Here is a 184396-nt window from a genome sequence, read left to right as displayed (position 1 = left end):
CGACCTGTGCGGCCAGGGCGGGATTCCGCCGTCCGACCAGGTCCCTCAGTTCCTCGAGGAGGCGGTGTGCGGGAAGGACACGCACGCCCTGCAGGTGCTCGTCCAGTACCGGGGCGTTGTGCACGGGCAGGACCTGGCCGACGCTCAACACGCCCAGCCGCCGTCGGTGCTTGCGCTTGTCGAGGGTGCGGCGGACGTGGTTGCTGGCGTTCAGCAGGGCCTCGACGGTCCGCTCGTGGATTTCGGTCCCGCTGGTCAGCTGGTTGTAGCCGTTGAGGTGGATGAGCTCCCCTTTCCGCCAGGGGACGTCCATGAGCAGCAGGACGATGTTCGCGGACGGGGGGATGCACAGGTGATACCTGGGTTCGTTCCGGCGGCCGACGCTGCGGGCGGTGAGGACGTGCCAGCCGTCCTCCGCCAGTGGCTTCAGGGCGTGAATGGTGGCCTCGACCTGCGGTGCTCGGGCGTTGGCCGCCCGGTCCCAGCGCTGTGCGCCGATCTGATGGCCGGCCAACCCGGTGACTGTGCCCGCCAGTAGGGCCCACCCGGTGCCGCCGGTGAACAGGCCGACGGCGGCGGCACCGACCAGCCCCGTGAAGACCCCGGTCCCGCCGGCCACCGCGACGCGTTGGGCCCTGGCGGTTATCGATCCGCTCATTCGTCCTCGTCCTCCTCGGATGGAGCGCGCAATACCCGGTCGGCCTGCTCGGCGACCTGTGCGGCCAGGGCGGGATTCCGCCGTCCGACCAGGTCCCTCAGTTCCTCGAGGAGGCGGTGTGCGGGAAGGACACGCACGCCCTGCAGGGTGAAGCCCTCGTTGGCGACGGGAGCGTTGTGCACCACGATGATCGGGATCACGGAAGGGTGGGGCTGGCCCCGCTCGGCGGCTTCCCGGAGCGCCTTGGTGAGCATCTTGGTCTCGAACAGGATGCTGCCGATGTCACGGCAGTCCCGCTCGCCGTGCTTGAGGACCTTGCCCTCCGCGCGGACGAGACCCTTGCTGCTCCAGTACTTCGAGTCCAGCAGGACGATGAAGGTCCCGCAGGGCGGGGCGAGCACCGCGTCGGCGTCGGCGACGTTGGCGCCGGGGATCGGGCGGGACCAGAAGCCGTACCAGTCGTCATCTCCCAGCACCGAGACGATCTCGACGGTGAGACGTTCACCGCGCCCGCCGACCTCGCACCGATCCGCTTCCTCGGCCAGTTCACGGGCCTGGCGGGCCGCTGAGGTTTCGACACCGAAGTAGCCCATGAACCGAGCCCAGAGGCCGAGCGGCCGAATCTGGGCCCGCAGTTCGTCCGCGCGGGCCTGAATCATCGCCCCCGCCCGGTCCGCGTTCATGACGCGATCCGCAGGGTGTCGAGGGCGTGCACGAGATACAGGGTGATGCCGTGGGCACGGAACTCCGCCCGGCCGGAGGACCAGCCACAGGCGCAGTTCAGCGCGAGACCGCCGTCGTGGGAGCGCCAGTCCGGGCTGTGCTGCTGCTCGCCCCACAAGGCCTGCGCGTGCTGCGGACAGGCGAAGCCGACCGCGGACGAGTGCATCCAGCCGGCCGCCTCCGGGGAGTCGGCGGTCGAGGACCGCAGGTCACGGAAGTCGAAGTCGCGTGTGCAGCGCGGGACGATGCAACGGCGGCGCAGGTGGCCGTGCTGCTCCCACTCCTCCCACGACGCGCCCAGCCCCCTGATCAGTTGGGCGAGCACGTCGTCGCCGAGGCCGTTGCGGAACTGGCTGATCGGCGTGGGCTGCTGGGTGTAAGCGGCCGCGGCGACGGCGAGTTCTTTGGCCTCGCGGATCCACTCGTGGATGTCGGCTCCGGCAGGTGTGGCCACGTGCCGCTCGATCCAGTAGGACTCACCGAGGAGTTCCGGCCCCTCACCGAACCTGCCCTGGTACCAGCGGGCGAAGTCGGCCGCCCGCTCCTCGTCGATGTCCTGGATGTACGCCAGCATGCGGGTGGCGAGAGCGGCGACGACAGCCGTCTGCATCTGCCAGCCGAAGGCGGCGGCATCCTTCGGCAGTGGAGGGAGGGAACTGCGTAAGTGGAGCTGGGCCAGGTCGGCCAGCAGGCTCCGCCCGTCGACGGGCGCGGCAGTGCCGGCGGTGTCGCTCATGCGGAGAGATCTCCTTCGCGAAGTGGTCGGTGGCACCGGCCCGTTGACGGCCCGGAGCCTGTCGCCGGCCGGTGCGAGGGGTCAGGGAGGCGCGCTGGCGCGTCAGGCGGTGGCGGGGGCCGGGGTGGCCACGCCGAGAACCCATATGGCAGTGGCGGCCACGGCCAGCAGGAGGTGGAAGCCGGCGCTCAGCAGGGCGTGTGTGAGGCGCAGGAGAGCGGAGGTCGCGCTCGCGATCGCGTCGTACGGGTCGTCGTGTGCGAGGAGTCCCAGGAGCGCGACGGAGATCAGGTAGGCGCCGATACCGGAGCCGATCTGCCACCACAGGCTGGCGTCCTGCCGTTCGGCGAGGACGGCACCGTAGCGGGCGCAGATCAGGCCGCCCAGGGCCATCAGCAGCGGGACGAGGGTGTCCGTGATGTTCTGGGCGGCCTTCCGCATCAAGGGCCTCCGTCGGTGAGAGGCCGCGCCCCCAGGGGGATTTGGGGCGCGGCCTCGGCGATGGGGACCTCGCCGGACTGTAGGCGAGGCCCCGAGGGACACCCCCACTCTAGGGATATAGCGTTGTCCATGCAACCCCAGTTTTACGGCAGGGTGGTTCTGACAGAACCGGCGCTTGGTGCTCGGGCCAGTGCGACGAGGATTCGTAGTTGGCACAAAAGAGGGGTAGTTGGCACCGGTGAATCTCGGCGCGCGAGTCTGCTGGTCAGCGGCGCGGCCGATGTACGCGCGGGACTCCTACCTGTACGTCAGTGCCAACTATCCCCTCTGAACTCGGCGCGCGTGCTAGGACACATATCTGGGACATGCGCTGGTCAGCGCCATGCCGCAGTGCCAACTACGAATCGTCGTCGCAGTCAGCCGGCCCCGGAGGCCCGGGGCTTCACCAGGTGCAGGAATGCACCACGGTGTGCGGCCGGATCCGCAACGCTGTCTGTTCCTCGACCAAACGCAGCCGGTCCAGACACTGCTCGCCGTCCCGCCCCGTGACGATGAACTGCGCCAGCCGGTCGGTGACCGTAGCGGCCTCGGGACCATGGACATAGGCGCCCAGGTGGCGAGTCCAGCGGAACCGCTCCAGCCATTCGGCACCGAGCGGAGCGCCGGTCTGGGCCGAATCGAGGTACCCGGCAGCGGGCGGATACAGGAAACGGACGGCCGCCGCACGGTGCCGGATCGGCTCGATGAGGGGTCGGCCGCCCATGGCCGCGGTGGCTGCGGCCATGGGCAAGTCGACACCGGTCGCCAACTCGACGAGCCGGGGTACCAGATCGGCGGCCAGTACGGGTTGCACGGACAGAAGGCGATACGCATGCGCGGTGAGCCGAAGGAGGATACGGACAGGGCCCCTCTTCAGTCCGACCGCCCGGACCGCGGCCGCCGCGTGCTGCCTCAGGCCCTCATCGTCGAGTAACGGGTCACCGGCGTCCACGGTATGGCCGGTCGCCGGAACGGGCCACGCGCCGGAGGTCGTACGGACGATCGCGACGATGGCGAGCCGGCCCGAGCTGTCGATGACGCCCTCGATGCTCGCGTCGGATCCGTTCTCCAGCTCCTCTACCAGGACGCCGGTACCGTCGCTGCGCGCCGAGCTGACAGCCCGATAGGCCCGGCGCAGGCCATCCGGGGTGTCGGCGCGGCAGCCCGAGGAAGGCCCCGGCACGTCCGGCCGCACCAGGACGGGATACCCGAGCACGGCGGCCTCCCGTAGGGCGGCGGTCTCGTCGGCCGTGCGCGCCGTGCGGAGCGTGGGCACCTGGGCCAGCGTCAGCAGATGCCGGGCGAAGGCGGTGTCGTGGCTGGCCCGTACGCCCCGCACGGCTGGTGCCGGCAGGCCTAGGCGCCGGGCCACCTGCGCGGCGAGGCCGACGCGGACTGCACTCGCGGCCAGGACCCCTCCCACCGGCACGATCTGTGCCAGCCGGGTCGCGGCGGAGACGACCGACGCCGGATCGCTGAGTTCACAGGGTGTGTGTCCGGCCAGGTGGCGGCGTGCCCAGTCGGGCGCGGCCTGGTCGAGCAGGATCACGCGGTGCGCGGAGGCGATCCGCTCCAGCCCGAAACCCTGGTCGTCCGGCGATCCGGCGCCCACCAGCAGCAGGGTCGGCAGAATCGACGGCGGGAGCTGGGAAGCCACTCGCAGCGGAGTAGCACGGGCGGCCTGTGGCACGGCGCTTCCTTCCTTGGGCACGGGGAGAGGGTTGTGCTTGGGCCGGGCACGCTGGCGATCCTGAGGGCGCGGGCCCGGGCTCAGCGGGCCGGGCTGGATTCGGCCCGGCGCGGGGCGGCGAGAGCCAGGCCATAGAACTGATCGGGGGCGGTGTACCAGCGCGTCATCTCCAGGCCCGCGGCCGCGAGTTCACCGGCGAGTCCGGCCGCTCGGAACTTGGCCGAGACCTCGGTGCGCAGTTCCTCGCCCTCGTCGAAGTGCACGGCCAGGCCGCCGAGTTCGCGCAGGGTGACGGTGACGTCCTTGAGCGCACGCAGTCGCATTTCGAGCCACTCGGCCTCGGCATCCCACACGGCGTGGTGTTCGAACAGGTCCAGTTCGAAGTCGGCGCCGAGCTCGCGGTTGAGCCGGGCCAGGATGTTCTTGGAAAACGCGGCCGTGGTGGAGTCGTTGTACGCGGCCACGATGGTGGACGGGTCCTTGACCAGGTCGACGCCGAGCAGCAGGGCGTCCTCGGGAGCCAGCCGGGAGCGTACGGAGCGCAGGAAGGCGGCCCGTTCCGCGGGCAGGAGATTGCCCAGGGTGCCCCCCAGGAAGATCACCAGGCGGGGGCCGGTGGACGGCGGCAGCTCGAGCGCGGTGGTGAAGTCGCCGAGGACCGGATCCACGGCGATGCCCGGGTAGGCGCTGGACAAGGCGGTGTACGCCATCCCCAGCGCGCTCGCGCTGACGTCGACGGGCACATAGTCGTACAGGGTTCCCCGCACGGAGAGCGCGTCGACGAGCAGACAGGTCTTGCTCGCGGCACCCGGGCCGAGTTCGATGAGCGTCCGCGCGCCCGTGGCGGAAGCGATGTCGGCGCTGCAGTCCGCCAGCAGCCGCATCTCGGAGAGGAATGGGTAGTAGTTCGGGAGCGCCGTGATCTCCTCGAACAGGGCGCTGCCGCGGTCGTCGTACAACCACTTCGGCGGCAGATGCTTGGGGTGCGCCGTCAGGCCCCGGCGTGCGTCGGCGCGCAGCTCGGCGCTGAGCCGTCGGGCGGTGAGGGCGTCGTCGGTGACGGTGAACATGGGGAGAGACCTCCTGTGGATCGGATGCGGTAGTGCGCGGCGGCCAGGAGCACGGTGGCGGCCGCGGCGCCGGCGGGCAGCACGGCAGTGGTCGGGGCGAGCCCCGCGGCAGCGATGCCCAGCGCGCAGCCGACGTCTAGGGCAGCCACCAGCAAGGCGTTGGCCTCCGTGACGGTGCCGGCCGGAGCGGCGGCGGATGCCGCGAGGTTGGCCGCCCCGAGTAATGGCGCCATGAAGAGGCCCGGGACGAGGACCGCCACCAGCACGGTGGTGGTGTTGACCGCCCCAGGCAGCAGAAGCCAGCCGGCCGTGAACCCGCCGGACAGCACGAGCAGATGGCGGGAGGTCGTGCCCGGCCACGAGCGTCTGCCGTACACGAGCCCGCCGAAGAAGGCGCTCACCGACAGTGCGGCCGGCAGTACTCCGGACAGCCCCGGATCGTCGAAGCGGGCGGCGGCGTCCACCGCGAGGGGGGTGAGGGCACCCATGGGCACGCCGACGCACAGCATGGCCAGGTACAGCAGCCTCAGATGCCCGGACCGCAGCGGCCCCAGCCAGTCGGCGCGCGCCCGGTGTCCTGCAGTCCACACACGGGAGGGCGGGCTCGTGATGACGAGGACGGTACCCATGGCGCCGAGCGCAGCGGTCAGCGCCACCGCGCAGTACGCCGACACCGTCGCCGCGATCCCGGCCACCGTCAGGGGCCCAATGACGTAGATCAGCTCCTGTACTGCGCTCTCCAGGGCCAACGCCACCCGGGTGTGCTCTCGGCTCGGCATCCCCTTGGCCCACAGCGCCCGGAGTGCCGGATCCAGCGGAGGCCGCGCCCCTCCAGCGATCAGCACCGCGGCGACCAGCCAGAGCGGTCCGCCCAGGCCAAGCGCGAGGAAGGCCGCACCGCTCAGCACGGCTCCCGCCGTGAGCACCGTGGTCTGCCCGCAGCGGTCGACGAGGCGGCCGAGGACCGGGCCGCCGACGGCGTTCGCCACCGGATAGAGCGCGGCCAGAGCGGCGGCCCTGCCGTATCCCAGACCGGGGGCGGTGAGCAGGAGGATCGCCAGCGGAGCCATGCCGGTCGGCAGGCGGCCGATCAGAGTGCCGACCAGCAGTCGTCCGGCGTAGGGCACGGCCAGGACGTCGCGGTAGCGGACCGCGGGCGGTGCCGCCACAGCGGGTCTGGGCGCGGTCTCAACGACGGTCATCCAGGTTCACCGGCCCGCCCGGGCCGTGACAGAGCACATGAGAGGCATGGACTTCTCCAGCAGAAGGTCAAAGGAGGCGGGGCGAACGCGCGGCGCCGGTGGGAGATGCGTGCGGCCCCAGGGCAGGCCTGCGGCGTCCGTGGGGTGCCGCCGTGACTGCGGGACCGAGCGGCCAGCGGGCGCGAGTACGGCCGCTGATCCCCGTCATGCCGAAGGCACCGCGACGGGGGCGAGTTACGGGTCAGGTCGTGGCGTAGACGTCGCTGGCTATCTCCACCTGCAGGTGATGGGCGACATCCTCGAGGCGGCTGCGGCAGTCGGCGGCCGTGTCACCGGCGACCATCCAGAAACCGAGCCGGTCGGCGAGGGTGGCGTGCGGCGGCGCCGAGACCCTGGCACCGGACTGCTGGGACAGGACGATCCGCTCCACCCCGGGCAGGCGGCCCAAGTGGGCGGGGACGCTGAGGTGGTTCAGGACGCCCGACACGGTGGGGTAGGCGAACTGGATTCCTGCGGCGCGCTGCAGCGTCGGGGTCAGCTGGGGCCGGCCGCCGGTCGCCAGGTCGGCCGCGATCTGCGCGAGGTCCAGGCCCAGCGCTCGCTCGACGAGCACCGGCAGCAGGTCTCCACCCATCCGGCCGTTGACCTCGACGATGCGCGGCCCCGTTGAGGTGAGTTTGACCTCGATACACAGCACTCCGAGGGTCAGTCCGAGTGCATGGACTGCGCCCGTGACAACCCGGGCGAGCTGCGGGTCGGTCAGCAGCGGGTCACGGGAGTCGACGACGTGCCCGTACTCCTGCGTGGTGGCCGCGCCAGCGGGTGTCGGCAGCTTGCGGGTGACCGCCAGAAGCCGGACTTCGCCCGGACCGAGGACGGCGGTCTCCACCGATATCTCCGGCCCGTCCAGGAACTCCTCGACGAGCACGCCCTGCGCGCCGTACCTGTCGAGGCCGAGGACGGTTTCGTGGGCAGCCCGCTCGAACGACGCCCGTACCTGGGGTGCGTTGTCGGCCCGCACCACACCGGCACTGCCGGCCTGGCTGCGCGGCTTGACCACGACCGGGTAGCCGATCAGGTCGGCGTGAGCGGCCGCCTCGTCCGGGTTCGATGCCTGCATCGACCGGGCCGAGGGCACCTGGTGGTCGGCGAGGAGCTGGCGGGAGAGCGCCTTGTCCCGGCAGGCCTGCATGGACTCGGGGGTACTGCCGGGCAGTCCCAGCTGCTGAGCGAGGAGGGCCGCGGTCACCACGTGGTGCTCCATGTAGGCCATGACTCCGCCCACTTCATGCTCGGCCGTGTATGCCTTGACCGCCCCGGACGTCGCCATCTGGTCGGTCAGATCGGCGCTGACGTGCCCGGTCAGGTACGGGTTCGTCCAGGCGGGCGGGGCGGAGTCGACGAGAACGACGGGCCGCACGGCTGCGATGCGAGAGAGGACGGGTTCGCGGTACTCGGCGGCGTCGCCGCCGGCCCCGATGAGCAGAATCGGTTCGGGATCGGGCACAGCAGGCCTCCACGGTCTACGGGTGTCGAGCACGGGATGGAACGGCGGGCCACAGGCGGGCGGGGCGTCAGGGGCCCGGGCGGGTGGGCTCGCGAAGGCGATGGGTGAGGACGGCCAGGGGCAGGCACGCGGCGGCGCCGAGTACGCCGCAGCCCGTCAGGGATATGGCGACCAGCTGGTGACCGCCTTCGGCGAGTGACCATCCGGCGAGCAGGGGTGCGCAGAGCACGGCGACTGCGAGGGTGGTGCCCCAGATTCCGGCGTACAGGCCGCGCGAGTGGGCGGGGGCGATGCGGTTGACGACGTCGGCGGCGCAGATGAACGCCGCGATCTCGCCGGGCACGGCGATGACCACAGCGGCGGCGTAGCCGACCGGGCTGGAGGTGAGTCCGGCCGATCCCATGCCTGCGCCCAGGAGGAGGGCGCTGGCCGCCAGGAGTCCGACCATCGGGGCGGGGCCAGCGGCACGGCGGGCGAGCCAGGGGTTCATCAGCGGTGAGAGGACCAGGACCGCGATCGCTCCGGCGACCTGGGACCAGCCGTACGCGGAGGTGGGGAGGTGGTCCTCGGCCATCATCAGCGGCAGCACCGAGTACAGGGCAGCGACCGGGATGAGTGCGCACACGCTGGCCAGCCACAGGAAGAGCAGCCGCGCATCTGTCAGTGCGGCTCGGTAACTTCCCTGCGGCACCTGGCCCTTGGACCGGGTCGGCGGCAGCACGCACCGGGCGACGACCGCGAACACCGCACACACGGCGGCGTTGATGCAGAACAGGACCGGGATGCCGACCGGTTCGGCGAGCATGCCGCCGACCGCGCCGGTGCAGGCCGCGCCCAGGTTGACAGCGAAGTGCCGCCATCCCGCGACCTTGGCCCGGGTCGGTTCGTCGGGGATGGTGTCGGCGATGACCGCGGACACGATCGGGCGGGGCGCGTCGTAGACGACGCCGGCGACGAACGCCGCGGCGGCAAGTGCGCCCAGGGCGTGGGTCCCGGCCAGGATCGGGAAGACGACCGCCGCTGCGGTCATCGCCGTGACGAGGGTGGCGCGACGGCCGATACGGTCGGCCAGCGATCCGAACGTGACCTGCCCCACCAGCCACCCGGCGCCGAACAAGGCCAGCACGATGCTTGCCCAGGACGCTCCCACGCCACGATCGGCGAGGTGGTAGGCGAGGTAGGGGTAGGTGAAGCCGCCTGCGCGGGTGATGAAGGTGCCTGCGAGGAGGGCCCAGACCGACGTCGGCCAGCGGCCCGAGCGTGGTGAGGCGGGCTCGGCTACCCGTACGACGGCGGTGGACACGCGCTCCTCCAGGCGGACATGGATGCAACGGGCGCGGGTGCTCGTCGCGGCGGGGGCGGGGGCGCCGCCCAACAGGCGCCCCCGCCCGCGGTCGAGGGCCGGTGCCGCAGAACGGGGGCCGCGGCCCGGCTCCTCGACGGGTGTCCCGGCCGGGCGGGAGGGATCCGCAGGCCGGGAACGGGTTGCGGTCTGGGACCCGGAGCTTCCGGGATTCCTCGCACGCAGGAAGAACTGACGGGGCGGGCCGGTCAGGTCGACTCGCCCCGGCGGAAACGGCTGCTTCCACGTCGGCGACGGTAGCCAGGGGACTCAGCGGTCCGGGACGGTGAATAGCATGGGTGCGTCCCGCTTTTGGTGGTTCATCAGAAATGTGCGTCCCGGCGAACGCAGGGTGCTGGGATAGGCCCGGCGGCTCCCGGGGGGCCGGGCAACGAGCAGCAGCCGCTGTTTTCATGCGCGAGCAGCACTATTCGGCCTGGTCAGGACGCTGGGAGCGGGTGCGGCCAGGCCTGGGGGCTGTCTCCCGAGGTGACGCGTGGCAGGGCGCGCGAAGGGACCCCCAGAGGGGGCGTCAGGAACACCCTGACGGTTCTGGCTGGCGCTGTGGCACTGTCGGGGCTCTTCCGACCGGAGGTCGCGATGCCGAACGGGCTCTGGACCACCCTGCTCCTGAGCTGGGGCGGGCGCGGTGAAAAGTCGCACCGGACGGCCCGGCGCTACCGATCGTTGACCAGCCGGACGGCATCCGCCCGGGTGCTGTTGGCGAGATGAGGGTGATCCGATGGCGGAAGCAGTTCTCCCGGAGGTGCGGGCCGCGCAGCGGCGCGTCATCAGCACGGTGAGGGTGTCCGGTGTGCTGAACAGCGACGGTCTCGCGCTGTGGCGCGAGACCGGATGCGGGGAGTGGAAGGCCACCGCCGCCGAGATCGGCCGGGACCTCGAGCTACTGCAGGTGCCGTACACCACCGTGACGGCCTGCCGCTTCCCGCTGGCCAACTCCCCCTTCACCCAGCTACGCCGTGGCGAGGAGGTCCGGATCGCCCGCAAGGACCTGACGCACCTGGTGCACTGGATGCCGTCGCTGGAGGTATCCATCGACAGCATCCCCGACGAGGGCCCGGGGTGGGGCTTCGCAATCTTCCAGCCGAAGGCCGAAGGTATGGCCGTGATGGACTTCGCCCTGGCGGCGGACTGGCCGGCCTGGACTGAGAAGCAGGCACGGGCAGCCCGCCTGCTGTGCGCCGAATGCGACTACGACATGCGCCAGCGCGACGGCGAGAACCGGCTGCCGTACAACATCCCGCTGCCGGAGAAGCCGAACAAGCTTCGCCTGGTGTGCGGGCGGTGCTGCAACGACGGCCTGGACGAGATGGAACGCCTGGCCGCGCTCGCCGGGCGGCTGGCATGAGCTCCGCTCAAGCCGGGGACATCGCCGGCCAGTGATTCCCCTCGCTACAGCGCGCGGCCCGGTGTGATGAGGGCCGCCCGGATCGCGAGCCATTCCGCGGGGACGCGGCGCATCTCGCGGTCGCGGAGTGCGGCCCGGGCAGCGGCCCCCTCTTCCCCTCCCTCGGCTGCAGTCAGCTCCAGCATCCGCAGGTTGAGCTTGCCCCAGCGGTCGGCCTGGATCAGTTCGAAGCACGGGGTGCACACCATCCAGTCGCCCGGCTCGAAGACTTCGGCGGGCAGATCCGGGTTGCCCATTCCCCAGCCCAGGAAGGTGTCCTTGAGGTTCATCACCACGGACGTGCCGGTGAAGACGTGCGTGGGCGGCCGGGCGTCGCAGAACCAGCACTCCTCGGGGTCGCGCGGATTCAACTGGATCGTGCGCACCGCGCCGTCGGGCAGCCTGCGCTCGTACGTCTCCAGCTTGATCTTCGCGCGCCCATCTGCGCCGTACGGCGTGATGCCGAGATCGGGGATCGTCATATCAGTCCAACGAGGCGACGCCCGGCCCCGTCACGGTGACGGGACCGCAGCGCCTGGCCACTCCGGGACGAACAGATTGGTACGTTCGGCGATGCCCCGGGGCCTGTGGCACCTCGCTGATCAGGCCGGGTGTTCATCTGCGAACCGCTCGACGTGCAGTGACGGGTGATCAGGCGATCAGGCCCTGCTCGGCGATCCGGCCCCAGGTGCCGGGGAACCTCTCCTTCTCCTTGTCCTTGATCCCGGCAGGCGCCAGCACATAGAACTGCTCGACCGTTCCGTACACCTTGTCCGGGCGGTATCGCAGGGTGACGCGATCCAGGCCGAGCGGATGCTCCACGTCGTGCTGGACCGGGCGGCCACGCTCCGCGGCCAGAGCCTTCAAGCGCTGCAGGGCGACCTGACGGCTGCCCGTGGCGACGGTCTCCACCGACCGGTCCACCGCGCCCTTGGCCGACGCGTCGTGGCAGGCGGTGCGCTTGCAGTCCTTGGGATGGCCGCTGCGCTGGCAACTCTCCCGGCGGGCCGCTCCGTAGGCCCGGCGGACGTGGTAGACCGCCCAGTCCGACTGCTCGAGCAGCGCCTCGAACTCGCCGAGCGCCTGCACCTGCCCATCGTCGCTGACCCGCTTGTACAGGGTCTCGGTGACGTACAGCTTGCTGCGCGGGTTGAGCGCCATGGCCCGGTACTCCAGCAGCAGGTCCTGCGCCGCGACGTGGGGGTACTTCCGCAGTCGTGCCAGGTGGGCGGGGCGGGAGGCGCAGACGCCGCTGAACGGGCAGAAACTGCAGTAACTCTTGCCCCAGGTGACACCGGTTCGCTCGGTCACGTAGCGGGCGATCCGGGTCCGGTCGAAGTTCTCCCGGATGAGGGGGTAGTCCATCGCGAAGGCGCCCTTGTTGTTCTTCTCGGACTTCGTCGCGCGCCGGGCCTCGTCGGCGTTGTAGCCGATGAGCTTGCCGACACGGGCGCCGGGGAAGGCCTGGCGGGCGAAGGTGTCGAGCGTCCAGGCCTTGTGGTTCATCGAGCACCGGTGACCGCCGGCGGCTGTGGGGATCGTGCCGTTGAGCAGCAGTTCGTCGCGGAGCGTGTATGGTCCTCGCCGCTCGACGCGGGTGGGGCTGCGGGTGTCCGACAGGATCGCGATTCCATCGCCTCGCTCGGGGCCGCGGCGGGAGACCTGGACGGTGCGTACCCCCAGGGAGCGCAGGCGGCCGTAGAGGTGCTTCTCGGTGTCCTGGTTGGTGTCCTCGAACTCGTCCCCCAGGATCGCGGTGACGACGACGAAGTCGGAGAAGTCCGGTGCGACACCGAACCGCTCCGGCTCGTCGAGGATCATGTGGGTGAGGCCGGTGGAGTCCACTCCGAGTCCGTGGTTGAGCGTTTTGACGTCCGCGTGCCGGAACGCGTCGAAGGTGTTGCGGAGCCAGTCGGGCGTGGGCGCGTTGAACAGCTGGAGGGTCTCGGCCTCTTCCATCACGCCTCCGGGCTCGGACGGGTTGTGTCGGTGGCGCTCAGCGCGAGGTCGGCGCTCTCCTCGTGGGTGAGGCCGGGGTAGGCCTCGCGCAGCCGGCTGAAGAGGTCGAGGGTGGTGATGTCGGGCTGGCCGGCGACCAGGTCGGCGGCGTACTGAGCGGGGGTCTGCTGGGAAGCTGTGGTCATGGCGTCTCCTGCCGCACGGGCCGGGCTCGGTGGCGTCGGCCTCGCGGGTGTTCGGATACGGCGCTGCCCGCCGCGGTTGTCGCGGCGGGCAGCGTGAGGGGGGTGGGAATCGTGCGTCAGTGGGCCAGGGGGAACGGCGCCCACAGGATCGGGGAGCCCGCGATCGTGGTGTCGAGCAGCGGGAGCTGAGAGGCGCCCGCGGCCTGTAGGGCGTACACGACGGCCTGCGGGGCGAGGCTGTCGGTCACGGGCTCGCCGAAGTTGGCGACGGCCCGGCGCACCGCGTCGTACGTGCCGGCGGAACCGGGCCGGTGGACGCCCGCGAGGTCGGCGAGGTTGTCGATCTGGGCGTCGGTCAGCATGTCGCCGTCGCCCTCCGGGTGGAGTTCTCCCTTCTGGTGCAGGTCGTAGGCCACGACGGTCATCGCGGTCCGCTTGATCGTTCGGGCGAAGTCCTGGTAGGCGCCCCGGTCCAGGCCGGCCGGGAGCAGCTGCGCGTTGAGTGGTGACATGCAGTGTCCTCACGTCGCAGGAGTGAAGGGCGGCACCCCCGATGGGCTGGTGCCGCCCTCCCATTGTAGCCGATAACGCGTTGTCTAGGCAACGTCGTTTTTGGTGGCTCCTGGCCGCATGGGAACCACTTCACCGGCATCGCGGGCGTCCTCCTGGACGCGCGCCCACATCCGGATGACGGACGCGGGCTTCAGCCCCAGGGACTCACCGATCGCCTCGGGGCTCATCCGGGTGGTGACCATCCCGGTCCGGATGGCGGCGGCCCTCTCAGGCCGGGCGAGAGGAAGCTTCTCGCCCTCCAGGGCGCGCATCGTCTTGTTCACGTCGACGAAGTCCTTGCCCGCAGGAGGCAGTTCCAGGTCGGCAGGGTGGTCGCTCGTGTCCCGTTCGGTCCAGGCCAGTGCCTCGGCCAGGGGACGGGTGGGGTCGGCCAGAGCGGCGAGCAGGACCGCCACCGTCTTGAGGTCCGAAGGGGACAGTCCCTCGAGCCGCGCGGCGAGCTCCGCGGGTGACTCCTCCCGTACGGAGAAGAGGATGTCATCGGCGAGAGCCAGCCCATCGTCCACGGCAGCGGAGTCGTGCTGGTCGTCGGTGACGAGCGGAGCGCGTCCCAGCATCCGGCGTGCGAGCCGGGCCGTGGTCTGCGTCGCACCGTCGCGGGTCGCGATCTCCCACACCAGATCCGGTTGTCCCAGTGCCTCGGCGGCGATGTCCTGGGCCATCTCGGCGTCGTAACGCCCCAGGTCCTTTGCGTCGCGTACCAGAGCAGCTCGCTGAGGCCCGGTCAGCGCCGCCCGTACGCCCTCCCTGGCGGCGTGAGCGGCCGCCTCGCGGCGAAGCGCATCCCGCAGGCAGGACCCCAGCACGGGGCAGCGCAGGCAGGCCGCACGTGCGGCGTCGATGTCGGCGTGGCTGTCGCCCGCCCACACATCCCGCTCCGCACCCACGCATACGGCCTGGTCGCGCCACGTGTTGAGCGCTGTCAGAGGCTGAGTCCGTGTCGTCATGCCGCGCTCTCAGCTTCTGTGGCGAGCTCGCGAGCCCGGCGGATGCTCAGGACGTGCACGCCGAGCAGGTCGGCGATCGTCGTGTCCGGGGCGTGGGCCGCCGTGAGCGCCGAGACGAAGTCGTGGTGCTGCGTGGCCACCACGTACGCCGGTCCGCGGGCTCCCTGCGCAACCATCGGCACCTCGATCCCGATCCACCAGAGCGCCAGCCGGATGGTGCCGCGGCTGACAGCTCGGTGCTCGACCCTCCCGATGGCGGTGGTGACCTCGTCCAGCGTGGGGCAGGTCTTCGCGGCGTAGCGCAGCTTGCCCGCCCACCAGGGCTCCAGCAGGGCGGCGGCCTGGGCGCGGTCGGCGCGCTCTCCGGCCTGCTCGGCGTAGAAGAGGGCGGCACGTTCGGTGTCGGTCAGTCCGCCGAGAACGGACGTGTCGGGCTTGCTGGTGAGGTCGCGGTCGACGCAGGTGATGAGCAACGGGCAGGAGCGGCAGACCCCCCTGAAGACGCGCAGAGCTTTGGCGGAGGCCTGGTGGCTGAGTTCGGGATCGACGCGGCTGCACGTCGGTGTCGGCGTCGATGCGGGGCGGGGGACGGACTGCAGGGGACGGGACATGGTTCACCTCCGGGCGGGTGATGCGGGGGCAGGGCCTGTGCGGGGCCGATCCGCGTTTAGGTGAGGGTGGAGGAGTAGGTGCGGGCCGTGGTGTAGCGGCCGCGCCGCGCGGTCTGGAAGGTCACGAACGCGTCGCCGCTGCGCGCGCTGTGCCGCGCTATCCGGCGGGCGGTTCGAAGGTCGCTGGTCGAGAGGCGGCGGGCGCGGTCCTGGCCCGGGAACGTGATGAGTAGCCGGAATCGGTTGCCGCGCGGAGGGGTGCGCCGCGGCGCGGGCTTCTTCATGCCGTCACCCCCGCCGGGAACTCGTCGTGGGTGATGCCGTCCAGTTCCCGGCCGGCCTTCTTCTTGCCCACCTTGCAGACGTGCGCCAGGCCCGCGCCGGGGCCGGTCTGGGGGGAGCCGGGTTCGTAGAGCGTGCCGTCGAGCGCCAGCGCGCGGGCGCCTGCGACTACGTGTCCGTCGCCGTCCACGGGGGTGTGGGGGCCCCAGTCTCCCCACTGTTTGAACGAGAACGGCACGCCCGCCTTGGCGCACTGGTCCCGCAAGTCGCGGACCCAGTCGGGATGCATCGGCCGGGCCTTGGGCCCGGTCTCGCCGCCGACGACACACCAGTTGATTCCGTGGAGCTGGTTCGTGCAGCAGTCGCCGAGGTGGACGAAGGAGGCGGTCAGGCCGTGGCCTCGCTGGCTGCCCATCGGGATGACGGCCTGCTTGAGGTCGACGGGTCCCAGGAGCGGCTCGGCGCTGATCCAGCGGACGGCGGCGGGCGTGTCCAGGAGGACCGGGATCCGGATGTCGGCGGTGCGCTGGTCCTCGACGGAGACTCCGAGATGCACGTGCGGCAGGGGCTCGGCGAAGTTGCTTCCTGACCGGCTGCGGTAGTGCTCGCGCCGGGCGTGCGTCAGGCCCGGCGTTGTCTCGTCGTCCACGAGCCTGGTCAGGGCTTCCTCGCAGGCCGTGCGGAACGCGTGGCTGGACAGCAGGGACCGGGCCCGGCCGGGGCGCTTGGTGAGGATCTGGTAGGTGTGCTGGCTGGCCAGGCACATCACGGCCCAGACCTGGGCGATGAAGTCGTCCGGCACGTTCTTGTGGAACAGGTCGCTCTGCGAGTTGACGAAGATCTTGCGCGGCTTGCGTCCGCGCAGCGGCTGCATGAGGCGCCGGTGGAGGAGGTTGACCTGGCCGGTCCAGTCGAGGCGGTCCCCGGTCTTCTGGACTGTGCCGGCGAACGCCGCCACGACCTGGGGGTGCGGGTTGTGCGAGTGCCGCCATGCCTCTCGGATCGCGTAGCACCCGTCGCAGCCGCTGCTCACGCGGTCGCAGCCGATGATCGGGGACCAGGTGTCGTCCGTCCATTCAATCGAGGAATTCGTGGCCATCAGGAGTACTCCAGCGTGTGGATCGTGGCGAGCGTGACAGGGACTGCTCCGGGGGCGGTGCGGGAGCACAGCGTCCAGCGGTCGGCCAGCGAGCCGGTGTCGTCGGCGGAGGGCTCGGAGAGCAGGCGTACGTGGACGTGGTGCATCTCGTGCACGTCCTGGCCGGGCGGGAGCTGCTCGGCGGCGTTCTTGGCGTGCGCCCAGAGGTCGTGGTGGCCCAGGCGCAGCAGGGTGCCCCGCCATGTACGCAGGTCCCCGGGCCCGGCGGGGGCGCCCAGCGGGTGCGGACCGTGCTCGGCGGCGTGCCAGGTCTGCTGTGTGGCGTGGAGCTCTGCAGCGCCGAGCATGGCCGTGTACACGGCGCCGCTTCCGGTCCTCGGTTCTGTCAGAACCGGCCGGGGCGCCTGAGCGGACGACCCGCGAACCGGTTCTGACAGAACCGATGCGGGCGGGTCCGACGGCGGACGTACCGGTTCTGACAGAACCGAGGTAGGCGGGTCCGACGGCGGACGAAGCGGTTCTGACAGAACCGGTGTCTTCTCGTCGGCACGGTTGCCGGCCGCGGTCAGCAGGCCTCGAAGTGCGTCGCGCTCGGCGGTCAGCCGGTCGATGAGGTCCAGGAGCTCGGGGACGGCCTCACGGCCGGTCGCGAGGTCGGCGATGTTCTGCCGGATCTCGTCTTCGGTCGGGTCCTCTCCGGGATCCCAGGTCTCCAGGTTGATCTCCAGGACCTGGTCCGTGACCTTGTAGGAGGAGGGGGTGGACCACATCGTGATGGTGCCGGTGTCGTCCCTCCGCACGTGCTCGAGGGCGGCCTCCCGCCAGAGTTCCAGGGAGCCCTGGCAGTCGGACAGGAAGAGCGGGTTCTGTGAGGCCCGGTCGGCCAGAGCGCGCAGACGCGCCTCGCGCTCGAACGGGAGGCCCGGCGTGGTCACCGCAGCACCGTCCCCTCAGGCTCGTGGAGCTCGGCGAGGCAGTCGTCGTGCTGCGCGTTGCGCTCGGTGCGGATGTAGTCGCGGTAGCCGTCCAGCTCCGCCCGACTCACCAGCTGCCGGGTGGACCGGGCGAGGGTGGGGTCGCTCATCCACTCAAGGCGCGTCTCCAGGACGCTGAGCGGGGCTCCGCCGTCGTGCTCCTCGGCAGCCTCGTGCCACGCGAGCTGGTAGGCGGTGTTGCGGTCCGAGAAGACGGGCGCAAGGACCAGGTCGGGGGTCTTCATGGTGTCCTCCGGGTCAGGCGCTGCACAGCTGGAGCTGCACGGGCGCGGTCGGCAGGTCGGAGTCGGAGAGGTGGCGCTGGATGGCGGCCCCGGGAGTGATGCGGGTGATGGGGCCGAGTTCCTGCGCCTCGTGCTGGATCTCGGCGATGGACATGCCGTTTTTGAAGGTGTGGCCGATCTGCTGCTCGGCGGCCACGTAGTCGGCGGTGAGGCGGGGGCTCATGCGGGCGGCGCAGACGAGGTCGGCGCGGGTGGCCAGGACGCACAGTCGGCAGGAGAGTCGCTCCATCCCCGCGTCGTAGGCGGGGTGGTACTCCAAGCCGCGGTCCTTGATGTGCTGCCAGACCTGCCGGGTGGACCAGCGGATGATGGGATGCCAGCGGATCACCGTGCGGCGGCTGTTGGAGCGGGAGCGGTCGATGACGAACTCGGGCTTTCGGGCGCGACCAGCGGACTCCTCGGCGCGAAGGCCCACGCAGTAGTAGAGGATGACGTGCCCGACGCCCTCCGTTTCGCGGACGTCGTCCGCGTGGTGGGTGACCCGCTTCATGCCCTCGTTCTCCTTCTGGTCCGAGGTGCACCAGCGGGCGTCCGCAGAGGGCCACAGCTTGCGCTGCTCCAGGAGCTGGTCGAAGAGGCCGCCTCCGGGCCGGGTGGTGATTTCCAGGGGGATGCCGTAGCGAGCGGTCTGACGTCGGACCAGGTCCTGCGTGCCGGGCCACTCGACGGGCTCGTTGCTGAAGCTCTCGCCGGTCCGGCCGAGGTCGTTGTGGACGGCTATGACCTTGTGCAGGGCCCCACGGGCGGCGGCCTGGGTACAGACGACGTCCTCCATGACGGCGCTGTCCTTCCCGCCACTGGTCAGGACGAGGACGCGGTGTCCGTGCGCGAACGGGTCGTGCCGCTGGGGATGGATGAGCAGATGGCCGATCGGCATGCGGACCGGGGCCAGCCGGTGGGCGAGCCCCTGCAGGGCGATCAGGATCGTGCGCCGATCGGTGAAGGCCACCCAGGCGTTGAGTCGTCGCCAGGGGGCGGGAGCGGCGAGGTCCAGTTCCTGCGCGAGGCGGTTGAGGGCGTCGGTCAGGGTCGAGGCCTTCTTGGCGGCGACGGCCATGGCCTCCATCAGGTCGCCGCCTTCGGCGACGCGCCGGGAGGTCGCACGGTAGATCTTCGCCAGCCGGGCGCGGGTGGTCATCGTGCGCTCCTCACTGCCATCGGGGTGTCCTGCCGTGCGGGGTGGGCGAGGTCGTCGGCCGTGGCCAGCCGCTCCAGCAGCCCGATGACTTCGCTCTCGCTGGGTGCTCCGCTGCGGGTGAGGGTGTCGCCCTCGATCACCCAGGAGGCGATGTGCTCGACGAGGTTCGGTTCCGCGACGGGCCGGTCGGCGGGAGGCTCACCGGGGATAGCGGCGGAGAGCCGCGCCAGGATCTCCATGACGTCCGGCTGTTCGTGGATGAGCCGCAGGGACCGGGCTGGATCGCGGAGGAAGGCGTCAGGGACCTCGCCGGTGACAGCTAGGTAGACCGACGCAGCCAGGTCGAGCCAGGGAGGCCGACCCTCAGCGCGCGGCTCGGCGAAGTGCTCGCTCTTCCGGAGCAGTCCGTGCAGGTTCACGATGTGCTGGGTTTTGCGCAGGGGGGCGCTGAGAGAGGGCATGGGGGCACTCCGCAGGTGGCGTACGGCGGTGGAGGTCCTGCACGGCGAGGCTGGGCGCGTTGGGGGCGCCGGTCAGTAGGCCTCGTTCTCGATGACGTAGCGGACGTGGCAGCCCGAGTCCGGGTCGTCGGTGCAGCGCATCCCGCCGTCGAAGCCCTCGCGCATGTCCACAGCGGATCCGATGGCGTCGCACTCGCAGCACTTGGCGACCTCGTCTCCGGGTGGGAGGCGGATCTCCAGCTGCCGTGCGAGGAACGCGGACAGGCTCGTTCGAAGGCGGGCGGGGAACGGTTCAGCACTTCCGGGATCGACGTATCCGGCGTCGTCGTACCCGAGCGCCAGCAGCGTGCAGTCGACGAGCATGCGCTGGCTCTCGGATAGCGAGTAGTAGTCGACGACGGTGCGGCGCACCGGCGAGCACCACCTCCCAACCAACGGGTGCCATGTGGTTCAACGGACCCCACAATAACGCATATCAGGTTGGCAAGACAACCTAGTTTTTCGGAAGTGTGGCGTACGCAGAGACACCACGCGGTTCTGACAGAACCGCCCCTGGGGCCTGTCGGGCTTCCGCCAAGAGCTCCGGTACCGACTGCAGGGGCCGTGCGAAGCGCACGAACCGGGCTTCGTAGAATTACGTCCGTGACGAAACACCTCGCCCCCCAGCTGGATCGACCGCGACAGGACGAGGAGCAGGCCGGCTCGGTAATCGCCGTCCGTGAGTCCAGCCTGGTTCGGGAGCAACTGGTGCAGCGCACGTGCGCATGGTGCGGCACCCCGGTCCCGTACAAGGGCAAGGGGCGGCCGCCGCAGTACTGCAAGGCCGCGCACCGAACCCGCGCCTGGGAACTCCGCACCGCGCAGGCCCGCGCCGCTCGGCCTGTGGCCGATGGAGGCCGGACCCGAGAGCCCGTTCGCGAGGTAGTCGAACGCACCGAGACGGTCGTGCGGACCGTCGTTCGAGAGGGCCCGGTCAAGGTCAGGGTCATTCCCGGCGTGCGGCTGAGCGGCGAGGCCTACACGCTCCCCGAGGACGCAGTCGAGTGGGTTCAGGCCCTGATGTATCTACGCCGGCATGCGAGTTCCCCGAAGGTCTACTCCTTCAGAGAGCACGTCGCCCGCGCGTGCGAGACCACCGCCAAGGTGCTCCGCGATGCCGCCCCTGCATTCCCTGCCCCGGACCGGCCGGCCGCGGCCGCGCCCACCAGAACGCCCTGACACCGCACGCGAGCGTCTGCCATCGGCGTCGGTTTGACGAGCAGTCGCCCAGCCGAGCGTCCGAACACCCCTTTGCGCCGGGCCGCGATCCCATGCGAGGCGTACTGCACACAGCACTGTGGGCACCCCCTCACGGGAGCGCCCACAGTTGTCCGCGGCTCCACTGGCCCACACGACCTCGAAGCCTGCGCTTGACGCGCACCCCACACTCTACGTGGACGGCCCCTGGCATGCGGGCGAATACAGAATCAAGATCGTCGGCCGGAGCAGCTGCACCGGCCGTCGCTTCATCCCGTCCTGAGATCCAGGGGCCGCGCTCCGGGCCCCGGCACGTCAGTCTCCTCCGCATGCTGGGACCCACATCCGGTTCTGGCAGAACCAGCCGAGCGCGGAGCACATCCAGCAGCAGGCCGGGCGGGCCCGCCGGGCCAGCAACTGCGCGGCAGGGGCGGGTCAGTCGCTCTCAGGGCTGTACGCGTCTGGCTCGTAGGCGTCGAACGGTTCGTCGGGTACATCAAGCATCGCGTACGGGCGTGCTCGCTCCGTCACGTCCCGCAAGTTGACCAGGCCGAAGGCGGCCTCGGTATAGCCGGCGTCGAATCCTAGGAAGAGCTCCTTGCCGGGCAGCTCCTCGACGGACCACTTCTTGTTCTTGCGTTTTGGATCGGCCGGGCCCTTCTGCGCGACGAGGCCGGTGAAGGACGCCTCGTCGAGGTGCTCAATGGTGTTGCGCAGTTTCCTCAGGAGCTCGTCCGGCTCCTCGGCACCGCCGGTGATCTGTTGGTGAGCCCGAGACCAGCGCTCCATCTGGTAGGCCGACATGACGAGTCGGTAGCCACGGACCCACACATCCTCGAGTGCCCGTGCGAGATCGTCCTCGGTAGGCGACCACTCCTCCCCGTAGTCGATCGCCCGATCCGTCCATGCGGCCTTGCTCGCCGCCTGGTAATAGCTGTGGGCGTCGCGCTGGACGGACCGCGCCCACAGCGCCAGCATCCGCACCACGACCCTGGGGCGCGCATCCGCGGAAGGGGCCGGCGATTCGGGCGCGGAGGGATCCTCGGCGCCTGGCAGGCCCGGCAGCAGCACGCCGTGCCCGTCCGGCGGAATGCGGACCGGACGGCGCGCATCAGGCGTCCAACCCCGCGGCGGGGTCCAGTCGTCGGACGGCGGCGGCCATCCATCTGGCGGCGGCCACTCTGGGGGAGCTATGTAAGTCATTCGCACATCATCGACTCACCTCTCCCGGAAGGAACCGTGCGCGCGAGGCGTCGTCGGCCGGAATCGCGACCGAGGCACCAACCCCATGCGACAGCGCACCCGGCACCACTGCCTCCTCCGCAAGGCACTGGGCTCGGCCGCGTAGCTGAGGCGACACGCTGCCCCGCTCAGCAGGCCCCCGGCTGAGACCTCCGGTTGCCGCCACGCGATCACGCCGAAGGCCGGCGAGCGCACCGCGGTGGGGCCGACAACGGCCCGCCACACCCCCGGTCCACGGCCCACACCCCGCGCGAAGTAGCTGAAGCGAGTGACGAATACCAACTGTTTGACCACATCGATTCCGTTTTACCCCTGCACAAGCCAGGGGTTTCTCCAAGGGGTTCCGGAGAGAACCACTACGCTTCGGTCCCGTAAGTCCCACACGACTTGTCGAAGCACAAACATCGGAGGGTGCGTATGCCGCGCGGACAAGCAGGCGGCTCAACGCTCACGCCACAAGAACCCATCAAGCTCAAGGAAAAGCCCTTCATCCAGGCCCCGAAGCCGCGGGGGTCCGGCATCACGGTTCCGATCGCGCAGATCGCACCGTGCCCGCGGAACCTCCGCGGCGACGACCTCTGGCCGGACCCGGAAGAGCGCGACCGCATGGTCGCATCCCTCAAGCGCAAGGGCCTGATCCAAGCCCTGGTCGTCGTCGACGTCGAGGAGTACGTCGCGCACTACCCCGAGGACGAAGAGGCGTTCTCTCCTGACCACCGTTACGTGGTGGTCGCCGGTCACTGCCGGCTCGATGCCGCTCCGGATGCTGGTCTCACCGATCTCCGGGTCGACGTCCAGAATGAACACGCGAGCGATGTCGACTCCATCTTCCTCGACGAGAACCTCAACCGTCAGGCGCTCACGTGCTTTCAAGAGGGTGAGGGATACCGGCGGCTCCGGGCCAACAAGGGGTGGAGCGACAAGGAGATCGCGGAGCACTACGGCTTCGGCAAGTCGAAGAGCCGCGTCACCAAGCGCATCGCGATCCTGCCCCTGGCTGAGGTAGCCGAGGCGCGCGAGTCGATCCTTTCGTCGGAGAGGGGGTCCCTGACCCCGGACAAGGCGTACACGATCATCTCCGTCGTCAAGGACCCGCAGCTGGTGATGCCGACCTACGAGATGATGACGGCTCGTAACCTCGACGCGCGCGAAGCCGGCCGACTTGTTCAGCTGTCGACGATCGAGGCGGAGAAGACCCCCACCCCGATTCCCCACCCCGCCACGAGCGAGGAGTCCGCGCCGCCCGCTTCAGAGAGCAAGGACGAGCAGACACCCACACCCGGCGGGGAGCAGCAGCTCGAGCAGCAGTCCGAACCAGGGGACGACTCCGACGGCGGCGAGGCAACCGGTTCTGACAGAACCGACAGCAGCGACAAGGGCACCGACGACGAGACGGGCGCGGACGGCAACACCGGTGCCGAGACGGGGACGGCGCAGAAGCAGGAGTCCCGTCTCACCGACATGGAGAAGCAGCAGATCTCGGCGGACGCGCGGCGCGAAGAGGCCTGCAAGCTCCTGGTCCAGGAGTACAGGGAACCGCTGGTCGATGGGCATGTGGTGCGTACCGCAGCGACCACTCTGGCCATGGTTGGCTCCCAGACCGTACGGTTGGCCCACAAGTGGCTGAGCGAGATCGACTCGTCGCCGGCACAGGGGTACAGCAGCCCCAACTCCTACCGGGACCACGTCCTGGCCGGGCAGGACGGCGCGCTGATGCTGCAGTTCGCGTACGCGGTCGCCCTCGCTGACGACGAGCTTCGCGCCCAGGATCGCCGCCGTAAGCCGGACTTCCGTGTGATCCGGCACTGGCGATACCTGATCGAAGCCGCCAAGTACGAGCCCAGCTCATGGGAGCAGCAGTACCTGCGCTAACCCCGCGCTCATGTCCGCGAGCGCTCCACACACCCACACACTGCTCGGAGCCATCTCAATGCTCACCACCGACTTCATTCCGCGTCTGTACGCGCCGCACGTTCCACCGGTCTACATCCCCATCAACCGCGCCGGCTCCGTCGGGAAGACGACGTACGGCTGGAACGCCTGCGTGCAGGCCGCGTTGAAGGGCAAGCGGGTCCTCTACATCGACACCGACCTTCAGTCGGACGCCTCGTTCTACTCCGGCTACGACGGAGACCAGCTCCCGCCGAACGTCGTCACCGTTCACGACGTGATGCTCGGCAAGCACACCCTCAAGGAAGCGATGGTCCCCGGCCGCACCCGCATCGCGCAGGGCGACGAGGACGAGGCCTTCCAGATCATCCCCAACCTGTATCTGGTCCGGGGTGACGAGAAGATGAGCGCCGCCGACAAGGAGCTCGCCCAGGACGACAAGGGTGTCTTCTGGCTCCAGGTCGCCCTGGCGAAGCAGATCGAGGAAGGCGAGTTCGACTTCATCTGGATCGACCCGCCAGCCTCGCTCGGCACCCTGACCATCTCGCTGCTCCTGGCCGCCACCGAGGTCATCTGCTGCATCAAGCCGGGTCGCAAGGAGCTGCGCGGTGCCACGGCTCTGATCCGGCGTGTTGAGGAAATCAGGGAGGAGTACGAGTACTTCAACGCCAACCCTCACGTGCGCTGGGTCTTCATCAACGAAGGCAAGCGGGCCGAGAGCCAGGGCAAGTTCTACCTCAAGCGCCAGAACGAGGCGCGGGAGATCTACGGCGACATGGTGCTGCCGATGCTCACGTCGAGCACCGCGGTCGCCGAGTCCCTGGACGCTCAGGAGCCGTTGGCCTACTGGGTACCCGACTCACAGCACCGGCTCGCGATCGACCGCTCGCTGGAACAGATGGGACTCGTGGAGAAGGCAGCCGCCTGAGCCCGGTTCTCACAGAACCACCCCTTGGGCAGGCCCCCGTCCGAAAGGCGGGGGCCTGCCCCGTTCCCGGCCGGCCCGCCGCGCGTTCCCGACGGCCTGCACTCTCCCGACGGATTGGGCCGCTCGAAGGAGGCCTCACGCACTGCGGGCACCTCGCAGCGCGGTACGCGCCCGCGCGGCACCGACGGCATAGGGGTCGACCACTGCACCGGCCTGCAGGACCTCAACCGGCAGCGTCCCCTGGAGGACACCGGTCCGCAGCGCCAGCAGGTGCCGCACCGCACGGTCACGCGCCTGTTCACCCGCCTCGCGGGCCGCCTGCCGGGCACAGGCCCGTGTCCCGTACCGGCGCCACGACCGCATCGTCGCCGAGTACGCGGCCTGCGCCTCCAGTTCGGCGGACGCGCTGGAGGCCAGGCTCTCCAGCGCGGAGCTCCGCAACGTCGCTTCGGTGGCCTCGGCGGCGAGCCGCCCGGCCAGGGCGAGGGCATGCTCGGAGACCTCGGTCGTGCCGGCTCGCTGACGCAGCTCCTCTTGAGCCGCTTGAATGCTGTGCCGCAAGGCGTCCTCCGCCGCGGCCGCCGTCGTGCGGACGTCGTCAGCATTCGCGGGATCCGCGCAGGCCGCAGAGGCAATGGTGACCGCCCGGCGACTCACCAGCTCGATCGCGCGCTTCTCTCGGCACGTTCCGCACAGCCCACCAGCGTCCGAGGTCCCGCAGCCTTCGCAGGGTGCCGTCTCCCGGGCCTGCGCCGCGGCCTGTTCGGTGAGGCGTTCCTGCTCGGCGCGGGCCCGCCGTTCCTCGAGGAGCTGCTGCCGCTCGGCGCGTTCCTTCTCGGCACGCTGGCGCCGGAGCGCAGCACGGCCGGCCGCGCGGTCGGTCTCCTCGCGCATCCGCTCCTCGATCGCACGCTGCCGCTCGGCGCCCCCGATGCCGGGCAACTGCGCGTCGACGTCCGCAGCCACCCGTCCGCGGAGTGCACGGCGGTCCGCGACGAGGTAGTCGCATGTTCCGCACGACTCACGGGTGTCGAGCCGTACGCCGTCGTCGCACCGCACGTCGCTGCACGATGTGCGGCGGGGCAGCCCCCGGCTGATGAGCCAGCCGACCGGATCGTTGACATGCGCCGGACCATCCTGCTCATCGAGGCGCCAGTAGAGCCGCTCGGCCAGGGCTCGCGGCGCCCGCTGCGGACCGGTGACGTGGGACAGCAACTCGAGCTCGCGGCGCGCGGCAGCGACAACGCGGTCACGCGCACCCTGACGATCAAGCCGAGCCCACAGCGTGGAGACCGGACTCAGAACAGCCTCAAGATCCTTTGGCGGGCGCGGCACCGCCCCTCGTTGCTGCTGCTTTTCTCCTGACACGAGCTGCAGACGACGGGCGGCCGTAGTAGCTCTTCCCGGATCGGTACGGCTGTCGAAGGGGGCGAAATCTGAAGGCTGTTCCCCGCGAAGCGGGCTACCGGATGCACCGCCGAGCGGCGGCCGAGGGTCTTCAAGGGGGTCGATCGGGTTCTCCTCGCGCACGCCCGCGCGCTCCGGCAACGCACCGGTGTCAGACGCGGCTTCGCCGGAAAAACCCAATTCAACAGTGGGGGGAAAGACGACCGGAACCACTGAAGGGTGATCAGTGTGAAGGTCCGCCGTACCGTCGGGGTCTGAATTCCCGGCGTCCTGATCCATGGGAACGCTGTTGAACTGGCGTTCCTTGCGTGGCTGTGCCCCTTCACTTGCCCCCGCCGTAGCGTCAGGGTCTCTGGAATCAAGGGATCGAGCAGAACGGAGGGCCCTCCCCGTGGCCCCGGCGCGGGCCTTATGGGCGGCGGCCACCGCCGGAATGACCAGGCGACTGCGGTGAGGGAGACCTGACTTCGTCGCGAGCCGGACCCGCTCGACGACGCCAGCTGTTTCCAGGCGATACAGCACCCGCTCACCACCAGACGCCGCACACCCCAGCAGACGTGCCACTGTCGCCGCCAGCCGACCGCGGCGAGCGGGCACCGAACCGCCACAGAGGCGCACCCGCCCCGTCTCGGCCGCCTCGAGGGTCAGCTTCAGCAGGGCCAGGCGATCGGTGGCCGCCCCGCGTCCCGTTCGTCTGCCGAGGAGCCCAGGCGGGGTGACCGTCCCATCCCGGTGCTCCCATCCCGGCGCGAACAGGGCCTCGCAGAGTCGCTGAAGCGTTGCGAACTCCTTGCGCTGCAGAGCGAGCGGGTGGCCGACGACGCCGTGCGCGTTCCACAACGCCACGACCTCGCAGCGCAGAGCCCGGTCCTCGCCGAACTCGCCCGGGATCGTGGCCGTGCGCACAGCGCCAGCCTGACGCAGCCCCGGCAACACCACAGAGGAGACGTATGACTCCGACAGCCCCATCCAGCGGCCGAGTTCGCGCACCCGGATCTCCACCACGCCGGTCGCCTCCGGTGTACGGGAGGCAAGCACCACCAGCGCGAGGCGCATCGCGTCGCTCAGGAACGTCGGCGTCAGGATCTCCACAGCCTGCGAGAGCCGAGCCCGGGTATCGCGCCCCAGGGCCAGCGGATGCTCGGCAGCCCGCTTCGGCGCCGGTCCTGCCTGGTCGGGCACGGCCTGCAGCCGGCGAGAGCTGCGTGGAGCGGGAACCCGGTCCGGAGCCGTGAGCGCGCTCACTGGACCGGCCACGATGAAGTGCTCTCGCACGTCTCCGGCCGACGCGGTCCTCGAGAACCCGGGTCCGCCGGAGAGATGTTGGCCACGGCCGGCCGCGCGAGGGGGCTGCCGCCTCGGCGATCGGCGGCCGTCAGACGCCAGACCTGGCCAGAACCAGGCTGTCGAGCGGCGGCGCGGGTCGCAGAGCGGTGGCCGCGTGAGTACGCGTGGTCACCCGATCCGGGGATAGCGGCCCGGCACGCCCTGTTTTCGGCATGCCGAGGGTGACAAAGAGCAGAGCTGTCCTGCATCATGTTCCGGCGGTCGTCTTTCTCTGAAGGAAGGCACGACAAAGCCCCATCTCCGGACGGGGCAGGTTCCGGGAAGAACCGATTTCGCCTGATCACAGGGCATTTACGCCGGTGATCCAGGCACGCTGCGGCAGAGGGAGCCGGAGCGCTGGCAGGTGGGCCGAGAGGGCCGGAGGGTGCGGGAACACCCGAAGGCCGGAGGATGGCCCGGGCGGTTGCGTCGGGAAACGCGCCGCCCTTCGAAGGACTACGTCATGGAGCCCCCTCGGTTGAGGGGCTGGACGTGCTCAACCACCGGCAGGGAAGCGCCGACGGGAGTCAGTGGCCGCGACACGCGGTCGCGGAGATCACAATTTGGCTCGATGGCGATGTGATTCTCGCCAGAGCTGCAGATGTGACGTCTTGAGTTTTGGATGCACGGGTATCCTTGACCCATGTCGGCCACCGTCCTTACTACGGTTCCGACTCCGGCCCCGCGGGGAGCTTGCTCCCAACCAGGTGTTGTCCGCACCTGGATGCGGGGCCGGCGCCATTTTCGCTTGTGGTGACTGGAGGCCCGTGCCACGGGGCCGTCCGGCCAGGCGGTCAGCCTACCTTCTGTCCACATGCTGTGCACGACCCCTTCCTGATCGTGTCGAACGCGGCCTCCGGCGGCTCCGCCCCTGCTGACGACGCTTTCTGACGCACCATCAGTGTCGACAAACCGATGTTGTTGCTTGCCCGGACGGCCCTCTGCCTTCGCCAAGTCCTGTGACCCGTGGGTCAGCTGACGGATCGGGCCGCACTGAGAGCGCGTTGGGCACCGCCGTGTCAACGTCTCTGCGGGGCACGCCGACACGGGAGTCCCGCCGTATCCCGACGTGCTTGTGCGGGCGGTCCGTGCGGCGTGTCGAGGGCCGGCCGTGAGCCGAGGGCATCGCGTCATGGCCGGGACTCGTCATCGACGCCGACCGCCGCGCGGGCGCGCAGCCGGGCATAGAGCACCGGGAAGGACTCTGGGGTCTGCCGCAGGCGGCCGGCGGTGTGGCGCAGCAGGGTGAGAACCTCGTCGAGGGTGCGGCCGGACTCGTCGTTCCACTCGGCCAGGGCCCGCTGGTTGGGCGGGAGTTCCAGCTGCTCGGTGAGGGCGAGCAGAGCGTCGTGCGCGCGGCCCGCCTCGTGCAGCTTCGGCGCGTCAGGGTGGGCGTCGCCGGTGCAGGCGGCCCACACGGCGTGGTCGATCCGCTTGGGGCGGCGCAGGGAGCGCGGTCCACGGGTGTCGCACGGGCCCGGCCGCCAGCCCCAGTTGGTGAGGATGCGGTGTGCCTCGTCCAGGACCTGCGCGAGGGTGTCGGCGGGTACGTGCGGCGGGGTCGGGGCGGCGGAGGCGGGCATGCGGTTCTCCGGGTGGTGAGGGCGGGCCGCCCGGCGAGCTGTCCGCCGGGCGGCCCCGATGGGTGTCAGGCGGCCATGGTCATGTCGCCGGGCGTGAGATAGCGCTCCATCTCGACGCCGGTGATGCACTCCACGAGCAGGCAGACGAGGACTTCCGCCGCGTTGGGCGTGACCGCGTTGCCGTACTGGCGGACGCGCTGCCGCTTGTTGCCCAGGACCTCGTAGTCGTGCGCGAAGCTCATCGCGCGGCCGATTTCCTCGGGCTGGAGCATCCTGAAGCGGACGTCGTTGATGTCGAGTTTGAACTCGCCACCTCCGACGAGCGCGTACCGGTCGCGGGTGCTCAGGGCACCGATGGGGTCGACGACGCTGCTGGCCTGGCCGTTGCCGTAGTACGGAACGAGCAGGTCGCGCCAGTCGACGAGGGATTGGTGGCCAGTGGTGGTCAGGGTGCGGGCCGGCTCGCTGACCGGTGTGCAGTGCTCACCGCCGTCCCCTTCGAGCCGTTGTTCCGCATCATCATCGCGGGCCAGTCACCGGGGGTGGCGTAGGCAAGGTGGTTGCCGTTGGCCGACACGGTGCCGGTCGCCTCGGTCAGCGGCCGGGACGCCTCCTGACTGCCGCCGCCCCGCATGGTGATCTGGAACGGCTCGAACGGCAGGTAGGCCAGGCCCGATTCGGCGCGGGCGGTCTGTGTGCGCAGGGGCAGTTCGACGGAGGCGGCTTCCTTGCCTTCGCGGCCTTCGCAGGGGATGACCAGCGGGGGCACGATCAGGGCATCGTTCTCCCTGGTGGTGCGGGCGGGCATCGGGTCGGAGACGGGCGATGATTCGTTTCGCCAGGTGCCCCCGGCCGGGACGATCTGCGGCTGGTAGGCGACGGCCTTGGTGGCGGTGGTGGTCTGGGCGGTGAGCGGCTGGTCGATGGGCCTGGTGCGGACGCCGGGCCTGCGCTCGAAGGTGTGTCCGGCGGCCTCCAGGGTGATGGGCCGGGCGTGCTTCTTCATCCCGGCCTCGATGCGGGCGAGGGTCTTCTCGGCGAGCGGCTTGAGGCCGACGCTCTCGCGGTCGCCGATCTTTGTGCCCCGGTTGCTCCAGTCGATGGCGGCGGCGGCCGGGAGCACCAGGGGCTCGACGACCTGGGAGCCGCACTTCTTGTGCGGGCAGCGGTACTCGTACTGCTGCCGGTAGCGGCCCATGTCCTTGCTCGGGTTCTTGAAGCGCTGGACCGCCAGGACTTCCTTGTCGCAGGTCTGGCACCAGGCCTTGGGGCTGAGCCACTTGCGGAAGTCCGGTGTCCGGCCGATCGACTTGTGCCAGTACACGAGGTACAGGCGGTCCCGGGACTGCGGCGCCCACAGCGTTGCGCGCGGGTTGGCGTGCATGCTGTTCAGGGCGACGAGGCGGGTGCGGTAGCCGAGCTTGTGGAACTCGGCCAGCCAGCGGTCCCACTGGTCCCAGGCCCGGACGTCGATCACGTTCTCAACGACTCCGGCGAGGACCAACTTGCCGCGCTCCTGCACGGATCGCAGGTAGAGCGGGACCTCTTCCATCAGGGCGCGGGAGCGTTCGGCTTCCTCGCGGGTGGCGGCCTTCTCCTCACCCATCAACTCGGCGTCGTCGAACAGGCTGCCTTGGAGAGTCTTGTCGAAATCGCGGACAGCGCCGCGCGCGACCGACCACTGGGGGCATTCCGGCGAGGCCCAGAAGATCTTGCAGACGGGCCAGGTCCACACCGGGGCGGTGCGGATGTCGCCGATGAAGTGGCTGACGTCGGGGAAATTCTTGGCGTGGGTCTCGATCGCCTGGGGCCAGTGGTTGGCGGCCAGCGCGACCCGGACACCGGGGACGGCGTGGGCTCCCTGCGACGAGCCCCCGGCGCCACAGAACCAGTCCATGACGTCGAGGGCGCCGTCGTGATCCCAGCGGCGTGCGTAGGCAGCCACTTCAGGCATCACCACCCAGGCGGCGCGGGCCAGCGGACGACCAGAGCGGCTCGCACTCCGGTGAAGCCCAGATGAGGTCGATGCCGATGAGGTCCGTGCCGAGGCGGGCTATGCCCTGCGAGGATCCGGATGCCCCCATGAAGAAGTAGTCCTCCACGGGACCGATGCCGACGAGGGCGTTCCCGATGCGGTCGAGGCTGTGGGAGTTGAGCCGTTGTTCCCCCGGCGTCATGGCCCTGAAGCTGTGGGGTTCGTAGGCCCAGCCGGAGTCTCGTACGACGGGGGCGCTGTACCGGCCGAACCGCTGCCGGTTCGCTTGGAAGGTGTAGTCCGAGGGGAACGTGGCGGCGAGGCCTCGGATGATCACGGACTCGACGCACCGCTGGGCGGTGTCCGGGTCCATGGGGCTGATGCACGGTACGGAGGAGTCGAGGCTCACCGCGCGGTGCAGGCAGTGCGGGTCCGTAAGGGCGTCCTGCGCCCAGCGCTGCCGTCCGAGGCGTGAGGTTGTCGGTGCAACCGAGAATGTGGAGACGCTGGAGTGCGGGGGCGGCATCGTCGCGAACCGCCAGTGGTTCGGGGCGGGAGGGGGGCTCGCCGTGGCGGCCGCGATCAGGTCGTCCAGGAGTTCCCAGTGTGAAGGGTCGGTCGAGTCCATGCGGATCTCCTCAGAGGCGCAGGAAGGAAGGGGAGTGCGGCGGGAAGGGGCCGAGTGGCAGCAGCGCCGCGAACAGGGGCAAACCTATCTAAAGTGGCGTTGTTCAGTCAACCCTGAATTCCGGCGCGGAGTTCGGCGGCGGGTTTTCGCAGGTCAGTCGGGACCCGCATCGAGGAGACGGAGACGGGCGTCGAGCAGATCCCCGAGACGCAGGATCTCCTGTGTGTCGGTGTCGAGGACTTCAGCCCCGGCGAGTCCCTGCTTCTCGGTGACCTCAAGTGTCGTGCGCAGTTCCTCGGCCACGCTCCAGGTCTGCTGCGCCATGTCGCGGAGGTTGACCAGGTCGCGGTGCTCCTCGGTCCACTGCTCCGGATCGACGGGCAGGCCGACGGGCTCGAACGGCGGCAGCTGCGAGAACTGTTCAGCGGCTGTCGGAGCCGTTTGGGGCGGCGTGGAGGGGCCCTCGCTCGGTGATGCCCCGCCAAGGGCCCGCCCACGGGCGATGATCCAGTCGCGAAGGACAACGGGGGCGTTGGCGCCGGGGGGCTGCACGCGCTTCTTGTCGACTCCCTCGGCCTCGGCGACGGACAGACGGTGCAGCAGTCCTTCGCGGTCATCCCACACCGCCAGTGCTGCGTCGACGTGCGTGACGGGCAGTGTGATGCGGTTCTTGAGGATCTCTTCCAGGCTCTGGACTCCCTTGGGGCCCGGCAGTGCCATGTGGGAGGCGTGCGCCACGCGCATGCGCTCACGCAGCTCGATCAGGTCGTCCAGGGGGGTGTCCAGCTCGGCGGCACGGACGAAGTCGGCCCACTCCAGCGGCTCGCCGGCTCTGGCCCAAGTGGAGATGTGGGTGGCGGTCTGCTCGCTGGGCTCGTCCAGCACCTCGCCGATCGGCAGTGCGGGGATGGACGACTTCACGATGTGCAGCTTCCCCGGGGTGATGAGGCTGCCGTACAGGTCCATGTCGTACTCCAGCCCGTCGCGCTGCTGGGCCTTGACGGAGTGGCGCACGGGAATGTGGCGGCCGGCCGCGTCCTCCTCGATGAAGGTCTCGGTGGTCGAGCGCACAGTGAGGATGACGTGGCCCGGGTAGGCGTGGAGCGCCTCGGTGACCTTGTTCAGAAGGGGGCGGTTCTTGCGCCAGCCCGCGTCCTTGCCTCCGATGCCGGGCTGCGTGTCCTTGCCCACGAGGTCCAGCAGGCCCCCGGCACCGGACCAGAACGCGCTGTGGCCGTCGATGACCAGGACGTCGGACCGTATGGCGGCGGCGGACGCCAGTGCGTCGATGAGATGGCTGGGGTTGAAGTCGTCGGACAGGATCAGGTGGGAGAACGGGATTTCGGCGGCGTACTCGGCGGCTTTGCCGCGCTCGGTGTCGATGACGGCCAGACGTTCGCCCAGTCGCTGTGCGAGCTTGAGGGCCCATGGGGTCCGCCCGTAGCCGGAGGGGCCTTCGATGGCGATTCGGGCGGGACGGGCACGTCGGACGGCCTGCTGGAAGGTGAACGGGGCGTAGGAAACCGGACCCCTCGCGGATGCGGGGGCCGTGGCGGTGTCGGCCATGATGGCGCTCCAGCTATGCGGTTGTGATGACCGGGATGGGGCCGGGCCCGCGAGCGCGGGCCCGGCTAGTCCTCCTCTACCGGGTCGCCCAGGTAGTGGAAGCGCAGGTAGGTGTACTGGATGTCGTAGATGGTGGGGCGCCAGCCGTGCGCCTCGCGGTGACGGTCCATGGCGTCGGCGAGCATCATGACCTCGCGGGCCGTGAAGCGGTGCTCGCCCGGGGGCCGCCAGCCGGTGAACAGATCCAGCGTCTCGGACTTGCGGGTCTTGCGACGCCCGGAGTCCTCCGTGGTGCCCGGGAGTTCGTCCGGCACCTTGACGACGTCGAGCTGGCCGAGCAGGAACTTCAGCGGGCCCTCACGCATGAGCAGGGAGAGGCTCGTCTTCTCGCGTGCGGCGCGCGCCTGAACGCGCTCATTCAGGTCCCAGACGACGTCGCCGGTCTCCGGCGCGTAGTCGTTGAAGACGGTCCAGGTGAAGTCGGAGAAGCTCGGCCGCCAGCCGTAGGACTCCTTGTGCTGCAGCTGGAAGTCCTGGAAGGCGGACAGCTCGAAGTCGGACAGTGTGATGGAGGCCGGGGTGCCGTACCCGCCCGAACCGTAGGGTGCGCGCGGAACGGCCACGAGCTCGCGGGGGTTGAGGAGCAGATCCCACAGCGCCTCACGCTGGAGCTCGCGAAGGTCCCGGCTCTCCACCGCGGCCTTGCTCTTCGAGCGCTCGACCGGTTCCGCCGGCATGCGCATACTCAGCGCCCGGCTCAACCGCCTGTCTGTCGCCAAGCTGGCTCTCCTCTGCTTCGTGGCCGGGCTGGCCGGCCGGGCGGGGTTTGCGGCTCCGCCGTCGTCTTGGTGATCGCAATGATCCGGTCTGCCGACAGGGTACTCATTTAAGGGTTGACTCGGCAACCTCCTTTTGTCAGGCTGATTCGCGCGAACCACTTCCTGCACACCCGCCGGGGCGTCGACTCCGGCTCAATTACAGTCCTGACGGCTCACATTGTGCACCTCGCACACCCGGCCGCAGGGACGGCCTCCCACGGAAGGCGAACGTGAAGAGGTACGAGAGCAAGTACACGACGACCCATCCGGCAGGTCTGGTCACCTTCGGGGCGACCGAGCCGGTGCTGACCGTCCTGGACGTTCGCGGATTCCTCCTCCAGGAGATGTTCCTCATCGGCATCAACGCCGACTGCGGGAGCATCCTCGTGGCCGAGGAGACCCGCGCCCAGGAGGCGGCAGCCGCCCTGGAGCCCGCCTATGCGGTGACCGTGAAGCGGGCCGAGTGGGGCGACTGGTGTGCCGAGTACTCCCGCCGTGACCTGGACGGCTCGGAACCGAACCACTTCATCCGCGACCTCACCCTCTCGGACGGCACCGTCGTCATAGCGGACGGCCGCTGGGTCCGTTGAAACCGGGTGCGGCTGCGTCAGGCCACCGACTCCGCTGGCTCCTGCTGTTCGGCGGGGCGGGGCGAGGGCGGCTCGGCGCGGAACTTGCCCAGCCGGACCGGCTCGTCGAACAGCTGCCTCGTCAGCTCCTGGTGCGCGACATGCAGCGTTCGCAGGGCGGCGGGGAGGGCGGCCGGCCGCGTCGGGCGGCCGCGCCGGGTCGGCCCCGGATGCACGGTGATCCACACCTCCATCACCTCCCCGCCCTTGAGATACCCGGTCTTCTCCTCGCCGGCTTCGGAATGCCCGGTCAGGAGCGCGTGCGTCTCCAGCCACTGACGCAGCAGGCGGACCGTCGTTTCCGGGTCCAGCTCGAACACGTCCTCCCCGATGGTCACGGTTCCCTCGCGCAGGTCGACCTCGGACTTGCGCAGCGGAAACAGCGCGCCGACGGAGAGCCCGGTGTCGACGACGAGCGCGGCCAGAGCCGCCGTGCGCTGCCAGCACGGCTCCGTCATCCCCGTCGGCCGCTGGTCGGCGATCCGGCGCAGTTTCTGCCGGGCCTCCAGCGGGGCCAGGCGCGGATGGTCGACCGGCAGCGGCAGACGGAGGTTGAGGGGGCGTCCCAGGAATCGGGAGAACGTGTTGAGCGTCGTGGTGCGGGCAGCCCCGGCCGGCACCGACGCCTGCAGCGGCTCCCGTGCCGTCTCGTCCGCGCGCGAGTGCGCCCGCTCGGTCTCGGAGCGACGCCCCGCGCTCGGAAACCGCCGGCGCGTGCCGCCCGCGGCCGCTGCCTCCAGCCACCGCAGTGCCAGTTCCTCGTCGACCAGGTCTTCGGCGCGCAGCGGACGGTCGAGTGCCAGGATCTGCTCGGCCCACTCCAGGTATTCGGCGAGGTACCCCTCGCGCTGCCGTCGGGTTTCCAGGCCGCGGCCGCGCCTGCCCAGGTCATCGACGAACGCGGTGATGACGGAGCGCGCCGGGCTCCGGAGCAGAGGACGTGCCATGAGTCACAGCGTAGAGATGAGGAGATGTCCGGGGCAGGCCAGGGGGACATCTCGTCAGCCCATCTGGCCGATCCACTCCCCCCGGGCGTAAAAATGGGTTGAATGAACAACGCGTTATTCGGTAGGGTGCTCCCTGTGCACGCCCCGCCGCGCCAGGTCGACCAGTTCACCAACGGCCCCTGGCCCGGCGGGTCTCCACATCACGCGCACCCGGATGCGCGTGGCCGCCTCGACTACTCCGTGAAGGAGAACCGACGGTGTACGCGTTCCTGCTCTACCCGCTCGCCGTCGCCGAACTCGCCCCGCGTGCCCTGCTCCTGGCCTGCCGCGCCGTACTGCGCCTTCAGGAGCGGCCCGCACCGAACCAGCCGTCGTAACCGAGAGGAACACCGCTTCATGAGCGATGCCGAGTTGGAAAGCCTGCGCGCGGAACTACAGGCGCTGCGGACCTTCGTCAGCGAGTTCCGCATCCCGCTCGCCAACACCGCCGGCGGATACGGAGAGGTCGTCGGACGCCGCCAGTCCCTCAAGCTGGACCAGTGGCAGATCACCGACGGCGCGAACAGCAACCCGAAGGCCTGGGTCGCAGGTGACTGGCGCCCGATCGCCGACCTGAGCATGGACGCCGCGCACCCGTACACACTGCATCAGGCCCTCCAGATCGCCGCGCAGGTCGCCGAGTACGAGGGCGCCACGCTGGAAGCCCTGGTCAACGTCCTGGAGAACGCCTACGAATACCAGTGCCCCGAGTGCAAGACCTGGGGCCGGTGGTCACCCAAGGAGCAGGCCAGCGCCGGAGGGAATGCGGGCGTGTTCTGGTGCGAGATCTGCACCAAGCAGACCCCGCTGGGGCTCGCCCAGCAGCGGCTGATCCGGGGTGATCAGTGACCACGGTCGTCAGCACCGAACTGCCGGACCTCCCCGGCCTCGTCGAGGACGTGACCACGGACCGGGACACCGGACAGCTGTCCACCGCCGTGTTCGACACCGATCGCCGCTACCGCTACCTGCTCACCCGCATCTGGGACAAGACCCTCCCCCCCGCCGTATGGATCATGCTCAACCCGTCCACCGCCGACGCGTTCAAACCCGATGCCACTCTCACCCGCTGCGTCAGGTTCGTGGAGGACCACCTCTCCAGCGAGGCGGGCGGCGTGATGGTCGTCAACCTGTTCGCGCTCATCTCCACCGAGCCCGCGGGCCTCGCGCTCGTCGAAGACCCGGTCGGCCCGTACAACGACATCTTCCTGCGGCGGGCCGCCGCCGAGGCCGGACCGGTGATCGTCGCATGGGGCGCACGCCCGATCGCCGTCGCACGCGCCCAGCAGGTCACCCAGGCGCTGACCCGAGCCGCAGTGCCCCTGCGCTGCTTGCGCGTCACCACCAAGGGGCAGCCCTGGCACCCGCTGTACGTCGACAGTGCCACCCGACCCACGCCGTACACGCCACCCAGCAACGGAGCCGCCGCCACACGCAACCGCCCCAAGGGAGGCCGCAATGGCTGACAGCACCAGCACCTGGACCGACCGTGTCTGGCAGCCGGTCACCCGCGGTACCGGATCACGCGCCGACCGCGCCGTCCACCACGAGGACCGCATCATCCAGCCCTGCCGCTGGAGGAGGACGGGCGAACGCGTCCTGGTGCGCGACCTGTTCCACTTCGACGTGCCGGACCGCTTCATCATCCGCGTCCTGGAGGAGATGGAGGCGAACAAGCAGCACACCTTCGTCGTCGTGACTGAGCACCCGGGCCGGATGCGTGACCTCGTCGAACAGCGCGAGGCCAGGAAGCGGGAGTACGCCGCCAAGTTCGACGTCATCCCGGACGAGCGCATGCGCACCAGCCCGGCCGCCGAGGCCGCACGAGCCCGCGCCAAGACGCCCCCGTCGCACATCTGGCTCGGCGTGCAGGTCACCGACCAGCGGACCGCCGAGGCGCGCATCCCGACGCTGCTGGACACCCCGGCCGCCACGCGGTTCGTCTCCTGTGAGCCGCTGACCGGCCTCGTCGACCTGCACGACTACCTCACCGAGCTCCGCGACGTCACCGACCCGGACGCCGACGCACCTGAAGGCGCCATCGTCGACGGGATGGAGCGCCACGGCGAGCAGTGGCACCGCATCGCGCGCCTGCACTGGGTCATCGCCGGAGGCGGATCCGGGCGCGACGCCCGGCCGCTGCACCCCCAGTGGGCCCGCGACATCCGTGACGCGTGCGCGCGCAGCGACGTGCCGTTCTACTTCACGCAGCACGGCGAGTACCGCACGGTCCCCGTCGTCGACGACCCGTCGTTCGCGGGCGGCCGGGCCTACGACAACCCCCTCCACGGCGGCCGCAGTTCGGCCACGCGCCGCGAGCGCGGCCCCAGCGGCACTTTCCGCGCGGCGACCACCCACTTGATGAAGCCGGGCGACCGCACCCGCACCACCTGGCTCCTCGACGAGAACACCATGGCCGTCCGCGTCGGCAGGACGGCCGCCGGCCGCGAGCTCGACGGCCGAGTCCACAACGCCGTGCCCAGCCGCCCCTAGCCGACCCGGCTGCCCAACCTCCCCGCCCAGATCCGATCCACCAGGGAATGCCATGACGAAGCTGCGCACGTACGGGGACTGCGAGTTCCTCCGCGACGACCAGACGAACAACGGCACGATCTCCTTCGCGCTCTACGACGAGAACGGCGAGGGGTACTACGCGGTCAACGCCGAGATGGACGAGGACCGGATCCTGAACGAACAGAGCCCGCTGTGCCAGTGGCTGCGCGACCACGTCTGGCCGCACCTTCCCCTGACCCCCGACGGCCGCCTCGACCGCAGGCACCCCGACGTCAAGAGCATCGACCAGATCCGTACGGAGATCGCCGGATACTTCGCCGCCCGCCCGGCCGCGCGCCTGTACGCCTACTTCGGCGCGCAGGACACCAACCGGATCCACGCCCTGTGGCAGCACGACTGGCACGACGCTATGCCGGAGTCCGTTCCCCGGTACTGCACCGACATCATGGGCGTGGCCGAGGACGCCGGGATCACGCCGGAGGACATCGACGACGGGTTCTTCCCGCCGCAGGACACCACCACGCACCACGCCCTGAACGACGCGCAGTACAACCGCGTGATGCACGAGTTCATCCTGCGAGCCACCGGCCAGTTGCCCACCTGGTCCGGCCCGTCACGCGACCTGGTCGACCTGTGGAGCCGCCCGCCCCAGCTCTCCTCGGTCTCCGCGGAGTTTCCGCAGGCACTGCAGGAGCCGTGCGCGGACCCGAAGGACGTCGACGGTCTGATGATCTACGGCGGTCGCCCGCTGAAGCGCGACCGCGGTCACGAGCTGCTGGTGCAGGAGTCGCCCTTCCACGCGCCGCAGGTCGACCTCACCTTCACGCCGCCCGCCCCCGACGGCCGCTACTCCCTGCCCCTCACCGAGGTCATCTGGCTGCGCGGCACGCTCGACCAGGCCGTCCAGCAGGTGCTGGAGACCTGGGGCGACGGAGACGAACTCGTGCGCAACGCGATCGCCCGAGTGATGGGCCGCCGCGCGGCCGCCGCGACGGACGGCACGCCGCTCGACGAGGGGACGGCACCGAGGTGACCTCGAGCGCCAGCACCTCCGCCGGGTGGGAGGAACCGCTCCTCACCGACCCGGCCCAGGAGCCGGGGAACACCGCCGTGAACCAGAACACATCCCGCCGCCGGGCGCAGCGCCCTCCCGCGATGCGCACCCCCGAACTGGAAAGGCTGCTGCACGATCACTTCATCCGGCCCGAAGACCGCGACGCGCCCCACGGCGCCGGAGCGGTCTACCTGACCGAAGTCGTCGACCCCGAAGGACGCGGCCGCCGGGCCGACGCCGTACACATCGGCCTGTGGCAATCCCGCGGCGCCGGACGCATCGACGTCTGCGAACTCAAGACCAGCCGCGCCGACTTCCGCCGCGAACTCGCGCAGAAGGCGAAAGCGGAAGCCTGGTGGAAGTACTCGACCGCCTTCTGGATCGTCTCCCCCGGCATCCACATCACCCCGCCCGACGAACTCCCGGAGAAGTGGGGCCTCATGGTCCCCCGGGCCGGACAGCGCCGCTTCAAGGTCGTCGTCCAGCCCGAGGAGCGCGACCCCGAGCTCACGGTCGGCCTCCTGCTGACCCTGCTGAAGAACACCGAGACCCGCCGCACCAAGGCCCTGCACGAGCAGGCCAACCGCCTCGGCACCGAGCACTACCGGCGTACCGAAGAGCTGCGCACCAGGCTCGCTTCCGCAGCCGACCCGGACGTCGCGCACCGGCTCAAGCTGCTCGACGAACTCGAAGCGGCCCTGACCGTACAGGTCGGCGAGTTCTCCTGGGGCGACGTCCTCAACCCCGGGCAGACCGCAGCCGGCCTCGCCGAGTTCATGCAAGGACACCGGGCCCGGCTGCGAGCCCGGCAGACCAGCAGCGACCAGGCCCGGATGCTGGACGAGGTGGCGAAGACCCTGCAGAGCGCGGCACGCCAGCTTCGCGCCGCTCCCGCACCCCCCGCGACCGGCAGCGAACCGTAGGTCACCGCTACGCGGTCCCCTCCTTGCTGCCACGGCGCAGGCGCCGTCCCCCACCGTCGAGGAGGCGCCGGCCGTACGCCGCGCAATGGCAAGCGCGTCACTGAAGTCCTCACCAAGGACGTACGACAGGAGCTGGACATGGACTGCAAGTGCGGCGCCCGCACTTACGAGACACACCTGCAACGTGTGGCCAGCGGCTACCCCGGCCACACCTACCGCCTCTGGGTCTGGAGTCCCGCCAAGTAGCCCGCGCCGCCGCCCGGCCACACCTGCGGCGAGAGGCCTCCTTCGCATCCCCTCCCCCTGAACCGAGGAGCCCCGTGACCACCCACGCTCTGTCCGCCTTCCCGGCCTTCCGGCTGGGACCGGCCACCGGCACGGCACACGACGTCCTCGGGCCCGACGACCTGGTCGTGGGCCAGGTCGCAACCGGCAGCCCGACCCGTGGCCGGGCCGGAAGTGACGTCGGCCCCGTACGCCAGGACGTGCAGCGCGCCGCCGAGGACGCCGTCATGCTTCACATCGCCGCGCACGGCCTGCCCGACAGCACACCCGAGCCCTACTCCGGCGCAGGCGAAGCCCGCGTCGCCGTCGGCCTGCCTCTCCTGCAGGAGACGGAACTCATCGACTCCGCCGCCCGCGCCTTCCACTTCCACTACCTGCGCCACGAGCACGTCGCCGCGATCCTCGACGGCATGGAGACCCTCCGGCGGGAGCGCGACGGCGTGGGCGCCCGCGCGGGCTGCCGCCGCCTGGCTCGTCTGCTGCACCTGGTTCGCGACCCGGCCCGTGCCCTGCTGGGCGAGATCACGGGAGATGCCCGCGAGTGGCTGGCCTTCCCCCTCGCCCGCCTGCTGACCTTCACCGAGCAGGCGATCGCCCGCCTGGAGGCGACCGCCGCCAGCCCGCCCGCCGACCTCATCGGCCGCTTCCCCCACCGGCACGCCGCCGACGACCTGCTGGACACCCTCCATCGCGCCTACCGCGAGGTGCAGGCCGAGGCCAGCACGCTCCCGCGCCCCCGCGCGCTGCCCGAGGCGCTGCGCGCCCTGGAGGCGGTGATGCAGAAGCTGCCCAACGGGCCCTGCGCCAGCACCGCCGAGGCGTGCCGTACGACGGCGGCCGCCCTGGACGCCGTGGCGGACGCCGCGCGTACGGTGACGGCCACCGCCGCCGAACTTCCTGCCCCGGGCCCTGCCGCCCGCGAGATTGAGGAACTCGCCGCCGAGGGGCGTGTACGGCTGCAGTTCATCGCGTGTGTCCTCGACGACGCCGGACGGCTCGGCACCGTCCGCGCCATCACCGAGACCCTCAACGACGCCGAGCTCGGCCCGGAACACTCCGACGGCACCCGTTCGATCCGGGTCGGCGGCCACGAGATCGGGCCCATCCGGCGTACCGGGGAGGGCCGGTGGGGCGGCCCCGGAATCGACGAGCCCTTCCACTCCCCCGAGGGGGCGGCCGCCGTCCTCGTCCACGCCCACCGCGCCCGGTTGAAGGCCGCACGTGAGCGTTGACAGGGACTCTGCCCTGGGCGCTGTCAGCGCCCGCCCCTGAAACGACCAGGAGAGATCATGAATGAGACCCGCGACACCGCTGACGCCGTGATCCGCGACCCGGACCGCTACGCCCCGGTTGACCACCCCGGTGTGACCGTGCCCGAGGACCGGCGCTTGTGGTCGGTGAGCTGGCCGGGATACGCACCGGTGAAGATCACGCCGCCGGAGCTGCGGCCCCTGGCGCTGGCCCAGCACGTGCCCGACTGGGCCGAGGGGCACGCCACGCCGGACCTGGTACCCGACTGGGAGCAGCGCCGGGCCGCCGCCTTGGTGCCCTTCGAGCTCGATGAACGGGGCTGGCCGCTGCACCCGCACGGGCGCACGGGACGCACCGGGCGCAACCTCGGCAGGTGGGGCGAGAACCAGGCCGCCGACCCGATCGTGGTCGCCGGGACCGGTGAGCAGCGGTGGGTGCTGCTGATCACCCGCGATGACATCGGCGTGGAGGCCATCCCGGGCGGCATGGTCGACCCGGGCGAGACGGCCCCGGCCGCCCTGGTGCGCGAGCTGCGCGAGGAAACCGGCATCGACCTCACCGACCATCAGTCCACCATCCTTGGCCGGCAGATCGTCGACGACTGGCGCAACACCGACAACGCCTGGGTCGCGTCCACCAGCGCTCTCTACCAGTTGCCCGAGCAGGTCACCGCAACCGCCGGTGACGACGCTGCGGACGCGGGCTGGTTCCCCTTCGGCTCCCTCGAACAGCTCACGACGGCTGTCACTGCGGCCGGGCGCACGCTCTACCCCGCGCACCGCCCGCTGCTGCAGCGCGCCCTCGAATACCTCGACCAGCAGTCATGACCCACCCTCCTGCAACTGGGAGACAGAGCCTCCCTTAAATAGAGTTGTCTAGGCAACTCGATATCTGTTAAGGTGGGCCCGTGCCCGCACCGCCTCCCCCCCGTTGGGCGGTGCGGGCCTCCCTTTGCCTGCGCCGGCGACCGAGCGCGGCACCCCTGCCTATCCGCCAAGCCCCGCTCCATACCGGGAGGCGATGCGCATGAAGATCCCCACCGACATCCTCGACGTGCTCAGCCGTGTTCAGACCGATGGACGGCACCTGGTGATCCCCGGCCCCCGCCTCGCCGCCCGCCTGTACGAGCGTACGAACGAAGTCCTCGCGGGCGCTGGAGGCGTCTGGTCCACCCGAGAGCAGGCGCACGTGTTCCCCGGCGATGCCGCCGAGGCCGTCGCGCACCTGCTGAAGACCGGTGAGGTCACCACCGCTCGCGAGCACCGCCAGGCCTCGCAGTACTTCCCCACCCCGGCCGGGGTGGTGGACCAACTCCTCAAGCTGGCCGACCCGTTTCCGGGTGCCGAGGTCCTGGAGCCCTCCGCCGGACGCGGCGCCATCGCCTGCGCCCTCGACTCCATCGGCTGTCTGGTGGACTGTGTGGAGCGGGATCCTGACAACGCGATCGCGCTCGACGAGACCGGCGCGGCGCGGAAGCTGGCCGTCGCCGACTTCCTCACCGTCGAGCCCGCCGCCGTGTACGACCGCGTCGTGATGAACCCTCCGTTCACACGTGATGCCGACATCGCACACGTCACCCACGCGTTGCAGTTCCTCAAGCCTGGCGGGCTGCTGGTGGCGGTGATGAGCCAGGGCGTGGCCTGGCACAAGGGCAAGGCGTCCGCCTTCCGGAAACTCGTCGCCGATCGGGGCGGCAGCGTTCACCCCCTGCCCGAGAGTGCCTTCAAGGGGTCGGGCACGGACACCGCGACCCTCATCGTCACGATCCCCCAGCAGCGCCCCGCCGGCCCGCACGCACCCCTCCGCTGGCCCACCGAACAGCCCGCCACGCGCGCCCCGGAACCCGAGGCCGAGGTCTACGAGTCGCCCGGGGCCATAGCCCTCCAGATCGCCCAGAACCTGAGTGAGGCCGCACAGATCATGCGCGACCTCGCCGATGACCTCGGGGTGGACCTCAGCGAACTGGAGCGGGCCTCTGGCCGCCCGGCCGCCGACACCGACCCTCCACGCCCGCACCAACCTGCGTTCGACCTCGGCGCCGTCGAGTGAGCACGCACGGAACGTCCCGCGCGGGCGGCGTACTTGAGCGCCGCCCGCACCCCCGCCCCACCCTCCGAAGGAGCACCGTGCCCGAACTCCGACTCGTCATCACCACCCCCGAGCCCGACCCGTGGGATGTCCGTGACACCGACCGCATGGACGTCGTCGAGGCCCTCGAAACCGCGGGCTGGACCGGCGACGACGACAACCCGCTCGGCATCCTGCGCCACAACGGCGCCGTCTGGTGCTGCATCAACGACAGCGGCGACTCCGGACTGACCTGCCCGAACGGCGCCGTCCTGGACTTCCCCGGTGACACCCCCGCCGTCGTCGTGGTCGCCGCCTGTCTCGCCGCCGCCGCGTCCGCAGCCCCGACGGACTGAGCGAGGTTGTGATGGCTCCGGACACTGCCGCGTACGTCACCCACGGCCGCAAGTACCACACCGACCGGGACTGCCCGCGCATGCTCGGCGGCGAGTACCTCCACGACTGGGACGGCGACGGGCACTACGACACCGGCTTCACCGCAGGGTCGTACCGCATCGCGGATTCGTCGGCGCAGTACGCGGCGCTGCGCGGCAAGCTGCCCTGTCTGCACTGCGTGCCCGCCGAACTCCGCGTCTTCCCGCCGCTGTACGGCCAGACCTTCGGCCACCGTCCCGTCATCGGCTTCATCGACGGCCGCGCCCTGACCCGCGTGTGCGCCCGCTGCCACACGGTCAGCCCCAACGGACCGCGCTTCTTCGGCACCGCCAAGGCGCCGGTCCGCTGGCCCTGCACCAGCGCGCTCGTCCTCGGACTCGTCCCGCGCACCCTCGCGGCGTGACGTCGCACAGCGGCCCTGCCTCCAACGGGCCGGCCGACCACCCCACACGCCACTACCCGGGAGCCATCATCACCACCGACGCCATCACCCGCGGACGCGAGCAGTTGCTCGAAGCCATGTCCGCCGTCAGCGAGGACCGCTCCAGCGCCCGGTGGTCCGGCGACCTGGCCCGCACCCTGCACGCCGAGGGCGGCATCTGGGAGACCCTCGGCCGCGCGGTCGGCTGGCCGACCGGCGACTACGACGCCTGGACGTGGGTCACCTGGGAGGAAGCCGCCCGCGCCTACGGGCACGAGGTGACCACCGCACCATCAGCCTCAAGGAACGCTGTGTTCCTTGAGGCCGCCACCCTCGCCGAGCGCCTGGCCACCCCGGACTGCTCCGGGTACGACAGCCTCGACGACGCCTGGAACCACGGCACGTACGCGGTCGGCGAGGTACTGCGGCGTGCGGCCGCCGACGAGCAGACAGCTGTCGAGGAGCCGTTCACCGAGGCCAGCGCGGCCTTCCTCCAGATCGGCGGAACGCCGCCCTTGCAGGGCCTGCGCGCCGAGCTGCGCATCGAGGGATATCCGCTGCTCGTCGGCCGGTACGCCGGCGCGGCTTTGGGCCGGGTCAAGGACCACGCCGGGCTGCTCTCCGCCGAGCTGCGGCTGCTGTTCCAGTACCCCGACGCCGAGCGGGAGCAGGCGCACGCGGCGGGCGAGCACGGACTGTGCGGCCCCAAGTGCGCCAGCGACAACGCGCCCTGATCACCGCCCCCATCATCTCGCCTCCACCCGTCAGCCCGCCCGCACCCGCCGCCGAGAAAGGGACCATGATGACGCCGATGTCCGTACCGCGCGTCCCGCTCCAGAACATGACTGACGAGCTTCTCCAGCAGCTCTACGCTCAGCTGGAGGGCTTGCTGAACGCCCCGGTCCTGCGCTTCTGCCTGATACCGACCTGCCGGGCCGAGTACGACGCGCGCGCCGCCGCCACCGGCCAGGAACCGGCCCGCCCGTCTTGGTCGGCAGCCGGATGGCTCCAACTCGGCTCGGGCACCGTCATCGCCGACGGCGGCAAGATCTGCCCCCAGCACAGCGAGCTGATCCGTCAGCACCGTCCTCACCGGGACGGGCCTGCCCCCGACGGCCGGTTCAGCGTGCGCTGCGGCTGCGGGCAGTGGACCTCGGCCCCGCACGGCTGGCATCAGGTCCTGCGCGCCCTGTGGGAGGAACACCTCCTCCTCACGACCGGCAAGTTACCCGCCCTCGGCTCCCAGGCCCCCGGGCCCGGATGACCTTCCGACTGCGAAAGGCGTCAGCCAGTGCTTCTGCAGCTGCCGACCGTCCCGCCGGACGTCCGCGTCTTCCATCCCGTCCTCACGGTGCGCCAGCCCTTCGCCTGGGCGATCGTGACGGGGCAGAAGGACGTGGAGAACCGCACATGGGCGACGCCGCACCGAGGCCGCTTGTACATCCATGCGGCTGGCCGAGTGCCCCGCGAGACCATGGCTCTGGCCGCCACGTTCGGCCTCTCCCTTCCGGAGGACGCCGTGTTCTCGGCGATCATCGGGCATGTCACCCTGGCCGACGTCGTGACCAACTCCCGCTCCCGGTGGGCGATGCCGGACCACAAGCACTGGAGCCTGACCGACGCGCAGGAGTACGACCCGCCCGTGCCCTGCCCGGGACGGCTGAGCCTGTGGAGTCACGAACCGGCCCGCCCGCAGGACACCGACCGCCCGCCCGTCACCGCGACCGATCGGTAATCTTGCCGCATTTCACCGCGTTGGCCCCCGTACGCACCACCCCGCAGGAGTCCGCATGTCCGCCGCCAGCGACGACCTCGGCCCGCCACCCGAAGATGTCGGGGAGCTGACCAAGGCGCAGCGCATTGAGCAGCTCGCCGACGAACTCGCAGGACTGTACGACTGCCTGCACGTCAACGAGCTGGAGACCAGCGACCCGGAGCGGGCCCAGGAGCACCGCGAGGCCGCCGCAGGTCTGGTTGCTTGGCTCGACGAGGGACCACGCCGGGAGAGGAAGGCTGCTTTCAGCAGGGGCTGGGAGCGGGCCAAGCAACGCCGCAACGAACGTGCAGAGCGGCGCATCGCCGAACTGGAAGACCTCGTTGCCAGCCTCCGGACACAAGACGATCCGGGCCTGTCACACACCGCGGTGTCCTGGCGTCGCGCTCGCCAGGACCCGCGCTACGACCTCGTACGACGCGAGGCCCTCCAACTGGACCGCTACGACGGGACGATGGTGATTCCCTACCCGCTTCAGGAACTGCTGGCCGTACGTGTGATGACGGCGATCCTCGCCGCCGAGGCGACCACAGGATGCGGCACCGTACCGACACCGGACGCGTGCACGGACGACCCGGCGCAGGCCGTCCGATGACGCTCCTCGCGACGCAGCCTCCGGCCGCCCTCCGGCCCACCGATGATCCGGCACCGGTGGAGAAGGCCCTCGTCGCCAGCATCGCGGCCGACTTCGAGCCGGAGACCTTCCTCTGGATCCACTTCCGCCGCGCCGACGGCGGCACCCGCATCCGCTACGCCTGGACCACCGGTGGAGAACCGCTCGGCGACCACATCGACACCCTCGCCACGGCAGCCGGACTGGACGCCGCCGACTGGCTGCACATCGCCGACCGCCATCAGCAGACCACCACCCGCGGCCGCATCGAGATCTGGGCGTACCCGCTGCGCCCCGTGCTCGGCGACGTCACCTCCGGCGTACGCGGCCCCGAGGCGCGACGCGAAGATCTACGACGCCTCCTGAACAAGGCATCCGAGATCACCAGGCAGCAGCCGCGCACCCTCACGCCACGCTGGCTCGGATTCGGTCCGGCCCTCACCGCCCGCCCCAACTGACTGCCCTGGAGGGCACGCCGGCCCGGCAGTGCGGCACACACCGGGCATACAGCCGTCCACTGTCGTCCGCCCGCAAGATCGGCTGAGCTTGCCCGCATGGAGAACACGCGCACAAGCTCACGACCGACCGGCCCAGAGGAGCTGTTCTCAGTGGCGGGCAAGACCGTCGTGGTCACCGGAGGAGCGACCGGGATCGGCAAGATGATCGCGGGCGGCTTCGTGGCCGCCGGAGCCCGGGTGGTGCTGATCTCCCGGCAGGCGGAGGCATGCGCCCGTGTCGCGGCCGAGCTGCGGCAGTACGGCCCCTGCGAAGCGGTGACCGGCGACCTCGCTACGGCGGAGGGCGCCGACCGGGTGACCGCGCGAGTCCTGGCGGTCGCGCAGGCAGTCGATGTGCTCGTCAACAACGCGGGAACGACCTGGGTGGGTCCCCTGGAAAGTCACCCGCCGGAGGCGTTCGATGAGGTGTGGGCGGTCAATGTGAAGGGCTTGTTCCGCCTGACCGTGGGCCTGCTGCCTGCGCTGCGCGCGGCGGTGGCAGCAGGTTCCGGCGACCCGGCACGAGTGATCAATATCGGGTCGATCGACGGCGGACCGGTGGTCTCGCCGGTGGAGAACTACGCGTACAGCGCCAGCAAGGCGGCGGTTCACCAGCTGACCCGTCACCTGGCGCGGGCACTGGCCGGGGAGGGGGTGACGGTGAACGCGGTGGCGCCGGGCCTGTTCGCCACGGCGATGACGGAGCCGCTGCTGTCCGACCCGGGCGAGCGGGACCGGCTGATGTCGGCGATTCCGCTGGGCCGGATCGGGCGGGCGGAGGACATGACAGGGGTGGCACTGTTCCTGGCCTCGCGGGCGGGCGCCTACGTGACCGGGACGGTGATCCCGGTGGACGGTGGCGAGTCCGGATGCGGCTGAGCAGGGTGCAGAGTCACCCCTGGCGGGACGACCAGGTCGCTACCCTGGTGACAACGGCAGCCGGCCGCGCACGCACCTCCGGGAGGGCACCCGCGGTCGGGCCGGACCCTCGTACGGACAACTGATGAGAAGCGGACGGATGACAGGGACTGAGAACGTGGCGGATCTGCGGCTGGTCGAGTGGGGCGCGGCGACGGCCGAGGAGCGCCATCGGATCCTGTCCCGGGGAAGCGGCCACGACGGGATCGACGAGGGGCTGCGGGCCTCGATCGCGACCATCGTGGAGGACGTCCGCAAGCGCGGAGACGACGCGCTGGTCGACGCACTCGGCCGGTTCGACAAGATGGACCTGCCTGCCGAGCGGCTGCGGGTGAGCGAGGAGGAGTTCGCGCAGGCGCGCGCGGCGGTGAGCGAGCCGCTGGTCGAGGCGATCCGTACCTCGATCGCGCAGGTGCGGGCATTCAACGAGCTGATCGTCGAGCGGGCGTCGTGGACGGCGGAGCCGAGGCCAGGGCTGCTGGTCGGCGAGCAGGCCACGGCGATCCCCTCGGTCGGGCTGTTCGTCCCCTCGGGCAAGGGGAGCTTCCCGTCCGTGCTGATCCAGATCGCCACCCCGGCCGTGGTCGCCGGAGTGGATCGGATCGTGGTCATGGTGCCGCCGGTGCCCGGCGGCACCGGTCAGGTGGACCCGGCCACCCTGGTCGCCGCCCAGGAACTCGGGCTGACCGAGGTGTACCGCAGCAACGGGCCGGCCGGGATCGCCGCCCTCGCGTGCGGCACCGACACGGTGCCCAAGGTCCGTAAGATCGTCGGCCCTGGCTCGCCCGCGGTGGCGTGCGCTCAGCTGGAGGTCCAGCGCCTGGGCTGCGTGGTGGAGGTCGGATTCGGCCCCACCGACGCGGCGATCGTAGCCGACGACAGCGCCGATCTCCGGCTGCTGGCCGCCGACCTGATCAACGAGGCCGAGCACGGTCCGGACTCCTCCGCCGTCCTGATCTCCACCTCCCGCGCCCTCCTGGAGAACGTCCGCGAGCACGTGGCGCAGCAGCTCGACGAGCTGCCCGAGCCGCGCCGCACCTACGCCACCACATCGATCGTCCGCAATGGCGGCCTGGTGCTGGCCGCGAGCCGCGATGAGGCCATGGACGTGGCCAACGCCTACGCTCCCGAGCACCTGCAGCTGGCCGTCGCCGACCCCGGTCAGTGGCTGCCGCTGGCCCGCTACGCCGGCACGGTGCTGCTGGGACAGTGGACCACCTTCGCGGCATCGAACTTCGCGATCGGCACCCCCGCGACGCTGCCGACCACCGGGTTCGCACAGGTCTCCAGCGGGGTGACCGCGTCCACGTACCTGGTGCGGGCCGCCCTCGCGCAGCTGGACGAGCCCGAGTTCCGGCGGCTGGCCCCGGTGGTGACCGAACTGGCCGGACACGAGGGATTCCCCGCGCACGCCGCGACCGTCACCGTCCGCCAGCCGACCGACGACTGACCAGATCTGTTGTACGAGGTCCCGCTCCGCCACGTCGCGGAGCGGGACCTCGGCGTTTACGCGGTGGCAGCGAGGAAGTCCTCCACATCACCGACGCCACGGTGCTCAGTCAGTTTGTCGCGCAGGTCGCTGATGCTGCTGCTCCCGCGGGCGGAGGCGGTGCCGCCCATGTGGTCCACGGCCTGGCGGCCCAGGTGGACCGCAGCGTCGATCTCGCCCAGCGCGAGATGGGTCTCGGCTCGGCGGGTGAGGTAGATGGCGGTGCCGCGGCGGTCGAGGTCCGTGTCGTACGGGTCGTCGGCTTCTTCGGCGGCCTGGAAGTGCTCCAGCGCCCGGCGGTGCTCTCCCAGTTCGAGCGCGGTGCTGGCCGCGACCTGGTGCAGCTCTCCGATGTTGACCCAGTACAGCGACGGCACGTCCTCAGCTGTCGGCGCGGCGTGCTGGTACGCGTCGAACGCGGCGTCGACCGCCTGGTGAGCGCCGTAGCGGTTGCCCGCCTTGGCGTGGGCGCGGGCGGTGCGGGCGTGCAGCAGCGCGGTCACGCGGGGCGAGCCAGTGCGCCGGCTCGCGGTCGCGGTGACAGCGTCCAGGATGCCCAGGGCCCCGTTCGCGTCGCCGCGGTTGTAGCGCAGCGTCGCCCAGAAGGCGAGGACCGTGGCGCCGACCGCCCGGTCGTCGGTGTGCCCGGCCGCTCGCAGCGAGGCCAGGTAGTACTTCTCGGCAGCGGCGTCGCGGGAGGAGTCGTACGCGGTCCACCCGCAGATCCGTCCGGCCTCCGCCGCCGCCGCGTACAGCCGTCGCCCGGTGGCCTCGGTGTAGGCAGAGTCACGGAGGGTGGAGATGATCAGCCGCAGTTCCGAGCGGGCCGCCTCGTGGACGTCGTCCGAGCCGAGCCGGTCGTCCAGACGCCGTAAGCCCGCCAGCCTGGCGTCGAACAGATCAGCAGTGGCGGAACCGATCCGTCTCCCCGCCGTCGGGGACGCTGCCGCAGAAGGAGCGTTGCCCGCCCACGTCACGGCGGCCGCCGTGACGGCGCCGGATGAGGCGATCAGGAAGCTGCGGCGGTCCATGGGTCCTCCGGTGACGCTCTCCAGGGACTCCACCGTAGCCGCAGGTGACCACGCGACGACAGAGCGGATGTCGTCGGCGTCCCACAGAGGCTGGTCCGCGGTGTAGGCGGGCAGCCACCAGGGCCAGCCCAGTTCAGTCACCAGGTGGTGCGGGATGTTCAGCACCTCGGCGAGGAGTTCCTGGGAGAAGGCGTCCGGCGCGCCGACGCGCCCGGTCTCCCACTTCGACACCCGGTTGCGGTCGGTGCTGTTGCGCAGGCCGCGCCGGCCAGCGGCCTGACGGATCAGCCGGGCGAGGTCCTCTTGGGACCAGTTGTGCGTCATCCGCACGTATGCCAGGGGGTGGTGGCATAAGTCCGACCACATTGCCCGGACTCCTCTCGTAGAGCGGCTCGGGTGGCGGCGCGACGCCCAGTGTTATGGCCGTATTGATCTGATTCCAGGGAGTTATCGGCCGGGCACACACCAGGCACACAGCGGGAGCGGAGCGGGCACACAGTCATCCACTTCATCCGCGCCGCAGCGACGCGGACTCTGTCGGGCATGCCTGTCTTACCCACTCCCCTCACCGCGATCGTCCCGCCTGCCGACGCCGCCGTCACCGCGGCGGTACGCGCCCGGCAGACCCTGGTGGCCACCGCTCCCGGTGACCGACTCCCGGCACCGGACGGGTGGCCGGTCGTCGCCGCCACCGACGCGGTGGTGCTGCGCGCCGCACCCGGACGGGACCCGCAGGCTCTGTCCGCCGAACTGGGCCGCAGCAACCGCACGGCGCGCTGCTACCTGGACCGCATCGTGCTGACAGCCCCCACCGGCGCCGGGTGCAGCGCACTGGTTCCGGCCCTGTACGACGTACTCGGCGAGGCTTACAACCTGCTCGTCGACGCGGGACGCAACATCGCCGCGGCCGAATGGGCCCTTCACACGGTGGCCGAGGTCGCCGGCCGCCCGCCGCAGACGGTGCTCGACGTCGGATGCGGCAGCGGCCTGTCGCTGCGGGCGAGCAACCGGCCGCCCGCGCTGACCGGCTGGGACCCCAGCCCGGCGATGCGCCAACTGGCTGCCGCTGCGGGCATGAACGTCATCCCCGCACTCACCTCGCCGCCAGGAGAAGCCTGGGACGCCGCCCTGGCCTGCTACGTCCTGCACCTGCCCGGGGCAGCCGACACCGCGGCCCACGCCGTGCATCTGCTGCGCCCCGGCGGCGTCCTGGTCGGCAACGTCCACCGCACCGCAGACCCCGCCGCACTGCCCGCCGCCTGCGCCCGCCACCGCGTCCGCTGCCGGACGGTGTCCCGCCACCCGCTGCACGGCGACCTGATCGTCCTGTCCCTCCCGACCGACCCCGGAGCCGCCTGATGCCCGCCCGCACCCCCGCCCCACCACCGCGCACAGCGCCGCCCGCCGTACGGGCCTTCCCCACCCTCACCCCCTTCGCTGCCGGACCCCACGCCCACGATCCGCGCGGCGTGGCCCGCCTGGCGCTGTCCGAAAACCCCCACGGCGCCTCCCCGCTCGCGCTCGCGGCGGCACGGGCCGAGGTGGACTCAGCGCACTGGTATCCCCACTCCGACGGCGAGCCGCTGCGCAGCCTGCTCGCCGCCCGCTACCGCACCTCCGCCGAGCAGGTCATCGTCGGCAACGGAGCGGACGAGATGATCCTGCTCGCTGCGCTCGCCACCGCCGGTACCGGACGGCCGGCGGTGACGACCGAGCGCACCTTCGCCGGATACACCGCCTCCCTGGAGACCGCCGGACACCCGGTCCGCCAGGTCCCGCTGCTTCCCGACGGCGGCACCGACGCGAGCGCCGTACGCCGGGCGCTCGACGGCGCTGGGTGCGTGATGGTGTGCAACCCGCACAACCCCACCGGCACCGCCCTGAACGCGGCCGACGTCAGCGCCCTGGTGGATGCCGCGAGGAAGGCGGACGCGGTACTCGTCCTGGACGAGGCGTACGCGGAGTTCGCCGACCCGGTCACCTTCGGCAGCGGCCTGGAGCACCTGGACGGCGGCCGCGTGGTGGTGCTGAGGACCTTCTCCAAGGCGTACGGGCTGGCCGGACTGCGGGCCGGATACGCGGTCGGCGACCGCGACGTGATCCAGGCCATGACCACGATCCGTACCGCACTGCCGTACAACACCAACCGGATTGCGCTCGCCGCCGCTGCCGCCGCCCTCAGCGACAGCAGGCACCTGAAGTCGGTCGTCGACGACTGCGGCGTCGCCCGCCGGGCCCTGGCCGCCGAACTCGACGCGATGGCGGTACAGGTCCTGCCCTCCCAGACCAACTTCCTCCTCGCTCACCTGGGACCGTGCGCCGGCACGGTGGTGGACCAGCTGGCCGCCGAACACCGGGTGCACATCCGGCATACGGCCGGCCTCGGCTTCCCCAACTGGGCGCGCATCAGCGTCCCCGCCGCCCGCGACGTACCGCACCTGGCCGCCGTCCTGCGTTCCGTCCTGTCCGCTCACCGTTCCCAGGAGGCCCGCACATGACCCCCACCACCGCCAGCACGACGACGGCGACCGGCGCCGACATCCTCGCCCGGGCCCTGGCCGAGGCCGGCATCGGCCGCGCCTACGGCATTCCCGGCCAGCGGATCCTGCCCTTCTTCCACGCCCTCGACCAGGCGGGCGTCCCCATCGTGCTGACCCGGCACGAACAGGCGGCGGCATTCATGGCCGACGCCCACGCCCGCATCGCCGGGCTCGGCGTCTGCATGTCGACGTCCGGCCCCGGGGCCATCAACATGCTCGGCGGGCTCGCCGCCGCCTACATGGACAGCGTGCCCCTGCTGGCCATCACCGCTCAGGCAGCCACCGGCGAGTTCGGCCACTACGGCATCCAGGAAGGCACCGGCCTCGGACGCACCCCCGACATCCCGGCCATGTGCCGCTCCACCGTGAAGGAGTCGTGGCAGGCCACCCGCGCGGACGAACTCGGCCCCCTGCTGGCGCAGGCGCTCACCGTCGCCCGCTCCGGACGTCCCGGCCCGGTCCACCTCGACATCCCGTCCGACCTGTTCACCGCGCCCGTCCAGGACGCCGACGGCGCGCCGCCGCCCACCGAGGCGGTGAACGGAGCCGACGCAGTCGACGCCGCGCTGGTCGCGGCCGCCGCCGAAGCCCTGCGGGGAGCCAAGAGGCCGCTGGTGCTGGCCGGCGGCGGACTCGCCGACCCGGCCACCGCCCGCCTGCTCCTGGACGTCGCGGAGGCCGCCGACCTGCCGGTGGCCACCTCGTTCGCCGCCAAACGCTTCCTGGACGAGCACCATCCGCTCGCCCTGGGGCCGGTCGGCACCTACGGACGGGCCGCGGCCAACCACGCCCTGCACCACGAGGCCGACCTGGTGCTCGCCCTCGGCGTGGCCTTCTCCTACCTGACCACCGCCGGATGGACCGCCCGCCTGCCCGCCCACCGCCTGATCCGCGTCGACATCGACCCGCGCGAACTCGCCAACACCTACCAGGGCGGCATCGCCGTGAAGGCCACCACCCGCGCCTTCCTGAGCGCCCTGCGCCCGCACGCCGAGCGGCTCGCCGGCCACGGCGCCCGCCGAGCCGACGCCCTGCGCCGACACCACCCCGACCCGACGGTGCCCCTCGATGCGGCGGACGGCCAACTGCACCCCGTCACCGTGTGCGAGGCGGTCAACCGGCACCTGGACGACCGGACGACGGTGCTCGCGGACGTGGGACAGAACGCCTACTGGGTGGAGCGCTACCTGCGCACCCGCGGCGACAACCGATTCCTGATCAACGCCGGACTCGGGTCCATGGGCCACGCGGTCGCCGGAGCCGTCGGCGCCTGGCAGGCGCGCACCGCCATGGGCGGACCCGAAGAACGGGTGGTCGTCACCACCGGCGACGGCGGGTTCCTCATGGGTGCCCTGGAACTCTCCACCGCTGCAGCCGAGCAGGCGGCGATCACCTGGGTCGTCTTCAACAACGGCACGCTCGGCACCCAGCAGGCCTGGTTCGACCGCGAGGGCCACCGGCCCGTCGCCTGCCAGCTCCCCGACAGCGACCTGGTCGCCCTCGCGAAATCCCTGGGAGCCAACGGCCGCCGCGTCCACACCCCCCAGCAGCTCGAAGACGGACTCGACTGGGCGCTGAAGCGGGCGGCGCCCACCGTGCTGGACGTGGTCATCGACCCCGCCCCCGCGCCCGCCCCCTACACCCCGGAGGAACCGCGATGACCGCCAGCACTCCCCACACCCCGCCGGACGGCGCCGGCGGCCCGGACGCCATGGTGTGGCTCACCCCCACCATGAGCATGCGCACGCTGGGCGACCTGGGCACCCTGTCCATGGACTACCTGGAGATCCACCCGGGGGCGGTGCGCACCCCCGTCGTCCACGACGAGGGCGAGGAGATCCTCTACCTCCTCAACGGCGAGCTGGAGTTCATCCTCGGCACCGACACCTTCACCCTCAGCGCCGGCCAGGCCGTCGCCGTACCGCGCGGCACCCCGCACGGCAGCAGCAACCGCTCCGGCCAGACGGTGCGGATGCTGGCCGCCAACAGCCCCGCCTTCCGCCTCGAACAGGAGCGGGCGACCGGCCAGCTGCCGCCCGACGAGCCGGAGGGGACCTCCTGATGGAGGCGTGCATCATCGCCTGCGGCCGCGGCTCCCGCCTGGACCCCTTCACCCGGGACCGACCCAAGGCCCTCATCCCCCTCGGCGAACAGACCGTCCTCACCCAGCAGCTGAACGTCCTCCGGCAGTGGGGCATCGACCGCGTCACCCTCCTGCACCGCGACGACTACGACCCGGCCGGTGTCGCCCGGGCCCTCAGCACCTGCCAGCCGGCCGTGCGGGCCGCCACGGCGCCACCGCACTGGCCCGGCGTGTACGCGTGGCTGCGCGAGGAGTACGCGGCGGCCCGCACGCCGGTGGTGACACTCAACTGCGACCTGATCCTCGACGAGGGCTGGGGCTCGGTCCTGGCCGAACACACCGCCACCGGCACCACGCTCACCCTCGCGGCAGCTCCCGGACCCGGCCGTGAGGAGGGCCAGTACGGACGGCCGCGCCTGCTCACCCGCACCGGTGACGGCCTGATCACCGCCACCCGCGCCCCCCACCCCGGTGACCGTCAGGCGTTGGGCCCGGGCGAGACGCTCGCGCACCAGATCGGCCTCAGCGTCGTCTCGCCCGCAGCCTGGCCGCACCTCGACGGCCTGGCGCACCGCGCGGAGGACCCATGGGCGGACGAATTCGTCCCCGCACTCATCGGCTCCGGCCACGGCGTCCACCTCGCGGTACGAACCGCCCCATGGCGGGACACCGGCACCTGGTTCCGCGTGTGGCTGGCCCACCACGACCTGACCCGGGCAGCACCGGACCAGCAGCACATTCACCCGTCGGCCCAACTCGCCCCCACCGCCCGGGTCGAAGGCTGGGCCTACCTCGGTCCCGGCGCCCGGGTCGACGCCGGGGCGGTCGTCAAGAACAGCGCCGTCCTGGCCGGAGCCCAACTCGGCGCCGGCAGCTCCCTCATCGACGGCCTCGCACTCCCCGGCACCCGTATCCCGGCCGGAGCCCACCACCACGCCACCGTCCACCTGCCAGACGCCGCGCCGCAGCCCATGCCCCAAGCTCCCCGCACCTGACCAGGAGTCCCGTAATGGACCACGACACCCTCACCACGCTCGCGCTGCTGGCCGACGCCCACCACCTGGCCACCTTGTCCCGCATCGGCCCCGACGCGCTGGCCGACGGTCACCCGCTGGACTACCCCGCCCACATGGTCCTGCGCGAGATCCACCGGCACCAAGGCCCCGAGGCCACCGAGGACTTCCTTGCCCGCCCCGACACCCGGACCGCTCTGCTCACCGAAGCGATCCGGCGGCTGAAGAGCACCGACTACCAGCCCCTCGCCGAACACGGCATCACGCCCGACACCGTCACCGCCAGCCCCCGTGAGGCGCTGCAGGCCGCCCAGACCCTGCTTCCCGGCACCGAACAAGGCCGCCACGAGAACGACCTCGCCCTGTGGGCCAACACCCGCGGCTTCGCCGTCCTGCGCATCGCCGAACCGGCTCTTACCCGCTACGGCCACCGCTTCCGCGTCACCACCGAGATCGCCGCCTCCACCTACGGCCGTGGCTACTACGCCTTCTCCGTGCCCGGCAACGACGGCTTCCTCATGCAGCCGGCCGCCATCGCTGTCGTTGCCCGCGCCTATACCCATCTCGCCCGCACCAGCACCGGCGACCTGCCATCCGGCCTCACCGCCGCCCAGCGCATCGGCATCGGGCGGCTCGCAGCGCTCGACGCCTGGTACCAGGGCCCGATCGAGGACCTGCTGATCGGGATGTTCACCGCGCACGAGGCCAGCCACACCCTCCGCATGGACGACCAGGCCCCCCTCCGTGAGCTGCTCACCAAAACGGGCCACGACCCCGACGAGGCCTTCCAGCACGGCTTCCCCACCCCGTACCAGCTCAAAGCGTGGTCCCGCCTCCAGGCCGGCGCCGCCTCCACCGCCGACATCACCTTCGTCCTCGGCGACGCCCTTGCCAACGCCACCTCCGCCCTCGCCCTGCCGCCCGGCGACCCCATCTCCGCCGTCCGAGCCGCCTACCTCTGGCAGATCATCAGCCCGCCCCGCCCCACCGGAGCCCCACGCGGCATCGCCACCAGCCTGCGCCTCGAAGAGCGCATCGCCGTCGACGAGCTCCTCGACGACCTGACCACCCTCCTCCAAGCGGCCCACACCCAGCCGGCCACCGTCGCCCAGCGCATCCAGGCCCTCGAACACACCAGCTGGGCCCTGCTTCAGCAGCACACCCCCGCAGCATGACCCCCAACCTTCCGGAGCCCGCGATGACCACCGCAACGCCGATTGCCCGCCTGTACTTCTTCGACGACCTCACCTACCACCTGCGCCGCATCAGCCGCGCCCAGCAACTGCCCGAGCCCGACACCAACCGCCTGCTGACCACCGCCGTCGACCGCGTACACCAGGCCCTGGCCGGCCTCGACCCGGCACGTCAGAGTGCCGTCCAGGTCAGCTGGGACCACGCCTGCACCCAGCTCGCCTTCGACCTTCACCGCTCCGGCGTCACCTTCGACGTCCTCGTCTCCCAGGGCTGCAACGGCCAGTACGCCGCCGACTCCCTGCTCGCCGAGTTCACCACCGCCTACGGCCGCCCGCTGGCCGCCGCGACCGCGAACGTCCGCTCCACCCACCTGCTCACCGACCCCGCCGACGCCTTCCACTCCGACTTCCGTATCGCCGTCAGCAGCGGCGCCCCCCTCGACCAGCAGTGCCGCACCGCCCTCGGACCAGCCCTCAGCAACCACGGCGACAAGGACGAACCGCTGCGAGTCGCGGTCTTCGACGACTGCATCCAGACCGGGCAGGGCACCCAGGCCGTCACCGAACACCTCATCAAGGCACTGCCCGCCGGACAGGCTGCCGAGATCCACACCATCGGCTTCATCGCCTGCCAGGCCACCCAGCAACGCTTCGCCGAGCGCGGCTGGCACCCAGCCCAAGGGGTCCTGCTGCCTGGAGCCACCTACCCGGCCAGCTGGGACACCGACATCTACTTCCTGAAGGACCTGATCCTCAACAACGCCATCCGGTACACGAACAACACCAGCGAGGCGTACATCGACAACCCGGAGTGGATGAAGAAGATCTTCGCCCGCGACCCCGGCGCCGCCACCCGCGCCCTGAACAGCCTGCGCACCGCACTCACCGAGCACGGCATCTACCAGCACCTGCTCGACCTGTAAGCGAGCAGCCGCACCCGCGCCGCCGACGCGTGCCGTCACACTGCGGTCAGTTCCTCCAGTGTGGCGGCCGCGGCACGTGCGCTCTCCGGATCAGCGCGGACGGCGGCAGTGACCTCGGCAGCACTGGGCCCGGACCCTGGGAAGTGATGCCGCCGCACACCCGGGCCTCGAACTCCCCTAGGAACAGGGCGCACGGGGCGAGCTCGCCGCCGTCCTCCTCGCGGCCCCGCACCGCGAACTCGGCGCACAGCGCAGTGACGGCGTTCCGCAGGGCGGAAAAATTGGGGTCTGCCCGATCCTGCGGCGCGTGCAGAATCGTCCGCATGGTCCGTTCGTTCTTCCGCTTCCCCGTCCCCGACCGCGAGTACGTCCAGCGGGTCCGCCGGCACCCGCCGAGCTCCCTGCTGCCGCTGATCGCGGCCGTGAGTTCGCGGTGGCCGACGAAGGAGGACTGGAGGCAGGACAGTTCCGGCCTGTACCGGCCCTGGGGGCTGGCGGACGCCGCCTGGGTGTCGCTGACCCGCGGCAACGAGTACCGGCAGCGGCCGGCCACCGACGGCGACCTCGCGGAGATCCTCGCCCAGTACGTCGCACTCGACGACGTCTACCGGCACCTTCCGGTCGGCGAGCGGCTGGAGGGCTTCCTACTGCGCGTCGCCGGGCAGCAGTTCACCTGGCAGGAGGACGACTTCTCCGAGCTCGCCCGCAGCCTGGCCCTGCTGGTCCACACGAAGCCGACCAGGCCGCTGGAGGTCCTCGGCGACGGCTGGGAGCGTGACCTGCTCGGCTGCCCGCTGGCGGACTACGTGGGCCTCGCACAGCTGCTGTACACCGTCGCCACCCACCGGCAGGGCCGCCTCGACCTGGCATGGGTGCCCGAGCATGAGCTGACCGTCTTCGAGGAACTGACCACCCACGCCGCGGTCACCGCGGTGCTCGAGCGGCACTTCGCCACGGACGTGGCGCAGGAACGCGCTCGCGCGGCAGGCGGGCTGCTCGCATCTGACCCGCGGCTGCGCCGGTACACCCCCAACCCGCTGCGCTCCAGGCCGCTGGTGCGGTCCGTCGGTTGCGACTACCTCATCCCGGTGACGCCCGCCGTGCTCGGCAAGGTCAGCCCGATGGGGCTGTACTACACGGGCAACGAGCACTATGGGGAGCGGTTCGAGGCCTTCACCCGGGACCTGGGCGAGCTGTTCGAGCAGTACGTTGGCCGGCACCTGCGGCTGCTGCCGGGCGCCGACGTCCACTCAGAGATCGTCTACGACAAGGACAACAAGAAGAGCGTCGACTGGATTGTCGTGCTGCCCCGCCTGGTCCTGCTGGTCGAGGTCAAGTCGGCGCGGCCCACGGCGGGCCTGCGGCTGGGGCCGCAGCAGTTCGGCGGCGAGCTGACGAAGAAGCTGGGCAAGGCGTTCACCCAGATCAACAAGTCCGCGAAGCTCATCGAGGACCGGCACCCGGCGTTCGCGCACATCCCCGACGACCGGCCCGTGCTCGGGATCGTGGTGACGATGGAGCCGTACCACCTGATCAACGCCCCTGACTTCCGTGGCCTGTTGCCGGAGACGGTGGTGCCCACGGTGGTCGCCTCGGCCAGCGAACTGGAGGACGCCGTCGTCGCGACCGACCCGGGCATGGAGGAGGGGATCGTGTCCCGGATCGGGCGGCCGCCGCCGGGCGGCTGGTCCCTGCGGGACCTCGCAGGCGGGCGGACGGCCATCAACCCGATCCTGGACCAGGCGTGGGAGACGTACCCCTGGGGCGCCGAGCACGCCTCCGCCGGCGGCAGCGCCCAGGATGTCGCGCCGCGTCCTGGGCCGGGTTGATGTGCCGCCCCGGCGTCTACTCGTGGGCGGGGTCGGGCAGCGCCGACGCCCAGGCGAACGCGGGAGACATCTGTTCTGCCGGAGGCGGCGGTGCGCACGTGAAGCAGAACTGCGGCGGGACGCCGGGGTTCCATCCGACGAGGCCGACGCCGCACGTCGTGCACGCCCCGGTCGCCTCACGGATACGCCGCGCCTCGGCTTGGGCGACCTCGTAGAGGCGGAGCCTCTCGCGCTCGAGCGCATGCTGCATGGCGAGCGACACAGATGCGTCCCAGTAGATGTCGTCGAACAGGTTGGGATCGCCGAAGCACGCGTCGAGGAGCACGGCCCTGACACGCTCGAAGGAGCCGCCCGCGACGGCCGCCTTGATGAGGAGATCGGCCTCACGGCTTCCCCCGAGACGCTCGGGGTCGTGTTCGAACTCGTCGCGTCGGCCGTGTCCCCAGTTCCGCGCCATGGAGACCAAGGCGTTGGTGTCGCACTCGGCGAGGTGGCGGGGGCAATGGGTAAGTGCCCAGGTGTCCGGAGAGCCGTCACAACCCGGCTTCCGGCACAGCTCGTTGACCAGGTCCTGGGTGAGGACGAGCTGGAAGCGGCGCCCGCGGCACACCACGATCGCCTGCGAGCCGGAATCCGCCGACTCCAGCGTGATCGGGGCGGTGGGACCATCCTGCGCGAGGGCCCCCGCCAGCTCCAGCACCGTCCCGTACGGCACAGCCGCGCCGATCAGGCCCGAGTCGAAGACGGCGGGCGCGTAGTGCTCGGGGAAGTCCCACTCCACGGACGCGGCGGGCAGAGTGGCGCACTCGGCCAGCAGTTCGGCGAGCCGGAAGGTCCGGCCGACACGGGGCACGGCCATTTCGCGGGCGAGGCGGGCGTAACGGCCGCCCGTGGCGTGCTGCATCTCGCGGACGGCGGCCTTGCGCTTCTTGTCCTTGGTCACGACGGTCCTCCCACGGCATGCCCACGCCCATGCCGCAGCAGGGTCATCACGATCAGGAGGAAGCGCGCGAGTCTGAGACCCTTGTCCGCGTCCCGGGCGCGTGGGAGCTTTCCCGGCCGGGAGTCTGGCAGGCGCGTGCTGCCGCAGGCAGCACAGTAGCGCATCACACGGGAGGGCGGAGCGCGGAGGCCGACGCCAGAGTAAGAACCGCGTCACCAGCCGCAAAGGGTGATTCACCGGCGACACCCTCAGGCGCGACGCCTTGATCGGCGCGGCGGAAAATAGCCCGACAGCCAGGCCACCGCTCCATACCATCAACGGCATGACGGACGAAGAGGACCAGTACCTCCGTCAGTTGCTGGCCCTTCTGGACGGCACACGACGGTTTGACGCGTACACCCACGAGAACACGGGCCAGTGGCAGGTCCAGCCCCGCAGCTCCCTGGCGGGCGACGACGCCAAGAGCCACCCGCACCAGGTGTCCCACAGCGCGTGGCACGCACTGACCGTGGCCGTCGATCACCTCCAGTGCCTGCGGTCCTCCGTCCTCGCCGAACGCAGCGCAACGCATGCTTCTACCGTCATCCACACCCACGCGCAGGCCTCGCTGGTGCGGGGCGTCTTCGAGAACTCGGCCCGTGCGGTGTGGCTGCTCGGGCCGGCGAACCGCCTTGAGCGCCTCACCCGGCGCCTGAGCCTGCAGGCGAAGGAAGTCGAGCACGGGCACCGGGTACGGGAGCTGGCCCAGTCGCCGAGCCTGAAGACGAAGGAGGAGCGTCTCCAGGTCCTTGAGGACCTCCTGGTTACAGCCGGGGCCTCCCCCGAGGACGCGCGGAAGGCACTGAAGGCTCGCCCTTCGTACAAGCGGATCATCCGTGAAGCCGGCCCGGAAATACGTATGGGCGAAGACCTGGCCGAACTGGTGTGGAGCGCGTGCAGTTCCCTCGCGCACGGAGACAGCACCGGCACCCTGGCGTTCCTGGACCGGGAGATCCTCGAATCGGACGGCACTGTTGCGCTGGCGCAGATCACGGGGTCCATCTCCCTGCTGTTCCACGTCACACACTGCGCGGTGCGGATGGTCGAACGCGGAGTGCGTCTGTACGAGCAGAGGGCCACAGCCCACGTGTAAGGAGACGCGCTCGGTGGCTGGTGGCACGCATCTCGCCGGTACCAGATGAGGTGGCGGTTCTTGAGTCCGCCAGCTTCTCACCCCCACGAACAGATTGCGGCCCCTCCCTGGTCGGGACGGGGCCGCGGGGTGCTGCTCGGGCGTCAGGCGTCGCTGCCCGCCGTTGATGATCTGGCTGCCGTTGCTCTGGTAGACGCGCCCGTTTCCGGTGACGGTGGCGGACATGGTGGTGCCGTCCTGCTGGGGGGCAACTCCTGTTCTGCGTCAGGGAGCTGTCCGAGCGCAGCGAACGCCAAGCCCAAAAGAGGGTTGTCTCAGAAACCGCATATTGGCTAGAGTGGGCCCCGCACGGCGCTGTACGTACGCCCCTCACACCCCTGCGCCCCGGTTTCCCGACCGGCCGCGTGCCGCGCCAGCGCCGACTTGTCCGCGCACCGCCTCTTCCCGGAGCCGCCGTGCCCGTCCATGCCATCGCCCTACTCGTCCTCGCCTGCCTGTTCGCCGGAGGCCTGAGCACCCGTTACCTCCCCCGTCTCAGGTCACTGCTGCGCCGCCCGAAGCGAGCGCTCCCCGCAAGGCCGGACGACCCGCTCGACCCGTTTCCCGACCTGGCCCAGCTGGCAGCGGACATGCTGCGCGACACCCACCCGGCAGCAGCCCGCCGCCTCGGGCGCGAACCCGCCGACGCCCTGCGCCCGCTCATCGAGGCCCTCCTCTCCGAAGAAGCCGCCCAGCAGTGGCTGCGGCGGCAGGAGAAGGAGATGGGCATCCGCAGCACGGACTTCCGCAACGGGATGCACATGGAGATGCAGCCCGCGCGGGAAATGCTCGCCCACTTCGTGGCAGCAGCCCGCACGATGCTCGGCGACGCCCCGAACTACACCGAGACCAAGCTGGAGATGGACGTCAAGGTCGCTGAGGCCCCCGAGATGTACACCATCGTCATCCAGCGTCACGGGCCCGGCGTGCTCACTCCGCACGACGCCCGCCTGCGTGCCGAGGCGTACGCCGGACGGCTCGCCGCCGCCATCCAAGAAGGCCTCGACGTGCTCGCCGACGACGACACGCAGCAGGCCCGTCATCTGCTGGCCCAGGCCCTCGTTTCCCGCCCGACGCCGACGCCGACGCCGACGCCGACGCCGACGCCTGCCCCGGCCGCGATCGGAGATCCGCGATGACCACCATCGAACCCGACAGTCGCGCGACGCGCATCCGCGTACTCATCCTCGACGCTGCCCAGCCCCTTGCCGACGCCTGCGCCCGCCTCTACGCAGACGGCAACGCCTTCTACGTCAAGTCGCTCCACATCAGCTACGAGGACGACGGCGTACGCACCGAGGCCAACCCGGCTCTCGCCCCCAGCGCCCGCGAGGAGGTGTACAGCGCGCTGATCGACACCTTCGGCGCGGCTGGCTGGGGGCACAGCAGCCACCTGTACCGCCCAACGACCGGACGCAAGGACGGCTTCCGCGAAGGCGACCGGCTCTCCGTCACCTTCAACCACCCCTCCCCCCTCAGCCGCCCTCCCGCCGACCGCTGACCACCGACATCACCCCGACCACGAGATGGAGCCCCGACCGTGAGGGACTACAAGGGCGTCCGCGACCACCGCATCGCGGACACCGAGCAGGGCGCGCTGCGCTTCACCGACGGCACCCAGACCGGCATCGCCGACTGGGAGATCACCGAGTCCGCGCCCGACGTCCACGGCCGTATCTACCGCACGCTGCGCGGCTGGGCCGCCAACGTCACCAGCAGCAGCGCCCCCGGCGGACGCCACTACGTTCCCTTCCCCAACGGACCCGCCCACCTGTACCGCGCCGACCTGCGCGGCCAGCCGCGGCTCGCCGACCTGAGCGTGGACTGCAGCACGCACAGCGTGGCCCACCCCTACCCGAACACCTGGGACCACCCCGGCTACCTGCTCCAGATGACGTGGCTCGCGCGCACCCTCCACCCCGACGGCGAGCTCACCGCCCCCGCGTGGTGGCCCGCCGTCCTCGGATGCGCCCGCGAACTCGACCGGGAAACCGCCCGGATCCTGGAGTACGCCCGGCCGGTGAACGACGCCGGCACCCTGCTGCTGCGCCTGCCGACCGAGCAGGCCGACCAGCTCAGCGACCACCAAGGCACGACCCTCCTCAGGGACGCCCTCAAGGCCTACGGCCGCAGCCGAGGCCGGGACGCCTTCGGCCCCCAGGGCCTGGTGACGTGGATCAGGCTCACCTCTCCCGATCAGCCGACCGCCTGAGCAGGCCACCCGGCTCGTCGGCGGCCGCCGACGAGCCGGGTCCGGACACACGCAAGGAGGGACACCCCCGTGAAGGACTGGCAGCACGACCCCGACCACCGCATCGCGGGCACCGAACACGGCACGCTGCACTTCGCCGACGGCACCACCACCGTCATCGCCGACTGGCAGGCCATCGACGACGCCCCCGACGCCCAGGGCCGCATCTACCGGACCGTGCGCGGCTGGGCCACCACCTGGACCGACCCGGCACCGGTCCCGGGCGAGATCTTCCCGCCGTCACCGGAAGCCCACTTCCCCAAGGGGCGTGCCCGCCTGCGCCGCGCCGAACTGCGCGGCCAGTTGCCGCTCACCGACCGCGAGGTGGTCTGCTTCCGCACCGCCGTGTTCCCGCCCCACCCCAACACCTGGGACCACCCCGGCCTGCTCCTGTCGATGATGTGGCTCGACCGCAACGCGGACCCGGACGGCGACACCACCGCCCCGGCGTGGTGGCCGTTGATCCACCAGCGGATAGGCCGCCACAGCGCCGTGCTCGGCGACCTCCTCAACCACGCCCGCCCGATCGCCGACGGCGACCTGCTGTGGCTGCGGCTGGACCCCCAGCACGCGGCGGAAGTCCGCGCCGCCAACGGGGAGAAGCTCATGGCCCGGTCCCTGCGCCACCCTGGAGGACCCCGCATCACCCGCCGGATCGAACTCGGCACCCCCGCGCAGTCTCTTCCCGCCCCGTCGGCAGCCCGATGAGCGCCGGCGCCTACCTCGTCATCCGCTGCGACCACCGTCCCGACGGCGTCGAGCAGTGCGACCGCGAGCGCGGCTGGCCCGTGTACGTGCGCAACCACACCGAGCTGCGCCGCAACCTCAAGACCCAGGGCTGGCGCCGGACCCGCCAGGGCGAAGACCTCTGCCCCGACCACGCCCACCGCCCCGCCGCGCAGCGGACGCCCGAGACCGACGGTGCCCCTGCCGACTCCGGCACCCAGCCGGGCCACGGGCCGCCGCATTTCCTTGAATTTCACCGCCCTGATTTCAAGGCATCGCCGGGAACCTTGAAATCCGCTGGTCACAGCATCCCGGCCGTGCCGACCGACTTCCCCGAGCGAGAGGAACCACCAGAGCGATGACCACCGACCACGACACCAACGAGGACGCCAAACGGCAGACCGCGTACTGCGGCCACCCCGAGTGCGTGCAGGCCGTGAACGACTGGATCGACGCGGGCCACCCCGAGCCCACCTACGAGCGGGGCCTCGCCGGGGTGATGAACCACCAGAGCGAGGTGCTGTTCTACGCCCGCCGCGACTGGCTTGCCGACGCCTACGAGACCGCCGCCGCCGAGAACCGCCCCTACACCGAGGAGCAGCGCCGGGCCCACGTGATGCGCGACCGCGCCAACCGCGCCCGCGCATGGCACGCGGCCCGCCGCCGCGCCCGCCGCCAGGGCGCGGCTCCGGCCGGGGGAACGGACCGATGAGCGCCGGGATGCAGCGCCGCCCGCTGGACACCGCCGAACTCTTGCAGCTGGAGGCCCGGGTGCAGGACCTGGTGTGGGAGTTCACCCGGCGCAGCCTCGGACTGGACCCGGACGAGGCACCGCGCACCGTCACCGAGGCCGACGGCGAGGAGCAGGTCAGGGCCGTCCGGCTGGCCCGGGCGGCCGTCTGCCGCCACCTCGAACGCTTCACCGGCTCCGCGGTGCTCGACGACCTCTTCGACGTCCTGGTCCACCGCGGCGCCGACTTCCACGCCGCCGAGAGCGTCCTCGGGCCGGACTACGGATGGAGCGAGCAACTCCACCAGCAGCTCGGAGTCCCGGTGCGGCGCGGCGAGCACACCGCCGTCGTGATCGAGCGCGGGCAGCCCACCGAGCCCGGCGGCGAGAGCGAAGCCCTCCTGTACGAGGCGGACCGGGGGCCGTGGGGCGGCCTGGACGCCGAGGCCCGCGCCAATGCGCGGCACGCCGTCGTCACCGAGAACGGGGTCGTACGGCGCGTGTACCGTCTGCAGGGCTGGCAGGAGGCGGGCCCGGACCGGTGGCGCTTCACCGGCAGCCGGCTCAGTCGCCAGGGCGTCCAGACCGCCTACATGCGCAGGGCGCTCCCCTTCGAACGCGACGAGCACAGGCGCGAGTTCCGCTGGGACGACCCCACCGGAGCCTCCGGGGTGGCGGCGCCGTCCGCCCGCGTCTGCCGGTGGACCTGCGCCTGTAAATAGGGTTGTCGCTGCAACGTCAAATCGGGTAGGGTTCGGGCGGGGACGCTCACTGGCCCCGCGGACAAAGCGGCCAGCGGGTGTCCCCGCCCGATGCCCTCTCCGTTCCACCCACGTGAAGGAGGAACGCTCGCTGTGAGGACCGGCACCCCGCCCCCCGACCACCGCATCGGCGACACCGAACACGCCGTCCTGCGCTTCGCCGACGGCACCGTCACGGTCATCGCCGACTTCAGGATCATCGAGAACGCCCCCGACGCCGACGGCCGCGTCTACCGCACGCTGCACGGCTTCACCGTCGACCGGCCGCACGGACCGCTGTCCGACACGCCCTTTCCGGACGGCGAAACCCGCCTCGCCCGCGCCGACCTGCGCGGCACCGAGCCCCTCGTCGACACCGACGTGGTCTGCACCCTCAAACACCTCACCGCGCCCGAGCCGAACACCTGGGACCACCCCGGCTACCGGCTGTCGATCCGGTGGCTGGACCGCAACGTCAATCCCCTCTGGTGGCCGAACGTCCTGGAGGCCGTGCGCAAGAGCGACGCCGAGACCGCCCGCGTCCTGGACGAGAGCGACATCGGGGTCGCGCGCGTGCTGGAGCAGGCGCGGCCGTCGCTCGACGACGAGGGCACGCTGTGGCTGGGGCTGCAGGCCGAGGCGGCCGAGCAGTTCACGGCCGCGGCCGGCGAGTTCTTCCTGCGGAGCGCCCTGGAGGACTGCAACCTCTTCCGCCTCATCGGGCTGCACCGCGAAGGCAACCCGGTGGCGCGCTTCGAACTCGGCATGGCCGGTGTCCCGGCCGCCGCGCCGCAGCCGGCCCCGTCCGCCGAGGAGGTGTGGGAGCGGATCGCCGACCTGAAGGGGCGCTTCGCCGACGGCTACAGCTCCGAGGACATCAGCGCCGTCTTCGCGCGGATCGAGGAGGCGGGCGGTCCGGCCCTGGTGTGCGCGTGGGAGTACCTCGACGAGGACGGGTTCGGCGGCAACTCCGAGTTCTACGTCATCGACGCCGACAGCGTCCTGCGCGAGATCAGCCCGGACGTCTACCGCTGGCTGAACGGCCAGCAGGACTCCCCCGGCCCCGTCGACTCGTGGGCGTGCGCCCCGGTCACCCCGGAGCCCTCGTTCCCGGCGCAGGACGGCTTCTTCCACAACTGCGCCCGCACCCGCGCCTGAGCACCAGAACCGTGAAGGACACCGAGGAAATAACAGCAACAGGCCGGGAGAGGCCCCCGCCCCTCCTGCTGCGGGTTTCGTGTCGGCTCGTGTCGAACCGGAACGTACGCGCCGCATCGTCACGAACATCACGCCCGATCCGGCTCCCCGCCCCGCGGCCGCGAACAGCGGCCGGGACGGACGAGCGCTAGTTGCTGTTATTTCCTCAGTAGGAGCACGCCTTCGGCTGAGGGCGTAGGCCTGACAGCTGCCTCCCGGGCCCGACACAGAGCGGGCCCGGCCGCAGGGAGCCGGACAGTCCGGAGCAACTCCGCCCCAGGAAGCGAGACCACGATGGACAGCATCATCGGCCGCCCCGCGCAGCCCGGAGAGACCCCGAACCGCAAGGGCATCCCGGTCTCCAGGCCCAAGCCCAAGGGCTGAACACCCGCAGAAGCGGCGGCCCTGCCCGAGGCGATACCAGCGTCACCGGGCAGGGTCCGCCGAGGCTCCAGAGCCGACCCCTTCAACACCGGCCCCCGCACCCGAGGAGAACGCCACTCCATGAGCACCGCACCCCGCATCGACCTGCAGCGGACCCGTACCGCGTGGGACGACCGAATCAGCAGGATCACCGGTGTCCCGGCCACGACCCGGTCCATCCAGCAGTGGGACCCGGACCCCAACGGCGACGACCTCACCATGGGCCGCCACGGCTACACGCTGACCGTGGACGCCGCCGCCCTGCCGCACGCCCAACTCGTCAAGCACCTCAAAGAGTTCGCCTACGACGTCAACCGGCACGTCGAGATCCACCCCGACGCGGACCCCACCCACGTCATGATCATGGTGTGGTGGGACATGCCCGTCCACGGCTGGTGCGGCGCCCGCACCACGCACGAGGACGGCATCACCCTCTTCTGCGACCAGGAGCCCTTCCACCAGGACGACTACCAGATCAGCGATCCCGAGGACGGCGAGAAGGTCTTCCACCGCGGCGACCAGCACCACGCGCCGATCCCGTCCTCCTTCGGCTACGGCAAGCAGGGCGACCAGTACTGGCCCGTCGGCCCGCTCCACGTCATCCCCGAGGACAGGTACGGCGTCCGCCAGGCACTGGACGAGCTGGAACGGCAGCCGCTCACGGACGACGAGATGACCGAACGCGACACCACCAGCCCGGCCGTCTTTGAGCACCGCCGCAGCGATCGGCAGTGGAACCAGGTCCGCGACCGGCTGGCCGCCCAGCTCAAGCACCACGGCGAGTGGAACGCGGAACAGCGCGCCGACGAACTGATGACGGACGTCGCCCGCGACATCGAGCACGACAACGAGATCACCCAGGCACGCAAGAAGCTGTGGGAGATGACCGACGACGCCCACGGCAGCACCGGCGTGGCCCTGCGCGCGCTGGGTGAGCTGCTGGCCGGCGCGTACGACATCGAGTACGCGGATGACACCGGCGAGGGCAACGAGACCGCCGAACAGATCAGGTCCCTGCTCACCAGCGCCCGCCGTGACCTGGCTGCGGCCCGTGCGCTCATGCCGACCGACCGTGAGGGCGGAATGAAGCCCAGCAACCGCAACGGCTGACCCTCCCCCTCAACCTCCCATCGACGGGGAGACCACGCCCCCATGAGTACTGACCCCGCCACAGTAAATCCGAAGATGCTAGGGGAGAGCCGCCGGACCGATGGGGCGCGGAGGACCCAACTTCACGGGGCAGTCGGACAGATCCGGAACCGTGTCGGGGTCGCGCAGCGCCGCTGCCGCCATCCTGTTGAACCAGTGGATCGTTTTCGACACTCCGCCGTCCATCTCTCCCGGGTACTTCCACATGGCGAGGAGAGCGAGCTGCGTCACGCCGAGCGAAGCGTGCAGCCATGAAGGCCCGAGTACAGCCAGAGCCTGGTCCAGCCGTTTGACGTGCCGGGTAGCAGCGATCCGTTGCGCAGTTGCCCTCTCGGGGTCGGAGGAATGCTGCTCCCGCACGATTGCCCAGACCTCGTCATTCAAGGCCTGAGCGATCTCTACGTACAACTCTCGCCGCGCCGCATGGTCCTGAAGGTGACGGGACATCCCAAGGTCACCGGATAGGGCAGCCCCCGCCGCCTCCAGCATCCGCTCCGCCTGCCGCTCCTGTTCCGCCTTCCAGAGCAGCAACTCCTCCAGCGGGTACTCCCCGCGGTCGACCAGCACATGATGTGTCCGGCACAACAACAGCAGATTCCCCGACAGATCCACCCGTGAACGGTCAAACGCGGGGTCGAACCTGGGACCGCCCCTCTGCCCAGACCGGATGTGCGCGATCTCCGCCACCACCAGCTCCCGCCCCCTGTCGCGCACCACCAGCGGCGAGGGACAGTCCGGTGCAGCGCAATGCACAGCCGACCCGAAAAGGCGCTTGATCGTTTGCTGAGTAACTGCCACCCCAGCACCCTACGGACAGCCACCGACACCGGTCGTTGCTGAGGAGGTTGTTCGCCTCCTCCCCGGAGTCATAGGTGGTGACTCCGGGGAGGACGGTCTTTGGGTGCGTGGTTGTGGCCCTGGCTGCTCGGAACGCGTGCCTACTGCTCGGCGAGCGCGGCCGGGCGCTCCATCTCGTCGAGGCCGTTGTTGCAGCACCGTCCGCACACCAGGCGGAGCCGTTTCGGGTTGGCCGGCAGCGGGATGTTGTACGGCATCCGGTTCTCGTCGTCGCGTCGGCGAAGGTCGTAGGGGCATTCGGCGCAGAGCAGGCGGGCAGCCCGTGCCTGCTTAGGCGTCCATGCCGGCCAGTCCGCTGCGAGGGCGAGGCCCGTCACCACCAGGCCATGCGCTTTCGGCTGGAATATCGTGAAGCCCCAGCCTGGACCGTGTTCTGGGAGTTGCCGATGGAGTCCTTCCAGCGAGGGCATCCAGCGCGCCAGGTGCGTCAGGTCCTTGCGGGTGACCCGGACCTCCTCGCCGCGACGCAGTTGCGGGCTGCGGGAGTTGGCCAGAGGGAAGCGTAGGCGGTCGCGATCGTGTACGGCACCTCCAACGACTCCAGGTCCCGGCCGAGCTCGGCGGCCTTGCTTTCCACCCCCCGCATCCGGTCTCACGCCACAGCGCGAGACCGTCGCCGTTCAATCCTCCGGACACCTCGGGCGGCCTGGGCGCTTCGCTCAGTCGTGCCGCAAAGATCTTGGATATGTCAGTACCCGTCGGGGGGTGTTCGCGCGATGTACAGGGTGCAGGGCACAAAAGGCCAAGAAGACAAGGCGTCCACCACCATGAAGAAGATCCTCCACACGACGCGCCACACGCTTGCGCGGCTCCTTGGAGCGAAGGGTCAAGGGACCGTCAGGGCCCCGCAGGCGGTGCATCCCATCCAGCGCCACGGCAATGAACACCAGGGCATCTCAATGAGTCCCTCAGAGAAATCGGCCCACTTTGCCGCACTCATGACCCGCCTGAACGGTCGCAGCGAGCAGGAGCGGCTCCAGCTGCAGTCCCAGGCCGCAGCCGCGATTCTGGGCCACGAGGCGTACGCGCTGGGGCACCAGTACCTCAGCGGCGGCAACTACCTCGCGGCGGAGCAATGGCTGCGCGTGGCCGCCGGCCACAGTGTTCCCGGCGCCGAACAGGATCTGAAGGGGATCAAAGCCCTCCTGCTCTGGGGTGAACCCCCTGGGGAGAATCCGCAGTTGCGGTAGGCGCCTATCAGATGAAGCCACACACGCCCCGACGCACTGTGATGCGGGAGAGACCTCAGCCGGGGAGGATGCCGAAGTTTCCCCGGCGGCCGCCCGCGAACGAGCAACCTGCCCGGGGCGTGGCACCGGGACGGCAAACAGGGTTGCATGTACAACGCGTAATTCTGTAGGGTGTGTTCCCGGCCCAAGATGCGCGGAGACGCCGCGCCACCGGCGTTCTGCCCAGCCGCCCGCGGGAATTCAGATGGCCGCTTGGCCACGTCTCCCATCGCGGGGAAAGACTTACTCGCTCAGGAGGGCACGTGACTCACCACGCCCAGAGCACCATCGACCGGCACCGCCCCGCCAGTCTCGTCGCCATGGCGTCCGCCGACATAGCTTCCTGGACGCAGGTGCTGCACCAGCAGCGCACCGCCGCACGGAGCATCGCACGCCTCGTCGCCGACACCCTGCGAACCCAGTTCCCCCAGGCCGCCTACCTGGTCCTGTTCATCGACTACGACCGCGACCTGGCCACCGACCTCTTCCCCGCCAGCCTCCGCGACGCCAACGGCCAGATCCTCAACGACTTCACCAACTCCGAGCTCCCGCCCCTGCCCGACGACAGCCCGCTCCGCACCCTCTGGGGCCCTCACTCCCCCACCGACTTCTACCAGGTCAGGTACATCCTGCGCACGCTGCGCCTGAGCGGAGCCGCCTTCGACGACTACCCCACCGACCTGCGCACAGACCACGACGACGAGGGCTATATCCCGTGCCTGTTGCTGTCGACGCAGGCCCGCCCCGAGCAGTGGACGTACGACGTCGAGGACGACGACTACAGCGAACGGCTCCTGCGTCCCTACAGCACGCAGCTCCCGCCGCAGACCGGCCCTGAAGCCGACGCGACCGCCACGATCGCCGACCGGTGCCGCCAGGCCGCCCACCGCGCCCGCGTCGTCGCCGAGATCGCCCGCGACCGCTGGGCCGACCCCGCCACCATGACCGTCCTGCGCATCACCATGGCCGGACACCTGGAAGCCGCTGCCGCGCACTTCGACGCCGTGCCCGCCGGCTACGAGGAGGGAGTGCCGACCGCGGCCACCGAGGAACTGTTCCACGCCGAACAGATTGCCGTGGAGCACCCCACCGGCCACTTCCCCGCCGAACTCGGCGAATACGTCCTGGCCCCGCTCGCCGACCGCGAGCTCCCGTTCCCCGCCCGCCTGAACCCAGTCCGCCCCGAGTTCGAGGACTTCGCCCAGCGGGAGACCGACCTCGCATACGCGCTGCACCTGCTGCACGCCGACGACGAGCACCAGCGGGAACGCACCGACGACTGGCTCCGTCAGGTCTTCGCCGTCTGGCGGCAGTGGCTGAGCCTCGCGGGCGAGGTCCGCGTCGACAACGCCCGCCCCTGACAACCAGCACCGAACCGACGCTGACGGCCCGCTCGGCCAGCGGCGGCTGAACCAACCCTCCCATGTCGCGTCTCCGGGGCCCGGACGTACGAGCCGCCCCGGGGACGCGTCACCCACACCACTCAAACCGGCGCGGCGCTCCTGGCCTGAGACGCGTACCTCCCCGTCACCGAAGGGATTCCTCCTCGATGAACAAGCAGTCGCTCGCCGTCGGCGCCGCCCTGGCACTCGGCATCTACTACCTCGGCGCCTCCGGTCTCATCCCGGAGACAACTCACCGCCTGCGCGTCCGCGTCCGCAGGACCCTCGCCCGCTGGGTACTCAAGCCGGCCTGGCACCCCGCCCGCTGGACATACGAGGCCGTCGTCCACGCTCTCTCGGCCTGCGACATCGCGCTCGCCTTCGTCTTCCATCCGTGCAAGGCAACGGCGTACCTGCGGCAGATGCTCCCGCTCTTCCCGTGGCGCCAGCCCGCCGAGCTGAAGGAGGCGGTCTCCGAAGCCGCCCGTCTCCACATCCCTGGCAAGCCCGTGGTCGCAGCCCGCTTCGCCGTCTATCAGGGCCGCTGCGACCTCACGAACGTCACCTTCCGCCACGGCCGCGCGCCCGACGACGTCACCCGCGTCACGCTGGGCGGCAACCCCGACCACTACGGCGGGCTCAGGCCCGGCCAGGGCACCCGGGCCGAACTCGACGCCTCCCGCGAGCGCGTCGACACCGCCCTGCGGGCCCTGCCGATCGGCCCGTACATCCGAGCCCTCACCGTCCGCGCCGTCCGGCACGAGGACGGCCACCGCCCCACGACCCCCCGGAGGCAGACCACATGACCAGCACGCGCCGCCTGTGGGAGATCAACCACCCGTCCTCCTGCCACGAGGGCAACTTCTACGCGCCCCCCGGCGAAGGACTCCACACCACCTACGACTCCTGGTCCGACTTCCACGACAAGTGGGGCCCCGGCGGGCCCGACCGCGCCCATGTCTTCCGCTGGGACTGGGAGCGGGACACCGGGGAGTACCTGGAGGAAGGCGAGAGTCCGGGACCCGACCTGCTCAAGGTGTACTGGGTCCTGCAGAGCACCGCGATCCTCGGCTCCACCCAGGTGGTCGTTACCGAGGCCGACGAGCCCGCCGTACGCGCGTGGCTGGCCGAGCGGTCTGAGCACGTCCGCGCGCTGTGGGAGCCGTTCCTCGACGTCTCCGGCACCCGGACGCCCCCGGCGACTCCGGACGCCCTGCTGTGAAGCACCCGTCGGCGGAGGGGGCCGTGGAGGCGGTGAGCGGTTCCGGCCTGGCCCGCCGCTACACCCTGGTGATCGCCTGCCCCCGTCCCCGCAGCCGCGGTCGCGCCGGCGACGACTTCCACGTCCAGCCGCAGCGTGTTGAGCGGACGGTCGCCGCGTTCATCGGCGATGGCGCCGAGGTGACGCTCACCCGCCGAACTGTCCGGCTGCGGGTCACCACCCGCCACCCCATCAGGGATGTCGCGGTCTGGCACAGCCGCATGGCCCTGATCATGGACGGTCTCTGGCTCGACGTGCCCCGCGTCCGCGGCGAACTTCAGCTGCCCGCACCGGTCCGGACGCAGATCGAGGAGACCGACAGCTCCCGATCCTGACCCCGTTCGTGCACCAGCCGATTCTCTCTCCCGAACAGGAGGAGCACCTTGGCTCACATCGATTCGCTGACCCTGCCCACCTCCAGCGTGGAACTCGACAACGGCGAGAACCTACGAGACCTCGCCATCGGCGACAGTGTCCGACTCCAGCCCGACACCGGCGCCGGAGGGCTGTGGATCGCCGCCAGATTCGACGACCACCAGGACCAGCTCACGCTCTACGCCGCGACGATCATCACGAACTGCGCCAAGAACCCGGCGATCGTCTGCCCGCACCACGGCGCCCGGCACGCCCATCCCGTCACGCGCGACGGTCGGGTTCTGCGCCGGCCGAGGCCTGACACTGCGAGCACAGCCCGATGAGCACCGCGCCCCCTCGCCTCACCCCGGAGCAGGTCGCCGAACACCTCGACAGCCTCGGGGAGACCGCAGCCGCCCTCCTGGTCGGCGCCATGGCCCGCGAACTCACCCTTCTCCGGGGCGAACGTGATGCCCTCGCCACGCACACCCGTTCCATCGCCGCTCTGCCGAGCCACGGCACGAGCTACAACGGCGCCCTCATCGCGGCGGCGAAGAAGGCACTGGACACCCTGCGCGTGACCAGGCGGTGCCCGGTGGCGGAGAACCGGCGGCACGCGCCCTCGGAATCCCGCGGCGTGACCCGTTGCCGGCTCTGCCACGCCCGCGTCCCCCGCCGGGACTGAAACAACCCTGACAGGGGGCGGTCCCGACGTCGGACCGCCCCCAGCCGACCCCACCGCTTCGGAGGCGTGATGCCCGAGTACCGGGTACAGACGGCCAAGAGCGCCTTCCCCAAGCCGGGCGACTGGAAGACCGTGCTGGAGACCAGTGACCGGCAGGAGGCGCGCGCCGCATGGAGAGGGGCCAGAGCAGTCTTCTGGCGGCGCCTGGTCCGGGACGGCACCGTGATCCTCGCGCTCACCAACATCAAGCCCCGCATCACCGGGGCCGGGAAAGGCCGGTGGCAGGTGGCGTACCTCAGTCCGGAGGGAATCGGCGGCGTCCACTGGCCCGCCGGCCCGTGGGACGGGGTGTACGCCCAGGTTCTGCGTGGGCTGCACGAACAGGCAGCTCGGCATGGGGTGTTGTCACACGCGATTCACCACCCCGCACACGCCGGGACGGAGACAACGAGACGGGGCGCCGACGGCGCTGATGGCTACCCCCAGCGGCCACGGGGAGCTTCGGGAACGGGATGATCCGCACGCCGCCGCAGCGCCTCCCGGTCTAGCCGGTCCGCCTCCTGATCGGCCTGGGCCCGAAGTTCGGCCCAGCCTGCTGGCGGCGCGGGCTCGACGACCCGCTCGTCGTCCCAGATCGGTCCTGGCGTGTGCAGCGCACGAAGCTGTGCCGCCAGGTCCCGCTCCAGCTCGCTGGTCCTGCGCACGAGCTCCCGAGCCTCCTCATCTCCGTCGCGCACCATAGCGACGAGACGGTGGTCGAACAGGTGGGCCAGCCGCACCTGCCACCAGCGATAGTCCTGGTGGTTCTGGCTGAACGGCGCGCGGTCCAGGTCCTGGGCCGACAGAGCCCCGTGCTCGTCCACCCGGGCCAGCACGTCCCGGTGCACCGCGGTCAGCCGCGGCCGTTTACGGGCCTTCTTCGCGTCGGCGGCTACCTCCTCGACACCGGCCCGGCGGTGCAGGAGGGCGTGCATGCCGGCCAGGCACGCGAGCTCGTGCCGGGCGCACCACCAGCCCTCACGGCCGGAGGTGTCGACCAGTTGCAGCAGCCCCGGGCACACGTCACACAACCGGAGCACGATCGGCTCATGCCCGCCCCCACCCGAGCCGTCGCGGTCGTCGCCCGGCCACCACGGCCGCTCCACCGCCTCGGTGCGCCCGCACAGCGCACACCCGGACGAATGGAACGGCTCCTCGGGCAGCGTCGCACGCAGCTCGCGGACCGCCCGCCACGACCACACCTCAGCGGAGCCCTGGTACTGGAGATCATCGGTCCAGCCCAGCGACAGGCACTGCTCGCACAGCCCGATGGGGGAGGAGGCCACCGGGGCACCACGCAGGGCGACACGCGCCGCCTGGACCTGTCGCCCGCACCACGAGCAGTTTTTCAGCGGCACTTCCGCCGGCCGCTGATAGGGCACAGTGGCCACCGGCGAGACGGTCAGATCCCGCTCCTCCCGAAACAGCAGCCGCCCCTCAACTTCCCCGGCGTGATGGAACATCCGGACGACCTTGCTGTGCCCGGCGAGCGCGAGTCGGGTACGCCAGTGGCCGTACCCGACCATGTCCCACACCCGCGCCCGCTCTCCGCGGTCCCGGGCGGCATCGCGCAGACGCTGCTCGGCCTTGCGCTGCTCGGCCGGGTCATCCAGGCGCGGCCGCAGGTCCACGGCGAGGTCGATGTGCAGCAGCGGTTCCTGGCCGGGCTCGGCGTACGGGCCCACCGCGCGAATCTCCTTGACCCACCACAGCGTCGCATCGGGGTCGGCATTGACTGCCCGCGCGGCCTTGACGACCTTGTCGACCAGCGCGTCGGCGTTCTTGCGGGTGGACGGCTTGCGGCCAGAGGCGTGGGCCAGGCTCCGTCCGGCGGGGGTCAGCGTCCAGGTCCGGTAGTCGTGGTACTCACAGTCGTCGGTACTGCAGTTGGAGCAGTGCTGGATCTCGTTAAGGTCCTCGGGCGCGGTCAGGTACCCGGCGTCGACGCTCGCGGCCAATAGTGCCAGGCACCCGCGCCGGTCGAGGTGCACAGCGCGCTTCACATCGCGGATGTGAAGCCCGAAGGAATCTCCGCGTTTGAGCAGGTCGCGGATCTCGCGGGTGGCATGGCCCAGCAGCGGAGCGTCCAAGTCCACGACCCGCTCGCCCTCCTGCCGCCCGACGCCGCCGAGCGGCATCAGCGCGGGGCCTCTGTCGCCGTCCTCACGGGCATACCGGCCCGCCATCTCCGCGATGAGTCCCGCCATGTCCCGCCCCAGTTCCTCCACGCTCACCGCTGCGCCCCTTCTCTACGTCCGCGAACCATGCGAGGAGCTCTCCGGAAAGGACCAGCCCACCGCTCAGCTCCTTCCAGCACAGACCAACTGTGACCCTATCGACACAGGACGACGGCCCATGCCGTCCTGGCTGAATGGAGGGCTTGGGAGGTGTTTGGGCATCCGTGCCCCGAGGACCTGGCGGACCAAGTTCGTCAAAAGGCTCGTTCACGGCGGAGCCAGGAGGTGTGGCGGTGCTCCCGCGGTGCGGGTGCAGCGTCCGGGTAGCGCTCCGCACCGGTCCACGGGTCAGATCCTCTCAAGAGCCGTCCGATCTGGGTCAGCGCGACTTGGCCCGGTGCGTGCCGCCGGGGACGAAGTAGCGGGCGCCGATCCGGTCCTGAGGGTCCATGTACACCAGGGCTCTGAACCACGGTGTGGCCTTGCGGGGGGACTTGGCACGAAGGAGCGTGGCGTAGGCGAAGAGCATCCGGATCGCCGGGCGGTTATCGATCGGCGCGTATTCGAGGACGTCGCGGAAGGGGAAGGGCAGCGACTGCTGGATGAGCCAGACACCGGCCTCGGCCCATTCCAGGGCTTCTTCCAGGTCGCCGGGGACTCCGTCCTTGTCGATGCCCTCGCCTTCGTTCAGCCCGGCGCAGCTGTAGGCGAAGTCGGTGTAGGCCTCCAGGCATCTGGGGTGGAGCAGCCGGCCGTCGATCTCGACGCAGGCCTTTTCGTAGGCCTCGTCCTCCTCCGGGCTGGACTCGCCGTCCGGCAGCCAGATCCGCTCCATCCGCCACATGGGACGCGGCGCCAGGGCCGCGATCTTCTTCTCCAGCGGAGTCGGGCGGTCCTCGATGTGGTCGTTGGCGTCGAACAGGTCATGGTCCGCGGTGCCCGTCCAAGCGGCCAGGGGCCGATCGAGTTTGGCTTTAACCGCATCGGTGATCTCGCCGGTGGCACGCAGCCAGGGCATCACGCCCTCGAACGCCCCGGCCTCCTCTTCCCTGGTCAATCCCAAAGTCATGGGCATCAGTGTGCTCGCCTCGGTAACACTGCCGGGACCGACCGTGGAAAGAAGAGCCCGGTGCCGCCCCTGCCACCCATCGCGTCGGAGCCTGGTTGCCGACGTCCCGTGCGGTGACAAGGAGACGATGGTCGGCCAGGGCACCGGCCGGCCATGGGCATTACCCACTGCGTGACCCCTCGTTGGTAAGGACATGGGCAGGCGCAAGCAGAGCAAGCCGCGGCGATCGCGACCGGTACCTCCTCCAGACGGGGTGTGCGATACCCCGTTCGTCATGGAGCGCGCCGAGTGGCTCGGCTACATCACCGGGCAGGAGCAGCCGTTGGGCTACGCGACCGCGGGGGAAAGCTACGACGCGGTGATGGCGGGCGTCGCCGGTTTCGTCGACCACCGGGAGCAGGACGACGGCACCTGGATGCCTGTGCTGGATCCGCGCGACGGGCGGCCCTGGCAGGCCTTGAGGACAGACGAGCCGGTCACCACGCTGTACCGGTCGCTGACCATCGCGAGTCTGCTGGCCGACCAGACTCTTCCGCCCGGCTCAGTGGTACTGCACACGATCGGCATGGACCCGTATCTGCTCACCGACACCTATCGGCAACGGCATCCAGGGCAGAACCCGGTCATCTCTCGGATGTGGATGGACGTTGCCGGCGTACGGGTCGCCTCGGAGTCCGTCTGAAGGGCCTCCGTACAGCGCCGACGAGTACGCGCAGGCCGAGGCACGCAGTGGTCAGACCGTGCGATAAGCGGGACATCCGCCCGTGCGTGCGCCTACCCTGATCCAAGATGTCCCGGTGGTCCCCCGTGCCGCCGGGACCTCTTTCCGACAGAAACGGGGTTGAATCAACAACGCTTAATTGGCTAGGATGGGCGCCCCGCCCGAGACGCGCGGAGCCCCGCCAACCACGGGGGGTTCCCCGACCGGCCCGCGCTGGGCCGCCGACGGCGGGCGCTGAGGTCTCCCATAACAGCGCGCCGCAGCAGGCCAGCGACCCGGTCAGCCAACTCGGCTGGAGACACAAGACCCGAGCCCGGCCGCAGGAGGGATCCTGACCGTGCACGACGACACCGCGCTCACCATCCGCACCGACGAGCAGCGCATCTGGTATCTGGCCACCGTCGGCAGGGCCGAACTGCTCCAGCAGCTCGCCCCGCTGGAACTGTCGACGGCCATCACGCACGACCCGATCGCGTGCGCCCGATGGATGGTTCTCGCCGCACACACGCACAACCGCGCAGCCTGGGAGATCGCCCAGAACGTCGTCCAGCCCCTCGCGAGTGCCGCGGCGTTCATCGTCATGACCGACGAAGAGCCCGAGCCCGTGTCCCATGTCGCACTCGTGCCGACCATCCGCAGGCGTACCGAGGGCGACATCACCGGTCTCTACGCCGAGCTGCTGCTCTTCGAGCAGGGCGGTCTGGTGAACCAGGGCGCCTACCGCCTCTCCCGTCTGCCGCAGGAGAGGCAGTGGATCATCGACACCAACTACGGCCCCATCGGCGCCAGCGACCAGCCGTTCGGGTCTTCCAGGCTCGGCCGCCGGCGCACCCTTCGGCCCGCCGTCACCACCGAACTCGACCGGCTCGCCGAAGGGCTCTGAACCCGTGCGCCCGCGATCGGCCGGGGCCCGGCCGATCGCGGCCTCGGCCCACCACTCGCCGAATCCCGCCTCCCAGACGAAGGACGACTGCATGGTCCGCGGCATCCAACCCGAACCACCGTTCACTCTCGACGCTGCCGAGCTGACCCGGCAGCCCGAGCGCACCGTCAGCTTCCACCGTGTCCAGGCCGCGCTCGCCATTCTCGGGATCACCGTCCTGCTCGGCGCGCTGGCCGTCATGATCACCAGCACCGCGTATATGGCAGTGACCAGGTCCCGGGACTGGCACGACATGTTCGGCTGGTGGGACGCGTGGATGGCACTCATAGCCGTGCTCCCGGCAGGCTTCTACGCCTGGCGCTGGAACCGCATCCGGGCCGCCTGGGCCTTCCGTGGCTACCACCTCGACGACGAGGAGCTCTACGTCCGCACCGGGCTGATGTTCCGCAAGTTCGTCGTCCTGGCCTACGCCCGGATCCAGGAGGTCAACGTCTCCTCCGGCCCTCTCCAGCGCCGCTTCCGTCTGGCGACCCTCACGATCAGCAGCGCCGCGGGAAGCGACACCATCGACGACATCGACCCGCGGACCGCGCAGGAACTACGCAACCAGCTCACCGAGTTCGCGCGGAAGCGGAGGCTGCCGGTATGACCCCGCAGCCTCTCCAGGGCCGCCTTCACCCGGTCACCCCCCTGAAGCACAGCTGGGCCGTGCTCATCGGGCTCGCCAGCCTGGCCTACAACCAGCGCGACCTCCTCAACGTCGGCCCCTCCGAGACCAACGGGAAGATCGACGTACCGCTGTGGGCCGCCTGCGTCATCGCCTCGGTGATCGTCGTCGGCACCGTCGGCCTGTTCGCCGCCTCGTGGTGGCACAGCCGCTACAGCCTCGACGGCGACGTCCTCCGCTACCGCAGCGGCCTGCTCTTCAAGGTCCGGCGTGACTGCGAGCTCCGCCACGTGCAGAGCGTCGACATCGACCGGCCCTTCCTCGGCAGGCTCATCGGCGTCTGCACCCTCCAGGTCATCATGTCCGGCACGACGATGACGTTGTCCTACCTCACCCTCAACCAGGCACGCACGCTCAAGGCGCGCATCCTCTCCGAGGACACCGGTGACGAGAAGCTCTACCAGGTACAGCTGAAGCACCTCGGGCTCGCCCTGCTCCTCGACGCCGGCACCAACCTCTCCTCCCTCGTCCTCGCCGTCTTCGGCATCCTCCCGTACGCCCTGTCCGGCGAGCTGTTCGCGCTCTCCACCCTGATCGCGTTCGTCCCCAGGCTCTGGCGGCTGACCGGCGAGAAGCTCTTCGTCTGCAGCGGATGGTCCGTCACCCGAACCGCCGAAGGCACCTACCGCACCGACTTCGGCATGTTCGACACCCAGCAGTGCACCTACCGGGACACCCGCGTCGCCTCGATCGAGATCCATCAGCCGATCCTGTGGCGCAGGTTCGACTGGGTCGAGGTCAGGATCTCCGTCGCCGGAGCCCGCGTCCCCGGCCTGCTGGTGCCCGTCTGCCCCCGTCCGGTCGCCGAGAAGATGGTCCTCCACCTCCTCGGCCCGGGCGCCGTGGCGCACCTGCACGATCCCATCCCGGCACCACCGAAGGCCCGGATGGCCACCCCCTTCCACCGGGCCCTCGGATACCGCCTCGGCGACGGGTACTTCACCTCCTGGAGCGGGTTCTTCCTCCGCAACGTCACCACGGTCTGCCCCACCGCACGGATCCAGACCGTTGACGCCGACCAGGGCCCGTGGCAGCGCAGGCTGGGACTGGCGAGCGTCCACGCGCACATGGCCGGAGGGGACGCCGTGCCGGCTTCCCATCGCACCGCCGAGGAGGCAGCGGAGCTCGCCACCAGGCTCTACGCCGACTCGATGCGCTCCGCACAGCCGGTCGACCACACATCGTCGTGGGCGACGAGCGCCTTGCGGTCACCGCGGCCGCACGGAGCAGCCCCGATGACCGCGCCGTAGCTCGGCGACCAAAACGCGCTGCTCGTGCCGGTGGGGCCCTGCGCCCCGCCGGCACGGCGCGCATGCCCGCCCCCATCGCACCACCAGCCTCACCGCAGGAGGAGTTGTGCAGCGACTCGTCATCGACCAGTCCGAAGTCCGTGTGTCCGAGGCCCTCGCCGCCCAAGGCGCACCCGGGTTCCCCCGTCCGCTCTCCTGGTGGCAGCGCTACGCCCCGCTCTGGCTCGACGTCACCGAGGACGTCCAGGGCCGCCTCGTCCTCGAGCCGAACGGCCGCCGCGCCGACGGCGCCGTCCTCGAAGTGACATCCGCGCTGCGCCGCCGTCACCTGCGCTACGCCCGGGACTGGATCGGTAACCAGATCCAACTGGACTTCTCCAACGCCGTGTTCCTCCTTCCCGACCCCCGCCCCGCCACCGGTCGTCGTACGTGAAGGCCCCCATGACTCTCCAATCCGCGAATCCCAGCTGGCTCGACGAGGCAATCCGGCACATGCGCTGGCAGGTCCGCGAGTGGGCCCGGACCGGGGCGCTTCCCCAAGAGCGGTCGTACGACCCCACGCTGCTCGAACTCGGCACCGAGACCTGCACCTGCCACTGCTGGGGCAACCACCCGACCAGGCCGGGCGTCTGCGACGCCGCCTCCCACCCCGGAACGACGCTTCGCAACGGTCCTGCCTGCCTCAGCTGCTACACCGCCGCCGAGGACCGGTCCGGCCGGCGTCGCGTCACCGCCCACCCCGAGGAGCACACCGTGAACTCACCCTTGCTGGACCACCTCATCGGGCACGGCACCGGCGAACAGCCGTGCCGGATCCGGCTGGCCGACGGCATCGTCATCTCCGTACTCGCCAACCCCGACGCCCGCTGCCTCAAGCACCTCGACACGGACACCTACGCGGCCGTTCAGATCAAGTTACCGGCGGGGGTACCCGGGCCCGAGAGCTGGAGTCGCTACGAGGACGGGACGCTCGGCTCGGGCCAGTACTCCTGGCTGGACGTCCAGTTGCTGCGTGAGTTCGTCGAGCAGCACGGAGGCGAGCACCGCGAGGAGGGCCCCGAGGTGGACATCGAATCCGCGGCTCCTCTCGCCCCCGCGGACACCGAAGCCAGCGCGCGCCTGCTGGCGCTCGCCGAGGCGCTGGGCGTCGACCCCGCGGACCTCGATGAGGCCGTGCACGACGCGGCCGCGCGCTATGCGAGCGACGTGTGCAACGACACCGGTGCCACCGACGCGCCCGCGGCGGCCGACGCTGTCTACGACGAGGCCGGCCGCCAGGCAGCCGACGACGTCAACAACCGGGGCCTCGCTCAGCAGGTGAGCTACCTCGTCGCGCAGTACGGCACCGAAGCGGCTGAGGGGATCATCCGCGCGGCCGCCCCTGCGGGGGACCGCTGATGTCGGCCGCGCTGTACATCCAGGAGCAGATCGAGATGGGAGAGGTGTGCCAGCGCTGGCGCGATCGCCGCCACAGTTGGCGCCCCACGCACGAGGGCGGCTTCGACCCAGCTCGCTATCTCGTACGGGAGGTTCCCACGGGGCAGTTCGGGATGGCCAAGGCGTTCGTCCTCGCACACCACTACAGTGGCTCCTGGCCCGCAGTCCGGTTCGTCTACAACCTGTACGACATCACGGCGGGCGAGCGGCTGGTGGGTGTGCTCACCTTGGGCATCCCGATGCACGTCGGTGTTCTTCAAGGCCCATTCAAGAGGCTCACCCCGTATGTGGAGTCGCTGGAGCTGAACCGGCTGGTGCTGCTCGACGAGGTGCCGGCGAACGCCGAGACGTGGTTCCAGGCCCGCGCGTTCCGGCTGGCGGCGGCCCGGAACGTCAAGGGGATCGTCGCGCACAGCGATCCCGAGCCCCGGCAGCGCATGACTCCGACCGGCCCCGAACTGGTGCATCCAGGGCATTACGGGACGATCTATCAGGCCAAGGGAATGGAGTATCTGGGCCGGACCCGTCCGCGCCGGCTGACCGTTCTGCCGGACGCGTCCATCCTCACGGACCGCGCGATCGCCAAGGTCCGCGCGGCCGGCCACCATGCCGGGCGCGGACATGCAGGGATCGAGCGCCGCCTGGTCACCTACGGCGCCCGCCCCCGCAGCCCGGGCGAGCCAGGCGGGGAGTGGCTGGAGGAGGCCCTCCTTACGATCGGGGCGACGGTGATGGACCACGGGGGCAATCACAGGTACAGGCTATGGATCGGTCCCCGCGCGCGGCGCGCGTCCGCAAGCCTCTCGGGATCCGTCATCACCGCCCTCCCGTACCCGAAAAAGCGTCAAATATAGAGTTGCACAGACAACTTCTAATTCGGTAGGGTGGCAGCCCTGATCCTGCTGGGCTCGACCTTTGCGTCGGCATCCACTCCACCAGAAGGAGCGCGGCCCATGGATTTCAGTGTCCCTCCCACCGGCACGCTCACGGTCAGCCCGCCCCTCAACCCGCACGAGACCGCGTTCCTGCGCAGCTTCTCCGTCAGTCGGCGGATGCGCCGCCGCGAAGGGCCCTATTCCACGCGCGAAGACGTTCCTTACGAGGAGCTTGGGCCCGTGGACTACAACCGGCCCCCCGACGGGCAACCGGGCCTGTCGTGCAACTGGGTGCCCACCGACGACGGTACTGGCATCCAGTGGGACGGCAGCACGAGCTTCGACGACGCCGATGAGTGGCTTCAGTACATCGTGGATCACTTCCTACGCCCGGGTGCCGTTGCGCAGCAGCTTCCTCCGGCGCCGCGGCGTCCTGACGACGTGGACTTCAGCGGATTCACCTTCGACCACCACGTCAAGGGTGAACTCCACGGTGAGGCCGAGCACTGCTGCGACTGGCAGGCCCACTGCGTTCTCACCGTCGAGGAAAACACGGTCAGCATCCGCTACGAGGCGCCCCGATAGTCAGCGCCGAGATGGCGCCGCCCCGGTAACACCGTCGACCGCGAGCGTCCGGGCCCGCCTCGGCAGGTTCCGCACCCTCACCACGCCCTCCCCTCCGGCCGCTGGGCGAGCACCGTCGCTCCCTCAGCGGCCGGGCATTGTCAGTCCCCTGCGAGAGGATCATCTGCATGACAACTCTCCCCGCCGATGAGGCGCTGACCAGCCGCGCCGACTACGAGGCCGCGCTCGATCGCCTGCGCGAGTCGTCGCGGGCGTACTACGGCGACGGCGACAGCCCGCTGGACGATGCCGCCTACGACGGCTTGCGCCGGTCCGTGCTGGCCTGGGAATCGGAACACCCCGAGGACGTCGCCCCGGACTCCCCCACCGGCCAGGTCGGCGACGGCGCCGCCCCGGTCGGGGACGTCGCGCACACCAGCCGTCTGCTCAGCCTCGACAACGTCTTCAACGCCGAGGGCCTGATCGACTGGGGTGCTTCCGTCCAGCGCCGCCTGGGCCATGCGCCGGTCGGCGGGTACGCGTTCGATCTGAAGATGGACGGCGCGGCCGTCGCTGCCCGGTACCAGTCCGGTCGGCTGGTGCAGATCATCACTCGCGGCGATGGCAGCCACGGTGAGGACATCAGCCACAACATCGGCCAGATCGACGGTCTCCCCGAGCAGCTCCCGGTACCGGTCACGGTCGAAGTGCGCGGAGAAGTACTGTTCACACAGGCCCAGTTCGAGACGGCCAACGAGGTCCGAACCCGCTACAAGGCGGATGTCTTCGCCAACCCCCGCAACGGCACGGCCGGCACCCTGCGGGCGAAGGACCGCCCGTACCGGCTGCGGATGACGTTCTGGGCGTACGGCGCGGTCGAACTCGGCGGGGAAGCCTTCCTGCCCGCCGGAGCAACCCACGCCGAGATCCTGGCCGCGGTCGCCGAGGCCGGGGTCCAGACCACCGCGGCCACCCCTGCCGGACTGCACGTCGTCAACACCCTCGCCGAGGTGCAGCAGGGGATCGACGAGATCGCCGTCATGCGCCCGAACCTGCCGTTCGGTATCGACGGTGTCGTGATCAGGCTCAACGACGCGGCCGAGCAGGCCGCGGCGGGCGTCGGCAGCCGTTTCCCGCACTGGGCCACCGCGTTCAAATTTCCGGCCGTCGAACGGCAGACCGTGCTGGAGGACGTGGTCTGGGAGGTCGGCCGCACCGGGGTCCTCGCCCCGACCGCCGTGCTCACCCCGGTCGAGATCGCCGGGTCCAGGGTTACCCGGGCCACCTTGCACAACCCCGCCGACATCCGCCGCCGCGACCTGCACCTTGGCGACACGGTCATCGTGTACAAAGCGGGCGAAATCATCCCACGTGTGCAGGCCGCCGTCGTCGAGCGCCGCCCGGCAGGCGCGCAAGAGGTGCCGTTGCCCATGGCGTGCCCCAACTGCGGCGGAGAAATCGACCGGAGCCAGGAGCGGTGGCGCTGCGCGAAGGGCACCGCTTGCGCACTGCCCGCGCTGATCGAGTACGCCGCCGGTCGCGAAATGCTCGACATCGACGGGCTGGGCAAGACCTACGTCAAGGCCCTGGTCGACTCGGGTGCCGTCGCGGATGTGGCCGACCTGTTCACTCTCTCGCTGGAACAGCTCACCGCCGCCTCCGGCAGCTCCAAGCGGGCCGTCAAGCTCGCCGAGCAGATCGAGGCGGCGAAGTCCCGCCCGCTCAGCCGCATCTTCTGCGCACTCGGCGTGCTGGGCACCGGTCGCAGCATGTCCCGCCGTATCGCCCGGCACTTCGGCACGATGGACGCCATTCGCCAGGCCGACGCAGCGGCCATGCAGGCTGTGGAGGGCATCGGCACCGAGAAGGCACCGGTCGTCGTCGAGCAGGTCGCCGCCCTGGCGCCGGTCATCGACAAGCTGGTCAAGGCGGGCGTCAACATGGAGGAGCCGCAGGAGGAGACCGACGCGAGCGGCCAGGGGCCGCTGACCGGCAAGGTCGTCGTGGTGACCGGCAAGATGGCCGGACCTCTGGAAAGCCTGAGTAGGTCCGAGATGAACGCCCTGATCGAGCGGGCGGGCGGACGCGCGGGCAGCAGCGTCAGCGCCAACACGCACTACCTGGTGTCCGCACCCTCGGCAGGCGGCAAGCCGAGTTCGAAGGCCATCAAGGCCGCGGAACTGGGCGTCACGGTCCTCACCCCGGAAGCCTTCGCCGAGATCGTCGCCGACTACATCAACTGACCTGCGGCTGCCCGCTGGCAGCCGCCGAGCCCAGGTCCCGGTGGGGCGGGAGGCGACCTCCGGCCCCACCGACGCGACCTGGCGTCCGCGCCCGGCTGGATCGGCCAGCAGGTCCAGCCGACCCCGCCAACTCTGCACGCGCCGCCCACGCCCCGGGGGCCGACCAAGGGAGCCTTACATGTCCGCGTCCGGCCCGGTCATCCGTAACTTTCTCGACCTCTCCACCGCCCACCTCCGCGAGACGACCTGCGACAGCCTCAGCAGCTACGAAGGAGTTCTGGCCTACCGGACGAAGTACGGCTGGCTGATGTACGCGCCGGAGGGCGACGGGTTCGCCCACGAGGCCGACGTGCCTGCGGAGCTGCTCCCGATCGTCAAGCTGGCCCGCGCCAACGACTGCGCCTACGTCCTCTTCGACGCTGATGCCCCGGAGACTGACGCTCTTCCCACCTTCGACCGATAGTTCCGGCGCACGGATTCGCGAACCGCCGGCTGGGCCGGGCGCCACCTCGTCACTCCTGGCTCCCGGCCCCACCCGGTATTTGGCGTTGTCCAGACAACCCCAATACCGGTAGAATGTGATCCCGGCACACGAAGTGGGCTCGTACAGCGGTCTCCCAGCCCCCGCGGAGCCCGTAACCGGGAGAGCAACTCCCCACACCCGCGCCTGAATCCCGCAGCACGGCCACTGCCGCACCCGCAAGCCCCGGCCGTCATCGGCGATGTCAGTGCCCGCCCGTAGCTTCAGCTGCGCCCCCGCCCGTTGGCGCGGGGCCCCTCGACACATTGGAGATGGTGCCGTTGTCCGCATGGGAGAAGTCGAGCACAGCCCGGGTGATACAACCCGCCCGGCCGCGCAAGCTCGCCAAGGTCCCGTTCGTCGAACTGGCCGACGGACGCTTGCAGGGCGTGGTGTCCAGCGGTTCGGACGTCGGACGGGTCTACGTCTCGTCGATCGCGGCCGGTGATTACGCGTACGCATGCAGCACCAACAACAACCGGCCCTGCGGCGGCGCCCGGGGAGGCTTCTGCAACCACATCCGCGCCCTGGTGGGCGAGGCGGTGCTTCAGTACGGCCTCGAACGCGTCACCCGCTACCTGCGGATCGACACCGCGCCAGCGGAACCGAGCGCGCACAGCCTCGAGTACGCCATGGCCAGTTCCCGACCGCCAAAGGCGGACCGCACGGCCGCCGCGCCGGTCTTCAGCCGGTTCCTGCGCCACCTGGCGTACCTCGAACTCGGCCCGACCGCAGAGCCGCTGCCGGAGATGCATTTCTTCCCGCCGACGAGGGCGGTGGTGTGATGCGCACCGACCTGCTCACGGAGCCCATCGACGGGATGGACGAAGCCCTCGCTGCGGTCGACGGCTTCGACCGGGTTCTCACCGCCGGCCTGCTCCGTCCCCAGCCCTCCCACTCCGCCGCCCTGACCGAACTCGCCGACGCCGTCTCTGGCACGCCGCTGGCCGCCCGGGTCGCCGAGGCAGCGGAGAAGGCGACGACAGGAGCAGCGAGCGAGGACCACTTCATCGCCCTGTCCGCTGCCCGCACCGCACTGCTCGGCTCCGTCCACGACGCGCTCATGACGCGCATCGAGGAGGCCACCGGCCGAAGCCACGGCGAGCAGACCGCCCACGTGCCCGGTGAGCCTCAGGGAGCGAACCTGCTGGCCGCCGCCCGCTCATGGTTGTCCGATCTGGCGCGCACCGGATGGCAGGGGATCGACCACGACCTGATCGCCGGATCGGCGCAGGTGGTCTCCGCGATGCTCCAGGACCCGTCCCTGCGCCGCCTGTCGATCCTCCTCGACGGCTTCGCCGCCGAACTCGCCGCCTCCTGCCCGGGTGCGACCCTGGAACGAATCCCGGCACGCCGCTGGGGCGATCTGTGGTCACGAGCCATGCTCCTGACCCTGCCCGGCGCCCTGGCCGCGACCACGACCGAGACCGCCACGGGGCGCCTGCTGCCGCTCGGCGTCGACCTGCACGAGCACGCGACCGCCGCCCAGGTCCAGGTCCACGCCGTGTTCGAGCCCGCCGACGGCAGCCCCGCCCGTCTGGTACGCGCGAGCATGTCGGTGCCGAAGCCGGACACGATCGTAGGAGCCGGCATCTGGCAGCTGCTGCGCCCGCACATGTCGCTGCTCGCAGCCGTCGGCGAAGGCCTCTCGATGAACCTGACCGACATGCCGATCACCGCCGAAGGCGACCTGATCTGGAGCGACGATCAGGCGCGCCCGGGCGAGCCCGCCGACGCCTTCGCCACCGCCCGCGTCGCCCTTCCCGCCGCCACGGCCTCGGCAGCCGCTCCGCTGGACCGGCACCCGGCGCACATCGCCGCTCCCGTGTTCCTGCAGGGCTACACCACCCAGCGCGACGACGGCGCACTGACGTTCACCATCGCCGGACACTCCCTCGCCGTCGACACCGACCTCATCCCGGCTGCCGGCCCGCTCACCCCTGACGCCGTCGCCGCGTCAAGCGCGTGCATCGGCCTGCTGCACTGGGACGCCGGGATGTATCGCATCCAGCCGCTCGCGGTCGAGAAGACCGTGCGGAACACGGTGGTCGCCGTGCATGCCGGGGCGTGGGCAGGCGGCACGACCGACAAGGACGGTGCCAAGGCGGAGAAGACCGCCACCGACACCGTGGCGGTGCTGCGCGAGCGGGCCGGGAGGCTGCTGCGGAAATGACCGACACAACCGACACCCACCAGCCGGGCATGGCCCCGGCGAGCCCTGAGAGCCACGCCGTGGACTCCGACGAGAACCGGCGCCAGGTCCTGTACTGGAGGCTGCTGGCCCGGCTCTTCGACCCCGAGGAGCAGGCCACGCTGGAGTCGGCGAGCCTCGCCGTCGTCGAGGACATCGGCCTGCCGCCCGCCCTCCTGGACCCCCGGGCCTCCGTCGACTCGATCGTGCAGCGCCACCCTGAACTGGCCGCCGAGTTCGACGGCCTGATGACCCCCGAGCCCGACGACGGTGCCCGGGACCGGGCCGCCGAGGTACGGAGAGCGGCGCTGGCTTCGAAGGTGCTGCTCAATGCCTTCAGCTCTGGCTCCGGAACGGTCACCGCCGAGCAGCTGTCGGGCTGGCAGTCCGACGCGGGCTGGCTGGAGCGCGCGCTCGGCTGCAAGCCCGGCGAACTGCGCGGCGGCCAGGCAGGCGGAGGCTCCGGAACCGACACCGGAGAAACAGCAGCCAGCCCGACCGGGACCGGCGGCCGCGGTACGACGCCCGACCTCAGCCGGCTGATCCCAGCCATCGGCCCCGAACTCGGTGCCATCGAGGCCGACCTCGTCAAACGGATGCACCTGCGCGAAGTCCTCGCCGACTCCAAGCTCGCCTCCCAGCTCACCCCGAGCATGTCGCTGATCGAGCAGCTGCTGCGGGACAAGAACAACCTGTCCGGCGTCGCCCTGGCCAACGCCAAGGCCCTGATCCGCCGCTTCGTCGACGAGGTCGCCGAGGTGCTGCGCACCCAGGTGGAGAAGGCCACGGTCGGCGCGATCGACCGCTCGATCCCGCCCAAGCGCGTATTCCGCAACCTCGACCTCAATCGCACGATCTGGAAGAACCTCACCAACTGGGACCCGGAGGAGGAGCGGTTGTACGTCGACCGCCTCTACTACCGGCACACCGCCCGCAAGACGACGCCCCAGCGGCTGATCGTGGCCGTGGACCAGTCGGGCTCCATGGTCGACTCGATGGTCAACTGCACCATCCTCGCCTCGATCTTCGCCGGGCTGCCGAAGGTGGACGTCCACCTGATCGCCTACGACACCCAGGCACTCGACCTCACGCCATGGGTGCACGACCCCTTCGAGACCCTGCTGCGCACCAACCTCGGTGGCGGCACCGACGGCACCGTCGCCATGGCCCTGGCCCAGCCGAAGATCGCCGAGCCCAAGAGCACCGTCGTGGTCTGGATCTCCGACTTCTACGAGTGGCAGAGCGAGCCGCTGTTCGAAGCCATGGCCGCCATCCACCGCTCCGGGGCCACGTTCATCCCGGTCGGCTCTGTGACCAGCTCCGGCGGCAGCAGCGTCAACCCGTGGTTCCGGGAGCGCTTCAAGGACCTCGGCACGCCGGTGATCTCCGGACACATCCGCAAGCTCATCCACGAACTCAAGGCCCGCCTTGCCTAGGCATCACCGCCCAGACGCCGCCTCTCCCACGAGCCCTCAGACACCCACACACTCGAAAGGCCCTGACATGCCCGAGATGTTGCGCGCCCCCGCCGAGATCGCGTACGCCGAGGAACTCAACTGGCTGGAGTCCATCGACGACAACCCCAAGCCGTTCTCCTGGCGCCTGTCCCCGAAGATGGTCCGCCTGTTCATCCTCGGTTCCGAGCGCGCCGACGGACTCGACCGGAACATCTCCCAGAAGTGGTACGGCGACCGCAGCTTCGTCGAACGCTCCATCGTCACCCTCGCCTCCGACCGCGGCCTGCTCCTCATCGGCGACCCCGGCACCGGCAAGAGCTGGCTGGCCGAGCTGCTGGCCGCCGCGATCTGCCGCAACTCCACCCAGGTCGTCCAGGGCACCGCGGGCACCACCGAGGACCACATCAAGTACTCCTGGAACGTGTCCATGGTGATCGCCAAGGGCCAGTCCCGCGAGTCGATGATCCCCTCACCGATCATGACCGCGATGGAGACCGGCACCATCGGCCGCTTCGAGGAGCTCACCCGCTCCACGAGTGACGTCCAGGACGCGCTGATCTCCATCCTGTCGGAGAAGTACATCTCCGTACCCGAACTCGACGGCGCCGATGGCGACAACATCGTCTTCGCCAAGCCCGGCTTCTCGATCATCGCCACCGCCAACAGCCGCGACCGGGGCGTCAACGACCTCTCCTCCGCGCTCAAGCGCCGCTTCAACTTCGTCCGCATCCCGGTGGTGACGAACAAGAAGAGCGAGGCGGAGATCGTCCGCTTCCGCACCGAGGAACTCCTGCGCCGCCACCAGATCGAGCTGGACGTCCCGCCGACCCTGCTGGACGTGCTGCTGCAGAGCTTCGCCGATCTGCGTGCCTCCGCCGCCGCGGCGGGCAGCGACGACGAGCGGCTGGAATCCGCGCTGTCGAGCGCCGAGCAGATCGGCGTCCTCGAGGACGCGATCCTGCACAGCAACTTCTTCGGCGAACGCGCCCTGACCGCCCACACCCTCGCCTCCTCCCTCGTCGGCTCCCTCGCCCGGCGCGCGCCCGAGGACCTGGCCATCCTCAGCAAGTACCTGCACGGCGTCGTCGAGCCGCGCAGCAGGGAAGAGGGCGGCTCCTGGCCGGAGTTCCTGGACGGCGGCCGCGACGCGATCGCCACCCTGTCGTGAGCGCCGTGGACGAGGGAACGTTCACCGCGCTGAGCGCCCAGCTGCAGCAGGCGGCCCAGGCCTTCGCCGGCGGGCCCGACGCGCTGGAGGGCATCCTCCTGGGCATCGTCGACGACGTGGACCGCGCCGTGCGCGAGCCCCTGGAGATCTTCCCGGTCTGCCACCACTCCCCCGCCTCCGCACTCGCCATGGCGCGCCGCCTGCGCGAGAAGCAGCCCAAGGTCGTGTACCTCGAACTGTGCGAGGACATGGCGCCGCTGCTGCCGGAACTGCGCAACTGCAAGCTGCCGGTGGCCGTCCAGGCCTTTGCGAGCGAAGTCGACGGCTTCCCGGCCGAGTGGTCCCCGCTGTCGGTCGTCGCCCCGATCACCGAAGCCTCCGCCGAGTACCAGGCGATCGCCTATGCGCTGGACACCCCGGGCGTCGAACTGGTCCTGGTCGACCGCTCCTCGGACCACGTCTTCCAGTGGGACACGCGCGGGGCACCCTCCTCGGCCGCCCCCGACGCACCGCCCGCCGAGGAGGAGGCCGCGCTGCACGGCGACGCGGTCGGCGTCGAGATGGGCGACCTGCGGCCGCGCTTCGCCGAACTGGAGGAGCACCTGCTGCGCCACGGCCGGGTCCGCCACTGGTCCGAGTGGTGGCACCAGTACGTCGAGCTGCCGCTCGGCGACAGCGACCACGACACCTACCGCCAGGTCATGCTCCTGATCGGCAGCCTGTTCCGCCGCCTCGCTCCCGGAGACCCGTCCCGGGTGCGCGTGGACGAGGACCGCGAGCGCTACATGTGGACCCGGATGCGCGAGCACCTCACCGCGACCGGCACCGATCCCGCCGACGGCCTGTACGTCTGCGGCGCCTTCCACGCCGCCAGCCGGGTCGCCGAGTTCGGCGTACACGGCAGCGACACCTTCACCATCAGCCCGCCCACCGCCACCAAGTGGCAGCACGGCCTCATCCCGTCCAGCCACGCGGCGATCGAGGCACAGTTCGGCCTCGCCGCCGGCTCGGTGTCGATCGCCGCGACGGAGTGGGCGAAAAACCTCAAGCGCACGCGCGTGCGGCCGCACCAGCTCGCGGGTCAGGCAGGTGGGAAGAAGACGAGGGCCAAGAAGACCGCTGTCGCGGCCGCGCCCGTCCCGGCGGTTCCCGCCTCGGACAAGCTGACCGGATTTCTGCAGCAGCCGCCCGTCCTGGACCGACTGGACGAGGCCGAACTGCTCGGGTGGTCGGTGGAGGTCGTACGCGCCGCGCGCCGCAACGGCTACCTCGCTTCCACCGCCGACGCCATCGCCGTGTTCCAGACGTCGATCCTGCTGGCCGGGATGCGCGATCGTGTCCGGCCGACGCCGTACGACTTCCAGGACGCTGCCGTCACCTGCATCGAGAAGGACGCTGTCCCTGGGCGGCGCGACGTGCGCCGCATCGTGGAGATCATGATGGGCGGCGACCGCGTAGGCCAGGTCGGCTACGACGCGCTGCCTCCCCTCGCCCGCGACGTACACGACCGGCTCGCACCGCTCAACCTGAAACTCCAGCAGCGCGGCGTACAGCGGGCGCTGCTGGACATCGCCTCCCAGCCGCACCTGGAGCAGTGCTCCGACGTCCTGTGGATGCTGCGCTACCTGATGCCGCAGAACGCCGCACGGCCGATCATGGGCGAGCGGCGGCTCGGCGAGCGGCCGATCCAGGAATCGTGGGACCTGGCGCTGGGCACCCACCAGCGCGCTCTCATCGAACTCGGCTATGAGGGCGTCAGCATCGAGCAGGTCCTGGAACAGCGTCTTCGGCGTACGGCGTACGGTCCGCAGGCGACCACGGCGACCGTCCTCCAGGCCGTAGAGGACGCGACCCTCTATCTGCGCAGCCGCCGCCTCGCCGACGAACTGGGGACCCGCGCCCTGGAGGTGCTCTCCACCGAACGCAGCGTCGACGGAGCACCCGAGGTACTGCGCCGGGTACGGCGGCTGCTGGCCTTCTACCGCACCAGCGAGCCGGAGTTGCCGTCGTGGATCGAGTCGTTCGTCAAGGCCGGATACGCCCACTACTGCACACTCCTGCCGACGGCATTCGTGGACGAGGACGCCACCGTCCGGCAGGTCGCCGCGATGCTCGGCTTCCTGTTCAGCATGGAGAGCCTCGCGCTGTCGCTCGGCTGTGACCGGGCCCAGCTGGAACTGGCCCTCGCCCAGTCGCATCCGCAGGAGCCGTCCAGGGTGGCGCTGCTGTGGGCGGCTGAAGTACAGCTCGGGCAGCTTTCCCGCGCGGAACTTCGCTCCCTGTGTGACGACCTGCTGAGCAACCCCCTGGTCGTGCCGGCCTATCCGCGCTACCTCAGCGGATTCCTGCATGCCCTGGTGCCTGTTCCGGGCCTGACGGACTTCGTCGTGGAGGCGGTGTCGAACGCGTTCGCCCGTCTGCCCGACCCGGTGCTGCTGCCGTGGCTGCCGACCCTGATCACAACCCTGCGCTCCGGAGGCGCCGACCTCGCTCCCCTGCTGACCCGTGAGGCGGGGCGCATCTTCCCCGGCCGTCTGGCGACCCTGGACGAGTGGGTGCCGCCGTGGCAGGAGCGGACGGACAGCGTGCCGGTGGCGTCGGCACGTCGCTCCGGCCGCAGCGGAGTACTGCTTGCCGCACACCCGGCGACATGTGACGCCGTGGCCAACCTGCTGGGCTGCCGCGGGACGTGGGAGACGGCCGACGCGGCCCCAGAGGGCGCCGTGCTTGCCGGGCTCTACCCGGATACGGCTTCGGCGCTGGAACTGTTGCTCGCGACTCCATGACGATGTCGTAGCAGCATGCTGCGGATCCGCCGTCGCGCTCTAACGGCGGATCCGCGGTTCGGTGAGCCAGCCCGTAGCCTCCGACGGCCACCCGAAAATAGCGTTGACTCGACAACTCCACATTCGGTAGGCTGCGGAGCCTGAGATCACCAGAGGCGAGGGATATACGCCCTGGCGGCGGCCCCAGTACGTCCGAGCCGTCTCCCCGCTCCCCTCATCACTCCTCAAGGAGGTCACCTGATGATCACCGCCGCTCGTCCCCGCTCCCCGCTCCAGATCTTCCATGTGGGCGACGAGCAGGTGACCGCCGTCCCGATGACCCCGGCCGAACTCGCCATCGAGGACATCGAAGCCCTGCAACTCCCGAAGGACCGCACCGGCCTCATGCCGCTGCGCGGCTGGCAGGTCTACGACGCCACAGGCCAGCACATCGGGCGCGTCATCGCACGATCCTGTGTCCTGGTCGCCGAGTGGTACGACAGGCACGTCCAGCTGGACTGGCTGCTCGCCAAGTGGCACTGCCACCGACTGGAACGTGGCGTATTCGAGATTCTCCGGCTGCGTGACGAGACGCTCCGCCAGCTGCGGATCGAGAACGAACGGCGTGCCGAGCGCGAGCGCCGCGAGGCCTACGCGGCCGACCTGGCGCGGCGCGGCCTCGTCCTCGACGAGGACGGAGACGAGGTGCCCGCACACCTGATGCCCGGCGCCCGTCCCGTCGCCGAGGTTCTGGGCCTGCCGGCCGGATGCGTCTCCCCGCCGCGCTTGGCGCGAACCGCCTGACCGATCCCCGCGCTCAAAGACCCCCCGCCCTGCGGCCTCACCTTCACCGAGGCGGCAGGGCGGCGCCCGTCCGTGCCTGTGTCCGAGGAACCAGCGGTCCAGCCACGACACCCGCCACCAAACGCAGCGAACCTCTGCCCCTGGAGCTGACGTGTTGAACATCGAAGCCGACTACCTGTACGTCGGGGCGCTGGTCCGCGACGGCCTGCACCTGGACACGGTCACCCACCTGCGCCGCACCTGCGCCCCGGGCGAGCCTGCGGTAGCCATATCGTTCCGGCCAGCCGAGCCGCACCGCCCCGACCGTCACACAATCGTCGAGCCCGACCACGAGTTGCTGCTCGCCCGTGTGCACCGCGCGGGCTGGTGCATCCACTCCCGGCACCGCAACTCCGCCACCACCGAGGCCAGTTCCCCCGTCATCACCGTTCCGGATGCGGTCCGCTCCTACGGGGCCTTCCATCAGGAGTGGATGGTCGTGGACCGGCTGGTAGAGCACCACACCATCGAGACGTCGCGCCCGATCCGGTGGGAGGACCTGCCCGGCCCCGGGGAGCCCACCCCGGCAGCCCCGAACGAAGCGAGCATCGTCTACTACCACCTGTTCGGGCGCAGTCCGATGCTGCACACCGGGGACGAGGCCCGCGCCGAGCGGGACCGCATCGCCGAGCACCACCGCCGCGAACACGGCCCGGTCGACTACGACTTGGCGCAGCGTCTCCCCGGCCAGGGTGACGCGGAGAACTGCCTGCGCTGCACGCGCAGCCCGTACGGCCTGACGCCGATGGAGATCACCATCGAGCGGCACTACCGCGATGTCACCCTCGACGACCTGCCCTACGACTGGGACTACGAGCTGACCCCCGCGATGGCCTACGAACGGCATGTCCTGATGGGAACCCACACCCCCGAGCGGGTGGGCCGCGAGGGAAACGGCATCGGCAACGGTGACATCGTCCAGTTCATCACCGGCGGCGACCGCACCACCGGCTACACCAAGGCCCGCGCCCGAGTCGTCGACTCCGACCCCGGGAACCACCCCACGACCGGCATCCCCCAAGTGACCCTCGCCGGTCCCAGCGGGCGCCCGTTCTCCCGCGCCATGTCCGACTGCACCCGCATCCACGGCCCGATCAACACGACCGCAATCACCGGACGGGCCGCCTAGTCCGCCCGGCCAGGCCGCCACGGGGCAGCCTGGCCGGGCGCCGAGCTACCGAGAGGACGGCGACAGTGGCACTTTCCCTGCGAGCAGGCCGTAAGACGGGACGCCTGCCCAACGACCCATGGCCTCAGTGGTCCTACTTCGGCTTCGGCCAGTTCCGCCAGCGCCTGGTCAGGCACCTCGGGATCGACCTGGAACAGATGCAGCTGTTCGGCGGCGACCAGGACTGGGCCACCGTGTCCAGTCCCCTCCGCCACCTCCTGGGCCACGTTGACGACCGAGGAGAACTGACCCCTGATCAAGCTGCCGAGCTGGCGCCCGCCCTTCGCGACGCCCTCGCCGAGATCGGGAAGACCATCGACCCCGGCGACATCGCCTGGGACTACGACCAGCGGAACGGGACGGAGCTGGTCCTGCTCCTGGAACTGTGCGCGGCCGAGGATGTCCCGCTCGAGTTCGGCTGACCGGCGCACCCACCCCGGACTCGCTTGAGGCCTGCCCCGGCGGATCAGGACGGACCTCACCACCCTGCCGCAGCCTGCGGCTTCACGCCCCTCGTCCCTTCAATCCTGGGAGGCCACACCGTCATGGCCGTTGGCAACGACGTTGACGAGACCGCTGCCTACCTGATGTCGCTCGACCACGACGAGGAGGCCGAGCTCCTGCTCCGGCAGGCCACTGAGCGGAGCCGGCTCCTCGCCTTCGTCCGGTCCCTCACGGTGCATGACGGCAGCGACCCGGCCCGGTCCGCCCTGGCGACCGCGGCGTACCAGGTCCTCGACACACTCGCGGTTCCCGTCGTGTGCGACGCCGCGCCCGACGGCCGGCACCGGATCGACCCTCTGATGCAGCGCTGCACTGCGTGCTGCGGCCTCAGTCACCGCGTCGGCAAACCGGCGCCCGAGAACGCCCCGGCCACTGACGAGCTGTGACCGCGGGCGCCTTGAGAGCGGCAGCAGCGCGAGCTCTTCCCGACGGCCGACCTCTCCCCTTACCGGAAGGACTTCCCATGCCGAGCACGCCCGTGCCCTCCACCGCCCGCTCCATCGTGGCCGCGCTCACAGAGGCTGGTGTTGGCGCGTTCTACGACGCGGAGGAGAATGTGGTCTTCGCCCACCCAGCAGGCCTCTCCGAAACGGCCGCCCTTGCCCGCGAGCACGTCATGCTCACTTGGCAGGGCGAGCCCGACGGACCGGGTGACGGCATGCGCCTGGAGGCCACCGCGTGGGTTCCCGACGGGCCGCCCGACTATGCGCTGGTCGACACCGTCTACACCACAGCCTTAGGCACGCCTCTCGCCGAGGAGGCGGTCCGGTGCGCCCGGATCGTCGCGCAGCGGTTTGCCAGCACCGCCGCAGCGGCGTCGACGCAGCCCCTTGACGAGAAGTAGCGTTGTCCAGGCAACCCATATTGACTACAGTGGGAGGCCATACAGCGCACGTGACCGGCAAGGGATGAGGAGCGTCCACTGCATGTCCGCCAACACATTCCGTCTCCGCCTCGGTTCAGGAGTCACGGTTGCCGCCCGTCCCACCGTCACGCCCGGCCTCGTCGTCTACGCGATGGCCGGGGACGATAACGGCTTGCGGCTCGCCCACCACACCGGCGTCTACATCGCCGAGTTCAGCGATGACGACGACGCCCAGGCAGCCGCCAGCGCCCTCGGTCGGCTCGCGGACTGGGACCGCGAGGCCGAGAGCCTCCAGAAGAGGTCACTCATCGCAGGCGTGATCGACATCGTCGAGGGGCACGGCGGCCAGTGCCGCTTCCGCAAGGGCGGTCTGGGCGAACAGGTCGCCGCCGAGCGCCGAGGCAAGGAGGCCGACCCGAGTGGCACGTGAGCCCTGCTTCGTATGCGAGGCCCACGCCGAGATGCACGGGTGGTGGGACCCGAATCCTTGCGAGGTGTGCGAGGAACACGCGGTGATGCACAGCGAAGAAGAAGGATGCGCCGGCTGGTTCTACGTGATCGCGATAGTCGGGACGACCATCGCGGCCAGGCTGTTGAAGCGGAGGTGAGCAGCACGTGTTCCGCATGACCAAGAAGCAATTCGACGCGCTGCAGGCCCAGCGGCGTAAGGGTGCCCCCCGTCCAAGCAGGCCTGCGGCGCGGCAGGCCCCGGTCCAGAGGGACCGTTCCCCGCTGGCCGCCCAGGAGCCGCCACCCCCGGACCTGACCAGAGAGATCAACGCGCTGGCCGGCGCCGGTAGGAGGTGGACCCTGCTCATGCCCGCCGGCGAGCTGCTGAACAGCAATCAACGACGCCACTGGTCGAAGGTGGCCGAGTTACGCAAGCGCATGCGTGGCGAGGCGGCTCTCACTGCCCGGATCGTGCGCGTGCCACGTCTCCAGCGGGCAGCGGTCTTCTATGTGCTGCACCCCCTGCCCGTCGAGCGGCAGCGCGATCCGGGGAACTGGGCGGACAGCGCCAAACCGTACGTTGACGGCCTGGTGGACGCCGGCGTTCTCCCCGACGACAACGACCGGTATCTCAGCGGCCCGTACCCGGCCATGGGCGAACCGGTACCCGCCGGCGATGCCCGCATCTCTCTGGTCATCGTCGAACTGCACACAACTGATGAGGAAGGAGGCGACGATGGACCTGGTTCTGGTGCGTGTTCACCAGACGTGTCGACCTGAGCCTGCGCTGCCGGAAACCTACTGCCAGTGGGAGGCCTGGAACGACCAGGAGCAGCTTCTCCTGTTGTCCTACCGCTCCGGCGTGGGCACGGCCCAACTGCTGAAGGACAATGAGAGCTGGGGCCAGGACCCGGACGACTACGAGTGCGTGGCACATTTCGACACAGGTGATCCCGACGGGTGTGAACTGAGTCTGGACGAGTTCTGCCGGCGCGCAGAGATCGTGCTCGCGCCGTCCGCGGCCGTTTCGGTGCTGCCGACCTGGGCCATGGCCAACCCCCTCCTCGGCCCGGGGCACCCCCCGGACGGCACTGGCCGCTGCACGTTTGTGGCGACCCCGGGGGCTGATCCCTGCGGAGCCCCCGCCACATGGCACGTCGCCTGGACGCCGCCCAACCCGAGTACCGGAACGATCAGCACGTCGGCCGACTGCGACCTGCACATGGACTACGTGCAGCAGCACTTCGGGTACTTCGACCGCCACCGGTTCACCGAGGCGTGCCCCCTGCCAGAGTTCCGTTGGCAGGGACCCGACGGGTGCTGCACGGCTCAAGCCGAGACGGCGCCATAGCGTCAGATCCCTGCTCCGCGAGTGAAGGACGAGAAGTCACTGGCCCGCGCTCGCTGCCACGCAGCTCGGCCGGGACCACGGCCGTCGCGGTCCCGTCGTTCTTCAAGTCGCCGCTGACTGTGACGAACCCGCCTTCGTCTCGGTCGGCCGAGCGGATCGTGAGCAACAGGCCGTCCGGTCCCCTGAGCTCGGCCAGGGTGGTGGGGGGCTTGTGCGAAACGTTGCACGAAAGCGCGGCAGTGAACCCGTGATCACGCCTTTGGCGTGGGGCCACAGCAGAATTGGAGCAGCAGTGCCCCTGTCGTTCGCGCCACCACGAGCCCACGAGGCCTGGCCTGAGGAGCCAGAGCGTCGGTGGCTCGCACATCGTCCCCCTTTGTGCGAACTCGTGCCGCGGAGAGGATACTGAGGACGTGACCACTCCGAACTCCGCAACAGGCATGGGACATTCCGATCCCCTATCTGCTGCATTCTGGTGGGCGCTTCAGGAGGCCCTGGGGGACCGTGAGGAGTACGGGAGGACTCTGCTGTCCGTGCTCGCCTTCGGGGAGGGAGCCGGTATGCCTGTACATGTGTGGCGGGCAGCTGCCGCGGTTGTGCTCCAGCAGGACGTCTCCTACGCCGACCTCGGGTGGGTGATGAAGGCCGCAGCCTCGTTCCTCGTAGAGGACCTCACCCCGGACGAACGGTCTGCGTACCGCCTGTACCACGAGGCTTTGTCCGAACGACTCCGCGAGGGGGCCAAACCGGGGACGCAACGGTGCATCGCGCTAGCACTGATGGGCCTGACCGGGTGCTCTGGGGTGGAGAGCCGACTCGACTGGGGCAACTCCGACTTCTACGTGCGTGATCACTTGGCGACGCATGCGGCAGCCGGCGGCCTCTTGGAGCAGCTCGCTGCTGACCCGGCCTTCCTCAAGGCGGCGGAGCGCGGCAGGCTCCTGCGGGCCCTGAAGCACGCTCCCGCAGTTCGGGACCAGGCTCTTGCCTTCCTGCAGCAGTGACGGTGGGAAGGCCGCTAGCCGACTTGATCAGGCAGAAGCCGCCCGCTGACTGCGCTCAAGGGCCTCTTCGGCTCGATGGTGATGGGCGGGCGACCGATGCCTCACGATCACGAGATTCCGATGGCCATTTTCATTGGGGCACTTCGGAGACACGCGTTCCCGTGATGCACACCACACGTTTCCGAGGCTTGATGTCCGCATGGCCTGACCTGCCGTAAAGGACTTCCGAACAAGCCCCGGTGGTGGGCTGTTCTGCACGGGCTCGGGGCTGGGACCCCCCGTGCGAGGAAGAGGCGCTGGTGGCAGTGGTGTGCTGCTCAGTGTCGGCAGCGCAGCCAGCCGTACCGAGCATGAGTCCCGCGGCCACGGTCCACACGACCATGCGTCGGCGCTTGCTCGGCGGGTGCAGAACCCTCATGACGGTGCGTCCTTGTCGTCGTCCGTGCGTGGGTCGAGCGCCGGCCCCGGGGCTACGCGGGGATTCGGCGGAAGTTGGGGCGCAGGGCCTCGAGTTGTTCCTCCTCGAAGACCGCTGCCTGGTTGAGGCCGTCGAGGAAGGTGCCCAGTTCCTCCCGGGCCTCTTCGCCGTTCGGGCCCAGGTCGTTGAGGTGCGGGACGCCGAGGGTCCGCAGGAAGGGCATGAGCACGTCGTCGTGGTGGATGCGCAGGTTGTAGATCCCGCGGGCCGCGATGCTGACGCTCATCCGGTCGAGGCCGGGCATGGCGTGCCCGGGCATGCGGAAGGTCCGCACGGTGTCGGCCAGCACCCGCATGGTGTGGTCGGGCCAGACGGAGAAGGCGTGCTCCAGCAGGCCGCGGTAGAAGACCGTGTGCAGGTGCGCGTCGGCGGCGATGCGCGTGAGGAGGGCTTCGCAGACCGCGTCACCGCTGGCGGCGCCGGTGTTGCGGTAGCTGACGCCGGTTGCGAGTTCCTGCACGGACAGGTGCGCGATCGTGGCGAGCCCGGGCGGCTGCTCCAACGTGTAGCCGCGGCCGACCTGCTGCATGCGCATGCGCTCCAGCTCGGCGGGGTCGACAGCGCGGGTGGCGTGCACGTACTCGCGCAGGGCGGTGCCATGCCGGGCCTCTTCGGCGGTCCACCGGTGTACCCACGCTCCCCAGATGCCGTCCAGGCCGAATGCACTGGCGGCCTGGAGGTGGTAGCTGGGCAGGTTGTCCTCGGTGAGCAGGCTCGTGATCAGGGCGGACCGTACGGCAGGGCTCAGGTCGGACTGCTCCGGACGCCAGGTGACCCCGTGCAGCGGTCCGGAGAAGTTCTGTGCCCGGCTCCAGGGCACGTACTCGTGGGGGTACCACTCCGTGGCGAGGCGGAGGTGCTGGTGGAACTGCCGCTCCGCGACGGGCTCCAGTTCTACGAGCCAGCCTGCGGGGTTGCGGCGGTGTCGGCGGATCGTGGGCTCTGGTACGAACCGGAGGTTCATCATCGTGTCGGGGGCGAGGCGGATGGCGGACGGCCGGTCAGGGGTCATGTGCGGTCACCCGGCGAGCAGGCCGGCGGCGAGCGCGGGCTGGGAGGCGTTGCACATGCGGGTGAGCGTCTCGGTCACCGCGGTGCGCCCGTGCCGGTCGGTCGGCAGACGGTGGCGGGCACCCGGGACAGGCTCGTGCAGACGGGCGTGGGGAAGCTGTTGGGCGAGTTCGCGGGTCTTCGCCATCGGGATCATGTCGTCGCAGGCGCCGGTGAGGATCTCCACGCGGTCGCCGAGGTTGTCGAGTGCGTACAGGGCACCGGTTGTGTCGTACGCGCGCAGCGACCGCCACAGCTGGACGACCGGCGCGGCCGGCGTGTGGTGGATGGCCTCGCGGCAGGGCGGCGGAACGTTCTGGTCGTGGGCGCTGTCGGGGCTGAGCGCCCACAGATGGGTGGCGGGAAGCCGTCGGCGCACCCGGTCGGCCGTGGTCGGCATCCAGCAGATGGGGTAGGCGTAGGCGGCCCGGGAGGCGGCTTTGGCCCAGTGCAGCGGGCCGCGGCCGGGGGTGAAGGTGGCCTTCGTGCAGGCGGTGGACACCAGGGCGACGTGCGGGCGGCGCTCGGCGAGGACGTGGGGCTGACGGGCGGCCAATGCCATGATCGACATTCCGCCCATGCTGTGCCCTGCGAGCACGAGCGGGCCGGTGGGCGCCGCGGCGGTGATGACGTGGCCGAGGTCGGCGCCCAGCCGCCACAGGGTGGCCGGGGCGTCACCGGCGGTGGAGTTGCCGTGGGCGCGCTGGTCGTAGCGGACGACACGGTGCCCGAGGGCAGTCAGGTGGCGGGTCTGCACACGCCAGGCGTCCGCCGACTCCAGGAAGCCGTGGGCGAGGATGACGGTCACGGGCGCGTCGGGGTCGCCGTCGGTGTACACGGCGAGGTGGGCGCCGTCGCTGGTGACGACGGTGGATCGGGAGGTCGGGGGCATCGCGGGCTCTCCTTACAGGGGTTTCGGCGGTCGTTTCGTCGAGAGGGCCGGAGCAGGCGGCGATGAGGAGCCATGGCTCGCGGTGGGTGGTTGTCGGCGGGGTGGCGCCGGGACCTCGTGCGGACCTCCCCCGGGGCCCGTACGGGTTGTCAGACCGTGGCGGCTTCCGCGGGTACGCGGGCCGGCGCGACCGCGGCTCTGGAAAATCCCTGGGAGAGCCGGCGGGTGAGGTCTGCGGCATCTCCCTGGTAGTGCAGGGTCGCCAGTCCGAGAGCGGCGGCTGCGTCGCAGTTGTCGCGGCGATCGTCGACAAAGAGCGTCCTGCGGGGATCTGGGTCCCCGGCCGCCTGAAGTGCCGCTTCGTACGCCCCGCGGTCCGGCTTGTTCAACCCCAGGCGTGCGGAGAAGACGGCCGCCGACATGAGGTCGCGCCGCCAGGGGCTGCGGTCCAGAGCATGGGCCACACAGAGCGGCGCGTTCGACAACATCACCATCGGGACGTTCCAGGCTGACCGTGTGGCGTACAGGGCGTCGAGGACGGCGGGGTCTGGACGGATCCACATCGACACATCCATCGCGCTGAGCTCCTCGACGAAGGCGTCGTTGAGGGGACGTGTCCCGCGCACCATGCCAGTCCAGAACTCGGGCGTGCTGACCGTGCCGGCGTCGTACGCCTCGCGTCGCTTCCAGAACAGCTCCTGGAACTCGCTGAGGCGGGCGGCGGGCCAGCCGGCCAGGGCAGCCAGGTGCTCCCACTGACCGATGTCGGGCTGTACGCCGGTGACGCCGTTGTGGTCGAGGATCACGGCCTCGAAGGGACTGGGGAACGCACTGCTGGCGGGGAATGTCATCGGGGCTCCAGGGCGTGGCGGGATGTGACGGCGACGACCGCCGCCAAGACGGCGGGAAGGACGAGGGCGAAGGGGAGGGACGTGAGGGAGGCCAGCGCACCGATCGCGGCGGGGCCCGCGACCAGGCCGACGTAGCCGACCGCGGCGACGGTGCCGACCGCGCGAGGGCCGCCACGTCCGGCTGATGTGATGAGCGAGGGGACGGTGATGGACAGGCCCAGGCCCAGGGCCGTCCATCCGGCGAGGGCCGCTGGGACGGTGCCGACGGCCAGTGACATGCCGAGGCCGGCGGCCGCCACGACGGCCCCCGTGCGGACGACGGCGGGTGCGCCGTACCTCGAGGTCAGCCGGTCGCCCAGGAGGCGGCCCGTTGCCATGGCCGCGGAGTAGATGGCGTAGGTCGCGGCGGCGACGGAGTCGGTGGCTCCCAGGTCGCTCAGGTGGACCGCGGACCAGTCGAGGGCTGCTCCCTCGCCGAGCAGGCAGGCGGCCGCGAGGGCGCTCAGGAGCCACACCGTGCGACGCGAAACAGCAGTGGCGCTGCGGGCAGCGCTCTCCACCGTGGGATCCTCATCCAGCTGAGTCGCGGAACGGATGGTGGGCACGGTGACGGCGGCCGCGAGCGCTACGAGCAGGCCGACCGTCGTGAACATCGTGGAGTAGGACACCCGGGCCGTGCTCGCAGCAAGGACGGCGCCACCCATTGCTCCCAGCGAGTACGCGGCGTGCAGCGACGCCATGATGGGCCGGCCGTAGGCGTTCTGGCAGTTGACCGCAGCGGAGTTGATGCCGACGTCGAGGATGCCGTGCGTGATGCCGAACAGCGCGGCTGCCACCATCAGGGTGGTGAGGGTGCGGCACTGGGCCAGCAGGACCAGGGTGAGTCCGAAGACCACACCAGGTCCGGCCAGGAGGCGTGACGGGCCGTGGCGGTGCGCCAGGCGGCCACCGAGTTGAAGGCCGCCGACCATGCCGGCCGCTGCGGCGAACAGGACGAGGGCCAGGCGTCCGGGGCCGAGGTGCGCCGCGTCCTGGACGGCTGGAAGGCGCGCCCCCCAAACGGCCATCGCGGCCCCCGCCCCAGCGAAGAAGCCGGTGAGCAGCCGACGTTCGGTGACCGGGAGCGCCGCGACGGGCGCGTGCGCTGTCGCGGTCATCGCGCACCCGCGGGTACGGCCAGCCCGGGGGCGGGCGCCGGGCGGCGCGGGCGGCTCCGGCGTGCTGTGGCCGCCCGGATGTGCGGGGTCGGCGGCACGGTTGGTGACATCGCGTACTCCTTACAGAGGGATGCGGAGGACGATCGCGCCGTCGGTGTCCAGGACTGCGGGCAGTGCGCCGAGGAGCGCCATGGTCCGCAGGTGGGCGGTGTGGGGCAGCGCAGGGCCGCCGAGGTGCTCGACGATCTGCCACACCCGCCAGTTGGCCGGGGACGAAGTGACCGACAGGGCACGGAAGTGCAGCTCGCGGGCCAGGTCGGCGGCGTGATCGGCCAGGCGGGTGCCGAGGCCCCGGCCCTGGTAGTTGTCCGGGGCGACGTCGGCGATGAGCATCGCGACGTCGCAGACGTCGGGTTCGCCTGGCACCGGGGCGAGGCAGGTCATGGCCACCGCACGGGACGGCGCGCCGTGTGGGGTCGTCAGCAGCACGCGGCTGCGCGGCCGCTGTACGAGCCGGTCCCACTGCTCGGGCGCGAGCCGTGTGCGGTCGGTTCCGTAGCGCAGGGTGCGGCTGGTCGGGCTGCAGCGGCCATGCAGGTCCGCGATGAGCGGGAAGTCGTCGCTGCTCGCCTGGCGGGTGTGGGCCGCTGCGCCGTCGTCCAGCAGCATCGTGGTGGCGCCGTCGGTGAGGAGCGGGGGCACGGAGGTCTCCCTTGCAGCCGGATGACGTGCGGCAGGCCTCGGGACGGTCGGCCGGATGCGATGACGGGCCCGACCGGGCCAGCGAGGTCCTGGTGGTGAAGGCGTGCGTCATCGTGCTGGGCTGGCCGTTGTGGACCGCATGACGCTTCGCACCTCTTCACCCAGCTATGGCCCTAATTGGCGGCTTAAATGGCCGCTGGCCGGCTGCGGGCACGACGAAGCCCCCGAACCGGTGCCGCTGGCTCGGGGGTTTCGCGTGGGACGGGTTCTACAGGGCGCGGAGGGTTGCCGGGCCCGGCGGGTGGTAGGTGACAGAGTCGCCCTCCGGGGCGAGCGCGACCTCCAGCCTTGCGCCGGGGACGGGCTTGTGGAGCAGGCTGAAGTGGTCCAGGTCGTCGTCCACGCACGGCAGGTGATCGCAGATCTCGGGGCCGTGGGCGCGGTGCAGCATCGCGCCCACGGCCGTGAAGGTGCGCTGGCCGCGCGGCACCGTGAAGGTGACCCGTGCGATCCCGGGCTCGTAGTAGGCGGCGATCGCCGCGCGGACCTGCTGGGCAAGAGCCTGCTCGGCGCGCGCGGTGAACTCGTTGGTCGCGTCAGCGAGCAAGGCGAGGAGTTCGGCGTCGGGCAGGGTCTGCACCCAGGTGCGGTCGCCGACCTGGTCGACCTGGGAAGCAGGTCCGTTCGGATCGACACCGAACTCGGAGACGAGGTTGCCGAGGGCGTCAGCAGCGTCTCCGGCCCATGGTTCGCCGGGAAGCGCGTCGCCGACAGCGGCGCGGAAGGCGTTGGCGATGGCACGGCCTTCGGGCCTGGACTGGTCGAGGCTCACCTTGCTCGGCTCGCCGGCCATCACGGGGCGTTCCTTGATCCTGCCTGAGTTCACGGGGAGTTGGCCTCCTGCTGGTAGTGAAGGGCGAATGACCTCAAGGGCATGACGATCCTACAGAAAACAGGTTGTCACAACAACGCTATTTCTAATATCGTGGCACCCCTGCAGCGCACTGCGTCAAGGCCGACAGCGGCGCGATACCGGCCACACTTCATCGGCCGAGCCCAGACGTCGGTGGTGGGTCCTGATGTCGCCGGTACGAAGGAGCGAACGTGATCTCTGTCCGTGAGATCGATATTCTGGCCGAGGGTGCACATGCCGGGCAGACCGACAAGATCGGAGTGCCGTACATCGAACATGTCCGGGCGGTGGCCGCCGGGCTCAGCCCGTTCGGCGACGAACTCGTCATGGCGGGCCTGTTGCACGACCTCCTGGAAGACACCGACTGGACCGCCGAGCGTCTGCGGAAGACGGGCGTACCGGCCCGGGTCGTCGAGATCGTCGAGGCGGTGACCAACCAGGCGGGGATGACATACGCCGAGAAGATCCGCCGCATCACCGCCGACCCTCAGGCAACGCTCGTAAAGGTCGCGGACAACGCGCACAACTCCCACCCGGACCGCGCCGCGCAACTTCCCGCCGAGAAGCGGGAGCGCCTCGCAGCGAAGTACCGCTCCGCGCGCGCCGAGCTGTGGTCCGCCGCGAACCGGAACGACGTCGAGACCATCCTCCGCATCGTCAACCCGTCGTTGCTCTCCGAGTTGGACGCCCACTACTGATCGCACCGCCTCCTCGGGGCAACAGCGACGCGGGGCCGCCTTCAACTCCAAGGTTCTCGCAGCTTCTGCCTCCCCACTCACACAAGCCAAGTCCAGGGAGCCGACCATGCCCGCTACACCCGGAGCTCTCCTCATCACCCCGCAGGGCGACATCGTCCAGATCGACCTGCCCACTACGAGCGGCGATCGACGAGCCGTCATGCGGGCTGTGATCCGTTGTGAGTACCTGGCCGTCCTGGCCCTCACCAGCCGTCTGGACATATGGCATGACGAGGCCCACCGCCTCAACTACGAAGACGAGATCAACGAAGGAGCAACCCTCCTGGCGCGGCGGCACCTTCCCACGGCATGCCTCCATGGGCCCGTCGTGGTTACCGGCGGCGCCGATGAAGACGGGAACACCGTCCCGCTCGACCGGGACAAACTGATCGCGCTCTTGACATCCATGGCCGACAGCATCTGACCCTGCCGGGAACAAGCGTCCGATACAGAACGGGCCCCGCGCGGGTTTATGCGCGCGTGGGCCCGTTCGGCGTACCGTTCTGGTGTCGAGTCAGAACGGAGCAAGTATGCCTCTCGCGAGCGACGAACACATCGGCACACGCGTCAAGATTGCCCGAAATGCGGCTGGTCTGACGCAGCGTGAACTCGCCGATTTCCTGGACCGCACCGACAAGTGGATGGAACATGTCGAGAAGGGACGCATGCCTCTCGACCGCTACTCCGTCATCTGTGCGATCGCGGACCGGTGCGATGTTGACGTGGTTTGGCTTCTTGGCCAGCCCTACCGTCTGCAGCGCAACGGCGGCAGCCTCGCCCACGCGCACATCCCGGCCTTGCGGACCGGGCTGCGCCGCGCAGGTCTGATCCTGTCCGGTCATCCCGGACTGAGCCCGCAGGGCCCTGCGGTCGACCTCAGCGAAATGCGCAAGAGGTCTCGCACGACCAACGCGGCGCGGCAGGCGGCGAATCTGCCCCGGGTCGCGACGCTGCTTCCGGTCTCGGTCGAAGATCTCAATACGGCGCTACTGGTGGCGCACGGCCCGGACCGCGATGAGGCGTTGCGGCTCCTGGTCGACGCGGCCCGCACGGCGCGGATGTGCCTCAACCAGCTCGGCTATCCGGATCTCGCGTGGGTTGCTGCCGAGGTCGCGGCCCACGCCGCGACGCAGCTCGACGACCCGGTGGTCAAGGCCGGTGTGGCATGGGACCGTTGCGGGGCGCTGCTCCACCAAGCGTCTCTCAGGGAGACAATCGCGGTCGCCGACGCGGCCCTCGCGGACCTCGAACCGCACGCTACTGGCCGCGGTGCGCAGGATGTCGCCGTGAGCCTGCGGGGGGCGCTGCATCTGCGATGCGCGATCGCCCACGCGCGAGGCGGGCAGGCGCAGAGCGCATGGGCGCGGATCGACGAGGCCCTGGGCGACGCCGACCGACTCGGCCCAGGATGGAACGACATCGACAGCCACACCGTGTTCGGGCGCGGTGTGGTCGCCGTCCACGCGGCCGAAGCCGGCGTGGAGGTTGACCAACCCGACACCGGCCTCGAGCGAGTGCCCGAGGTCGACATCGACGCTGTGCCGAGCCGGGAACGTCGTACGCACTACGCGATCGACGAGGCCCGCGCCCTGCACCGCATGGGCAAGAGCCCGTCCGCCGTGGTGAAACTCCGCAAGGCGGCCGCCGACGCCCCGTACTACGTGAACTCCGACCCGATGGCCCGCGCGCTCGTAAGTGACATGGTCCGGACCGGTGTGCCTTCGCAGGCCTCGGCCCTGTCCGGTCTGGTCCGGCACATGGAGTTGGTGAGCTGAACCGACGCCGGTGAACGACCCCTAGAAAAACTAGGGGTCGCGCTCCCCAGCGTGCCCGATCCTCAGGTGGTCACCATACGTATCCGAGTGATCACTTTGGGGGTGTCGGCGATGCAGCCGATCAATACCCGTGACCCGGGCGACGCTGCCCGCGCCTACCTCGCGCTGAACTGGGCCGTCACCGTGGGGCACCGTCACCGCCCCCGCCAGGGCTGCACGTGCGACAACCCCAACTGCCCCGTGCCGGGCGCCCATCCGTGTCTCGACCCGCTGCCCCGCCTGACTGAGGCGACCATCACGAGCGCGCTGGAGACGGCGCCCGGCGCCTCCCTCATCGCGCAGACCACGCATTTCGACGCCGTGATCGTGCCGCACCGTATCGGCATGGAAGCGCTGCTGAAACTGGACCACGTCGGCTCCGGCATCGTCCCGTGCCTCGTCTCCGGGGACAGCGCGACGCTGATCGTGCTGCCCTCGACCGGCCGCTACGCGCTGGGGCACCCCGACACCGAGGTCCGCACCGGCCCCGACGGATGGATCGCCCTCCCGCCGAGCCACGGCGTCCGGTGGGACACCCCGCCCTGGATGGAGATGGCCGGCACACCCAAGCCGCTGCTCCACGGCAGCGATGTCGGCGAGCGCCTGGCGCAGGCCTTCAAGATGTCCAGCACTTACCGCCGAACCCGCATCAGCAAGGGCGCTCTCCGGTGACCCCGACCGAGCCCCGACTAGCGACCGAACTAGCCGCCGACGACGGGCACTTAGTCGACGCCGAGACGATCCGCCAGACGTCCGAAACGGCCCTGTGGGCACCAGTGGGCAGCACGCCAGGCCAGGAACAGGACGCACTCCTCAAACGACTGGAGGGCCACACGCACCTCCTCCTGCCCGAGGTCACCGACCGTCTCCCCCGCCTCCAAGGCCAGTGGCGGGACGCCGCCAAGCACGTCATTACCCGCGCCCAACGCGTACTGGGAGCACCTGCACCCTCACCCAAGGACAAGACTGCCCGCGTCATGGATCTTGCCGTGTACTCCCGGGCACTCCTCCAGCTCTACCGGGTCGCCGAGGAACAGCCATGACCACCACCGCAGTGCGACCCCGCCGCGTCGGATACCCCGGCTACTCGATGTCGTGCGACCGCGACCCTCGAACGGCACGGACGGCCCGAGCCCTGACCCGCATGACGTTGGCGGCGTGGGGCCTGGACAAGGACACGGATACGGCGGCGCTGCTCATGTCCGAACTGGTGGCAAACGCGGTTCGGTGGGGGCACGGCCCCCGGCTACGAATGAGCGTGGACCGCCCCGCCCAGGACACGGTCCGCCTGTCCGTCGTCGACCGCGCGCCCAGCCGACTGCCTGAGCTACTCACGCCGGCCCAGGAAGACGTGCGCGGTCGCGGCCTGTTCCTGGTGGACGCCCTGGCCGACCGGTGGGGCTACGACCTTGTGGGCCCCGCCTCGCGGCCTTGGGGCAAGCGCACCTGGGCTGAACTGCAGACGACTCCATGAGACCTGTCCCGGCTCCCGCCGGCCAACCACCGACGGCGGGGTTGGCCTCCCCCGCGGCGGGCCTGGGACTCCGCGCGTCGCCCCCACCGTGCACCCGTGCGCAACGGCGGGGGCGACGCACACACACCTCGGGTAGACCACCGCGACAGCGATACAGAGTTGAATGGACAACGCTATATTGATACTCTGGCGGCCCTCAACCTATGAGTGGAGGCGACCAGCAGGCGTGATCAACGCAGCAGCAACTCCCCCGCAGCCAGGGCCCCATGGCGTCCCCGTCGCCGAGTTCACGCAGGCGCTCACACGGTGGTCAGCGCGCCACCCCCATGCTCAGCCGGACGACATGTCCGACACCGCCCCCGTTCCAGTGACGGTCGACACGACCCAGCTGCCCGTCCACCCCGGACTGCTACGACAGCTCACCATCCTGCTCAACCAGCAGACGGAGACGTGGGAGAACGCCGATGGCGACCCCGACGGAGGTACGTGCGCGCACTGCGGCGGAGACGGCAGCGCCGCCTCCGCCGCGCCCCCCGATCCCAGCGAGTTCGACGGCTACCTGGGCCTGGACGGCGTGATCTACCACAGCGTCGGCGAACCCGACATCGAGGCCACCGCTGAAGCCGCGGCCGAAGACGGAACCGTCGACGGAGAGGGGCTGCGATGACCTCCGCCATGGTCCCGGTGGAACTGCCCGGGCTCGAAGATCCCGACCTGCGCTGGGCCCTCGTCCTGCCCGAACAGATCTCCCCGAAGCAGAGTGATCGCGCCCTCTACGACCTGTACTGGTGCGGGGACCGCACGTGGGCGGCGATCTCTCTTACCCACGTTCCTCGGACCTTCGCGTCCAGCGACGAGTTGCACGCGGCACTGCTCGCCGAGTACGGCTCCAGCAACCCGGCCGAGATCCATCGCGGCGCCAGGGTCACCCGCATCTCCGTCAAGGACTTACCCGACGCACCTGCCGACGGCGCCGCGCCCACATCAGCCGAGGAGGCCTCTCAGTGACGTCAGCCGCCCCGCACCCGGACAGTGGGTCCGCGCGCCCCGAACGGCTCTGGCTGGCTCTGCCGATCACCGACGAGCACAGCACCGTCCAGGTCGGCGAGACGATCGAGCTTTCCACTGCGGAGATCGAGGTCGACGACAACAGCACCTTCATCAAAGTCTTCACCTCGCCCACCGAGACCCTCTTCGACCTGGAACCGTGGCGGCTGCTCGAGGTGGCGCCGATCGGTGCCACCGTCCAGGTCTCCCTCCCCGGACATCCCCACCATCCCTACTGGTTCGGTGTCCGGGCGCTACGTGTTCTGCGCGAGGCACCGGCCTGGCAGGCCCTGGGCCCTCAGGGCAAAACGGTGCTGGATCTCGTGATGCAGGCGCACGACATCACCGCCTGGCAGGCCGGGGAACTCGCCGCTCACTGGCAGCTCGCCGGCCGCGCGGTCTGGGATTTCGCAGATCACGAGCACATCGTCGCCGTAGTCGACGCGGGCCGGGTCGCCGCGTGTCATGCCGCCCAGGTCAGCGCGGTCAACGCGCTGCGCCGCGCGGCCGGCGACCTCTCTGCGCATGCGGAGGAGGCGGCGTGTGAGGCAGTCCGTTCCGCGATCGTCGCGGAAGTCGTCCGTGACCGCCTCAGCGCCGAAGCCGCGCGAGTGCTTCAGCAGCCCTGGGTGCGGGTCTTCGGATCGCCCCGTCGCGCCGAGCACCCCGCGTAGGTCCCCGAGTTCCGGCCCCGTTGCCGCCGAGCTCCACGGCAGACAAACCAGCACGAACACTCAGAGACCTGCCGCTATCTCTGGACTGATCCGGTTTCGCACGGAGTTACAACAGCCCGTAGCCACCCCCACGAGGAGCACCATGTCCGACCCGGCCGACCCGCTCGCCGTCGTTCATCGCCCGGTACGCGCCCAGACCGTCGGCAACCTGCTGATCAAAGAGGGCCGCGGCCTCCTGCAGCGCCGACGGAAGATCGGTGTCGGCAGGACCGGCATGCGACAACCGCGGTGCTCTGGATTCCTCGCCACACAGACGACCCCCGTGCGCGTACACGTCCGCTACGTGCACGACGAGGGCGACGACGAGAGCATCAGCACGCGCATCGATGCAGAACGACACGACCTGGTCCGCGAGATCCTGCAAGCCGACGGGTATACGGCCGAGATTCCCGACAGTCCGATCCCCGGCAACGTCGGCGTCCACGTCCGCCGGCTGACCCAGCCCGCAGACCCGGAGTGGGACGCACTGCGGAGCATCGCCGACGGACAGGTCATCTACTGCCACGGCGGCCCCATCGAGGGCTGCGACCGGGACATCATCAACACGCTGATCCTGTCTCTGCTGGCCATCTCGTCACGCCACAGCGCCGGGCCGGGGCGGACGTACATACGGCTCACCCAGTCGGGCGAGGACCTGCTCGCCCACCGCTTCACTCACGCCCGTGAGTCCGAGGCCACGCAGCTGCTGGAGGGCGGCGCGCGATGACCACAGCAACGCAACAACTCGGCCAGGCCGAGCCGATCTCACCCGGGCCGGGAGACGGCACCTCCGTCGTTCTCCGGCCCGCTGGCGCTCTGGAGCCGCGCGCGATCACGGAGATCGTGCCAGAAGACGCCGTCGAGGCGGCGGCCAGTCTCCTCACCCTCGCCGTCGGTCAGCCTGCCGAACGCGGACAGGACACGTCGAAAGCGCTGAGCGAGGTCCGCGCTGTGCTCTCCCGCGCCGAGAAGGCACTACAACAGGACCTGAGCGGCCCGGCGGAGCGCCTGTACGAGAGCGACGGCGACACCCCGCTGTGGAACGACCAGCGGATGTGGACACGTGCGTACGACCCCGACCACGATCAGATCCGAGCAGCCCTGCTGGTAGTGACTGCGCTGCTGTCTCCGTGGCAGCGAACCGGGACGCCTCAGGGATCGGCCCAGAGCCGCCGCGCCGCGTTGAAGGGCGTCCAGTGCGCCTGCGGGCGGCTGTGGGCTGGACGCCTTGCTACCGGCCACGTCGCCAACTCGGACGGTGACCGCTGCAATTCCGAGGGTGACCACGGTGCGTCGCCGTCCGACGACCGGCGTCTGCTCACGCTCGCTGCCCTTGCCTTAGTGTCCAAGTCGGCCATCTCGACCTCGAGTTCTCCGTCGATCGGATCCGAGCAGGCGCCGGAGCCCCAGGCCTCCAAGCTCGCCCGGACTTTGGCAACCGCCGAGGACGAGATCGCTCGGTACCGGCGCATGATCCAGGAAGCCGCCAGCTGGATCCACGACCCCGCCTACGACGAGGCCGCCCGCGTCGCCCTTGCGCGGCGCCTCGCTCTTCCCGAGCCGCGCACGGCAGCGGCCGCATCCGTGGGAAGGTGCGGCCCCTTGGCAACAGCGGAAGGATCTCGGGGCACGGAGGGCGAGGTGAGGGACGGGCAGGCCAGGCCGTCGGCCGAGACCGACCAGGGGGCGTGGCACGCGGTGTGGCTGCACGCCGACTGGCGGGCCGTGACGCGCCCCATGACAGCACGGCAGCGCGAGTATGCCGCCGCCTGTGTCGCCGCTTACACGAGGCGCGTGGCCACTCGCGATGGCCGGGAGTTCACCGAGCCGACCGGCTTGCGGTGGTGGCGAGAAGGGACAACCTGATGAGCCTCATCCTCTCCGCGCAAACGGGTCCTCGCCGGATTCATCGCTGCCGGACCCCCGGCTGGCGCCTCGCCGACGTCTCGACCAATCCCCTTGGCGTCGTCTACGTGGGCCGCCGACCGGGCTCCCGCTGGCACAACCCCTTCAAGGTCGTCGCCGAAGGTCGGCAGTGGCGCGTCATCGACACCGAGGACCGGAGCGCAGCACTTCGCGACGAACCGCAGCTTGCCCCCGACCAGCACCTCGCGCGGGTCATGGCCACCCGCCTCTTCGAACTCCATACCGGGCCTCTCGGCCTGTACGCCTACAGCGACGACGACCTCAGTGCCCTCCGCGCCGAACTCGCCGGCCGCGACCTCATGTGCTGGTGTCCGCCTCCCGAATCCGGCGAGATCGACTACTGCCACGCGGCCGTTCTCCTGCGGCTCGCCAACAACGGCCTGCACGTCGACGACCGCCTCACCGTCAGCACCAGGGAGATCACGATGCCGGTGCTTGAATCGAAGGAGGGCTGATCCATGGGAACTGCACTCCATCTCGCCCATGCCCGTTCCGCTCCGCAGTCCCCCCGACGCAAGCGGAAGGGGGGCAGCGGCGGAGATGGGTATGACAACTTCGTCCGCCGTGTCTACCGCGATGATCGGCAGACCCCGGAGACCCGGGAGCTGATCCTCTGTCTGGCCTGGCTCATGTGCCGTGATCCGGACAGGCATACCCCGGACGCCGAGGCCGCGAGTATCTGGGAGAGGGCCAACCGGGTCCTGGGGTTCAACCCGAGAGGAGGCCCGCGCCTCGCCAGCCTGATCAACGATGACCGGCCTCGCTACGAACCGGACAGGAAGCACAGCGCATGGGGCGACCGCACGTGCTCCGCACCGATGATTCGCCGTACGGGCCTGTGCGGACAAGGCGCTGGAGACCACGATCACTCCTGGCGTATCGACCCGGAGACCGGCTGGCGCACCCCGGCGTGGTACTGCCGCCGGCACCGTGACTCGTACGGCCGTGACCTCGACGCCGCGTTGCGCGCCACCGACATCCCGGAGCCGATCCCAAACCTTGGCGGGCTCCTGCCGTCCTACATAGTCCACAAAGGCGGCACCGACGGCTGGATTCGTCTCTACACCTGGGCTTCCGACTGGCACAACTCCTTGTGGAAGCCGCCCAGGAAGCACGGGATACGGGCCGACAACTGGCCCCGGCCCGACCGGCCCCAGAGGTCCAAGACTCCAGAGCCAGCCCGGCTGCGCCTCGCCGCGTCCGATGGCGAGTTGATCGCGCCGTGACCACAAAGACCGTGCAAGCAGGACTGGGTGACGCTGCCAACACCCCGAGAGCGGAAGGCCGACTTGATGCCCATCGCTGATGCCGAGCTGGCCGCGGCCGAGAATCTCCGGCGCACTCTGGCCGCCCACGACACGGAAAGCCTGCTCGACCTGCTGATAGCCCACCGGGAACAGGTGATCACTCGGTTGCGAAAGGCTTGCGCGGCCCTGCGCGCCGACCTCGACGCCCGAGCTGCCACGCACCAGAGACTCCTCGCCCTCCTGACTGCCCCCAGCAGAGTGGACCACCGATGACCGAAGCCGGCACGCCCGACGTCGTCGTGGCGACGCTCGCCCGCGCGTACGAGCTGCTCGAAGACGAACGCTCTGCAAGCCGCTTCGGCGTCCTCCGTCAGCCGCTGGCCGACCTGATCGGCCACCACCTGGGTGCCGACCGCCACGGCCCGATCCTTGCCCCGAGGTCCGAGCCGGACCCCATCCTCGACGAGGTGTTCGGCCGCCCCGGCAGCAGCGCGTGCTACAGCTGCGGGGATACCGGCGTGCGATACGACGGCGTGGGCGCCGACGGGCACCAGTGGTCCGGGGAGCAGTGCTGCTGCCAGCACGACCATTGCGGCTGCGGGGCTTGCGGACGATACCCGTGCGAGGAGGTGCAGTACCTGCTCGCCGTGGCCACCGCTGTTCTCCAGGGAAGCACCGTGCTCCCCCTGGCTCCCGCACAGAGCGGCGCCCCATCGTGAAGGCCACCGCCCCTGCAGGACAGACGGCGCTCGGCGACCACGGCACCCCGATCGCGGTCACGCCGGACACCGTCCCGGCCGGCTGCTACTGGTGGACCGACCCCGACGGAGACCTGAACCTGATGCCCGGGTGCATGGCCCGGGTCCAGGACCCCGAAGCCGAGTGCACCTGCGACAAGCTCGGACTCCGCCTGCGCCGGGCCGAGGAGAAACTACGGGCCCGCACGGAAGCTGAGAAGTACGCCAGCACATGGTGGGACGCGCTGACCGAGGCCGTCCGCGCCCACCCTGCCGCCGCCGAGATCCTGGCCGACGCCCACCGCCGGGCCGGCCGCTGACCGGGAGGACCAACCACGACCATGGGCACAGCTCTGCACCTCGCCTACGCGGAACAGCCCGCGCCCGCCGACAAGAACCGCACCAAGGGCAAAGGCGGCGGCGGAGGCGAGACCTTCGCCGACTTCGCCGGGCAGGTCTACAACGATCAGCGTGCGACCCCCCTGGCCCGCGAGATGCTCCTCGCCTTCGGCTTCGCCACGATGGTCGCTCACTCCGAGGACGACCGGGATGTCCACGCCGTCTGGGCCACCGCCCGGCGTGCCATGGGCGCCACCCGCACCGGCCGCGAGTGGCGCCTGGACCAGGCCATCGCCGAGGACGCCCCCCGCTACAGCTCCGGCAAGGAACGCGCGCACCGGGTATGCGTCGCGCCCCGGCTGCGGCCCCATCCCAACGGCCCGGATGACTTCCGCAACAAGCGCGGCATCTGCGGCACGCTCGCCGACTGGGAGCACCACGCCGTGGAGAAGCAGGCCGTCACGGGCTGGTACAAGTACCACTGGTACTGCCGTCGGCACCTCGATCACCTCGCTCGGGTCCGCGAACAACTGCGCGACCCCAACGCCCTTGCGCCCGAGCCCATCCCCAACCGCGGCGGCCTGCTCGCGGCGTACTTCGAATCCGACTGGCTCACCGCCTACCGCCACCGCCTCGGGATACCGGACTGGCAGCCTCCCGTCTACGGCATCTCCGCAGACAGCTGGCCACTCCCCGGAGTAGAGAGGGTCCCGCCCCGGGCCCGGCTCCGGCTGGCCGCAGTCGACGGCACCGTTGTAGTCGAAGCGCCCGACGGCACGCGGTGACCGACGAACTCGCCGAGCGCCGCTGCGCTCGAACCGCTCGCCGCCGTTCCTTGCGGGCGGCTACCACGCGCCGCCCGGTGGAACTGCCGCGCTGGGTACGCACCTTCATCATCCCCACCAACGCCTGCCCGCCCTGCGCGGAACACCTTCACCACCGCTGCCACGGCGTAGATGTCCTGCGCGACCCGATCCCTGACTGCCCGTGCGACTGCGGTGACCCCCGCGACCCGTACTTTCTCAACCCGCGCGCCTGGGCCGATCTCGCCCTGTACCGCCCCGACCAGGTCTGGGTGGCCGCTCTCTTCGAGCGGCAACGCGCCGCCGGGCTGCGCCTGTGTACCTGGCGCAACGACCAAAGCGGCCTCACGGTCGCCCGACCCGAGTAGGAAGCATGACCGCAGCCATCGCTGTCGAACCCGCCCCGTCGCCCTACGCGCAGCAGTCCCCTCACCCTCGACGTACCAGCGTATGACCAACTTTCAGCCGCATCCTGGCGTCCACCGGCCCTGGATGTTCATCTGCGGCGCCGACCCGGACGACTCCGTCGTCTCGTTCGCTGAGAACCCTCCCGCCATGGTCGCCTCCCGGCTCCTCGAGGACATCGGCGGCTGGTACGACGCCCTCCGCAGCGTGGAGAAGACGACCGTCCCGGCCGCCGTCACCGAGGCCCTGGGCGTGTTGCACGAAGCGGTCTGCGGCTGGTCCGACTGGACCGCCGGCGACCGCGCCCGACGCGACGAGGAAGGACAGCATGACCAGCAGCGTCGATGACGTCGCGGGGTGCGGCTTGTGCGTGCTACTCATGGCCCCGAGCGGCGCCGGGAAGTCCACGCTTGCCGAGAAGTTGGCCCGCGAGCTGGGCGCGGCCGTCGTCTCGTACGACGCCCATCAGCGACGGATGCCCGGTGACACCGGCGTCGAAGCGGTGACCGGGGCGGCTCTGGCAGCGGCATGGCAGGAGCTGGAGGGCCACTGCGCGGCCGGGACGCCGGTGATCGTGGACGGAACCCATGCGCAGCCGGCACGCCGTACGCGCGTCCACGCGATCGCGACCGCCCACGGCCGCACCACGATCCTGGTGGTGCTGATGGTGCCACTTGAGGAGTGCCTGGCCCGGCAGAAGTCGAGAGCGCGGCAGGTTCCGGCCGTCGACGTGACCCGCCAGCACACGGCCATCACCGCGGCCCTGCCCGGCCTCGACGCCGAGGGGTACGCCGCCGTGATTCGGCTGGACGATGCCATGATGACCGACGCCTGCCGGGCAGCGCTCCACACACTGCGGCGGCACGCCCGATGACCAGCCGCCCCGACGACCAGACGATGCTGCCCATCCCCGTCACCCGCGACCGGCCCGTCGTGAAGTGCATCGACTGCGACACCCCGCTCACCAACCGCGAGTCCCGCATGTGGGGCCGGGGCCGAGCGTGCCGGCACGGTCTGACGACCGGCCCCGGCGTGGGCCGCTTCGACGCCGTGCAGGACGAACTCCCGGAGGCGTGATGGGGCACGTACTAGTGGGCGGCACATCCAGCCCGGACCAGGGCACGGGGCATATAGTCGGTACCGGCGGCGCACGACCGCCCGGCATCCGTGATGGGGAACGAGAGCCCACGCCAGGTCCCCGGCATCCGGCAAGTCGTCTCTGACGCATCGTGCAGGTCAGCGTCCCGCCGTGAGCGGTACGCGCGTGGGGCGTACCGGCATGGAGTGAGAGCTGATGTCGAAGAACCGCGCCCGCGACCGGGCTGCCCGCGCCGAGATGGAACGTACGGGAGCCTTCCGCACCCGTGCCGTCCGCAAGGTCGACACCACCGGCCCGGGCGGCGAGCACCCGGTCCGCCTGGTCGACGCCCACGGCGAGAGTTGGTACCTGAAGTCCGGGAAGACCGACGCCTACGGCACCCGCAACCTGCCCTACAGCGAGTCCCGCACCTACGAGGAGATCGTCGAGCAGGGCGCGCCCGTCCGGCACATCGACGTCCCCGCCGACGGCGACCTTCCCGCGATCGGCCAGGCGCTGACGGAGGCCGGGCCCGCCGCGCTGTCCACCCTCATCGCCGCGCTGCACGCCGCGGCGAGCGCCGCCGAGGAGACCACCGGCCGGCCGGGCGATCTGGTCGTCGGCCGCCCCGCCTCGGCCGAGTCGGCGATCGTGCTGCAGATGACCCTGGACGTCGGGCCGCGGGTGCCGCAGACGTCGGTGGCCCCGGGGGCGCTCGAGGTCATCGCGCCGATCCTCGTCCGCTGGGTGACCGGGCCGACCGTGGTCGAGGTCGCCGAGAACCTTGCGTTCGTCCTCGGGGGCGTCGTTGACGAGCTTGGCTGGCTCGGCATCACCGACCCGTGGACCCGGCGCAACGCCGCACCGTATGCCAGCTGGGCGACCGGGCACAGCAGCAAGCCGGTGGGCGCCCACCGGGCTCGCGCAGCGGCGGATCTCCTCGACCCGGCGGCGGAGACCGTCGCCTCGACGGCGTTCCTGCTGGACTCGTCGATCCCCACGGAACCGGACCCCCACCTGGTCGGCGACGCCACCATGGAACAGCTGTTCGCCGCCCTGGTCGCCCGGGCCATCTACACGTTGAAGAGGGACGGCACCGCATACCCGGCAAGGGCCGACGTGTTCGTCCTCCCGCCGGGACTGACGGCCCGGCCGGAGGACGCGCCGCCCGGCTGGCGTCACATCGCCGCCCTGGTCGTGGTCACCGCCCGCCGGCCGTGGGACATGGACGAGGACGAGGACCAGCACGTCATCACCGACGCGTTCCAGGCGGCCCGCGCCGCCCTGGACGAATACTGGCCGGACCTGCCGGAGGAGTTCCAGTGCGCCGCGCTGTCTCTGGACATGCTGGCCGCGCTGCGCGGCAACATCACCTCCAGCGGTGCGCGTGCGATGTACGAGGAGTTGGTCTCCTCCGCCGTGCTCCACACGCACACCCTGGGCGCCGATCCCGGGCTTGATCCCACGAAGGCCGCCAGGGAGTAGCCCGCCGCTCGCCGTGCGGCCGGTCGTCAGTCCACCGGGCGCAAACAGCGGCCGTCAGGCGAGGGCGGCGGCTCATCGACGGGCTCGGGGGTCATGTACGGGTAGGCCGCCTTCTCGCCCCCTGCCGCCCAGGCGAGCGCGCCGAGGAGGATGCGGCGGTTGGCATGGTCCAGGCGCGGCAGGTCAGTGGCCCAGTCGCCCTTGCCCGTCATCAGGGAGCACGCGAACCGCAGCATGGTCCACTCGGGGTCCGTGCCGTGCAGCCCGTCGGCCGGGTCGTGGTCCTTGTGCCCGAGGGTCACGGCCAGGGCCTCCCAGCGCACGAAGGCCAGGTCCCAGTCCTCGTGTTCCTGGTCCTCCCAGGTGATCAGGCCCGCTTCCTGGAGACGGTCCGGCCAGTGGCTGCTGCCCGGGCCGGACTCGGCGAGCAGCCAGCAGGCCGCTTCCTCTCTCCAGGAGCGGCCTTTCGCGCTGCTCACCAGGGTGCCCCCGATGGGCGACCACTCCGCCATGTTCCGCGCTCCTCCCGGCCTATGAGGTGTATCTGGTGGACGACTTGCCCATCAGGAACAGGTGCACTCGCTCGATGATGTGCTCGGGGTGCCCGATGCGGGCGCCCGGCTGAAGGTAGCGGTCGGCGACCTTCTCCCAGCCGCCGTCCGCATCGGCGACCTCCGCGAACAGGTACAGCAGGTTCTCGGCGACCTCGGTGAAGGTGTCCTTCGAGCTGGTCCAGCGAACGAGGACCTCGGCGATCGTCGCCGCGGCGGCCTCGTGGTACCGGCCCGGGCGTTCGGAGAGGTCGCTGCCCACCTCCCAGGCCATCACCCGCAGGCCGTGGCTCTCGTTGGATCCCTCCCGGCCCGCGTACAGCCGGTTGACGCTCCGCCCCGCCTCGGTGTTGTACTGCTTCGCGACGCGGTAGGCGGCGACCAGCACGGTGGCGGCGGCCTTCCGGCCGGCCAGCCGCAGCGCCCCGGTCACCGCGGCGTCGTCCTCGGGCGTGGGCGGGACGACGGGACGGATCGGGCCCCGCCGGGCGGCGAGTTGGGCGTACGACAGGAGTTCGAGGCCGCGCTTCTCGGCGAAGTCGGCGCGGTACATCGCGTCGTCGTGCGAGGAGCGGTGCCATCCCTGATCGTGGTCGTCGACCACGCGGGTCGGCAGCTGATCCAGCGGCGGGGTGGCCGCCTCGTCCCCGTCGGGGAGAACCGTCATCCGGGTGACGTAGTCCTCCCACCCGCCGGGCACGAGCATCGGGTCCGGGTCCTGGGTGAAGACGACGAACTCCCGCTCCTTGACGATACGTTCTGCGTCTTTGGCGTCCCAGACCATGACAGCCGGTCCCCACTCGGCCGGGTAGCGCTCGCGGATGAAGCCCTCGAGTGCCTCTGTGACGTCTTCGGTGACGGCCTCGATCTCCCCGTCGATGTCCCAGTCCCGCAGGGCCCACGCGTCGACCAGCACCTGGGCGTGCCGGGTCCCTTCCGGGAGGCTGGGGTACGTCTGGTCCGGATAGGCGGACTGGAACACCTCCGCCCGGCAGGGGTACAGCTCCTTGGTGCTGATGCGGTACAGCGTGTGGACGGCGTCGGCGACCTGCTGCGCGAACTCGCGTCGGCCCAGTTCGGCCGGCACCCACGCGGCGACGAGGAACGTCTCCACCTGGGTCAGGTCCTGCTGCTTGTGCCGGAGCCCGTCGCACTGGTCGTTGAAGCAGTAGCAGCCGGGGCACAGGTCACAGGCCCCGGCCACCCGGCAGCCGCACTCCAGGCACAGGATCTGCCCCCATGCCTCGGGGTCCTCGCCGGCCGCCCTGAGCGCCTCCAGGTCCGGCCGCCATGGCGGACCGCCCGGAAGCCGTCCGTTGTCGACGAGGTCGCCCCAGGTGGGCTGCTGCCCGGCGGCCTGTTCCGCCTCGACGAGCCGCAGGGCGGCCGTGTGGCTGATGCCGAGTTCCTGCTTCTTCGCCTCGATCGCGCGGCGGCGCACCTGACGGGCGCGGCGTGGCTTCTTCGACAACGGGTCTCACTCCCCAAGCGCACGGCATGCCCCACGCGCACGCCGCACTGAAGAGCGGACATGGCGAACACCGCACGATGAGTCGATGGACATCTTGGTCTTGTGGCGAGGGCCCGGCGTGGGCTGGCCCCTCTTCGACGTACGGCGGACGTGCCCAGCCGCGTGTGCCGCCTGGAGCATATCGCCTGGGCCGGGACCGGTGGCCGGGGCCAGCGATTACGCTGCCGGACATGGCCGCCCCGAAGAACCGCTCCGCCCGCCTCAACAGGATCGCCAGCGAGCTGAACAAGAAGTACGAACTCGACAGGCAGCGGGGCGAGCACATCGACGCCGAGTACGACGACACCCGCCACCAGTGGTCGTACGGCTGGACCGACGGACCCACTGTCGAACAGGTCCGCCGCGCCGCCCGGAAGATGGACCGGGAAGTCACCGAAAACCTGGTGTACCGGCGGGAGCTGTCCCAGAAGACGGTCGCGCTCGGCGTGATCCGGCTCGCCATGGCCCCGACGGCGCGACGCGACTTCCGTGACCGCCCCTCCATCAACCCCAGCGACGTCGAGGAACTGTGGCGCACGGTCTCCAAGCCCCGCCCGCGCGACGCCCGCGAAGAGGCCATGGCCGCGGCGATCGTCGCCGAGGCCAACGGTGACCGGGGCATCAACTGGGCGAGCGGCTACGACCTTTGCCGCCTCGTCCAGGAGAAGGGCCTGGCCGTGTTCCTCCGGCGCGCCGGCGTCGAGCTGACCCCGATCGAGCGTCTCACCGACCGCTACGCCTCCAGCCCGGCATCCCTCGCCTGGTCCCACCAGCTCACCCCGCTGACCGCGCTGGAGGCGTTCAGCGCCGTCCAGGCCGACACGGAAGCGAAACCGCAGGCCGTGGCGGACGCGCTCACCCTGCTCCCCGACCTCCACGCCGCGCTCGACAAAGCCGCCGCCGATCTCCAGGCCCGGCTCCACGACAAGACGTCAGCGGCATAGCCCTTCACCCACACCAGCCCCGGCCCCATCCGTACGATGGGCACGGTCCGCCGACGGCCAGGAAGGGCCCGCACATGCTCGACACCGACACACTCGAACGGCTCGTGCCGTTCACCGGCGACTCCGTGCGGTGGCACCTCCCCGACGACGAGTACAGCGACCCGGACGCCGTCGAGGTCACCTGCCAGGTGATCGCGGCGACGGTCTCCTCGGCGTGGGCCACGCTCAAGGAACAGGCCGCCGCCCGACGGAAGTCCGACCCGGCGATGCACCGGCTCCTGCTCAACCTCCACCTGGACGGCCTGGACGCACACCCCACCGGGAGCGTCCTCTCCCTGTACGTCGCCAGCCGCGGCATCCATGACCTCCTGCACGCCTCCACCGGCGCACGCTTCGCCCAGGCCCTGAGCACGGAGTCCCGTCTCTCGCTCACCGTGGCCGACTGCGACAGCCGCCTGCGCTGGACGCGCGGTATCCGCTGCGAATGGGTTCCTCCGAAACCCGAACCGGTCACACCGGACTGGGAGGCCATCGCCGCCCGCGAGGACGCCATCATCGACGGCCGTACCGCAGACACCGACGACCCGTACGCGGCAAGCAACCGGCTCCTGCTGGCGCTGCGCCGGCGCGCGGGTATCCGGCACGGGGTGGGCGCCACGTGGGCCGGGCACCCCGAAGGCATGGTCACCCTGTGGTGCAGCCCGGCCGACGGGCGCCGCCTGCTGGAACTGGGGGTGCGGGCCATGCCGCAACTCTCCGAGCAGGGAGCCAGGGTGGGGTTCACCCTGACCAACCAGGACTGCCACGACCTCACCGATAAGATCCTCACCTCCTCCGCAGCGTGACACCGCTGGACGCAGGTCAGAGCCTCACTTCCGGTGACCGACGCACGGTCCTGGCGGCGTAGCCTGAGCGCCGCGGCGCTCCCGGCCGCGATCGGCACGAGGAGGCCCTCCCGGTGGACTGGATCATTGCCGCCGCTCAGCAGACCAGCACGACCACCAGCCCCGTCTGGCTCGCACCCCTCCTGGGCGGCGTCGGCGCCCTGGTAGGCGGCAGCCTCACCTCCACGGTCGCCTGGCGGGCGCTGTCCGACACCAAGAAGGCCCGCAAGCGCGCTGCGGAGAAGGAGGCGACGGAGACCATCACCGCCGCGCTCCTGGACGTCCGCCAGACCTACCGCACGAGCGACGTCGGAACCGGGCCGGCACCCGAGGAGTTCGACACCTGGGCGGACTTCCTCCTGTCCAAGCTCGGCAAGGCGGAAGTCGCCGTCATGGCTCTCCACAACGAGGACCTGCGTAAGCGCCTCACGTCCTCGCTGGATCTGCTGATCTGGGGCGCCTACGACTCCCAGCTCCTGTACGAGACGCACCTCGGCGGTTCCCGCGTGGTGGCGTACGCCGCACACCAGGACGCGATGGCCTGCCTCGGAGCGAACCTGCGCGGCGAGAAGCTGCCCGAGCCTGCGGAGACCTGGCGGAACGCGGACGGGCAGATGCAGTGGCAGTTCGAGCAGGTACGCAGGGCAGAAGAAGGAGAGTGACGCGCCGGAGGCGGCGGGTCGGCCGTGTCCAGTCCCAGTGTCGGTGGCAGCCACTACGCTGCTCTCAGCGCTGGACACGCACCGCGCAGACCCGCCGCCCGCTCCCACGCAGCGACGGCACGAACGGTCGAAGGCTCGCCGGCCAGGAGATCGGCACCCGGATCGCGCCGGGCAAGGGCCCGTGAGAGTGGCCTCGCCCTACTTCGACCGGACGAACTGGTGGCGGGCAGCGTGGGCGTCCCGCCGTGGAGTTCACCGTCGTGACGAAGCGCAAGAACACCAGCAACAGCCTCGTCGGCCGCGCCCGCGCCCTGGCCGAGAAGACCGGCATGCCGTACACCGCCGCCCTGGAGACCCTGCGCACGCCGCAGGCCGAGTCCCCGCACCAGGAGCAGGAACAGGGACAGGGACAGGGCGGATTCGTCCTCACCCCGGACGTCGAACGGTTCGTCGACGGGGATGACCAGATCGGCGTCGAATACGACCTGGGGGAGTTCCTCCGGGAGCGGGCGGCCAAGAAGTACGAGTGCTACGAGTGCTACGAGCCCGGGAACGTCGCCACGGACCGAACCTCCGTCATCTTCACGGTGAGCGTCTTCGACCCGGACCTGAACCCGGGCACGCACATCATGAGCGCGAACCTCGCGCACGCCTCCTGCACGCCCTCCGTGATCCGATGGGCCGTCCCCGTCGAGATCCCGCAGCAGCCGCACCGGGTCAGCGTCGAGGTACCGGACGACCCCGAGGAGCGCATCTTCCGCTTCGAGTTCGAGGCCGCCGCGCACCTGGCGCCCGCCGACGAGCCCGACGGGTCGCCGGTGCCCGTGCTGCTCATCACCGCGGAGCCGGAGGAGTACGAGCCGCACCCGGCGCTCTTCCACCTTCTGGACTTCCACCTCCTCGAGGACGGCTTCGCGGCCGAGGACCCCCGCGACATGGGCGAGCACGGCTGGTCGCTGCGTCTCGAATACGACGCCAGCACAAGTTCGTCCAGCTGGATCGCCGTGCGCGCCCACACCGCCGGCCCGGACGAGGAGATGGGCCACGGGCACTTCTTCCTCGCCGCGGTCGACCTCACCGACGAGTGGGTGACCGCCGCCCGCGACCGGGCCCGGGTACTGCTCCTGGTCGGGCCCGTGGGACCACACACCAGCCTCCCGGACCTTGACGACGAGGGCCCTGACGACGTCCTCGAACTCCTGGAGAACGGCCTGGTCCGTGGCGGCTGGTGCCCCATCGACGCGCCCGAAGCCGGGCACGTGCGCCCGGCGAACCGCCAGGCGGCCACGACCAGTTCACCGTGAGCGCGCCCGGCCGACGGCCGTCAGCCAGCCTGCGCAGCCTCCGCCCGGGCGGGCGGGTACAACTCCTGGCGCAGTGCCCCGTCCGCGATGTACGACGCCACCGTCCCCGCCAGCTCGTGCAACCCGGTGATCTCCGTCGGCAGGGGCTCGGGCTGGCTCCCGGTGAGGTACGAGGTGTCGGGGAGCATCTGCTTGGGCAGCGCGCGGCGCCGCTTCCGGGTCCCCATCGCCTCGGCGTACGCGGTCTGCACCGCCCGGTCGACGCGCGGCAGACCGCACTTGGCCGGCGCCTCGATGGGCGCGCCGTCGCGTCCGGCGTCGGCGGCCGTCGTGACCGCGTCCACCAGGGCGGCGTCGAACAGGTCGTTGTCCACCGACGCGGTGTAGGCGCGCAGCACGGCGTGCGCGTACGCCCGAATCCCTGTCTCCAGGGCGGCCGTGGCCTGCGCTTCGTGCCGCTCCGCCAGTTCCGCGCGGGCCTGTGCCTGGGCCGCGAGGAGCGCGTGCCATTCGGTGCCGTGCTCGCTCTTCTGGTCCACCCGGAGCGGCGCCTGGGCGTCCCGGAGGGCCGCCTCCCGGCGCCGGTGCGCCGCCCACTGGTCCCTCCCCGCCTGGATGACGGCCGATTCCAGGGAGCGCAGCGTCTTGACGAGCTCGGCTGGCCACGGGTCGGCGGCGCTCTCGTCCGGATTCGGGGCGGCAGTGTCCGGGTACAGCTCGGCGTACCGTGCCCACAGGTTGCGGTAGTGCTCCCGTCCGGCCTCGGTGATCCGGTAGTCGCCGAAGTGACCCACCCGCTCGGCATACGGCCGCTCGGGCCGTTCGACGAGAGCCTTGCGCGTGTTGTCGCCCCAGATGCCCACCGTGCGCGGATCGGCCCGCCACAGCTTGATCAGCCGCTCCCACGCGTACTGGGAGAGTTCACCGCTGCGCCGGCGGCGCGGCTCCTTGGTCCCGGCCCGCACCGCCGCCCGCCCGGCCCGGGTGAGCTTCACCGACACCGTCTTCGACTTCCCGCGCGCCCCCTGCTCGGTCTCCTCACGGACCTCGATCAACCCGTACCGCTGAAGCGCCTGCAGCGTGGACCCGGTGCCATCGTCACGGACATCGTGCCGGGCCAGCCGCCGCTGGACCGCCGTCAACCTCGAGCCGGGGGTCACCACGTCGAACCACCGCCACACGTCCGCCGGCGTCTCGTCGTAGTGCCCGGCCGCGGCATCCCGTGCCCGCTCGGCCTCGACCGCCTGGTCCTCGTCGTACAGCACTGTCATGTAGATCTTCTGACGCTCGTTCAGCGCATCCCACGCCGCCTGCGCCTTGCTCGCCACACGCCACTCCCATCGCGCCGGGCCCAGCCCGTCGGCTGTGACCTCCCATTGTCAGTGCCAGCCGGTACTGTTGCTGCGAATACACGGCATGCCGCGAACCGCCGTTTCCGCTGCCGCCCCGCGCCCACGCCGCCGGGGCAGCGCCGCCGGACAAGGACCGCACCAGGGTCCCGCGCAGCACCACCCGAAGACCTGTTCCGTCCGGCTGCGCCCTGTTCACGCGACGTCCGGCGGGAAGCGTGGGGTCCCGCTGTGGAGACGACCGTGACCAAATCGGGTTCCGACCACCTGAAGCGCCAGGCCAGGACGATCGCCGCCACCAGCGGCCGCCGGTTCCCCGACGTCCTCGCCGAACTGCGCCGCGCACCCCGTACTGCACCGCGGCAGCCCTCGAAGGAACTCGTCCTCGTCTGCAACGGGATGGCCCACCCGATCGACGGCGGCCGGTGCGCCCGCACAGCCGGCCACCAGAATCTCGACGGCGGCTGGGGCTGGTGCAGCTGGGGACCCAACGCCGCCGTGAACGTCTGGGACGGCTACTACCAAGCCGAACAGCAGGCGCGGCGGGACCAGGAGGACGCCCGCCGCGCCGCGCTCACCCCGGAGGAACGGGCGGACGAGGACGCCGAGTCGGAGGCCGCGTACTGGGCGGACATGGCCGACGACGCCCGAGAGCCGTACGACCCGTACGACGACAAGTACGCCGACCTGGCCGACGAACTGAGGGACGAGACACAGGACCCGGACGAGGACGTCCCCGACCGGGACTACTTCCTATACGGCGACGAAGACGAGCACGAGGTGACCTACTGATGCCCCGCCAGCCACGACGGGACCGCGAAGAGCGGACCGACCGGCCAACTCTGCCGGGCATCGCCGAGGTCCGGCTGCGCGCCGACGACGCCACCGCCCAGGTCGTCCTGGACGTTCTCCGCGCGAACTTCACCCTCACCACCCCGCGCGAATACCCAGGTGACCGCCTGTACTTCCAGCTCGACACCGGCAACACCGCGCCCGACCCGGACGGAGACGCATGACCACCACCGTGAAACCCCTCGCCACGTACGGGCCGATGCAGTTCCCCGACCGCGCCGGCCTGCACCTGTGGCAGTTCGAACGCGCCCAGCGCCTCGGCCTGATCCCCGGCCCCGACATGGCCGACGGCCGATGGCCAGCAGCCGTGTTCCACGCCGCCGTCGCCCGCATCACCGACATCAAGAAGGCTGTGGGCACGATGCCCGACGTCGGCTCCACCCGCGCCGAGGAGCACCTCGCCGGACGCTTCCCCACGGTCACCGTCCACGCCGGCACCGCCGCCGAACTCGCCCGCCGCGGCCACCTGCCCGTCGTCGGGAACTATCACGGGCCCCTGTACTGCGGGCTCACCCTCGAGCGCGGCATGGACCGGCGGAAGGTGGCCAGCGCTTCCGCCGCCGGCCAGCTCCACATGCGGGACTCGGCGGCAGCGGTCCTCGGCGTCCGCGATGCCGACTTCGCCCACTTGGTGCGCGCCGGACTCCTGACCCACGTGGACACCGCCCGGTCGCACTGGAAGGACCTGGTCCTGCTCTACCGGCAGGGCGATCTCGAGCGGCTCCTTCGCAGCCGAAAAATCGACTGGGGCGCCGTCCGCAACTCCCCGAAGGGCCGCCGGTCTCCCCTCGCGGCTCTTCCCGATGCGAAGAAGCCCGGCTCGTGACGGCGCCGCCGGACGGCCGCCAGCACACCGCCCACGACCACGAAGGCACAGCATGACCAGGAACCTGTACTGGGATGTCGTCTCCCGACGCGCGGCGCAGTACACCGATGCCCAGCACGCCCCGGACGCCGCTCTCTCCGACGGCTTGCCGATCCTCCTCGCCCACGCACGGGAGTTCGGCCTGCACTGCATCACCCACATCGCGCAGATGTGCCTCCTCGCCGTCGTCGACCCCGACGCCCCCGCGGCCGTCCGCACCATCACCGGCACGGTCGACCTGGGCCGGCTCCTGCCCGACACCCCAGACGCGCTCACCACCCTCGACGCCGCCGGCACGCTGAACCGGGCGTTCGGCATCAGCCCGGCCGAGGCGATGACGGACGCTGAGGCCCAGATCGCGGCAACCGTCCGGGCCCGCACCGCCCTGCAGGCCGTCTTCGACAACGCCCAGCACGGCTCCGCCGGCCGCGAGCGGGCGATCAACGTCCTGTACGACCTGCGCGACGACCCGCGCGCGCTGTGCGCCGTCATCGGGCTCACCGCCGCGGCCCTGCAAGCCGTACGGCCCGTACGACGATGACCACCGGAACGGCGGCCCCTCGATGACGTTCACCGTGGTGTACAGCCCGACCGCCACGAAGCCAGAGGTCGCTGGTTCAAATCCGGCCCCCGCTACCAACTCCGGCCCCTCGACGCCATGTCGAGGGGCCGGACGCACGTGGAGCGCTCTGCTTACGGCTCGGCCACCGTCGCGGCAGGCTGCTTGGGCGCGATACGCATGCAGGTGCCGTCGTACTCCACGACCTCGCCCGGCAGGATCAGCAGTCCTGGTTCTCCGTCCTGCCAGGCCGCTCCCACCCGGCGCACCTGGACCGCCGGGCCCCGCGCGCCGGCCATGAACACCGTCGGATCGACCTCCCAGCCGCGTTCGCCGAGCCATTCCTCCAGGGCTGCGGAGTCCTCACCACTTGCCCCTCGCGGCCACTCGTAAGTACCTGTCAAAGCCGCTTCCCCCTCTCCGTGCGCCGATGAGCGAGTCACCCGGGCTGATCCTCCCACCGGGCACTGACATCGGTCCCTCCGTCGTCGGCTGCTTCACCACCCCGCACCATCGTCTCCAACTCGCTGATGCGCGCACGCAGCTCCCGATCCCGGTATCCGAGCTCCTTGACGCAACAGACCAGAAGCCCGAGAAAGTCGACGACCGGAATCGTCTTGCCGTCGCCGACCTGAAAGAGGCGCTCCATGTCCTGGGCCATCGGCCCGATGTGGCGCGGGGAACCCGACTCGTCGTTGTAGCGCCAGGTTGAGATCGGCAGCTCGTTCACGACGACGTCCAGCACCTCGGACATCCTGATGCCGTCGGACGACTGCACTTGGTGATGAGTCCCCATACCCCTCCCTTTCCATGAGCGTGCCCCGGCGACCGGAGCTCAGCTGCGGTCGCCAGGGCGGCGTCGTCCGGGACGATCAGCGCTGAACCGGCACCACGTCGTGCTTGATGGTGCGGTCGCTCTCGATGGTGCTGGGTGTGACGGTCGCGTGGGCGTTGTCGGTGGCCGCGTGCGCGGCCTGCGCGCCCGCGCCGGCGGCCAGTGCCGCGATCATCCCGAGGACGCTCGCCACGCGCCGGAAGTGCTTCTTCATGGACCCCTCCAGTGGGTATCGCAGCCCCGGAGAGCCCGGGGCCACGGCTGCCGAGTGCGGCCACCGTAGGGTCGTGGGACGGCAGGGCCCGCAGGCAACTTCTACCGTCTTAGAAGGGATCGCGACCTATGTGTCGAGCTGGCAGGCCCATAAGTACGGCCTGCCAGGTGACCCGCACGCCCGGACCTGCGAACAACAGGGAGATGACGGCTCGCCGTGACACATTCGAAGGCGTCAGTGCGCGCTGGCGCCTTCGAAACGCCACCCTCGGAGGGTTCGGGCTGGCGAATCACGCAACCGCCGACGTCCGCGGGGCGACTGCCACGGGTAAGGCCGCTCGGCCTCGCGGTGTGGCGCCTTACAGATCCCGGTGGATCACTTCGATGCCCTCGGACCATGTCCGCAGCGGCTCCCGTGCGTTGCCGGCCTCGACCTCGAGCGCGATGGCCACGCCGGGCACACTGCCGTGCGTGCCGACGAAGCCGCGAAACTTGCGCAAGGCTACCTCGCCGTCGGCCCAGGTGCCGTCGATGGCCGGGCCGTCCTTACAGAACGTCATCCGCACGTGGAAGTCGCCGGCCGGATCCCCCTCGCCGGACGGGGTGTTCACCTCTGCTCCGCGATTGCCGGTGTCGGGTCGCGTCGAAGATTTCAGTGGACAACGCTCTGACCTGGGCACTGAAATCTTTGGTGCGGTGGTCTGGGGCACACTCGCCGTACGCAAGGCTTCAGTGCCCGACGGTTCGGACTCGTGCACTCTGGCTGTCGGAGCCGATCGTGCGGGCCACCGCGGTGGCGGCTAGTCGGGCAAGGTTGTCGACACTGTTGATCGCCCCATTGTTGACGCTGTGCAGCGGTGACGCCGGATCGCCTGTGGGGCTGATGCGCGCCCAGGCGTCAAGGACGGCTTGGACAAGGTCGGCACGCACTCCGACGCCGTCCGCACCGTACTGGTAGCCGTCGCGCAGGGCGTCGCTGTCGCCGTGGTGGAGTGGCTCGGCGCCTTCACGTTCGGGCTGCTCGTTCCCAGTCATGTGTTCCCCTCCGGGGTTGGTGGCTCGGACCGACTGAAGACCTTCGGTGCCGTGCTGAAGAACCTACCGAAGTCTTTTCGTGTACTACTGAAGTCTTCCGTGCTGTCCGACAGCCGGGATCGTTGCTCTCGGCGCTTCCTCCGCCGAGCTCACGCCTCGTCTCGTTCCCGTGTCGGCCTGCTCCGGCGTGGTCGCTGAAGCTTCTGGCGGAGTCGCTGCCTTGAGGGTCTGCAGCTCCGTGATGGCCTGCGCCCGGCGGCTCTGGTCGGTCTTCAGCCCGGCCCGGCGCCGCCCGACCTTGCGGTACTTCTCCACCTGTTCGGTGCTGCGCCAGTCGCCGGTGATGTCCTTGATCTCGTCTGCGGTGTAGCCGAGCCGGCCGAGGTCGGCGGGGACACCGGCGCGCCAGCCGTGCGACGTCGCGGTGTCCTTCACGTCCAGGTCGGCGCGCTGGGCCATGCGCTTGGTCGCCTCGTTGATCGCGTGCGGTGTCATGCCCCAGCCCTTGCCGCTGATCGGTCCGAGGTTGCCCCACTGGTCGACCCGCCGCAGGAGCGGCTTGAGCGGGTCCGCCTCCCCGCGGCCGCGCAGCACGGCTCGCCACGTCAGGATGTCGTAGATCGCCTCCGGGTCGTCGATCTCGTACTCGCGGCCTTCGTCGGTTTTGTCGTTCTTGCTGGTCCACTTCCGTACGATCAGCAGGCTGGGGCTGACTTCCTCCAGCGAGGCGATCCGGAACTTCGCCAGGTCACTGCGGCGGCCGCGGCAGTAGTAGCCGAGGTGGGCGATCACTCTGTCGCGCAGGCCCGGCAGGTCTTCGGGACAGGCCTCAAGGATCTGCTGGCGGCGTTCCATGTCGAGGGGCGGGGCTGACTTCGGGCTGCGGCCGGCCTCGCGCTGTTCGTGGCGGGCGTCTGCATAGATCGCCTTGGCCTTGTCGATGGGGGGCCAGTTCGTGTGGCCGGCCCGGGCGTTCATGTGCACGACGGCGGCGATGGTGAGGCGGATCGTCCCGAAGTCGACCCCGGCCCGCTTGAGGTGGGAGATGTAGGAGACGAGGTTCTGCTCGGTGGTGGGCGGGCCGGGGGTGCGTCCGCGTGCCGCGCACCAGGTGGCGAACGCCTTGAAGCGTTCCTGGTAGGTCCCGCGGGTGCGCTCACGGCCGGAGTTGGCCAGGTCCTCGGCGGCTTCGTCGGTCAGAACGTCGTTGATGTCGGCGTCGGTGTCCGGCAGGGCGGGCGCCAGTGCGTCCCGGGCGTCGACCAGTTCGGCGTCGACTACATCGGTGGTGTCGAGCGGCGCGGCGGCGTTCACAGCGGCCCTCCGCTCATTGCTTCCTCCGCCCTGCGTCGCCAGTGCAGGGGGCAGTCGGGGAACTGGGCGGCGAGTTCGTACAGCGGCGCCACCGTGGAGTGCAGCAGGGCACTGTCGGGACTGCCTGCGGCCAGGCCGTGCGCGAACCCGATACGGTGGGTAAGCAGAGCTCCAACTGCGCGCAACACCAGACGGGTTGACGGGGCGTCGTCCTGTTCTGCTGCTGCGGAGACGAGGTGCTGGCGCAGGTAGGCGACCAGCTCGGTGACCTCCTCGCGGGTCGGTGCGGGAAGTCCGGCTGCCGGATCGTCGGCGGCCCATCCGTCGGCAGCGCTCATGTGGTTCTCTGGTCTCGTTCGGTGGTGCTGGACTGGCGAAGTTGCGTTGCTCAGGCCGGGTTGGCCGGTGCAGTGGCCCGGCGGTGGAACTCCGGCCGCGCTCCCCCGAGGTCGGCGGCGGCCGAGGCCGCGGTCTGGGGGTAGATGCGCCGGACGATGGCGCCGGCGGCGGCGTCCAGGCGCGGGGCGATGTGCGCCGCGGTGGCGTCGAGCATCCGCACGACGCGGTGCAGTCGCGCGGCGGTGAACGCGGCGGTGTCGAGCACGGCGGCGTGGCGCGCGAGCCGGCTGCCCGAGTCGGCGGCCGACGACAGGTCCGAGTCAGTCCCAGTCATGATCAGAACTCTAGCGCAGATCACCTACCCTAAGGACAGTTAGGGTAGGTGATTCACCTGTTCGAATCCATACACGTCTAACAGACGTTGGATAGACCCCTTGTAGACGAGCCACCGCGTGCGCTACGGTCGGCTCGTCTTACTGACGTCTACTCACGTTTATTGAAACGGAGCGCCGTTCGTGCAGATCCATCTTTCCGTCACCGACCCGACCGACGGCTTCCTGGACGACCTCCGCGATCTCCTCGCCCGACACGCGGCGCACGTCACCATCGACACCTCCTGGACCCTCGACCGCGCCCGCCGCTACTTCGAAACCCTGCCGAAGCGCGCTCAGAACATCGTCGTCGAGGCCGTCGCGAACGAGGGCTATGTCAAAGCAGAGGACCTCCGGACAGAGAAGGAACCCAATCTGCGCGGCCACAGCGGGGGACTCAAAAGCACATACGAAAAGGGCGTGACAAAGGGCTGGTGGCCGGACGGAATGGAAATCCCCGTCCGGCCGGTTGGGCCTGGATTCGGGAAAGTCGTCGGATACCAGATGCCGGAAGAACTCGTGCCGATCTTCTTTCAGGCAATTCGCGACTCCCGCACCGGCAAGTCATCTGAAGAATAGTCACGACCCTCGCCCCGACCCAGCGCTTCGGAAAAGGAGAATTTCGTGTCGCACACCACCGACTCGACGGGGCGCTGGGTCGTCCCGAACGAGGTGAGCATCGCGCCTCCGAGCTCCCCCGTACGAGTTGCTCGCGGCCTGAGCGCCCTGGGCCTGAACGAACTGGCTGACGCCGGCTTCCCCGACGCGGGGTACACCGTACGCCTGGAGTACCGGCTCACCGGTGCCGGAAAGCCCACCCAGACCAGCGACCTGCCGCACATCCTCCGGCTCCTCGCCAAGGCCGGGCCGGGCGCCGTAGTCCGTACGCAGCGACGCTCGGTCCGCGCCTGGCCCGACGGCTCCGAACTCGTCGGGCTGTGGGAGTTCTTCACGCCGGACGAGCCGTAGGAGAGGACCGCCGTGACACCCGCCACCGCCCTGACCGAGACTGAGTTAGCCGAACTGCGCGAGCGTGCCCGCCGCGAGGCCGGGCCGTTCACCGACCCCCGCGTCATCAGCCAGGAGGTTCCGCACTCCTTCGCCTGGGCCAGTGCGGTCCTCGGCCGGCCGTACGGCGGGCCGAGGAGCATCACTTGGCCGGAGCGTTACCTGCTGCACATCGCGGCCCAGACCGAGCCGACGCCGCCCGCACGCCGCCCTGCGGAGCACGTACCGTCCCCTCTTCAGGTGGACGAGCGAAGCTACCGAGAGCAACTGGCCTCCGACTGGAAGGCCATCAGCGACCAGCTTCCGGTAGCCGCTGAAGTCCGCCACAACTACACCAGCGTTCGGCACCTTGAGTTCTACCGCCAGGGCGTGGACCATATCTACCTGCTGGAAGACCTCCGCGTCGGACGGATTTACCGTCCGGCCAATAACCCGCTCTGCTACACGCCCAGCCGTGCTCGGTATCTGCGGGAATTTCCTCCGCTGGCTGCCGGTGAAATTCGTCTGCCGGACTGCCGTGAATGCGACCGGCTCCTGCAGCGCATCGCACAATTGACACCGTCGGAGAGCAGTACGAAGGCGTAGTGGTCAGTCGCAGTGCACGCCCTGCGCCAGGACCTCGTAGTGTGCGCGGAGGTGGCCAGGCGTGCCGGTGTTCATATCGCCGGTCACGGTGATGCAGGAGTGGGGCGACTTCACGTAGACCGGTCCCGCCCACCGGGTGTAGACCTGCCCGCGCGCGTAGCCGTCGGACTCGCCGTCCCTGTAGGTCGGGCTGTGCAGTCCCACCCCCAGCCCCCAGGCGTTGCCCCGAAGTGCGGGAACCGGCTTGGCTATCGCACAGTTCTTCTTGGTCTTGGGGCTGTAGTAGACGTACACGTATCCGCCCGTGCGCGGCCCGGTCCGGCCCGAGACCTTGCTCAGGGCGTGCTTGCCCACGTAGCCGTAGCTTGAGCCACACAACGACGTGGCGGCCGAAGCGGTCGGCGCGGTCGCGAGGGTGCCAGCCAGCGCTGCCACCGTGACTGCGCCGGCAGCGAGAACCGCGCGGTACTTCCTCATCGGATCACACATCCTTGGTACGTGGGCCCTGGTGAAGGGCACAGCGGGATCGGGTTCAGGGACAGGGCAGTCGGCTTCGCGGAACTGCGTCGTGCGGGACACGCGGCCGACCGGCGGGCAGCCTGGGTGTTGAGGTACTGGGACGGCGGGGTGCCGCCGAGGCGCGGCGGCACCCCGGGCATGCCGAGCGGTGCGGCGTAGTGGAATCGCACGATCGAGCCGGACCAGGGCTCATCGCTCGGCCGCCCCCGACCAGCCGGGGGATCAGCTGACCGGGAAACAGTGGTTAGGGGTCAACAGCACAACGGACCGGACCCGTCATCGCGATCAGCAGCCCTGGGTGTTCTTGGGAACGAGCTTCTTGACGTAGACCCAGTTGACCCAGCCGACGGTGTTCTTCGGCAGGCCGTGCCTGCTGGTGGTCCGGAGCTTGACCTTGTACCAGTAGCAGTACGAGCCGGTGTTGGTCGCGGTGACCCGTATCTTGTCGCCGTTGCCCACCAGGCCCTTGGACGTGTAGTTGGTGCTCGGGCCCGTGCGCAGGTTGACCGCGGAGGCGCCCCATACGTTGGTGTTGTAGTCCCGCACGTTGTTCTCGGCGGCGGCTGAGGCGGGCGCCGCGACCAGGGCACTGGCGGCGACGAATGCCGCGGTCAGGGTCGCGGCCGCGGTGATGCGTGGCTTCATGCAGTTCCTCCGATGGGTCACGTGGGGTGTGAGCGCCGTGTCCGCAGGTGAGGCCGGGAACGGCGAGGGAGTCGGCGCCTGCACGCGCCGGAACGTCACAGGGGTGCGCCCCAGCGGAATGGGGCCAGGGCAGGCGCCGAACTGCTGCGGCTACGCGGGGCTGATCGTGTAGCCCGCTCGTACCCAGCCCCAGGTGCCGGCCTTCAGGCCGCTCTTGGACTTCTGGGTGAGCTTGACGTAGCTCCAGGCCTTGTTGTTCGTGCGGACACCGCACTTGGGGACGTACTTGTCGCCCTTGTAGAGGAGCCCTTTGGCGAGGTAGTTCGTCCCGGGGCCGGTCCGGAAGTTGAGTCCGTCGACGAGCAGCTTGTGGCGCTCGGGAGTGATGTGGAAGCGGCAGGCCGACGAGCCGACGGCCGACGCGCTCGGCGCGGCGACCAGCACGCCACCGCTGATAAGCGCTGCTGCTGCGGTCAGGGTCGCGAGGCGGCGCCTGGTTGGAGTGGTCATGGAAGCGCCTACCACCAGTTGTTGAAGTCGCCGCGGACCCATCCCTTGACCCCCTTGTGGGGGCCCGACGTGACCTTGATGTAGTCCCAGGAGTAGCGGGTGGCGCTGCCCTCCTTGTAGCAGTACAGGAAGGTCTTCGTCCCCTTGGACAGCAGGCCCTTGGAGGCGTACGAGGTACTCGGCCCGCTGCGCAGGTTGACCGAGTTGGCGTTGATGTGCCCGTCGAAGTAGTACATGTAGCGGGGGCTGCACGCTGAGGAGCCCACGGCGGATGCCGTCGTCGCGCTCGCGAGCGGCGCCCCCAGGGCGACGAGCAGCGCGGTACCTGCTGAGACGGTTATGCGGCGTATGCGGCCCGTGCGGGGCCGATGGGCGGTAGAGGTGGACGACACGGCTTCCTCCTGAGGACGAAGTGCCCGGAAAGTACCGGCGACAGAGCCGGCCGCTCGGTGGGCGCGGAAGGGGGTCGCCCGCCAAGGCCTCCTTGAGGGCTCGGACGGGCACAAGGTGCTCCCCGGTGACGCAGGTCGACGAGTCGTCGGGGGCAGGGTGTGAACGGGAACCCGCCCGGCAGGAACCGCGTCGGATTGGCCACGGGAATCACGCCGCCCGGTGGCTCGCGTGCGGCCCGCTCGGTGACCGCTGTCGCGGTGCGGGAGCAGCTGTACGGGACGGGGGGCTGGACTCCTACACGGTCGGGGAGGCGGTGAACAGGATCGGAGCCTTGTAGTCCTTGCCGTCACCCGACCAGTCCAGCTGGATGTAACCGTCGGCCAGGTAGCGCCCAGAGCCGGCCCGGTACTTGAGCGTCCCCGTCTTGTACGAGCCGTTGCCCGCGGCGCTGCTGTTTTCGAGCGCGCCCTCGAGCCCGGTGTAGTTGGCCGACTTCACGACCGGGTCCGTGCCCCTCACGCTCTTCTTGGTCTCGAGGTGGAAGCGCGCCTTGTTGAAGGTGAAGCTGTTGTTCGTGCCGGACGAGTAGGGGCCGTCCCAGTACACCGTGGCCGTGGTGTAGATGTAGCCGCCCGACCGCTTGGCGCACAGCTGAACCTTGAACGACCAGTTGTCGCTGTCGGGGCCGTTGTACGACGGGTCGTCGAAGGATTTGCTGCTGCTGGTCGTGCAGCGGTAGTCGGCCGCGGAGGCCGTTCCGGCGGTGGCGAGGGTGGTGCCGGTGACAGCGGCGGCAGCGAGCAGGGGGACGGCGATGCGCCTGAGCGCGGGCATGGTGACTCCTCCAGGAATCCAGGAATGGGGTCGGCGGACCGTTCTTGGCCAGTGCGGGGCGGGGGTGTCGCGGGGGGTCAGCCGGCCAGCTGGTAGAGGCCGTCGCTGCGCACCCATCCACGGGTGCCCTTGGGGATCCCGGACTTCGATCGCTTGGAGAGCGCGGTGTAGTCCCAGTTGCCGCGGCTGCACAGCACGGTCACCTTGTCGCCGCGGTACAGGTAGCCGCGGCTGGCGTAGCCGGTGGACGGGCCGGTTCGGTAGTTCCAGCCGTTCTTGGCCACGGTGCCCGGGAAGTTGGACCAGTTGACAGTGCACTTGCTGCTCTCACCGACGGCGTGCGCGGCGGGCGCCGCGGTCACGGTCAGGGTGGCAGCGGCCGCGAGGGCGAGGGCGGCGGGGGCAACCGAGCGGAGGACGAGATTGCGGATCATCGTGCGACCTTTCGAAGGGAGAAAGGGGCGAGGTCTGGACGCGCCGAGTCGGGAGCCCGCCCCGTGCGCGGGACGACCGCCTCACGGCGTCCCACTGAGGAAGGCAGCGGCGGAAGGGATGCTGGCCAGGGCACCTGCATGAGCATCAATGGGGCGCAACACCGCTCAGGCGCGCACTACTTCGGGATCGGCGGCGTGGGCGCGGGATTGGTGCCGTAGGGGTTGGCGCACTGGTAGACCATGTAGCCGTACACCTTCTTGCCGTCGCTCCTCCGCGTCACGGTTCCGCGGGTGTACCACTGCTTCTCGGCGCGCTTGTAGGCCCACTGGTTGTAGGCGACCTTGTCGCCGCGGTAGCCGATGCCCACCACCGTGGCGTGCTTCGAGGGAGCCTTGCGGATCTTGACCGCGCTGCAGCTGACCTTCGTGTGGCCGGTGTCGTAGGCCTGCGCCGTCGAGGCGGTGGCAAGGCCACCGGCGGCGACCGCCAGACCCATCGTGGTGGCCAGGAGGGTGCGCTTGAGGCGCTGGGTTATCACGAGGGACTCCTTCGGTGGGCCTTCGGTCAGGAATCGCCTCGGGGCCCGAGGCGCGCCCCTCACTTTGCGAAGGATGGGCCCGAGTGCCGCTAGGCAACATGTGGCACTCCATTGCGTTCCAGCCCGTTTTGCACCCGATGAGAAGCCCGAATCGGCCACCACCCGCCACCGGGACGCCTACGGCACACCCGTTCAGGCGCACCCGGCTTGCCCCTTGAGTGCGGGTCAGCACCCCCGAAATATTGGTTGCTTAGGCAACTCGCTATAGGTATGCTGACGCAGCACGGCAGAGAAGACCCCGCGCCCCTCTGCCCGCGTTCCTCCCGCCGGAAGTACGTCGTGGGCCGGTGTCTTTCCCGCCCACCAACACCGGCGCGCGATTGATCCAGCAGACAGCGCGGGACGACGCGAGCTGACTGCCCTGTCGTGCCCCCGACGTGCTGGCTCCACGCCCCAAAGCCCATCTCTTCTCAGCGGAGGCTTTCATGACCATGCCCAACGAAGAGCGCGCCGCCAACCCGCTCCTGGCCGAGGTCCCCGCCGTCATCGGAATCCTCAGCGACCCGGTCGACTTCCACGCGATGCGTCGTCTGACGGCGGTCCCGGTCGACGACTACGACGCTTACCTTCGCCACGTCGAAGCCCTTCTTCGCAGTCACACCGCCAACGGTCAGCACACCCTCGCTGTGCTCCTCGACCCCACCGACTACGCGGACTTCTGCAGCCAGCGCTCCATAGACCCGGCCGCCCCTCTCAGTCGCGCCCTCTTCACCGCCACTGAAGCCGCGTCCGCCGCACACGTCGTCTACGAGGGACAGGACCTCCGGGAGTTGATCGGCGCTCTCGCCGACCGCGCAATCGAGCAGGCCACCTTCGAATTCGCCTCCGGCCTAGTGCTCAGCCTGGGCGACTGCTCCCGATGCGGTCACGACATCGGCCACGCGGCCATCCAAACGGCCAAGCGCCTACTGGCGGCACTGCTCGACGGGGCCGGGTCGCAGGGCAGCAGCCGCCTGGTCTGCTCGCTCATGTTCGAGGGCAACCCCCTGACCGCCTCGCTGCACGTCACGCACGAGACGGCCGACGTCCCCGCCGAAGCCACCCCGATCGACATGGTCCGTTTCACCACGATCCTCGCAGCCGCCCTCGCCATGGGCGGCCCGGGCGGAGTTCTCATGCGCACCACCCCGATGGATCCCGAGGCACACGAGCGCGTACACGCCTGGCGCGTCCTGCACGGTCGGCTGGCACCCCTCACTGCCGCCGAGGTCTTCGATGCCTACTGCACCGGCCCCACCCCGGGCGACCTCATCAGTCCGGAGTCCAGCGTCGACTACTGCGCAGGCTTCGAACTCCCCGAGGACACCGACGAACCCGTCCACCGCCATTGACCTCTGCCCCGGGGGGAGCGGTTCGCTCCTCCCGGGCAAGGCCCGCGCGAAGGCGACGCCGGGTCGGCGATGATGGGCAAGTGACCAACCGTCTCGATCTCGTCATTGCCGCGTCCCAGGCCGCAGGCCCGTGTCCCCCTGGTCAGGAAGGCCAGTGGAAGGAACGGGTCATGGCGCTGGCCATGGAGCTCTTCACACTGGGCGACGCCCTGGACAACCGCCTTCAGCGCCTGACCGATCCCAGCCGGAGCAGTCAGTTCACCGCGGTTGTGATCGGTGTCAGTGTCGAGGCGGTGAGTACCCGCGGGGTGCTCACCCTGCTCAACACCTCCAACGAATTCGAGCAGATTCGCACGGACCGTGGCGACACCGACGCCGGGCAGGTCATGATCGAGCACGCCCGGTCCCTGATCAGTCATCGCGTCAGGGTGTACCGCTACAACGAGCCGATGGCCAAGAACCAGCAGCACAACTCCCGCGTCGCCGTGCACCTGTCCGACCTGGGGGAGGCAACCGAGCCGATCGCCTCGAACTCCGCCAAGAACTTCCTCGTCAAAGCGGCGGAGAGCGACACCGTCGCCTCCAAGGAGGCCTGGCTTGAGGCCGGACTCCCCGAGTCGGAGCCGGTGACCGCCCGGCAGCTCGCCGCTGCCTTCACCAAGCTCCCGGGGCCGGCCTAGGCGCACACTCGGGCGCGCCCGACCCTCGGCACCAGGTAGCCGGGCGCGCCAGCGGTCCGGGGCCGGGCGACCCGATCACCGACGTGCTCACAGGGCTTTGCGAAGGGCACGGTTTATCGCCGGGTTCCGGCCGAGGCGATACGCGGCGATGGGGTGGTAGCCCTGCGAACGGTAGAGCGCGAGGGCCGCGGTGTTGGCCACGCCGGTTTCCAACTGCATGTGGGTGAGGCCCAGTTGACGCGCGTGTTCTTCCAGCTCGTGCAGCAGCTGTCTGCCGAGAGCGTGTCTGCGCACGTCCGGGTGCACGTACATGCGCTTGATCTCGCCCGTGGTCGCGTCGAAGCGCCGCCAGCCGCCGCAGCCGACGGGACGGCGGGAGGCGTCCCGGGCGAGGAGGAACAGGCCGAGGGGCGGGGCGTAGTCCGCCGCTGGTGTGTCGTTGGGGTCGTCGGCATACCCGTAGATCTCAGTCTGGGCCGCCTGGAACTGTCGCAGGAGCTGCTGCACGGCCGGAGTGTCATACGGGGCCGGGTCGATGGCCCAAGCGGCGGGGAGCTGAGGGCTGCTGGAAGGCGACGTCATACCGCTGATAGTGCCCGGTCGACGACTGCGATGGCATCGGAGCGATCACCGGAGCGCAGCCGCGGGCCGGCGTGGCGGCGGAGGTCGGCCAGGAGCGCGCGGCAGCGAAGCGACTGGACGCCGGTCACTTGACCGGCGACGGTCGTCAGGACGCGTGCGGTCGCCTCGGAGTCCTTGGTGAGGAGGCGGGCGCGGGCGAGATGGATACCGTGAAGGACGGCGGAACGCTGGTAGCCGCCCTCGGAGCCCTGGCTGACCAGGGGTGAGAGCAGGTCGAAGGCCTCCGTCAGCAGGGTGCGTGAGTGGCGCGGGTTCGTGACGGCGAGTTCTACCAGGGCGTGGCCGGACTCGGCGGCGAGTTGGTCGTCGGTGAAGTAGTACAGGCTAGGCGGATCTTCGGGTGTGCGCCGGGCGATCAGCGCCTGGCACTCGTCGGCGGCTCGGCGGAAGCCGTCGACATCGCCGGCGCTCGCGTGGGCTGTCGCCAGGCGTCCGAGTGCCCGGGCCCGGACGAGCGGAAGTCTATGGGCGGAGTGCTCAACGGCACTGGCCGCGAAGCGCAGGGCTTCCGCCGGGCGTGCGTGAGCGGCGTGCTGGTAGGCGAGCATGCCCAAGATGTTGGAGACGGTGTCGTGGTCGCCTGCCGCCTGGGCGAAGCGGATGGCCAGCAGTTGGTAGCGCTGGGCTGCTGCGGCGAGGTTCCCGTCGAAGGCCATCCAGCCTCCGAGTTGGGCCAGGCCGGCCGCGTTGCGGAGCAGCCTGGTGCGGATGTCCGGGCTGTACCTGCTGGTCCGCAGGATGAGGACAACTTCGGAGAGTGCCTTTCGGACCTGCCGTTGGGACAGCGGGCCTCCGCCGGTCTGGTCGTCCAGGCGGCGCAGCGACTGCAGGAGCTCTTCCAGTGAGGTCATCAGCGGGGGGTGGACGCGTTCGGCGAGGCCGTCCAGGCCGAGGGTCGGGGCGGCCTGTTGCCGCGTGCCGTCCCACACAGCTGCGGTCATCTGATCTGACGTGGCGGTACGCAGGGCTGCGTACTGCGTCGAGTCTTCGGTCCAGATGGCGGCGCTGGCCAGTACACCCGACAAGTGGTGCGGACCGACGAGGCCGTCGGTGGCCGACATGGTCGGCCGGTCGGCGCCGACCGGCCCCCACAGGTCGGTGACGGTGTATTGCTTCGACGACGCCTCGCTGAGAACTACCGCCGCCAGTCGGCGCACGAGCGGCGAGCGCGGGATCGCGCCGCTGCACCAGTTGTAGCCCGCCGTGGGATGTACCGGGTCCTCACCGACCGCCTTGAGCTTGTCGTTGATGCCGCGCGTAAGACCGCGGGGCGACAGGCGGCCATGGTCCAGCGCTGCGATGAGCGCGGTGTTCGCCTGCCGTTGAGAGGGTGCGCCCGACGCGCCCGGCCGTGAGCCGCTGCCAGTGGTCACACAGGTAGCGTAGGACCGGTTCGGGAGAACGGATTCCCCTCTGACACAGCGGAGTTCGGCCGGGATGTCCTCGGGCTCCGCCGCCTGCGGTTGTGGAGCAGCGATAGCCGGACTCTCTCGGCCTTCTGCCGTCTCTGCCGTCGGCAAGGGGCGCGCCTGCCCCCGCGCGAAGGGGCCCAAGGGGCGGGTGAGGTGGCTGAGTAGAGGGTGAGTCGTGTGGCTGGACGGTAATCTTGGCGCCTAGATCACCGACAGAGACGGAAAGTGACGAACTGTGACCACTGCTGCTGTGGCCCCCGCCCAGGTCTCCGACTTCTACTGCCACCAGGCCCTAGCCGGGCTCGTGGAGATCAAGCCGGTGATGGAGACGGACCGAGTGCTGGCGTTTCACCACACCAAGCCGTCGCACCCGGTGCACATCGTGGTGGTGCCGAAGGAGCACATTCCGTCGCTGGTCGACCTCGGGGACGGTGGGCCCGAGCTGCTGGCGGAGGTCATGGAGGTGGTGGCCGCAGTGGCCGGGCAGGTGAGCGAGAAGCACGGCGCGGCCTCAGTGACCACGAACGTCGGCCTCTACCAGGAGTCCAAGCACCTGCACTGGCACGTCTACCACCGCGGCGAAACCGACGAGCAGATCTTCGCCCTGTACGGCCACGGCGACAACTGAGACCTACCGGGCGCGACGTGCCGCCTCGAGCGTCTCCCGGGCAATGCGGCCGGCCGCCTGATGGATCGCGGCGGGGTCCGGTCGGCCGGACCCCGCGGGAACCTCGGCGAGGTGCAAGCAGGCTTCGGCGAGCGCGGCGCCCCCGGTGAGTCCGTCGTCGTCCTGGACAACGCGGCTGCGCCCCTCGTGGCGTCGCGTGTAGGCCTCGGCGTTGACCAGCTGATCGCCACGGCTGACGCTGGCCGGGAGCGGGATGAGGACGGCACGCTTGCCGAGCACCTCCAGCTCGGCCAGGGTCGTCGCCCCGGCCCTGCCGACGACCAGGTCTGCCAGCCAGAGCGCGTCGGTCATCTCCTGGTGCAGGTACTCGACCTGCCAGTAGCCGGCCGTTCCGTCGAGGGACGGGTCGAGGTTGCCCTTGCCGCACACGTGGATCACCGCGAACCGGCCGCGAAGCTTGTCCAGTTGGCTGCGCACGGCGTCGTTGATGCGAGCGGATCCGCTGCTGCCGCAGAAGATCAGCAGCACCTCAGCGTCGGCCGGGATGCCGAGCTGGCTGCGCAGCCGATCCGGCTGCCCCTCGGCGAGGTCGTGACGCAGAGGCAGGCCGGTGACCACCGTCTTCCTGGCGAGCCAGCGCGGCGTCGTGGCCCGGTCCGGTTCGGAGAGGCAGACGCGGTCGGCCATGCGAGCGAGGATCCGGTTGGCGAGTCCGAGGGAGTGGTCGGACTCGTGGATGACAACCGGGACACGGCACAGCCAGGCGGCGATGCCGACGGGGACGGTGACGTAGCCCCCCTTGCTGAACACGGCGTCGGGACGCTCGCGGCGCATGGCCCGCCAGGCGGCGCCGATGCCGCGCAGCACGGTGAAGGGCATCGTCAGGTTGCTCCACGAGCCGTAGCGCTTCAGGCCGGCGGAAGGTACGGAGCAGAAACGGATTCTCGCGTTCTCGGCGTACTCGTGCTCGATACTTCCGTACCGACCGAAGAACACGAGTTCGTCCACGCCCTGCGAGGAGAGCTGGGCGGCGACGGAAAGAGCGGGAACGACGTGCCCGGCGCTGCCGCCTCCGGTGATCGCAATTTTCATTAATACCGTTTCCGGGTTCGCGTGACATGTGTGCAGGTGGCTGATATTGCTTCAGCGGTGGTCCCGCGCCCTGGCACGGCCAATGACCGTACGCGGCGCGGGCCACCGGCTGAGTTGGTCGGGCCGGCCGGACTCGAACCTGCTCCTCGGCAACGCTTTTGCCGTGCTCCACCACTTGAGCTACGACCCGTTTACTGTGGTGCGCCTTACGCTAGGGGTCGCCGTATCCGGGCGTCAACAGGATCGGATGAATACGGCGGTGTTTTCGCCATCGCTCAGATGCGTGAATTCGCGAGACTTTTATCTACGAGCAGGCATGCAGAATAGCGTCGCCGTGACTGGTGTTTCGGTAACGCTATTCCGGCGCGGCCGGGCGTGCCTCCCGGGTTATCCGGCGGTGGCGACCTGGAGAATGTGGCTGGATTGAGTGATAGCCGTGCGTCCGGTCCAGCGGCTGATGACCTCGACCTCCTCGGCGGGTCGGTCGGGGGAGAGAACGACGGCGTACGGGAGGCCCAGCAGGCGTGCGTAGCGGAGCTTCTCCCCGGCGGGCAGTGGCCGGTCGTCGACGAGCAGACTCACGCCGCGGGCGGTGAGGTCTTCCACGAGCCGGTCGGTGCGCTCGCGCATCGCCGGCTGGTCGGCGCGCAGTACGGCGAGGTGCACATCGGCTGGCCCGGTGCCGGGCTTCCAGCGCAGGCCCTGGTGGTCGCGGTGGAGGTCGGCGGCGGTCTGCATGCAGCGGGTGATGCCGATGCCGGAGCAGGCCATCCAGGGGACGCTCTGGCGTCCGGCGTGATCGGTGAAACCGAGCTTCATCGGCTGGGAGTACTGGGTGCCGAGCTCGAAGACGTGAGCGACTTCGACGGCGCGGATCTCGCGGTGGGTCCCGGGACAGCGGGTGCAGAGGCTGCCGTCCGAGGCTGCGGCGAGGTCGCGGCCGCGGGGCTTGAGGGCCCGCAGGTGCTGGTCCCCGTTCCAGGTCACTCCGCTGCGCAGTCCGTCGCCGCCGTCCGAGATCGCGAACTCGTCCAGGTCGGCGACGGAACTGTCGAACAGTAGGAGCGTGTCGGGGCTGGCCGCGGCATCCCACGGGGTGAGGGTGCCGGCTTCCTTGCCGAGGATGCTGGGAAGGTCCTGCGGCTCGAGCAGGGCCACGCGCGAGGCGCCGGTGACGGCGGCGACCTTGCGGGCGCTGACCTTGAGGTCGGACCGGACGGCCACGGCTGCTGCCTGCAGGCGCCCGTCGGGGTGGGTGAGGACGAAGGCGATCACGTTGACGACGGGCGCGGCGGGCGGCGGTGCGGGCCGCGCGGGCGTGACTGCGCCGTCGCCGCGGTTGCCGCAATGGTCGCAGGCGACGATGGCGCCCTGCCCGGCGTCGGACAGCACCAGGTGCTCAGTGCTGGGACCGGCTGAGATGGCGCCTCCGTCGGCCGGGGCCTGGAACACCCCGCTCAGTCCCATGCCGGTCAGGGCTGCGGAGCAGGCGTTGTTGAGGAAGGCCACCGACTCGCGCATGCCATCAGCGGACACGTCGAAGGTGTAGGCGTCGGCCATGGTGAATTCCCGTCCGCGCATCAGCCCGCCGCGCGGGGAGAGTTCGTCCCGGAACTTGCTCGTCGACAGGAACAACCGGACGGGCAGGTCGCGGAAGGAGCGCAGGTGCTCGCGGACCGTTGCGGCCGCGATTTCCTCCGAGGTCGGCGCGAGGCACATCTCCTCGCCGCTGGAGCTGCGCACCGTCAACAGAGCGCCCTCGCGCTGATAGGCCTGCCACCGGCCGGTCTCCTCCCACAGCCGGCGGCTCTGCAGGGTGGGAGCGGCGAAGGCGAGCCCGCCGCGCTCCTCGAACGCCTGGCGGGCGATCGCGGACATCCGATCGTGGACCCGCAGGCCGAGCGGGAGGAGGGTGTGGACGCCGGTGGCGTCGGTCCGGGAGATCAGTCCCAGGTGGTACAGCAGGTCGAGGGTGGGGTCGGTGGCCTCGCCCGCCCCACGGCGGACGGGGGGCCACAGCCGACTGGCGTGCAACGGAGTGGTGGTCATTGGCGCCCCTTGATCGCGGTACGGGACAGGCGGGTCAACTGTGCGGTGGTGTTGGCGATGTCGTGCCGGCGGGCGTTGGCCGCGGCCGCGCGGTGCAGGTCCTGACGTCGCGCCTCGTCGGCGGCCACGCGGTCGATGAGTGCGGCGAGCGCCGGTGCGTCGCCGGGACGGTAGGCCATGCCGCCGTCGCCGAGGGTGTAGTCCAGGCCGGGCAGGTCGCCGTAGAGGACTGGCAGGCCATGAGCCTGGGCTTCGACGGCGACCAGGCCGAAGGCCTCCAGCTGGCGGGTGGTGAACACCAGGGCGTCGAATCCGGCGAACCGCTCCCACAGCTCCTCGCGCGGCAGGAACGGCTCGAAGGTGACCCGCTCGCCCAGGCCGAGCCGTTGGGTGCGTTCCTTGAGCAGCGGGAGCTCGCTGCCGCTGCCGATCACGGTGAGGTGGTGCTCGTCCTGGGTGAGGGCGAGGGATTCGATCGCGGTGATGGTGGACTTGTTGGCGTCGAGGCGGCCGGCGTGCAGAAGGTTCAGCCGGTGGCCTGGCCGGGGCGCAGCGGTCGGCGCGGGCGGGAGCGGGACGCCCCAGGTGACGGTCGTCAGCCGGTCGGTGTAGGCGTGGCGGGTGAGCCGGTCTACCTCGAGGCCCATGGCCGTGTTCGGGACGACGACCTTGGTGCTGGCGGCCACGATCTCGGTGAGGACGTTGAGGGCCTGCTCGCTTTCGGCGGCGGCGATGACGTCGGTGCCGTGGGCGACGGACACCATGGGGGTGGTGCCGGCCGCGCGGGCGAACGCGAGTGCGAGCCCGAACCCGAGGTGCTGGGCGTGGATGAGGTCGGGCCGGTGCGCGCCGATGAGGTCGGCGACCTCGTCGGTCAGTTCGGCTGCGTATGCGTCGAAGCCCGGGCCGTAGGGCTGTTTTTCGGCGGCGAGCAGGGTGGTCTCGGGGAAGTTGTGCTTCCACGTGCCGCTGCCGGGCAGGCCCAGGTACAGCACCCGGAAGTCGCCGGTGACCCGCTGGTAGACGTCGCTGCACCAGATGGTCGACCCGCACGAGGGCTCCATCGGCAGGTCGATCCCGGTCAGGATCAGCGGATGGTTCATGCCGCGCTTCCCTTCTCGGCGTGCGGGAGGTAGGCGTCGAACGAGGTACGCAGCAGCGCGGCGGTGCCGGCCCACCCCAGGGCGCACACCGCGTCGATGACGGACAGGCCCGCGATGAACTGCTGGCGGGGCCACGCCTGGACGTACTGCGGGTGCCGGTCGGCGAACTCGTTCCACCGCACCGATACCTGGTGGCGTTCCAGTTCGCTGGTGGCGAGGTAGCTGCGGGTGCCGGAGCCGGCCCACAGCACTCGTTCCCCGGCGGCCGCGCAGATCTGGGCCAGCCGCTCGGTCTTGTCTTCTGCGGTGATCTTCATTTGGGAGGTGCGCAGCAGACGGGCCCGGGAGCCGAGTGCGGTGGCGATGGCTGTGATCAGGTCGATGTTGAGGTCGACCAGGTGAGTGTGGTCGGCCGTCAGCGCCGGACGCAGCACGTTCAGGGTCTCGTCGACGTAGGCGGTGCGGGCGTAGGCGAGGCGGATCTTGTGCAGCATGGCCTCGGGGTCGAAGGAGGGCGCGATCCGGGTGTCCTTGATGAGCTGGCCGGTCTCCCGGACGACGGGCACGGTCAGCCAGGCGATTCCGTCCGCGGTCTTGATGCGGTTGCGGTTCTGCCAGCCGCCCTGGGTGTACTGCACGTCGTCGTAGAAGGCGACCGCGTCGCAGCCGAGCAGGGCCTCGCAGAACCCCAACCAGGGGGCGAAGGGCGGCTGTTCGATGTAGATCAAGGTCGGGCGTCCTTTCGCGAAGGAGCGAAGGTGAGGGTGAGCAGGGTGGTCTCGAAGGCCTCGAAGGCATGCCCCGTGGACGCGGCCGCGGGGCGCAGGGACCATCCGGCCTGGGCGGCGCGGTGGCGGGTGTACTCCTCGCCCAGGTACCAGCGCCCGCCCTGGCTGTGGTGCACGGCCAGGGCACGGACCTTGTCGTCGACGAAGTCGCTGACGTCGACGAGGACGGTCGGGCTGAAGCCGGAGCGGGGGGCGTGGGGTTCGCCGTGGAGCACGGTGTGGCAGGTCGGCACGCGGGTGGCGGCGTTCGCGGCGGCCGCGGCGACCGCCAGGTGGTCCTGGTGGTCGTTGGCCGCTCGCGGGCTGTGGGTGATGAGCAGGGTGCACTGAAGCCGGTTCAGCTCGGCCTCCACCAGTGAGATCAGGTGGAGGTCGGCCACCAGCGCGCCGTCGGTCAGGTGGAGGAAGACCACGTCGATGCCGGTGTCGTGCCAGGCGGCGGTGGCCTCCTTCTCCCGCTCGTCCTCGGTGAGTTCACGGCCGGCGTCGGCGTCGGCGATCGAGACGCCGTTCGCGCCGTGAGTGACGACCACGACCGACACCGCCGCGCCGGCCTCGCGGGCCTTGCGCAGCGTGCCGTAGCACAGCAGCTCGGGGTCGTCCGGGTGGGCGACCACGGCGACGACCCGCTCAACCGGTCCGCTGGAGGGGGCGGTGGACACGGATGTCACCGGGCCTCGAAATCGCGGTGGACCAGCGACGGCCGTGGCCCCTCGGATCCCTGGTACTTCCCGTCGTAGAGGACGATGTCCCCCTGTGGAACCCAGAAGGTGACCTGTCCGATGAGCAGTCCTGGGTAGATCTTGACGCGCTGGACGGCGTGCAGTTGCAGGGTGAGCTGCCCGTGCGAGCCGATGTCGATGAGGTCGGCGGTGCAGTGCACGAACAGGCCGAGGCGCGCGATCGAGGAGCGGGCGCGGATGATCGGCACGTAGAAGTCGCTGCCGATCTCCTCGCGGGTGGAGGCCAGGTAGATGCGGTCGGGCTCAAGCACCATGCCCTCGCTGGGGATGGTGTGCGTCTCGAACGGGTTCTCGCGGGCGCAGTCGAGGATCTCGCCGGTGTACCAGCCGATGTGCTCGCCCAGGTGGAAGTTGTAGCTGTTCGGCTGGATCAGCCCGGCGTCGAAGGGGCTGATGCGGATGGCCTCGGTCTTGACCTGTGCCTCGATCTCGGGACCGGTGAGGATCATGCAGCCACCTCCTGCCGCTCGAGTGACGCGCCCGGACCGGCCGCCACGGTCGGCGAACACGGGGCGGGCTCGCTGATGTGGGCGTAGTGCCCGGTGTAGGGCAGGCGGCCGCCGACCGGCGCCCAGAAGCTGACTTGTCCGATCCTCATTTCCGGGTAGACCCGCAGCGGCTGAACGACCTTGATTTCCAGCGTCCAACGGTGAGCGGGGCCGAGCTGACCGAGGTCGGCGGAGATCTGCAGGAACATGCCCAGCCGGCCGAGCGAGGACCGGCCGATCAGACTCGTCACGAACTCGGTACTGCCGAGGGTCTCCACCGTCGCGCCCAGGTACACGGCGCCCGGACGCAGGACATACCCCTCGTCGGGCAGCTCGATCGGGGCCGTCTCGGCCGGGCACGTCGGGTCGGCCGGATTGCTGGTGACCTGCTTCAACGTCCTGCCGAGGCGGTAGTTGTAGCTGTTGGGGTTCAGCAGATCCGCGTCGAACGGGGCGATGGTGATCTGCCCGGCCTCGACCGACGCGCGGATCGCGGGGCCCGTGAGGATCATCGCGGCCCTCCGAACGCTCCCGCGCCGACGTACGTCTGCCGCAACAGCCGTCGCTTGTCGGCGTCGCAGGTGTCCTGGCCTTTGCCGAGCGGCATCCGGCCGTGCGCGTAGCGGTGCTGGTCGAAGATGAGCAGGTCGCCCGGCATCAGGCGGATGGTGGAGCGGCAGGCGACGACGGCGTCGACGAACCGGCCGAACGCTGCGGCGGTCGGCTGGGGCTTCTCTGCGTCGACAAGTTCGCCGCGCTCGAGGTGCGGCCCCATCTTGGCGGTGAACCGGATCGGGACACTGCCGTCGATCCGCTCCGGCAGGACGGGGAACCGCTCCAGGCTCTCGCCGACGCCGTGCACGTCCTGGTCAGCGAAGTACGAGAAGACCGGCTGGGACAGGATCGCGCGGTCGGTGTCCGAGAGGGCGTCGGCAGCCTGCCAGAGGTCGGCCAGTGCCGATGCCCCGCCGCCCAACGGGTCTTCGCGGACGCAGTACAGGGCGATGTAGCGGGGAAGCCGGTCGCGGTCGACCAGGTCGACGTGCAGCCGGTTCTCCCCGACACCGTGCGTGCGCCCGGGGTCGGCGGACAGGCGGACCGACAGGTCGCTCCAGCAGCCGTCGTCGGGGTAGACGGTCAGGACGGGTCCGAGGCTGGAGAGCAGACTCAGGCCGAGTTCCAGGTTCAGCGTGTGGTCCTGTCCTTCGAACTGAACCAGGACTCGGCCCGCCCCCAGGTCGGTGACGGCGTCGGCGAGCTGGCCGGGTGCGTGCGGGCCGCTGGTCAGGTCGCGGCCATTCAGGGTCAGCACATCACTCATGAGGACTCCGAACGAGATCGGTGAGGGTGTCGCGCAGCGTGCGCGGGGGATGGGCCCGGCGTGCGGACAAGCCGAGACGGTCGGCGACATAGCCGGTGGTCGCGACCGTGCCCGGGCCCGGACCAGAGTCGGAGGTGGCCGCGATGAGTTCCTCGCCGACGGCACGAGCGCGGGCCGTCAGCTCGTCGAGCGGGCACGCGGTGTCCAGGACGACGAGGTCACTGTCGAACGGGGCGCAGGCCAGCAGGTCCTGGCGCGTCACGGTCTGCGGCAGGCCACGGCGCAGGGTGTAGAGGTTGATCACGAACGCATGTGCTCCGAGACGGCGGCGAGCCTGTTCGGCGAGGCGGCGCGCGACGTCGCGGCGGTCCGCCAACAGCGCGTCAAGCGTGCCGAGCGGCTCTTTGCCCCACCTCTCGTACGCTGCCAGGTCGTCTTCCAGGCCGTCGCCGGACGGCGCAGGGGGCGGGCAGGTCTCCTGGGTGACGCGGTGGGAGCCGGACGGATCGAGGGTCAGGCGCAGCAGCCCCGTTCCGCCCGCCGGCGGCTTCGCGACGTGCCGGCCGCCCTCCGTCCAGTGCGACCAGGGCGAGTGACAGTGGGCGGCCACGACCACATGCAGCGGCCAGTGGGCCTCCTGGTCGGCGACGTCGGCGAGGAAGCCTGTGTGGCTGACCCCGATGACGATGTCGGCGCCAGCCTCCCGCAGCCGGGACGCCTCCGCCCCGATCAGTTCCGCGGTCGGGTCGCAGTACGTGAAGTTGGCCCGCTCCTGTTCGGGGATCGTCTCGAAGGCTTGCCGCCCCAGATAGCCGACGACGCCCAGGCGGTGCGTCCCCCGCTCCAACATCAGCCCGCTGACCCAGCGACCGGCGAACGCGGCAGGCGGGCGAAGGTTGGCGCAGACCACCGGAGGGAAGTGATCCGGTGCCCTCAGCCGCATCAGGTCGAGAAGATCATGGTTGCCCGGCACGACGGCGTCGTACAGCGTCGACAGGATCTGTTCCTCGACCCGTCCCTGGGAGAAGGCGTGGAAGGCGCTGCCGGAGAAGAAGTCCCCCGCGTCGAGGACCACGGCGCCGTTCGCCCTCGCCGACCGCAGGGCTGCAAGCGCGGCACGGCCCTCGGGCAGAGCGGAGTGGAAGCATCCGGTGGCGATCACTTCGAGCACGGCCGGGTCCTCTCGATTGCCACGACGCGCAGGACCGTCGGCGCCGGCGGGTAGAAGTCGGCCCGCGCGATGCCGTCCACCTCCTCGATCCGCAGACCGGCTGTTCCGTCGGCCGCCAGTTGTTCGGCGCCGAGGAGCGGCATCACCACCAGGCCGCGAGCCAGCCGCGGCGAGGCGAACACGTGGCGGACCAGAGCGACGGCCAGCTCCGGAGCGAACGGCATGATCGACATCAGCGTGCTGCCTGTCTCCAGGCCCTGGTCGAGGTCGACGTGGCGGATGTCGTCGATCGTGATCCGGGCGCGGTCGCCGAACTCGCCGAGCCGCTGCTCCAGTTGGCTCTGCAGCCGGTGGTCCTTCTCCACCGCCCAGATGCGGCAGCCCGCCGCGCCGATCGTCGCGGACAGCGTGCCCAGTCCTGCGCCGACCTCGAGAACCTGGGCTCCGCTCGGTATCTCCGCCCGCTCCAGAAGGCGGCGAGCTGATTCGGGCGACCGCAGGAAGTGCTGCCCCAGGTCCGCGCGGACCTGGAACCCGCTGGCCGCGAAGTCGTCGGCGAGGACCGGGGCTGTGCTGAGGAGCGGTGACTGTTGCATCACTGAGTTCCCTTCACGGTCATGCACGTGACGCCGGTGACTGGCGTACTAGTGATGGAGAGAAGCCCTCAGCCCGTGGGTGCTGGCCCAGACCGCCCTGATGGCCAACGCCGGATCGCTGGGGTGATCGAGTGTCGGTCAACCGTGCGGGCGGCAAAAGGAGTTGACGGTCATCCCCCGGTAATCCCGGCTGGCTCGCGGCTACGCTCGGTGCAGGCACCGGTGATTGGATGACAGCGTGGCCGAGAAGACACACCCGCTGGCGCAGGCCCGGCGAGCACGCGGGCTGAACGGAGTTGATTTCGCCCTGGAGATCCGCCGTGCCGCAGAGCGCCGCGGTCTGAGATCGGGTGCGACCAAGCAGCTGGTCTACAAGTGGGAGATGCGGGGTGTCACGCCCGATCCCGACTCGCAGGCCTACATCGCCGAGGCGCTCGGGGTCCCTGCCGGAGCGGTGGATCCTCGCTCGTGGCCGCACTGGCTGCCGGGCGCCGGCGGCATGGTGATTCCCCTCGGTCCAGCCAGCCCGGTGCCAGCCCTCCGAGAGGCATTGCGAACCACCATGGACCGATCTTCCCGCCGCACCTTCCTGACCGCGATCTCCGGCAGTGCCCTGGTCACATTGGCCAGCACCTGGGCATCGACCGACACGCAGGCCCTGACGAGCGAGTCGGTGCACGGCACCAAAGCGGTCGGGGAGGAAGTGGTCGCTGTGCTTGAAGAAACCAGCGCCCGCCTGACCGTGCAGGCCACCGAGCAGCGCCAGCACACCGCCCCCCTGTTGGACGCCCTCCTGACCACGGTCACGGACATCATCGAAGGCAGCCGGTACAACCGGGCGGTCAAGCTGCGTCTCCACGCGCTCGCCGCGAGCCTGAGCCAGACCGTGGGCTGGCACCGGTTCGACCACGGACTGCATGCCGAGGCGAGCCAGTACTGGATCGCCGGCCTGCACAGCGCCCACACCGGAGGCGACCGCGACATGGGCGCCGCTCTGCTCGGCGACCTCGCCTACCAGGCCTCCTGGCGGGACGACCCGCGCACGGCCGCGGGCATTCTCGAACGAGCCCTTACCGGGACCCTGCACCCAACTGCCCAGTCCCTGCTCCAACTCCGCCTCGCGCGGGCCCTGGCGGCACAGGGCGAACGGCGCCCCGCGCTGCGAGCCCTCACCGCGGCCGAGCACCTCCTCGACTCCTCCTCCGGGGAGTCCGTGCCGGCGTGGTGCGCGTGGATGTCCGAAGCCGACCTGGCCGTCGACTCGGGCCAAGCCCTGCTCGACCTGGGCGACACCCGCCGCGCCCACCAGCTCATCCGCGAGGGCCAGGGGCTGCTGCCGCCCAGCCGCGACAAGACGCGTGGCGTCTTCCTCGCCTACGAGGCCCGCAGTCGCCTTGACCTGGGAGAGCCCGAACGCGCGGCCGCGGCCGCGATGGAAGCACTTCAGGTCGCCCAGCGCATCGGCGCCCCACGGTGCGTCGGCCTCGTCCGCGACCTCGTTCCGTCCTTCGAGGCGTACCCGCAAGCCCAGGGTGTCGGCGAGCTGCTGGACCAGATCGCGGCGTAACCTGACGTGCGGGTCTCCGCGTGGTGATTGAGCGGTGCGCCCGGCGTGCTCTGTTCTCGACAGGAGCAAGCCGCCCTCACCGGCCGCGACCTGGTGCGCGGCCGCCGAGTTCTGCGCGCCCTCGGGCGCGGCGAGGGTGCGCAGAGCCGTCCGCGTCGCAGCCAGATGGGCTCCCCGCAGCTGGAAGGCCTCCGCCGTGCCCTCGCCGAAGGAGTCGTCGGCCCAGTCGTCAGGTGCCGGTTCGACAGCAACGGTGATGTCAGGACACACGCTTCCCCCTGGGGCTGCGGTGGCTTCCGGACGGATGTGCGGCCGCCGGTGTCGGCCGACTGCCGTAGAACCAGCACAGCGCGAGGCGCGCCGGTAGCGGCAGCGGGGCGGGGCGTGAACGTTGTGAGAGTTGGCCGCTCCCCCGTGAGAATCCGTGATCCGGAGAAGCCGGGTCCGCTCAGCAGCCCGGCTCGCGAGGCGTGTCTCAGAAGCGCAGAGAATGGGGGTTGCCTATACATCCTGACTTCACTATCGTGCCGCCTCGAAAGGGCGCCCCCGCGACCAGCAACGTCGGTGAGTACTCCCGACTACGCCGCAGGGCTCCGCGCCCGGAGACCCATTCGCGCAGGGCCGAGCACACCAGCGCCGCGCCGCCCCGGCCGCGATTCTTCCCCTTCTCCCCCGGGCCCCGCCCAGCACGCACCGACCATGGAGGCACCCGTGAACTCGTCCGCGCCGAAGGCCGCCGCCCTGGCCGCCCATCGGGCCCGCACCATCGCCACCATCGCCCGCAGCCGCGCCGACTCCACCGCCCCCGTCCCGCTCCACGCGCACCGGATTGCGCTCCTCGCGATCGCCGACCATCTCGACGTCGCCGCCCATTCGTTCGAGACCGAACCCCCGTCCGTCGTCGGCGGGGTGACCGTCACCAACGAGAGCCCTGCGGGCGCGCGCCACGCCCTGGCCGACGCTGAACGCGTGGCCGTCGCCAACCCCGGCACCGGCTTCCCGCCCCAGTTCGGCCAGTACGTCACTCAGCCGCTGTGCGGCAACGACGTGTCGCTTCCGCCGTCGTTCCTGCCCAGCAGGCCGGCGCAGATCGCCGAGGAAGCCGATCTGTTCGGGCGGCTCCTCGCCGTCCATGCCGCCCTGCCGTTCATCAGCGTGGAAGAGGTCACAGACGCGCTCCTCGCGGCGGCGTTCACCCTGCACTGGAAGCACGCTCAGCTCGCCGGCGTCATCCGCGCCAACAGCGACCGCCCGTACAACCAGGCGACCGCCATCGCCGAAATCCCGACCCCGGCAACGCCCATGGCCTTGCGCCGCGCCCACGACTGGCACGGGCCGACCTTGCGCTTCTCGATCGACCGGGCCGTTCCGTGCCACGTCAGCGACCAGGGACGTACCCACGACGCGGACCGCATGGTCTCCTACAGGGGGAGCACCATCGCGTCCTGCCCGCAGCACCAGGAGCACGCCGCCGAAGAGGCCAAGAGCCTGTACAACTCCCTCGGCTGACGCTGCCCGCCGGGCGGGACGGAACACAGGAGCCCGCCCCGCCGAGGCCGAAGACAGAATTAGAGGTTGCCTACACAACTCCATATCTTCTACGCTTCCGTCATCAGCGGTGAGGCGGGGGTTCAAACGCCTTTCCCCGCACGACGATCGGGCAGTTCGTCTCGCCTCGTCGCCCCGTGATGCGGCGTCTACGGATCCGCCAGGACAGGCCCACCGGCCCGATGCGTATCCCGGCATCAAGGCCACCCGACCCACACCCCCGGAGCCACTGGCCGGGGCGGCGCTTTTCGCTGATGCGACCGCCCCGGCCCACCTCCGCGGGGATCACTTCACCAGCCATCACAAGGGAGCCCGCATGATCACCACCCGGCAGACTGCCCAGGACCGCGCCGGACGCCTGGGCATGGAGATCTGGTTGAGCCTCTTGCCGCACGCCGAGCTGCCCGAGCCCGGCCGGTACCGCGGCAACGACAACGCTCCCGCCGCCGAGTGCCGTCCGGCCGAGGTCACCGAGGCGACGGAACTCAGCCCCGGCGACCTGCTTCTGGCCCCCGTCACCTTGGGCAGGGAACGGGAGCTGGACACCGACCGGCTTTTCGCCGTCTACTCCACCCGGGAGGCCGTCCGGCGGCGCGAGAGTGCGGTGCGCCTCGTCGAGTCCGTCAGCGCCCAGTCGATCCAGGTGTACGAGCATCCGCACATTCCGGCGGGCGGCTGGGCGTCGTGCGACCCGGAACGGTTCGGCCAGCCCCAGGACTTCGCCCGCGAGACCACTCGGTACGCCGTCCCCGCCCAGACACGCCGACTCGCCCGGATCGGCAGCCTCGACGAGCTCCGGCCCCGTTTGCAGGCTCACCCCGACTACGCCGACTGGGTGGCCGCTTACGCCGAGTGCGAGCGGCAGCAGCAGGCGGCACAGGCGGAGTCGCGCCGCATCCACGAGGCCAACCAGGCCGCCATGGCCCCGCTCAAGGCAGCCGCCGAGCGCCTGACGGAGATCACCGCAGAGGAACTGGTCACGGTCCGGATGGACTACGGCACAGAGCCCGCGGTCGAGCCCGTGAACACCTGGCTCGGTGAGAACGGCCGCCTGCGCACCTACGTGTCCGGCCTCGTCCGGGCGAAGGGGCTGAGCGTCAGCGAGAGCCTGGAGATCGAGCAGCTCCTGACCACCCTCGGCTACCCCGCCTGAACGCCCGCCCCGCCCGTCCGGGCGGGGTCTCTGCCCCAACTACCAGCGCACCAAAGGAGGTTCATGAGTCTCCCCACGGCTGACGAGGACCGGATCGCCCGTCTGGTCCTGTCCCAGGCGCTCGGCCACCGGGCCGAGGATGGGTTGCTCACCGGCCGCGAACCGTCCGCTCTCCTGCAGAGCGCCGACGATGTCTCCTGGCTCGGCGTGCGCGGCCGCCGGCTCTTCGGCCGCATCTCGGCGGTCGACGGCAAGGGAATTCTGGCGCGGGCTGCTGGCAGCGGAGCGCGCTTCATCGTCCCGGCCGACAGCGAGTTCCCCGACGAACTACGGGATCTGGGCGGCTGCTGCCCCCTCGGCATGTGGGTACGGGGCGATGCCCGGCTGGCCGAGCTCGTGCACGGTTCGTACGCCTTCGTGAGCCCGACCATCATGTCGGAGCGCGGCACTGCCACGGCCGAAGACCTCGGGGCGGGGCTGGCGCGAGCCGGTCATACGGTCATCACCCACCTGGGCCGGGCAACGGTTCCCCCGTCCTTGCGCGGGGCGCTGTCCGAGGGCGGACGGGTCATAGCCGTGCTGCGTCACGGTCTCGATGACATCGGCGGTCAGGCTACGGCGGACTATGCGGCCGCCGTTCAGAGCATCCTGGCGCAGGGCGGTCTGGTGGTCAGCGCCGCCCCGTGGGGGGCAGGAGCGTACGACGACATGCACGCCGAACGGGCCCGCCGCTGGCGCGTCATGACCGCGCTCGCCGTCAACGTCCTGGTCGTCGAGGGAAACCGGCGCCAGCTCCCGGTATGGACGAGCGGGTTGCGTCGCACCTGGCTTGCCGTCCCGGGCAAGAGCACTGCCTATCTGGCGGACCTGCCCAACTACCTGCTCCAGCAGGGGCACGCTGACCGCGTGCGCACGCTCGCCGACGTCCTCAGCCCGCTGCCGGAGCAGATCCAGACGCCTCACCCCCGCCTCACCGACCCCGAGAAGGACTGGCGCGAGAGCGCCGTTGCGGCATGGATGTCCGCAGCCCGCGCCCGCGGTCTCAGCCCGACCTCGGTGGAGGCCGAGTGCTGGGACGATGACCACGCCGGGATCGTCCGCATCGGCCCGGCCTCGTTCGACCTCCGGTCTGACCGTCTCGCCGTCCGAGCCGTTCCCCTGGAGCCGCTGGAGACCGGGGACCACTCCGGCTGCTACCAGCCGCACCGTGATGCAGAGGGCGAATACGTCGACTGCGACGGGCGCCCCCTGTAACAAGAAACAGGGTTGTGCATTCAACTCCATTTCTCTAGGGTGGGTGCAGCCCCGCAGGTGGGGCGCCGGGCCGTTCACACGCCCGGTGCCCCATCCAGTTCTCCGCCCCGGACCCGGGAGGCCCCCCGATGACCGCTTACGGCCCGCTCCCGTCCACCGTCATTGCCGTCGACCCGCCCGGTTGCGGCTGCACCGAGTGCATGACGGGCGAGTACGTGCCCCTGCACCGCGCCACGCCGGACCAGGTCGCCGCGCTCCTCAACGGCACGCTCCGCAACCACCTCAACTCCGGCACCAAGTTGCTCGTGAACGTCGTCTACGAGTTCCTGAGCCCCGGCGGCTCCCTGACCGTCCAGACGGTCGTCGTCACCTTCGACAACGAGTACAGCGACACGTACAGCGACCTGTCCTGGGAGCTGACCGCAGCCCAACTTCCCACCGGCTGACGAGCACCGCACCGGTCTACGGACGGCGACTCTGCGATCCATCCACCCCGTTGGGGCCCGGCTGACGAAGCCGGGCCCCAACGTTGTCCAGCGACTCCTGCCGTGAAGGGAGACTGGCGTGCCGCCGCTCTCACTCGCACAGCTCGAACGACACCTGCTGGCAGCGGCCGACCTGCTGCGCGGCCCGCTCAGCGCTCACGAATACCAGAACTACCTGCTGCCGTTGCTGTTTCTGAAACACGCCAGCGACGAGTACGACGCCGCGAGCACCCGGATCAAGGCGGCCGCCAGCGCGCAGGGAAGCAGTCCGGAGCAGGCTGCCGACTTTGCCGACTCCCCGGCCGCGCACGAACGTGTGGGGAGCCTGTACGTCCCGCCGGCCGCCCGCTGGGGTCACCTGTCAGGTGCCGCCGACCGCATCGCGGAGAGCCGCCTTGCCCCCGCCCTGGCCGCGATGGCCGCCGCTCACCCCCAGCTCACGGACGCGTTCGCCCACCTGGACTTCACCAGGATCGGAGGGCGCGAGGGCACGCAGGCCGACCGACGGCTGCGCGCGCTCATCGACCACTTCTCGGCCATCCCCCTGCACAAGGCCGCGCTCGCGTACCCGGACATGATCGGAGCCGCGTACGAGACCCTCCTGGGGAACTTCTCCTCCGCGTCGGCGGGGGGCGAGTTCTACACCCCCGGGCCGGTGGTCCAGCTGATGACCCAACTGGCCCGCCCCGCCGTCGACGCCCGCGTCTACGACCCCTGCGTGGGCTCCGGCGGGATGCTCATCCAGGCCGCCCAGTACGTCGCGGAACACAGCGGCGGCGTTGAGCACCTGCAGCTCGCCGGGCAGGACGCCAATCCGCGTGCCGCCGTGCTGGCCGCGATGAACCTGCTGCTGCACGGCGCCCGGCACTTCGACCTGCGCACCGGCGACACCCTGACCGAACCGCAGCACGGCACCGACTTCGACCTCGTGCTGAGTAACCCGCCGTTCTCCATGGACTACTCCCAGGCCACCATCGCCGCCGCGGCGGAGCGCATGCCCTACGGGATGACGCCCGAGAAGGGCCGCGCCGACTGGATGTTCGTGCAGCACATGCTGTACTCCGTGCGCGGCCGCGGCGGCAGCGTCTTCACCGTGCTCCCCCACGGGGCGCTTTTCCGTGACGGCACGGAAGGCAAGATCCGCAGCGCGCTCCTGGAAGCGGATGTGATCGAGGCGGTCATCGGCCTGCCGTCGGGGCTGTTCACGAACACGTCCGTTCCCGGGTGCATCCTCGTCCTGCGGTCGCCGGGAGCGAAGCGTCCCGAACTGCGGGGGCAGGTGCTCTTCATCAACGCCGACCGCGAGTACCGGGCCGAGCGCGCCCGCAACGTGATGCTTCCGCAGCACATCGAGAAGGTGACGGCGGCCTTCCACGCCGCCGTCGACGTGAGCGGCTTCGCCCGCGTTGTCGATCGCCGCGAGCTGGCCGCCAACGACGACAACCTCAACATCAGACGATATGTCGACAACAGCCCCCCGCCGGAGCCGCAGGACGTCCGGGCCCACCTGTACGGCGGCATGCCGCTCGCTGAAGTCGCCGCTCACCAGCCGCTGCTTGAGGCGTACGGGCTGAGCCCTCAGGATCTGTTCGTCGCGCGGCCGAGCGATCCGGAATACCTCGACTTCCTCCCGGAAGGTGAGCGCCCCGACACCGAACAACTCAACGCCCTGACGGCGCCCCGGGAAGCCGACCTCCTCGCCGCCTTCACCGCCTGGTGGGACCAGGGCGCCGACGGGTTCGACACGCTCGCCGGCCGCGGCCGGGACGCTGCCGGGCATGTGGGTGAGGTCCGGGAGAAGTTGCTCGCCTCGCTGCTGGCCCAGCTCAGCGCGAACGGACCGCTGGACCGGTACGGGCTGGCCGGTGCCTTCGCCTCCTGGTGGCACGCGTCCCGTCCCGACGTGTCCTCCTTGATGCACAACGGATACCCGGGACTGGTCGACGGATGGCTGCAGGAGGTCCGGGACCGTCTGGAGCCGATGCTGGACCCCTCAACCGGAAAGGCCCGTCGTCCATCGGCCGCCGAACGCCGCACCGCGTACGAGCACCCGGTGGTGCGCGCCCTGATACCCGGGTTCGCCGCCGAGCTCAGCGCGGCCGACAGCGCCGTGTCCCTGGCCGAGCCGCCCGACGGCGAGAGTGCGAGCAGCGCTTCCAAGGCCCAGCTGCGGGCCGCCCGAGCCCGGCTCAGCCAGTTGGAGACCGGTCTCTGCCCGCCGTCCGACGCGCTGCCAGGCGGGTCGCGTCTGGAACGCGAACGGTGGGCGCTGCACTCCCTCGGCGGGGAACGCGACCTGGTCCACGGCGTGCTGCGCGACCGGCTCCAGGCCGAACTCACGCACCAACTGCAGCAGCGCCGCAACCAGCTGCACGACCGCTACCGGAAGTGGGAGGAGAAGTACGCCGTCTCCTACGTCGCGACCGAGGCGGCGTCGGCCGCCGCCAGCGCCAAGATGTGGGACGTGCTGCGCGACATGGGGTACGCGGACTGACAAACCCTCCAGAGCAGGGCGTTCAGTGCGAAATCTGCGTCGCTGGAACAGCGGTCGGTGCCGGATCATCGGCCATCCGTGGGGTGCCATCGGGTCGGAGGCACCCCACGGACCGGCCCGCCCCCGGCCACGCAGGAGGACTACATGGGCCCTCGCCCCGCGTCCTCCCCGCCCGGCGCCGCAGGCGGTTCGCCCCACCGTGTTCGGCTCGCCGGAACGGTGCTGCCGCTGGCCTCCGCACGACGCGACCGGGCCCGGCTGGCCACACTGTTCCGCAAGGCCCGCGCCGAGGACGGCTGCGCCTACTGCCTGTGCTGTCCCGGCCGAGATCTACGGCTCGTCATCCGCGTCCGGGACGGCCGCTACCACCTGGCCGGCTGGCCAGGAGAGGGCGACGAGCACGCGGCCGACTGCGAGTTCCACAAGCTCGCCCCCTCCCTGTCCGGCCGGACCAGCTACGCCGAGGGCGCCATCGTCGAGCGCCCGGACACGCTGAGCGTCCGCCTCAACCAGCCGCTGGCGCTGCGGCTGACCGGTGCAGCGCCCCCGCCGGCCGCCCCGGGAACGACGGACGCCGAGACGCGGCGGGGGGTCGGCCTGCTCGGCGTCACCCAACTCCTGTGGGAGATCGCCGGACTCAATCACTGGACCCCCGGCTCACCGCGGACGGTCTGGAGCACTTGCCACCGACGCGTGAGCAGCCACCTCCCGCACATCACGGTCAGTGGGGAGCCGTTGGAGACGGTGCTCTTCCTCGTGCCGCCATTCCGGCGTGACACCGCCCCCTCCGCCGGTCAGGCCCTGCAGGCGTTCACCGAGCGGCTGGTGCCCGGCCCCCGCGTCGCTCGGCACGGTCTGGTGATGGGCGAGATCAAGGAGATCGGCCAGGCACGCTACGGCCTCCAGCTGTCGCTGCGGCACTTCCCCCGGCGGCTGTATCTGGAGGACGCCCTCCTGACGCGGCTCACCCGGTCCTACCCGCGCGCCCTGTCGGCTTCGGCTGCCGCAAGTCGCACAGCGCGGCAGGTCGGGCTCTTCGTCGTTGCCCGATCGTCCGGCGGGCACCTGACCGTGGTTGACGGGTCGGTCATGCTCACCACGCGTGAGTACCTGCCCGCGGACTCTCTCCACGAAGTGACCATGGCGGAGGCCCTCACCGCCGGCGGCCTGCGCTTCCACAAGCCGCTGCGTTACGAAGGCACCGGCGTCTTCCCGGACTTCGTGATCAGCAATGCCGGGCGTGATCCGGTCTACGTCGAGGTGTACGGCGTGCGCGGACGGGAGGGATACGACCTGAGGCGCCGCCGCAAGCAGGACCTCTACCGCGCATCCGGCATCCCGGTCATCGCGTGGACCGTGTCGGAGCCCCTGCCGCCACTGCCCGTCCCCGTCCTCGACGAAGAGCGCTGAATACGGCTCGCGTGCGCCGGCCAGACCGTGAGGGTGTCGCCGTCCAGCGTCACCCGATGGCGCGGGTACGCCTCCTGAAGCTGCCGATGCGCCCGATGGTCGAACGTGCCGCGCAGCACCAGCCAGCCGTTGCCCAGGTGGGCCTCCCGCGTTCCTTCCGGCCGGGGGTGGTGCGCCATCCTCGCCCGGCGCAGCAGCCCGCACACCGGGACGCGGCGCAGGAGGCCATACAGGCGGGGGATTCGGCGCCGGAGAGTCACTTCGTGCCCTCCTCTGGCCAGGCACGGCGGGCGGGTCGACTGAGGGCTGCCAGGACGAGCGCGCAGACGGCGGCGGAGGCGAGCGGGATCCCGAAGCTGCCTGCGCCGTGCCCGGCAAGGGCGGCGCCGGCGGCCAGCCCGACCCGGATGGCCGTCGACAGCCAGCCCACGGCCTCCGCCCCGGTGCCCGGTGGAGCCAGATCTGTGAGCGCGAGGCTGACGAGCGTGAGCAGCGGTACGAAGAGCAGGCCGGGAAGGAGCACCGCCAGGACCACGGTGAGCGCGCCGACGTCGCCGACGAGTGGCAGCCAGGCCACGGCGAAGGCAGCCGCGGCCACCGGCAGTTCCTGATGTCGCGGGAGCCGTGGGCGGTAGCGGACGAACAGCACGCCCCCGGCGAGACCAGCGAGACCGAAGCCGGCCGGGAGGGCTCCGGCCAGCCAACCATTGTCGTAGCGAGTGGCGGCCGCGACGGCGGCGACGTCCAGCGCTCCCACGGTTGCCCCCAGGAACACCATCGCGAGCAGCAGGAAGCGCATTGCCGACGGACGCAGCGGGCCTAGCCAGTCGGACGTACGCGGGGTCGGTGCCCACCTGCGGCACGCGGGGGCGGCGGCGAACGCGCATGATCCGATCAGCGTCAAGGCTGCGGCCGTGGCGAGCGCCGCGCGCGGGGAGGCGGCAACGGACAGCGAGATGGCCAGGACCGGTCCGAGGACGTAGACGACCTCTTGCAGGGTGCTGTCCAGGGCGCAGGCGGCCCGGACATGCGCGGCGTCCGGCATGACCCGGGGCCATAGCGTGCGGATGGATCCCTCGATCGGGGGACATGCCATCCCGGCGACCACGATCAGTACGGCGGCCGGGACGCCGCTGCTGGAGCCCAGGAGGGACAGGACGGCCAGAGCGGCCGCGGCCGCGACGGCTCCCGCCACTACGGGCAGCCGCATTCCCCGCCGGTCTGCGAGGCGTCCGAGCGCTGGCTGCCCCACACCGGGAGAGATGCTGTACAGCGCCGCGAGCACTCCCCCGACAGCGAGTGAGTGCACGTCCAGGAGGATCCCGACGGGGACCATTCCCAGGGGCAGCCGCCCGAGCACCGCGGCGGTCGACAGAAGGATGCAGCCGGGCTGACGCAGCACCGAGCTGAACGTCACTGCGTGAGCGGAGTTCGGTGTCCGGCCCTCGAGTGCGGTCGGCGGCGCACCGCCGGCGCCTGCTGTGTGCGCTGCGGTGGCCCCGCCGACGTGCTCTGGTGCGGCTGGTTGAAGCGGCATGCCCCCGGACGCTAGGCGGCGCCCTCGATCGAGCCAGCAGCCCGTTTATCCCCTTTCGATGCTCCTTCGATCGGATGGTGGGCGTATGGGCGTCCCGACTGGGGTGCCCGGGAACCTCATCAAGCCCTACGTCGGCCGCCACGCCCTCGGAACCCCCCGGACCTCCGGAGGCAATGAGTCGGCGAATCACATCGGCCTCCCGTTCATCAGCGCCGGTGGGCTGACGTGGTCACCTCGAGCGCTGCACGCCGGGGCGCGCCTGCTGCTGCTGGACGGCGGCGGAGGCGGCCTGCCGGACGGAGGAGTCGCGGCGCGGCGTGGGCCGTGCAGGAGCCGCGGTGCGTGCCGGGCCAACCTGGGCCTTGGGCGCCCGGGCTGCGGTGAGTTGCGCCGGCGGGGTCGGGCGGGTACCCAGCCGCAGGACCTGCAGGGCAGGCCGGGGGTCCGGTCCTGCCGGATCAGCGGGCACTATCCGGAAAGCGATCCAGAACCGGGCGGGCTCGGGACGCTCTTCACGCGGGCGCTCCGGCAGGTGGGCGCCGCGCACGGAGGTGATGTTGCGCCATCCCGGGTCGTGCTCGACGACGTCGAAGGGAAGCTTGCGCACATCGCTGACGTCGGGATGGTCGGCGAGCTGCCGTACGGGGCGGATGCGCGGGTCGTCCATGGAGATTTCGCCGCTCACCAGCTGCGCAATGCGAATCAGCGCCAGGCGCTGGACCTGCTTGGTCTCTGCGCCGTCGCGCCCTCGGAGGGCCTGGAGATCACGACCGGCTCGCTTCCAGTGCCGGTCTCCTCGGTAGCGGTCGGTCGGTGGCATGGGATCGGACGCGCCGACGTCAGCGACCGGCGGGCGGAGCGCCGTCGCCCATCACCAGGCGGGCGATGTCAGCCGTGCTGGTCTCGCCATCGTCCCCTTCGGCGAGCGACTCGGTGACCATCTGCGCGATGGCCCGGTCTTCGGTGGCCTCGACGGCTGCCTCCATCAGGATGCGGTAGGTGGAAATGGGCAGCAGCACCGCTACGGCTTCCTGGTCCCCTATGAACACCGCACCCGCGTCGGGGTCTTGACACACCTGCGCGAGCAGGGATCGGAACGTGGCGGCGACCAAGCCTGGCGGATGGAGCGGAACGGATTCGGGCTCGGGCATGGGCTCACGCTAGGAACGCCACGCCCGCACCCAAGAGATCGATTGGCCACCCCTTGCCCGGATACCGCCCTGAACGCCCGACACCTCACCCAATATCGGGTTGACAGAGCAACCTTGTTTTCTGGATGCTCTTCACAGCACCGGCCGAGTGCCCATCGGCTCCCGTCGGCCCACCGAAGACGCCTCGACGAACGCGACGAGTCTTGCGGAACGCCTGCCCGCCCACGCGGGCGAGCCCCGAGGCTGAACCACCGATCGAGGCCAGGGCGCCCCGTCCGCGAACTCCCCGCGGAGTCTGCCTGCTGGGCCAGCGCCGGGGACTACACCGGCCCCGTCCTCCCCCGTTCCACCCCACAGCCCCCGCCCCACGGCGCCAACCGGCGCGGGTGGGCGGCCGGTTCGAGACCGGCCGGGGCGTACCGGGCCCCCGCGCATCGCGGGATGGCCCCCGACCACGGCAACCCGGAGGGAAATCAGCATGACCACGGTCCGCAGCATCATTCGGGAGACCGTCCGTCCGTCCTTTACCCGCTACACCCCCACCAACGGCCAGAAGCCGGAAGGAACTCTTTACGGCGTTGACGGGTGGCTGTTCACGCTGCCCGGCGAGACGCTGGGCGGGCGCCGGTACCCTCAGCGCAGCTACGCGACCTATCAGGTGAGCGAACACGGGATGTTGTTCTGGCAGGTGCGCGAAGTCGGGGGCAAACGGCGGCAGGTCGGCAGCCACAGCACCAGCCGCAAGGGCGCCGTCGCCCTCGCGGTCAGCCACATCGCCACCCAGCGGGAGAAGGAAGCCGCACAGGTGACGGAGGCGTCAGCAACCACCGACCCGGCATCGCGGGAGCGCGGGTCGGCGCCCGGCATCGCCGACGAGCAGGACGGACCGCGTCAGCCGGCCGCGCGCCTGAGCACGGACGAGCGGACAGCACGGGCGCGTGCCGGGTGGGAAGCCCGCCGCCCGCACTGGGCGGAAATCCGCATGGCGTACCCGCTCGCCGGGGGTGGTGCCTCCCTGCGCTTCCTCGACCGCGACGGACGCCCGACCGGCGACCTGATCACCTTGACCAGCCGGGGCCGCGCCGGAGCGCCCAACGATCCGGCCGGTATCTACCTGCAAGAGATCACCAACGGGGCCATGACGGAAGGACTGTTGATCGCAGCCGGATGGCATCTGGCGCGCAAGGGCTACAACTACGCGCCCGGGGCCGCGTGGGCGCCCGAACCTCTGCAAGAGTCCGAAGCCAAGCAGTGGGCCGAGTGGGCGCCGATGCTTCCCGATGGGCACCGCGAACCGGCCGCCGCCCGCGTCGCGCTGGTGATGACGGCCGACCACATCGCCTACCGGGATGCGGTGTACGGGCCACCGCCGGTCATTGAGGAGCGGGTCGCGCTGCCGGAGGGGATGAGCGCGCGGCCGAAGCAGCGCGGCCGGTGGGAGATCTGCTTTCAGAACCGGATCTTCTTCGATCTGACGTGGCGGCCGGTCATCGGCGGGGAGCGGTGGACGGTGTGGACGAACCCGCAGGCAACCAAGCAGCTGACCACGAAGGACAACCCGGCGGATGCCGTGGCGGCGATCGTCGCGCGTATCGCCGAGAGGGATGCCAGCCTCGCCGCACGCCGCGCCGAGCGCGAGAGCTGAGGGGGGCATAGTGCACACGGTCACCGCCGCGCGTTTCCGGCTCGTACGCAGGCACCCCGCAGGCATCCGCAGCGCCGTGGGCGGCCGACGGTGGCTCCGGGCCACCGTGTGGGATCACCGCCGCCCCGCGTTGAACGGGGCGTACGGACGCCCCACCCCTAGGCCGACTGGCCCCGGCGAGCACCATCCGAAGCTGAACCGCGCGGCACTCGCCCGCATCCCCGGCTGACTGCACGAACGCGGCCCCCGCGGGAACATCCCCGGGGGCCGCAACGGGGTCGGGGCCCGGCTCCCCGGCCGGTTCCGGTCTCCCGCACCCGTCGACGTAATGAGGGGTTGACTGAACACCCTTATTTTCGGATGCTTTTCACGGCCCCGGCGAGTTTCGAACGGCCAACTCCCAGGCGCCCCTGTGTGAAGCCCGTGCGCCTTAGACGCCAGGCTCACCGCCACGCACCCAGCACGGCACCGTCCAGCGCCCTCGCTCCCAACAGCGAGCCGTCGCTCTGACCAACCGGCGCCCTCCCAGGCTCATCCATCACTGCCGTAGATGACGCACAGCCTTGTCGGACTTACGGAGACCCATGACGCTCATTGACCCTGCCGCGCTGCTCCCCGACACTTCCGGCGAGGCGGCATCCGTGACGTACGTACACCCCGCCCCCCAGCGCAGGGCTTGGATCCGGGAGATCCTCAAACACGCCAGCGACAAGCCGAACCACCGCCGCTACGCCGCTGCTCTGGCCAGCTACTGGGCAACCGCCACACCAGGAGACAAGAGCCGCGAACCCAGCCCTCAGGACCTCGGCATCAGGGGCGTGTCCTGGCCGGTCGAGTGCGCCCTGTCCAGGGACTTCTCCCACATCCACCGCCCGCCGCGCGCCGAGGGCCACTACGGCAGCGAGTACTCCCGCGAGTACATCGCCCTGCGCGAGCGAGCAATCCGGCGGCGCCGCTCCGCAAGGAGGACATCCGCCATCAGCCCGGACCACCCGCTCACCACGGCACTCACTCTCAACGCCCCAGCCATCACCGTCGTCGAGGTGGAGCTCGTCACCCCGACCAAGGGACTGGTCACGATCAAGGGGACGGGCAAGAGCGGCACCATCCTCAACGATGCCGAACGCTACGACGAACCGGGCGAGGGCTGGAGCGCCGAGGACGGAGACGGCAAGGTCCTGGCCACCCGGCGATATGGCGCCCGCAACGCGGCCATCGCATGCGCGCGGGAGCAGGGAATCACCGGCCGCATCACCGTGAAGGTCGACGAGGAGTACCGACGCACAGGCGCGCGCGACTGACGGACGCGCAGCCGGAGCAGGCCGCTGGACATCGGCGGCCTGCTCCCGCCCGGGCCGGACACCCACCCCAACCAGAGGAGCAGGCACGATGCCCAACGGAGAGCACCAGCCGGCCGCGTCGGCCTCCGATCGCGCGATCGAACTCGCGCGAGGCTTCGGAGAGCAGAGCGGACCGATTGCCGATCTCGCCGCCGGAACCCTGCCCGCCTGCTTCGCGCGGCTGCGGATCAGGCTGACCGCTCTGCGGGAAGACGCGGTCACGACAACGGCGATGCTGTCGATGGGAGACGACCCCGACGATCCGCTCTTCACGCTCGGAATGCGGGAGGTCGACGAGATCCGTTCCATGGTGACCGAGCTCGACGCGTGGGTGCAGGCCCAGCAGTGCACTCTCGACGCATGCGAGTGCCGCGCGGACCGTCTGCTCCGGCAGCTGCTGACCGAGCGAGGCATTCCCGTGCAGAACGGCGTCTCCGCCAAGGCGAAGCGGGTGACCTGCGTCATCGCCGGAGACGCGGCCCCCGGAAGCCTCACCGGGTACGTGATGGTGGAACACCGCCAGCAAATCGACCACCAGGTACGGGTGCACGGGGGTTGGAGGGCCCGCACACGCTCACAGGACGGCGAACTGACCCTGGTGTACCAGTCGCCCGGATATCCCACCGCCGACCTGCAGACCTATCGCGCCGACACGCGGGCTTGCGTCGAAGCCGTCGATGCCGCCCTCGCCGATCTGCGAAACCACCCCGAGCGCGAATATGGGGTTGACTGAACCACCCCATATCGGGATGCTCGTGACATCCCCCTCCATCGCGCCGACGGGTGCCGCAACCGCGGCACCCGTCGGCCGTGGGAGCACGCCACAGCCCCCACCGCAGAAGGGAAGGCCATGAGCCAGACCACCTCCGCCCCCGCTGGTCTCTGCACCGAGACCGACCGCTACGGAATCAAGTACCTGTTCACCGGCGGGGACTTCATCGGCAGCCTCACCAGGGGCCGCGCCCCGGGCACCGTCGCCGCCTTCTCCGTCCGCGACGGCCACCTGCCCCTGGACTACGCCGACGACCAGGCCGCCGCTGACGCACTCGTCACGGCGTTCAGCAAGCCCGTCCCGCACGAGGCCGGCGAGGTGCACCGCGAGACCTACCGCGACATCGAGTTCGTGATCACATTCAAGCCCGGCGGCTGCAGCGACCCGGACGACCAGGGGCACCGCGACCGCCGGGCCGACAGCTACTCCGTCACCTACAACGGCCAAGGCGTCCCGTGCCCGAAGGGCGACCTGGCGACCATCGCCAAGAAGGCGCGCAGCTGGACCGACACCTACCACGCCGACAGGGAGTTGCTGCCGAAGCTGCTGCCGCTGGTCGACGCCCGCCAGAGCGTCGAGGGCATGCCCGGCTTCGACGGCGCCCCGAAGGAGGGCGACACGGCGTACGTGTGGGCGATGGGCCGCTATCGCCGCGGCCTGGTCACGAAGGTCACCCAGAGCCGCGCCACCGTCTCGTACACCACGGCCTCGTCGCAGGGCCGCGTGTTCCACAAGGCCGCCAAGTTCGACGACCTGGCCGCCGTCTGACCCCGCACTTCACGGGCCGTCCCTGCTCTCAGCCACGCCGGGGCGGCCCGCCCGCGGTACCGCCCCAACTCGGACAACGAGGAGACACATGGACTCATCGGCCTACACGTGGCAGACCGTCGCCTGCACCGCGTGCGACACCCCGGACGCCAGGTTCGTCCCGGGTGACAGCGACCGGCCCGACATCTTCGTGTGCACGCGCTGCCCCGCGCACAGGGACCCGAGCGAGCTCGCGACGACGCTCGCACCGCTCCAGGTGCTGGCCGTGCACAACGGAGCGCTGAGCATCGGCACGCCGCGCCCGCCCGAGGGGCTCACGGCATACACGAAGGGCATCGTCGAACTCGCCGACACCAAGGGGCTTCGCCCCATGTGGCGGACCGGCAAGGCGCGGCACGAGCTGGTCCTGAGCTCGGCGGGGCCGCACGGCCCGTCCGGGTGCGTCGTGGTGGGCGCGCGCACCGGGAAGGTGCTCCGGGGGCAGATCACCCACGGCGCCGGTGGCTCGACCAGCTCCGTCCAGGGCACCAACGAGGTACGGACCCTGCTCGCCGCTCTGACGCGGTCCGCGTGCCCGCCGTTCTGCCGAGCCAGCACCGTGGAGGCGTGCCCCTCCAGCCACTGAAATACAGGGTTGACTCAACAACCCCCGTTAGGGATTCTCGTGGCGTCCGCCGCCACGCCGCCCGCCCGGGCCGCACGACGCACCGGGCGGGCGGCCCAGCCCCATGGAGAGGGCACTGCATGATCACCCTCGCGCAGCTCGCCGCACGGCCCGCCTACAACCAGAGCATCCACGCCACCGACCCCAACGTCCCGTCGGGCGATCTCACCCGTGTCACGGCGGGGGAAGCAACGACCGCCGTGCGAGAGCACTTCGCCCGGGACGGCCGTCTTCGCAGCGTGGAGGCGGCGCCCTACGGTGCGGTCATCCTCCGTCAGGCCGGGCAGTCCATACGGTTCGAGCCCTGGCCCGACGCGATGCCCAAGCGTCTGACCGCCCGACAGGCCGACGACCTGATCCTGCTCGGCCAGTCCGTCCAGAGGCCGCGTCTCGTGTTCGACGCCAAGGGCCCGGTCATCAACGCGGGCTTCAGCCGTATCCCCCCGGCCGCCACCGAGCGTCTGATCGAACACGGCTGGGTGGCCACCGACGGCCGGAACGACTCGACCGTCGACATCTCCCTCGCCGGCGTGGTCGCCCTGACATGGCGCCACTGCAAGACCACCAACATGCCCGTTGGCCAGTGGGCCGAGGCAATCGCCGAGGACGTGCACAACGTCTTCTGCGAGTGACCCCGGTCGCGGGTCCCGCCGCCCGGCCGACGCCGCTCGGGACCCGAGCGCGCCACGGCCCCGATCCGATTCACCACCTGCTGAAGGGATTCGCATGACAGACGCCAGCCTTCCGCGCACCCGCCGTCTCCTGCCGACGGACCAGCCCACATTCGCCGCCCACGGACTCAAGAACTACGAGGTGACACCGGGCGTGGCATACGTCGACATGGACGGCCGCACCTGGGAGAGCCTCGGCGTCACCACCGCGAACGGCCTACCGGTGTTCGCCTCGGCTGACGGCAACAGGACCCGCACCCTGGCCAGACTGGCCCCCTTCATCCTGCACAAGGTTGGCGACCCCGCCCCAGACACCTTCGAGTTCGACGGCCGCACCTGGAGCCTCGCGGACGTCCTGAAGGACAACGACGAGGACGGCTACTGGGGGCACCACGGGCGCTGGCGAAAGACCACCGAAGGCCCTACCCCGCTGTTCACCCGCCCCGAGGAGCCCGACTACGCACTGGCGATCGCCGAGATCGCCCACTCCCACTGCCGGGACGACGGCCGCCCGAGGCCCTTGCCCGCCGGGCCGGACACCGTACTCCTCATGGGCAACGGCACTCGTTGGTCCTTCGACCACGGATGGCGGAGCGTCGCGCCGGCCTGACGTCCCGAGCCGCCGACGCGTCGCCGACTCCCCGCAGGCAGCGAAAGCACGGCAGACCAGCCCAAAGCTATTCAGGGTTGACGCTGCAACCCTGAATAGAGATTCTCCTCATACCCGCCCTCCCTTCGCCGACCGGGTGCCGCAGTCGTGGCACCCGGTCCCCCGGCTCCGCAGCAGACACCCAGCCGCGCGGCGCCCACGCACACGGGTTGAGGGCACCCCGAGGCCGCAGCCCGTTCCGGCCGGACCCCGGCCCCACTCGCGGGCGACTCACCAACCAGCCCGCGGGTAGCCCAAGATCAACGAGGAGTGACGACTCTGACCGTCATCAACGCCGCATTCATCCCCGTCATCGTCGCCGCCCGCCCGACAGAGCTGTTCCGGCACCCGCCCACCGGCACCGACCCGGGCGCGCTGCGCATCGTCCCGGCCACCGACGTACGCTCCGGTGACTGGGTGCTCGGCGAGTACGAAGGAACACTCACCCCCTCCCGCCTCACCACGGTCATGCAGAGCGTGGCGTGCTTCCCGGCGCTCCCCGTTGCCGCGGGCGGCAGGATCGCCCTGGACGGCGAAGCACCCATATGGCGGCCCACTGACCTGGTTCTGATCATCCCCCGCGAGCAAATCCCGGCAGAGACCTACAGCGACCGCTCGACCGGATTCCGCGTCGGCGACCGGGTGGAGCGCAGCATCATCTACAGCCCCATCCACGATGACCCCCGCGACAAGGTCGGCGTCGCGCGCCCCGTCATCCAGCGCGGAACTGTCACCGATGTTGAAGACGGGACGTTCACGGTCGGGTGGCTCGGATGCTGGGTCAACGGCCACACGACCGAGACCGCCATGCGGCTCGCCGACCCCGTCCGCATCGAGCGGGAGCGCGCCGTGTACGGCTTCGCCGTCGGAGACACCGTCACCACCGACGGGAGCTACGCCACGGGCGTGGTGCTGGAGCTGTGGAGCCACGGCGACGCTCCCATGGCCCGCGTCTACTGGCCCGGTTCCCCCTGGTCGAACTACTGCCGGTACGACTTCGCCGAGACCAGCGGCTTCTCGCCCGTCGTGCCCACGAACCGGTACGAGATCACCGCGTCGCACCGCTACGCGCACACGGCCTGACACACACCGCATCCAGCCGGGGCGCGGCTCTCCACGCCCCGGCCCCTGCACCCGCTTCCCCATGCCCACCGAGAAAGGTGCCCCTGTGACCTCCCACTCCCCCACCGCCGAAACGGTTTCCATCCCCCTGCCCGGCATCACGGTTCACCGCCCCGCCCAGCGCGGCGGCGGGTACCGCGTGACGATGGGCCGGATGGAAGGGCGCGGCTCCACCCTCGCCGCCGCCAAGGCGGACTTGGCCACGCAGCTCGCACTGACCGTGAAAACGCTGGAGGTTGAGCCCGCGTTCGCCCGCGACGACGACGGCGCGCTGATCGTCGCCTTTGACCGGCCGTGGGGGATCGACACCTTCCGCGCCACCGGCACGACTGCCCGGCTCATCTCCACCGGCAACCGCCACCCGGAAGGACCGGCCGCCGATCTGGCGCGCGTCCATCACTTCACGCCGCTGCCCGCACACACCTCCGGCCACGCCGCTGGTGCGCCCCGCCCGTACGTCTTCACCCGCGAGGAGATCGAACAGGCGCTCTCCTTCGCCCACGAGCGATCGAAGGAGTGGACGAAGGAGACGGACACCCTGGACCTGTTCACCGGCGCCGTCCGCGCACGGCTCAACGACCCGCAGACGGACTTCCCGTACGACCACCGCCGCGCCCCTGCGGCCGCCGACAACGACCGCTGACCCATAGGCAGACAGCCGGCCCGGGGCACACGCCCCGGGCCCGCACCGAATGGAGAATCGGCGTGTCAAAGCCGTTCATGACGAAGGCCGCATACCAGCAGCTACTCCGCGAAGTCGACGAAGAGATCGCCCGCGACCGCGCTGCCATCCTGCCCAGGATCGCCGAACACCAAGGCCTGCAACCGGAGTTCCTGGACCGGGCGTTCCTCCAAGCCCGCGGCCTGTTCACCTTCCCGTCCGTCATGCCGGACACACCCGAGAACCGGAGCGAACTGGAGAGCCGAGCAACCTTCGGCCCGGCTTACGACGTGATCAGCGGCCTGTGCGTGGCACGCCTGGCGTACCAAGACCTCCCCTGGATCGCGCCCCGCGACCTTCACACCCTCGCGCAGGGGGAAGCGGTCGACTGGCACCCGCGCGTTCCCTGGGACCGCCTCACCGAGTGCTCGTGCACGACTCCGCCGCAGTCCTGACCCAACAGTCGGCCCGGGGCACCCAGTGCCCCGGGCGTCACACCAGACAGGCCCGTCGTCACGCTTGGCACCACGGATCGACCAGCAGAAGGGAGGCACGCCCTGACTCCGAATACCCTCCCGCTCGCCCGGCAGTTGATCAGCGAGTTGCCCTGGCTGCGGGGTACCTCACCCGCCGCTGTGGCCCGCGTCTGCCGGGAAGTCATTGCGGCAGGCTGGAGCGCCCAGGAGATCCTTGCGTGGGTACGCCTGCACGACACGCCCACTCCTGTCCGCAACCCCGTCGGGTTTCTCCGGCACCGGCTTCGCAACGCCTTGGACTGCTGGCGCACAGCAGCGGAGCGGGAAAGCGGCGTCAGGCGCGCACAGCAGAACCCCAACGGCGAGCGCCCCGAGGACCTCGGCCCGCTCGACCACCTGCCGACGCCACCCCCGCATATCGCCCGCCAAATCCGGGCCGCGCTGGACCGCAGCTCACGCGCACACAAGGCTGATGGACGGTCGCCGACGACCGCCGACAGCGGATATGTGGAACTCCCGGCAGAGGTATCCGAACAGGAGCTCGCGGCAGCCCGCAGAGAGCCGGACTGGGCCGAGGTCACAGCGGCTTTCGCTGCTCTGCGACTCCCCGAGATACAGGGTTGACTAGACAACCTGGCATTTGATTGGCTTCTCGTGCGCCAGCCAAGAGCCGCCACGGCTCTCCGTGCAGCACCCCGGCCGCTCCCCTGCTGGAACCAAGCCAGCACCCCGCCGTGCGACAACCCGGGCGTATCTCCCGCTGCAGCGGACGCGCTGGCTCTCTCCGAATCCCTGCCGGCCGGGACGCCGATCCGCTCCCGGCCTTCACCCCACGGGAGCTTCATGAGCTGGGTCTACGGCATCACCGACGACGGGCGCCCCACCGACTACCGCGGTCACCCGATGGACCCCGTCGGCCAGGGTGCGTACCCCTACGACTGCAACGCCAAGGACAAGCACCCGGACGCCATGGTGTTCAAGTGCCCCACCTGCAATGTCTGGGCCGCCGAGCCCCTGCAGGTGCTCCCGCCCAACGTCGCCTGGATCTGACCGCCCCTCGCCTCGGGACGCGACCCGCGCCCCGAGGCCATCCCGACATCTCCGTCCCCGGCTCCGCGCCCGCCGCGGAACCGCTTCTACGCTGCGCCGTGCTCTGACCACGCCTCCCACCATCGCCAGGCTGTCAACCACGCGAGCGCCCCCTCCCTCACCACGCCCCTCCCACCTCGGAGAGATGCATGGCAAGCCGGAAGTGGCTGCTCCGACAGAACCGCGACATGAAGAAGGCCAGCGAGGCCGAGCCCCTCCTCGACGGTGAACAACCGCCGAAGATCTTCAACTGGACTCTTCCCGCGCTCACTGTCCACCTGGAAGGCAGGAAAGCGATCCGCGTCTGCAAACAGGCCGACGCCTGCGCCAAACTCTGCTACGCGCTCAACGGCACATACATGTTCCGCAACGTTCGAGCGAGGCACATCGAGAACCTGCTGATGGTCGTTGACAACCTCCCTGCCTGGGAGGCCGAGATGGCCGAGGAACTGCGGCACAAGCGGTACGAGCACGCCGCGATTCGCATTCACGACAGCGGAGACTTCCTGAGCGCGGAGTACCTGCACGCCTGGCTCCGGATCATGCGGGGCGCGCCAGGCATCCGCTTCTACTGCTACACCAAGGAAGTCGCGCTCATACGCGAGCACGTTGAGCCCGACCCCCCAGCCAACTTCCGTTGGTGCTTCAGCTTGGGCGGCAAGCAGGACCACCTGATCGACCTGACCGTCGAGCGCCATGCCGACGTGTTCCCCGACGAGGAAGCGATCGTCGCAGCGGGCTACAGCTCCCAGACCCGCTCCGATCTCCTCGCCGTCGACGGGCCGCCTCATGTCGGCATCCCTGCCAACAACATCCGCCACCTGCGCAAACGGCAGGGCGACCGGACCTTCGGCCAGATCGAAGCCGACCTGCGCCGCACCCGTCAGGCCCGACGCGCCGGAACGGACCAGCACCCGCCGCACAGCCACCCGGCCCCGGACCAGGACCGACCCCGCCCGCAAGGAGATGCATGATCACACTGCCGCACACCGGACTCGCCGTACCCGATGAGACGATCAGGGTCACGAGCTACCAGGAGGTCGTAGTCGGCTGCGACCCGGCGTTCACTGCCACCGTGCGCAGGAACCGGACCCTGCTCGGCAACGCCGTCAATCACGGAACCGGCGGCGACACCAGGTTCATGGCGGCGAGCACCGAGGCCCACTCGGTGTTCGCCCAGTTCGCCGGGCGCTGTGCCATCGAGGACCGCACCCCGAGCATGGACGAGGTCCTCGACTGCCTGGCCGAGGAGTACCGGCTCAGCCGGGCCGTGGCCAAGGCCGACCGGCGCGGCTGGGCGCTGGCCCGCAGCAGGAGCGAAGTCGGCTACCAGGAAGTCGCCCTCCGGTGGAAGCCGGAGAGCCCCGACGACACCGTCATGGTCCAGGCACTGCGAGAACACGCGCCCGGAACGTGGACCGTGTGGATCAACGGCGCATGGCACGAGATCGAGACCGACTGACCCCACGCCCACCCGCCCCGCACCCGGGGCGCGGCCCCTGCCGCGCCCCGGCTCCGTCCTGCCACCCGTACGCCGGAGGCTCCACCATGACCACGACCGTGTACCGACTGAACCCGCGCACCGAGCTGTTCGCCGTTGCGACCTACGCCCGCGCCCGCGCGCTCGCCGCGACTGCCGACAGCGAGCGTTCCGCGCTCCTGGCGCTGGACGACGAATGGGGCTGGACCGCCCAGCACTGTTACCCGGGCGGCCCATGGGAGCGCTCGAACCCGAAAGTCGCCTTCCTGCTCGCCGAAGCGCAGCGCGAGGCGGACGCCGCCGGACTCCCGCCCTTCGACCTGGCCGACCCCGCCGCGTTCCTCCTGGACGCCGCCGTGACCCAACTGCGCAACATCTACGCCGACCGCCCCCACGTGACCGAGGTCGAGTTCACCGCTGGCCCATTCGGGGAGCGCATCGAGTGGCGCACGATCACACGCGCCGTGACCCGATACGCCGACGGCACCGAGCGCGACTCCGTCAGCTACCCGGGCCAGCGGCTCCATCACTTCCTGTACGACCTGGCCGCGCTGCGCCCCCCGGTGACCGGCGACAGACTCACGCTGCGCGTCGCACCGGGCCCGTCCGCGATGCCCGCGGAACCCACCGTGCCCGTCGGCACTGCCGACTCGCCGCAAGCAGCCACCGGCAAGGCGTCCGCCGGCCGCGCCCGGCCCGGCGAGCGGGAGGACCGCACGCTTTCGCTCCTCAACTGGCATGAAGGGGGCAGTCCCGACTGCGCGTGCCCGAAGACCGCATGCGGGGGCGTGATCGTCACGGTAGACACCAAAGCGGGGTGCCCCTACCACGCCGAAGACCCGGCCACCATGGCCTTCCACCAGGCCGTCGAATGCCCGCAGTTGCCGCCCGGCACCGACACCTCCCGTGTCTGGATCGTCGTGCTCCGCGAAGTCCCGGCCTGGCCGGGCTCGGTCGTGGATCGCGCGGTGGCGCACGCTGGGAGCGACCGGAGCGCACTCGGCCCCCGGCGGCTTCAGCACCTGGTCGAGGCGGACACGGCCGACGCCGCCGAGGAAGAAGTGCGGGCTCAGCTCCGCACCTGGGGAGAGACACCGCCCCAGATTTAGAGTTGTCACGACAACCTCACATTGCTAGCGTTCCCCTCGCCGGAACACCCCGGCAGACGGAAGGGACTGCATGACAGCCCACACCTCCCTAGTGCGCATCGACGCACAGAACCTGCCCGCCCCCGTCAGAGACGAGGCCGAGCGCCGCATGGCCGCGATCGAAGACCTCACCGAACAGGTCACCGGGACCGACTTCCGCGACGAGCCCGCGAGCACAGAACTGGCCACGCTCCACGAGGAGTTCGCCACGCTGATCGGCCTGAGCCCGGAGCGCCCCGACGAGCGGCCGGTCGCGTTCCGCTGTGACTGCGGCGCGTACCGCCTGGTCACCAGCGCCACCCGGACCCGCCCCGTCTGGAACGACGACACCGAGACCGACGAACTGGCGCCCGTGTGCGATTGCCCCCTCAACGCGGGCGCGGCCCTCGGGGCACGCACTGAACTGTTCCTGATCGCCATCAACGCCGAGGCCGCCGCGCGCACCGTCAGCGACACCGACCGCCAAGCGGAGTTCGCCGAACTCGGGGACGACGCGATGTGGACCGCCCGGCACTGCGACCCGGGCGGCACGTGGGACCGCTCGAACGCGATCGTGCGGGACATCATCACGGGCTTCGCCAAGCGCGCCGCCGACGCGGACCTGCCGCCCTACGACCGGGGACCGGCACGCACGCTCCTGCTGGACGCAACCGCAACCGTGCTGCTCAACCTCACGCATCTCGGGCGGCCCGACACGACGAGGGTGGTCTTCCCCGCGACCCATCAGCGCCGGTGGAACCGGATCACCGGTGTGATCACGACGTTCGCCGACAACACCCAGCGGCACGACCTCAGCTACCCGCACCCCGCACTGGGCGCGTTCCTGGACGAGCTGGCCGCGATTCGACCCCCCAGGCCCGGAACGAAGCTGACGTTCACCCTGAACAGCACACGCGGGTGACACCGGACCACGCCACCAACTGATCCATACCGAGACGGGCGGGACCCCAGGTCCCGCCCGTCGCTCGTACCCGGATGAGCGAAGGAGCCCCCGTGCAGAACCGGACCGCGACCCGCGTCCTGATCCCTGGAGTCATCGGCCCGTACGACGCCTACGTGAACCTGGCAGACCACTGGAACGGCTACGCCCGGCCCCTGTTCACCCTCGACACCGTCCGGCAGATCGCCGCCGACACCCAGGCTCAGGCCGATGAGTGCGGCAGCGACTCCGTGATCACCGCGCACGTCATCGACGGCGATCCGGACCGCGAAGGCGAGCCCCGCGCGGTCGTCCTCGTCGTCAACTGGCAGTGGTGGGACCAGGACGCGGGTGCCAGCAAGGTCACCACCATCATTCGTCACCGCGATGGCCTGTACGGGCTCGGTAGCAGTTCCTGGTGTTGGGAGTTCCAGACCTGGGTCTGCGAATGCGACGAGAAGAACCCGTGGCACGTCGCGGTGTGTCAGTGCGGGCAGCACCGCGACATACAGGTGGCCGTCCCCGACGGCATGAGGACCACCCGGGTCTCCGTTGACGGCCTGAACACCTACCCCGCCCTCGTCGTCAAGCACGCGCGGCCCGGGCAGAGCCTGACCCCCTACTTCGCCCTCGACACCGTGCGGGAACTCGCGGCCGACACTCAGAAGTTGGCCGCCCAGTACGACCCGCGCAGCGCCGAGACCATCCACGTCCTGGACACCGCCCCGGATGCAGCGGGAGACCGCAGCACGATCGTCCTGCACGCCGACTGGGCCGTGGAGAGCGACGAGGGTCCGGCGAACGCCACCAAGGTCGTCATCCCGAACGAGCACGGCTTGTACCCCGTCGGCCCCGACTGGCACTGGTCGATCGCCTCGTGGTGGTGTGCCTGCGAGACCGACAACGCCTGGCACGACAAGCAGTGCCGCTCCTGCGGACTGACCCGTGCTGAGCAGCCGGCGACGGGCCTCGAAGCCGCTGTCTGGAAAGCCGGTCGCCTGCTGCGAACCCTGGCTCCCGAGGCGACGTCGGCCCTGGTCGACCTCACCGGACTGGCCCGCATCTGCGCGGTGTACGCCGGTGACACCGAACTCGACACAGCCGACGACACCGGCGTGCTCGACACCGAGACGCTCGGCGCGGCCGACGAGGCCCTGCGCCAGGCCCTCGACGAGGCCGCGCCCGACGACCTCGCCAAGGCCAAGTGGGAGCCCGCCCTGGACATCGAGGACACCGGCCTCTACCGGATCACCTTCCCGCCCGCCCGCCAGTAACCCGACCCGCGGCCGGGCCGATTCGAACTTCGGGTTGACTGAACAACTCCCTTTGCCTACCTTCATTCCCGCCGAGCGGCCGCCAGCACACAGCCACCCGCAACGAGGGGATCGGCACCCGCACTTCGCGGACACTCTCACCCCCTCCTGCGCGCCATCCGCGAGGGACCGGACTCCTGCGCCAGGAACTCTCCGCCACCACGGCGGAGGAGCAGGGCGCCGCACCGCACGTCGACGCGGCCTCCGCCGCACACTCCCGCCGCTCAGCGACAACGCAATCCGCGCACCGGGCGCCCGAGCCATCCCAAGCCCCGTCCATGGCCCCGGGCACCCAGAAGACGAAGGGCAGCACACCATGGCCACCCTCAAGAGCGAGTCCGGCGAAACCATCGAGCCGGGCAGCAGGGTCAAGGACTTCCACGACAAGGACTGGACGTTCGACCGCATCTCACGACTCCCCGCAGGCAACAGCACCGGCCGCGTACAGCTCTCACGGCCGTGCAGCCACAGCGAGAACGACCACGCGACCCGCATCCACTGGTGCAGGGGCACCGAAGTACGGGACTTCTTCCCGTCCGTGGTCGACGCGCAGATCATGCCCTGACCAGCCCGAATCGGCCGACCCCAGAGCCCGTGATTCAGGGTTGACTGAACAACTCGATTTGCCTAGGTTCGTTCCTGCCGGGCGGCGCGGATCTTCCCCGCCCGGCATCCCACCCCACCACCTCAGCGAGAGGACAACTCGCCATGCGTCACGCTGCGCTCGTCTCCGAGACCGTCTCCGTCCACGTCTGGTACGACGCCAGGTCCGACCTGTTCTGCGGACAGATCACCGACGACGACAACCCCGTCGCCGAGGACTGCTACCCCACCAGCTACAGCAACAAGATCAGCCACGACGAGGTGATCCGCACCTACGGCCCGGCCGACTCGTTCACCGACACCGTCGGCCTCATCGTGGCCATCCGCGAGGACCTCACCGCGCTGGAACTCGACCTTCCCGCCGACGCCGCGCAGGAGCTGTCCGAACTGCTCGACGACGACGCGGCATCCGCCGCCCAGGCCGAGGCCGCCCCACGAGACCGCGTCCTCGCCGCCGCTCACTGACACCACGCAGTCCGCACGTCCGGGCCCGGGGCCGCCGCCCCGGGCCCGCCCCATTCCCACCACCAGCCGGAGGTCATCGTGTCCACCGACAACGCCCGCCCGACCGTGTCCACGCTCCCGGAACTCCCGCACAGCGCGTACCGCGTGAGGGGAGTCGACACCGCCTTCCACGAGCCCGCGCCCTGGTCCGCCGCCCGCCTCCGGGCCGTGCTGGAGCAGCAGCACCAGCCGCTCACCGTACGGGCCGACGACCGGGGACTGACCTGCACCCTCGACAACCGCGAGGTACTTCGGGCCACGCCGGCCCCGAGCCACTTCCACATCAGGACCTGCGCCGAGTGCGGCATGTTCGAGCGCGAGCACTGGGTGCCGATGTCCTGCCGCAGGTTCCGCGACCCGAACGGCGACAGGAGCAGGACGTACCTCGTGGACGTACGGCTGGCCACCACGATCGAAGTGACGGCCAGCGACCCCGCGTCGGTCGCCGACCTGCTCCGTGCGCTCGCCGGTGTGGGAGTCACCCTGGCCGTCGACGCCCCCGGGCTGGGCATGGCCGAGTTCAGTGCCGCAACCCTCGATCTCGGCAGCGTCAGCCTGCGCCAGATCGACGGCCAGGACACCGCCCTCGCCTGCCGTTGCGGAAAGCCGCTCACGGGCAGCCTCGCGTTCCTGCGCGACTCCCACAACAACGCGGAGTGCCCCGAGTGCGCCACCCGTCGCGCCTACCCGTACGACGAGCCGCCCTTCTGACCGGACCCCAATTCCCACGGCCGGGGCGGACGCTTCCGCCCCGGCCCTGCCGTCCCTCATCCACTGCCCCAAGGAGCAACCGTGACTGCCCCCGCCATGCCGCTGGTCCTGACCGCCTCCGGCATCGCCGCCTCGATCACCCCCGCCGAAGCATGGGACCAGCTGAAGCGGATCTGGCACCCCGAACCGTTCACGTTCGAAGCGAAGGCCCTCGGCGACGACACGGTGACGGTCGCGTGGGTCCGCGAATTCCCGGAATGCGGCTGCACGGCTCAGGTCTGGGCGGACAACGGAATCATCCTCGACCCCTACCGCCTCACGACGACCGTCTACACGCCCAAGGGGCTGTGGACGTACAACGGCAAGTTCGAGGAGGAGTACTACGTCAACCCCCAGTACTACGACTGGGACGAGCCCGAGACCTTCAGGACGCTCCGCGAGGCAGAGGACGGGGTCCGTGCCCAGCACCTCGATGTGTGCAAGGAGTACCAGCACTACGCCGGTCCGT

The 184396-nt window shown here is 70.5% G+C and carries 210 protein-coding genes and 1 tRNA gene (1 of these 211 only partly in view); 134 read left to right on the top strand and 77 right to left on the bottom strand.

The features are described from left to right. The 9 genes from ACZ5FU_RS27180 to ACZ5FU_RS27140 form a co-directional block, all read right to left on the bottom strand. Positions 1-658: hypothetical protein (locus tag ACZ5FU_RS27180; protein WP_469047204.1), on the bottom strand; the 658-nt coding region annotated here is incomplete at its 3' end. Continuing rightward, on the bottom strand, positions 655-1341 hold the full coding sequence (locus ACZ5FU_RS27175) for a hypothetical protein (RefSeq protein ID WP_469047203.1): 687 nt from the start codon (positions 1339-1341) through the stop codon (positions 655-657). The genes ACZ5FU_RS27180 and ACZ5FU_RS27175, both read right to left, overlap by 4 nt. Next, positions 1338-2117 carry a hypothetical protein gene (locus ACZ5FU_RS27170; RefSeq protein ID WP_469047202.1) on the bottom strand — a complete coding sequence of 260 codons (780 nt, stop codon included), beginning with the start codon at positions 2115-2117 and terminating at the stop codon, positions 1338-1340. The genes ACZ5FU_RS27175 and ACZ5FU_RS27170 overlap by 4 nt, the downstream gene beginning before the upstream one ends. A 102-nt stretch (positions 2118-2219) precedes the next feature. Continuing rightward, positions 2220-2558 carry a hypothetical protein gene (locus ACZ5FU_RS27165; RefSeq protein WP_469047201.1) on the bottom strand — a complete coding sequence of 113 codons (339 nt, stop codon included), beginning with the start codon at positions 2556-2558 and terminating at the stop codon, positions 2220-2222. A gap of 442 nt (positions 2559-3000) precedes the next feature. Next, positions 3001-4254, bottom strand: coding sequence for an ATP-grasp domain-containing protein (locus ACZ5FU_RS27160; RefSeq protein ID WP_469047200.1), 1254 nt, complete (start codon positions 4252-4254; stop codon positions 3001-3003). A gap of 113 nt (positions 4255-4367) precedes the next feature. After that, entirely contained in the window at positions 4368-5357 is a 990-nt protein-coding gene (egtD, locus tag ACZ5FU_RS27155) for an L-histidine N(alpha)-methyltransferase (RefSeq protein WP_469047199.1), read from the bottom strand. Beyond that, the gene (locus ACZ5FU_RS27150) at positions 5279-6559 is read right to left on the bottom strand and encodes an MFS transporter (protein ID WP_469047197.1); all 1281 of its coding nucleotides are present in this window, start codon (positions 6557-6559) and stop codon (positions 5279-5281) included. The genes egtD and ACZ5FU_RS27150 overlap by 79 nt, the downstream gene beginning before the upstream one ends. Positions 6560-6800: 241 nt before the next feature. Continuing rightward, the gene (locus ACZ5FU_RS27145) at positions 6801-8066 is read right to left on the bottom strand and encodes an ATP-grasp domain-containing protein (protein WP_469047195.1); all 1266 of its coding nucleotides are present in this window, start codon (positions 8064-8066) and stop codon (positions 6801-6803) included. 67 nt (positions 8067-8133) lie between these two features. After that, entirely contained in the window at positions 8134-9369 is a 1236-nt protein-coding gene (locus ACZ5FU_RS27140) for an MFS transporter (protein ID WP_469047193.1), read from the bottom strand. Between the two features lie 781 nt (positions 9370-10150). Here ACZ5FU_RS27140 and ACZ5FU_RS27135 point away from each other — a divergent pair. Further along, positions 10151-10777 (top strand): hypothetical protein, encoded by a 627-nt coding sequence (locus ACZ5FU_RS27135; protein ID WP_469047192.1) that lies wholly within the window; start codon positions 10151-10153, stop codon positions 10775-10777. 44 nt (positions 10778-10821) lie between these two features. Here ACZ5FU_RS27135 and ACZ5FU_RS27130 read toward each other — a convergent pair whose 3' ends face one another. The 13 genes from ACZ5FU_RS27130 to ACZ5FU_RS27070 all read right to left on the bottom strand — a co-directional run bounded on the left by ACZ5FU_RS27130 (position 10822) and on the right by ACZ5FU_RS27070 (position 19761). Continuing rightward, positions 10822-11298 carry a hypothetical protein gene (locus ACZ5FU_RS27130; RefSeq protein ID WP_469047190.1) on the bottom strand — a complete coding sequence of 159 codons (477 nt, stop codon included), beginning with the start codon at positions 11296-11298 and terminating at the stop codon, positions 10822-10824. A gap of 169 nt (positions 11299-11467) precedes the next feature. Beyond that, on the bottom strand, positions 11468-12775 hold the full coding sequence (locus ACZ5FU_RS27125) for a hypothetical protein (RefSeq protein ID WP_469047188.1): 1308 nt from the start codon (positions 12773-12775) through the stop codon (positions 11468-11470). Next, on the bottom strand, positions 12775-12960 hold the full coding sequence (locus tag ACZ5FU_RS27120; protein WP_469047187.1) for a hypothetical protein: 186 nt from the start codon (positions 12958-12960) through the stop codon (positions 12775-12777). Before ACZ5FU_RS27120 ends, ACZ5FU_RS27125 begins: the two co-directional genes overlap by 1 nt. Positions 12961-13076: 116 nt before the next feature. Beyond that, positions 13077-13472: a hypothetical protein gene (locus ACZ5FU_RS27115; protein ID WP_469047186.1), complete on the bottom strand. Its 396-nt coding sequence runs from the start codon at positions 13470-13472 to the stop codon at positions 13077-13079. 84 nt (positions 13473-13556) lie between these two features. Continuing rightward, entirely contained in the window at positions 13557-14480 is a 924-nt protein-coding gene (locus ACZ5FU_RS27110; RefSeq protein WP_469047184.1) for a WhiB family transcriptional regulator, read from the bottom strand. Beyond that, positions 14477-15091 carry a WhiB family transcriptional regulator gene (locus ACZ5FU_RS27105; protein ID WP_469047183.1) on the bottom strand — a complete coding sequence of 205 codons (615 nt, stop codon included), beginning with the start codon at positions 15089-15091 and terminating at the stop codon, positions 14477-14479. The genes ACZ5FU_RS27110 and ACZ5FU_RS27105 overlap by 4 nt, the downstream gene beginning before the upstream one ends. 56 nt (positions 15092-15147) lie before the next feature. Then, positions 15148-15375: a hypothetical protein gene (locus ACZ5FU_RS27100; protein ID WP_469047182.1), complete on the bottom strand. Its 228-nt coding sequence runs from the start codon at positions 15373-15375 to the stop codon at positions 15148-15150. After that, a complete protein-coding gene (locus ACZ5FU_RS27095) occupies positions 15372-16472 on the bottom strand; it encodes a DUF5131 family protein (protein ID WP_469047181.1) in 1101 nt (366 codons plus the stop codon). Before ACZ5FU_RS27095 ends, ACZ5FU_RS27100 begins: the two co-directional genes overlap by 4 nt. Continuing rightward, complete coding sequence (locus tag ACZ5FU_RS27090) at positions 16472-17407, bottom strand: hypothetical protein (RefSeq protein WP_469047179.1); 936 nt, start codon at positions 17405-17407, stop codon at positions 16472-16474. Before ACZ5FU_RS27090 ends, ACZ5FU_RS27095 begins: the two co-directional genes overlap by 1 nt. Further along, positions 17404-17691 (bottom strand): hypothetical protein, encoded by a 288-nt coding sequence (locus ACZ5FU_RS27085; protein WP_469047178.1) that lies wholly within the window; start codon positions 17689-17691, stop codon positions 17404-17406. The genes ACZ5FU_RS27090 and ACZ5FU_RS27085 overlap by 4 nt, the downstream gene beginning before the upstream one ends. Before the next feature lie 13 nt (positions 17692-17704). Continuing rightward, positions 17705-18889, bottom strand: coding sequence for a phosphoadenosine phosphosulfate reductase family protein (locus tag ACZ5FU_RS27080; RefSeq protein ID WP_469047177.1), 1185 nt, complete (start codon positions 18887-18889; stop codon positions 17705-17707). Continuing rightward, positions 18886-19350, bottom strand: coding sequence for a hypothetical protein (locus tag ACZ5FU_RS27075; RefSeq protein WP_469047176.1), 465 nt, complete (start codon positions 19348-19350; stop codon positions 18886-18888). Before ACZ5FU_RS27075 ends, ACZ5FU_RS27080 begins: the two co-directional genes overlap by 4 nt. 72 nt (positions 19351-19422) lie before the next feature. Then, positions 19423-19761, bottom strand: coding sequence for a hypothetical protein (locus tag ACZ5FU_RS27070; RefSeq protein WP_469047175.1), 339 nt, complete (start codon positions 19759-19761; stop codon positions 19423-19425). Between the two features lie 231 nt (positions 19762-19992). Here ACZ5FU_RS27070 and ACZ5FU_RS27065 point away from each other — a divergent pair, with 231 nt between their 5' ends. Further along, complete coding sequence (locus ACZ5FU_RS27065; RefSeq protein ID WP_469047174.1) at positions 19993-20568, top strand: hypothetical protein; 576 nt, start codon at positions 19993-19995, stop codon at positions 20566-20568. Between the two features lie 453 nt (positions 20569-21021). On the opposite strand, the gene ACZ5FU_RS27060 is transcribed toward ACZ5FU_RS27065, so the two are convergent. Then, positions 21022-21657 (bottom strand): hypothetical protein, encoded by a 636-nt coding sequence (locus ACZ5FU_RS27060; protein ID WP_469047173.1) that lies wholly within the window; start codon positions 21655-21657, stop codon positions 21022-21024. 588 nt (positions 21658-22245) lie between these two features. On the opposite strand from ACZ5FU_RS27060, the gene ACZ5FU_RS27055 reads away from it, so the two are divergent. Continuing rightward, positions 22246-23700, top strand: coding sequence for a ParB/RepB/Spo0J family partition protein (locus ACZ5FU_RS27055; protein ID WP_469047205.1), 1455 nt, complete (start codon positions 22246-22248; stop codon positions 23698-23700). A gap of 58 nt (positions 23701-23758) precedes the next feature. Then, complete coding sequence (locus tag ACZ5FU_RS27050; RefSeq protein WP_469047171.1) at positions 23759-24646, top strand: ParA family protein; 888 nt, start codon at positions 23759-23761, stop codon at positions 24644-24646. Positions 24647-24781: 135 nt separating this feature from the next. Here ACZ5FU_RS27050 and ACZ5FU_RS27045 read toward each other — a convergent pair whose 3' ends face one another. The 7 genes from ACZ5FU_RS27045 to ACZ5FU_RS27015 all read right to left on the bottom strand — a co-directional run bounded on the left by ACZ5FU_RS27045 (position 24782) and on the right by ACZ5FU_RS27015 (position 33910). Further along, the gene (locus ACZ5FU_RS27045) at positions 24782-27235 is read right to left on the bottom strand and encodes a hypothetical protein (RefSeq protein ID WP_469047170.1); all 2454 of its coding nucleotides are present in this window, start codon (positions 27233-27235) and stop codon (positions 24782-24784) included. Positions 27236-28509: 1274 nt separating this feature from the next. Further along, on the bottom strand, positions 28510-28962 hold the full coding sequence (locus ACZ5FU_RS27040) for a DUF6197 family protein (RefSeq protein ID WP_469047168.1): 453 nt from the start codon (positions 28960-28962) through the stop codon (positions 28510-28512). Between the two features lie 65 nt (positions 28963-29027). Continuing rightward, positions 29028-29204 carry a hypothetical protein gene (locus ACZ5FU_RS27035; RefSeq protein ID WP_469047167.1) on the bottom strand — a complete coding sequence of 59 codons (177 nt, stop codon included), beginning with the start codon at positions 29202-29204 and terminating at the stop codon, positions 29028-29030. Between the two features lie 203 nt (positions 29205-29407). Beyond that, positions 29408-30907, bottom strand: a complete 1500-nt coding sequence (locus tag ACZ5FU_RS27030) for a DNA cytosine methyltransferase (RefSeq protein ID WP_469047165.1) — start codon at positions 30905-30907, stop codon at positions 29408-29410. 1 nt (position 30908) lies between these two features. After that, positions 30909-31565 carry a hypothetical protein gene (locus ACZ5FU_RS27025; protein WP_469047164.1) on the bottom strand — a complete coding sequence of 219 codons (657 nt, stop codon included), beginning with the start codon at positions 31563-31565 and terminating at the stop codon, positions 30909-30911. A gap of 153 nt (positions 31566-31718) precedes the next feature. Then, positions 31719-33131 (bottom strand): AAA family ATPase, encoded by a 1413-nt coding sequence (locus ACZ5FU_RS27020; RefSeq protein ID WP_469047163.1) that lies wholly within the window; start codon positions 33129-33131, stop codon positions 31719-31721. 65 nt (positions 33132-33196) lie between these two features. Then, positions 33197-33910 carry a hypothetical protein gene (locus ACZ5FU_RS27015; RefSeq protein ID WP_469047162.1) on the bottom strand — a complete coding sequence of 238 codons (714 nt, stop codon included), beginning with the start codon at positions 33908-33910 and terminating at the stop codon, positions 33197-33199. A 269-nt stretch (positions 33911-34179) separates the two neighbouring features. Here ACZ5FU_RS27015 and ACZ5FU_RS27010 point away from each other — a divergent pair, with 269 nt between their 5' ends. Further along, a complete protein-coding gene (locus ACZ5FU_RS27010; RefSeq protein WP_469047160.1) occupies positions 34180-34539 on the top strand; it encodes a hypothetical protein in 360 nt (119 codons plus the stop codon). Positions 34540-34556: 17 nt separating this feature from the next. Here ACZ5FU_RS27010 and ACZ5FU_RS27005 read toward each other — a convergent pair whose 3' ends face one another. Beyond that, the gene (locus ACZ5FU_RS27005) at positions 34557-35525 is read right to left on the bottom strand and encodes a hypothetical protein (RefSeq protein ID WP_469047159.1); all 969 of its coding nucleotides are present in this window, start codon (positions 35523-35525) and stop codon (positions 34557-34559) included. A 396-nt stretch (positions 35526-35921) separates the two neighbouring features. On the opposite strand from ACZ5FU_RS27005, the gene ACZ5FU_RS27000 reads away from it, so the two are divergent. The 17 genes from ACZ5FU_RS27000 to hisD all read left to right on the top strand — a co-directional run bounded on the left by ACZ5FU_RS27000 (position 35922) and on the right by hisD (position 49727). After that, positions 35922-36413 carry a hypothetical protein gene (locus ACZ5FU_RS27000; RefSeq protein ID WP_469047158.1) on the top strand — a complete coding sequence of 164 codons (492 nt, stop codon included), beginning with the start codon at positions 35922-35924 and terminating at the stop codon, positions 36411-36413. After that, on the top strand, positions 36410-37030 hold the full coding sequence (locus ACZ5FU_RS26995; protein WP_469047156.1) for a DUF1643 domain-containing protein: 621 nt from the start codon (positions 36410-36412) through the stop codon (positions 37028-37030). Before ACZ5FU_RS27000 ends, ACZ5FU_RS26995 begins: the two co-directional genes overlap by 4 nt. Continuing rightward, complete coding sequence (locus ACZ5FU_RS26990) at positions 37023-38057, top strand: DUF5131 family protein (RefSeq protein WP_469047155.1); 1035 nt, start codon at positions 37023-37025, stop codon at positions 38055-38057. The genes ACZ5FU_RS26995 and ACZ5FU_RS26990 overlap by 8 nt, the downstream gene beginning before the upstream one ends. A 52-nt stretch (positions 38058-38109) precedes the next feature. Then, a complete protein-coding gene (locus ACZ5FU_RS26985; protein ID WP_469047154.1) occupies positions 38110-39111 on the top strand; it encodes a hypothetical protein in 1002 nt (333 codons plus the stop codon). Beyond that, on the top strand, positions 39108-40055 hold the full coding sequence (locus ACZ5FU_RS26980) for a hypothetical protein (RefSeq protein ID WP_469047153.1): 948 nt from the start codon (positions 39108-39110) through the stop codon (positions 40053-40055). The genes ACZ5FU_RS26985 and ACZ5FU_RS26980 overlap by 4 nt, the downstream gene beginning before the upstream one ends. A gap of 320 nt (positions 40056-40375) precedes the next feature. Next, entirely contained in the window at positions 40376-41572 is a 1197-nt protein-coding gene (locus ACZ5FU_RS26975; RefSeq protein WP_469047151.1) for a hypothetical protein, read from the top strand. 57 nt (positions 41573-41629) lie between these two features. After that, positions 41630-42418: an NUDIX domain-containing protein gene (locus tag ACZ5FU_RS26970; protein WP_469047149.1), complete on the top strand. Its 789-nt coding sequence runs from the start codon at positions 41630-41632 to the stop codon at positions 42416-42418. A gap of 199 nt (positions 42419-42617) precedes the next feature. After that, positions 42618-43640 carry a methyltransferase gene (locus ACZ5FU_RS26965; RefSeq protein ID WP_469047148.1) on the top strand — a complete coding sequence of 341 codons (1023 nt, stop codon included), beginning with the start codon at positions 42618-42620 and terminating at the stop codon, positions 43638-43640. 77 nt (positions 43641-43717) lie between these two features. Beyond that, positions 43718-44014 (top strand): hypothetical protein, encoded by a 297-nt coding sequence (locus ACZ5FU_RS26960; RefSeq protein WP_469047146.1) that lies wholly within the window; start codon positions 43718-43720, stop codon positions 44012-44014. Between the two features lie 11 nt (positions 44015-44025). Beyond that, the gene (locus tag ACZ5FU_RS26955; protein WP_469047145.1) at positions 44026-44457 is read left to right on the top strand and encodes a hypothetical protein; all 432 of its coding nucleotides are present in this window, start codon (positions 44026-44028) and stop codon (positions 44455-44457) included. After that, positions 44454-45209 (top strand): hypothetical protein, encoded by a 756-nt coding sequence (locus ACZ5FU_RS26950; RefSeq protein ID WP_469047143.1) that lies wholly within the window; start codon positions 44454-44456, stop codon positions 45207-45209. Before ACZ5FU_RS26955 ends, ACZ5FU_RS26950 begins: the two co-directional genes overlap by 4 nt. A gap of 77 nt (positions 45210-45286) precedes the next feature. Next, complete coding sequence (locus ACZ5FU_RS26945) at positions 45287-45739, top strand: hypothetical protein (RefSeq protein ID WP_469047141.1); 453 nt, start codon at positions 45287-45289, stop codon at positions 45737-45739. 27 nt (positions 45740-45766) lie between these two features. After that, on the top strand, positions 45767-46210 hold the full coding sequence (locus tag ACZ5FU_RS26940) for an ASCH domain-containing protein (protein ID WP_469047139.1): 444 nt from the start codon (positions 45767-45769) through the stop codon (positions 46208-46210). Positions 46211-46265: 55 nt separating this feature from the next. After that, a complete protein-coding gene (locus tag ACZ5FU_RS26935; protein ID WP_469047137.1) occupies positions 46266-46844 on the top strand; it encodes a hypothetical protein in 579 nt (192 codons plus the stop codon). Beyond that, positions 46841-47320: a hypothetical protein gene (locus tag ACZ5FU_RS26930; protein ID WP_469047135.1), complete on the top strand. Its 480-nt coding sequence runs from the start codon at positions 46841-46843 to the stop codon at positions 47318-47320. The genes ACZ5FU_RS26935 and ACZ5FU_RS26930 overlap by 4 nt, the downstream gene beginning before the upstream one ends. 96 nt (positions 47321-47416) lie before the next feature. Beyond that, complete coding sequence (locus ACZ5FU_RS26925) at positions 47417-48238, top strand: SDR family oxidoreductase (protein ID WP_469047134.1); 822 nt, start codon at positions 47417-47419, stop codon at positions 48236-48238. Positions 48239-48377: 139 nt separating this feature from the next. Then, positions 48378-49727, top strand: a complete 1350-nt coding sequence (gene hisD / locus ACZ5FU_RS26920; RefSeq protein ID WP_469047132.1) for a histidinol dehydrogenase — start codon at positions 48378-48380, stop codon at positions 49725-49727. 56 nt (positions 49728-49783) lie between these two features. Here hisD and ACZ5FU_RS26915 read toward each other — a convergent pair whose 3' ends face one another. Next, a complete protein-coding gene (locus ACZ5FU_RS26915; protein ID WP_469047130.1) occupies positions 49784-51163 on the bottom strand; it encodes a helix-turn-helix domain-containing protein in 1380 nt (459 codons plus the stop codon). A 177-nt stretch (positions 51164-51340) separates the two neighbouring features. Between ACZ5FU_RS26915 and ACZ5FU_RS26910 the strand changes: the two genes are divergently transcribed. From ACZ5FU_RS26910 to ACZ5FU_RS26875, 8 genes are all read left to right on the top strand, one after another. Then, positions 51341-52156: a class I SAM-dependent DNA methyltransferase gene (locus ACZ5FU_RS26910; RefSeq protein ID WP_469047129.1), complete on the top strand. Its 816-nt coding sequence runs from the start codon at positions 51341-51343 to the stop codon at positions 52154-52156. After that, complete coding sequence (locus ACZ5FU_RS26905) at positions 52156-53295, top strand: pyridoxal phosphate-dependent aminotransferase (RefSeq protein WP_469047128.1); 1140 nt, start codon at positions 52156-52158, stop codon at positions 53293-53295. The genes ACZ5FU_RS26910 and ACZ5FU_RS26905 overlap by 1 nt, the downstream gene beginning before the upstream one ends. Beyond that, positions 53292-54998 (top strand): thiamine pyrophosphate-binding protein, encoded by a 1707-nt coding sequence (locus ACZ5FU_RS26900; RefSeq protein WP_469047127.1) that lies wholly within the window; start codon positions 53292-53294, stop codon positions 54996-54998. The genes ACZ5FU_RS26905 and ACZ5FU_RS26900 overlap by 4 nt, the downstream gene beginning before the upstream one ends. Beyond that, entirely contained in the window at positions 54995-55399 is a 405-nt protein-coding gene (locus tag ACZ5FU_RS26895) for a cupin domain-containing protein (RefSeq protein WP_469047125.1), read from the top strand. Before ACZ5FU_RS26900 ends, ACZ5FU_RS26895 begins: the two co-directional genes overlap by 4 nt. Next, positions 55399-56415 carry a sugar phosphate nucleotidyltransferase gene (locus tag ACZ5FU_RS26890; protein ID WP_469047124.1) on the top strand — a complete coding sequence of 339 codons (1017 nt, stop codon included), beginning with the start codon at positions 55399-55401 and terminating at the stop codon, positions 56413-56415. Before ACZ5FU_RS26895 ends, ACZ5FU_RS26890 begins: the two co-directional genes overlap by 1 nt. A 14-nt stretch (positions 56416-56429) precedes the next feature. Next, positions 56430-57608, top strand: coding sequence for a hypothetical protein (locus ACZ5FU_RS26885; protein ID WP_469047122.1), 1179 nt, complete (start codon positions 56430-56432; stop codon positions 57606-57608). Positions 57609-57631: 23 nt separating this feature from the next. After that, on the top strand, positions 57632-58549 hold the full coding sequence (locus ACZ5FU_RS26880) for a hypothetical protein (RefSeq protein WP_469047121.1): 918 nt from the start codon (positions 57632-57634) through the stop codon (positions 58547-58549). Positions 58550-58872: 323 nt separating this feature from the next. After that, the gene (locus tag ACZ5FU_RS26875; RefSeq protein WP_469047120.1) at positions 58873-60378 is read left to right on the top strand and encodes a hypothetical protein; all 1506 of its coding nucleotides are present in this window, start codon (positions 58873-58875) and stop codon (positions 60376-60378) included. Positions 60379-60394: 16 nt separating this feature from the next. Here the strand turns inward: ACZ5FU_RS26875 and ACZ5FU_RS26870 are convergent, their stop codons facing one another. Further along, a complete protein-coding gene (locus tag ACZ5FU_RS26870; RefSeq protein ID WP_469047118.1) occupies positions 60395-61321 on the bottom strand; it encodes a hypothetical protein in 927 nt (308 codons plus the stop codon). Positions 61322-61643: 322 nt separating this feature from the next. Between ACZ5FU_RS26870 and ACZ5FU_RS26865 the strand changes: the two genes are divergently transcribed. The 10 genes from ACZ5FU_RS26865 (at position 61644) to ACZ5FU_RS26820 (ending at position 69669) form a co-directional block, all read left to right on the top strand. After that, positions 61644-62453, top strand: a complete 810-nt coding sequence (locus ACZ5FU_RS26865) for a hypothetical protein (RefSeq protein WP_469047116.1) — start codon at positions 61644-61646, stop codon at positions 62451-62453. A 455-nt stretch (positions 62454-62908) separates the two neighbouring features. After that, positions 62909-63631 (top strand): hypothetical protein, encoded by a 723-nt coding sequence (locus ACZ5FU_RS26860; protein WP_469047114.1) that lies wholly within the window; start codon positions 62909-62911, stop codon positions 63629-63631. Next, complete coding sequence (locus tag ACZ5FU_RS26855; RefSeq protein WP_469047112.1) at positions 63628-63993, top strand: hypothetical protein; 366 nt, start codon at positions 63628-63630, stop codon at positions 63991-63993. Before ACZ5FU_RS26860 ends, ACZ5FU_RS26855 begins: the two co-directional genes overlap by 4 nt. Before the next feature lie 39 nt (positions 63994-64032). Continuing rightward, complete coding sequence (locus ACZ5FU_RS26850) at positions 64033-64704, top strand: hypothetical protein (RefSeq protein ID WP_469047111.1); 672 nt, start codon at positions 64033-64035, stop codon at positions 64702-64704. Between the two features lie 69 nt (positions 64705-64773). Further along, positions 64774-65451, top strand: a complete 678-nt coding sequence (locus ACZ5FU_RS26845; RefSeq protein ID WP_469047110.1) for a hypothetical protein — start codon at positions 64774-64776, stop codon at positions 65449-65451. Then, on the top strand, positions 65448-65831 hold the full coding sequence (locus ACZ5FU_RS26840) for a hypothetical protein (RefSeq protein ID WP_469047109.1): 384 nt from the start codon (positions 65448-65450) through the stop codon (positions 65829-65831). The genes ACZ5FU_RS26845 and ACZ5FU_RS26840 overlap by 4 nt, the downstream gene beginning before the upstream one ends. Then, positions 65828-66181: a hypothetical protein gene (locus ACZ5FU_RS26835; protein WP_469047108.1), complete on the top strand. Its 354-nt coding sequence runs from the start codon at positions 65828-65830 to the stop codon at positions 66179-66181. The genes ACZ5FU_RS26840 and ACZ5FU_RS26835 overlap by 4 nt, the downstream gene beginning before the upstream one ends. After that, entirely contained in the window at positions 66178-66921 is a 744-nt protein-coding gene (locus tag ACZ5FU_RS26830; RefSeq protein WP_469047106.1) for a hypothetical protein, read from the top strand. Before ACZ5FU_RS26835 ends, ACZ5FU_RS26830 begins: the two co-directional genes overlap by 4 nt. 132 nt (positions 66922-67053) lie before the next feature. Then, the gene (locus ACZ5FU_RS26825) at positions 67054-68097 is read left to right on the top strand and encodes a hypothetical protein (RefSeq protein WP_469047104.1); all 1044 of its coding nucleotides are present in this window, start codon (positions 67054-67056) and stop codon (positions 68095-68097) included. Between the two features lie 543 nt (positions 68098-68640). Continuing rightward, positions 68641-69669: a hypothetical protein gene (locus tag ACZ5FU_RS26820; RefSeq protein WP_469047103.1), complete on the top strand. Its 1029-nt coding sequence runs from the start codon at positions 68641-68643 to the stop codon at positions 69667-69669. Positions 69670-69747: 78 nt separating this feature from the next. Here the strand turns inward: ACZ5FU_RS26820 and ACZ5FU_RS26815 are convergent, their stop codons facing one another. Together ACZ5FU_RS26815 and ACZ5FU_RS26810 are read right to left on the bottom strand one after the other, a co-directional pair. Further along, a complete protein-coding gene (locus ACZ5FU_RS26815; RefSeq protein ID WP_469047101.1) occupies positions 69748-70506 on the bottom strand; it encodes an HNH endonuclease in 759 nt (252 codons plus the stop codon). Between the two features lie 140 nt (positions 70507-70646). Beyond that, positions 70647-70883 (bottom strand): hypothetical protein, encoded by a 237-nt coding sequence (locus tag ACZ5FU_RS26810; protein ID WP_469047100.1) that lies wholly within the window; start codon positions 70881-70883, stop codon positions 70647-70649. 450 nt (positions 70884-71333) lie between these two features. Between ACZ5FU_RS26810 and ACZ5FU_RS26805 the strand changes: the two genes are divergently transcribed. The 7 genes from ACZ5FU_RS26805 to ACZ5FU_RS26775 all read left to right on the top strand — a co-directional run bounded on the left by ACZ5FU_RS26805 (position 71334) and on the right by ACZ5FU_RS26775 (position 75477). Continuing rightward, positions 71334-71756, top strand: coding sequence for a hypothetical protein (locus ACZ5FU_RS26805; RefSeq protein ID WP_469047098.1), 423 nt, complete (start codon positions 71334-71336; stop codon positions 71754-71756). A gap of 302 nt (positions 71757-72058) precedes the next feature. Then, positions 72059-73156, top strand: coding sequence for a hypothetical protein (locus ACZ5FU_RS26800; RefSeq protein WP_469047096.1), 1098 nt, complete (start codon positions 72059-72061; stop codon positions 73154-73156). Between the two features lie 188 nt (positions 73157-73344). After that, positions 73345-73983, top strand: a complete 639-nt coding sequence (locus tag ACZ5FU_RS26795; protein ID WP_469047094.1) for a hypothetical protein — start codon at positions 73345-73347, stop codon at positions 73981-73983. Continuing rightward, positions 73980-74399, top strand: coding sequence for a hypothetical protein (locus ACZ5FU_RS26790; protein WP_469047092.1), 420 nt, complete (start codon positions 73980-73982; stop codon positions 74397-74399). Before ACZ5FU_RS26795 ends, ACZ5FU_RS26790 begins: the two co-directional genes overlap by 4 nt. Then, positions 74396-74773, top strand: coding sequence for a hypothetical protein (locus ACZ5FU_RS26785; RefSeq protein WP_469047090.1), 378 nt, complete (start codon positions 74396-74398; stop codon positions 74771-74773). Before ACZ5FU_RS26790 ends, ACZ5FU_RS26785 begins: the two co-directional genes overlap by 4 nt. A 48-nt stretch (positions 74774-74821) precedes the next feature. Beyond that, a complete protein-coding gene (locus ACZ5FU_RS26780; RefSeq protein ID WP_469047088.1) occupies positions 74822-75136 on the top strand; it encodes a hypothetical protein in 315 nt (104 codons plus the stop codon). Further along, positions 75133-75477 carry a hypothetical protein gene (locus ACZ5FU_RS26775; RefSeq protein ID WP_469047086.1) on the top strand — a complete coding sequence of 115 codons (345 nt, stop codon included), beginning with the start codon at positions 75133-75135 and terminating at the stop codon, positions 75475-75477. The genes ACZ5FU_RS26780 and ACZ5FU_RS26775 overlap by 4 nt, the downstream gene beginning before the upstream one ends. Positions 75478-75953: 476 nt before the next feature. Here ACZ5FU_RS26775 and ACZ5FU_RS26770 read toward each other — a convergent pair whose 3' ends face one another. After that, a complete protein-coding gene (locus ACZ5FU_RS26770) occupies positions 75954-77750 on the bottom strand; it encodes an adenine nucleotide alpha hydrolase family protein (protein WP_469047085.1) in 1797 nt (598 codons plus the stop codon). 322 nt (positions 77751-78072) lie between these two features. Next, entirely contained in the window at positions 78073-78762 is a 690-nt protein-coding gene (locus ACZ5FU_RS26765; protein ID WP_469047084.1) for a hypothetical protein, read from the bottom strand. Positions 78763-79036: 274 nt separating this feature from the next. Here ACZ5FU_RS26765 and ACZ5FU_RS26760 point away from each other — a divergent pair, with 274 nt between their 5' ends. From ACZ5FU_RS26760 to ACZ5FU_RS26645, 24 genes are all read left to right on the top strand, one after another. Further along, positions 79037-79444, top strand: a complete 408-nt coding sequence (locus ACZ5FU_RS26760) for a hypothetical protein (RefSeq protein ID WP_469047082.1) — start codon at positions 79037-79039, stop codon at positions 79442-79444. Between the two features lie 376 nt (positions 79445-79820). After that, positions 79821-80366, top strand: a complete 546-nt coding sequence (locus ACZ5FU_RS26755) for a hypothetical protein (RefSeq protein WP_469047080.1) — start codon at positions 79821-79823, stop codon at positions 80364-80366. Between the two features lie 91 nt (positions 80367-80457). Continuing rightward, positions 80458-81015, top strand: coding sequence for a PH domain-containing protein (locus ACZ5FU_RS26750; RefSeq protein ID WP_469047079.1), 558 nt, complete (start codon positions 80458-80460; stop codon positions 81013-81015). Then, positions 81012-82343 (top strand): PH domain-containing protein, encoded by a 1332-nt coding sequence (locus tag ACZ5FU_RS26745; protein WP_469047078.1) that lies wholly within the window; start codon positions 81012-81014, stop codon positions 82341-82343. The genes ACZ5FU_RS26750 and ACZ5FU_RS26745 overlap by 4 nt, the downstream gene beginning before the upstream one ends. 106 nt (positions 82344-82449) lie before the next feature. Further along, positions 82450-82776: a hypothetical protein gene (locus ACZ5FU_RS26740; RefSeq protein ID WP_469047076.1), complete on the top strand. Its 327-nt coding sequence runs from the start codon at positions 82450-82452 to the stop codon at positions 82774-82776. An 8-nt stretch (positions 82777-82784) separates the two neighbouring features. After that, positions 82785-83741 (top strand): hypothetical protein, encoded by a 957-nt coding sequence (locus tag ACZ5FU_RS26735; protein WP_469047074.1) that lies wholly within the window; start codon positions 82785-82787, stop codon positions 83739-83741. Continuing rightward, a complete protein-coding gene (locus tag ACZ5FU_RS26730) occupies positions 83741-84634 on the top strand; it encodes a Mom family adenine methylcarbamoylation protein (protein ID WP_469047073.1) in 894 nt (297 codons plus the stop codon). Before ACZ5FU_RS26735 ends, ACZ5FU_RS26730 begins: the two co-directional genes overlap by 1 nt. 99 nt (positions 84635-84733) lie before the next feature. Continuing rightward, a complete protein-coding gene (locus ACZ5FU_RS26725; protein WP_469047071.1) occupies positions 84734-85240 on the top strand; it encodes a hypothetical protein in 507 nt (168 codons plus the stop codon). 167 nt (positions 85241-85407) lie between these two features. Next, positions 85408-87462: an NAD-dependent DNA ligase LigA gene (gene ligA / locus ACZ5FU_RS26720; protein ID WP_469047070.1), complete on the top strand. Its 2055-nt coding sequence runs from the start codon at positions 85408-85410 to the stop codon at positions 87460-87462. A 178-nt stretch (positions 87463-87640) separates the two neighbouring features. Continuing rightward, on the top strand, positions 87641-87925 hold the full coding sequence (locus ACZ5FU_RS26715) for a DUF5983 family protein (protein ID WP_469047068.1): 285 nt from the start codon (positions 87641-87643) through the stop codon (positions 87923-87925). A 329-nt stretch (positions 87926-88254) separates the two neighbouring features. After that, a complete protein-coding gene (locus ACZ5FU_RS26710; RefSeq protein WP_469047066.1) occupies positions 88255-88767 on the top strand; it encodes a hypothetical protein in 513 nt (170 codons plus the stop codon). Then, complete coding sequence (locus tag ACZ5FU_RS26705) at positions 88767-90155, top strand: hypothetical protein (protein ID WP_469047064.1); 1389 nt, start codon at positions 88767-88769, stop codon at positions 90153-90155. The genes ACZ5FU_RS26710 and ACZ5FU_RS26705 overlap by 1 nt, the downstream gene beginning before the upstream one ends. Next, on the top strand, positions 90152-91609 hold the full coding sequence (locus ACZ5FU_RS26700) for a VWA domain-containing protein (protein ID WP_469047063.1): 1458 nt from the start codon (positions 90152-90154) through the stop codon (positions 91607-91609). The genes ACZ5FU_RS26705 and ACZ5FU_RS26700 overlap by 4 nt, the downstream gene beginning before the upstream one ends. 67 nt (positions 91610-91676) lie before the next feature. Next, a complete protein-coding gene (locus tag ACZ5FU_RS26695) occupies positions 91677-92798 on the top strand; it encodes an ATP-binding protein (RefSeq protein ID WP_469047062.1) in 1122 nt (373 codons plus the stop codon). Beyond that, a complete protein-coding gene (locus ACZ5FU_RS26690) occupies positions 92795-95584 on the top strand; it encodes a DUF5682 family protein (RefSeq protein ID WP_469047061.1) in 2790 nt (929 codons plus the stop codon). Before ACZ5FU_RS26695 ends, ACZ5FU_RS26690 begins: the two co-directional genes overlap by 4 nt. 240 nt (positions 95585-95824) lie before the next feature. Beyond that, the gene (locus tag ACZ5FU_RS26685; protein WP_469047059.1) at positions 95825-96367 is read left to right on the top strand and encodes a hypothetical protein; all 543 of its coding nucleotides are present in this window, start codon (positions 95825-95827) and stop codon (positions 96365-96367) included. Positions 96368-96518: 151 nt separating this feature from the next. Further along, a complete protein-coding gene (locus ACZ5FU_RS26680) occupies positions 96519-97535 on the top strand; it encodes a hypothetical protein (protein ID WP_469047057.1) in 1017 nt (338 codons plus the stop codon). A gap of 65 nt (positions 97536-97600) precedes the next feature. Further along, positions 97601-97996: a hypothetical protein gene (locus ACZ5FU_RS26675; RefSeq protein ID WP_469047055.1), complete on the top strand. Its 396-nt coding sequence runs from the start codon at positions 97601-97603 to the stop codon at positions 97994-97996. 123 nt (positions 97997-98119) lie between these two features. Next, complete coding sequence (locus tag ACZ5FU_RS26670) at positions 98120-98464, top strand: hypothetical protein (RefSeq protein WP_469047053.1); 345 nt, start codon at positions 98120-98122, stop codon at positions 98462-98464. A gap of 77 nt (positions 98465-98541) precedes the next feature. Continuing rightward, the gene (locus ACZ5FU_RS26665; RefSeq protein ID WP_469047051.1) at positions 98542-98922 is read left to right on the top strand and encodes a hypothetical protein; all 381 of its coding nucleotides are present in this window, start codon (positions 98542-98544) and stop codon (positions 98920-98922) included. A gap of 82 nt (positions 98923-99004) precedes the next feature. Next, positions 99005-99373 carry a hypothetical protein gene (locus ACZ5FU_RS26660; RefSeq protein ID WP_469047050.1) on the top strand — a complete coding sequence of 123 codons (369 nt, stop codon included), beginning with the start codon at positions 99005-99007 and terminating at the stop codon, positions 99371-99373. Between the two features lie 194 nt (positions 99374-99567). Beyond that, on the top strand, positions 99568-100173 hold the full coding sequence (locus tag ACZ5FU_RS26655) for a hypothetical protein (RefSeq protein ID WP_469047048.1): 606 nt from the start codon (positions 99568-99570) through the stop codon (positions 100171-100173). Then, positions 100130-100744 (top strand): hypothetical protein, encoded by a 615-nt coding sequence (locus ACZ5FU_RS26650; RefSeq protein ID WP_469047046.1) that lies wholly within the window; start codon positions 100130-100132, stop codon positions 100742-100744. The genes ACZ5FU_RS26655 and ACZ5FU_RS26650 overlap by 44 nt, the downstream gene beginning before the upstream one ends. A 413-nt stretch (positions 100745-101157) precedes the next feature. Continuing rightward, the gene (locus tag ACZ5FU_RS26645) at positions 101158-101748 is read left to right on the top strand and encodes a hypothetical protein (protein ID WP_469047044.1); all 591 of its coding nucleotides are present in this window, start codon (positions 101158-101160) and stop codon (positions 101746-101748) included. 470 nt (positions 101749-102218) lie between these two features. On the opposite strand, the gene ACZ5FU_RS26640 is transcribed toward ACZ5FU_RS26645, so the two are convergent. The 5 genes from ACZ5FU_RS26640 to ACZ5FU_RS26620 form a co-directional block, all read right to left on the bottom strand. Continuing rightward, a complete protein-coding gene (locus tag ACZ5FU_RS26640) occupies positions 102219-103238 on the bottom strand; it encodes an acyl-ACP desaturase (protein WP_469047042.1) in 1020 nt (339 codons plus the stop codon). Between the two features lie 6 nt (positions 103239-103244). Further along, positions 103245-104168: an alpha/beta fold hydrolase gene (locus tag ACZ5FU_RS26635; protein WP_469047041.1), complete on the bottom strand. Its 924-nt coding sequence runs from the start codon at positions 104166-104168 to the stop codon at positions 103245-103247. Between the two features lie 149 nt (positions 104169-104317). After that, the gene (locus ACZ5FU_RS26630; protein WP_469047039.1) at positions 104318-104974 is read right to left on the bottom strand and encodes an HAD-IA family hydrolase; all 657 of its coding nucleotides are present in this window, start codon (positions 104972-104974) and stop codon (positions 104318-104320) included. 41 nt (positions 104975-105015) lie between these two features. Next, positions 105016-106176, bottom strand: coding sequence for an MFS transporter (locus ACZ5FU_RS26625; protein WP_469047037.1), 1161 nt, complete (start codon positions 106174-106176; stop codon positions 105016-105018). Between the two features lie 120 nt (positions 106177-106296). Beyond that, entirely contained in the window at positions 106297-106878 is a 582-nt protein-coding gene (locus ACZ5FU_RS26620; protein ID WP_469047035.1) for a GNAT family N-acetyltransferase, read from the bottom strand. Positions 106879-106889: 11 nt separating this feature from the next. On the opposite strand from ACZ5FU_RS26620, the gene ACZ5FU_RS26615 reads away from it, so the two are divergent. Further along, a complete protein-coding gene (locus tag ACZ5FU_RS26615) occupies positions 106890-107021 on the top strand; it encodes a hypothetical protein (RefSeq protein WP_469047034.1) in 132 nt (43 codons plus the stop codon). 125 nt (positions 107022-107146) lie between these two features. Here the strand turns inward: ACZ5FU_RS26615 and ACZ5FU_RS26610 are convergent, their stop codons facing one another. Next, positions 107147-107764, bottom strand: a complete 618-nt coding sequence (locus ACZ5FU_RS26610) for a hypothetical protein (protein WP_469047033.1) — start codon at positions 107762-107764, stop codon at positions 107147-107149. A 218-nt stretch (positions 107765-107982) separates the two neighbouring features. Here ACZ5FU_RS26610 and ACZ5FU_RS26605 point away from each other — a divergent pair, with 218 nt between their 5' ends. From ACZ5FU_RS26605 to ACZ5FU_RS26505, 21 genes are all read left to right on the top strand, one after another. Continuing rightward, on the top strand, positions 107983-108489 hold the full coding sequence (locus ACZ5FU_RS26605) for an HD domain-containing protein (protein WP_469047030.1): 507 nt from the start codon (positions 107983-107985) through the stop codon (positions 108487-108489). A 106-nt stretch (positions 108490-108595) separates the two neighbouring features. Further along, positions 108596-108952, top strand: coding sequence for a DUF3846 domain-containing protein (locus ACZ5FU_RS26600; protein WP_469047028.1), 357 nt, complete (start codon positions 108596-108598; stop codon positions 108950-108952). Positions 108953-109058: 106 nt separating this feature from the next. Further along, complete coding sequence (locus ACZ5FU_RS26595; RefSeq protein WP_469047026.1) at positions 109059-110303, top strand: helix-turn-helix domain-containing protein; 1245 nt, start codon at positions 109059-109061, stop codon at positions 110301-110303. A 111-nt stretch (positions 110304-110414) separates the two neighbouring features. Further along, positions 110415-111014, top strand: coding sequence for a hypothetical protein (locus ACZ5FU_RS26590; RefSeq protein WP_469047025.1), 600 nt, complete (start codon positions 110415-110417; stop codon positions 111012-111014). Beyond that, complete coding sequence (locus ACZ5FU_RS26585) at positions 111011-111385, top strand: DUF6415 family natural product biosynthesis protein (protein WP_469047023.1); 375 nt, start codon at positions 111011-111013, stop codon at positions 111383-111385. The genes ACZ5FU_RS26590 and ACZ5FU_RS26585 overlap by 4 nt, the downstream gene beginning before the upstream one ends. Continuing rightward, positions 111382-111816: an ATP-binding protein gene (locus ACZ5FU_RS26580; protein WP_469047021.1), complete on the top strand. Its 435-nt coding sequence runs from the start codon at positions 111382-111384 to the stop codon at positions 111814-111816. The genes ACZ5FU_RS26585 and ACZ5FU_RS26580 overlap by 4 nt, the downstream gene beginning before the upstream one ends. A 343-nt stretch (positions 111817-112159) precedes the next feature. Next, entirely contained in the window at positions 112160-112483 is a 324-nt protein-coding gene (locus ACZ5FU_RS26575) for a hypothetical protein (RefSeq protein WP_469047019.1), read from the top strand. Next, positions 112480-112824, top strand: coding sequence for a hypothetical protein (locus ACZ5FU_RS26570; protein WP_469047017.1), 345 nt, complete (start codon positions 112480-112482; stop codon positions 112822-112824). Before ACZ5FU_RS26575 ends, ACZ5FU_RS26570 begins: the two co-directional genes overlap by 4 nt. Next, positions 112821-113537, top strand: a complete 717-nt coding sequence (locus tag ACZ5FU_RS26565; protein ID WP_469047016.1) for a hypothetical protein — start codon at positions 112821-112823, stop codon at positions 113535-113537. Before ACZ5FU_RS26570 ends, ACZ5FU_RS26565 begins: the two co-directional genes overlap by 4 nt. Before the next feature lie 142 nt (positions 113538-113679). Continuing rightward, complete coding sequence (locus ACZ5FU_RS26560) at positions 113680-114303, top strand: hypothetical protein (RefSeq protein WP_469047015.1); 624 nt, start codon at positions 113680-113682, stop codon at positions 114301-114303. Continuing rightward, positions 114300-115442: a hypothetical protein gene (locus ACZ5FU_RS26555; RefSeq protein WP_469047013.1), complete on the top strand. Its 1143-nt coding sequence runs from the start codon at positions 114300-114302 to the stop codon at positions 115440-115442. The genes ACZ5FU_RS26560 and ACZ5FU_RS26555 overlap by 4 nt, the downstream gene beginning before the upstream one ends. Then, entirely contained in the window at positions 115442-115957 is a 516-nt protein-coding gene (locus tag ACZ5FU_RS26550; protein WP_469047011.1) for a DUF4326 domain-containing protein, read from the top strand. Before ACZ5FU_RS26555 ends, ACZ5FU_RS26550 begins: the two co-directional genes overlap by 1 nt. 3 nt (positions 115958-115960) lie before the next feature. Then, a complete protein-coding gene (locus ACZ5FU_RS26545) occupies positions 115961-116728 on the top strand; it encodes a hypothetical protein (RefSeq protein WP_469047009.1) in 768 nt (255 codons plus the stop codon). A 290-nt stretch (positions 116729-117018) separates the two neighbouring features. Next, positions 117019-117468, top strand: a complete 450-nt coding sequence (locus ACZ5FU_RS26540) for a hypothetical protein (RefSeq protein WP_469047008.1) — start codon at positions 117019-117021, stop codon at positions 117466-117468. Continuing rightward, positions 117465-117806: a hypothetical protein gene (locus tag ACZ5FU_RS26535; RefSeq protein WP_469047006.1), complete on the top strand. Its 342-nt coding sequence runs from the start codon at positions 117465-117467 to the stop codon at positions 117804-117806. The genes ACZ5FU_RS26540 and ACZ5FU_RS26535 overlap by 4 nt, the downstream gene beginning before the upstream one ends. A 21-nt stretch (positions 117807-117827) precedes the next feature. Beyond that, complete coding sequence (locus ACZ5FU_RS26530) at positions 117828-118610, top strand: hypothetical protein (protein ID WP_469047005.1); 783 nt, start codon at positions 117828-117830, stop codon at positions 118608-118610. 50 nt (positions 118611-118660) lie between these two features. After that, positions 118661-118996, top strand: a complete 336-nt coding sequence (locus ACZ5FU_RS26525; RefSeq protein WP_469047004.1) for a hypothetical protein — start codon at positions 118661-118663, stop codon at positions 118994-118996. A gap of 82 nt (positions 118997-119078) precedes the next feature. After that, positions 119079-119381 carry a hypothetical protein gene (locus ACZ5FU_RS26520; RefSeq protein ID WP_469047002.1) on the top strand — a complete coding sequence of 101 codons (303 nt, stop codon included), beginning with the start codon at positions 119079-119081 and terminating at the stop codon, positions 119379-119381. Next, entirely contained in the window at positions 119362-119907 is a 546-nt protein-coding gene (locus ACZ5FU_RS26515) for an AAA family ATPase (protein WP_469047000.1), read from the top strand. The genes ACZ5FU_RS26520 and ACZ5FU_RS26515 overlap by 20 nt, the downstream gene beginning before the upstream one ends. After that, positions 119904-120110, top strand: coding sequence for a hypothetical protein (locus ACZ5FU_RS26510; RefSeq protein ID WP_469046998.1), 207 nt, complete (start codon positions 119904-119906; stop codon positions 120108-120110). Before ACZ5FU_RS26515 ends, ACZ5FU_RS26510 begins: the two co-directional genes overlap by 4 nt. Positions 120111-120327: 217 nt before the next feature. Next, positions 120328-121596 (top strand): hypothetical protein, encoded by a 1269-nt coding sequence (locus tag ACZ5FU_RS26505; protein ID WP_469046996.1) that lies wholly within the window; start codon positions 120328-120330, stop codon positions 121594-121596. 26 nt (positions 121597-121622) lie between these two features. Here ACZ5FU_RS26505 and ACZ5FU_RS26500 read toward each other — a convergent pair whose 3' ends face one another. Beyond that, positions 121623-122108 (bottom strand): hypothetical protein, encoded by a 486-nt coding sequence (locus tag ACZ5FU_RS26500; protein ID WP_469046994.1) that lies wholly within the window; start codon positions 122106-122108, stop codon positions 121623-121625. 19 nt (positions 122109-122127) lie between these two features. Continuing rightward, positions 122128-123618 (bottom strand): hypothetical protein, encoded by a 1491-nt coding sequence (locus ACZ5FU_RS26495; RefSeq protein ID WP_469046993.1) that lies wholly within the window; start codon positions 123616-123618, stop codon positions 122128-122130. Positions 123619-123848: 230 nt separating this feature from the next. On the opposite strand from ACZ5FU_RS26495, the gene ACZ5FU_RS26490 reads away from it, so the two are divergent. The 4 genes from ACZ5FU_RS26490 to ACZ5FU_RS26475 all read left to right on the top strand — a co-directional run bounded on the left by ACZ5FU_RS26490 (position 123849) and on the right by ACZ5FU_RS26475 (position 127451). Further along, entirely contained in the window at positions 123849-124601 is a 753-nt protein-coding gene (locus ACZ5FU_RS26490) for a hypothetical protein (protein ID WP_469046991.1), read from the top strand. 74 nt (positions 124602-124675) lie between these two features. Next, positions 124676-125446 (top strand): hypothetical protein, encoded by a 771-nt coding sequence (locus tag ACZ5FU_RS26485; protein ID WP_469046989.1) that lies wholly within the window; start codon positions 124676-124678, stop codon positions 125444-125446. Positions 125447-125559: 113 nt separating this feature from the next. After that, the gene (locus tag ACZ5FU_RS26480) at positions 125560-126147 is read left to right on the top strand and encodes a hypothetical protein (RefSeq protein ID WP_469046988.1); all 588 of its coding nucleotides are present in this window, start codon (positions 125560-125562) and stop codon (positions 126145-126147) included. A 260-nt stretch (positions 126148-126407) separates the two neighbouring features. Then, positions 126408-127451: a hypothetical protein gene (locus tag ACZ5FU_RS26475; RefSeq protein ID WP_469046986.1), complete on the top strand. Its 1044-nt coding sequence runs from the start codon at positions 126408-126410 to the stop codon at positions 127449-127451. A 20-nt stretch (positions 127452-127471) separates the two neighbouring features. Here the strand turns inward: ACZ5FU_RS26475 and ACZ5FU_RS26470 are convergent, their stop codons facing one another. Next, positions 127472-128779 carry a hypothetical protein gene (locus ACZ5FU_RS26470; RefSeq protein ID WP_469046984.1) on the bottom strand — a complete coding sequence of 436 codons (1308 nt, stop codon included), beginning with the start codon at positions 128777-128779 and terminating at the stop codon, positions 127472-127474. Positions 128780-129043: 264 nt separating this feature from the next. Here ACZ5FU_RS26470 and ACZ5FU_RS26465 point away from each other — a divergent pair, with 264 nt between their 5' ends. The 4 genes from ACZ5FU_RS26465 to ACZ5FU_RS26450 are packed head-to-tail and all read left to right on the top strand — an operon-like array spanning position 129044 to position 131058. Next, positions 129044-129592, top strand: a complete 549-nt coding sequence (locus tag ACZ5FU_RS26465; protein WP_469046983.1) for a hypothetical protein — start codon at positions 129044-129046, stop codon at positions 129590-129592. Beyond that, on the top strand, positions 129592-129816 hold the full coding sequence (locus tag ACZ5FU_RS26460) for a hypothetical protein (RefSeq protein ID WP_469046981.1): 225 nt from the start codon (positions 129592-129594) through the stop codon (positions 129814-129816). Before ACZ5FU_RS26465 ends, ACZ5FU_RS26460 begins: the two co-directional genes overlap by 1 nt. After that, a complete protein-coding gene (locus ACZ5FU_RS26455; protein WP_469046979.1) occupies positions 129813-130478 on the top strand; it encodes a hypothetical protein in 666 nt (221 codons plus the stop codon). The genes ACZ5FU_RS26460 and ACZ5FU_RS26455 overlap by 4 nt, the downstream gene beginning before the upstream one ends. Before the next feature lie 52 nt (positions 130479-130530). After that, a complete protein-coding gene (locus ACZ5FU_RS26450; protein ID WP_469046977.1) occupies positions 130531-131058 on the top strand; it encodes a hypothetical protein in 528 nt (175 codons plus the stop codon). 152 nt (positions 131059-131210) lie between these two features. Here ACZ5FU_RS26450 and ACZ5FU_RS26445 read toward each other — a convergent pair whose 3' ends face one another. The 8 genes from ACZ5FU_RS26445 to ACZ5FU_RS26410 form a co-directional block, all read right to left on the bottom strand. Further along, the gene (locus ACZ5FU_RS26445) at positions 131211-131480 is read right to left on the bottom strand and encodes a hypothetical protein (RefSeq protein WP_469046975.1); all 270 of its coding nucleotides are present in this window, start codon (positions 131478-131480) and stop codon (positions 131211-131213) included. A 35-nt stretch (positions 131481-131515) separates the two neighbouring features. After that, positions 131516-131854: a tail fiber domain-containing protein gene (locus ACZ5FU_RS26440; protein ID WP_469046974.1), complete on the bottom strand. Its 339-nt coding sequence runs from the start codon at positions 131852-131854 to the stop codon at positions 131516-131518. Positions 131855-131948: 94 nt separating this feature from the next. After that, the gene (locus tag ACZ5FU_RS26435) at positions 131949-132125 is read right to left on the bottom strand and encodes a hypothetical protein (protein ID WP_469046973.1); all 177 of its coding nucleotides are present in this window, start codon (positions 132123-132125) and stop codon (positions 131949-131951) included. A gap of 358 nt (positions 132126-132483) precedes the next feature. Beyond that, positions 132484-132735 carry a hypothetical protein gene (locus ACZ5FU_RS26430; protein WP_469046971.1) on the bottom strand — a complete coding sequence of 84 codons (252 nt, stop codon included), beginning with the start codon at positions 132733-132735 and terminating at the stop codon, positions 132484-132486. Between the two features lie 118 nt (positions 132736-132853). After that, positions 132854-133159, bottom strand: a complete 306-nt coding sequence (locus tag ACZ5FU_RS26425; protein ID WP_469046970.1) for a hypothetical protein — start codon at positions 133157-133159, stop codon at positions 132854-132856. Between the two features lie 84 nt (positions 133160-133243). Continuing rightward, complete coding sequence (locus ACZ5FU_RS26420; protein ID WP_469046968.1) at positions 133244-134473, bottom strand: site-specific integrase; 1230 nt, start codon at positions 134471-134473, stop codon at positions 133244-133246. Continuing rightward, positions 134470-134811 (bottom strand): hypothetical protein, encoded by a 342-nt coding sequence (locus ACZ5FU_RS26415; protein WP_469046966.1) that lies wholly within the window; start codon positions 134809-134811, stop codon positions 134470-134472. The genes ACZ5FU_RS26420 and ACZ5FU_RS26415 overlap by 4 nt, the downstream gene beginning before the upstream one ends. A gap of 50 nt (positions 134812-134861) precedes the next feature. After that, positions 134862-135146 (bottom strand): hypothetical protein, encoded by a 285-nt coding sequence (locus ACZ5FU_RS26410; RefSeq protein ID WP_469046965.1) that lies wholly within the window; start codon positions 135144-135146, stop codon positions 134862-134864. A gap of 181 nt (positions 135147-135327) precedes the next feature. Here ACZ5FU_RS26410 and ACZ5FU_RS26405 point away from each other — a divergent pair, with 181 nt between their 5' ends. The 3 genes from ACZ5FU_RS26405 to ACZ5FU_RS26395 are packed head-to-tail and all read left to right on the top strand — an operon-like array spanning position 135328 to position 136776. Next, positions 135328-135762, top strand: coding sequence for a hypothetical protein (locus tag ACZ5FU_RS26405; RefSeq protein ID WP_469046964.1), 435 nt, complete (start codon positions 135328-135330; stop codon positions 135760-135762). Positions 135763-135807: 45 nt separating this feature from the next. Continuing rightward, positions 135808-136152 carry a hypothetical protein gene (locus tag ACZ5FU_RS26400; RefSeq protein WP_469046963.1) on the top strand — a complete coding sequence of 115 codons (345 nt, stop codon included), beginning with the start codon at positions 135808-135810 and terminating at the stop codon, positions 136150-136152. A gap of 12 nt (positions 136153-136164) precedes the next feature. After that, positions 136165-136776: a hypothetical protein gene (locus ACZ5FU_RS26395; RefSeq protein WP_469046961.1), complete on the top strand. Its 612-nt coding sequence runs from the start codon at positions 136165-136167 to the stop codon at positions 136774-136776. Positions 136777-136779: 3 nt separating this feature from the next. Here the strand turns inward: ACZ5FU_RS26395 and ACZ5FU_RS26390 are convergent, their stop codons facing one another. The 7 genes from ACZ5FU_RS26390 to ACZ5FU_RS26360 all read right to left on the bottom strand — a co-directional run bounded on the left by ACZ5FU_RS26390 (position 136780) and on the right by ACZ5FU_RS26360 (position 140650). After that, on the bottom strand, positions 136780-137211 hold the full coding sequence (locus tag ACZ5FU_RS26390; protein ID WP_469046960.1) for a hypothetical protein: 432 nt from the start codon (positions 137209-137211) through the stop codon (positions 136780-136782). Between the two features lie 369 nt (positions 137212-137580). Beyond that, positions 137581-137940: an SH3 domain-containing protein gene (locus ACZ5FU_RS26385; RefSeq protein ID WP_469046958.1), complete on the bottom strand. Its 360-nt coding sequence runs from the start codon at positions 137938-137940 to the stop codon at positions 137581-137583. Between the two features lie 150 nt (positions 137941-138090). After that, complete coding sequence (locus ACZ5FU_RS26380) at positions 138091-138450, bottom strand: SH3 domain-containing protein (protein WP_469046956.1); 360 nt, start codon at positions 138448-138450, stop codon at positions 138091-138093. An 8-nt stretch (positions 138451-138458) separates the two neighbouring features. Beyond that, positions 138459-138842, bottom strand: coding sequence for an SH3 domain-containing protein (locus ACZ5FU_RS26375; RefSeq protein WP_469046954.1), 384 nt, complete (start codon positions 138840-138842; stop codon positions 138459-138461). 295 nt (positions 138843-139137) lie between these two features. Continuing rightward, a complete protein-coding gene (locus tag ACZ5FU_RS26370; RefSeq protein ID WP_469046953.1) occupies positions 139138-139677 on the bottom strand; it encodes a hypothetical protein in 540 nt (179 codons plus the stop codon). Between the two features lie 77 nt (positions 139678-139754). Continuing rightward, positions 139755-140111, bottom strand: a complete 357-nt coding sequence (locus ACZ5FU_RS26365; RefSeq protein WP_469046952.1) for an SH3 domain-containing protein — start codon at positions 140109-140111, stop codon at positions 139755-139757. 176 nt (positions 140112-140287) lie between these two features. Further along, a complete protein-coding gene (locus tag ACZ5FU_RS26360) occupies positions 140288-140650 on the bottom strand; it encodes a hypothetical protein (RefSeq protein WP_469046951.1) in 363 nt (120 codons plus the stop codon). A 485-nt stretch (positions 140651-141135) separates the two neighbouring features. On the opposite strand from ACZ5FU_RS26360, the gene ACZ5FU_RS26355 reads away from it, so the two are divergent. Further along, positions 141136-142041, top strand: a complete 906-nt coding sequence (locus ACZ5FU_RS26355) for a hypothetical protein (RefSeq protein ID WP_469046949.1) — start codon at positions 141136-141138, stop codon at positions 142039-142041. 170 nt (positions 142042-142211) lie between these two features. After that, positions 142212-142721 (top strand): hypothetical protein, encoded by a 510-nt coding sequence (locus ACZ5FU_RS26350; protein ID WP_469046947.1) that lies wholly within the window; start codon positions 142212-142214, stop codon positions 142719-142721. An 87-nt stretch (positions 142722-142808) separates the two neighbouring features. On the opposite strand, the gene ACZ5FU_RS26345 is transcribed toward ACZ5FU_RS26350, so the two are convergent. Beyond that, positions 142809-143228, bottom strand: coding sequence for a GNAT family N-acetyltransferase (locus ACZ5FU_RS26345; RefSeq protein WP_469046945.1), 420 nt, complete (start codon positions 143226-143228; stop codon positions 142809-142811). Between the two features lie 71 nt (positions 143229-143299). Then, positions 143300-144736 (bottom strand): hypothetical protein, encoded by a 1437-nt coding sequence (locus ACZ5FU_RS26340; RefSeq protein WP_469046943.1) that lies wholly within the window; start codon positions 144734-144736, stop codon positions 143300-143302. 274 nt (positions 144737-145010) lie between these two features. On the opposite strand from ACZ5FU_RS26340, the gene ACZ5FU_RS26335 reads away from it, so the two are divergent. Further along, on the top strand, positions 145011-145403 hold the full coding sequence (locus tag ACZ5FU_RS26335) for an HIT domain-containing protein (RefSeq protein WP_469046942.1): 393 nt from the start codon (positions 145011-145013) through the stop codon (positions 145401-145403). Positions 145404-145406: 3 nt separating this feature from the next. Here ACZ5FU_RS26335 and ACZ5FU_RS26330 read toward each other — a convergent pair whose 3' ends face one another. From ACZ5FU_RS26330 to ACZ5FU_RS26280, 11 genes are all read right to left on the bottom strand, one after another. Further along, positions 145407-146495 carry a UDP-N-acetylglucosamine--N-acetylmuramyl-(pentapeptide) pyrophosphoryl-undecaprenol N-acetylglucosamine transferase gene (locus ACZ5FU_RS26330; protein WP_469046940.1) on the bottom strand — a complete coding sequence of 363 codons (1089 nt, stop codon included), beginning with the start codon at positions 146493-146495 and terminating at the stop codon, positions 145407-145409. A 115-nt stretch (positions 146496-146610) separates the two neighbouring features. Then, positions 146611-146685: transfer RNA gene (locus ACZ5FU_RS26325), tRNA-Ala, on the bottom strand. Between the two features lie 197 nt (positions 146686-146882). Next, the gene (locus ACZ5FU_RS26320; RefSeq protein WP_469046939.1) at positions 146883-148544 is read right to left on the bottom strand and encodes a proline--tRNA ligase; all 1662 of its coding nucleotides are present in this window, start codon (positions 148542-148544) and stop codon (positions 146883-146885) included. Beyond that, a complete protein-coding gene (locus tag ACZ5FU_RS26315; RefSeq protein ID WP_469046937.1) occupies positions 148541-149647 on the bottom strand; it encodes a glycosyltransferase family 4 protein in 1107 nt (368 codons plus the stop codon). Before ACZ5FU_RS26315 ends, ACZ5FU_RS26320 begins: the two co-directional genes overlap by 4 nt. Beyond that, positions 149644-150375, bottom strand: a complete 732-nt coding sequence (locus ACZ5FU_RS26310) for a WbqC family protein (RefSeq protein ID WP_469046935.1) — start codon at positions 150373-150375, stop codon at positions 149644-149646. Before ACZ5FU_RS26310 ends, ACZ5FU_RS26315 begins: the two co-directional genes overlap by 4 nt. Beyond that, positions 150372-151097 (bottom strand): PIG-L deacetylase family protein, encoded by a 726-nt coding sequence (locus tag ACZ5FU_RS26305; protein ID WP_469046933.1) that lies wholly within the window; start codon positions 151095-151097, stop codon positions 150372-150374. Before ACZ5FU_RS26305 ends, ACZ5FU_RS26310 begins: the two co-directional genes overlap by 4 nt. 5 nt (positions 151098-151102) lie before the next feature. Continuing rightward, positions 151103-151627 carry a dCTP deaminase gene (locus ACZ5FU_RS26300; RefSeq protein WP_469046932.1) on the bottom strand — a complete coding sequence of 175 codons (525 nt, stop codon included), beginning with the start codon at positions 151625-151627 and terminating at the stop codon, positions 151103-151105. Next, on the bottom strand, positions 151624-152178 hold the full coding sequence (locus tag ACZ5FU_RS26295) for a dCTP deaminase (protein ID WP_469046930.1): 555 nt from the start codon (positions 152176-152178) through the stop codon (positions 151624-151626). The genes ACZ5FU_RS26300 and ACZ5FU_RS26295 overlap by 4 nt, the downstream gene beginning before the upstream one ends. Next, positions 152175-152987 carry a TauD/TfdA family dioxygenase gene (locus tag ACZ5FU_RS26290; RefSeq protein WP_469046928.1) on the bottom strand — a complete coding sequence of 271 codons (813 nt, stop codon included), beginning with the start codon at positions 152985-152987 and terminating at the stop codon, positions 152175-152177. Before ACZ5FU_RS26290 ends, ACZ5FU_RS26295 begins: the two co-directional genes overlap by 4 nt. Continuing rightward, the gene (locus tag ACZ5FU_RS26285) at positions 152980-154158 is read right to left on the bottom strand and encodes a metallophosphoesterase (RefSeq protein ID WP_469046926.1); all 1179 of its coding nucleotides are present in this window, start codon (positions 154156-154158) and stop codon (positions 152980-152982) included. The genes ACZ5FU_RS26290 and ACZ5FU_RS26285 overlap by 8 nt, the downstream gene beginning before the upstream one ends. Then, positions 154146-154754 carry an rRNA adenine N-6-methyltransferase family protein gene (locus ACZ5FU_RS26280; RefSeq protein ID WP_469046925.1) on the bottom strand — a complete coding sequence of 203 codons (609 nt, stop codon included), beginning with the start codon at positions 154752-154754 and terminating at the stop codon, positions 154146-154148. Before ACZ5FU_RS26280 ends, ACZ5FU_RS26285 begins: the two co-directional genes overlap by 13 nt. A gap of 238 nt (positions 154755-154992) precedes the next feature. Here ACZ5FU_RS26280 and ACZ5FU_RS26275 point away from each other — a divergent pair, with 238 nt between their 5' ends. The 7 genes from ACZ5FU_RS26275 (at position 154993) to ACZ5FU_RS26245 (ending at position 164665) form a co-directional block, all read left to right on the top strand. Continuing rightward, positions 154993-156321 (top strand): XRE family transcriptional regulator, encoded by a 1329-nt coding sequence (locus ACZ5FU_RS26275; protein ID WP_469046923.1) that lies wholly within the window; start codon positions 154993-154995, stop codon positions 156319-156321. A gap of 711 nt (positions 156322-157032) precedes the next feature. Next, complete coding sequence (locus ACZ5FU_RS26270; protein ID WP_469046921.1) at positions 157033-157830, top strand: hypothetical protein; 798 nt, start codon at positions 157033-157035, stop codon at positions 157828-157830. Between the two features lie 355 nt (positions 157831-158185). Further along, positions 158186-159022, top strand: coding sequence for a hypothetical protein (locus tag ACZ5FU_RS26265; RefSeq protein WP_469046920.1), 837 nt, complete (start codon positions 158186-158188; stop codon positions 159020-159022). A gap of 63 nt (positions 159023-159085) precedes the next feature. Then, on the top strand, positions 159086-160276 hold the full coding sequence (locus tag ACZ5FU_RS26260; protein WP_469046918.1) for a DNA-processing protein DprA: 1191 nt from the start codon (positions 159086-159088) through the stop codon (positions 160274-160276). A gap of 128 nt (positions 160277-160404) precedes the next feature. After that, complete coding sequence (locus ACZ5FU_RS26255) at positions 160405-160722, top strand: hypothetical protein (protein WP_469046916.1); 318 nt, start codon at positions 160405-160407, stop codon at positions 160720-160722. A gap of 118 nt (positions 160723-160840) precedes the next feature. Beyond that, positions 160841-163255 (top strand): type I restriction-modification system subunit M, encoded by a 2415-nt coding sequence (locus ACZ5FU_RS26250; RefSeq protein ID WP_469046914.1) that lies wholly within the window; start codon positions 160841-160843, stop codon positions 163253-163255. Between the two features lie 144 nt (positions 163256-163399). After that, complete coding sequence (locus ACZ5FU_RS26245) at positions 163400-164665, top strand: DUF1173 family protein (RefSeq protein ID WP_469046912.1); 1266 nt, start codon at positions 163400-163402, stop codon at positions 164663-164665. Between the two features lie 256 nt (positions 164666-164921). On the opposite strand, the gene ACZ5FU_RS26240 is transcribed toward ACZ5FU_RS26245, so the two are convergent. The 3 genes from ACZ5FU_RS26240 to ACZ5FU_RS26230 form a co-directional block, all read right to left on the bottom strand. Further along, complete coding sequence (locus ACZ5FU_RS26240) at positions 164922-166082, bottom strand: MFS transporter (RefSeq protein WP_469046910.1); 1161 nt, start codon at positions 166080-166082, stop codon at positions 164922-164924. Between the two features lie 349 nt (positions 166083-166431). Then, the gene (locus tag ACZ5FU_RS26235) at positions 166432-167022 is read right to left on the bottom strand and encodes a hypothetical protein (RefSeq protein WP_469046909.1); all 591 of its coding nucleotides are present in this window, start codon (positions 167020-167022) and stop codon (positions 166432-166434) included. Positions 167023-167041: 19 nt separating this feature from the next. Further along, on the bottom strand, positions 167042-167353 hold the full coding sequence (locus ACZ5FU_RS26230; RefSeq protein ID WP_469046907.1) for a hypothetical protein: 312 nt from the start codon (positions 167351-167353) through the stop codon (positions 167042-167044). 478 nt (positions 167354-167831) lie between these two features. Here ACZ5FU_RS26230 and ACZ5FU_RS26225 point away from each other — a divergent pair, with 478 nt between their 5' ends. The 20 genes from ACZ5FU_RS26225 to ACZ5FU_RS26130 all read left to right on the top strand — a co-directional run. Next, positions 167832-168998: a hypothetical protein gene (locus ACZ5FU_RS26225; RefSeq protein WP_469046906.1), complete on the top strand. Its 1167-nt coding sequence runs from the start codon at positions 167832-167834 to the stop codon at positions 168996-168998. A gap of 584 nt (positions 168999-169582) precedes the next feature. Next, on the top strand, positions 169583-170299 hold the full coding sequence (locus tag ACZ5FU_RS26220; RefSeq protein WP_469046904.1) for a hypothetical protein: 717 nt from the start codon (positions 169583-169585) through the stop codon (positions 170297-170299). Positions 170300-170387: 88 nt separating this feature from the next. Next, positions 170388-171071 (top strand): hypothetical protein, encoded by a 684-nt coding sequence (locus tag ACZ5FU_RS26215; protein WP_469046902.1) that lies wholly within the window; start codon positions 170388-170390, stop codon positions 171069-171071. 117 nt (positions 171072-171188) lie between these two features. After that, positions 171189-171878, top strand: a complete 690-nt coding sequence (locus ACZ5FU_RS26210; RefSeq protein WP_469046900.1) for a hypothetical protein — start codon at positions 171189-171191, stop codon at positions 171876-171878. Between the two features lie 88 nt (positions 171879-171966). Beyond that, positions 171967-172503 carry a hypothetical protein gene (locus tag ACZ5FU_RS26205; RefSeq protein ID WP_453018148.1) on the top strand — a complete coding sequence of 179 codons (537 nt, stop codon included), beginning with the start codon at positions 171967-171969 and terminating at the stop codon, positions 172501-172503. A gap of 119 nt (positions 172504-172622) precedes the next feature. Then, entirely contained in the window at positions 172623-173174 is a 552-nt protein-coding gene (locus ACZ5FU_RS26200) for a hypothetical protein (RefSeq protein WP_469046899.1), read from the top strand. A gap of 94 nt (positions 173175-173268) precedes the next feature. Next, the gene (locus ACZ5FU_RS26195) at positions 173269-173823 is read left to right on the top strand and encodes a hypothetical protein (RefSeq protein ID WP_469046898.1); all 555 of its coding nucleotides are present in this window, start codon (positions 173269-173271) and stop codon (positions 173821-173823) included. A 309-nt stretch (positions 173824-174132) separates the two neighbouring features. Next, entirely contained in the window at positions 174133-174945 is an 813-nt protein-coding gene (locus ACZ5FU_RS26190) for a hypothetical protein (protein WP_469046896.1), read from the top strand. An 85-nt stretch (positions 174946-175030) separates the two neighbouring features. Beyond that, the gene (locus ACZ5FU_RS26185) at positions 175031-175627 is read left to right on the top strand and encodes a hypothetical protein (RefSeq protein WP_469046894.1); all 597 of its coding nucleotides are present in this window, start codon (positions 175031-175033) and stop codon (positions 175625-175627) included. Positions 175628-175689: 62 nt separating this feature from the next. Beyond that, positions 175690-176100, top strand: coding sequence for a hypothetical protein (locus tag ACZ5FU_RS26180; RefSeq protein WP_469046892.1), 411 nt, complete (start codon positions 175690-175692; stop codon positions 176098-176100). A gap of 864 nt (positions 176101-176964) precedes the next feature. After that, positions 176965-177171: a hypothetical protein gene (locus ACZ5FU_RS26175; protein ID WP_469046890.1), complete on the top strand. Its 207-nt coding sequence runs from the start codon at positions 176965-176967 to the stop codon at positions 177169-177171. 188 nt (positions 177172-177359) lie between these two features. Next, positions 177360-178184, top strand: a complete 825-nt coding sequence (locus ACZ5FU_RS26170) for a GP88 family protein (RefSeq protein ID WP_469046888.1) — start codon at positions 177360-177362, stop codon at positions 178182-178184. Further along, positions 178181-178672, top strand: a complete 492-nt coding sequence (locus ACZ5FU_RS26165; RefSeq protein WP_469046886.1) for a hypothetical protein — start codon at positions 178181-178183, stop codon at positions 178670-178672. The genes ACZ5FU_RS26170 and ACZ5FU_RS26165 overlap by 4 nt, the downstream gene beginning before the upstream one ends. A gap of 86 nt (positions 178673-178758) precedes the next feature. Next, positions 178759-179799, top strand: coding sequence for a hypothetical protein (locus tag ACZ5FU_RS26160; RefSeq protein ID WP_469046884.1), 1041 nt, complete (start codon positions 178759-178761; stop codon positions 179797-179799). Positions 179800-179869: 70 nt separating this feature from the next. Beyond that, positions 179870-180739, top strand: coding sequence for a hypothetical protein (locus ACZ5FU_RS26155; protein ID WP_469046882.1), 870 nt, complete (start codon positions 179870-179872; stop codon positions 180737-180739). 92 nt (positions 180740-180831) lie between these two features. Continuing rightward, positions 180832-182031 (top strand): hypothetical protein, encoded by a 1200-nt coding sequence (locus ACZ5FU_RS26150; protein WP_469046880.1) that lies wholly within the window; start codon positions 180832-180834, stop codon positions 182029-182031. A gap of 355 nt (positions 182032-182386) precedes the next feature. Continuing rightward, positions 182387-182635 carry a hypothetical protein gene (locus tag ACZ5FU_RS26145; protein ID WP_469046878.1) on the top strand — a complete coding sequence of 83 codons (249 nt, stop codon included), beginning with the start codon at positions 182387-182389 and terminating at the stop codon, positions 182633-182635. A gap of 143 nt (positions 182636-182778) precedes the next feature. Then, complete coding sequence (locus tag ACZ5FU_RS26140) at positions 182779-183138, top strand: hypothetical protein (protein ID WP_469046877.1); 360 nt, start codon at positions 182779-182781, stop codon at positions 183136-183138. Positions 183139-183216: 78 nt separating this feature from the next. Continuing rightward, complete coding sequence (locus ACZ5FU_RS26135) at positions 183217-183888, top strand: hypothetical protein (RefSeq protein WP_469046875.1); 672 nt, start codon at positions 183217-183219, stop codon at positions 183886-183888. Between the two features lie 81 nt (positions 183889-183969). Next, positions 183970-184396: the 5' portion of a hypothetical protein gene (locus ACZ5FU_RS26130; RefSeq protein WP_469046873.1), read on the top strand. It continues 389 nt past the right edge of the window; the window shows 427 of its 816 coding nt (coding positions 1-427); it begins with the start codon at positions 183970-183972; the stop codon falls past the right edge of the window.

Source organism: Streptomyces sp. NPDC031554 (assembly GCF_055580685.1).
The sequence above is the reverse complement of the archived record's forward strand: the minus strand, read 5'-3'. Positions and strand labels throughout refer to the sequence as shown.

Bases quoted from the DNA above. Each gene is read 5' to 3' on its own strand.
- ACZ5FU_RS27175 (WP_469047203.1), bottom strand. From the start codon at position 1,341: ATGAACGCGGACCGGGCGGGGGCGATGATTCAGGCCCGCGCGGACGAA.
- ACZ5FU_RS27170 (WP_469047202.1), bottom strand. From the start codon at position 2,117: ATGAGCGACACCGCCGGCACTGCCGCGCCCGTCGACGGGCGGAGCCTG.
- ACZ5FU_RS27165 (WP_469047201.1), bottom strand. From the start codon at position 2,558: ATGCGGAAGGCCGCCCAGAACATCACGGACACCCTCGTCCCGCTGCTG.
- egtD (WP_469047199.1), bottom strand. From the start codon at position 5,357: ATGTTCACCGTCACCGACGACGCCCTCACCGCCCGACGGCTCAGCGCC.
- ACZ5FU_RS27150 (WP_469047197.1), bottom strand. From the start codon at position 6,559: ATGACCGTCGTTGAGACCGCGCCCAGACCCGCTGTGGCGGCACCGCCC.
- ACZ5FU_RS27135 (WP_469047192.1), top strand. From the start codon at position 10,151: ATGGCGGAAGCAGTTCTCCCGGAGGTGCGGGCCGCGCAGCGGCGCGTC.
- ACZ5FU_RS27130 (WP_469047190.1), bottom strand. From the start codon at position 11,298: ATGACGATCCCCGATCTCGGCATCACGCCGTACGGCGCAGATGGGCGC.
- ACZ5FU_RS27125 (WP_469047188.1), bottom strand. From the start codon at position 12,775: ATGGAAGAGGCCGAGACCCTCCAGCTGTTCAACGCGCCCACGCCCGAC.
- ACZ5FU_RS27120 (WP_469047187.1), bottom strand. From the start codon at position 12,960: ATGACCACAGCTTCCCAGCAGACCCCCGCTCAGTACGCCGCCGACCTG.
- ACZ5FU_RS27115 (WP_469047186.1), bottom strand. From the start codon at position 13,472: ATGTCACCACTCAACGCGCAGCTGCTCCCGGCCGGCCTGGACCGGGGC.
- ACZ5FU_RS27110 (WP_469047184.1), bottom strand. From the start codon at position 14,480: ATGACGACACGGACTCAGCCTCTGACAGCGCTCAACACGTGGCGCGAC.
- ACZ5FU_RS27105 (WP_469047183.1), bottom strand. From the start codon at position 15,091: ATGTCCCGTCCCCTGCAGTCCGTCCCCCGCCCCGCATCGACGCCGACA.
- ACZ5FU_RS27100 (WP_469047182.1), bottom strand. From the start codon at position 15,375: ATGAAGAAGCCCGCGCCGCGGCGCACCCCTCCGCGCGGCAACCGATTC.
- ACZ5FU_RS27095 (WP_469047181.1), bottom strand. From the start codon at position 16,472: ATGGCCACGAATTCCTCGATTGAATGGACGGACGACACCTGGTCCCCG.
- ACZ5FU_RS27085 (WP_469047178.1), bottom strand. From the start codon at position 17,691: ATGAAGACCCCCGACCTGGTCCTTGCGCCCGTCTTCTCGGACCGCAAC.
- ACZ5FU_RS27080 (WP_469047177.1), bottom strand. From the start codon at position 18,889: ATGACCACCCGCGCCCGGCTGGCGAAGATCTACCGTGCGACCTCCCGG.
- ACZ5FU_RS27075 (WP_469047176.1), bottom strand. From the start codon at position 19,350: ATGCCCTCTCTCAGCGCCCCCCTGCGCAAAACCCAGCACATCGTGAAC.
- ACZ5FU_RS27055 (WP_469047205.1), top strand. From the start codon at position 22,246: ATGCCGCGCGGACAAGCAGGCGGCTCAACGCTCACGCCACAAGAACCC.
- ACZ5FU_RS27050 (WP_469047171.1), top strand. From the start codon at position 23,759: ATGCTCACCACCGACTTCATTCCGCGTCTGTACGCGCCGCACGTTCCA.
- ACZ5FU_RS27040 (WP_469047168.1), bottom strand. From the start codon at position 28,962: ATGCCCGCCTCCGCCGCCCCGACCCCGCCGCACGTACCCGCCGACACC.
- ACZ5FU_RS27035 (WP_469047167.1), bottom strand. From the start codon at position 29,204: ATGAGCTTCGCGCACGACTACGAGGTCCTGGGCAACAAGCGGCAGCGC.
- ACZ5FU_RS27025 (WP_469047164.1), bottom strand. From the start codon at position 31,565: ATGGACTCGACCGACCCTTCACACTGGGAACTCCTGGACGACCTGATC.
- ACZ5FU_RS27020 (WP_469047163.1), bottom strand. From the start codon at position 33,131: ATGGCCGACACCGCCACGGCCCCCGCATCCGCGAGGGGTCCGGTTTCC.
- ACZ5FU_RS27005 (WP_469047159.1), bottom strand. From the start codon at position 35,525: ATGGCACGTCCTCTGCTCCGGAGCCCGGCGCGCTCCGTCATCACCGCG.
- ACZ5FU_RS27000 (WP_469047158.1), top strand. From the start codon at position 35,922: ATGAGCGATGCCGAGTTGGAAAGCCTGCGCGCGGAACTACAGGCGCTG.
- ACZ5FU_RS26990 (WP_469047155.1), top strand. From the start codon at position 37,023: ATGGCTGACAGCACCAGCACCTGGACCGACCGTGTCTGGCAGCCGGTC.
- ACZ5FU_RS26985 (WP_469047154.1), top strand. From the start codon at position 38,110: ATGACGAAGCTGCGCACGTACGGGGACTGCGAGTTCCTCCGCGACGAC.
- ACZ5FU_RS26970 (WP_469047149.1), top strand. From the start codon at position 41,630: ATGAATGAGACCCGCGACACCGCTGACGCCGTGATCCGCGACCCGGAC.
- ACZ5FU_RS26965 (WP_469047148.1), top strand. From the start codon at position 42,618: ATGAAGATCCCCACCGACATCCTCGACGTGCTCAGCCGTGTTCAGACC.
- ACZ5FU_RS26955 (WP_469047145.1), top strand. From the start codon at position 44,026: ATGGCTCCGGACACTGCCGCGTACGTCACCCACGGCCGCAAGTACCAC.
- ACZ5FU_RS26945 (WP_469047141.1), top strand. From the start codon at position 45,287: ATGTCCGTACCGCGCGTCCCGCTCCAGAACATGACTGACGAGCTTCTC.
- ACZ5FU_RS26935 (WP_469047137.1), top strand. From the start codon at position 46,266: ATGTCCGCCGCCAGCGACGACCTCGGCCCGCCACCCGAAGATGTCGGG.
- ACZ5FU_RS26930 (WP_469047135.1), top strand. From the start codon at position 46,841: ATGACGCTCCTCGCGACGCAGCCTCCGGCCGCCCTCCGGCCCACCGAT.
- ACZ5FU_RS26925 (WP_469047134.1), top strand. From the start codon at position 47,417: ATGGAGAACACGCGCACAAGCTCACGACCGACCGGCCCAGAGGAGCTG.
- hisD (WP_469047132.1), top strand. From the start codon at position 48,378: ATGACAGGGACTGAGAACGTGGCGGATCTGCGGCTGGTCGAGTGGGGC.
- ACZ5FU_RS26915 (WP_469047130.1), bottom strand. From the start codon at position 51,163: ATGTGGTCGGACTTATGCCACCACCCCCTGGCATACGTGCGGATGACG.
- ACZ5FU_RS26910 (WP_469047129.1), top strand. From the start codon at position 51,341: ATGCCTGTCTTACCCACTCCCCTCACCGCGATCGTCCCGCCTGCCGAC.
- ACZ5FU_RS26905 (WP_469047128.1), top strand. From the start codon at position 52,156: ATGCCCGCCCGCACCCCCGCCCCACCACCGCGCACAGCGCCGCCCGCC.
- ACZ5FU_RS26900 (WP_469047127.1), top strand. From the start codon at position 53,292: ATGACCCCCACCACCGCCAGCACGACGACGGCGACCGGCGCCGACATC.
- ACZ5FU_RS26895 (WP_469047125.1), top strand. From the start codon at position 54,995: ATGACCGCCAGCACTCCCCACACCCCGCCGGACGGCGCCGGCGGCCCG.
- ACZ5FU_RS26890 (WP_469047124.1), top strand. From the start codon at position 55,399: ATGGAGGCGTGCATCATCGCCTGCGGCCGCGGCTCCCGCCTGGACCCC.
- ACZ5FU_RS26885 (WP_469047122.1), top strand. From the start codon at position 56,430: ATGGACCACGACACCCTCACCACGCTCGCGCTGCTGGCCGACGCCCAC.
- ACZ5FU_RS26880 (WP_469047121.1), top strand. From the start codon at position 57,632: ATGACCACCGCAACGCCGATTGCCCGCCTGTACTTCTTCGACGACCTC.
- ACZ5FU_RS26875 (WP_469047120.1), top strand. From the start codon at position 58,873: ATGGTCCGTTCGTTCTTCCGCTTCCCCGTCCCCGACCGCGAGTACGTC.
- ACZ5FU_RS26865 (WP_469047116.1), top strand. From the start codon at position 61,644: ATGACGGACGAAGAGGACCAGTACCTCCGTCAGTTGCTGGCCCTTCTG.
- ACZ5FU_RS26855 (WP_469047112.1), top strand. From the start codon at position 63,628: ATGACCACCATCGAACCCGACAGTCGCGCGACGCGCATCCGCGTACTC.
- ACZ5FU_RS26840 (WP_469047109.1), top strand. From the start codon at position 65,448: ATGAGCGCCGGCGCCTACCTCGTCATCCGCTGCGACCACCGTCCCGAC.
- ACZ5FU_RS26835 (WP_469047108.1), top strand. From the start codon at position 65,828: ATGACCACCGACCACGACACCAACGAGGACGCCAAACGGCAGACCGCG.
- ACZ5FU_RS26830 (WP_469047106.1), top strand. From the start codon at position 66,178: ATGAGCGCCGGGATGCAGCGCCGCCCGCTGGACACCGCCGAACTCTTG.
- ACZ5FU_RS26820 (WP_469047103.1), top strand. From the start codon at position 68,641: ATGAGCACCGCACCCCGCATCGACCTGCAGCGGACCCGTACCGCGTGG.
- ACZ5FU_RS26805 (WP_469047098.1), top strand. From the start codon at position 71,334: ATGAAGAAGATCCTCCACACGACGCGCCACACGCTTGCGCGGCTCCTT.
- ACZ5FU_RS26795 (WP_469047094.1), top strand. From the start codon at position 73,345: ATGAACAAGCAGTCGCTCGCCGTCGGCGCCGCCCTGGCACTCGGCATC.
- ACZ5FU_RS26790 (WP_469047092.1), top strand. From the start codon at position 73,980: ATGACCAGCACGCGCCGCCTGTGGGAGATCAACCACCCGTCCTCCTGC.
- ACZ5FU_RS26775 (WP_469047086.1), top strand. From the start codon at position 75,133: ATGAGCACCGCGCCCCCTCGCCTCACCCCGGAGCAGGTCGCCGAACAC.
- ACZ5FU_RS26765 (WP_469047084.1), bottom strand. From the start codon at position 78,762: ATGACTTTGGGATTGACCAGGGAAGAGGAGGCCGGGGCGTTCGAGGGC.
- ACZ5FU_RS26760 (WP_469047082.1), top strand. From the start codon at position 79,037: ATGGAGCGCGCCGAGTGGCTCGGCTACATCACCGGGCAGGAGCAGCCG.
- ACZ5FU_RS26750 (WP_469047079.1), top strand. From the start codon at position 80,458: ATGGTCCGCGGCATCCAACCCGAACCACCGTTCACTCTCGACGCTGCC.
- ACZ5FU_RS26745 (WP_469047078.1), top strand. From the start codon at position 81,012: ATGACCCCGCAGCCTCTCCAGGGCCGCCTTCACCCGGTCACCCCCCTG.
- ACZ5FU_RS26735 (WP_469047074.1), top strand. From the start codon at position 82,785: ATGACTCTCCAATCCGCGAATCCCAGCTGGCTCGACGAGGCAATCCGG.
- ACZ5FU_RS26730 (WP_469047073.1), top strand. From the start codon at position 83,741: ATGTCGGCCGCGCTGTACATCCAGGAGCAGATCGAGATGGGAGAGGTG.
- ACZ5FU_RS26725 (WP_469047071.1), top strand. From the start codon at position 84,734: ATGGATTTCAGTGTCCCTCCCACCGGCACGCTCACGGTCAGCCCGCCC.
- ligA (WP_469047070.1), top strand. From the start codon at position 85,408: ATGACAACTCTCCCCGCCGATGAGGCGCTGACCAGCCGCGCCGACTAC.
- ACZ5FU_RS26715 (WP_469047068.1), top strand. From the start codon at position 87,641: ATGTCCGCGTCCGGCCCGGTCATCCGTAACTTTCTCGACCTCTCCACC.
- ACZ5FU_RS26710 (WP_469047066.1), top strand. From the start codon at position 88,255: ATGGTGCCGTTGTCCGCATGGGAGAAGTCGAGCACAGCCCGGGTGATA.
- ACZ5FU_RS26705 (WP_469047064.1), top strand. From the start codon at position 88,767: ATGCGCACCGACCTGCTCACGGAGCCCATCGACGGGATGGACGAAGCC.
- ACZ5FU_RS26700 (WP_469047063.1), top strand. From the start codon at position 90,152: ATGACCGACACAACCGACACCCACCAGCCGGGCATGGCCCCGGCGAGC.
- ACZ5FU_RS26695 (WP_469047062.1), top strand. From the start codon at position 91,677: ATGCCCGAGATGTTGCGCGCCCCCGCCGAGATCGCGTACGCCGAGGAA.
- ACZ5FU_RS26685 (WP_469047059.1), top strand. From the start codon at position 95,825: ATGATCACCGCCGCTCGTCCCCGCTCCCCGCTCCAGATCTTCCATGTG.
- ACZ5FU_RS26670 (WP_469047053.1), top strand. From the start codon at position 98,120: ATGGCCGTTGGCAACGACGTTGACGAGACCGCTGCCTACCTGATGTCG.
- ACZ5FU_RS26665 (WP_469047051.1), top strand. From the start codon at position 98,542: ATGCCGAGCACGCCCGTGCCCTCCACCGCCCGCTCCATCGTGGCCGCG.
- ACZ5FU_RS26660 (WP_469047050.1), top strand. From the start codon at position 99,005: ATGTCCGCCAACACATTCCGTCTCCGCCTCGGTTCAGGAGTCACGGTT.
- ACZ5FU_RS26655 (WP_469047048.1), top strand. From the start codon at position 99,568: ATGACCAAGAAGCAATTCGACGCGCTGCAGGCCCAGCGGCGTAAGGGT.
- ACZ5FU_RS26650 (WP_469047046.1), top strand. From the start codon at position 100,130: ATGGACCTGGTTCTGGTGCGTGTTCACCAGACGTGTCGACCTGAGCCT.
- ACZ5FU_RS26640 (WP_469047042.1), bottom strand. From the start codon at position 103,238: ATGACCCCTGACCGGCCGTCCGCCATCCGCCTCGCCCCCGACACGATG.
- ACZ5FU_RS26635 (WP_469047041.1), bottom strand. From the start codon at position 104,168: ATGCCCCCGACCTCCCGATCCACCGTCGTCACCAGCGACGGCGCCCAC.
- ACZ5FU_RS26625 (WP_469047037.1), bottom strand. From the start codon at position 106,176: ATGACCGCGACAGCGCACGCGCCCGTCGCGGCGCTCCCGGTCACCGAA.
- ACZ5FU_RS26600 (WP_469047028.1), top strand. From the start codon at position 108,596: ATGCCCGCTACACCCGGAGCTCTCCTCATCACCCCGCAGGGCGACATC.
- ACZ5FU_RS26595 (WP_469047026.1), top strand. From the start codon at position 109,059: ATGCCTCTCGCGAGCGACGAACACATCGGCACACGCGTCAAGATTGCC.
- ACZ5FU_RS26590 (WP_469047025.1), top strand. From the start codon at position 110,415: ATGCAGCCGATCAATACCCGTGACCCGGGCGACGCTGCCCGCGCCTAC.
- ACZ5FU_RS26580 (WP_469047021.1), top strand. From the start codon at position 111,382: ATGACCACCACCGCAGTGCGACCCCGCCGCGTCGGATACCCCGGCTAC.
- ACZ5FU_RS26575 (WP_469047019.1), top strand. From the start codon at position 112,160: ATGTCCGACACCGCCCCCGTTCCAGTGACGGTCGACACGACCCAGCTG.
- ACZ5FU_RS26570 (WP_469047017.1), top strand. From the start codon at position 112,480: ATGACCTCCGCCATGGTCCCGGTGGAACTGCCCGGGCTCGAAGATCCC.
- ACZ5FU_RS26560 (WP_469047015.1), top strand. From the start codon at position 113,680: ATGTCCGACCCGGCCGACCCGCTCGCCGTCGTTCATCGCCCGGTACGC.
- ACZ5FU_RS26555 (WP_469047013.1), top strand. From the start codon at position 114,300: ATGACCACAGCAACGCAACAACTCGGCCAGGCCGAGCCGATCTCACCC.
- ACZ5FU_RS26550 (WP_469047011.1), top strand. From the start codon at position 115,442: ATGAGCCTCATCCTCTCCGCGCAAACGGGTCCTCGCCGGATTCATCGC.
- ACZ5FU_RS26545 (WP_469047009.1), top strand. From the start codon at position 115,961: ATGGGAACTGCACTCCATCTCGCCCATGCCCGTTCCGCTCCGCAGTCC.
- ACZ5FU_RS26540 (WP_469047008.1), top strand. From the start codon at position 117,019: ATGACCGAAGCCGGCACGCCCGACGTCGTCGTGGCGACGCTCGCCCGC.
- ACZ5FU_RS26530 (WP_469047005.1), top strand. From the start codon at position 117,828: ATGGGCACAGCTCTGCACCTCGCCTACGCGGAACAGCCCGCGCCCGCC.
- ACZ5FU_RS26520 (WP_469047002.1), top strand. From the start codon at position 119,079: ATGACCAACTTTCAGCCGCATCCTGGCGTCCACCGGCCCTGGATGTTC.
- ACZ5FU_RS26515 (WP_469047000.1), top strand. From the start codon at position 119,362: ATGACCAGCAGCGTCGATGACGTCGCGGGGTGCGGCTTGTGCGTGCTA.
- ACZ5FU_RS26510 (WP_469046998.1), top strand. From the start codon at position 119,904: ATGACCAGCCGCCCCGACGACCAGACGATGCTGCCCATCCCCGTCACC.
- ACZ5FU_RS26505 (WP_469046996.1), top strand. From the start codon at position 120,328: ATGTCGAAGAACCGCGCCCGCGACCGGGCTGCCCGCGCCGAGATGGAA.
- ACZ5FU_RS26500 (WP_469046994.1), bottom strand. From the start codon at position 122,108: ATGGCGGAGTGGTCGCCCATCGGGGGCACCCTGGTGAGCAGCGCGAAA.
- ACZ5FU_RS26490 (WP_469046991.1), top strand. From the start codon at position 123,849: ATGGCCGCCCCGAAGAACCGCTCCGCCCGCCTCAACAGGATCGCCAGC.
- ACZ5FU_RS26485 (WP_469046989.1), top strand. From the start codon at position 124,676: ATGCTCGACACCGACACACTCGAACGGCTCGTGCCGTTCACCGGCGAC.
- ACZ5FU_RS26460 (WP_469046981.1), top strand. From the start codon at position 129,592: ATGCCCCGCCAGCCACGACGGGACCGCGAAGAGCGGACCGACCGGCCA.
- ACZ5FU_RS26455 (WP_469046979.1), top strand. From the start codon at position 129,813: ATGACCACCACCGTGAAACCCCTCGCCACGTACGGGCCGATGCAGTTC.
- ACZ5FU_RS26450 (WP_469046977.1), top strand. From the start codon at position 130,531: ATGACCAGGAACCTGTACTGGGATGTCGTCTCCCGACGCGCGGCGCAG.
- ACZ5FU_RS26435 (WP_469046973.1), bottom strand. From the start codon at position 132,125: ATGAAGAAGCACTTCCGGCGCGTGGCGAGCGTCCTCGGGATGATCGCG.
- ACZ5FU_RS26425 (WP_469046970.1), bottom strand. From the start codon at position 133,159: ATGACTGGGAACGAGCAGCCCGAACGTGAAGGCGCCGAGCCACTCCAC.
- ACZ5FU_RS26415 (WP_469046966.1), bottom strand. From the start codon at position 134,811: ATGAGCGCTGCCGACGGATGGGCCGCCGACGATCCGGCAGCCGGACTT.
- ACZ5FU_RS26410 (WP_469046965.1), bottom strand. From the start codon at position 135,146: ATGACTGGGACTGACTCGGACCTGTCGTCGGCCGCCGACTCGGGCAGC.
- ACZ5FU_RS26385 (WP_469046958.1), bottom strand. From the start codon at position 137,940: ATGAAGCCACGCATCACCGCGGCCGCGACCCTGACCGCGGCATTCGTC.
- ACZ5FU_RS26380 (WP_469046956.1), bottom strand. From the start codon at position 138,450: ATGACCACTCCAACCAGGCGCCGCCTCGCGACCCTGACCGCAGCAGCA.
- ACZ5FU_RS26370 (WP_469046953.1), bottom strand. From the start codon at position 139,677: ATGCCCGCGCTCAGGCGCATCGCCGTCCCCCTGCTCGCTGCCGCCGCT.
- ACZ5FU_RS26365 (WP_469046952.1), bottom strand. From the start codon at position 140,111: ATGATCCGCAATCTCGTCCTCCGCTCGGTTGCCCCCGCCGCCCTCGCC.
- ACZ5FU_RS26355 (WP_469046949.1), top strand. From the start codon at position 141,136: ATGACCATGCCCAACGAAGAGCGCGCCGCCAACCCGCTCCTGGCCGAG.
- ACZ5FU_RS26350 (WP_469046947.1), top strand. From the start codon at position 142,212: ATGGCGCTGGCCATGGAGCTCTTCACACTGGGCGACGCCCTGGACAAC.
- ACZ5FU_RS26330 (WP_469046940.1), bottom strand. From the start codon at position 146,495: ATGAAAATTGCGATCACCGGAGGCGGCAGCGCCGGGCACGTCGTTCCC.
- ACZ5FU_RS26320 (WP_469046939.1), bottom strand. From the start codon at position 148,544: ATGACCACCACTCCGTTGCACGCCAGTCGGCTGTGGCCCCCCGTCCGC.
- ACZ5FU_RS26315 (WP_469046937.1), bottom strand. From the start codon at position 149,647: ATGAACCATCCGCTGATCCTGACCGGGATCGACCTGCCGATGGAGCCC.
- ACZ5FU_RS26300 (WP_469046932.1), bottom strand. From the start codon at position 151,627: ATGATCCTCACCGGTCCCGAGATCGAGGCACAGGTCAAGACCGAGGCC.
- ACZ5FU_RS26295 (WP_469046930.1), bottom strand. From the start codon at position 152,178: ATGATCCTCACGGGCCCCGCGATCCGCGCGTCGGTCGAGGCCGGGCAG.
- ACZ5FU_RS26290 (WP_469046928.1), bottom strand. From the start codon at position 152,987: ATGAGTGATGTGCTGACCCTGAATGGCCGCGACCTGACCAGCGGCCCG.
- ACZ5FU_RS26280 (WP_469046925.1), bottom strand. From the start codon at position 154,754: ATGCAACAGTCACCGCTCCTCAGCACAGCCCCGGTCCTCGCCGACGAC.
- ACZ5FU_RS26265 (WP_469046920.1), top strand. From the start codon at position 158,186: ATGATCACCACCCGGCAGACTGCCCAGGACCGCGCCGGACGCCTGGGC.
- ACZ5FU_RS26260 (WP_469046918.1), top strand. From the start codon at position 159,086: ATGAGTCTCCCCACGGCTGACGAGGACCGGATCGCCCGTCTGGTCCTG.
- ACZ5FU_RS26255 (WP_469046916.1), top strand. From the start codon at position 160,405: ATGACCGCTTACGGCCCGCTCCCGTCCACCGTCATTGCCGTCGACCCG.
- ACZ5FU_RS26245 (WP_469046912.1), top strand. From the start codon at position 163,400: ATGGGCCCTCGCCCCGCGTCCTCCCCGCCCGGCGCCGCAGGCGGTTCG.
- ACZ5FU_RS26235 (WP_469046909.1), bottom strand. From the start codon at position 167,022: ATGCCACCGACCGACCGCTACCGAGGAGACCGGCACTGGAAGCGAGCC.
- ACZ5FU_RS26230 (WP_469046907.1), bottom strand. From the start codon at position 167,353: ATGCCCGAGCCCGAATCCGTTCCGCTCCATCCGCCAGGCTTGGTCGCC.
- ACZ5FU_RS26225 (WP_469046906.1), top strand. From the start codon at position 167,832: ATGACCACGGTCCGCAGCATCATTCGGGAGACCGTCCGTCCGTCCTTT.
- ACZ5FU_RS26220 (WP_469046904.1), top strand. From the start codon at position 169,583: ATGACGCTCATTGACCCTGCCGCGCTGCTCCCCGACACTTCCGGCGAG.
- ACZ5FU_RS26215 (WP_469046902.1), top strand. From the start codon at position 170,388: ATGCCCAACGGAGAGCACCAGCCGGCCGCGTCGGCCTCCGATCGCGCG.
- ACZ5FU_RS26210 (WP_469046900.1), top strand. From the start codon at position 171,189: ATGAGCCAGACCACCTCCGCCCCCGCTGGTCTCTGCACCGAGACCGAC.
- ACZ5FU_RS26205 (WP_453018148.1), top strand. From the start codon at position 171,967: ATGGACTCATCGGCCTACACGTGGCAGACCGTCGCCTGCACCGCGTGC.
- ACZ5FU_RS26200 (WP_469046899.1), top strand. From the start codon at position 172,623: ATGATCACCCTCGCGCAGCTCGCCGCACGGCCCGCCTACAACCAGAGC.
- ACZ5FU_RS26195 (WP_469046898.1), top strand. From the start codon at position 173,269: ATGACAGACGCCAGCCTTCCGCGCACCCGCCGTCTCCTGCCGACGGAC.
- ACZ5FU_RS26175 (WP_469046890.1), top strand. From the start codon at position 176,965: ATGAGCTGGGTCTACGGCATCACCGACGACGGGCGCCCCACCGACTAC.
- ACZ5FU_RS26170 (WP_469046888.1), top strand. From the start codon at position 177,360: ATGGCAAGCCGGAAGTGGCTGCTCCGACAGAACCGCGACATGAAGAAG.
- ACZ5FU_RS26165 (WP_469046886.1), top strand. From the start codon at position 178,181: ATGATCACACTGCCGCACACCGGACTCGCCGTACCCGATGAGACGATC.
- ACZ5FU_RS26160 (WP_469046884.1), top strand. From the start codon at position 178,759: ATGACCACGACCGTGTACCGACTGAACCCGCGCACCGAGCTGTTCGCC.
- ACZ5FU_RS26155 (WP_469046882.1), top strand. From the start codon at position 179,870: ATGACAGCCCACACCTCCCTAGTGCGCATCGACGCACAGAACCTGCCC.
- ACZ5FU_RS26145 (WP_469046878.1), top strand. From the start codon at position 182,387: ATGGCCACCCTCAAGAGCGAGTCCGGCGAAACCATCGAGCCGGGCAGC.
- ACZ5FU_RS26140 (WP_469046877.1), top strand. From the start codon at position 182,779: ATGCGTCACGCTGCGCTCGTCTCCGAGACCGTCTCCGTCCACGTCTGG.